Here is a 230,686-nt window from a genome sequence, read left to right as displayed (position 1 = left end):
TTTCTGAATTATCCATAATAAAGCTTGTAGGATATTCTTTTTTTTCTGGACAATCAAAACATCCAGTTTTCCATTTATTACAACCTATAAATTCAAAATGAGAACAATGCCCAGTAAAAGCCCAACAATCATGAAGTGTCCAAATAACTCGTTTGTTAATTTCTTTTAAAAATTTAAATAGTATTTCAACATTAAGGTAATATCCGTGAATATTATGGAGATGAATAATATCAGGATTTATTTCTTCTAGAGTTTTAATAAAGGCTTTTGTTGCCTTTACGGATCCAAATCCATGTTTGTCAAAAACCCTTGTTAAGCCTACATGTAAATAATTATCGTAATTACTCCCAATTCTTATTGTATTCTCACAATTTTTCGACAAACCCCTCCCGTATGCTATATAACTCTTATAACTATTCTCAGATAAAGCATGATGAATCTCAGTAGCAATCCTACCAGTACTTCCTATCCCACAAACTGAATTAATTTGCACTACAGTCAGCATTCATCCCACTCCCCACACAACCCGATTCACATAATCCGTATATGACAAAATAATCCTCACTACCTTATCCGATACATTCGACATTCGGTAATCTTCCACCAGCCTAAGCGTACTTACTTCCTGTGTTTCCAAGACCGCCAACCCCTGTAATATTCTCACCTTTTTTAGCCCGACCATCATAACCGCCGCTTCTTCCATTGCTTCTGGTCTTTCATGGGCTTGTCTAATATTGAGTGCTTTGAAACCAAGAATGGACGACTCTTCACTAATGGTTCCGCTATCACTGAGAACCGCTTTAGAATCCATCTGCAGCTTCACGTAATCATTAAATCCTAAAGGCTTCATTATTTTTATGAAAGAATTAAATTCAATCCCATTTGCCTCTATCATTTTCTGCGTTCTTGGATGAGTACTGACGATAACAGGTAGCTTGTACTTATCAGCAATTGCATTCAAGCTTTCTACCAAATCTAGAAAATTCCCCTTTGAATTTATATTTTCTTCACGATGTGCAGAAACAACAAAGTACTTCCCTTTCTCAAGCGCTAATCTCTCCACAACATTTGATTTCTCAATATCCGATTTTCTGGAATGCAACACTTCAAACATTGGACTTCCTGTTTTGATAATACGATCTGCGGGTATCCCCTCATTTAACAAATATTCCCTTGCGATATCACTATAGGTTAAATTAATATCAGCTATATGATCTACAATTTTACGATTAGTTTCTTCCGGCACACGCTGATCAAAACACCGGTTTCCAGCTTCCATATGGAAAATTGGGATATGTCTTTTTTTTGCAGCTAATGCACATAAGCAACTATTCGTGTCTCCCAATACTAAAAAAGCATCTGGTTGAACTTCTTCTAATACTGGATCGATTCGATTTAAAATATTTCCGATTGTTTCGATTGCCGTACCATTTGCTGCATCAAGAAAATAATCCGGTTTTCTTAAATTGAAATCTCTAAAGAACACTTCATTTAATTCGTAGTCATAATTTTGCCCTGTATGGACAAGCGTATGTTCTATCACTTGAGACTTTTCCAGTTTATTGATCACAGCAGATAATCTTATGATTTCTGGCCTTGTTCCAACTACTGTCATAACCTTTAATTTCTTCACAATTTATACCTCCAAATAGTACGTATCCGGCTTTACAGGATTAAAGCATTCATTTACCCACATGACTGTAATAAGATCACTCACTCCAATATTCACAATAGAGTGGGAGTATCCTGTTGGAATATCAACAACCTGCAACTTTTCTCCATTAACTTTGTATTCAATAATGGTATCGGAATCCGGTTTTCTAAATCTGATTAAGGCTTCACCGCTTACCACTAAAAATTTTTCATTTTTTGTACGATGCCAATGATTTCCCTTTGTAATACCAGGCTTTGAGATATTAATCGAAACTTGCCCTCTCTCAGGAGTACGAATAAATTCGGTAAACGAACCTCGATTATCTAGATTCATTTTTAAATCATATGAAAATTGATCAATAGGTAAAAAGCTTAAATATGTGCTGTAAAGCTTTTTCGTAAGTGGATCATCCATGTTCACAATTGCTAAATTACTTCGACTATTTTTGAAGCTTGATATTAACTCTGCTAATTCCCCTAGTAAAATAGTATGGGCAATAGGTACAACACAATAATTACGTAAAACAGTTGGGTTCCCTTTTGTTGCCCGTATAAACTCATCGATCACATCATCGATATAACAAAGCGTCAGCCTCACATTCGGGTCGTGTATTTGGATTTCCATATCCCTTGCAATGTTATAGCAATACGTAGCAACAACACTGTTGTAGTTTGGCCTACTCCATTTGCCGAATATATTTGACAAGCGATATATATAGACTTGTGCCCCTGTTTTCTTTTGGTAATCAAACATTAAATCTTCCATTGCCTTTTTGCTCTTCCCATAAGGATTAGCGAATTCCGCTTGAGTTGAGGAAATTGTTACAATTGGAGATTTATTTCCACTTTTCTTCAACAATTCTAGTAACCGCGATGTAAATTCATAGTTTCCTTCCATAAATTCATTTTCATTTTGTGGTCTGTTTACACCCGCTAAATGAAATACGAAGTTGCTTTCCTTTGCATATTTTTCTAACAGTGAGGGATCGCTATCTCTTGTATACTCAAAGATTTGATAAATACCTTGGCTGCTAAGCTCCGCAATTAAATTTTGTCCGATAAATCCCTTTGCACCTGTTACCAAAATGTTCATTTATCTACTCCACCTTTTAATAAATAATTTGGATATTCTTAGTCCATTCTTTCAATTCGGCTTTGATGTAATCTAACTGGAGTAGAGTTTCTTTAATTTCATCTATTGATAGTATTTTTGTATTGTCTGAATTGTATTCTTCCACAGCCGTGAGTTTTACGTCGCCATTTTCAAAATAGTTAGTATAATTGAGATCCCTTTGATCAGCAGGTACTTTAAAGAACCCTTCTAAGTCCTCTGCTACAGCAAACTCTTCTTTTGTCAGGAGTGTTTCATAGCGTTTTTCGCCATGTCTTGTCCCGATAACTTTTATTTCATTATCCGCATTAAATACTTCCTTTATCGCTTGTGCAAGATCCCCGATTCTACATGCCGGTGATTTTTGCACCATGATGTCTCCTGCTTCAGCATGTTTAAAAGCAAATAATACCAACTCCACAGCCTCGTCCAAACTCATTAAATATCTTGTCATATAGGGATCTGTAATTGTTAAAGGCTGACCGGTTTTAATTTGTTCGATAAATAAAGGAATCACAGAACCACGTGAAGCCATGACATTACCATATCTTGTTCCACAAATTAATGTTTTCTTAGAAGGAACTAATTTTGATTTTGCGACAAAAACTTTTTCCATCATTGCTTTTGAAATCCCCATGGCATTTATTGGGTAGGCAGCTTTATCCGTTGATAAGCAAATGACTTTTTTTACACCATATTCAATTGCAGCAGTTAAAACATTTTCAGTTCCTAAAATATTGGTTTTAACCGCTTCAAGCGGAAAAAATTCACATGATGGTACTTGTTTTAATGCTGCTGCATGGAATATATAATCAACTCCATACATCGCATTTCTTAAACTATCTATATTGCGCACATCTCCAATATAGAATTTCAGTTTATCGTTATTATATTTTTTCCTCATATCATCTTGCTTCTTCTCATCTCGAGAGAAAATACGTATTTCTTTAATATTTGTATTTAAAAATCTTTCCATTACAGCATGTCCAAAAGAACCCGTCCCACCTGTTATTAAAAGTACTTGATTATTAAACATTTTTAACCTCTTTTCAGTTATTTAAAATGACTAGTTATAATCTCATAAGAATGTTTAGCAGTATAGTAATTTTCCAAATATAATCTCGCATTTCCCCCCATTTTATCTCTGAGTTCTGGATTTTCTAATTGTTTTAGTTTTTCATTGAATTGCTCCACATTTTTACTTTCACACCATAAACCAAACTCCCCTTGTTCAATGACTCGCCCTATATCCGTATGAATATCTGTTGCAGCCAACACGGGCATAGATGCCTTCATATAAGAAAGTAATCTTGATGGAAAATTAGGTATTGTAAATCGATGATCGAGGAATATCAGACCTACATCACAACAATCTACTAATAGTTCATACTCTTCTCGAGGCAACTCTTCTATAAGTTTCGCATTAATTGGTTTCTCTCTTTCAAAGTAGTGGTGAAGTTTTTTAAATTCTGTACCAGAACCAGCTATAATAAAAAATACGCAATCATTATTCTTATTACTTTTCAAACATTGAATAAGAAAATCAATTCCTTGAGGTTTTCCAATATTACCACCATAAATAAATTTTGTTTTATCAGTGGGAATATTATGTTTTTTTATGATCTCTTTGAGTCGGCTCTTATCATTTTCTATAGACAAGATCTCAATACCATTAGGACATATTTCAACTTTTAGCGGGTCAATATTTGGATTGTGTTTAAGTATAAAATCAACATTTGCCTGGGACATACAGCCAATAAAGTCCGATATTTTATATAATCTTTCTTCTTTTCTTCTAAAATATTTATAAAATAGACCTTTATTATGAAACATATTTAAATCTACCGCATTCTGTGGAAAAATATCCTTCAATAACAAGTAAGACTTTGCATTATCTCTTTTTTTTATATACCGGATTACCTTTTCAAATGTAATAGGAGGGGTAGAATAAATGATAAAATCAAATTTTACATCCTTGAAGTACTTTTCGATTGCTTTTAAATACTGTCCTTCAATCATTAATGTTGAAATGCCTTTTTCAATAATATTATTTTGAGTTATATTTCCTATTCTTACTTTAAGAAAATGTACATCATTTTCAATTACGTATTGTGTTTGCTTCTTTAATTTCTTTTCAAATGGGGTGACAACATAAATTTGATGACCACCATTTACAAACTGTCTAATTAAATCTGTATAGATCCCCTTTTCTTCTATGCTTTTTATATTAATTAATGAGAGAAATAATATTTTCATCTATTTATTCCCCTCTCTCTTCGCATTTTTTTCTTTTTTATAGTTAAAAGGTAATTTCACAATTGAAATACAATTTTTATCAAAAGCTTCCTTTACATAGTGCCCTTCATATACTTCTTTATTTAAATGTGGTGATGAAAGAAAAATTTTATATTCCATAATGTGAGACTTCCTTCCTTTTAAAATTTAAACTATCGTCTTAGGTAAATTTGCTGAATTATCAAGCCACTTACCATTTGCGACATCAATAAGTTTTTGTTTTAATTCAACCAAATCGCATTCTTCCAGTTCAATTAATACAGCCATTAACAGTTGCTCTTCTATCCTAATGGCTTTACCTACATGGATTTTTGGATAAATATGTTCCTCCTGGATTTCTTCTGCATTCAGCAATTCCTCAAACATTTTTTCTCCTGGGCGAATACCCGTAAATTCAATATCAATTTCGTCTTCTTTAAATCCGGATAATCGAATCAGGTTTTTTGCGAGATCAACAATTTTCATTGGTTCGCCCATATCAAGTACGAATATTTCTCCACCATGTGCAAGTGCACCTGCCTGCAGTACGAGTCTGGATGCTTCAGGGATTGTCATAAAATACCGTGTCATTTCCGGGTGTGTCACAGTGACAGGTCCTCCAGCAGCAATTTGCTCTTTAAATCTTGGAATGACACTCCCCCTTGATCCAAGTACATTACCAAAGCGTACTGCAGCAAAGTTTGTGTCACTATATGTCGCTAAATTTTGAATAATAATCTCCGCAATTCTCTTAGTAGCTCCCATTACATTTGGAGGGTTGACAGCTTTATCTGTAGAAATCATCACAAAATTTGAAACACCGAAAGTATGGGCGGCCTCTGCTATATTTTTTGTACCAAATATGTTATTTTTAACTGCTTCACGTGGGTTGCTTTCCATCATTGGTACATGTTTATGGGCAGCTGCATGATAAATAACATCTGGTTGATATTGTTGGACCACCTCAAAAATCCGCTCCCTATCTTGCACATCTGCAATAATTGGAACAAAATCAATTGTTTTATATTTGTTTTTTTCCAAAAGCTCTAAATGAATTTTATAGATGGAGTTTTCTCCATGTCCGAGTAAGATGATTTTGTGTGGTTGGAATCGTGCTACTTGACGGCATATTTCTGAACCAATCGAACCGCCAGCACCTGTTACGAGGATTATTTTATTTGTTAGATTATCAGAGAGAGTCATCATGTCTAATCTCACTTCTTCACGGCCAAGAAGGTCTTCGATTTTGATTTCCTGCATATCACTAACCGAAACTTTACCTGTCATGACATCTTCTATTTTCGGCATAATTTTGACCGTTGCTTGTGTTTCTCCACAGCGCGAATAAATTTCTTGTATATCTTTTTTACTTAGGGATGGAATAGCCAAAATGATTTCTTCAATCCCTTTAGCCTGCACAATTTGTGGGATATTTTTTGTTGTACCACATACTTTTACACCCATCACCTTCAAGTGTTGTTTATTTCGATCATCATCTACAAACGCCACTACTTGGTAATCGGAGTGATTACGGTTAAGACTGCGTAGAAGAATTGTTCCAGCTGTACCAGCCCCAATTATCAGCACTCGTTTTTTTATTCTACTTGTTTTAAAAGACGACCAATCATGTACGACTCTTAGTAAAAACCGAGATCCACCAATTGATAGAATCAGTAATAACCAGGTAACAATCATTACACGAAAATAAATGTCGTTTTTTATTAACAACTGCACGATACATGCGGTAATAACAGATGTGGTAACAGCGTAACTGATGGTCAATAATTCTCTTATGGAAGCTAAACTCCAGAGGCGATTATAAAGCTGAAAGAGGTAGGCCATTATATGGTAACTAACTAATAAAATGATAGAACTTAAAACGATGACTGTATCCAATTTTATACTTAGTGTAGGATGTAATAAAAAGTAACTAAGAAAAATTGAAGATAATACTATTATTGAATCTAGAATAAAAAAAATGGTGTACCTAGCAGTGTAATTCACTACTTAACCTCCCTCTTGAACAATGAATAATAATTTAGTGATTTAAAATATACGATGTATTACAGCCGTATATATTCTGTATTAGAATTTATTAATACTCGAACTATCGAAAGTTTACTTCAATACTTGATCATAGTTCCGTTCGAACCGCCAGGCATCTCTACACATCGTTTTTAAATCTCTTTTAGCAACCCATCCTAATTCCCTTCTGGCTTTTTGGACATCTGCATAACATGCCGCAATATCCCCTGGTCTACAATCTACCATCTCGTAACTAATTTTAATCCCAGTGGATTCTTCAAATGCTCGAACTAATTGCAAAACACTTGTACCTTGTCCTGTACCTAAATTATAAATCTGTACGCCTTCCCTTTTGGAAGTTAATGCAGCAACATGCCCTTCCGCCAAATCCATCACATGAACATAATCACGGATGCCTGTGCCATCAATTGTCGGGTAATCATTGCCGAATATTTTTAATTTCCCCTGTTTCCCTATTGCTACTTGTGTTATATAAGGCATTAAATTATTTGGTGGTCCATTTGGTATCTCACCAATTAAGCCGCTTTCATGAGCACCGACTGGATTAAAATAACGAAGTAAAGAAACCGAAAATGATGGATTCGCCTGAGCGATATCCTTTAGAATTCTTTCACATATTGACTTCGTTTCACCGTATGGGTTCGTAGTGGGTAATAAATCCATAGTTTCAACAAAGGGTACTTCATTTTCTCCATACACAGTAGCCGAGGAACTAAATACAAACTGATTGATACCAAATTTTAAACAGGCCTTGGCTAATACAAGGGTACTGATTATATTATTTTCATAATAAGTTGAAGGTTTTTTAATAGATTCGCCGACCGCTTTCAGCCCTGCAAAGTGGATAACGCCATTGAGTTTATGTTTTCTGAAAATACATTCGACGGCCTGTTTATCAGTTACATCAATCTCGTAAAAAGGAATATCTTGACCTGTAATATATTTGATATTCTCAATTGTTTCTCTTTTACTATTGCTAAGATTATCCGCGACAACTACTGAATAACCTGCATCTATTAGTGCTATACATGTATGTGAACCAATGTATCCTGTACCGCCAGTCACTAAAATATTCATGACATTCCTCCCTGAAACTATTAAACCTATACATAGACTGGATAAATATAAATTTAAAACATATTCTCTCTAATAAATTATTTAGTCGTTTTAGCATATTCTCAAGAAATAGAAACTATTCATTTATCCTAAAAAAAGAGACTAGAACCTTGTTTTCGACAAGTTTCTAGTCCCTTCTTCATCATTAATTTTTTCCGCCCGTTATCCACTGTGTCTATATACCCATTAATTGAAATAGGCATTGGAAGTACTTATATCCTTTACCTGAAAAAATATTAGCATCTAAGTCCCAATCCTATTACTGTACCCTGTATAATGGATTACTTAGATCTCCAAATGCTCTCTAAGGTTCCCCTGAATTTCCTGTAGTTCCCATTCATCAGGTAAATAATAATATATATTATTTTTCATCATGGATGTACCATTATTCATATACAACTGTTCAATTTGTTTAAAGCTGTCTCCGTAATTTTTTCGTATTTTAAGGACATCTTCAAAAACAATATTTAGCTCAACATTTTTTTCTACTGCTTCAAAAATCGATTTGTAGTTCCACACCGTATTAAGCGACATGCTCTCTTGTAAAACACCCTGAATGACTTGCTTTTGGCGATTTTGTCTACCGAAATCCCCTGAAGGATCATCATAACGCATCCGCACATATTTTAAAGACTTCTCGCCGTCCATTTTCAACTGTCCAGCGGGAAAACTTTCTCCATCATAATTAAATGCAAGGGTATTTTCAACAGTAATTCCTCCCACGATGTCGATAATATCGACAAAGCTTTCCATATTCACTTTCACTACATAGTCAATCGGAATATTTAATAAGTTTTCTACTGATTTCATCGACATTTCCATCCCGCCAAACGAATAGGCATGATTGATCTTATCTTTAAACCCTTTTCCAATCATCTCTGTATACGTATCGCGTGGTATGCTAAGCATTTTGGTCGTTTCCAAAGTTGGATTGACCGTTAAAACAATCATTGTATCAGAGCGACCGCCATCACCATCTCGTTCATCTACCCCTAAAATTAGGGCTGAAATAGGTTCTTTTTTTGTTTTAATATCGACTGGCTGCGCACGAACCTCAGAAAGGCGTTCTCCAATTGGTGTATAAATTTCTTCTGCTGTGCTTTTGATGTCTCCATATACTTTCATAAACATAATGAGGCTTACACTACATAAAACTAATGCAATACTACCTAACCACTTCCAGACTTTTTTCATGTAAATTGCTCCCTTTAGCTAAAGTAAATTCCGACATTTAATTTAAATATTTTCCAGCAAATATATCAGTTGATAACACATTCAAATAATTCTTGCTCATCAACTTCCTTACGAGCAATATAACCTTGCCTTTTTAACTAAATTTCCAACCTTGTTATTAGTTATTCTTTAAACCAAAAAATAATTCATAGGAAGTTTTCTCTTTTTAAAATTTGCTAGATTCAGCTTCCTTCGACTCCAATAAAAAAACACCTATCATTGATACAAAAGGTAGGTGCCACTCTTGTTCAATGATAGGTGTTTAAAGTCTTCTTTCTATTTAGCTACGTTACTGATTATGTTCATTAATCAACACACTTTTCTTGATGAATCTCTTTCTTAATTTTACCAATAAAACTAATAATAGAGGCAATCATAATTCCACTAGCCGCCCCTGCACAGTCAATTAGGACATCCTTTAATTGCCCGCCTCTTCCATCAACGAATAACTGATGATATTCATCCGCAACTGCGTAAGCCATACATAAAAAGAAAGCAAGTAATATACTGAGAAATCCTTTCATCCCACTCATCTTAAGTGCTGTAAACACGAAGATTCCAAGGAAAAAAAAGATAATAAAATGCGCATTTTTCCTCACCACGTGATTAGCCTGTTTGGCATCTTCCCACGGGGTAACGACTTCAACGATTTTGTTAATTTGTTCTGTAACACCCTTACTCAAACCATTCGAAACATGTGCTGGCTGCTGAGACAAGTAAAAAATAAATAGCATCCAAAAAATAACGATTCCCCAGGAAAGTACTTTTACAATTTTAATATCTATCCACCCCAAATCATACTACCAATGTAATTATATCACCAAAATAATACATCAAAAGTAACTTACATTACAGCAGTTAACTTTAGCTTTACGACGTATATAGGTATTTAAACCTCCATATGTTCCTTCAAGTTTTCCTGAATAGCCTTCAATTCACTTTCATCAAGAATATAGTAATAAATACCGTCCAACTTCGTATTTGTGCCTTTGTTCATATAAAGCTGCTCTATCTTTTTTAAACTATCACCGTAATTTTTTTGAATACTTAGGAGATCTTCAAATGGGACATTCATTTCTACATTTTTCTCCAAAGTTTTGAAAATCGATTTATAATTCCACACCTTTTTTATTAATAAGCTTTCGTCTAAAACGCCTTGAATCACTTGTTTCTGCCGATTTTGTCTACCAAAATCTCCAGTAGGATCGTCATAGCGCATGCGTACGTATTTCAAAGACTGCTCACCATTGAGTACTAATTCCCCAATCGGAAAATGCTCTCCCTGAAAATTGAAATTCAAAGTGTTTTTAACCTTTACCCCACCTAGGATATCTATAATATCGACAAAACTTACCATATTCACTTTCACTACATAATCAATCGGAATGCCCAATAAATTTTCCACCGATTTCATCGACATTTCCATGCCGCCAAAGGAATAAGCATGATTGATCTTGTCTTTAAAGTCTTTCCCCACCATCTCGGTATAAGTGTCCCGTGGTATACTCAGCATTTTTGTCGTTTGAAGTGTCGGATTGACGGTCAAAACAATCATTGTATCCGAGCGCCCTACATCGCCTTCTCGTTCATCTACCCCTAAAACGAGCACTGAAAACGGCTCCAATTCTGTTGTAATATTGACTGGCTGCATCCTAATTTCAGATGATTTTTCCTCCATCGGTGTATAGATTTCATTTGCAGTACTTTTTATATCTCCATATACATTCATAATGACAATGAGACTCATACTGACCAAAACAACCGCGGTGCTAATTATCCATTTCCATGCTTTTTTCATCCTAATTCTCCTCAGACTCTTTTCAACTATAATAGAGAGCATATGAACTATAATTTCCACCGCAATTGTTAAATATTCACTGACTTTATGCCATTTAATATCCTATAAAAAAACACCTACACATTGAATAAAAATAGGCAATAGCCAAGTTTTTCAATGGTAGGTGTTATATGTTGATATTATTTACTTTTATCTATGCTCGAAAAGGATTGTCTTCATTAATCAAAACACGTTCCTGTCTAATTGCTTTCCCTGTTTTATCATCAATTTCAACAAAGAATGCACTCAATACAGCACGGCCTTTTTTCGGTACTTCATAACGTGCTGGCATATTTGTCAAAAATTTATAAATGACATTGTCTTTCCCCATACCGAGCACTTCGTCGTACGGTCCAGTCATGCCAACATCTGTAATATATGCTGTACCACCCGGATATATACGATTGTCAGCTGTTTGTACATGCGTATGCGTTCCAACAACAACAGACGCTTTGCCATCCAAATGCCAGCTTAACGCAATCTTTTCACTTGTCGCTTCTGCATGGAAATCGACAAATACGATTGGCGACGTTTTTTTCGCTTCTTCGACCATTTCTACTGCCATTGCAAATGGATCTTCATGCGGCGGTAAAAATACACGACCGTGTAAGTTAATAACTGAAATCGTCACACCATTCTTCGATACTTGCGTCATACCGCGACCTGGTGCATCTTTCGAAAAGTTTGCCGGACGGACTAAATAATCCGCATCATCGATAAAATCAAAAATGTCTTTGTTATCCCACGTATGGTTACCCATCGTAATGACATCGACACCCATTTGCAGCAAATCATTATAAATTGCACGTGTAATGCCGCGCCCTGCTGCAGCATTTTCTCCGTTCGCAATCACTACATCCAAATTATATTTTTTCTTTAATCGGGGTAAATACTGTTCAACAGCGTCTCGACCGATTGAACCTACGATATCTCCAATAAATAATACTTTCATTTTAAACAACCACACTTTCTCATCTTAAGCATTTATTTTACCATTGTTTTTGGAATGTACGCAAAAAAACTGCTACAATTTGAATTGTAACAGAATCAGAAGTTGAAATTTTTGTTTTGATGACCATTCCATGTGTCTGAAATGATACTCTGCAAGTTTTTCTCAGCATATAAGCCTAATTCTTGCTGTATTTTTTGCAAACTCGCAATGAATACGGGTGTATCTTCTATACGGCTACCTGAATTAGTAATCGTCTCTTTTTCTTTCGTTTCCTTTACCGAGTAATCTTGCCCATTCCCTAAATTATAAATTTTAAATGACTGCTCATTTTTTATAACCGTTTCTAATGCAAAAGAATAGGCATTTACTAAATCCTCTATTTGTGTATCCGAAACATTTAAATAGCGCAGTACAATACAGTTCATCTTATAGGCCATCGTATAATCCTGCAAAATTTGTTCGCTAAAATATTTAGACCTTGCATATGGATTCGTCGTCTCGATATAGCTTTTCTCATCCAAAGGCTCTGTTAAAGCTGTAGACGAGTAAACAATATTTTTAACATGATGTGCTCGCATTATTTTCAGCAACACTAACGTTGCCGTCACATTGTTTTCATAATAAAATTGCGGATTTTCACTGGATTCAACTTCCAGGCCTGTTGCTGCCAAATGCACAACAGTCTTAATTGGGAAAAGAGAAAAAACCTGTGTTAAGCGTTTTTCATCTGCTATGTCCCCTTCAATAAAGATCGCCTGTTCATTTACTGCTTCGCGGCTCCCTGTCGATAAATTATCATACACAACCACCCGTTCTGTCTCGACTAAGCGATTTACAACGTGACTCCCAATATAGCCTGCTCCCCCAACGACTAAAATCATCGTGCATTACCCCTTTCTATGTGTAAATAAATCTCTTTATATGGTAATGATGTCCTCATGATGCATCTAGTTATTTATATATATTAAATAGGTCCCCCTTATAGTGGGGTTATTTTCATTGCGGGTCGGACGCTTTCCAGGGGGCAAGAACTAGAGTCAAATGTGTTGTCTCTGATTCTTTGCGCCGAGGATTGAGGCCAGCACGATGCTGGTCATGAATGCGTTGTCACAGGACGTGACGCTTTTAGCATTCCTTCCTCTTTATGCGACCTACGCAGAAGCAACGCCTTAAACTGGAGCCGCCTACCCCTCCATTTTCTCTGATAATTACTTTTATCAACCCAATAGAATGCACATCAAGCCTTAACTTTCCGTACTAACCGGAAAAATGTCGGGTATACTCTCAATTTTACTAACGGCTTCATCATCCGGTGTTTCCATGGCAGCTGGGAGAAATTTTTGCTCTCTCTTATAATTTGCCGTTCAAGAGATTTTAATTGCCTAGTGTTCGAAGTGGTCAATAAAACATAATGATAGCGGTGAATATACAGCCGTAAATTTAACGCTTCTATTACATTCCGGTATTGCCTCTTATCAAAAAACTGCTTTAGTTGAGCGTATGTTTGCTCATGCGATTGGGCAATGGACGGGTTGTAGATTTTAGCAGGCCTACCTTCGCTTTGTACAAAGTTGTACTGCGGCTCATTGACAATCGCAATTTTTTTCGCAAACGATAAATAACGGGCAACAAACCCTACATCCTCAAAGAAGGTGCGATTTTCAAAATACAGTTTCTCATCGTGAATGATTTTTCGTAAAAACAGCTTATTCCACGCCACCGTATATGCTTCATTATGCTTTGCCAAAAAATAATCTACCGGATTTGTTTTAGACAATAACGCTTCATTGATTTTATAATGCTTTTTGCGGTTCGTTTCCGGCCAATATTTCGTATAGCCGCATAAAACGAAATCTGCATATTTTTGCTCTGCCCGCTCGACAAGCTTTTCATACATTTTATATTCAACGAAATCATTTCCGTCAACAAAGGCAATATATTTCCCCTTAGCCTCTTTTATGCCATCATTGCGTGCTTCACTTAAACCTGGCTGATCAGATGCAATGAGACGAAAACGGTCATCCTCTTTTACGAACTCTTCACAAAGACGGACTGTTTCATCGGTAAAAGCGTGGTTAACAATAAGCACTTCAATCGCTTGTAAAGATTGGTTTTGCAAGCTATGAAGACACTGTTTAATAGAGCCTTCCATACTATGGGCAGCGACAATTATTGATACAATTGGAATCATGTAAAATCCTCCTTGCAAATTAGGTGATAAATAACTTAGAACATCTTTTTAAGATTTTGATCGAGCGATTGAAATGGGTTGCTTTCGTTTCCCGATATTTAGTTCGAGCAATTGCCCAAGCTCTCGGTTCGCCTGCTCATGAATTTGAATATTCAAGCAGGCATCCGGTGTAAAGCTCAGTTTATTAAAATAAATTTTCTCATCCACAATATTCAAATCGACACGGACATACGTAAATGGCTTACTTAGCTTTTTAGCAATTGCCAATAGCTCTTCCAGCTGTTTCGGCTTCGTTTCCGAAATGTCATAAGGGAACTTCTTCTCAATATATCCTGTATCATTCCAATCAGGTGTCAGCATCACCGTTTGCTGCTTTGATGTGTTGCGCTCTAATGCAAGTTCAATAATTTTCGGCTCCCCATGGAAGCAATGAATTTTGTATGCAATGGAAATGTCGCTTCTTGAAGGCTCTATATATTGCTCAATAATAATTTTCGGTTTAATCTTTAAATAATGAGGTTCTGCATTGATAAGTCCGTAGTTCGTCGCCATCATTTCTGCTAATTGTAATCTCGTTTTTTCGTAATCCAATTCTCTTTTATTCTCGCAAACAATTGTAAACCCAGAGCCATGCGTGCATTTCATAACGAATTTCCTTGGTAACTGCTCAAAAATAATATCCTCTATTTCTTCAAAAATACCGATAATCGGTACTAATAAATGACTATATCCGAGCGCAATCATATATTCCCGCATCTTCACTTTATCCGTAAATCTCACTTTGAACTCTACATCCTCAAACAATTTAAGCCACATTAGCTTCTCGCTGAACGTTTGCGGATTGCTCAAATTCAAACTATGTTTAAACGTTTTCCAGAACAGCATTTTACTTGCAAAGACCGGGGATATTTTCACAATCTGCGCAAATGTAAAACGCTTCGCTTTTAAAGTTGTTTGCATTAACTAGCCTCCTCTTTCACATTACTAATAGTCTTCAAAGATTAGTGGAATGAAAGTGAGTGTGAATAATAATACAGATATAGTGGAGTTATGATCGCTTAAATTATTGCTGTTAATAGATTATAAAAATGAATTTTAATGATTACAGAAAATACCATAACTTTCTTTTTTAATATTATAGTCACGAGTGATTTAATATATACCTAATATTGTAAGATTTCTCTCTATTAATTATTGAAATGCCAAATAGCACCCCCTTGTTAGGAGACGGGGGTCACTCTATATTTTTTAGTTGTCGATTTCACTCGAAATATCATTTCTACTGAGAGTTTTGATAAAAATAGACAGCATTCGTCAGCACGTTATTTTAAATTGGGAATCCAAAAATAATGTAGAATGTTGTCATCAACATATTTTAAATAAGTCGTTTTTTGGTTAAAAAAATCACGGAAATAGAGCATACTACATATAAGTATTATGTAAACTAACCTTCTCTTTGGGCAAGAATTAATTATTTAAGAATAATTTTCTTTAATAAATTTCAGCCTCATTGCAACCTCATTTCTTCAGCGCAAAAAAACCTCTTCCATCGACCTGTTTTCATCCTCTCAACAACGAACCATTTGTGTCCCTTCTACATGTACCCAAAAAAGTCCGCTCAAAAAGATTTAATTATTTTTTTAATTATTTTTAAAAAGATATATTGTTGCGTTAAAACGCAACTGCGTGTTTTTTTCTTAGTGGCATTTCTTAATCGGATCTCCAAAAAAAATTATTTTCACTTTGTCTGTCCCTTTTTTTGATTTAGGGAGCCATATATATGGCAAGACAGAATTCAGAAGTTGGAGGTTAGAACATGAAATTATTAGTGAACGATAGACAGTTGTTTGTATCACAAAGTTTGGCAGCGCGAATCGGTGTGGAGGAGGCGTTATTCCTTCAGCAGCTGCATTATCAATTACAAACGCAAGGTATGGAGAAAGACGGACACATTTGGTACCGCCAAACTTATCAAGGGTGGGCAAATCAATGCTTCTATTGGAGCATTACGAAAGTTAAAAGGCTTATAACGAAATTGGAACACTACGAAATTATTATTTCATCAAACAAATTTAACCGGTTCAATACTGACCGTTCGAAATGGTACCGAATTGATTATGGAAAAATTGACGAGCTGCTTCAGAAAAAAAATTATGCCCAGGAGGAGTTGTTCTTTGAAGAGCCAAACCTAGAAGAAAAGGAAAAGAAAACGAATACTGACCAAAGTGACGAGATTACAAACAATATCCGCTACTTAAATGAAAAAGCCAAAAAGCAGTTTAATGAACATTCAAAAACAAATATCCGACTGATCAAAGCCATTTTAAAGGAAGGCTATATCGTAGAGGATTGCTACTTAGTCATTGATGAGCAAGTGAGGAACTGGAAGAACGATTTGCAAATGAATAAATATTTAAGACCAATTACGTTGTTCCAATCAGGCTATTTTGAAAGTTATTTAAACGATGCGCTTACAAGACAGCAGGAAAATGAGATTGATTTTGAGCCAGTCGTGCTCGATTTTGATGAATGAGAATATGTATGATTAAAAGGGGATTTTTTGGAGAAGAAGATAAAAATGCTCCCTATTTAATAAACAGATTTTATTTTTAATCTGTCTACCTAATGGGGAGCATATCACAAGTACCCGTTTTTCAACTTAAATGTCAATCCATCTGGTGCATCATTCTATACAAAGTGCAGCTTCAATCGTTCTAAACGTTCTGCTGACTCACTAGCACTTTCTCCTGTTACGCCAAAATAATACTTACATTTGGGTTCAGTTCCTGATGGACGGATGGCGATCCATGATTCGTCTTCCAGTATGAATTTCAGTACATTTTCATTCGGTAAATCAATTGGTAGCTGGTCACCTGTAATAGCAGTTGCTGTTGCTGTTAAATAATCTTCGTATAGAACAACTTTTTTACCCGCTATTTCAGCTGGGGGATTTTGGCGAACTGTATCTAACAATTCGGCCATTTCCTCTTGACCCGATTTACCTTCAAAAACTTTTGAAATGAGTGCTTCTTTGTAATAGCCAAACTGCTTATATACATCTTCTAAGGCATCGAGCAATGTCTTACCCTGTGTCTCATAGAAGCTTGCCATTTCCGCAACTTTTAGTGCCACTTGCACCGCGTCCTTATCGCGTACAAATGTTTCGATTAAATAGCCGTAGCTTTCCTCATAGCCGAACAAATACTTATAAGAACCAGACTGTTCATATTCAGCAATTTTTTCAGCAATGTATTTGAAACCTGTTAATGTATTAACTGCCTCCACACCATAATGGGCAGCAATCTTCGCACCTAATTCCGATGTGACAATTGTTTTAATCATGACACCATTTTCAGGGAGTGTACCGTTACTTTGCTTTGTTTGTAGAAGATAGTTTAACAGTAATGCCCCTAACTGATTACCCGTTAACAGGTCATAAGTTTCACCGTTTCTAACTGCAACGCCTAAACGGTCTGCATCCGGATCGGTCGCGAGCAGTAAGTCTGCCCCTACTTTATGACCAAGCTCCATCGCCATCTCAAAAGCTGCGGCTTCTTCTGGGTTAGGATATGGAACAGTTGGAAAAGCACCATCTTGAATGGCTTGCTCTTCAACGACATATACTTCCTCGAATCCAAATGCTTTTAACCCTTCACATACAGGCACTAACCCAGCACCGTGAAGTGGTGTGTAAACGAGCTTCATATTGCTTTTCAAAGGCTGTTCTTTTAACTGAAGCAGACTCGATTGATAAGCCTGATCAATCTTCTCTAAAATATATTGACTATATTGTTCAAATTCTGCTGTTTTAATTTCAAAAATATCGTCAATTTTATCCATATAAGAAACGATCGTATCTGCTCCTGCAGGTACAAGCTGTGCTCCATCTGCACCATATACTTTAAATCCGTTATACTGTTTCGGATTATGGCTCGCCGTAATAACTACACCCGCATAAGCGTATAAATAGCGTACGGCAAATGAAAGCTCAGGAGTAGGTCGCGATTCACTAAACACATAACTGTGGACACCGTAAGCCCCTAAAACTTTAGCAGTTTCAACAGCGAACTCTTTTGAAAAGTGACGTGTATCATACGCAATGACAACACCTCTTGTCTTTGCTTCCTCGCCACCTTCACATACATACTGCGCAAGACCTGCCGCTGCACGGCGTACTGTATAAATATTCATACGATTTGTACCAACACCTAATATGCCGCGCATGCCGCCTGTACCGAATTTTACATTCTGATAGAAATGATCTTCTACTAATCGTTCGTCTGTACGAATTTCATCTAATTCTTTTTTTAAGTATTCCGGCAATTTAGCTGATGCCCATTGTTCAAGCTGAGTTTTAACTGTAATCACTTCTTCACCTTCTCCTGCTTTAGCAATTCCATTATTTTTTTCTTATACGCTTCGACACCTGGCTGGTCAAATGGATTAACTTCCAGTAAGAGCGCACTCATCGCACATGCTTTCATAAAGAAATAAATTAAATAACCTAAATGGTATTCATCTAATTTATCCAGTTCCAACTGAATGACAGGCACGCCGCCTTCCGAATGAGCAAGTGCAGTACCTTGCTTGGAAACCGCGTTAATTTCATTAAATGTACGACCGGCTAAGTAATTTAAACCATCTTCATCACGTTCATCAAACGGTACTTTATAATCAACATTAATTTCCTTAAAGTGTAGCAATGTCTCAAATAATATTGGACTACCTTCCTGAATAAATTGACCGATTGAATGTAAATCAGTCGAAAAATTGGCCGATGTCGGGAAAAGACCTTTAGCCTGTTTTCCTTCACTTTCGCCAAATAGTTGCATCCACCATTCATGGAATCGTTTCAATGCAGGTTCAAATGAAGCGAGCAATTCTACTTTATAGCCTTGTGTATGTAATGCATGACGTAACACTGCATAACGATACGCTTCATTATCTTCTAAATGAGAGGCTGAAAATTCAGTTGCAGCTGATTTTGCGCCACTCATTAAGGCGTTAATATCAATGCCAGCAACAGCAAGCGGTAATAATCCTACAGGAGTTAATACCGAATATCGCCCACCGACATTTGAAGGGATTTCAAATTGACGGTATCCTGAGTTATTAGCAATTTCACGCAAGATCCCCGTCTCTGCATCAGTAGTTACGATAATACGGTTCTTTGCTTCTACACCATATTTATCCTCCATATATTGACGAAATACGCGGAAGGCTAATGCAGGCTCCATCGTGCCACCTGATTTCGAAATCACATTTACAAAGACACGCTTATCTTTTATATAATCGATTAAACCTTGGACATACGCACCACTTATATTTTGACCGACATATACCACTTCAATGCCGGATTTCCGTTCAATAAAATGGGGAGTTAATGCATTTTGTACTGCACGCGCACCTAAATAGGATCCACCTATCCCTACTACGATAAGAATGTCGGCTTTTAGTTTTATTTCTGTCGCAACCTCATGAATATGTTCATACAATGCCGATTGATTCTCAAGTGGCGAGTGCATCCAGCCGGTTGTATTATGATTCGTTCGATGTAAGTAATCGTGAAGAACTTCTACTTTTTTTGTATAGTGATGCCAATCAATGTTTGTTAAATCATAGTTTAAGATATGCTTTTTAAGTAATTGGAGCTGCAAAAAAATTCCTCCATCCTTAATTATTAGATTTAATTTTTTAAACTTATAGGTTTAATATATGTAGGCGAGTTCTCATTTATTAAGAAATAAGAGATAATCTAATATTAGGGAAATTAAAAGTGACTCACTTATATAATGAAATATTCTAAAATTAAAAAGTTAGGGAAAAATAGGAGTTATTGAATGAAATAGATTTGAATGATTATTGGGGTAAATGAGTATAATTGAGCGTTTGAGCTAGTATTGCGGAATATTATACCACTAAGTGCGGATGTATGAGTCTGTCTCCTGCTAGAACTGGTTGTTCGATGACTTAAGTCATTAAAAGAACGTACTAACAATTTTTGATATGCGCAGTATAACCATCATTCATAACGAGCAATTCATCCAAAAATCCATAGCCCGAGCTTAAGACTAGTATCATCTTGAAATTGGTCATTTAAACATGAATCCGGTGAAAAAGATAACCTTTAAATCAACACGGTTGTTCTTTTGTTGTAAAACGTTCAAAATTGGATCCAATAATTTTTGGTCCCCCATGGAAACAATGATTCTTATAATGGTTTGAATTATTCCCATTTGATGGTTCGATAAACACCGTTCGATTATAATTTTAGGATGAATCGATGCAAATTGAGGCTCCACATATTTCAGTATATAGTCCGTTACCATCATCTCCGCCAGTTGAAGCTTCGTTTCTCGATAATCATTTAGTGTTTATAAGAAGTTGCTTGTTCATTCATTCGAAAGTGCGAGAGAACTTGGACTTTTAATTCTTCAATTTGTTTGGAACGATTGCGTAAATGATTTCGATTTTGAAACAATTCCCCTTTTTCATTACTAATAGGGTGTTCTGCTATAGTTGTCCCATTAATAGTATGAGAGACAACCAAATTCTTGTCCTTAATTACTATTCTAACTTTGTTATTTGGCAATTGCATTATATGTACCGACAGCTACTGAGTAACGGTTTGATGCATAGCGAATCGTGTTGTCTTTCCCTACGTTCCTTGTTAAACTATGTATAGGTGTACTTTCTCCTGAAAATATAAACGAGACCGGTAGTAAGTATTGCTATAAATTATATAATATTCCCCTACAAATAGCCTGAAAAGTTATTTTTGACGCATAAATTATCAAAAACGAATGATAGGATTGCTTAAAATTTCTTTGTATAATTAAATATAATACAAATGAAGGAAGAAATTTACTTGATCGGGTTAGAAAAATCGATTATTTATGAATTAGGTACATTTGAAGCCGAAGTATATAGTGTTGAAGTTTTTAATTACGAAGATTTAATGATCTCCATTAATTTAAAGAAGTTTATGAATCAACAATATTCAGCAGATTATACTATTGAGATTAAAGATCGAATAATTAGTGGTGCAACCGGTATCTTCTCTTCTAAAGAACAAGCTTTATTTACTGCAGAGAAATTTATATTGAAGGCATTGCGTTAATAAAAATTATCTCCCGAAATGTATAACATGCAGCTGGGATTATCCCAACTGCACCCTCACTAGAAAGAGAAAAGTGAGGGTGTTTTTTGTGCACTTTTCGTCATTTTTACACCGTATTGACGCACTACCCACATACTATAATATAACTTGTACTCTTCCAGGAATCGTTTATAAAGATATTCCAGTAGGTAGTATTGAAATTCGTTACACAATTAATGATGAGATAATCAGTAGCAATTATCCCAATCAGTACGAGTTTGACCTTAATAAAGGTCAGCGAATTTTACATAATCAGAGAAAATTCAGAACGTATTATGATGAGTTTTTGAAATAAATGAAAATGGAGTAGCAGAAACCCCAATTATCCCCAACTAATATAATCGGGATAGCGCTTTAAGGTTTGTATGGGGTCAAAAATTATGCGGACTTATCTTGATTGAATTCAATGCGCATTTAAAGATAATTTAAGTATATCTTCAAAATTTTTACTCTCAACTCCAAAATCTGTATTTGTTAAGCTAAAACTGAGCCACAAACGCAATTGAAATTTGAGCCACTTTATATCAAAATAATCCTAACTGTTAAAAGTTAGGAGGATATAGAGGTGATCAGTTTGGAGAAAAAGCAATTGGTATTGATTGAGTACTATCAGCACAATACAAGTCAGCGTCAAATTGCAGAGAAGCTTAATATGTCACGAAATACTGTTAAGAAATATATCGAACAAGACTTAGTGGCAAGACAACAAGATACGAGAAATTTACCGATCACAGATAATTACGTTACGCCTCCGGCATATAAAAAGCGTAAGGGAAAAAAGAGAGCTTTAACAAATACGGTGATGAAGCGTATTCGCGAGATGATGAAACAGAATGAAAATAAGCGTGAAGTAAATATGCATAAGCAGCAATTAAAGATTATTGATATACATGACAAGCTTTTAGATGAAGGTTTTAAAATCGGCTATACAACAGTTCGCAATTTCGTGAATCGTGAAGAAAAGAAGCAAAAGGAAGTATTCATCCGCCAAGAGCCTAAAGTTGGTCGTGAAATTGAGTTTGATTGGGGAGAAGTAAAGTTATTTATCGCTGGAAAACTAAGAAGTTTTTCAATGGCAGTATTTACTCTAGCCTATAGTAACGATCGCTTTGCGCGACTCTACGAATCAGAAACAATGGTTTGTGTACAGGATGCACACGTAAAATGTATCGAAGCTTTAGGCTTTGTGCCACATGTTTTTACATACGACAATATGCTGTAACCGTCAAGTAGAATTAAACAGTTTTTCACAAATAAGTTTCAACAGTTTTCACCAATTAAGTTTCAACAGTTTGATGTTGGAATAAAGCCTTTCTATATTTCATTCGAATACTATCTGCCTCTTTGTCAAATGTGATAATCTCACTTCGATGAAGTAAGCGATCCAAAATAGCGGTTGTTAATGTTGGGTCTCCTAAAAACTTCCCCCATTCTCCTGGACCTTTGTTTGATGTCAAAATAAATGCAGCTTTATCATATAAATCATAGATAAATTGAAAGAATAAGTTAGCTTCCTGAGCTTCGTATGTCATGTACATCACGTCATCAATGATAATCAAATCAGATGTAATGATCCGCTTGTAACGAGTTTTCGACTTGTTGGTATATTCTTTTGTTTTTAAAACATACATGAGTTGGCTCATGGAGATAAAGGATACTTGGTATCCTCTCTCCACGGCGTGTATTCCTAAAGCGATAGACAAATGCGTTTTACCAGCTCCAGTTGGGCCCATCATAATTAATGTGAAATATTCTTCAATCCAATTCAATTCTTTTAGAACATTAAGTTGCTTTTCTCCAATTGCTGATTGTTCCTTCAAGTTATATTCTTCAAAAGTTAACTTCTCTGGAAACTCAGCCCACTTCATTAATCTCTCATTATTCTTTTTCTCTCTACAGTTTAATTCGTAACTCAAGATTTCGTGAATCAATTCATGATAAGTCCAATTCTTTGATTCCGCTGCTCGCATTAGATTCGGTAACTCTTTTGCTGTCTCAGCCAGACGTAGGGTGCGACATTTGTCTTGTAATAATTCGAAAGGATGGGTCATATTAATCTCTACCTCCAGCTAAGACTTTTAAATAAATATCTTCAGATCGTTCTGGCGCAATCAAATCCTTATATTTCTGATTCAGTTCAATAGCCGAAGGAGAGCCTTTTTGGCTCTGTATAGATAGAGAGTTGGCAATATCCCGAAAATCATTCGCACTTGTCATTTTGAGTTTTTTCATCTCTTCTAATGCCTGATCACAATGATTAGGGTAAACCTTTATTGCTTGTTCAAGTACTTTTAATTGATCAGTTAAATGTCGAGGGTATCGCTCTTTTAATTGATGTATTAACCACTGAATATTTTCTTTATCTAAAAATACATCTTCGATTTGTTTGATTAATAATTCTCGTTTAGATGTTCCGTATTCTCAATGGAAAGGGTCAGAAATAACACGACCTCGTTCACTAGAAATTTTATGTTTTGCTAATATTGAGCCAGTTGTTTATTGCAAAATAAAAGTGCAGACTAGTGCAAAGAATTTGTACAGAGTCCTGCACTATTTTTGTGCATAAAAAAAGACTTGCCAGCCACCCCAAGTCCCTCTACTCTTTTAGGTGTCGAATCCAAAAAGTGGAGGTAAGAAAGGATGCTAGCAATGTCTGAAGTTAATTGTATCAAAACATTACGAAATGAAAAAGGACTATCTATTACCGAAATTGCCAATACAATGCAAGTGAATTGGCGCACTGCCAAAAAATATGGCGATGGAGATCAATTGCCTCAAGAGAAAACTCATTTGAAAACGGGCATGATGTACGACGAAGAATGGGGAGAAATCGTAATTGATTGGTTAGAAGAGGATTTAAAACTTAAGAAAAAGTTACGCCGTACAAATAAGAAAATGTTTGAAGATTTAGTAAAGAAGGGCTTCAAAGGTTCCTATAGAACACTTTGTAATTTCATTCAAGAATGGAAAGCAGCACAAGAAGACGAAATAGACAAAGGTCATGAACGTTTAGAACATCCAGAAGGAGAAGCTCAAGTAGATTTCGGGATTATGGAAGCTGTTCAAGATGGCAAAATACTTGATGTTCACGCATTGGTCATGTCATTTCCAGCAAGTAATACAGCATTTGCGGTACCGATGCCCGGTGAAAATTTAGAGTGCTTTTTAGGCGGACTTCAAGTGTTATTTAAACAGGCTGGTGGTGTTCCATTGAGCATTCGAATTGATAACTTAACACCTGCGGTGAAAAAGGTAAGAAAAGGCGATTCAGAGGCACAACTAACAGAAGCCTTTCGACATTTCCAACAATATTACGGGTTTAAAGTGCAAGTATGTAACCCACGAAAAGGAAACGAAAAAGGTCATGTGGAAGGTAAAGTAGGTTATGTTCGTTATAACTTCTTTAGCCTATCTCCGGTAATAAAGGATCTTGAAGATTTAACGAATCAATTAGAACAACAATTATTCAAGGATCGTCAACGAGTTCATTATAAAAAAGAAGTAATGATTGATGAGCTGTGGCAGCGTGAGCAAAAGCAATTAATCAAATTACCTGAAAAACCGTATCCGGTATTTAAGCAGTTTTTAATCAAGTTTAATAAATATAATGAATTCAAACTTGATGGGCATTTGATTCATGTGCCAAGAGCAAGGAACTACGTCCAGCTTTCTTGTGTGACCTACTGGGATTCGTATAAAGTCATCACAAATGACGGAGAAATTTTATTATCTGATGCCCGACCTTATATGAGGAAACGTCGTTTTATTCCATGGAAGGAAATCTTAAAAGATTGGTTGAAAAAACCACGTGTTGTAGGGCATTCCCGTTACTCAATCTATCTGCCAACGCGCATTAAAGAGTATTTAACAGTTCCTTCACTTGCGTTAAGAAAACAACGGATTAATGAATTACTGACACTTTTACTTACACATGATATGAATGATATTGATCAAAATTTTTATAATTATATTGGCCGTGAGGCTGAAGAAACTGAACATCCTTACGGTGTTAATTGGACAGAATATGATGCCTTATCCCCAAAAGGGACGGAGGTGTTAAATCATGAATGAAGATATTTTAACACTCTGTAAGCAATTGAGATTAGCATATGTATCAGAAGCAATTAAAGAAGTGCCTTTTACTGAGCCGGAAGAATATCTGTATCAAGTTTTATTAAAAGAGCAGCTTGGCAGAGAACAAGCAAAAATAGCACGTAACTTGAAACAAGCTCGTTTCATTGATACAAAAACGCTAGAAAGCTACCAGTGGCATAAAGATATTTGTTTGCCTAGCCATTTAACGAAAGATGAGTTAGAACAGCTAGATTTTATTCGAAGAAAAGAGAATGTCATTTTAGTTGGCGCACCTGGAACAGGTAAAACACATTTAGCTTCTGCCCTTGGCCGAAAGGCTTGTGAGCATGGATTTGAAGTACGTTTTTATCGTGTATCGCATTTAGTTGAGGAGCTAGAGCAAGCCCTACATACGGGGAAATTGAAGCAGTTTAGAAGTAAATTAGAGAAAATTGATTTAATGATTTTAGATGAAATGGGTTATTTGCCCTTCGGCAAAGAAGGAGCAGAATTACTGTTTCAAATTATTTCAGAGTTCTATGAACAAAAGAGCTTAATTATCACTTCAAATTTAGAATTTAGTCAGTGGAACCGCATTTTCTCGGATTCACGTTTAACGGCAGCTCTGGTGGATCGTTTGATTCATCACGCCCACATTATTTCCTACACGGGCCAGAGCTTCCGTTTAACAAATGCATTGTCGAGAAAATAGGGGAATTATCGGGTGGCAACACTCTGTATTTTTCGTTGCAATTCTCTGCACTTTTCTCTTGCAAAATACACCAGTTTGCTTTAATCGAATAATTAACCAACCATCATCTTCTTGAACATATGCAATATTAGGCGCATCTGCTCTGAATGTACCTTTTGGTACACTATATCGATTTCCGCCAAAACGAATGACATTGTCCTTTTGTATACTTCTTGTTATACTAGAAGCGAGAATATTCTCGAAAATATAGGTACCAGAGACTTTCTTTAAGTGTTGCTTTTCGAGGGCGTGCACTTCAGAAGGTCTCTTTTTCGTATTATGATGTACCTTATAGTTTCCTGTTCGTTTGAGCCAGGCGTGACAAGATTGATTCCAATCTGTGATGTTATCAAATACACGATTTTTACTGAAGTTATTTTTGATAAACTTAACGACTTGTTCGATTTTTCCTTTCGACTCCGGGTCGCTTTTTCTACAAAGATATATATTAAATTGACGTGTTTGATGGTATTTGGTAAATTCCGCGGTCATAATCAAATCACCTGCATTTTCACTTACTGCTAATAACGCATCCTGATCATAAACAATTTCTTCAGAAATTCCCCCTAAATAATGGAAAGCACTCTCATGCATTCGAATGACATCAGCTGTACGAAACGGACGATCTAACCACTCCGCATATTTATACCTTGAATGAGAAAGTATAAAAGCAATGAAGTACAAACGCTTATTATGACCATCTTTATTCTTTACCACTGTTTGACCAAAGTCTACCTGTACTTGTTTTCCCATTGGTAGTTCTGGAACAGTGGCATATGTACGTTGAGTTAAAACTTTCGGGATATGATAACGATCTCTTAATTCATTTAAATAATTCCGAACGGTATTTTCAGCGACCTCTTTAAAGTTGAATTTCTCCTCCAACCAATCATAAACCTGTGCTCCTGATAAATCAGGATGTTCACGTAACCATTCAAGTATTTGATCATGAAACGGGTCCAATTTTTTCTCCCTAGTCCGTAAGGAACTTATGAACTCTTCAAATTCCTCAGTCGTCATATTCAAATAATCTATGACTGTATTTCTTGATATATTTAACTTTTTTGCAATTGCACTTTTTGAGAATCCCTCTTTATATAATCGGTGGATCTCTATATAATTCATAAACCTGTTCACTCCTAATTCCTCACCTTCAATAAACTTAATTTAAGTATATTGAAAGAATGATAGTTTTTGGGTAACTGTTTAATCTTATTTGGGGAATTCTGTTGATTTCTATTTGTGGAAAACTGTTAACTCTAGTTTAGCGTTTACATATGCGTACAGTTGTCAAAAACTTTATCGGTTATGACCGCTTTATTACCGACGGTATGAAAAGTTTATCCTTGCATTATCATTTTCAAATACGACCTTGTCAGCCTCGTAAAGGCAATGAAAAAGGCCATGTGGAGCGAAGTGTGGAATACATACGTCGTAAAGCATTTGCGCATCGAGATACGTTTGTTTCTTTAGAAGAGGCACAGGAGTATTTAGTTTCTATTATCGAAAAATTAAATAGTCGCGTTCATTATTTGAAAGAGAAAACACATCATGAATTGATGTTGGAAGAAAAAGCTGAACGAGCTGGCAGTTTAACAGCAGCACCGTTCGACCCTGCAGAATTAGTGGAACTACGTGTGGATAAATATAGTACTGTTACCTACCGTCACAATCGCTACTCTGTACCAGAGGGGCGTGTAGGAGAATACATTAAGTTAAAAGCTCGTGCAGAGGAAGTGCTTCTATTTTGCGAAGGTGAATGCATCGCGAAGCATAAACGAAGCTGGCAAGTTCATGCCTGGGTGATGAATATCTACCACTATTTAAACACCTTGGAAAAGAAAAAAGGTGCCTTAGCCCAAAGTGAATGTTTGAGCCAAGCACCAAAAGATATAAAAAATATCTACCACCGCTATTATATCGGAAATGAAAAAGATTTTCTAGAACTACTTGTTTATGTCAAAGAACGAGATTGCCTAACAAGAGTACTAGAAGTCATTACTGAACTAGAAAAGAACCCTTTGGTTCATCTAACAACGGAAAAAATCATTTTCTTAGCAGAACAGTCAGCTGAAGTACGTACTGTTCTAACTGGCCAAGATGATGTCACCAGTCAATCTTTAGATAATCTGTCTTCATTAGCAGCATTATTTCATTCTAAAGGAACAGGAGTGGTTCATTAATGGACAAGCAAAAAGAAATGATTGAAATGTGTAAAGAATTACGTTTACCAAGTATTCGTTCTTTACTTGAACAAGAAGCATTATTTGAACAACACACATCGCCGGCTGACTTTCTCTATTTCGCTTTAAAACAGGAAATGGAGGACCGTTACGTGCGAGCAAAAGCTAATCGAATTAGATTAGCCAACTTCCCGGAGAAAAAGCTATTAGAGGAATTAGATGTAGAGGCACTGCCGCAAAATGCGGCGGTTCGCCTTCCTCATTTGAAGGAACTAAAGTTTATTCAGGAGAAGCAAAATGTATTATTAATTGGCTCACCAGGTACCGGTAAAACCCATCTTGCGATTGGATTAGGCATAGAAGCCTGTTTAGCTGGATATAAAGTGTATTTCACGAGTGTAGCCTCACTTGTGAATCAATTAAAGGAAAGCCGTTCTGCGAGAACATTGCGTTCCTTTGAACTGAAATTTGAGAAGTATGATTTAGTAATTATCGATGAACTCGGTTACATTTCATTCGATAAAGAAGGAGCAGAACTTCTGTTCACGCACTTATCGTTACGTGCGGGTCGAGCAGCGACAATTATAACAAGTAATCTAACGTTTGAACGCTGGGAAGAAGTATTCCATGATCCAGTATTAACGTCAGCTTTAACCGATCGACTCACGCATCGAGCGCACATCATCAACATGATTGGTGGCTCCTATCGAATTTTAGAAACGAAAGAATGGATTGAACAGAGCAATTTTTAGTGGCTCAAATTTTAATTAACAATTGGCTCAAATTTAACTTGCGAAATACAAAAATCTTTATGCCAAACGAACTTCACCCCAATTGTTAGACATAAATAACAATTAAAGGTGCAGCGTTTATGTGGCGAAATATTCAGCAGAGGACAAACTGAAAGCCGTTTTGATACTTAGAGAGGAAGTAGAGTTCTATCGAAATCGCCCGATCGATAAAAAACAGACCATACGGTAATTTTAAAATGGACAAAACAATATAAAATATAACGGAGCAGAGGCCAACTTGAACAGCCTTCAGTACACCGAAGTCTAACCTTTTTCAAATGAGCTTTCTCCCGTGTCACTACTGTGTTAAAAATCCCCAAAACCAACTGCATAATATTCCTCACTACCCAGTTTCAACAGCTGGAGAAAATGAGAATATCCCAGCTTATTTCTTAGTCTCCATACGATAAGAATCGCCATTAATATTAAAACGTAAACGAGTGATATATATAACTCATTTATATTTCAAATTGGATTTTAATACACCAATATAAAATGATTATTTATCCCTATAATTAACTTTCCCATTATTATTACCAGAAATTACAAAAAGCTACTGCCTACTATGTAGACAGAAGCCTTAAAAGAAACTAAACCCATTCTAGAAATTTGCAACATTTTTTATATTAAGTATACGCAGAGCTAATTAACTAAAAGGCTTTCTAACTATTTTTCAATTGTCTGCTTACTTTTTTTGCACTGATTTGCTCAATTCTTTTGATGTTTTTAGATTTATTGCTCACAAATTTTTGAATTGGTTTTTCAATAAAGTAGGTAATTAAAGTAGCTAAAATAATAGACCCAGCTAGAGGGATTATTAGAAAAAATTCACTATTAAAACCATATTTCTCTAAATTGAATATAATAATATAACCAATATTTTGGTGAACTAGATAGAAGCTGTAAGAAATTGTTCCCAAAAAAATGAGCGGAGAAGTATTCAAGAAGCGTAATTTTTTATTAATCAATAAATAAAAAATCCCAAAAAACATCGTCACAAAAATATTAGATTGAATACTCATAAATAGATATTCATATAATAAACATAAGAGAATTATAAAAAAATGTATACTTTGTTTTTTTCTTTTATTAAATAAAACATAATGCCGGCTATAAATAAATGACTATATTTTGAAATTGATAAATTAATAATAATATTACCAAGAGAGTGGTTATTTAAATTACTGTAAATCATGACACAGGCAGAAAAAAATAACCAAATCAAAGAAATTGTTATGATTTTATCTTTAAAACCACAATATAGGATTAAACCCATTACTAAATAAAAAGTTAATTCAACTGTTAACGACCAATATGCCCCGTCTACATGCGGTATTCCGAAATGCCCCTGTAACATAGATAAATTAATAACAGCCTCTCCAAATGAAACTTCTCTTCCTTTTAAGCCAAAAGTATCAACTAAAAGGTAAGTAATTAAGCAGGATATAATCTAAATGCTCTTTTTATTGCAAACTCTTTCACATTATTAATTCTTCGCAACGTCATGAAAATTACAAAACCACTTATCATAAAAAATAAATTCACTCCCATATGCCCAAATGTAAAGTTGAGATAGGAAGATTTTTCATGACCAAATAATTCATTGTATCTAGTAGTATAATGAAATATTACTACCGCTAATGCTGCTAGACCACGGAGTGCATCAAGTTCCGTAAGCCTATCTTTTGATTCAGTACTACCCAAAGTATCATTTCCTCTCTTTTAACCGAATATATTGGTATTAGTTAGCTCCAACATGTTGCAAAGTTAATTGAAATTTATACTAGCCTACATAATAAGTTTGATAAAATAAAATCAACGAAAAACTTTTAACAACTTTTCTTTTACTTTTTCAGCACTAAAATTATTTTGAGCTATTTTAAGACCTTCTCTACCCAAATCTTCTCTTAAACTAGAGCTCAAAGTTAATTGTGTTAGCTTTTCAGCAAATTTATTATTATCGCCATGGTCTATCAAATAACCATTAATATTATTTTGTATTAGAGATTTCACCCCACCCACGTCAAATCCAACTACCGGTTTAGAGTGAGCCATAGCTTCAAGAATAACTCTTGGTAACCCTTCACTTTTAGATGTTAAAATAACTATATCGCTTTTTTTAAAATACGGAGAAGTATCTTCTTTCCAACCATTAAAAATAATCTTATCACTTAAATTATTTTTTTTAATCAATCCCCTTATTTTTTCTATATACCAATTAAAATCATCATTAGGTATGTCTCCATAGATATTAATTATAAAGTTCTCACTTTTAATTTTACTTGCAACTTCAACTAAATTTTCCAGGCCCTTAATTGGTATTATAGACCCGAAGAATGAAATATTTACCACATCAGAGTTAATACAATTACTAATATTCTTTTTTTCTATGTTGATATAATTTGGAATTACTTCAGATTTTTTTTTAAATATTGATGGTAAATTTTTCACTAATGTTTCCGAAAGTGATATTATCTTATTCGAAATTAAAAATCTAGGTAAATCGTAATTATTTGGTTCTCCTCTTACAAAGGATATAACCTGACAATTACATAACAGTGCAGGAATACCTATAAAAAATAGATCCCTTCCTTCATTTAATATTACATAATCAATTTTTTCTTTTTTTATGTAACGAAAATTAGTTATAACATTTTTTATACCAAATATAAAAATAATAAAAGTGCTTTTTAATTTTCTTAAGGAGTCACTTTTTACACTTTTATTTTTTTGTATTACTTTATTTTCTAAATTTAAGGTAAACTCAATTTCTTCTTTAGTTAATTGATCATAGAACCAACCTTTACTACCTAAAATAATGTGAAAAGAAACCTCACTTTTTAATAATTTTATTAAATTAAATAAACTTTTCTTTGATCCCCCACTAGTCGGTCGACCTTGATAAATCAGTACTTTTTTCATTCTTCTTTACCCTTTCCTCTTTAAAAATCAAATATAAATTCACACACAATGCTATCACAATCCATAACATAGTATTGTTAATAGAACTTAAGGAAACAGAATGAACTAACATTCCGCTTAATCCGCCTAATAAAGCCAAGGCAATCAGAAAATATTCATCATAATTTGACTTTTTACAAACAATTAATAAATATGTTATACAAGTTATAAATATTAATATTAATATTAATATTCCTACTAAGCCATTTTCACTTAATGTTTGAAAGTATAAATTATGTGGAATAACATCAATATTATTAATTATCCGAAAAGAATTCATCCCATACCCTAATAGTGGTTTTTCTTCAAACATTTTAAATGTGTAACTCCAAAGAAGAAATCTTTCATTTTCATTACCATCTTCTTTAAATATTAATGAGTACAATAAATCTATATTTATTAATACCCAAACTAACGGAATTGTAGATAGGATTAGAATTAGGGGTAATATTTTCTTTTTAATCAAAATTAATATAATAATAATACTTGAACTTATTATTAAAGAAAAAAATGCCCCCTTAGACCCTGAAGCTATAAGAGCAAATAAAATAATAAGATGACAAAATAAAATATTCCTGAACTTATAAGAAAGAACTCTTATCTTTCTATAGAGTAATAAACTTGTTAATGAAATAGAATAACCCAAATGTAAAAAAAATCCATACAAATTCGGATTATTGAAAGCACCTGTAGCTCTTAATGAAGTTGGTAAAATATAGGGATATCCTAACGCTCCCCCAATATATAATCCAAATATTTCGTAAAAAATAATTTGTAATATCCCTAGAAGACTAACCAAAACTGTGACTATATAAAGGATTTTAATAATAGTAAATAGCATCTTAGTTTTTTTAATAACTAAAAAGGTTATAAATACTAGAAAAAAAATATTTAGTATTGAAATACTTGTCCTAAAGCTTAGAGAAATGGAAGGGGCATTTAATAATGATAAAATACTTGATAAAAAAAAGAGTAATATAAACAATAAGATTAATATTTGATTTTTATTTAATGTGACATTATAATTTTTAACAAAAAGAAATAGGTAGAGTCCCAATATAGTAAATATAATTATTTCTTTTATAGAAAACCCCATAACTTCTATTGTATAGAATGGTAGCGTAAAAATAAGCAAGATATACAGCTTTTGTATATTATTATTTTTTTCATTTAGTAGCATGAATATCTCTTCTTTCTTTTATAACCTTTGCTGGAATACCAGCAACAACCTGGCAATCTGTAATATCTTTAATTACTAAACTATTTGCTCCAATTATTACATTATTACCGATTATTACAGGACCTAAAATTTTTGCTCCTGCTCCTACACTTACCTTTTCAGCAATCCAAGGTTGCGATATTAATTTATTTCCTTCATATCTATTTTTACCAAAGTTCCCACCTATTGTAACCCCTTGATTTATAGTAAAATTATCCCCTATATTTGCACCACCCCCAATTACAATACCTAAGGAATGATTTATTCTAAATCCATAACCAATTTTTGCAGTATAGCTGATTTCAGCAGAAAACATAATTTTGTTTATATTCATGATAACCTTAGGGAGTAATGGTATTCTCCAAAGATATATTTGATGAGATAATCTATAAAGCATCACCGAAATAAAATTAGTATCCAAAAGAGCCCTTTTAATAAATATAATTATATTTGGTTTTTCATACCTAGCTAAATCCGACTTAATGATTTTTATTAACTTAAACATTTTATCACCTCATTTTTAATAAATTTACCATTTCTTTCTTTAATTTAAAATAAAGGAATAATATTGTTAATATTCCACCTATTATTACCGATAGAATATTATAATTGAGATTTTGTAAAAATCTTTCATATAATAAAGTCATTAGCAATGCATAAAATGAGGAATATAAAATAACCGGTATGAACTCCTTTATTATTTTCGAAATATTTACATTTAAAATCTTATTTGTTAAAAATGTGATCAAAATGAAATTGGTGATTATTGAAAAATTTATTCCTATCACGACGCCTATAATACCATAATTAGCTCCTATTACAGAAAATAATATTACTGTCATGGCATAAACTAACTGTACCCATATCCTTTTATAAACAAATCCATTTGCAACGGAGATAGTTTCCCCTATTTTATATGCAGTTCTAAAAAAAATAGATATACTAAATAATTTCAAAGGGACAATCGCTATTTCCCATTGACTCCCCAATAATAAATAAATGATTTCTTTTGCAAAAATAAAAATATATATGCTTAAAGAAAATAAAATATAACCAGAGAGCCTTAAAAAAAGTAGATATACCTTTTTGGTTTGTTCTTTATTATTCTGAATCCTCGATAATGTAGAAAATAGTAGTTTATCAAAAAACATACCTGTAATTTTTGCAGGTAAAGAAATCAATTGGTATATTCTACTATAAACTCCGAGCAATTCTGTACCTAATAATTTTCCTACTATTATATTATCGGATTGGATAGAGAAATATGCAATTATTCTATTTATATAAAAACCGATACCTATTTTAATTATATCGCTTTTTAATTTAAAATTCAGACTTGGGATTAAGGACTTTGGTTTAATAAAGATAAAGCTAATAAATCTTGTAAAATGATACAAAAGATTAGCAATAATTAGAGCATAATAACTTTCTAAGATAAACGCTAATATTATTCCTACTAACCCATAGGAAATTAAATATGTAAATAATTCAACAATAGAAATTACTTTAAATTTTAATTCTCTTTGAATCAATGCTTCAGGAATTGATGCTAAGGTTTGAAAGAAAATAGTTAAAGTAATTAATGGAATTATTTTCTGTAAATTTTCTTCATTAAAAAAAACAGATAAAGGAACATTTATTAAATTTAACAGTAATGAAATTATTACGACAGTAATAAAAATATAAGTTACGCTAATTTTAATATCAAACTTACTCAATGTTTCTTTTTGAACAATTGCTTGAGGTATACCTAATTGTGCTAATATACTAAATAAACTGGTAAGAAGAACACTTATAGTAACTATTCCGAAATCTTGGGGTGATAACATTCTAGAAAGAATAACCAGTAATAACAATTGTAAGATATTTTGAATAATTGTGCTGGTTAACACCCAAAGGCCACCAGTCAAAAATTTCCTTTTTATACCATTTGTCATTATTCAACCTACCTTTATAAAATTAGACTAAAAGCGAAGTATTTTAAATACCTTTTATTCTATTGAATTTATCTCGAAAAAATGGGTTCCCCCTTTTTTCGAGATAAATATTTTATTATAAATTCTTTAAATACCATTCAATTGCCTGCTCTATACCTCTTTCAAAGTTCCATTCTGGATTATACCCAAGCATTTGCTTTGCCTTACTAATATCAGCATTGCTATGCTTAATATCACCTAAACGTTCAGGACCAAAATGAGGTTGAATCTCCTTCTCTAGGGCACTCGTTAGTTGAGTATAAATATCAATCAAAAATTCTCTGCCTCCATAAGCGATATTGTAGGCTTGTCCTGCTGCGTTAGTAGAAGCTAAACATGCTTTTAGGTTTGCTTCAATTACATTTTCTATATAAGTAAAGTCTCTACTTTGTTTTCCGTCTCCATTAATAGTAGGTTGCTCATCATTCAATAATTGTTTTATAAATTTTGGAATTACAGCAGCATATGCACCTTCTGGATTTTGTCTTCTTCCAAAAACATTAAAATATCTTAAACCATAAGTATCCAATCCATATAATTTAGAATATAGTTTTCCATATTCTTCATTCATTTTTTTTGTAAGCGCATAAGGTGATAATACATTCCCCTCTCTTCCTTCTCTTTTAGGAAGATTAGGTTCATCACCATATACCGAAGAACTTGAGGCATAAACAAATTTCTTTACCCCACTGTGTCTAGCCGCCTCCATCATATTTAAAGTACCTTTAATATTTACTTCTTCATAAAACAACGGCATTTCAATACTTCTTGGCACACTTCCCCAAGCTGCTTGATTTAGAACATAATCGATACCTTCACAAGCTTTCATACAAGTTTCCAAATCCCTAATGTCACCCTCTACGAACTCATAATTTGGATGATTTAAAAATTCTTCCACATTTTCTTTTTTTCCAGTTGAAAAGTTATCAAGCCCTCTAACCTTATAACCTAAATTTAAAATCGCTTCTACTAAATTGGAGCCAATAAATCCTGCTGAACCAGTTACCAAAAATTTACTTCCTTCAGGAAATTTAATGTCTTTATATCCCATTTTAAAACCTCCAGTATGAAAACCCATTATCTTCTGCTTCTTTTCTATCAAATATTCCTTTAAGGTCCATTAATACAAAACCATTTACATCTAACATTGATGTTGCAGCAACTTCCATTGTTTCATCTGTATCTAGTAACACTTTTTTACAAAACATATTTTTAATATCTTCTAATTGAATTAATTTAAATTCATCATGTGGAACAGCAAAAATTATTGCGTCCATTTCTATTATATCTTCTGTTTTGCATAGTTTAATTTTATATTCACGCCATAAATCTTCTTCATCTGCTTGTGGATCAACAACTTTAACCTCTATACCGTAATCTTCTAACTCTCTAATTACATCCACTACTTTAGTATTTCTAACATCTGGACAGTTTTCTTTGAAAGTTACACCAAATATCGCCACTTGAGCTCCATTAATTTGCTTGTTTGCTTTAATCATTTTCTTAACTGTACTTTCAGCAACATATTTACCCATATCATCATTAATTTTTCTTCCTGAAAGAATTATTTGAGAATGATAACCTATTTCTTCAGCTTTATATGTTAAATAATATGGATCTACACCTATACAATGCCCTCCTACTAAACCTGGAGAGAAATTAAGGAAATTCCATTTAGTACCCGCAGCTTCCAAAACAGATTTTGTATCAATATTCATTTTGTTGAAGATGATGGACAATTCATTCATGAATGCGATATTAATATCACGCTGTGAATTTTCTATAACTTTTGCAGCTTCCGCAACCTTAATATTTGCAGCTTTATATACACCTGCTTCAACAACTAGTTCGTATACTTTTGCTATAGTATTTAAGGAATCCTCATCTTGACCTGCCACAACTTTTATAATTGTTTCTAAACGATGTACTTTATCTCCTGGATTAATTCTTTCAGGTGAATATCCAACTTTAAAGTCTATACCACAAATTAATCCGGATTCTTTTTCCAGTATTGGAATACAAATATCTTCTGTTACTCCAGGATATACAGTAGATTCAAAAACAACGATTGAATTTTTAGTTAAATTTCTACCTAATGTACGGCTAGCCGACTCTATTGGAGACAAATCAGGTGTATGGTCTATTTTTACAGGTGTCGGGACAGCCACAATATGAAACTTCGCTTCTCTTAATTTTAATTCATCAGATGTAAATTCTACTGTTGTATTTTTAATTACATCATTCCCTACTTCTTTTGTAGGATCTATTCCTTTTTTGTAAAGCTCAACTTTGGGTTCACTGACATCAAAACCTATAACATCAACTTTTTTAGCAAAGGCAACAGCAATCGGCATACCTACATACCCTAGACCAATTAAAGATATTTTTTCTTCTTTATTCACTAATTTTTCATATAGACTCATTATGATTCTCCTCACTAATAGCCGTTCTAATTTCATTAATATATGCTTTTACTACAAAATTTCGGTCAAACTCTTTTTCCATTTTTTTACGTCCCGCAATACCCATTTCTATTTTTTTCTCATAAGGTAAATTAATGAATTTTAATATTGCTTTAACCAAGCTTTCAACATTCTTTACCTCAAAACCAAATCCACTTACTCCATCATCAAACGTTTCAATACAGCCTGGCACTTTTGAGGCTAATACTGGCCGGCCTGTAGCGGCTGATTCAAGAAGTACATTTGCCAAACCTTCATGATGAGAAGGAAGAATTATTGCATGGGATTCTTTTATAAATGTACTTACATTGCCTTGCTGCCCATGGTATTTAATAATGTCTTGTTTTTGCAATTCATTTAATTTTTCTTCGTAATTTTCTTCCATACCTCCAACTAAATGAAAATTAGCATTAGGGTATTGTGCTTTAATTATCTTTGCCGCTTCAAATAACTCGTCAATTCCCTTGGCTTTCATAATGCGCCCGATAAATAAGAATTGAATTTCCTTATTATCTACTGGATAACTTTTTAAACTATATTGTTCTATATTTACTCCTGAACCTGGTATTAACTTGGTCTTATTATTAGCAATTACCTTATTTTCAAAAAAAATTTGATTTGTTCTGTTTTGAAAGAAAACCGTTGAAGCCTTGTTTAATCCTAATTTGTAAAGTACCAATGTAATTCTTTGTATTAAACTTTCATTTTCCAGAGAAGTACCAAGGCCCGTAATATTTGTGATATAAGGAATTTTAGTAATTGCACATGCAATTCCTCCATAAACATTTGGTTTAATTGTATAAGTTAAAACAATACTTGGCCTAATTTCTCTTATAGTTTTTATATAATTTACAAATAGACTAAAATCTCTTAATGGATTGGTTCCTCTTCTATCTAATTGGGTATCTACAAACTTACATCCAATTTTCTCTAACTTGGGTACATATTCATCATTAGGTAATGATATATAAACTTCGTGTTGTTGCCTAATTAATTCCTCTAACAATTCTTTTCTAAAATTATATAAACCCATACCAAAATTTGCTAATACGAGTATTTTCATATTATATTCTCCTAACAGGAACACCTACATAAGTACCTAGTTCAATAATATCTCTAACTACGACTGCCCCAGCACCTACAATGCAACCCTTAGTAATACTTATATTATTATTAACTACACTACCGATGCCTAACCAAGAACCTTGACCAACTTTCACCGATCCAGCTAAATTAGCCCCAGGTGATATATGAACAAAGTCTTCAATTGTATTATCATGGTCTATAGTTGAACCAGTATTAATAATGCAGCCTTTTCCAATTGTAGTACAACAGTTAATTACGGCGCCGGCCATAATAGCAGTCCCAATTCCTATTTCTACTTCTGAGCCAATTACAGTATTTGGGTGTATTAATGTAGGGATATTCGCACCAATTAATTCAAGTTTTTCATGAAGTTTTTGTCTCGTTCTATTATTGCCAATACCCACAAATATTTCGTAATCACCTTTATATGTAAGAATATCATTTGTCATCCCAATGACATCTAAACCCATAGATGAAGTAAGATTTTTATCATCATCTAAAAATGAAATTTCCTGCCATTTCCCCATTTTTAGAGCAATATCAGCTACTACTTTACCATGACCACTCGCACCAATTATTAGAAGTTTATTTTTCATAAATCCATTCTTCTTTCATTATTAGTCCCTTTAAAGGGTTCCATAGTTGCAGATGTTTCTGAATTAATTCCTTCTCGTACAAAAACTTTTTTAATGGTCAATAAGATAATTTTCCAATCCTCTTTAAAACCGATATTATCTACATATTCAACATCAAGATTAAATTTCTCTTCCCAGCTAATCGCATTTCTACCACTTATCTGTGCTAGTCCAGATAGTCCTGGTCTTACTTCATGGCGTCTTTTTTGATGATTATTATATAATGGTAAATACTGGACTAATAACGGCCTCGGTCCGATTATCGACATATCTCCCTTAAGAATATTAAATAACTCAGGAAGTTCGTCTAAAGATGTCGACCTTAAAAACCTACCAAACTTTGTAAGTCGTATATGGTCTGGTAGCAATTCACCATTATTATCTCTTTCATCAGTCATCGTTCTAAATTTATACATCATGAAAATTTTTTCATTTAGACCCGGTCGCTGTTGCTTGAATAATATAGGACTTCCTAATTTTGTCCTTACAAGGATAGCCACTACTATTAATATAGGACTAAGTACAACTATCGCAATTAATGATAATAGGAAATCCATCGGCCTTTTTACAAATCTTCTATAAATACCACCTTTGGAATTCTTCATTATTGTATCCACAACCCTTTAATAATGTTTACTACTCTCTCTAAATCTTCATCTGTCATTTTCGAATCGGAAGGTAGGCATACTCCATTTTCAAATAACTCTTCAGATACATTTGTTCCAATAAAATCATATTGCTCAAATACCGGCTGCATATGCATAGGTTTCCATACAGGACGTGATTCAATATTTTCTGCTTCTAAAGCTAACATTATATCTAATGGCTTTACTTTACCTTTTACTGTCATAGCACTTAACCAATAATTTGGTGCATCCCATTCGTTATGGGGCATAAATTCTATACCTTCTAATTCGCCCAATTCACGCTTGTAATATTCATAAATATAGTTCTTCTTTGCTACACGGTCATCTAAAACTTTTAACTGTCCACGTCCAATACCTGCCACAACATTACTCATGCGGTAGTTATAGCCGACTTCACTATGTTGATAGTGTCTCGCTTTGTCACGCGATTGTGTTGCCCAAAAACGTGCTTTTGCAATTTTCTCTTCATTATTTGAAACGAGCATACCACCACCTGATGTTGTGATAATCTTGTTGCCGTTAAATGAATAAATGCCGTAATGTCCAAAAGTACCAGTTTGCTTACCTTTATAATAAGTCCCTAACGATTCTGCAGCATCTTCAATTACTACAACATTATGCTTGTTGCAAATTGCCATAATTCGATCCATATCTGCTGATAAACCATATAAATGTACAACAATCACCGCTTTTACTTCCGGATATTTTTCAAAGGCAGCTTCTAATGCTTTCGGACACATATTCCATGTTTGGTAGTCACTATCAATGAATACTGGTGTCGCTTTTTCATACATAATCGGGTTGGCTGTTGCCGAAAATGTTAATGATTGACAGAAAACGATATCTCCTTCACCAACTCCAGCAGCCTTCAACGCTAAGTGAATTGCTGCAGTGCCAGATGTAAGTGCAGCTGCTGCTTTAATACCGACTTTCAACGCAAGTTCTTTTTCAAATTCATTAACGTTTGTCCCTAATGGTGCAATCCAGTTTGTATCAAACGCTTCTTTGACATATTGTTGTTCATAACCTTCATCACTCATGTGTGGAGATGATAGGAATATTCTTTCAGCCATTGTCCAAAACTTCCTTCCAAAAATACTTACTTGATTTCTAACTTCATAACTCACTTCTCTACTATTAATAAATACTTCACAAAGAAAGAAACAACTTACTCAGTAGCCGCTACATCTGCATGTAAATCAATAACTTCCCAACGGCCATTCGCTACAGCAATCACTTTTTCTTTTAATTTTGGATTCTCCTGCTGTTCAAGCTCTGCTAAAAACATTTCCAATTGATTTGCTGACATGCAGTTTGCTTTCCCGACATGAATTTTCGGATAAACATGCTCTTCCTGAATTTCATTTGGGCTTAAAAGCTCTTCATACATTTTCTCACCAGGTCGAATCCCTGAATATTCAATACCGATTTCGTCTTCCTGATAGCCAGATAAACGAATCAGGTTTTTCGCCAAGTCTGTAATGTATACCGGTTCACCCATATCAAGAACGAAAACTTCTCCCCCGCGTGCCAGTGCCCCTGCCTGTAATACTAATCGGCTCGCCTCCGGAATAGTCATGAAATACCTTGTCATATTCGGATCGGTTACTGTGACAGGACCGCCTGCAGCAATCTGTGCTTTAAACCTTGGAACTACTGAGCCTCGTGAGCCTAATACATTCCCGAACCTTACGGCAGCAAATGTCGTCTTACTTTGTGGAGCCAAGTTTTGAACAATCATTTCCGCAATTCGTTTTGTTGAACCCATTACATTTGGCGGGTTGACTGCTTTGTCTGTTGAGACCAGTACAAAGCGGCCGACACCGGCTTTATGTGCAGCATCCGCAACATTTTTAGTACCGAAAACATTATTTTTCACCGCTTCTAATGGATTAGCTTCCATTAGTGGTACATGCTTATGTGCTGCCGCATGATAGATGGCATCCGGTTTATACGTCTGGATTACTTCAAAAATACGTTCACGGTCTTGTACATCTGCGATAACCGGAAGTATTTCAATATCTAAATCTTTATATTGTTCCGTCAGCTCCATGTGAATTAAATAAATTGAGTTTTCACCATGGCCGAGTAATAATAATTTTTTCGGCTGGAACTTCATCACCTGTCGACAAATTTCCGAGCCAATTGAACCACCGGCACCGGTTACTAAAATAACTTTATCGGTAATCCCCTCCGAAATAGCAAGCATATCGAGTTTGACTTCATCACGGCCGAGCAGGTCTCCGATATTCACTTCCTGCATATCGTTTACTGTTACTTTACCTGTAAGTACATCCTCAATTTTCGGCATAATTTTTACGTTTGCACTTGTAGTTGAACAGCGCTCGAATAATGCTTTCATTTCACTTTTAGGAAGAGATGGGACCGCTAGAATAATTTCTTGGACACCTTTGTTCTCCACAATTTTTTTTATTTCTTTTGTCGTACCAAGGACACGGTAATCCATGAGTGTTAAATGTTTTTTATTTGGGTCATCATCAACATAGCCTACAATTTTATATTCGGAATACTCATTTCGGCTAATATTACGTGCCAGAATCGTTCCCGCTTGTCCTGCGCCTACGATTAACACACGAATTGCTTCACCATCAAATTTTATTTTTCTTTTTTCATGTAAAAGTCTTAATAAAAAGCGGGAACCGCCGATCATAATAATATGGAGCAGCCACGTAATTGTCAGTACGCGGACATAAATATCTCCATTAATTAGCTGCTGCATAATCATCGCTATCACTACGGAAATTGTTACAGCAACTCCGATAATGATCAGCTCTTTAATCGATGCAACTGCCCAAATCCGGCTGTACAGCTTATAAACATTAGCGACAATATGATGGGCAATTAATAACGTAATAGCACTGATAAATAATGTTTTATTTGTATACACATTAACTGTCGGATGCAGCAGCCAGTAACTAATATAAATGGCAGTTAATACAATGATCGAATCGAGCATAAAAAATACTGCGTACCTTCTACGATAGTTCATGTTTCCCAGAACCTTTCTATATGCTATATTTTCAGAAAATAGACCACCATTTTTTAGAACTTATTTCCTGTGGTTCATATAATAGAAAATTCCTATTTTCTATTATCCTCGCATTATTTTCTAAAAGCAGATCCACTGCGTCTAATTGTTTCTTTTTTTCCAAATATGTAAGCCCAGCATCAAACAGAGATGGGCGGGTTGTTAAGTTATGAACATCTGAGCCATATGTATGTACTAAATTGGCTTTCACTAAATCGAGTGATAGTTTTTGAATGTTTTTCCCGAAGTGTCCCGCAAGACTTCCCGCGGTAATTTGCGCCATCGCCCCTTCCCTCACAAGCTCTTCCAGCTTACTCGGTCGTTCCGCGATTGCTTTATTGCGCTCTGGATGAGCAATAATTGGGATTATTCCATTTGCCTGAAGATTAATAACAATTTCTCTTGTATATTTCGGAACTGTACTGGATGGCAATTCCAGCAGCAAATAATTGGAGTTTGCGAGAGTCAAAGCTTCCTTTTCCTCTACGAGTGTGACTATGTTTTCTACCAAACGAATTTCTTGCCCTGCATGAATTTTCAATGGAATCTTGTTTATTTCCACCTGTTCTTGGAGGACTGTAATCTGTTCGATTACTTGTTTAGCTGAAACATTGTATTGTGGATGAAAACTATGTGAAGTTGCAATAATTTCTGTAATTCCTTCATTTGATGCTTGCTGCAGCATTTCGAGTGTTTCATATAAATCACTTGGCCCATCATCGACCCCAAATAAAATATGACTATGTATGTCTATCATTGTATTGCCCCTCTTCTTTTTTAAAATTCGAGGGGCTATGTCACTTACTCTACAGCCCCGTAGTATTGATAATAGTAATGATTTTTGTCAATTGCATAATTATTCAATACTGCTCCGATAATATTTGCCTTAGAAGCGATCAGCATATCTTTCGCTTTTATGACATTTTCCTTTTCTGCTTTCCCTGAATTAATAACAAGAATCGTACCTTCACATTTATTTGATAGAATTTGAGCATCCGTTACTGATAAGACAGGCGGTGCATCAAAAATGACCAAATCGTATTTGCCTTTAACTGTTTCAATAAATTGATCCATCGTTTTGGAGGCAATCAGTTCGGCAGGGTTTGGCGGAATCGGACCGCTCGTTATTATTGAAAGCCCTTCGATATGCGTTTCATGTACAACTTCTTCAACCGTATGCTGGCGTATTAAAACTGTTGATAATCCGTTGACATTTCTCATGCCAAATGTATGATGGGTTGTCGGTTTACGCATATCCCCATCAACGAGCAATACCTTTTTACTTGATTGTGCGTATACAACTGCTATATTGGAAGCATTTGTTGACTTCCCCTCTCCCGGTGTTGATGAAGTAACAACAAGCGTTTTTAAATCTTTGTCCGGCATTGAGAAGTTAATATTTGTACGTACCGTTTTAAATTGCTCTGATACGATTGATTTAGGATTTGATTCGGTAATGAGTTTTCTTGCTAATGTAGTTGGCTGTGATTTTTTGCGTTTAAATTTTTTGAACATAGTTTCACACCCTCACTTTTCTTTCATCCACGATTCTTTTCTGTCCACGGCTTCTTGAAGCTCTTCCCGCTTGCTCTTTACGCATTTCTTCTGGATTTATTATACTAATAATACCAATAACTGGCAAACCTATAATTTCTTCGATATCTTGCTCTGTTTTTACTGTCGTATCGAGATATTCAAGTAAAAAGGCTAAACCAATACCGATCATTAAACCGATAACAAGGGCAATTGCTATATTTAGCATTTTGTTCGGCTTAATCGGTGTTGGATTGTCCGAATATTGTGCAGCAGCCAATATGTTGACATTGTCGATATTCATTAGTTTTGGAACTTCTTCTTTAAAAACTTCCACAACTTGGTTTGCCATATCTGCCGCCACATTATAGTTTTCATCCTGTACACTTACATTTAATACCTGGGAGTTATTCGCATTAGATACGGTAATCTTCGAAGCAAGCTGTCCTGTAGTTAATGGCAAGTCCAAATTTTCAATTACAATTGATAAAATAGCAGGACTTTTAATAATTTCGTTATATGTATTAATTAATTGCAGATTGGACTGAATATCCGCTGATGTCATTTGTTGGGTAATATCTTCTTTTTTTTGATTGACCAAAACTTGATTGTTCGCCTGGTAAATCGGTGTCAGTACGAAAAAGCTAACAATTGCTGCAATAATTACTGCGATAACAGTAAGTGATAGAATGAGAGCAGCCCGCTTTTTTAATGTTTTAAAAATATCTTGTAAGCTAATTGTTTCTTCCAAAAGTGTACTCTCCTTTAAATAAACTACTCATATTATATATGAGTCGATACCATTATTACATAGTTTTACCATAAAACTAATAAAAATTTGATAAATTTAGTATTTTTTACACAATTGTAAAAAAAAACATCTACTGAAATAGAATTGTAATCTTTCAGACTTTCAGAATAAAAGGTTTGCATGACGTTATACGTACTGCAAACCTTTGTGCTACCGGAAACTAAGTGCTTTGTCCATCATTTCAGACCGCAAAGATTCTTTCATCGCATTGTACTCTTTCGCAAAGCTTTGAGCATAGGATTTATCAAAACCGTTTTTTTGCAAATCTTTTTCCACTAAACCAACGACCACATTCACCGTTGAATCAGTCGCGGATTCGATTCCTTTAGCAGCACCCATATATTTTTTATAGAAATATCCGTAACTAATCGATTCACCATTGCTCTTTTTTGTCGCATATTCATTTGCTGCCTTACTAATTAACGAATTCATACGAGCTCGTGATTGATTTTCAAGACTCTTAAATGTACCCTCATATTTCGCTTTAATCGTCGCAACTGTAACTTTTTCAGCTGGGGTATTCGAGCTTGGCTTAGTGTTTGCGTTTGAATTGGTATTTGTATTCAAGTTGTTGTTTTTTGTCGTACCCGTGTTCGAGTTAGTAGATTCTCCAGATTGGCTGGAATTCGAATTTGACGTGGAATTATTTCCACTATTCGTTGAGTCAGCTCCCGTTTCTTCTTCATTATTTTGTGTAGAATCGGAATCCGTTTCACCTGAACCTGAAGTTTGGGCTGAAGCAGTCGTCGCACCATTATTTGAATCAGTTGTTTTATTTTCGATAATATTTCCTTCTTTATCGACAACAATCACTGTTCCATCCGGCAGCTCGACATTATATGTTTCGTCTACTAAAGTATCTACTTCCGGATCTGCTGTATCATAGGACTTGAAATTCAATTCATATAAAATATATCCGCCAATACCTAATACAATCACTGCTAGAGCAATTAATATATACTTCAGCTTTTTCATCAATAATTGGCTCCTTTGCAGTTTTTTGATCTATTTAAAAAAGGTTACCGCTTCCTTAATACCCCTTTTTTTTGATTTATAAACCAAAAAGTTAGTTTCAATGAAATTCCCTAGAACAGTTTGCTCTAGGGAATTTATTGTTTATTTTATTGACCTTTTACTAATTCAACTTTTACTGTTTTCCATGTTCCATCTTTGTAGTTTAAAGTAATAGAACCTGAATATGATGATCCAGTTAATCCTCCTGCACTCCAAATTTTTGCGTCAGCGTCTAAGTCAGCAACTGCAGCTGCTGCTTCTAAAGGAATACCCATTGCAAGCGCTAGATTAAGAGCAACTCCACTTTTATTTTCCAATTCTTCTGCATTAATATATTCCTTATTAATAGTTACAGATTTTAATAATGCTGTTGTTCCTAGACCCTTGAAGTTTTCCATAATATCATCTGAAAGCCCAGCTAGCTCGGACTTTTTTAGGTTTGTCGATGTAGTTATTGCCACCCCTTCAGTAGTTGCTGCAATCTCAACATGAGGAATATCAATTTTCTCTAATTTTTGAATTAAATTAGCTTCAAACGCATCCTTCTCTACCTGTGGAATCGGTTGTACCGGAATTCCTGGTTCTGGTGTTGGCGTTGGCGTTGGCGTCGGTGTCGGCGTTGGTGTTGGTTCTGGTGTAGCTGATGCTTTTTCAGCACGTACAACAAATGACGATAACTGTCCACGTGTTACATTTGATCTTGCGTCGAATGTTGTAGCTGTTACACCAGTTGTTACGTTATTTGAAAATAACGCTGCAATATTTTCTTTATATTGTGAATTTTGAATATCGGTAAATGGAAGTGGTTCACCGTTCGAAGTTAATTTAAATGCATTTGCAATGATTTTAGCCATTTGTCCGCGTGTAAGATTATCATTGGCACGGTATGTACCATCTTCAAATCCATTAATGATGCCTGCATTAGCTAATGCTGCAATAGCACCGTAATTTGAGTTTTTCGTAGAAATGTCTTTGAAGTTAGGGTTTGTAACATTTGTAGTATCTAAACCGATGATTGATGCAATAATATGTGCTGCGTTACCGCGTTTGATAGAATCTCCCGGACGGAAAGTACCATCCTCGTAACCTTTAATAATTCCGCGTTCAGCTAAGTTCATAATATTAGCATAGTGAGTATTTGTTTCTTTTACATCTTTGAAACTTAATGCTGCATCTGCTTGTGGAGCTACCGCTACTACTGCACCGGCTGCTAACGTAGTAGTTAAAGCTACGTTGAACATTTTTTTGTATGTTTGTTTTTTCATTTCAAAACCTCCATTTTTTATCAAGATATGCCGATTATAGCATAGAGGCTTTAAAGGTGGAAATATTTCCACAATTTTCTTTAAAAAAATTTTTCTTTTCTTCATAATAATTAATATATTCATATAATATTATTTTTATAAAAATAGTAATTAAAATTGATGATTGGATAGTTTATAACAAAAAAATACTATTCTAAGATTAAAAAATAGTACGATAGAGGTGAAAGTTTGATTTCCTATAAATAAAAACCTATTTGTGACAAAGCAACAACTTTAATTAAAAGGAAATTTCCACTCGTTTAATAAATGATTAACAAATGGTAGTTATAGACGAAAAATTCAAATTTGGAATCTGGAATTAAATAAGGTGGATAGTACTTCCCACCAAAAATAAAAAGACATCAAATCCCCCCCTATTAGAGAAAAATTGATGTCTTTTATTCTATCCTTAGTTATCGGATTTGAATTTTTTTATAATTCGATTACTTCGCGTACTCTACGGAACGTGTTTCGCGGATAACCGTTACTTTAATATGCCCCGGATAATCGAGTTCTTCTTCAATACGTTTGCGAATATCACGCGCTAAACGATGTGATGCAAGATCATCAATCTTTTCAGGTTGGACGATAATACGCACTTCGCGGCCTGCTTGAATCGCAAATGATTTTTCAACGCCATCATAGCTTTCAGAAATTTCCTCCAGCTTTTCAAGGCGGCGAATATAGTTTTCAAGCGTTTCACTACGTGCACCCGGGCGAGCTGCTGATAATGCATCGGCTGCTGCTACAAGTACCGCAATGACTGAAGTAGCTTCTGTATCACCATGGTGAGAAGCAATTGAGTTAATAACAACTGGGTGCTCTTTATACTTCGTTGCCAGTTCCACACCAATTTCAACGTGGCTTCCTTCAACTTCGTGGTCAATTGCTTTCCCGATATCATGCAGTAAACCTGCACGACGCGCTAAAGTCACATCTTCGCCTAATTCAGCAGCAAGTAATCCTGCTAAGTGGGCTACTTCGATTGAGTGTTTCAATACATTTTGACCATAACTTGTACGGTATTTCATACGACCAAGGATTTTCATTAAATCCGGATGCAGGTTATGAATACCTACTTCAAATGTTGTTTGTTCCCCTGTTTCGCGGATTTGTTCATCCACTTCACGGCGAGATTTTTCAACCATTTCTTCAATACGTGCCGGGTGAATACGACCATCTTGAACTAGTTTTTCCAGTGCAAGACGTGCTGTTTCACGGCGGATCGGATCAAAGCCGGATAGAATAACTGCTTCAGGTGTATCATCAATAATTAAATCAATACCAGTTAGCGTTTCCAGTGTTCGAATGTTACGACCTTCACGACCAATGATGCGACCTTTCATCTCATCATTTGGTAAATTTACAACGGACACTGTTGTTTCTGCAACATGGTCAGCTGCAAAGCGTTGTAGTGCAAGTGATAATATTTCGCGAGCTTTTTTGTCTGAATCTTCTTTCGCACGTGTTTCCGCTTCTTTTGTCATGACTGCAATATCCGTTGAAAGTTCATTTTCAACTTCATTTAAAATGACCTCTTTTGCTTCTTCACGTGTCAGAGCCGCAATACGCTCAAGCTCTGTTTTTTGACTTGCAACAAGTTCTTCTACTTTGCTTTCCATCTGTTCAATATGCTGTTGTCTGCTTGCCAGAGCTTCTTCTTTACGCTCTAGGCTCGTCTCTCTTTTATTCAGAGCATCATCTTTGCGGTCAAGATTTTCTTCTCTTTGCAATAAACGGTTCTCTTGTTTCTGAAGCTCGCCACGACGGTCTCGAATGTCGTTTTCTGCTTCAGAACGAAATTTGTGAGTTTCATCCTTTGCTTCAAGTAGTGCTTCCTTTTTCAGAGCATCTGCTTCACGTTTCGCATCTTCTACGATTTGCTCAGCTACATGCTTTGCACCAGTCACTTTTGATTCATTCACGTTTTTCATGTAAAAATAGATAACAGCAACACCGACAGCGAATCCTAGCAAAGCAGGGAGAATCATTTCCATAATACTAATCCCTCCTAAGCTGATATGTCTGATGTTCTTCTAGTCGGCTATATATGTTTTCGAATTTTCAAACATATTGCCTATTTCATTTCAAAATTTAGAAATTATACATTTTAATTGTATAGTTCATAATTAGGTATGTCAAGAATAGCCATGGTTAAAGGGCTTTTTATATTCTTGGAATTGGTTGTTTCAGAGCATGCCGCGTCGAGGTGGAAAGTACTTGTTTATTGCGGTGGCACACGGCGACTGGCTGTTGGCAGGTTTTTCTAATAACTCTTTAAAAGTTCTAATATATTTTTATTTGTGCTAATAAACTTCCGATTTTCTAATATATCCCAAACCTTTGCTAATAAGTGTTCCCCATTTTCTAATATTCCCATCTGATTTTCTAATATCAGTTGGAGATTTTCGAATAAAGCGAACGACCGTTCTAATAAAAATTTCCAGCTACATTCCCCACCGGTTTCTCCTAACACTATTAATCAAAATGAGCGAAGTCAGGCCCGTTTTCAAATATCACGCAAAGCAAAGTTAATCTAAATAAATTCACAGGCACTTCTCACTTAACTAAACAAAGTCATAAAACCGCCCCTCCCATGCACACCCCCAACAAAAAACAAAAACCCAAGCGAAGGCACTCGCTTGGGTTCACAAATATTATTTTTCTTCTTCGAATAATTCCAGCTCATCGATTTCTTCTTCTGCTGTGTCATTGGCACCGATTGTATAGCCAAGCTCGCCGATTCCGAAATGTTGACGGATTTTTTCTGTTACATCCTCTTTAATTGCAGGGTTTTCTTTTAAGAATTGTTTTACGTTTTCACGGCCTTGGCCAATTCGTTCATTATTATATGAATACCATGAACCGCTCTTTTGGATAATATCCAGTTCTGCACCGATGTCGACGATTTCGCCTTCTTTTGAAATCCCTTCACCGTACATAATATCAACTTCCGCTGTACGGAATGGTGGTGCTACTTTATTTTTTACAACTTTGATTTTCGTTTTGTTACCGATAATTTCTGTACCTTGCTTAATCGCTTCACCGCGACGTACTTCTAAACGGATAGAAGAGTAGAATTTAAGGGCACGTCCACCTGTTGTTGTTTCCGGGTTACCGAACATAACTCCGATTTTTTCACGAACTTGGTTGATGAAAATCGCAAGCGTATTTGATTTGTTAATAACACCTGATAATTTACGTAATGCCTGAGACATTAAACGCGCTTGAAGACCCATATGCGAGTCACCCATTTCGCCTTCAATCTCTGCTTTTGGTACTAATGCTGCTACAGAGTCGATTACGATAATATCAATCGCACCAGAACGTACTAATGCTTCCGCGATTTCAAGTGCTTGTTCACCTGTATCCGGCTGTGATAATAGTAACTCATCTATATTAACACCTAATTTTTGTGCATATACCGGGTCAAGTGCGTGCTCAGCATCGATAAATGCTGCTGTACCGCCGTTAGCCTGTATTTCTGCGATGGCATGTAATGTAACTGTTGTTTTACCAGATGATTCTGGTCCGTATACTTCTACAATACGTCCACGTGGGTAGCCGCCTATACCTAATGCTGCATCAATTGCGATAGAGCCTGATGAAGTTGTCTCCATATGTCGGTTGGAATTTTCACCTAACTTCATAACAGAACCTTTACCGAATTGTTTTTCTATTTGTTTTAACGCCATGTCTAACGCTGCTTTACGATCGCTCAAACTATTTCCTCCTTAAGAAAAAAGCTTTATTTAACTTATGTCTCTATTATACTTGCTAATGAGATAACATTCAAGAAAAAAGCGAACATATTTTCGCTTTTTCTTAGAAACCTTCTGAATGCCTTATTTTCCGCTTCCAAATCTACATTTTTCCACTAAAACTTAAACTAGATTAGCTTTTTGTAACCCAGATTAGCCAGTTCCCTCATTAAATAGCTGAATGTAAATTTAACAGCTCGAATCCGGTTCGTGTTTCGGGACCCTGTTAGCTGCAAACGATATGTGAAAGGCTCATGATCGCCGATACTAATTCCTACCCAAATGGCTCCTGCAGGTAGACCGTCATGACTGCCTGGTCCTGCTGCGCCCGTTAACCCAATACCGATATCTGTATGAAATTTTTCTCGAACTTTCATAGCCATTGCAGCGGCACAGTCACTGCTCACAATGCCATATTCTTCGATAAGATCAGCGGAAATACCGAGCTGTTCTATTTTTGTTTCCTTTGTATACGTTACAACGCCGCCAATTAATGCAGAAGCGACACCAGGAACTTCCGCCAGCTCTGATTGGAACAGACCGGCAGTTAAACTTTCTGCGGCAGAAATCGTTAATTCATTTTCCAATAGCATTTGGACAAGATTAAAGCCTAGTGATTCATCATTAACCCCGTAAAAATACTCTCCGACGATATCCAAAATTTCACGTTTCTTTAATTCAATTAAGCGGAATGCCTGCTGTTCATTTTGCGCTTTCGCTGTAATTCGCAGTGTTACTTCCCCATCTGAAGCAAGCGGTGCAACAGTTGGATTTGTTTGTTCATCCAATATATTCTCGATACGATCTTCCAGTTCTGCTTCCCCAATGCCATAAAAACGCAGTACATGCGATAAAATAACGCCACCATCATGTAAAAGTGCCGCTAACTTCGGCTTCGTTTCGTATTGGAACATTGGCTCAAGCTCTTTAGGCGGTCCTGGTAGCAAAATATAAATGCGGTCACTTTCGGATAAAAACATACCCGGTGCCATGCCATGCTGATTTAGCAGCACATCACAACCTTCCAATACAAGCGCCTGTTTCCGGTTGTTTTCTGTCATAGGACGTTTTTGTTTCGAAAAGAACTCTTCAATCGCATAGAGTGCCGTCTCGTCAAATACTAAATTTCGATCTAAATGCTTTGCAATTGTTTCTTTCGTTAAATCATCCTTTGTCGGTCCTAACCCGCCGGAGAAAATAATTAGGTCTGCACGCTGTTCTGCAATACGGATCGCCTCGAGAAGCCGCGCCTCATTGTCCCCTACAACGGTATGATAATAAACATTAATCCCAAGTTCAGATAGCTGACTTGAAATAAACTTTGCATTCGTATTGGCAATTTGCCCCAATAACAATTCCGACCCTACCGCAATAATTTCTGCATTCATTCAAAGACCCCCTTATATAAAGAAAAACTAGATTAGAAAAACATCCTCTCGTACAAACGTACGGGAATTTGTTTTATCTTAATGGATTCATAATACTACTATTCCTATCCATAAAGAAAATCTAACCTAGTTTTTTGAAATTTATTTATTTTATTTCGAATCCAACAGTACACGACGGTTAATGTAGAAATAATCCCATCCGGACCATACTGTAAAGATAAGGGCAACATAGAGCATAATCATATCAAATGGTATGCCAACTAAAGTAAAAATTGTGTTGTGTAAAATCAATGCGGAGATTGCGACAATTTGGGCCCAAGTTTTAATTTTACCGAGCTGATTTGCGGCCACCACTTCACCTTGACCGGCCAAAATCAGTCGTAAGCCTGTTACTGCAAACTCACGCGAAATGATGATAATGACAATCCAGGCAGGCGCTAATTCGATTTCCACCAATAATATAAAAGCAGCTGAAACGAGCAGTTTATCTGCAAGCGGGTCCAAAAACTTCCCAAAATTCGTCACTAAATTATATTTACGGGCATAATAGCCATCTACCCAATCCGTTGCTGAAGCGAAAATAAAAATCAGTGCGCCTACAAAATAGTTCACTTGCATTTCCGCGCCAAACAGCGTCATATTCCCCCAACCGAAATCAAACATCATTACAATCACAAATACTGGGATTAATAAAATGCGGGAGACTGTTATCTTATTTGGAATGTTCATTTGTTAACACCTTTCATCGAAAGAAAAGAGCCATCTTAATAGATGACTACTCTCCTTGTTGTTCATTCACTAATTTTAATATGACATTTTGCGTCATACGATCTTGTGCATATGTTAATTCTACATCATTTACATATACTTTAGCCACTTTTGAATTTCCTAAACGAATTCTTGCATATCCATCTGCCGTCGAATCGTTTTCAGCAATTTCCCCTGCTTTGTATACACGTGCAGGAATCTGCTCTTGGCGTTGTTCGTTACGAATGCCAACCCAAGTTTCGCCTGACACTTCAACACGAACATTCAATGTATCTGTTCCAGACACTTCAAATGTTGTATCTTCTCCAGAAACAACACCTGAGCTAATTGTTTGGGCAGGTTCAGGTTCTTCTTCAACCGGTTCTTCTACTGGTTCTTCATCTTCTTCGTTGTTTTCCTCTGTATCTTCTACAGGTTTACTCGGTGTTGAGCTTGGATTTTGTTCATATTCAATCGGTTTATTCTCTTCTTCTACTATATCTGGCACACTACCTATTTTTTTCATATAAAGTGTTGTAATGACGATGATAATAACAATGGCAAATAACGCTACGATGATTTTAGGCATTGTTTCCATCATTTTATTACTCGATGTAGCCTTCATTGAACGGCGGCTTGGACTTTGTGTGAAAGATTGTGCTACCTCTTCTTTCTGCATCTCCGGAATATCCTTGCGATACTCGGTTAAAACTTCATCCGCATCCAATCCAACAGCTTCTGCATACTGCTTAATAAAAGCTCGTACATAAAATGAACCCGGCATAATCGCATAATTGCCTTCTTCTATTCCAATTAAATACCGCTTTTGAATCTTCGTGATATTTTGTAAATCTTCTAAACTATAGCCTCTAGCTAATCTCGCTTCTTTCAAGCGAGCTCCTAGTTCTGTCAAAAAAAACACCTACTTTTAATATATTGAACTAATTAATTCATCATAAAATGAATTCTATTTTTCTAAAATTCAAACCCTCCAAAATGATCCGTACTTGATAACATATTATTCTTTTCAATAATTTCATAAGTAATTTCTTCGTCCGGATCGTGACGTAATTCAATAATGTAATCGAAATCTTCTATTTTATATGATGAATGCTGTACGAAAAGATCTGGATGTTCAATTACTTTAATCGTCGGCATTCCCATGATTTCTCGAACTAATTGCTGGTGTCGTTCGTCAGTTGTACGACGCGTCACAGCACCATCTAAAATAAATATATTATTCCCATTAAACTCATCACCCATTAAAGCATTACGGACAGTTTGTTTAATCATTGTAGAAGAAATAAAAATCCATCTCTTATTGGCACAGACACTTGCAGCAACAATTGACTCTGTCTTTCCTACACGAGGCATTCCACGAATCCCAATTAATTTATGACCATCCTTCTTAAATAATTCCGCCATAAAATCAACTAAAATTCCTAATTCATCCCGGACAAATCGGAATGTATTCCTTTCATCGGCATCCCTTGGAATATAATACCCATGGCGAACTGCCAGCCGGTCCCGCAACTTTGGTTCACGAAATCTGGTCACATTAATATTTTCCATTGTGGAAACGATTGAAATAAACCGTTGAATTGAATCTTCGTTTTCTGTAGACAGCAACATACCGCGATGCCCTTCATCCACACCGTTAATCGAGACAATATTAACACGAAGCATCCCTAGTAGCGAAGCGATATCGCCTAATAAACCTGGTCGATTCACTTGAATTTCGTATTCAAAATACCATTCGCCCATTTTTTATCTGTCCCCTCGTAATAGAAACGTTTTTATTTCTTATAAGTTCCATCATAGCGGATTTTGTACCTATTGAAAAGTTAGAAACCCACGTTTTTCTTAGATTTCTTGAAATTATTTTAGAAAAACCTCTTGCAAAAATTTAAAGGCTGAAAAAAATGCCGCTCACAGATTTTGTGAGTGACATCTTTTTCAAAATTCAATTAATGTGTTGGTTTATTTTGAACAAGTTTCATGATACAGCTGGCAATTGCTTGCTTTTCATCTTTCTCAGCAACTGACCATAAATCTGATAATACACGCTCTTGCTCATTTTGTGGGTCAACGTTTTTCGCAAGATACTCACCAATCTGAACTGCTGCCTTCTCAATCATTTTCGTAGGCATGCCGCTATCTTTTGCGTCAGATACTTGTTTACCTAAAAAGCTTGTCCATTGCTCCCAGTTTTGTAAAATTCCCATATGTTTTTCCCCTCCTCTCGCACAAATAGTATGTGCAAGTATCGGGAAATTATATGTACCATCCGCCATTAATCCGAATTATTTGTCCGGTTACATAATCTGCCTGACCGCTTAAATAAAAGGCCGCCATATTTGCAATATCACGTACTTCTCCAAATGTTTGCAAAGGAATTTGACTTTCAATTTCAGCTCGCTCTTCGGTGCTGAACTTTGCATTCATATTCGTATCAATAATGCCTGGAGCAATCGCATTAACGCGAATGCCATTATACGCAACTTCCTGAGCATAGGCTTTAACGAAACTATGCTGGGCACCTTTCACAGCGGAATAGGCAACTTCCCCGGCAGCACCGACATCGCCCCATATAGAGCCGATGACAAGCACATAACTGACTTTATTGGCACGCAGTTTACTTGCCAGTAACGCTGTTGTACGCATTGGATTTTGAACGTGGACATGCCATAGCTTCGTCATTTCCTGTGCAGGTGTATTTTCCAATAAGTCATAAAACGCATGACCATTTGCAAATACTATTGCTTGCAATGAAAAAATTTGTGCCGCAATTTGTTCGGCCCCGGTGTCACTGCTGAAATCTGCTTTTACTGGCATAAACTCCTGATTCGGGTACTTTTCGTTAAAAGTACGGAGCATACCGTCAATGACAGTATGCCCAGTATGGTAATGCAGATAGAGTGACCAGCCATCCTGTGCCAATTGCCGACAAATTGCTTGCCCAATCGCACCGGATGCACCGCACACTAATGCAAATTTCTTCATTTTTTATCGCGCTCACTAATCGGTAAAATTGTAAACACTGTTTGTTGATTCTCACCTTGAATCGTTTCAAATGCTTTTGCAATATCTTCTACTGTAATCGTTTCAAGTACCGGCACAACATCAAATAAGTTCATATCATTAAATTTATAGCGTGTAAACTGGTTGGCAATAAACTCGATTGAATTTAGTGCGCGTAGGAAGAAACCAATTTTTTTGCGTTTAATTCGCTCTACATCTTCCGTCGTGAATAAGTTCTCACCTTCAGCCTGTGCCAGTTTCTCTTTAATCAAGTTAACAAGCTGCTCCGGCTGTTCTGTATCCGATCCAATTAACGCAAAGCCAAAGCCGCTTTCCAATGTAAAATCATATCCATACGACTCATCGATCAAGCCATCTTCATAGACATCAGTATAAAACGAAGAAGCGCGCCCGAATAAGCATTCTACGGCGATTTGTACAGCAAGTTCATGCTTGAGCATTTCTTCGCCGCTAAGATCGACTTGTTTAGCCTTTAATCCCACATAAACTTTTGGCTTTTGAACATCCATGTGAAGAACGCGTTCTGATGTTGCAACATCTGTAGGCTCTTCATCAAATAGTCGTTTAATATCAGTCGGTTCCGGGAATGTCTTTTTACTTTGATTGTCTTCAATAAATGCCATCATTTCAACAGGATCTACTGCCCCGATAACGAACAGCAGCATATTCGATGGATGATAAAATGTGTTGTAGCATGTATATAAATGCTCCGCCGTAATACCATCAATTGATTCAATCGTACCGGCGATATCAATTTTCACAGGATGATTATGATACATATTTTCAATTGCACCAAAATATAAACGCCAATCTGGCTGATCATCATACATCGTAATTTCCTGACCGATAATCCCTTTTTCCTTATTAACCGTATCCTCAGTGAAATAAGGTTCTTGAACGAAATTCAGTAATGTCTCAGTGCTTTTGTATATATGATCTGTTGCCGAGAATAAATAAGCCGTTCTTGTAAACGATGTAAAAGCATTTGCCTGTGCGCCTACTTCACTGAACTTTTGAAATACGTCTCCATCTTCCTTTTCGAACATTTTATGCTCCAAAAAGTGGGCGATCCCATCCGGAACGGTAATCGGCTCAGTCTCTCCAAGCGGAACAAAAGTACGGTCAACCGAACCATATTTAGTCGTAAACGTAACAAATGTTTTAGAAAAACCTTTTTTCGGCAAAATATATACGTCTAATCCATTATTTAGTTGCTTATAGTATAATGTTTCATCTAGTTGCTGGAATTCAATTGTCTCCATGGATTACTCCCCCTTACCGCATAAGAAATACGTTGCTTGCAATTCGATTTGCTGCGCCATTTTCTGCACATCTTCTTTTGTGACAGATTGCCAGCGCAATGTCCACGTATCTAATGTAAACGGCTCGTCTAAAGTTTTGTACTGGTCAAAAATTTCAATTTGCCCACGAGGTGAATCTAATGCTTCTTTTAACTGGTTAATAAGCATTGCCTTCGTTTGTGCCAATTCTAAATCAGAAATTTCACCGTTTTGCATCGCTTTTAACTGTTCTTCAATTAATTTGCGCGCCTTTTCTTCATTTGCCGGCTCAATACCTGAAACGACAAATAATAATCCGTAGTGTGAGGCATAAGAGCTTGAGGCATAATAAGCTAAACTTTCTTTTTCACGTACATTCATAAATAATTTCGAATGCGCATAGCCGCCGAAGATGCCGTTGAAAATTTGCATTTTCGGGAAATCTTCATCTCCGAATCGCACTGGTGTCGAGTAGCCGATATGCAATTTCCCTTGCTTCATTTCCTGTGTTTCTTTTGTATAAGGTTCAACTTTTGTTGAAGTCGTATCTTCTTTAGTCGGTTGTGGTACATTCCGGTCAGCAAATGGGAAAGCTGCTTTTAACTGCTCCGTCATTTCTTGAACATTAATATCACCGACAACATAAATATCGATCACATCATTTGCGATCATCTCTTCATATGTTTTTGTAAGTGATTGTGGTGTAATTGCTTTTACCGTTTCAATTGTTCCGTTCGCAGAAATAGACGCTGCGCTATTTGGACGCATAATTTCTGTTAATCGTTTTTGTGCATAGCGCGATTTGTCATCAAAAATCGATTGGATACGTTGGATGACCATTTCTTTTTCACGTTTTACAATCGACTCTTTAAATACACCGTTCTCAAAATTCGGCTTAAAGATGGCTTCCTGAATAAGGCTAATTACCTCATTTAATACATTGCCATGCGATAAGTACTGGTCATTAACCGTTTCGACATTTAATAGTACCGTATGCTCTTGACCGCGCTTTGTCGTATCAAAATACAATACCGTCCCAAAAAGGTCATCTAAATAGCTGCGGTAACTAGCCGCTGTTGGAAATTTCTCGTTACTGTGCTGTAGTACATTTGATAATACTGTACGCTCTGCCGCTGTTTCTTCATTTAATGGCGCTCTCCACTTGATTGAAAAGTTCACCGTCTTAAATTGAGCGGTTTGTCGTATATGAAGCGAAACACCTTTCGCAATTTCTGTCTTTAAAAACAAAAAAACTCCTCCTGACTACCTCTTGAATATGGATAAAATTGCTTCTTCTCTACTATACATGTGTTGCCTTCATTTATGCAAAGTTATTATACATACTAAGTGTTCCCTAAATCGTGACAAATATGAACAAAAAGTATTAGCTGTTTTAAATTTTTAAATTTGATTTCTATCCGTGCACTTAATCCACAAAAAAACCGCCTGCACAAATGTTACTTTGTACAGACAGTTATTAAAATTTATCGTTTTCCTTTAATATAAGGAACTCCTGATGCTTTTGGAGCGACTGCTTTACCGATGAATCCTGCCAACGCTAAAATTGTCAGTACATACGGTAAAACTTGCAGAATAACGGATGGAATATCCTGAATAATAGGAATGTTACCGCCACCGATACTTAACGTTTGTGCTAATCCGAAGAACAGCGCAGCGCCTAATGTACCTAGTGGATGCCATTTCCCGAATATCATCGCGGCAATCGCAATGAAACCTTGTCCTGCTACTGTCGAACCAGAGAAATCACCAGATGCTGTCATCGCTAATGATGCACCACCAACACCTGCTAATGCGCCGGAAATCATTACGCCGATATAACGCATTTTTGCTACGTTAATACCCATTGTATCCGCAGCCATTGGATGTTCTCCAACAGAACGAATACGTAAACCGAATGGCATTTTGTAAAGAACAAACCATGCGCCTACCGCAACAACCAATGCAATAATCGTTGTGGAGTATACATTTTGGAACAGTAACGGTCCCAAAAACGGTATATCTGATAAAAATGGTATTTCAAAACGTTGTAATGGTGCAGAAACCATATCTGTTTGACCTTTACCATAAATTAATTTTACTAAGAATACTGTTATCGCCGCAGCAAGCATATTCGCTGCTACACCTGTTACAGTTTGGTCTGCACGGAACGTTACTGCAGCAACCGCAATAATTAGCGAGAAAATTGCTCCTGCCAATAATGCAGCTAATAAAGAGAGCCAAATGACATTTTTCCCAAAGTCAGCATAGTATTCTAAGTTTACATAAATACCTGTAAATGCACCGACAATCATTAACCCTTCAACACCAAGACCAATTACCCCAGCACGCTCCGAGAATAGAGCCCCGATACCTGTTAAAATAAGCGGTGTTGCGTATAAAAGAGCGGAAGGGACGATAAAGTATAACACTTCTAAAAAGCTCATGTTACTTGCCCTCCTTTTTCTTTCCAAATTTCTCTAAACCAACACGCAGAATATAGCCTGATGCTACGAATAAAATAATAACCGCGATAATGATCGATACAATTTCTTCCGGAATTCCAGCTTCGTTTGGCATGTTTAAAGCGCCGTATTTTAGGGAACCGAATAGAGAGGCACCGAAGAATACCCCGATTGGATTGTTTGCACCAAGTAATGCAACGGCAATCCCGTCAAATCCAATTCCTGATGCGGCAGCTTTAATCGATGCGTTTTGATATGTACCTAACGCTTCCATTGCCCCACCTAAACCAGCAAATACACCTGAAATTGTCATAGCTAAAATGATATTGCGGTTTACATTCATACCTGCATATTCAGCAGCATTTTTATTGAAACCAACTGATTTCAACTCATAACCACGAGTTGTTTTTTCCAAGATGAACCACATTACTACGACCATTAAAATGGCAACGAAAATTCCTAAGTGCAAACTTGAGTTATCAGTAATTTCACGTAGCCACTGATTACGTAATGTTGCAGATTCTACAACTGTCGGTGTTTTAAAGCCACCGTCAGATAATGATTTAATGGCAGCATTTGTTAAATATAATGCTGTGTAGTTTAACATAATGGAAGCAATTACTTCGTGTACATGAAGTTTTGCTTTTAGGAAACCTACGATAAATGCCCAGAAAGCACCTGCTGCAGCTGCTGCAAGTAACGCCAATGGCAAGTGGATGATTCGTGGTAGTCCTTCAATTGCATAACCTACATAGGCAGCAGCAAGCCAACCCATTAGCAACTGGCCTTCAACCCCGATGTTAAATAAACCTGTACGGAATGCAAATGCTACTGCAAGACCTGATAAAATATATGGTGTGATTTGGCGAATTGTATTACCAATTGAATAGGCATCTCCAAAAATACCATTCCATAGAGCGATATACCCATCAATGGCGTTATATCCACTGACAACCATGATAATACCACCAACTAGTATACCTAAAACTACTGAGATTAATGGAACGAGTATATTCACAACGCGATTTGACATTATTCGTTCCCCTCCTTGATGGCTTTTGCTTTACGCTTTTCACCGGCCATTAATAAGCCAAGTTCCTGTTCAGAAGTTTCTTTCGGGTAAACAGTATCAACAATCGTTCCATCGTAAATTACCGCAATACGATCTGAAACGTTCATTACTTCGTCCAATTCAAAGGAAACTAATAATACGGCTTTCCCTTTATCACGCTGTTCAATTAAGCGCGAGTGAATAAATTCAATTGCCCCTACGTCCAGTCCACGTGTAGGAAGTGCCGCAATTAGCAGATCCGGATCACGGTCTACTTCGCGTCCAATAATTGCTTTTTGCTGGTTACCACCTGAAAGTGCTCGTGCAGGCGTCATTTCACCTTGACCTGTACGAACATCAAACTCTTCAATGACTTGACGAGCTTTTTCATTAATTTTACGGTAGTCCATAATGAAGCCTTTCGAAATTGGCGACTTATAGTAAGTTTGAAGCGCGATATTATGCCCAATTGGGAAATCCAATACTAGTCCGTGCTTATGACGGTCTTGCGGAATATGTCCAAGACCTGTTTCCGTAATATCACGAGGCTTTAGACCTGTAATATCTTTGCCGTTTAAAGTAACTTTACCGCTTTTAATTTTGCGCAATCCTGTAATTGCTTCGATTAGTTCAGATTGACCATTTCCGTCAATACCGGCAATCCCGACAATTTCACCGCGTCGTACTGATAAGTTCAACCCTTTTACCTTATCAATATTACGGTAATCGGCTACGACTAGATTTTCTATACTAAGAACCTCTTCTGTAGGATGAGCTTCCCCTTTTTCGGTTTTGAACTCGACTTGACGGCCAACCATTAATTCCGCAAGCTGATCCGGGTTTGTTTCAGCAGTAATAACTGTTCCAATCCCTTCACCTTTACGAATAATCGTTACACGGTCAGATACTTCCATAATTTCTTTTAATTTATGTGTAATAATAATAATCGATTTACCTTCTTTAATCAGAAGCTTTAAGATCGCAATCAATTCCGTTATTTCCTGTGGTGTTAACGAAGCTGTCGGTTCATCAAAAATCAGGATTTCTGCACCGCGGTATAAAGTTTTTAAAATTTCTACACGCTGCTGCATCCCTACAGAAATGTCCTCAATCTTTGCGTATGGATCCACATCCAAATTATATTTCTTTGATAAAGCTGCAATATCTTTTGCCGCATCTTTAATATTAATAGCGCCTAGTTTTGTAGGCTCACTACCTAGAATAATATTTTCGGTTACCGTAAAGTTCTCAACAAGCATAAAGTGTTGATGTACCATTCCGATTCCTAAATCGTTTGCTTTGTTTGGATCAGTAATTTTTACCGATTCCCCACGTACTTTTATTTCACCTGCTTCAGGTTGATAAAGACCGAAAAGCACATTCATTAAAGTCGACTTACCTGCACCATTTTCACCGAGTAGTGCATGAATTTCGCCTTTTTTTAATTGGAGGGTGATATTATTGTTCGCTACGAAACTCCCGAATTCTTTCCGGATTCCTAGCATTTCAATCACGTATTCCACAAGACTCACTCCCTTAGGCTTATTTATATTTAAAAAATTTTATTAAAATTAACACATGAAAGATTTTTTTACAAAATCTTTCATCTATTAACTTTTATTCCAATCTTTTGTTCCAATTATACCATTCGACGTGTTAACAATTATATCCTTTTCAATATTATATTGAAATAGAACGCTTACATTTTCACAATTTCTGCAATTATGAAATTTCTGGTAATAGAGATTACACTTTGCAGAATATTTAAAATTATTGTATACAGTAGAAAATCATCATGGGGGAATAAACCCCCATGATGATTACTCCGTAAAAGTTTATATTATTGTTTTGGTTTTTCTTCAGAAACTGTAATTTCACCTGAAGCAATTTTTTCTTTATATTCTTCTACTTTATCCATTACCTCTTGTGGAATTGCGCCACGAGAATCTGCTAAGCCAACCCCATCTTCAGCTAAACCGTAAACAGTTGTTGTACCACCTGGGAACTCACCATTTTTCGCTTTAGTTGCGATATCAATTACAGCAGAGTTAACACCTTTTAACATAGAAGTTAAAGTGATGTTTGTTGAATCATCTACTTGTCCTTCTGCGTATTGGTCAGCGTCAACACCGATTACCCATACGTTAGCATCTTTGTCTTTTGCTTTACGTTCTTTTGCTTCTGAGAATACACCGTTACCTGTACCACCAGCAGCGTGGAAAATAATATCTACACCTGAAGAGAACATAGAGTTTGCAGCGATTTTACCTTTAGAAGCATCATCAAATGCACCTGTGTAGTTCACTTGAATTTCGATATCCGGGTTAACTGCTTCTGCACCTTCTACGAAACCAGCGTGGAAGCGGTTAATTACTGGAATATCTACGCCACCAACGAAACCGATTTTACCAGACTCAGACATTGAAGCAGCAACAACACCCGCTAAGAATGCTCCTTCTTGCTCTTTGAAAAGGATATTTGCAATGTTTGATGCAGTAACATCAGCAGAGTCGATTAATGCTAACATTGCATCTGGGTTATCATTTGCGATTTCTCCAATTGCGTCAGCCATCATATAACCAACACCGAATACTAAATCGAAGTCACGGCGTAATAAGTTGTTTAAGTTTGTGTTGTAGTCAGCATCTGATTGTGATTGTAAGTAATCGAAACCACCGTCACCTTTAGTTAAGCCGTTGTCAGCACCGAACTGTTGAACACCTTCCCAAGCTGATTGGTTGAATGATTTATCATCAACGCCACCAACATCAGTTACCATTGCGATAGAAAAATCTTCGTCAGAACCTGTGTTTGTTTCAGAACCAGTGTTGTTGTTTGAAGTGTCTTTTGAATCCGTTTTTTCTTCGTCGGTACCACATGCAGCCAAGATTGCTCCAGTTGCTACTACAGATGAAATTAATAAACCAAATTTACGCTTTTTCATTAATGAGTCCCCCTCAAAGGTAATTGATATTAGCAGGAATTAAATAATAGAAATTATTGTTCTACACCCGTTTTCGTACTACATGGAAACTAAATTTGTCAGCTCTGAAATAATTTTTTGAATAAAGCACTACACGATCACTTTCGTCATAGTGTAGCTGTTTCAATACAAGTAAAGATGTTTCCGGTCCGCATTTTAATATGGGTGATACTTCATCATGGAAGCCTACAGGATCAATATAGGTCACCGCATATGCGACACGGATGGCACCAGTTTGCTCTAATGCCGAAAAAATTGAAACATTTTGATCACTTATAAATTCTTTTGGCAGTAAACTTGCCGGTACTTTGTCTACACAGTAGACAACTGGCTCATTGTCTGCCGTCCTTACACGTTCAATCGTGATAACATTGTCATCAATGTCCGTTTGGAAGCGTTCCACATCATCTTCCGTAGCCGTTTCTTCCTTTGCACTAATAAAAATTGTGCCAGGCTTCATCCCAGCGTTTTCTATCATAGATGATACACTCGATAATTGCTCAATGCCTGATGAAAATACCGGCTTTGGATTTACAAATGTTCCTACCCCATGACGACGGACTATGATATTTTCTTCTTCTAACAGTCGAAGTGCTTCACGAAGCGTTGCACGACTTACTCCGAGTGTTTTTGAAAGTTCAAATTCAGAAGGTAATTTTTCGTTTTCACAATAAATCCCTTTATCTATATCTGATTTTAAACGATCAATAACTTGTAAGTATAGATGACGATGATCCGCTTTAATAGTCATTTAGTATCACCACCATAACATAGAGATCAGACATCTGATGTACAACATTCCTACTAATTCGTGAATAATATAACACTTTCAACGTAAAAAGAAAACATATTTCTTTAAATGTGTTATGTTATTGTGAAAATTTAGCGAATTTATTTAAAAACTTATAGAAAATAATATATTCAGAAATATTAAAATAGTCCGTTATAATGGGCTTTCTAATACTTTAAAACTTGTCTTGGTTTGCTTCCTTCTGGTGGTCCTACGACGCCGCGCTGTTCCATTTGATCAACAATTCTTGCTGCCCGTGAGTACCCGATTCTAAATCGGCGCTGCAATAAAGAGACAGAAGCGGTTTGCATTTCCATTACAAGTTGAACTGCATCATCATACAATTCATCGGTTTCATCCATTGCATCGATTATCGGTTCATCCGTAGGAATCATCGCTTCCTCGTATTGTGCTTTTTGCTGCTGGATGACACTTCCTATTACTTTTTCCACTTCCTGATCACTTACAAAAGCTCCTTGAACACGTACTGGCTTGGATGCACCTGCTGGTAAATACAGCATATCCCCTCGTCCAAGTAAACGTTCAGCACCACCCATATCCAAAATTGTCCGTGAATCTACTGCGGAAGATACGGCAAATGCAATTCGTGATGGAATATTGGCTTTTATTATTCCGGTAATAACATCTACAGATGGTCTTTGTGTAGCAATAATCAGATGGATTCCTGCAGCACGGGCCATTTGTGCAAGCCTTGTAATTGCGTCCTCCACTTCACTAGAAGCGACCATCATTAAGTCTGCTAACTCATCTACAATAACAACAATATACGGAAGCTTAGGCTGTTTTTCAGACAACCCTTCATTGTTCATCTCAATGAAATCATTATAGCCTTCGATATTTCTTGTACCTGAATGCGAAAATAAATCATAACGGCGTTCCATTTCCGAAACTACTTTTTGCAATGCTTGGGCAGCTTTCCTTGCATCCGTTACAACAGGGGCCAATAAATGTGGAATCCCATTGTACACACTGAGCTCTACCATTTTCGGATCAATCATCATCATTTTCACTTCACTTGGCTTAGCCCGCATTAATACTGAAATAATAATTCCATTAATACATACACTTTTACCACTGCCCGTCGAACCGGCAACAAGTAAATGCGGCATTTTATTCAATTCAGCGGAAATGGATTGACCTGTAACATCTCGCCCTAAGCTCACAAACAACTTTGAGCCCACTTTTACTTGTTCGTTCGCTTCAATTACTTCACGTAACGTGACCATAGCGACTTCACTGTTTGGAACTTCTATCCCAATAGCAGACTTTCCGGGTATCGGTGCTTCAATTCGAATATCTTTTGCCGCAAGTGCGAGCGCTAAATCATCCTGAAGGCCAACAATTTTACTTACTTTTACACCTGTATCCGGCAATACCTCATATTTCGTGACAGCTGGTCCTAAATGTACTTGCGTCACTTTTGCCTTTACACCGAAACTTAAAAATGTTTGTTCCAGCTTTTTAGCGTTCATTTGAATGACCGAATATTCTCCACTTTGATCGTGTTCAGGCGGTGCATTTAATAATTGAAGGGATGGCAGCATATACGTTTGATCTGTATTGGGCGCCATACTCATAATCGGCTCACTCAATGGTACTTCTTCCACATCGATGTCTTTTTGTTTCTCTTGTTTTACTTGCTCAACAAAATTTGAAATAATTGGCTCCTGTCGGACTGGTGCGGCTGTAATAATTAGTTGTTCCAAATCCGCGGCATCTTCTTCTTCCATGGGTGGCTCTACATTAGAACGTCGAACTTTTTTTTTGCTTTCGGCATTTGCCTTACTTAATTTGCTTCGTTTCGTTCTTTTCAATGTGCTCTTAATATCTGGTGCTTTTTCCATTAGTAACGGAACGAGTGCTTTACCAGTAATTAAAATAATACCAATGGACATTAATACGAATGCAGCAATTTTTGTACCTGATGAATCAAACAGCACATGGAACATACTGAACAAAAGTCCGCCAATCATGCCACCGCCAAGTGAGTGACTGCGATTCGTAATGCCCTCCATGCTGATTAGTATTCTCCAAGTTTCTTTTAATACCGAATTTGACAGCAACGTATTTGTGGCAAGTAATTGTTCAAATAACAAGCCATGACTAAATATCGTTAAGCTTGCCCCGACAAAAAGCACTCCATAAACAACACGGGTATTAAAAGCGACACCACGTCGTTTTACCATTAACATTCCTGCGACTAAAAAGCATAGTAACGGAATAATGAAATGCAAATTCCCAAAGAAAAACATCGCCAATGAATGGAGCCATCTACCGACCAGACCAAATTCTAAAAACTCGATAATAGCTATGGCGATCAGCAGCACTCCGATAATTTCATAAGCAAGTGGATGCAGTTCCTCATTACTCTTTGCTTTTAAGGATGGCTTTGCTTTTGGTTTTGGTTTTGATTTAATATTTCTCTTTCTTTCCAATTGATGTTCACCTACTTCAAGTTGTTCCTAATTATAAACGCCGTACTTTTACATTTGGCTTCAATTTCCCCTATAGTAATTTCAACATTTCCTTCGTCTTTTGCAAGGATCGTACTGAAATTAAGTTAGAAAAAGGGCTTTCTCACGCAAATAGTAAGAAAACCCTTTTTTGTTTATTCCTATGGTTCATCCTTATCATATAGGGATGATTTCCATTACGGGTCGGACGCTTTCCGCGGGCACGGCCTGAGCCTGTAGTCTCAGGCATCGTGCTTTTCCCGCTGGAGTCGCCTCCCCTTCATTCCAATCATCTACTTTAATAATTGAAGTGGATTTATAATTATTTTAAAAATTAATATTCCATAATAATTGGAATGATCATCGGACGACGCTTTGTTTTTTGGAATAAGTATTGATTTAATGTATCTCGTATTTCCTGTTTAATATTCGTCCATTCAAACGTTTCTTTACCAACGTATTTTTCAATTACTTCACGTGCCATGTCAGCAGCTTCTTCCATTAACTGCTCTGACTCACGCACATAAACAAAACCACGTGATAAAATTTCCGGACCTGATGCAATCTTCTTCTGTGCACGATTCAGTGTCACAACGACGATAAAAATGCCATCTTGAGAAAGTAACTTACGATCACGTAATACGATATTACCTACATCGCCTACTCCAATTCCGTCGATTAGAACATTTCCGGCTTGTACACGGCCTGTCATGCGCATTTTACCGTTTTTGTATTCGATAATATCGCCTTTATCCGCGATGAAAATTTGTGACTTTTGTAAACCTACTTGTTGCGCCAGCTTAGAGTGCGCAATTAGCATACGGTACTCTCCTTGAATTGGCACAAAGTATTTAGGCTTCATAAAGTTAAGCATTAATTTTAAATCTTCTGCACTGCCGTGACCCGAAACATGTACTTTCTTATTCGATGTCATGACATTTGCCCCTGCTTTTGCAAGTTGATTCATCGTGTTGTACATTTGCACTTCCATGCTTGGTGACGGTGTAAATGTAATTAATACTGTATCTGTATTTTTGATTTTAATATCACGGTGATGTTTACGGACAATTTTATCTAGTGCATCAAGTGGCTCGCCTTTATTGCCTGTTGCCATCACAATGATTTCATCGTCCTGATATTTATGGATTTCATTTACTGGCACAATAATGTCTTCGTCCACTTCCAAATAGCCTAAGTTAACGCCGATATCGACAATTTTCTCTAAAGATTTTCCGACTACTGCAACTTTTCGGTATGATGAAGCAGCTTGTCTAAACACCTGCTGAATACGAATGAAGTTCGAAGCATAAAGTGCTACGATAATTCTGCCTGGTGCCGAGTGGAAAGTTTTTTGCAATTCTTCTGCAACAACCGCTTCACTTGTTGTATAGCCTGGACGTTCTGCTTCAATCGACTCCGATAAAAGCATAAAGACGCCTTCTTCTCCAAGCATCGCCATTTTTGCTAAATCCGGCTTAAACTTGCCTGTTGCCGATTGGTCAAATTTAAATTCACCCGTATGAACGATTGCCCCTTCAGAAGTATGGAACACAATACCTAAAGAATCCGGAATACTATGCGTTGTATGGAAGAATGTCACATACGTTGAATTAAAATTCATACGGCTATTGCTTGTTACTTCAAAGAATTTCACCTGATATGGTGCCGGCAATTCTTTTAAATGTTCTTTTGCCAGTGCAATCGTTAATTTAGACCCGTATACAGGAGCCTTTACTTTTTTTAGTACATACGCAATCGACCCAATTGCATCTTCATGTCCGTGCGTAAGGAAAATTCCTTTTACGCGATCTTTGTTTTCTTCTAAATAAGTAATATCTGGAATAACTATATCAATACCCAGCATTTCGTCCTCTGGGAACATGAGCCCGCTGTCTACTACGAATAGCTCTTCATCGATTTCTATTACATACATTGATTTTCCGATTTCGCCAACTCCACCTAATGGAATGACACGGATTAGTTCATTTTTTGTTTTTGTCACTTTATTTCCTCCTAAATTGTTCCGAACAGCAACCACTTAAACTTCATTATACGGTGAGAATGTCGTTAGTACAAATAAAAAAGTGATTTTATCTTTTTTATGAAAAATATGTAAAAGCTAAACCATTACAGCGCCTAAAGAGTTTGTTGTTTCCAATATAACATATCGCGCGTTCAAATCGATAGCATCGGTCCCGGAATGGATATCAACGGTTTTCATTAGTTAACTTTATTTTAATAAAAAAGACTGTAGGTAAACCCGAATTTCTTCGAGATTATCTACAGTCTGCAACCACTACCTCCATTTGAAAGTAGTGGTTGTTTACTTATTAGTTAGTTTGTAGAGCGCGGAACTGTTCTGCTTTTGCCTGATACGTATTCCAAATGTCATCAAATGCTGCTTTTTCTTCCGGCAGCATTTCCATCATTGGCATACGAACATCTAATGTATCAAAGCCTAATTTTGTCATAGCATATTTAATTGGTGATGGATTAGGCTGTGCAAATAATGCACGGACTAGTGGTAGTAAGGCACGATGAATTTGGGCAGCTTCCTGATGGCGTCCTTCTTCAAAAGCACGGACCATTTGCTGCATATCTTTTCCGACTACATGTGAAGCAACCGAAATGATGCCTCGACCGCCAATTGCAAGTAATGGTAACGTCAACCCGTCATCTCCTGAGTATACGAGGAAGTCTGAATTAACATTTTCAATAATATCACCCATTTGATCCAAATTGCCGCTTGCTTCTTTAATGCAAGTAATGTTTGATACATCCTTGCTTAAAGCGATCGTCGTTTCCGCTAATATATTTGCACCCGTTCGACCAGGTACATTATATAGCATTACCGGCAATGAAGTTTCTTTGGCAATCGTTTCAAAGTGGGCATACATACCGCGCTGGTTTGGCTTATTATAATATGGAGTTACGAGCATGATCCCGTCTGCACCATTTTTTTCAGCATTATGAGTCATCATAATCGAGTAGGCTGTTTCATTATCTCCTGTACCTGCGATCACAGGGATACGTCCTGCCACTTTTTCTACTGTAAAGCGCACGACCTCGATTTTTTCTTCTGTTGACATTGTCGGGTTCTCTGAAGTTGTACCACATGCCACGATGCAATCTGTCCCGTTGTCGATTAAATGGTCAATAATTCTTTCTAGTTCAGGATAATTAATCGTGCCGTCCTTTTTAAACGGCGTAATCATCGCTGTACCAATTCGTCCAAAATCCATTACTAAATCCTCCCCTTATAGTAAGTTATCCTCTAGCATAGCCTCTGCGATTTGAATAGAGTTGAGTGCAGCACCTTTTAGTAAATTATCTGATACAATCCATAAGTGGAATCCTTTTTTATTGTCCAAATCTTGGCGAATACGTCCAACGAATGTCGGCTCCTCGTTTTCTGCAAATATTGGCATCGGATAAACTTGCTGTGTTACATCATCCTGTAAAACGATTCCTGGTGCATCTTTTAATACGTCGAAAATTTGCTGTACTGTCGCTTCTTCGGCAAGCTCGATATATACCGATTCCGAGTGACCTGATACGACCGGTACACGGACACAAGTAGCAGCAACTTTTAATTCAGGTGCTTCCATAATCTTTTTCGTTTCGTTAATCATTTTCATTTCTTCATATGTAAAGCCATTGTCCGTAAACTTATCAATTTGCGGAATGACATTACGTGCGATTGGATAATGTTTTTTATCCGATTTCACAGGAAGAACTTTTGCTTCCACGTTTTTGCCTGCGTCCCATTGTGCGCTTTGATCACGCAATTCATCAATCGCTGCAATACCTGAACCTGATACAGCCTGATATGTCGATACAACAATTTTTGTTAAACCAAACTTTTCACGGATTGGCTGCAATGCTGCGACCATTTGAATTGTTGAACAGTTTGGGTTTGCTATAATCCCTTTAGGAATCGTTTTTAATGCATGACGGTTTACTTCTGGTACTACAAGCGGCACTTCCGGATCCATACGGAAGTGGCTCGTATTATCAATTACAATTGCGCCACGTTTTGCTGCTTCGGGTGCCAAAGCCTCCGAAACAGCGCCACCTGCTGAAAATAATGCAATATCAATACCTTCAAAGCTTTCAGGTTTTGCTTCTTCTATAGTATAAGTCTCACCGTTGAATTCTATTTGATTACCTGCAGAACGAGCAGAAGCTAAAAATTTAATAGATGCAATCGGAAATTTACGTTCTACTAATTTCTCCATCATTTTTGTACCAACTGCTCCAGTTGCTCCTACTACCGCAACATTTAACTTTTTCAACATGTCTCATCTCTCCTAAAAATATCGGTATGTATATAATGTTGGATATTGTAACATATATTATTTGAATTGTGTTAGGAATTTTGATTATTTAAAATATTGTATAAATATTGGTTGAATCTGTTTTTTATGAGCGAGCGTATATGCTACAGTATCGAGCATTTTTGTGAAATCTGCTATAAGCGACGTAGGTTTATTAATTGGATCATCTTGACCGAATGGAATGAAGAAGATGTTTTTTGCATTCATAAGTTTCATTAAATTCATACCATTTAAACCAAGTGCATCATTCGTTGAAATACCGAGAACAACAGGTGAGCCATTGCGCAATGTCGCCTTTGCAGCCATTAATACTGCACTGTCTGTAGCAGCATTGGCAAATTTACTAATTGAATTGCCTGTCATTGGTGCAATCACCATACAATCCAATGGGTTTTTAGGTCCAAACGGCTCTGCCTCTGCTATTGAACTGACAACCTTTTCTCCCGCCTGCTCTTCTATTTTTGCAATCCACTCTTCACCTGTTCCGAAACGTGTTGCAGCATGTAATACAGAAGGGGTAATAATCGGTACTACTGTTGCACCCGCTTCTCGAAACTGGGAAATCTTCGGTACAACATCTTCATAAGTACAATGTGATGCTGTTATCCCTAAACCAATGCGTTTTCCTTCAAGCACTTGTATCCTCCTTTCGCAATTCTAGTATTGTTTCTGTTAACAACCTTGCCGCAGCCTGCGGAAAATATTTGCCGGGTAATCCTGGTAATAATTCATATTGAGATAATTTCACATCATTTAGACACCCTGGACTTGAAGCAAGATCATAAATTGGACGTGTAGTCCATGATGCGTAGTTTTTTGTTAGCCAATCTGTTGGAATCGTATTAATAAGGAAATCAGCATCCACACTGTTTCCTTCCTTAAGTTCTATACCTTTGTAGCCATATGCAAGCGCCTCAGCTTTTTGATGGTCGGATCTTACTGCGATAATAACTTTCGCATTTAAACGAGTCAAAAACAATGCAAGCATTTTTGCTACGCGTCCAAATCCTGTGATAATGAATGTTTTATACTGCACATTCACTTTCCCCTGATATAAATGAGCTAAAAAGCTTTCTGCAGTAAGCGCTGCATTTTTCCAAATAAATGTTTCATCTGTTAAATAATAATGAATCCGCTTCTCCTGAAGAAGCTGCTTCCACTCGTCATTAAGTTTCCCTGCAAAGAACTGCGCTTGACGTATACCTAATAGTTCATCCACCTGAATTGTTAAAGGATGAATAGGCAGCACAACTTCTGTAGGGTGTAACTCTAACGCTACTTTGTTTAATGCTTCATCCCATACAGCCGTATTTTTGTAGTAAACGGTACGATCATTCGTAGATAATTGCTTTGCTAAAAAACGCATTCGTTCATCTGTTCCAATTATTAGCCAACGTTCATTCATCATTTGCATGCTTTAAAGATGATGTTGTTTTTTGAAATAATACTCGATCTTCGCCAATCAAAATAATTTCTTCCCAAGGAATATACTTCACCATACCTGGCTTTTTCTTTTGAAATGGCATTTTCACCATTTGTGGCGGCATTTCAAAGCCTGTAATTTTCCCTGTCTTTGCATCGAAAATACATTCGGTCTCTGCTAAAAAGCCGTATCGAACCCCGTTTTCCATTTCGATTAATTCTTTCTCAGCGAGCTCTGATAAAAGCATTGTATCCCTCCTCTTGTAAGAGCCTACCATTACTATATGCATCAAGTCAGTTAGAAGTGAAATGGTTCAACATATTAAGTTGAAATGCAGTAACTAAAGATTTTCTAGGTATTTGCTTAGTAAAAATAAAGGTAAGAATTTCCCTTATTCCATAAATCCCATTAAAAACAGCTGAAATAGCGGTAGAAATTTCCGTTATTGAGTGAATATCTTTGAAAAAATCTAATTTTTTGAAGGATAACGGAAATTTGTTCCCTTATTTCCCCTAAAACACCCGTCATTTTGAAAATAAGCGAAAAATCTTCCCTTATTTCATCACATCCAAAATTTTCAAAACTTTAAATGGACATTCACAGAACAACTGTATATACTGTACATATACAGTTTTACATTAGGGGGTGATCACAGTGATAATCAAATTAAGCAATAATAGCGAAAAGCCGATTTATGAGCAAATTACTGATCAATTAAAACAGGCTATTTTAACAGGCGCGCTTGTTACAGGAGATGCTCTTCCATCTATAAGAGCTCTGGCGAAGGAGCTAAAAATTAGTGTCATGACGACAAAGCGGGCGTATGCGGATTTGGAACGGGACGGCTTTATTGAAACAATTGCTGGCAAAGGAAGCTATGTATCCGAGCGCAATCAGGACTTTCTGCGTGAAGAGCTGATCCGTCAAATTGAAATTCATTTTACAAAAGCAGTATCCATTGCAAAAACGGCAAATGTGCAAAAACAGGAACTGCATGACTTACTCGATTTACTATTGGAGGAATGATGATGAATGCAATTGAAATAAAAAATGTATCAAAGCAATTCAAGAATTTCCGGTTAAATAATATTTCATTTACTGTTGAAAGCGGGACAATTGCAGGCTTTATTGGGCAAAATGGCGCGGGAAAATCAACAACAATAAAAATCATATTAAATTTACTGAAAAAAATCGAAGGCGATATTCTCTTGTTCGGAAAGGATCATGTTGCACATGAAGTGGAGTTGAAGTCTCAAATCGGTGTTGTGTTTGATGAACTGCATGTACCCGAAAACTTTACCACAAAAGAACTCGATGTGCTATACGGCCATGTATACCCTACTTGGGACCGTCCTTATTTTTATGATTTACTTGAGCAGCTTAATGTACCAAAGTACGACAAAACTAAAACGATGTCTAAAGGAACGAAAATGAAGCTCGCCCTTGCGTTGGCATTGGCACATCGCCCGAAACTTTTGCTGTTGGATGAACCTACGAGCGGACTTGATCCGATTGTACGTGATGAAGTGCTGGGTATGCTGCAAAGTTTTATGGAACAGGAAGATCATGCGATATTATTCTCTTCGCATATTACAACCGATTTAGAGAAAATTGCGGATACGATTACGTTTATACATGAAGGAGAAATTCTGTTTAGTGAAAACAAAGATGATTTGCTATACGGCTACGGGATTTGGAAAGGATCACTTGAAGAAGCGAAAGTAATACCGAATCATTCGATTGTTGGTAAACGGGATTATGTATTTGGAGTGGAGTATTTAGTCATGCGTGAATTTGTGAACCCTGTTATTGAACTGCAAAAACCGACGATTGATGATCTGATGCTGTTTTTCGTAAAGGGGCGAAAATAATGAAACAGATGCTTTTTCGTTATTATCAACAGGAACTGGCAACATGGATTTTGTTTACACCACTTGTGGCATCAGTTTTTGCTCTTCCATTATTATTTGAAGGTGCCGAATCGGCTGCGTACTTTATACTATCCATCAGTATAACAGCGCTTTGTGCCGTTTATTTGGATCAACGTGAGAGCCAGCTCGTCATGACAAGTTTGTTTCCGATTTCCAAAAAGACATTTTTCATTGTAGACCTCTCTTTTTTAGGACGTTACACACTGTACTATATCCTTTATACAATTGTAGCAACAAGCGCGATCCAAACATTACTCGAACAGCAACTTGTTTTGCCTTCCGTCAAACAGCTATTAGTAAGCTTGGGTATCAGCTTTTTTATTATTGCTTTGTTCCTGCTGTTTCGCCGTATTAAATTCGGATACTTTATAAACTTTTCCATCATCTTTCTTCCATTGGCGTTTACACAATTTTTGTCATTCTTTGAAAACCTGACAACTTTAAAGAGCACAGTATTATTCTTTGTTTTATTATTTGTTCTCATCATTGCTGCAAGCATCACTTACTTTCGTGAAAACAGGAGGGACGTCACATGATTACACTGCTTAAAATGCATTTTTATCTATCGCGAAAACTATTTATCACTGTTTTTTTATTTATTGTAGGGATGATTGGGCTTCAGTGGATCATTTTGAAAGAAATTAATTTTGGTTTTATGGTTTTCTATTTTCTATTGCTCTTGCCATCATTAGGTATGAGCTACTTGATCGAAAACCACTTTATGAAACAATTCCGGATAATGCCGATTGACCCAAGGGGCTTTGTTAAAAGTTTATTTGTTTTCAGTTTGCTGCTCTTGCTTATCATTACAGTTCCTATCGGGATTTATCAAACATATTTATATTTGGAAAATGAAATCGGGGGCATTGAATTGTCACTACTTTCAATCGCTTTTGCTGCAGGAATTGCTTCGGTCGGCTCGATGCTGAAAAACTATTTAAGTAATCCGACAAAAGGTACGAAAAGCATATCAATTGGAACAATGCTGGGCTACTTTTTTATGTTTACGTTTGTTCATTTCCTCATCATGCTTATATTTAGTATTATGGACATTGAACTAATGGGGGCACCGATTGTTTCGATTATTGGTTTTATAATCTATTATCAATATTATAAATCGGCTGCAATAAAGTTTCAGGCAGCAGAATTTTAAAAGGACAGCGTATGCTAACTACTAGCACACGCTGTCCTTTTGCGTTATTCGTTTTCCGGTCCGATAATGGCAATCGCGGGCTCGGTTAATAAAATTTGTGTAATGAGCTCATCAATTGTTTCCATTGAGATTGCATCAATTTTTGCTAGTACTTCATCAACAGTACGATGGTTTTGATGAATAAGCTCATTAACCCCATTACGGTTCATAAAGTCTTCAGTTCCTTCAAGACCTAATACGAAGCCGCCTTTTAGTTGTTCCTTTGCATTATCCAGTTCAACTTCCGTTATCCCGCCTGTTACGAGATCAAATAAAGTTTGATCGATTTGCTGCTTTAGCGCATCCAAGTTTTGTTTGGAAGCTGAAGCGTAAATTGTAAATGTTCCCACATCCTCATAACTCGACTGATAGCTGAATACGGAATATGCTAGCCCACGCTCTTCACGCACTTCCTGGAACAGGCGTGAACTCATATTGCCGCCGATAATATTGTTCAGTGCAATAAAGCTGTACATTTTCGGGTCTTTTACAGAAATAGCTGGAAATGAAATGGCGATATGTGCTTGTTCTGTATCTCTTAACTTTTCAATTTCACCTGGTATAAATGTTGGATAAGAAGGCTTAGAAACAATCGATTCCGCGCTAGCTTCATAGTTTCCAAACAATGCTTCCACCTTTTCCAATAAATCTTTTTCGATATTACCAGCTATTGAAATGACAACATTTTGAGGACCGTAATGTTTCGCCATATAGTCGCGAATCATCTTTTCATCAAATGTCGCCAATGTTTCAGGCGTCCCTAAAATTGGTCTCCCTAAAGCATCCTCTGGGAACATGACACCCCATAATTTCTCATGTACATCATCAGCCGGATCATCTTCGCTCATATATATTTCTTCAAGCACTACTTGTCGTTCCCGCTCGATATCTTCCTGCGTAAATAACGAATTAAAAAACATATCCGCTAAAATATCAACCGCCAGCTCACCATGATGGTCCAGCACTTTTGCATAATAGCACGTATGCTCCTTTGACGTGAAGGCATTAATCTCCCCGCCAATACGGTCAAATTCTTCGGCGATTTGACGAGCTGTTCGGTTTTTTGTTCCTTTAAATAGCATATGCTCGATGAAATGGGTAATCCCGTTTTCCTCTTTCGTTTCATAACGTGAGCCTGCATTGACCCATATTCCGACAGATAATGAACGAACATGCGGCATTTGCTCTGTCACAATGCGCACACCATTTTTTGCTTTAATTACTTGTACCATAAATTTCTCCTTTAATTCGGCTAATAAAATATAAGTTTAAAATAAATATCCATAATATTTCAATTTGGGGTTTTTTATAATAGTGCGGTATGCTCCATTCCGAGGCACGCTTTTCTGGGGGCGTGGCTCCAACTAACTCATGTTGTGCCTATACGGCGGCACAACATGAGTGGATTTTCCGCGCACGCTTAATCCCCTAGAAGTCGGCCTCTCCATTACGCATACTTCCCCTTACCATACTTCATCAAGTTATGGATATCGCAAATCATCAACTTAACATTATTTAAAAAAGAGGCTGTACATAGTGTACAACCTCCCTTTTTATATTGTTGAAAATTACGCTTTTTCTGCGCGCTCTTTTTCTTCTTTGATAACGACTTTGCGTGATAAGTTTACGCGACCTTGCTTGTCGATTTCGATACACTTCACAAGTAATTCATCGCCAAGTTTTAATACGTCTTCTACATCTTTCGTACGTTCTTCTTGAATTTCCGAAATGTGCAGTAAGCCGTCTTTACCTGGGAAGATTTCACAGAATGCACCGAATTTTTCAATACGTTTTACTGTTGATAAGTAGTACTCGCCTACTTTAGCTTCACGTACGATTGATTCGATCATTTCTTTTGCACGGTTAATCATTGCTTCATCTGCTGAAGCGATGTAAATTGTACCATCTTGTTCTGTATCAATTTTAACGCCTGTTTCATCAATAATTTTATTGATTACTTTACCACCCGGTCCGATTACATCGCGGATTTTGTCAGGGTTAATTTTGATTGAAACAATTTTTGGTGCGTATTGTGATAATGAAGTACGAGAATCAGAAATCGTTGACATCATATGATCTAAAATGTGTAAACGACCAATTTTCGCTTGAGTTAATGCTTCTTCTAAAATATCACGAGACAGACCATCAATTTTAATGTCCATTTGAAGTGCTGTTACACCTTTAGCTGTACCTGCCACTTTAAAGTCCATATCGCCAAGGTGGTCTTCCATACCTTGGATATCTGATAATACTGTATAGTGCTCGCCTTTTTTAACAAGACCCATTGCAATACCTGCAACTGGTGCTTTAATTGGAACACCTGCAGCCATAAGTGCCATTGTAGAAGCACAAATTGATGCTTGAGAAGTAGAACCATTTGATTCTAATACTTCCGATACACAACGGATTGCATATGGGAATTCCTCTTCTGATGGCATTACTGCTAAAATCGCACGCTCACCTAATGCACCGTGACCGATTTCACGACGACCTGGGCTACCGTAACGACCAGTTTCCCCAACTGAGAATTGTGGGAAGTTGTAATGGTGCATCCAGCGTTTTGACTCTTCAATACCTAAACCATCAATAATTTGCACATCGCCTAAAGCACCTAATGTACAAATTGATAATGCCTGAGTTTGTCCACGAGTGAATAATGCAGAACCGTGTGCACGTGGCAATAAATCTACTTCAGAAGATAGTGGACGGATCTCATCTTGTTTACGACCATCCGGACGAACTTTGTCTTCTGTAATTAAACGACGCACTTCATCTTTTACCATTTTATCTAAAATAGCTTTCACTTGCTTCATCGTCTCATCATCAGCTTCTTGAGCTTCATATGATTCAATAATACGTGTTTTTACAGCTGTAATATTTTCTTCACGTAATTGCTTGTCCACTGTTTGGATGGCTGTATTCATATCAGCTTCACATTCAGCTTTGATCGCTGCTGTTAAGTCTGCATCTAATTCATATAATGTAACTTCTAATTTTTCTTTACCAACTTCAGCAATAATTTGCTCTTGGAAAGCGATTAATTTTTTGATTTCATCGTGACCGAACATAATTGCTTCAAGCATGATGTCTTCAGATACTTCTAAAGCACCTGCTTCTACCATGTTAATCGCATCTTTGTTACCTGCTACTGTTAAGTGAACAGTCGATTTTGCTGCTTGTTCTACTGTTGGATTCACAACGAATTCACCGTCGATATAGCCTACATGAACACCAGCGATCGGTCCATCGAAAGGAATATCCGAAATAGCTAATGATAATGAAGAACCGAACATTGCCGCTACATCTGCCGGGCAATCTGAATCATTTGACATAACCATTAAAATTGATTGTACTTCATTACGGAAACCATCCGGGAACATTGGACGGATTGGACGGTCGATTAAGCGAGATGTTAATACTGCCGCTTCTGATGGACGTCCTTCACGTTTAATGAAACCACCTGGAATTTTTCCTGCTGCGTATAGACGTTCTTCAAAGTTAACTGTTAACGGGAAGAAATCTAATGGCTTTGGGTGTTTAGACATTGTTGCTGTAGCTAACACTGCTGTTTCGCCGTAGCGTACCATTGCCGCCCCATTTGCTTGTTTTGCTAACTGACCTACTTCTACTACGAGTGGACGACCTGCCCATTCATACGAAAAGACTTTTTTTTCGTTCATTAATTGAACCCCTTTCTTATTGAAACACTCTACGTATCATTTTATGTACCATAGTAAGTGTATCAAAAAAGCGTTTTCTATGCTAAATTTTTTGATTAAATTTATATAAATTTAATCATTATTTTAAACTTTCCAGCAATGGTTTAACTTCTTTCAACAGGCGTTTTTACACCTGCTCAAAGAAGTTAAACATCGCACCATTATTCTGGAAAGCTGACTGATTTCAAAACATAATAAAAAGCGGGAAAAATCCCGCTTTTTATATTGTCAGATTAGCGACGTAATCCAAGTTTAGTAATTAATTCACGGTAACGAGCTACATCGTTTTCACGTAAATATTTTAATAAATGACGACGTTTACCTACCATTTTAAGAAGACCACGTTGAGAGTGGAAATCTTTCTTGTGAGTAGCTAAGTGAGCGTTTAAAGCGTTGATTTCTGCAGTTAATACAGCTACTTGTACTTCTGGAGAACCAGTATCTGTTTCGTGCACGCGGTACTCAGCGATAATTTCGTTTTTACGTTGTTGTGTAATTGCCATTTTAAAATGACCTCCTAATAAATAAAATATCCCCAATAGCACAGCAATCGCTGGAGTTGCGTGAAAGCCGAGCTAAGGTTCATACGAGAGTTTCGTACTTATGAATAGTACCATAGTTCTTTATATGTGTGCAACTATTTAGCGCAGTTCTTCAAAATAGGCAATCGCTTGTTGTTTATCCATTTCGATTTGCTCAATTAAAGCTTCAATTCCGTTGAATTTACGCTCACTGCGAATTCGTTTATACCAGCCGACGATTACCTCTTCACCGTAAATATTTTTATCAAAATCTAAAATATGCACTTCGATGGATAGTCGCTTTTCGTCCGGATTGTGGAAAGTCGGTTTATAGCCAACATTGCAGACACCATTATACCACTCGTTTTGAACTAAAATTTTTACTGCGTAAACGCCTGTAGCTGGTATGTAACATCCTTCCATTGCCTGTACGTTTGCTGTAGGGAATCCCATCGTACGTCCTCGCTTGTCTCCATGAACAACAATACCCGGCACTTCAAATGCACGGCCTAATAGATTACGAACTTGCTCCATCTCACCATCCTGTAAAGCTTTTCGGATACGAGTAGAACTGATTTTTTCTTCAATATCTGAAAGCTTATCAATCACTGTTACACCGTAATGGCCGTTAGACAATTGTGCCATCAGCTCCATATTCCCTTTGCCAAACGCACCAAATGAAAAATCAAAGCCTGCTGTCACATGCTGGACGTTCAAATCAATAATAAAATACTCGATAAATTGTTCAGGAGTTAACTTCGCAAAGTCTGATGTGAAATTCACAACAAATACAGTATCGACATTCAGTTTTTCCAGCGTATCTAATTTTTGTGAAAGTGGTGTAATATAAAACACTTTTTCATTGCGTCCACCTAACACAATCGATGGATGCGGATCAAATGTCATAACAGCACTTTTAATATTTAGTTCTTCTGCTTTTTGTATTGCAGATTCAATCACCGCTTTATGACCTTTATGTACCCCGTCAAAAAAACCAATTGCCAATGAATATGGCTGATCTTTAACTTTTTGTGCTAATTGATGGGGGTATTTTAAATGAATAACGTTCATCATATGCCTCCTAATTAATTTCGGGGAACATTTTATCCGGTTTCATTTGCCCTTGTTTAGTCGGGTGGGCGATATAAACCGCAAATGCTCTTCCCTCTACACCATACACAATTTTATCATGTTCTTTTAATAATGCATGCATTGGAAGAACTTGTCCATTGAAAATTTGCTTCTCAATATCAGCCGTAACTTCAATATAAGGATAATCCGACAAGGCATATTCTACAGGCAGTAAAAATTTCTCCTGTTCCCCTGCTTCCATCATTTCTGCAATTTGTGCTAAAGTGAAGCAATTGTCTTTCGTAAATGTACCTGAAGCTGTTCGAACAAGCTCATGCATATGTGCAGGATAGCCTAGCGCTTCCCCAATTTGTACCGCTAATGTACGGATATACGTGCCTTTTGAACACTTAATACGGATTGAAAATGTTACTTCTTCGCCCTCGAACTTTTGTGCATCATCTAATAATTCCAACTCATAGATCGTAATTTTACGTGTTGGGCGCTCTACCGTTTGACCTGCCCGAGCATATTCATAAAGTTTTTTCCCATTTACTTTTACAGCTGAGAACATTGGAGGGGTTTGTTCGATTACGCCTGTTAAAGATGTGAGTGCCTGTAAAATATCAGCACGTGAGAAAGATTTAATACCGCTGTTTTGTTCGACAGTTTCCCCTTCTGCATCTTCTGTTGTAGTCGTACGTCCGATTGAAACGACCGCTTCATATGTTTTGCCTGCATCCGTTAAATATTCTGCAATTCTTGTTGCCTGGCCTATACAGATTGGTAAAACACCTTCAACACCTGGATCCAGTGTCCCGGTGTGACCTACTTTTTTTGTCTTCAATATTTTTCTTAGCTTGAACACGCAGTCATGACTTGTCATACCGCGCTCTTTCCATAATGGCAAAATACCGTTCATTGTTTTGCTCCTTTGTTGGCAATCCACCTTGTACGTGCTTCATGCGGGTAATATTAATTGGTTCATTATTATAAATAAGTTTTGACGTAGTTAATCAGTTTTAAAATAAGCGGAGAGTTTCCGTTTATTTTGACTACCCTTCATTTCAGGAAAAATAAAGGTATGTTTTCCGCTTATTCATTGAAAAATCATGTTTTTAGTTATTATTTTGATTAATAACCGGAATTTCTCCCGCTATTTTGACCTTTTTTCAATCGATTTTCCAAATAAGCGGAATTTCTCCTTCTATTTCATCCAATCTACATATCCTAAATTATGTAGTACTTTTCATATAGTCCGTTCTGCTCCGCTACGGGGGGACGCTTTCCGCGGGCACGGCTCGAGCCTGTAGTCTCTCCCGCGGGCACGGCTCGAGCCTGTAGTCTCTCCCTCGTGCTTTTCCCGCAGGAAGCCTGCTTGTAGCGAAAGGCGTTAGCCGTCAGCTACACTCGCCCCCTTCGCTTCGCGTCACTCTACCTTAGTATAAAATTTGTTCCCTAAACAAAACTTCTGTATACAAAAATTTAGTTAAAGACAGTATTCAAATGAAAAAAAGTCTGCCTGCATAGTTATGCAGTGCAGACTTCTTTGTTTTATTTATCTTCGTGTAAGCCACGTAGTAATGCATCAATTTTATTGCCGTATTCGATTGCTGTATCGAATTCGAATGCTAATTCAGGCGTACGGCGTAAGCGAATACGTGAACCAACTTCCGAACGGATAAAACCAGATGCTTTTTCTAAAGCTTGCAATGTTTCCGCACGTTCGCGGTCATTACCTAACGATGTAATATAAACAGTTGCTTGCTGTAAGTCACCTGTTACGGCTACATCTGTAACTGTAACGAAACCTACGCGTGGGTCTTTGATTTTGCGTGCAATGATTTCAGTAATTTCCTTTTTCATTTGCTCGCCAACTCGATTAGAACGTAGAGACATAAATGTCACCTCATTTAACTTGCGTAATTGATGTTTTAGTTTCCACTAGATGTGGATTTTATAAATATTCACGATAAAAATCCAGCTGTTCCCATTGTGGATTTGACTGTAAAAAGTGTACTGCACGCATTAGCTCGCGTTCAGCTGCTTCTTTTGAAGAAGCCACTGAAACAAGTGCTAACCTCGTACGCTGCCATACATCCTGATGGTCAATTTCAGCAACGGAAACATTAAATTTTTGTTTCGTGCGCATTACCATTCGTTGTAGAACAGCACGCTTTTCTTTTAATGAGTGGGCAGTCTGAATGATGAATTCAATCTCTGCATACACAATCATTATTTACGAACAATCTCTTCCATTACGAAGGCTTCAATAATGTCGCCTTCTTTAATGTCGTTGTAGTTTTTAATTGTGATACCACATTCATAGCCTTTTGCTACTTCTTTTGCATCATCTTTAAAGCGTTTTAGTGAATCTAATTCGCCTTCAAAAACAACAACGTTTTCACGGATTACACGTACACCCGCATCACGTACCATTTTACCTTCAATAACGTATGAACCGGCAATTGTACCGACTTTAGATACTTTGATAGTTTGACGAACTTCCGCTTGACCAACGATTTTTTCTTCGAATTCAGGATCAAGCATCCCTTTCATCGCTTGTTCGATTTCTTCGATCACTTTATAGATGATACGGTGTTGACGAATATCTACACCTTCTTCATCCGCAGCACGCTTAGCATTCGTATCTGGACGTACGTTGAATCCGATAACGATAGCGTTTGATGCAGCAGCAAGTGAAATATCTGATTCTGTAATAGCACCCGCACCTGTGTGGATGATTTTTACGTTAACACCTTCAACATCAATTTTCATTAATGAAGAAGCCATTGCTTCCACTGTACCTTGTACGTCTGCTTTTACGATTAAGTTTAACTCTTTCATTTCGCCTTGGCTCATTTGTTCAAATAAGTTATCAAGTGTTACACGTTGCTTTTCAGAACGTTGTGCTTGAATCGCTGTCATTGAACGTGATTCCCCAACTTGGCGAGCAGTTTTTTCGTCTTGGAATACTACGAAACGGTCACCGGCTTGTGGTACTTCATTTAGACCTGTAATTTCCACTGGTGTAGATGGACCAGCTGTTTTAATGCGACGGCCTAAATCGTTTACCATTGCACGTACACGACCATATGCATGACCAACTACGATTGGGTCACCAACACGTAATGTACCATCTTGAACTAATAAAGTTGCAACAGCACCGCGCCCTTTATCTAATTGTGCTTCGATTACTGAACCGATCGCAGCACGAGTTGGGTTTGCTTTTAATTCGCCAACCTCTGCAGTTAAAAGAATCATTTCTAATAATTCATCGATTCCTTCACCTTTAAGTGCTGAAAGTGGAACGAACACTGTGTCTCCACCCCATGCTTCAGGAACTAAACCGTGCTCAGTTAATTCTTGCTGAACGCGATCAGGATTTGCCGATGGTTTATCCATTTTGTTTACAGCTACGATAATTGGTACTTCAGCTGCTTTCGCATGGTTAATTGCTTCAACTGTTTGAGGCATTACACCGTCATCAGCTGCTACAACAATTATAGCGATATCAGTGATAGATGCTCCGCGCGCACGCATAGTTGTGAATGCTGCGTGTCCTGGTGTATCTAAAAACGTGATTTTTTTGCCATTTTCAGTAACTTGGTAAGCACCGATATGTTGTGTGATACCGCCTGCTTCGCCAGCAGTTACTTTTGTGTTACGAATTGAGTCAAGTAACGTTGTTTTACCGTGGTCAACGTGACCCATGATTGTTACAACTGGTGGACGCTCTTCTAGAGCATTTTCGTCCACTTCTACGATTGTATCATCGAAGTACGTATCTAAATCTGTTTTGTCGATACGGATTTCTTCTTCTACTTCTACACCGTAGTCAGTACAAATAAGCTCAATCGCATCTTTGTCTAACTCTTGGTTAATTGTCGCCATTACACCAAGCATGAATAATTTTTTGATAATTTCCGATGGCTCACGGTGTAATTTTTTTGCAAGTTCTGCAACTGACAAGCTTTCGTAGAACGTAATTTTTTCCGGTAATTCTTTTTGTACCATTGGCTGCGGTGCCGGGCGATGCGTACGACGTTTACCACCATTAATTCCTGGCTTTCTACGTTGTTGGTAGCCACCCTTATTCTGCGTGTTACCGCCTTTATTATTACTATTATTTTGGTTTGTGCCGCCTTTGCGGTTGTTATTAGTATTTTGAGTCATATTTCGATTTTGGTTACCTTTTTCATTTCTTTGTTTTTCGCCCTGTTGCGATGTTGTTTGCCCTTGAGCATTTGTAGGTCTGTTTGTTTGTTGCGGTCTTGATTGCCCTTGAGCATTTGTTGGTTTGTTCTGTTGTTGCGATCTAGATTGCCCTTGGGCATTTGTTGGTTTTTTCGGTTGTTGGTTAGTTGAAGCAGATTGTGGACGATCCTGCTTTAGATTCTGTTGTGCTTTTCTCTGTCCTTGCTCACCAGGTTTTGGCGATGCATTTACAGCTTTGACAGATGGTCTTGCAGGAGAATCTTTCGTTGGTTCTGCTGCTTGCTTAAAGACAGAATTTAGTTTTGATACCGCCTGGTCATCAATTACCGCCATGTGATTTTTCACTGGCAGATTAAAACTTGCAAGCTTCTCAATAACTTCCTTACTTGTTTTATTTACCTTTTTCGCATATTCATGAACTCTTACTTTGCTCATCTGCTCACCCCCGATTAATTTTCGTTGAGTAGACTAGACATTTTTTTAGCAAATCCGCTATCTGTAATAGCAATCGCTACACGGGCTTCCTTCCCGGTAGCATGTCCAAGATCATATCGATCTCCGAAAACATAATACTCAACGTTATAAAACGTACATTTATCTTGAATCTTTTTACTCGTATTTGCTGAAGCATCTGATGCTAAAAATACTAGTTTAGCTTTGCCATTACGAATTTCTCTTACGACAAGCTCTTCTCCAGAGATTGTTTTTCGAGCACGTGCCGCTAAGCCTAATAGCTGCAGCAATGCAGGGTTTGTCATAAAATCGACTCCCTGCGGATTAGTGTCAGCAATTCCTCATACACTTCATCCGGCACTTTTGCATCAAGCTGGCGATCTAAAATATTCTTTTTACGTGCGATTTCCACCGCTTGCTCCGTTTTAGAAACATATGCTCCACGACCGGATTTTTTTCCTGTAATGTCAACTGTTACTTCGCCTTCTTTAGAACGAACGACACGAATCATTGACTTTTTTGGAAGCATCTCACCTGTTGCGACACATTTACGTAAAGGAATTTTTTTATTAACGACCATTTTGCTCACCCTCCTTGCAAAATCATTCCAACAGATGGTTACTCTTCATCGTCACCATATAAATCAAATTGTACATCTTCTTTATCTTCATGTGGTATAAATGTGCTCGTTTCAGAAGGATAGATTCCTAATTCACGGGCATCAGTTTCACTCTTAATGTCGATTTTCCAACCAGTTAATTTTGCAGCTAAACGTGCATTTTGACCGCGTTTACCGATTGCTAAAGATAATTGATAGTCTGGTACAACAACTGTTGTTGACTTTTCTTCTTCATTTACTTGAACGTCTAAAACTTTTGAAGGACTTAATGCATTTGCAACGAATACGACTGGATCTTCAGACCATTCAACGATATCGATTTTCTCACCGTTTAGTTCGTTTACAATTGTTTGCACACGTGCACCTTTTGCTCCAACACATGAGCCTACAGGATCTACTTCTTCATTATGTGCATATACAGAGATTTTTGAACGGTCTCCCGCTTCACGTGCAATTGATTTAATTTCAACTGTGCCATCATAAATTTCAGGAACTTCCATTTCAAATAGACGACGCAGTAATCCAGGATGAGTACGAGATACAATTACTTGTGGACCACGTGTAGTGCGCTCAACTTTAGTAATGTAAACACGGATGCGCGAAGTTGGCTTATACACTTCACCTTGAATTTGTTCGTTTACTGGTAATGCCGCTTCTACTTTACCGATGGATACGTAAATATTACGTGCATCTTGACGCTCAATTACGCCAGTTACGATATCATCTTCACGGTCTACATACTCTTCATAAATTAAACCGCGTTCCGCTTCACGAACACGTTGTGTTACAACTTGTTTTGCAGTCTGTGCTGCGATGCGCCCGAAGTTACGTGGTGTTACTTCTTCTTCTACGATGTCACCAATTTCATAAGCTGCATTAATAAACTTCGCATCTTCTAATGCGATTTCTAAGCGATCGTCTTCTACTTCTTCCACTACGTCTTTACGCGAATAAACGACCATTGAACCTGTTGCAAGGTTAAGGTCGACACGTACGTTTTGTGCTTGGTTGAAATTACGTTTATACGCAGTTACTAAAGCTGCCTCAATCGCTTCAATCAATACATCTCTTGAAATACCTTTCTGCTCTTCAAGGGCAGTTAGGGCATCTAGTAATTCACTACTCATTTTGTTTTCACTCCTAAATTTGCTTATCTGAAAAATCGATGGCAAGACGTGCCTGTGCAATTTTTTCTTTTTCAATTTGTACTGTAACTTTACGTGTTTTAATACGGAATTCAAGTTCTAAATATTCATCTGTATATGCGCGTAAATAACCATAGAATTCTTTTAAATCCTTAACTGGCTCATAAGTTTTTACATAAATGTATTTGCCGATTGCTTTTTCAAAGTCCTGTTGTTTTTTTAATGGACGTTCGGCTCCTGGTGAAGAAACTTCTAAATAATAGTTTTGCTCGATTGGATCGTTTTCATCCAGTTTCTCGCTTAAACGTTCACTCACTTGTGCGCATTGTAAAATATCAATGCCGCCTTCAGGTGTATCAACGTAAATACGAAGGAACCAGTCGCGTCCTTCTTTTAGGAACTCGATATCAACTAATTCTAATTCAAGCTCTTCCACGATCGGTGTCACTAGCTCTTCAATGATCGACGTAACTTTGCTCATCGTATCCTCCCTAGCGTCTTTGTCTCTTAAAAATCATGATGTTATTTGTTAAACAAAAGACGAGTATTCATTGAATTTTATCAATTGAAACCTGTGATATTCGCCAGTGGTTTATCTTCATTCAGCAAGTGTTTAAAACACTTGCTGAATGAAGATAAAATAGTTGTGTAAACAACAGAAAAGAGCGGGAAAACCCACTCTTTTGCTGGCGAACTATCAACAAATTATTAATTTTAGCATAGCATAAAGGCTTATTGAATGCAAATATTGCCTATTGGTGTACGCTTCAATAAAATTTCGTCTTAAAATAGTGAAAGTTGATTGGCATCTGGCATACCTTCAAGGCAGCCTAATTCATCCATGTACTCAATTAAAGTTTTCGATACACGGCCACGTTGCTGTAAATCCTCTTTTGATAGGAATTCACCATTTTTACGTGCCTCTACGATTTGTTTTGCTACGTTTGTACCAAGTCCTGGTATAGCATCAAATGGTGGAATTAGTGAATTTCCTTCAATTATAAACTCACTTGCCTGCGAACGGTATAAATCTACTTTCTTGAAGCTCATCCCGCGTTCACACATTTCAAGCGCAATTTCCATAACCGTTAACAAACTTTTTTCTTTCGGAGCTGCATCGAGCCCCTTCATATTAATCTCATCAATTTTTTTGCGAATCATAACAGAACCTTGCGTCATCGCAATTAGATCGAAATCAGATGCACGCACTGTAAAGTAGGCTGCATAGTAAAGGATTGGATGGTGAACTTTAAACCATGCGATACGTACCGCCATTAAAACGTAGGCTGCGGCATGGGCTTTCGGGAACATGTATTTTATCTTTTTACATGAATCGATATACCATTCCGGTACTTTTTTCGCGCGCATTTCAGCTTCCATTTCTTCTGTTAAGCCTTTTCCTTTACGTACAGATTCCATTATTTTAAAGGCAAATGATGGCTCTAAATCCTGATAGATTAAATACACCATAATATCGTCACGACAGCCAATTACTTCTTTTAATACACAAGTACCGTCTTTTATAAGCTCGGCTGCATTTCCTAACCAAACGTCCGTACCATGAGAAAGTCCGGAAATTTGAACAAGTTCACTAAATGTCGTTGGTTTTGTTTCTTCGAGCATTTGACGAACAAATTTTGTACCAAACTCAGGAATGCCTAGTGTACCAGTTTTTGCACCTATTTGTTTATCTGTCACACCAAGCGTCTCTGTTGAACTGAAAATTTTCATAACAATTGGATCGTCGGTTGGAATTGTTTTTGGATCAATTCCTGATAAATCCTGCAGCATACGAATAACAGTCGGATCATCGTGACCGAGTATATCGAGTTTTAAAATATTATCATGAATCGAATGGAAGTCAAAGTGCGTCGTTTTCCATTCAGAATCCTGCGCATCCGCAGGGAACTGTACTGGAGAGAAATCATATATATCCATATAATCCGGTACTACGATGATTCCGCCTGGATGTTGTCCTGTTGTTCGTTTTACACCCGTACATCCTTGAACTAATCGGTCTACCTCGGCGTTGCGGTACGTGATACCATTATCGCTTCCATAGCCTTTTACATAGCCATAAGCTGTCTTTTCCGCAACTGTTCCTATTGTTCCAGCACGGAATACATAATCTTCACCGAAAAGCACTTTCGTGTAGTTATGGGCTTGCGGTTGATATTCTCCGGAGAAGTTCAAATCGATATCGGGTACTTTGTCTCCCTTAAATCCTAAGAACGTTTCGAACGGGATATCTTGACCGTCTTTTTTATACTGCGCTCCACATTCCGGACATTCTTTGTTCGGTAAGTCATAACCGGATGCAACTGAACCATCTGCGATAAACTCCGAATGTTTACAGTTAGGGCAAACATAATGCGGCGGCAATGGATTTACTTCGGTAATTTCCATAAATGTAGCGACGAGCGACGACCCGACCGAACCACGTGAACCTACTAAGTATCCATCTGCCAATGATTTTTTAACAAGCTTTGCCGATATTAAATAAATAACGCCGAATCCATGTCCTAAAATGGATTTTAACTCCTTATCAATTCGAGCTTGTACAATTTCCGGTAAATTTTCACCGTAAATTAAATGGGCCATTTCGTATGTCAAATTCGTTACTTCATCATCTGAGCCTTCAATTTTCGGTGTATACAAATCATCTTTAATCGGCTTTACATCACCAATCATATTGGCAACAAGCTGTGTATTCGTTACAACAACCTCTTTCGCTAAATCCGGTCCTAAAAAGTCGAATTCCTTCAACATTTCATCTGTCGTACGGAAGTGGACTTTTGGCAAAGGGTTACGATTTAGTGGATTTGCTCCTCCCATTGAACCGACTAGAATTTGGCGGAACTTTGCATCTGTTTCATGCAAGTAATGGACATTTCCTGTTGCAACAACAGGCAGGTTCAGCTTTTTGCCAAGTTTTACGAGACGGCGAATAATATCTTCTAGCGCCCATTCATCATGTACCGTTCCCCCATCAACCAATGGAGAGTATACAGGTTTAGGCATGACTTCCAAGTAATCATAAAATTTCGCAATGCGTTCGGCTTCTTCCTGTGTTTTATTCATCATTGTTTCAAACAGCTCACCATTCGAACAGCCCGAACCGACGATTAAACCTTGGCGTAACCGCTGCAAATCCGAACGGCGAATGCGTGGTACTCGGTAAAATGTTTGCGTGTGCGATATCGAAATTAATTTAAATAGATTTTTCAAGCCAGCATCATCTACTGCAAGTATAGTACAGTGACTTGGGCGAGCCTGCTTATATCCATCTTCTCCACCGACATGGTCATTCATTTCAATCAGGTTTTTAATACCTAAATCGGCTGACTGTTTAAGTAAATGAAGGAATAGTTCACCGGTTGCTTCAGTATCATAGATTGCCCGGTGATGCTGTGTTAATTCAATATTATATTTTTTCGTTAATGTTTTTAAGCTATGCGATTTTTGCCCCGGATTTACAAGTCGGGAAAGCTCCACCGTATCGATACCTGGGTGCCTTACTTCAATACCAGCATTTTTATAGGCAACATATAAGAAACCTAAGTCAAACGCTGCATTGTGGGCAACAACTACCCCGTCACCAATAAAGTCATGGAATTCGCGTATAACGTCATTGAGCTCTGGTGCATTCACGAGCATATCATCGGTAATATGGGTAAGTTCAATGATTTTTGCTGTCAATTTGCGGTGAGGATTTGAAAACCTTTCAAACGTATCTATCACTTGGCCATTTTTAATTTTTACAGCGGCCAGCTCGATAATCGTATCGTATACGTTTGAAAAACCAGTAGTCTCTACGTCAAATACGACGTATGTTGCTTCTTCCAAATCAATATCAATCGGATCATATACAATTGGTTTCCCGTCATCCACTAAGTTTGCTTCCACACCGTAAATCACTTTTATGCCATTTTTCTTGCCTGCAGCATATGCGTCCGGAAATGCCTGCACGACTGCATGGTCGGTTACCGCAACAGCGGGATGCCCCCATTTTGCTGCTTGGGCTACTAATTTATCAACGGATGTCATGGCATCCATTTGACTCATTGGTGTATGCAAATGAAGCTCTACTCGTTTTTCACCTTCTGGAGCATTATCTTTACGAGGTTCATGCTTGATTTCATTAATATCCTTCACCATCATTACTAAGTCACGGGCAAATGTATCAAGTTGAATAGAGCCGCGTACACGAACCCACATTCCTTTACTAATTTGCTTCATTTTCACTACATCTTCGTCCCCATTTGAGAACATTTTTACGAGTAGTGAATCAGTATAATCGGAAATCTTCAGTTCCAATAATGAACGGCCACTTCGCAGTTCCTTCACTTCACAGGCAAATATAAAGCCTTCCAATACAATGGAGCGTTCCTCTTCCAATACGGTACGGATTTCAACTGGATCTGGATTTTTTATAAGTGCACCAATTTGGAATGGCGTATCTCCTTGCATCGCAGCACCTGGATTATTTGCCTTCTCTTTTTCACGTGCCGCAAAATCAGCCATTGCCTGTTTGGACAGACGCTCTTCCTCTTCTTTACGCTGCTCGTAAAACGCTTCCTGCTGTGCAATGAACTCATCCGATTCCTCGATAAGTTGGAATTCTAACGGTATATGTGGAAAACCAAATGTTTTATAGGATTCTGCAATTTTATCCGTATACTTTGATTTTAATGATAAGTACTCCACTTCCAGCATCGACGTCACAACAAGCTTATGACCTGTCCATCGTGGTGTTTGTTTCATAAGGTTTTCGCGCAATAAAGGCGACATTTCACCCATTTGTTCAATCGCCACTTGCCAGTAATCGAGAATATGCTGTTCATTCACTACTGGGTTGTGAGATTCTACTGTTAACAGGACATTGGCTATATGTGAAAACTTCTCTGCTAAACGCATGCGAAGTAATTGATATACTTGGAACGGTAAAATATTTTCTATTTTAATTTTAAAATGCCAAATTCGTTTCTTTTTATGGACGGTTACTCGTTCGAGTGTGCCATTTTCAAAAAAGGACATATAGACATCATCAGTCAACTCAAGTTGTTGGATTAATAGTAGGAATTTTTGTCTTCCTTCCTGTTTTGACAATTGTTTCAACCCTTTCTTTTTAATGCTTTTTTAATATGAGGTGGAGGAATTCGGGGAGGGCACAAAAAGCAATCCCCTTCGTTTAAAATAAGCGGAGTTATTACCGTTATTTTTAAAATAAGCATCATTTAGAGGTAAATAAGGGTAGTTATTCCGGTTATCCATTGTAAAATCACTGTCTTTCAAGTTCTTCAGCATAAATAAGAGGAATTTTTACCTCTATTTTGGCTGAATTTCAATTAATTTATCAAATAAGCGGAAATTTCACCATTATTCAGTGATAACTTCATTCCCTCATCAACTACAGACCCTTCACATGAAAAAGAAAAGAAAGTACATGTAATTTGTACTTTCCCATTCTCTCTATCTTAACAAATTATTAGTTTTGACGGAAAAATTCGTTTAAACGGTCTACTACTTCTTCTTTAGCCCATTCTGCCGATTCACCAGTCGCACGGAACTTCACTTCTACTAAACCTTCAGAAGCTTTTTTACCTACTGTAATACGGACAGGCAAGCCAATTAAGTCTGCATCGGCAAATTTAACGCCTGCACGCTCTGCACGGTCATCATATAGCACGTCATAACGATACGATTTTAATACACCGTATAGTTCGTCTGCTAATTGTACTTGTGCTTCGTCTTTTGTATTAATCGGTACTAATTGTAAATCATATGGAGCTAATTGTGCCGGCCATACAAATCCATTTTCATCTTGGAAATGTTCTGCAACAGCAGCTAATAAACGTGAAACCCCAATACCGTAGCATCCCATAATGAACGGTTGTGCTTTCCCCTGCTCATCAAGGAACGTAGCATTTAATTTTGCTGAATAAGTTGTACCTAATTTAAAGATATGACCAACTTCAATTCCTTCAGCAAATTTAATAACTCCCTCACCATCTGGAGAAGGGTCTCCTACTTGGATAAAGCGAATATCTTCATAAGAACCGATCGCAAAGTCACGCTCAGGATTTACGTTTAATAAGTGGAAGCCATCTTCATTCGCCCCCGCTACACCGTTACGAATTGATTTAATTGCATTATCGGCAATAACTTTTACATTGACCGGTAATTTAACTGGACCAATTGAACCTGGTGCGCAGCCAAGCAATTCTTTTATAGAAGCATCATCGGCTAACTCTACAGACGTAGCTCCCAATGCATTTTTAAGTTTAATATCGTTAATTTCGTGATCACCACGCGCTAAAACAACAACCAATTCCCCATCAACATTAAATACTAATGATTTAATAACATTCGATGCTTCTACATTTAAGAATGCCGAAACTTCTTCGATTGTCTTTTGATCAGGTGTTGCGATCTTTTCAACTTCTTTCATTGGCGTTGTAGGTGCTGTATATTCTACAACAACTTCCGCCATTTCGATATTGGCAGCATAATCAGAAGAATCCGAGTAAGCAATTGTATCTTCACCAATTTCAGAAAGAACCATAAATTCATGAGTACCTTTACCGCCAATTGTTCCAGCGTCGGCAATTACCGCACGGAAGTTTAAGCCAAGGCGCGAGAAAATATTCGAATAGGCACGGTACATATCATCGTAAGTCGCATCTAAAGATTCACGTGAAGAATGGAAAGAATAAGCATCTTTCATAATAAATTCACGACCGCGTAAAAGACCAAAACGAGGACGTTTTTCATCACGGAATTTACTTTGAATTTGATAAAGTGTTAACGGTAACTTTTTATATGATTTTATTTCATCACGTACTAAAGTTGTAATGACTTCTTCATGTGTTGCACCTAATGCGAAATCACGGTCATGACGGTCTTTTAAGCGCATAAGTTCTGGACCATATGCCTCCCAACGACCTGATTCCTGCCATAATTCAGCTGGTTGAAGTGCTGGCATTAATAACTCAATGGAATTGACTGCTTCCATTTCTTCACGGATGATTTGCTCGATTTTCGCTAAAACTTTGCGAGCTAATGGTAAGTATGAGTATACTCCTGATGCGTTTTGGCGGATAAAGCCTGCACGCATTAGCATGCGGTGTGATTTCACATCGGCATCAGCTGGATTCTCCCTTAAAGTAGGGATAAACGTTTTTGTTTGTTTCATAAGTAGTGCCACCTTTTTTTAATTTAAGAATGATCTATATTTCATTATTATCTGCTTTAGCCAATGATTGCTATATATCCATTAACTAATATTAAATGCTACTTCTATAATACTAATCAAATTTAGCTTTGAACGCTAGTATTATTCATACAAACGCTCAAAGCCGTCATTTTTAAATCTATTTTGTTGAATTAAGATTACTCAACTGACATAGAGGAAATTTCCATTACGGAGGCCAACACGATGTTGGTCACAAAAGCGTTGCCACAGGACGTGGCCTTTTTAGCCTTTGTACCTTATTCCCGCTGGAGTCGCCTCCCCTTCATTCCAATCACCTTGCTTGCCACTAAGTTAAATCATCTCAAGTTAATTTTAGAAGAAGAATCGCTGGATATCGTTCCATGTTACGACGACCATCAAGATCATCAGGAGGAGGATACCGACGAAGTGAACCATACCTTCTTTTTGACGGTCGATCGGTTTACCTCTTACTGCTTCTACTGCGAAGAATAATAAACGGCCACCGTCAAGTGCTGGTAATGGAAGCAAGTTCATGATTCCTAAGTTTACGCTTAGCATTGCGGCGAAGTATAAAATATTATAGAAGCCGAATGTTACAACATCTTCCGTTGTTTTGTAAATCCCTACCGGACCTGATAACGCTTCAATCGAAAGCTGGCCGGTAACAAGCTGGCCGACAAGTTTCCCGATTGTAATAACCATGTTATAGGTTTCAGTTACACCATAAACAACGGCTTGAAGCGGATTTTTTTCGATGGAACGCATGACACCGATTTGTCCGTACGCTGGACCACCTTCTTGTTCCACAGCTTTTGGTGTAAGTTCAATTACTTCACTACCTGTTGCACGTTCCACTTCGAATGTTACGGCTTTGTTCGGGTTGTCGACAATCTGTTTCGATAATTCTCCCCAAGTTGAAATCGGTTGTCCATTCACCTTGACCACTTTATCGCCATCGACAAGTCCTGCATTACTTGCAACAGAATTTTCCATAACTTCGGCGATAACCGGATCATCGGATGGAATGCCTTGAATAAGCCCGATCACTAAGAAAATGAAAAATGCTAAAATAAAGTTAAATAATGGGCCAGCGAAAATTGCCATTGCACGTGCACCGACAGGTTTCGAATTAAATTGACGATCGAGCGGCGCAATCATCTGCTCCATTCCATTCTCAACAACCATTGCTGTACGCGATACATTGTAGCGAACGAATTGGTCATCCTCATCATAGCCTTCTATCCAAAGTTCACGTTCTAAATCTGCCCGTTCTACTTCCAAAAATATAACATTTTGATAATGTGTTTTTTGATTTAGAATAATTTTTTCTACAATATTATCTTCGTTGGTTATTAAAGCTACCCGATAACCCGGTTGTAATTCTACGGTATCAGTATCCTCACCAGCCATTCTCACGTAGCCGCCAATTGGCAAAAGACGCAGCGTATAAATGGTTTCACCTTTCGTCATACCGAAAATTTTCGGTCCCATACCTATCGCAAATTCACGTACCATAATGCCCGCGCGCTTTGCAAGTAAGAAGTGACCTAGCTCATGGAAAAAAACGAGTGAGCCGAAAATTAAAATAAAGGCTATAACTGTTTGCATAATCTCCCACCTTCATTGGAACTGAGTCATAAAGTTAGTTCTCTTTTTTTCTAGTGTTAACTAATAAAAAAATATGCTTTTACATGCATATGAATGTCCAACATATAGTTGACTGACACTCTTTTTTCTCGCACTACACTATTTTACCATGCTTGCTACTGTTTTTCTTGTTTCACTATCTACATGTAAAATTGTTTCTAAATCTGGTAATGCGATATTGTTATGACTATTCATAATACGCTCAATACATTCTTCAATTTCTAAAAAAGTTATTTTTTCTTGTAAAAATAATTCGACAGCCGCTTCATTTGCCGCATTCATTGCCGTTAAAATAGTACCGCCCATTCGACCGGCGTCATAGGCAAGTTTTAGGGCACGGAATCGATCAAAATCAACTTCCTTAAAGTGAAGTTGTCCAATTTGAGCTAAGTTTAAACGTTGACCATTTGAAAGGGGCAAGCGATCCGGATAGCTAAGCGCATACTGAATCGGCACACGCATGTCCGGTGTTCCAAGCTGCGCAATAACACTAGTATCTTCATACTCCACCATAGAGTGAATAATACTTTCACGGTGCAGTAATACATCGATATTGTCATACGGCATATTGAATAATACATGGGCCTCAATAACTTCAAGTCCTTTATTCATCATCGTTGCGGAGTCGATTGTAATTTTAGCCCCCATTGACCAGTTCGGATGATTCAAAGCGTCTTTTACCGTTACACCGACTAATTCATCACGTGTTTTATCGCGGAATGAACCACCTGAAGCTGTTAAAATGATTCGTTCAATACGTTTTTTATTTTCACCGTTCATCGATTGGAAAACAGCAGAATGCTCACTATCCACAGGCAATATTGGTGCATTGTACTTGTGCGCTTCTGACATCACAAGGTGGCCTGCTGTTACAAGTGTTTCTTTATTCGCAATGGCAATCGTTTTCCCCATACGTATTGCTGCAAGTGTCGATTCCAACCCAACACTGCCTAAAACTGCATTAACTAGAACCGTTGAATCAGGATGAGTTGCAACTTCCACTAACCCTTTTTCACCATATGTAAAGGAAACATGCGGAAATTCCTTCTGTAAAGTTTTAGCCGCTTCCTCTGTTTGCATTGAGACTAACTCTGGTTGTAACTTTTGGATGATTTCACGAGATTTTTCAATATTTTTTCCGGCAGAAAAAGCAACAAGCTGAAAAGCATTTGGATGTGCAAGTAAAACATCAAACGTCTGCCATCCAATGGAGCCCGTTGCACCTAATAAACTGATTTTTTTCACAATGATACTTCCTCCTAACAAATCAATTGCGTTACACCGCAATTATGTCTAATACAAACTATGTTTATCTATTCACTGAAAGAAATTAATTAAAAAAGTGCAAGAAATGAAGTAAAGGCACTACAAATAAGAGACTGTCAAAACGATCTAAAATGCCTCCATGCCCAGGTAAAATATTACCCGAATCCTTTACACCGTAATGGCGCTTAATTGCCGATTCGACAAGGTCACCCATTTGTCCGACAATCGATGCTACAATCGTTACAATAATTAATTGCATCCAACTTGAAGCGATCGGATAAATAAGTTGCATCGCGATCGCAAAACATACAGCAATGACAATGCCACCGACAAAACCTTCTACTGTCTTTTTCGGGGATATTTCCGGCCATAATTTATTTTTCCCTAGCTTCCGCCCAACAAAATATGCGCCAGAATCCGTTGTCCAAACAATTAACAATACAAATACGACATATTCTAATCCGATAAACCGGGTTTCGATAAAATAATGGAAACCAAGTCCGACATAAAATGCGCCAATTAATATAAAACCAATTTCATCAAATGTCATTTTATTTTTTACAAGCACTATATAAATTAACAATAATATAACTAAACCGTATACAATCATTAATGTTGATTCATATTGCAGAAATTCTACTACGTTTTTGGACCAGTCACTTGGTACCACTAATAGTAATAGTGCAAGAGTTCCTAATACTCCTGGAACGGATGCAATTGAAATTCCTTTCATTTTTAATAATTCATAAAAGCCGACGACTGCGATAATACTCATTAGCACCGCAAACGGTCCGCCTCCATAAATTACAAATGGGATAAATAGTGCTGCAGCAATTACTCCAGTAATGATGCGCTGTTTCAATTTGTTTCTTCTCCTTTCAGCCCTCCATAACGGCGGTTACGGTTTTGATATACAGAAATCGCCTCTTTTAAACATGCTTCGTCAAAATCAGGCCAATGCGTATCAGTAAACCAAAACTCCGTATAAGCAAGCTGCCATAGCATAAAGTTACTTATGCGTACTTCTCCACTTGTCCGTATAAGTAAATCCGGTTCAGGTAAATGAGCTGTCATTACATATTGTGAAATATGTTGTTCATTTAATTCGTCAATTGTCAGTCTTCCTGCTTCAACATCATTCATCAGTTGCTGCATCGCCATAACAATTTCCGCGCGTCCACCGTAATTCATCGCAAAGTTTAATACCAAACCGGTATTATCTTTCGTTTCATCCATCGCTTTTCTTAGAGCTGATTGAGTATATTCCGGCAAGGAATCCATCACACCAATCATTTCAACTTTAATGTTACGCTCCATAAGCTCCGGTAAAAAGGAAGTTAAAAATTGCTCTGGTAAACGCATTAAAAATTCAACTTCTGATTTAGGACGCTTCCAATTTTCTGTCGAAAATGCATACAGCGTTAAAACTTTTACTCCTAAATCACAAGCGCAACGTGTTATTTTCCGGACATTTTTCATTCCTTCATGATGTCCTGCAACTCTTGGCATTGAACGCTTTTTCGCCCAACGTCCATTTCCGTCCATAATAATTGCAATATGGGTAGGGATATCTTCTCCCTTAACTAAGTCCATACTTCCATCACTGAATGGTTGCTCTTTATTTGTATTTTTCCCAAAAAGTTTTTTAAACATAGTTAATTCCCCCAACTGCATAAATCGGACTACTTACTTCTCCATCATATCAAAAAAGGTATAGTCTGTCCTTCTTATATTCGCTAACTCTTTTTTAAAATACAGAAAAAATGTCCTTTATTTTCTATCCTATGTATCATTCTTTCAACTCATCCTTCAAATAACAGGAAAAAATGGGGGTTGATCCGGTATTTCTATACCGGCAGCAAAAATTCCCTCCAATGATAACTTTTCAAAATGAAATTTTATCTCCATTATTAAAAAAACGTCCTTACTAACAGGACGTCTTAATCCATTTAAAGTTCACAAAACTTCAGTAAGAGATTTCGCGCTAAAGTTGTCCAATAGCGCGAAATAAAGTAGTGTCTTCACCACGGAAAGTAAATTCCTTTTAGTGAAGGTTCAGAATTAAACTGTTAAAATTTCTTTTTCTTTTTCTTTCACTAATTCCTCAATTTTTACGATTGAGTTGTCAGTTAATTTTTGGATATCTTCACCGAAGCCGCGTAATTCGTCTTCTGTAATTTCTCCATTTTTCTCTAATTTTTTCAGGTCATCATTAGCATCACGACGTACGTTACGTACAGCAATTTTAGCTTCTTCAGCTTCTTTTTTGACTTGTTTAACTAGTTCTTTACGACGCTCTTCTGTTAAAGCAGGAACTGCCAAACGAATAACATTACCATCGTTTGTCGGTGTAATACCGATATCAGAACGCATAATTGCTTTTTCAATTTCACCTAAGATAGATTTATCATAAGGTTGGATCACTAAAAGGCGTGCTTCCGGTACTGCAATACCCGCCATTTGATTGATCGGTGTTGGGGAACCATAGTAGTCCACCATAATACGATCTAATAATGAAGCATTTGCTACACCTGCACGAATTGATGCCAATTCACGTGAGAAGGCACCGATTGATTTTGTCATTTTTTCCTGTGCTTGATCTAATACTTGTTTAGTCATTACGCATCTCTCCTAACAACTGTTCCAATTTTTTCGCCCATTGCGGCACGTTTAATATTACCACGTTCTGACAAGTTGAAAACGACAAGCTTAATATCATTATCCATACATAATGTTGAAGCTGTTGAATCCATTACTTGTAAACCTTGCTGAATAACGTCTAAATACGTAAGTGTGTCATACTTAACTGCTTCAGAATCTAATTTTGGATCTGCAGAATATACACCATCCACATTGTTTTTCGCCATTAAAATTGCATCTGCATTAATCTCTGCGGCACGCAAAGCTGCTGTCGTGTCTGTTGAGAAATAAGGGTTACCTGTTCCCGCAGCGAAAATTACGACACGTGACTTCTCCAAATGACGAACTGCTTTACGTCGAATATATGGCTCTGCCACTTGCGTCATAACGATTGATGATTGAACACGTGTTGGAACGCCTAGATTTTCTAATGAGTCTTGTAGAGCAAGTGCATTCATCACTGTTCCCAACATACCCATATAATCTGCATTGGCACGCTCCATACCCATTTCAGCGCCAATTTTCCCGCGCCAAATGTTTCCGCCACCGACAACTAATGCAACCTCTACACCCAAGTCGATAACATCTTTAATTTCTGCAGCGATTGATTTAATTACATCTGGTGAGAAACCGAAGCCCAATTCCCCAGCTAATGCTTCCCCGCTTAGTTTAATTACTACTCGTTTGTATTGTGACACACTCATAGTAGACCTCCGTTACTCATTTATTTTAAAGGAAATACGACCCGATTTGCTATGTATCGCACTTCACTAAAATCAAAAATAGATTTCTTTAAAAATAGGGAACACGCAAATGGTGCTCCCTACTGTTTGCTTAAATTAAGGTTAATTTAAGTTGTAATTTAATTAGTTACCTTTAACTTGGCTCATTACTTCTTCAGCAAAGTTATCTTCACGTTTCTCGATACCTTCACCAACAGCATAACGAGTGAAGCTTGTTACAGTAGCATCTAAAGATTTTACGAAGTCACGAACTTTTTGATCTGAGTTTTTAACGAAAGCTTGGTCTAATAAACATACGTCTTCGAAATATTTACCAAGACGACCTTCTACCATTTTCGCTACGATGTTTTCTGGTTTACCTTCGTTTAACGCTTGCTCAGTTAATACTTTGCGCTCACGTTCAACTTCGTCAGCAGAAACTTCGTCACGAGAAATGTAAGTTGGGTTGATAGCAGCGATATGCATTGCGATATCTTTTGCAGCAGCAGCATCAGTAGAACCTTCAAGAACTACTAATACACCAATACGGCCGCCCATGTGTAAGTATGCACCGAAAGCATCTGCATCAGTTTTTGTTTTGATTTCAAAACGACGTAATGAAATTTTCTCACCGATAGTAGCTGTAGCTGTAGAAATTTGATCAACGATTTTCACGCCGTCTTTTTCTAACTCCATAGCAGCTTCTACTGATTCTGGTTTAGCAGCTAATAATTGCTCTGCTAATGAAGAAACTAAGAATTGGAATTTATCGTTTTTCGCAACGAAATCTGTTTCAGCGTTTACTTCTAAAAGAATCGCTTCATTACCGTTTTCTAAAATATAAGTTGTACCTTCAGCAGCGATACGGTCAGCTTTCTTACCAGCAGCAGCTAAACCTTTTTCACGTAGGAAGTCGATTGCAGCATCGATGTCGCCTTCAGTTTGTACTAAAGCTTTTTTACAGTCCATCATACCTGCGCCTGTTTTTTCGCGTAATTCTTTTACTAATTGTGCAGTAACGTTTGCCATATTGAGTTTCCTCCTAAATATAATAAAAAATTTATTTACACTATTTCATACTTTAAGCGATAAATCGCGAAGTTTCAACGATTCACACATTTTTACATTCATTTCTCAAAAAAAGGTGATAAGGGGTTCATCCACTTATCACCTTTTCTAAAAGTGAATTACTCAGCTGTAGCTTCTTCTACTGCTGGAGCTTCTTCTTCACCTTGTTTAGCTTCTAATAAAGCGTCAGCCATTTTAGCCGTTAATAATTTAACCGCGCGGATAGCATCGTCGTTTGCAGGGATAACGTAATCAATTTCATCTGGATCACAGTTAGTGTCTACGATACCAACTAGAGGGATGTTTAATTTGATTGCTTCTGCAACTGCGATACGCTCTTTACGAGGGTCTACTACGAACATTACGTCTGGAATAGCTTTCATATCACGGATACCGCCTAAGAATTTAACTAAGCGTTCGTGCTCTTTTTTAAGTTGGATTACTTCTTTTTTAGGAAGTACAGCAAAAGTACCGTCTTCTTCCATTTTCTCGATATCTTTCATACGTTTAACACGTTTTTGAATAGTACCGAAGTTTGTTAAAGTACCACCTAACCAACGTTGGTTGATGTAGTAGTTACCTGAACGTTCAGCTTCTTCTTTGATCGCTTCTTGTGCTTGTTTTTTCGTACCTACGAATAAAACTTTACCACCGTCTTGACCAACTTGACGCATGAAATCGTATGCTTCTTCTAATTTTTTAACCGTTTTTTGTAAATCGATAATGTAAATACCGTTACGTTCTACGAAGATATATTTCTTCATTTTTGGGTTCCAACGGCGAGTTTGGTGACCGAAATGTACACCAGCTTCTAGTAATTGTTTCATTGAAATTACTGACATGAGTGTTTCCTCCTAATATGTTTGGTTTTTTTCCTCCGCATTTTTCATCTGCAACAAGCTACCCGTAGACTTACGAGCACCACTTACTACATCAAAATACGTGTGTATTGTTAACACCGCTTGTAACTATATCACACTCGCCTTTCAAGTGCAACTCCTTTACGCGTGAAACTTTACGAGAAGCTCGATTTCAGTTTTGCCTCGTTGCATGATTTTAGCGATTTCTTCTATTGTCTTTCCGTTTCGGTAAAGCTCGACTGCTTGCTGTTCAGTAGTTAACTGTTTTGGCGGTACATCTTCGGCTGCTATGAACAACTCGGATTCTACTGATTGTTCCACTGCATCGAATTGTTTGTTCTTTTGTTTCTTGTATGCATTTGCTGCTTGCTTGACGGGAATGAATTTTCGCGGTTCTTGTTCTGTAACTGGACTTTTTTTAGTTGTTACAGTGGCTGCTTGTTCTTCATTCATCTTTATGTTTTTATTTCCGGAATGCTGTGTAAGCTGCTTATCTGTGTTTTCATGCACTGCCTTTTGAGGAACAGGCTGCTTTTTCAATTCATTAATTAGTCGGTCATTTTCTTCTCTCATTTCCATTAAATACACACTGATGGCGTTGTCCATCTCATTTACCAGTTCATTTTGACGCTTTTCTAAATCATTGAATTTAGAAAGCTTACTGTTCAAAATGACAATGGCGAAAATCGTAACTAATTGGATGAGAAAGAGCGTAACTATTAGTGCTGTCGTCATAACTTCTCCTAACCACTAAAATCAAAAAGATTTCCTTTAAAAGGATGCTGTGCTTTTTGTTCCAATTGGTCTTTATTTTTCTTATCGTGTTGCATCTGTGACTGATTGTTTTCAGAGTGTTCATCATCATCTTTTAGGGCATCCATTTTATCCGATTCATTTACCGAAAGTTGCTTGCGTTCTATTTCCCTTTTAAGCGCTTCATTTGCATGCATTTGCTGGAGAATATTGTTTTGCTGATGCTGATCTGCCATTTTCCCTGCATCAAAGGTTTTCGGAATCGCAATTTGGAGCTCCAGCCCTTTTAAACTCATACAGACGCCTCCTTACGTATTAATCATTTCTGAAGACAATAATTTACGTAATTTAAACAATGCTTTAGAGTGGATTTGAGAAATGCGTGATGTAGATAACTCCAAGACTTCCCCAATTTCAGTCAATGTCATTTCTTCTGAGTAGAATAAGCTAATGACAAGCTGTTCTTTTTCATTCAGCTTTTTTATATTGGCTGCCAAATCACCTAAAAGCTCTAAATGTATTGTATGCTGTTCGGGTGTCTTTGTATGGTCATCACGAATAACAAAAGATTTGCCTTCACTATCTTCTTGATCAAGTTGCTCATTTATTGAAAGTACATTTGAAAAAAAATGTTCCTGATAGGTTTGATAAACTTCTTCAACAGGTAAATTCATTTGTGCAGCAACTTCCTCAGGGGTTGCATGGCGCATCAGCTTTTGCTCAAGTGACTCAATTTGGGCATCTAACTTTTTGGCCTTTTCACGTGCTGAACGCGGAAGCCAGTCTTCCTTCCGAAGTCCATCGATAATTGCACCTCGTACACGAAAGGATGCGTACGTATCAAACTTTAAATCTCGATTTATATCAAATTTATTTAAAGCATCAAAAAGTCCCATCATTCCAAGACTCATTAAATCGTTTCTCGAAACATTTTTAGGAAGTCCAACAGCTATGCGCTGCACATGATACGTTACAAGTGGCTTATATTTTTTGATTAACATGTCTCCTGCTTCAGGATCTCGGTTCTTTGTCCAACGAAGCCATAATGCTTGTTCGTCTCCATGTCCTTGTTCAGTCAAACGTACCTCCCCCTTTTGTAGTTAAAGTGAGTATAATTACTATTCATTATACCAAAAAGCCCAAGAATAAACATGTAAGGAACCGCGAGACACAACATCTACACATTTCCAAAAAACAAAAAAAGAGCCGAAAGTACGACTCTTTTATCGGGAAAGTGCCTCATCGCCATGCAACATCGTTCGAACGACTTGAGCAATATCCTCCGTATTTTCTTCATCAAATTCCATTGTGGACTGATTACTGCGAGATGAAAATTGCTGATCACTCTCGTCTATCATTGTTTGACCGATAATCTCATCTTCGGTTTCTGCAAAGACAGGCGTTTCCGGTGTATAGAAAACATAGCCTAGAAAATAACGCAGGAAATACATCCCAACGAATGCTATGAACGCGACTAAAAAAGATGTACTTATTATTTGGAGTGGCAAAGCATACGGATTTTGAATTGCCAAAATAAAATAACTAGCGAACGATAGTAATGCTGCCCAACAGTTATAAAATATTGAACCAAACATCAAATTTCACTCACTCCTTTATTTACTGTTCGGACATTGAGTATATTTGTTTCCGGACTAAACTCGATTGTGCGACCGCTATTCCCACCAGTATCCTCTGAAATAATCGGTATGTTCAGCTTTTTTAATTGCGCTTTTACCGCTTCAACATTTCTTGGACCGATACGCATCGAATCTTTATCTGATGTAAATTGGAACATTTGTGCACCACCGGCAATTTTAGCTTTCAACTTATAGCTTTGTGCCCCATCTCGCTTTAATCTGTCTACTAAAGCAAGAATACCTGTATCTGCGAATTTCGCTTCATTTAAAGTGTTAGTACGATTCAGGCTTGAATCAGGCAGCATTACATGAACCATGCCGCCTATTTTTTTTGATTCGTCATAAATAACAACGCCAACACATGAACCAAGACCTGAAGTACGGATTGTATGAGGGGCTTTAACAATATCCATTTGTGCAATCCCTACTTTAATCACTTCGTATAAATTGGTAACCATCATGTAGTAGGCACTCCTAATGCTTTAAAAATTGTTTCGAATGAATCTGGCTCCGGCATTAAAAGGAAATGCCCCTTCACTGCCTCATCATCGGAAATTGCTTCCTCAAAAATGGATGTATTTATAACAATAACAGTGTCGCTTATTTGCGATAGTTCAATAAGTCCGATACTAATAATGGCACCGAACATATCAATACTTAAACCTGGTACAGTCGGGTAAATTTTAAGTCCTGTAAAATCCGATAAAGCAGATAAATAAGAGCCCGATAAAATGTTACCCATCTCCTGCATAGCAGATAAACCTAATTCAGAATATGGAGGCGTATTGAAGTCAAACGAATCATCGCGTATTAAGCTACGAATAAATCGATTGGCCTGTTCAAGCGGCAGGATAAAAAACATACTCCCCTCGGCATCACCTTCAATACGGAGGTAAATACCTACAACAACATTTTCCGGTCCACCCGCCAGTTCCATCATTTCATTAAATGAAACCATTTTCACATCCGGTACACGCATATCGATTTTCTTTTGGAGTAAATTCGATAATGCCGTAGCAGCATGGGCAGCGCCGATATTTCCAATTTCCTTTAATACATCTAAATGGAGTGAAGTAATTTTTTCACTGAAGTTCATTTATAATCCCTACTTTAATAGATTCCAGGTAAGATGAACTTACCCGGAAAATTAATCATTTCTCATTTGGATTTAATACTTTATCCAAATGAAGTAAAATCAATAAGCGGTTTTCCAATTTAGCCACTCCTGCGATGAATTCTTCTTCCAGGGAGCCAACTACTTCCGGTTGCTGTTCAATAGAAGCTGCATCAATGTCCAATACGTCGTTTGCAGAATCCACTATAAAGCCAACTTCCATCGTCTCAAGTGTTATGATAATAATTCGTGTTGTTTCTTCGTTTCCCGATATAGGCAAATCAAAACGTTCTCGTAAATCGATAACTGGTGTTACGACGCCCCGAAGATTAATAACACCTTTAACGAACCGCTCTGTTTTCGGTACACGGGTGATGTGCATTAATTTTTCGATTCCCTTAACGTGAGAAACAGGAATTGCATATTCTTTATCAGCTAATTGAAATACAATTACTTTTAAGTTTTTTTGCTCTATTGCATTCGTCATCTTTCACACCTCTTATCCTTTTTACTTCATTAACGCATTACAATCCACAATTAATGCTACTTGACCATTTCCTAAAATCGTTGCACCAGATATCGCAAAAATATTAGTCAAATAATTCCCTAATGACTTCAAGACAATTTCCTGCTGTCCGATGAATGAATCCACAACTAATCCCGCTAACTTATCACCTTTACGGACAATGACCACAGAATGGAAACCATCATCATTTTTTTCGTCACGCGGCACACCGAAAATTTCTTCAAGGAAGACAAGTGGTACAACTTTTCCGCGGAAATCAATTACTTTTTGATTATGGGCATTTAAGATGTCTGAAGTACGGATAATGGATGTTTCAATAATTGAAGATAACGGAATTGCATAGATTTCCTTCTCAATTTCCACTAACATAACAGAAATAATCGATAGAGTTAACGGTAATTGAATAGAGAACACCGAACCTACATTCCGTGTTGATTCGATGGAAATATTCCCACCTAAAGATTCAATTGTCGTTTTAACAACATCCAGGCCTACACCTCTTCCGGAAACATCAGAAATGACATCGGCCGTAGAGAATCCTGACGCTAAAATCAGCTCATTAATTTGCTTGTCTGTCATCGTCAATGACTGTTCATGTGTTACGATTCCTTTGGAAAGCGCTTTTGCTAGCACTTTATCACGATTAATTCCAGCTCCATCATCTTCTATTTCAATAAAGACATAATTGCCGCTATGGTAGGCGCGCAGTTCAACTGTTCCTTCTTCCGGCTTACCTTTTGAACGTCGTACTTCCGGACTTTCAATGCCGTGGTCTACAGAGTTTCGTATTAAGTGTACAAGTGGATCTCCTATTTCATCGATTACTGTACGGTCAAGCTCTGTTTCGGCCCCAACTATATTAAGTTCGATTTTCTTATTTAAATCACGGGATAACTGACGCACCATTTTAGGGAAACGGTTAAATACTGTTTCCACCGGAACCATCCGCATAGTTAGGACGATATTCTGTAAATCCCCCATTGTACGGCTCATACGTTCTACCGTTTCATTTAATTCTCCATGATTGACTTCAGAAGCAATTGATAATAAACGACCACGATCAATTGCAAGTTCTTCAAATAAATTCATTAAAATATCTAAACGTTCAATATTTACACGAATTGTTTTGCTCGTTGCATGGGCAGAAGATTTACTGTTTGTATTTGATACCGTTTTTTGTTTTTCGGCAGGAACCGAAGCATCATTGGCTGACGGCGCAACTTCTTCCGAAACAGGCATTGGTATGTCGATTGCAGTTGTTTTTGTAACAAATACTTCCTGATGAATTTCATTGACAACAACACTTTCAACTTCGGAAACTTTCATCAACATTTTATGTAAATCTTCAGATGATTCCCTTGAAATAAACGCAACATGGAATTCACTATCGAACTGTTCTTCCTCGAGTTTATCTACTGTTGGCGATGATTTAATTACATCACCGTTCTTCTCCAAAATTTCAAACACCATAAAGACACGGGCTGCTTTTAATAAGCAATCTTCCCGTAAAGCTATCGTAATTTCGTATGCATTAAAATCTTGTTCAGACGATTGTAGAATAACGGTCTTTTCAAAATCATCGTAGGATAGTTTTAAATCCGCCGCTGTAATAGGAGCCTTCTCATTAAGGATGGCTGTGCTTGTTGCTACTGCCTCCTGTTGTGATATATTCTCTTCTGCTACAGCTACTGAAGATTCTCCGGCTTCAATACGCTTTAATTTTTCAACTGTTGCCTGGACGTTGCGTTTGCCGTCTCCACCATCAGCAATATGAAACACCATTTCTTCTAGATGATCAACAGATTCAAATACTACATCTAAAATTTCAGCAGTAACTTTAATTTTCCCGTTACGGATGGCATCTAGTATATTTTCCATTTTATGCGTTAAATCTGCTAAATCCTCATAACCCATTGTTGCTGCCATTCCTTTTAATGTATGGGCAGACCGGAAAATTTCTCCGACAATTGTTAAATCGTCCGGATTTTTTTCCAATTCCAATAAGTGTTCGCTGCATGCTTGCAAATGTTCTTTGCTTTCTTCAATAAACATTTCTAAATATTGATTTAATTCCATTTATAAGACACCCCTTTTTTAAGGCAAATATTTCATAATTGTCTGTGCAATATTATCAACATCCGCCACTTCATCTACAAGCTGCGTTTCCACGGCAGCTTTTGGCATTCCATAAACGATACACGTTTCGGCTGACTCTGCAATAGCAATTACATTTCCTGTATTTTTAAGTGAAACTAATCCTTTTGAACCGTCATAGCCCATTCCAGTCATGATAACAGCGATTTTATCAAAATCGGAATATTGACTTACATTTTCAAACATGACATCTACAGACGGACGATGGCCTGATCGAGGAGACTCATCTTGATCCAGTACGACTGCGAAACTTGATCCGACTTTTCTTAATTTAAGATGATATCCACCTGGTGCAAGATAAGCAGTTCCTTTTTTTAATATATCTCCATGCTCTGCTTCTTTCACATGAATTTCACTTAATTGATTAAGTCTTGTAGCCAATGATTTTGTAAATCCTGCAGGCATATGCTGCACAATCAAAATCGGAGCATCTACAGTTCCAGGGATTTTTGTAATCACTTCCTGTAAAGCTCTTGGACCTCCTGTAGAAGTACCTATTAAAATAATTTTTCTGGACGTCTTTCCCCATGCTCTTTTGGGAATTGCAGGTTTTAATGTTTCCAACGGTTTTGACTTTACGTTGTCAATAAATCCTTCATTTGCATATGTCACACGTATTGGTTGATTATTTGGTAAAGATGTACGTAACGGCTTTTTCAACTTCAAAATGGAAATTTTCGAAGCTTCTTCTACTTTCCGAACTAACTCATCTTGAATTTTATGTAAATCTAACGAAATTGTCCCACTAGGTTTCGCTACAAAGTCAACGGCACCATATTCCATTGCCATTAAGGTATTATCCGCGCCGCGTTGTGTTGTACTTGAGAGCATGATAACAGGCACTGGATAATTTTGCATAATTTCTCTTAAAGCATCCAATCCATTCATTTCCGGCATTTCCACATCCATCGTTACGACATCCGGCTTTAGCTGTTCAATTTTTTTAATTGCATCTTTGCCGTTGCGTGCAGCTCCTATTACTTCAATGTACGGATGGTCCAAAAAAAAATCACTTATTAACTTCCGCATAAAGGCGGAGTCGTCAACAACCAATAATTTACTTTTCTTTAAGATGCTCATTTAACCACGACCTCTCGAAAAGATGCTTTTTAATTTGGATAAAAACTTACTTGACTGACTTGAAGCGTGCACTTCTTTCATTTCGGTTTCTACTGTTAAAAATTGCTGAACGAGCTTGCCCATAGTTTGTGACACAGGAGCATCCGGATAGATCGTCGTGAACAAGGATTGTTGACGAACGGCTTGGCGGACAACTGGATCTTCCGGAAGCGAACCAAGAATATGAACATCCTTTTCCAAAAATTTCATCATGACCGTTTTTAAGCGCTGAGTCGTTTCTAAGCCTTCCTCTACTGTAAATGCACGATTACATAATAAATAAAATTTCTTCTGATGATCTTTCAGGTGAATAAACTTCATCATTGAATAGGCATCCATAATTGAAGTTGGTTCAGCTGTTGAAATGACGATGATTTCTTCAATTGATGTTAATAAATCGAGCGACCAATCAACGACACCTGCACCCATATCAAAGAATACAAAATCATATTCCTTCTGCAGTACTTCAAAGGCTGTTATTAGACGATCAAAAATAGCCGGCGACCAATCCATTAATGAGGACATGCCAGATCCTCCAGATATATAACTGACGCCTTCTTCTGTTTTAAACATGACATCTTCCAGTGCCATTTGGCCATCCAAGTAATCTTTTAAACTATATTTTACAGAGTTGCCCACGAGAATATGGACATTTCCCATCCCGATATCCATATCAAGGATGATTACCTTTTTCCCTGTTTTAGCCAACAGCGTTGCGAAGTTGGTTGTAAAATTACTCTTTCCTACTCCACCTTTACCGCTTACAACTGCAATTGATCTTCCTATCGTCTCTTCGCTTTCAAGCATTTTTTGACGTAGTTTATCAGCTTGATCCTTCATCTAAATTCTCCTTGAAAAAAAGCTCTAGTAGCTTATCACTACTTGGCTGTTCTATATCTTCTGGTACTTCTTGACCATTCGTATAGTAAGCGAGTCCTTTATTATATTTAATCATTAAATTAAACATAGTGCCAATAGAATTTGTTTCATCAAGCTTTGTAAAGATATATTTTTCTATATTTATGTCCTTAAATTGTTCAATAATTGATTCAAGGTCTTTTTGCTTTGCCGTTAAAGATAATACTAGGTAAGACTCCAGTTGATCATCAAATTGTATTAAAGATTTTAAATCATCTACGTATTTAGCCTCTTTATAGTTTCTTCCGGCAGTATCGATAAAGATCAAGTCTAAATGAGCTAATTTTTTTATCGCCTCTGCATAATCTGCAGCATTATAAACGACCTCTACAGGTGCCTGTAATAGTGCAGCATAGGTTTTCAATTGCTCTATCGCCGCAATTCGGTATGTATCGGTCGTAATAAATCCAATCTTCTTTTTCTTTTCCAAAACTGAGCGTGCTGCTATTTTAGCAATCGTTGTTGTTTTTCCGACACCAGTTGGACCTAAAACATTAATATATTTTTTATCATATGACATCCCACTAATGGGAAGGTCATATAATTCTTTTCTTAAATAGTCTTTCGCTATTTCCTGCATTTCGTTCCAGGTAAGTTGATTATTTTGACTGTAATGTTCAAAAAGCTCATCACTAATTGCTGTGATAAGCTCCTCTCCAAGTTCCTGCTGTTTTAAAAAATCGACAAAAGGTAAGAGCTCATTCGGATATTGAGATTGTGTCGACATACGTTGCATTGACTGCATCATAGACTTTAATTCCGCAATTTCCTTCACTAAATTTCCTGAAACTGCAGAACTATCCTCCTGTAATGCCTTTTTAGGTTTTTCCATAGGTGAAGATGACTGGTTCATAGGCATTGTTTTATCATCCCTGAAAGAAGGACCAGTTGGAATGTCTTGTGAAGAGAAGTAAGCTGGTATTTTCTCCACCTGGTCATAGCCAGCTACTACTTCATAGCTTTTATTTTTTACCAATCCAAAAAACTTTTTCGTTACGACTACTTTTGAATTTAAAATAACTGCATCCTCGCCTAAATCTGACCGGATTTGTTTCATCGCTTCGGCAATAGAAGGTGCATTATACTTTTTCATCTTCATTCAACATTCACCACCCCAACACTTTGAATTTCTACTGCTGCATCTAACTCATTATAGGATAGAATTGGAACTTGCGGGAAATACCGCTCTGTCAACTGTCTTAAATACATACGCACACCTGGTGAGCAAAGCATGATAGGTGATTGCTCCATATAAGATACACGCTCCACTTCCTTTGCGACTGCTTCCAGAACAAATTGTGATTCTTGTGGATCCATTGCCAAATAGTTTCCATGGTCTGTTTGCTGAATGCTATCTGCCAATAACTTTTCCACTTTTGCAGAAACAGTAATGACTTTCAAGGCTTGTTGACCACCAACAAACTGAGCCGTTATTTGTCTTGCCAATGCTTGTCTTACATACTCGGTTAATATATCCGTATCACTCGTAAGTTTTGCATAATCTGCAAGTGTTTCAAATATGATTGGTAAATTGCGAACGGAAACATTTTCACGTAGTAATTTCGCCAAAACTTTTTGCACTTCACCAATTGAAAGTGGCGCTGGGATTAACTCGTCTACTAATATCGCATGTGTTTCACGTAAGTGGTCTATTAATTGCTTCGCTTCCTGACGTCCCAGTAAATCATGGGCATTTGCACGAATAATTTCCGTTAAATGTGTTGATACAACACTCGGTGGATCAACTACTGTATACCCAAACATTTCTGCATCTTCTTTTACTGCTTCTGTAATCCATTTTGCAGGAAGGCCGAATGAAGGCTCGATTGTATCTATTCCATCAATTGAGTCGTCATCCCCGGGACTCATTGCTAAATAATGATCCAGCAATAGTTCACCTCTTGCCATTTCATTTCCCTTAATCTTAATTCTGTATTCATTCGGTTGTAGTTGTATATTATCACGGATACGAACAATTGGAATAACAATCCCAAGTTCTAATGCAAGCTGACGGCGAATCATGACAACTCTGTCCAGTAAATCTCCACCTTGCGCAGCATCCACCAATGGAATTAACCCATATCCAAATTCGAATTCGATTGGGTCTACATTTAATAAGTTAATAACATTTTCGGGACTTTTCATCGTATCTGAAGCTACTTCTTCTTCAATTTCCATCATTTCTTCTGGAGTTTCATCCTTTTTACGATCCATCAGAAACGCTCCAATTGCCAAAGCTGCAGCGATCGGCATTGTTATCCAATCAGGAATTGGCGTAAACAATCCGAGCAATAAAATCGTACCTGCAGCAACATAGAGCAGTTTCGATTGCGCAAATAATTGATCGGTAATATCTGCACCAAGATTTCCTTTAGAGGCAGCACGTGTTACTACAATCCCTGTAGCGGTCGAAATTAATAATGCAGGAATTTGTGATACAAGTCCGTCACCGACTGTCAGCAATGAATATTTTGCTGCAGCTTCGCCAAAGCTTAGCTCCATTTGCATCATACCAATAATCATACCAAACAGTAAGTTAATACCTACCATGATAATAGAAGCAATTGCGTCACCTTTTACGAATTTTGTAGCACCATCCATCGCACCATAAAAGTCCGCTTCTCCGGCTACCTTTTCGCGTCGTTCACGCGCTTCCTTTTCAGAAATCATCCCTGCATTTAAATCAGCATCAATACTCATTTGCTTACCCGGCATCGCATCTAACGTGAAACGCGCAGCTACTTCAGCAACACGCTCGGCACCTTTTGTAATAACGATGAATTGAATAATAACAAGTAATAGGAAAATTACTAAGCCGACTAAAATATTCCCGCCCGTAACGAAATTACCAAATGTCTCTACAACCTGTCCTGCATCACCTTCTGCTAAAATTGCACGTGTTGTAGAAACCGATAATGCTAGACGGAATAGGGTTAATAAAAGGATAACTGTCGGGAAAATCGAGAAATCAAGGGCTTCTTTCATATTCATGGCTGTTAATAATACAAGAATCGCCAATGTAATATTGACGATAATTAAAAAGCTTAATAACCAATGTGGAAGAGGGATAATGAGCATCGCTACAACCATAATGACTGCAGCTAAAACCCCTAAATCGCGTATTTGCATTGATGTCCCTCCTGAAATCTATGTTAAATTTTGCGTTTAATACGATATACATATGCAAGAACTTCAGCGACCGCTTTGAAAAATTCTTCAGGCACTGCTTGGCCGATCTCCACTTGATCATACATAGCACGGGCAAGTGGCCTGTTTTCGACCATGATAACATCATGTTCTTTTGCAATAAGCTTTATTTTTTGGGCAACAAAGTCAGTCCCTTTTGCTACCACTCTTGGAGCCTCCATTTCGTCCTCATTATATTTTAACGCAATGGCATAATGGGTCGGGTTTGTAATAACCACGTCTGCAGCAGGGATTTCCTGCATCATTCTTCGCATCGCCATTTCCCGTTGACGCTGTTTAATTTTGGACTTGATTAAAGGATCACCTTCTGCATTTTTATGTTCATCTTTAATATCCTGTTTTGACATTTTCAATTGTTTTTCATATTCAAATCGTTCATAAATATAATCAATCAATGCGATGAATATGAGCATTATGGAAGCCGCTATCCCCATAATGGCAGATAAATAGGCAACAGTCGCCAATATTTCTGCGGGACTATGTAAAGCAAGTGATAATACATCTTCCAAGTAAATGATGATTACCACTGATGTAACAGTTCCGATCAACGTCACTTTCAATAAAGATTTAATTAAATTGACGATTGCCCGGACAGATATAATTTTTTTTATCCCTTTAATAGGGTCCATTTTCTTTAAATCAATTTTTAATGTTTCTGTTGTAAATAATAAGCCAAATTGAAAAAAGTTAGCTCCAATACCTGCAATCATGGCGACAACCATAATAGGTAAAACTATAATCGCCATCTCTTTTATGGACTCGACATACATATACATAACTGTTTCAGCATTTAGCGTTTCGATTAACATATTGCGCTCAAGCCCTTGCAATAAAAATCCTTTTACCCCGTTATACATAAATGGTGCAAAAAAGAGTAAAAAGGAAAATGACAGTAATAATAAAAAAGCTGCAGTTACATCCTGACTTTTTAATACTTGTCCCTTTTTACGTGCATCCTGTCGCTTTTTGGGTGTTGCCTTTTCAGTTTTTTCTCCTGCAAAAAACTGTAGATCTACTTTTATTAAGAGTTTTAACTCCATCTTAGCCACCACCTAAAATAACCATTAAATCACGCAATGAAACAATCATAAATTCAATCAGTTCCTTCATAACTCCAACTAATACACCCATCGTCACCATCAATACAAGAAAGCCTACCGCTATTTTAATGGGGAAGCCGATGACAAAAATATTCATTTGTGGTACGGTTTTCCCTGTTATTCCCAACGCTAATGTTACTAAAAACAGTGTTGCAACTATTGGAGCTGACATTTGAAATGCAATGGCAAAAACAGAAACAAACATTTTCATAATAAACAATACGGTTCCTTCTTCTCCAAAGTTCGGGAAGAATTGGTCCATAGGCAAAAACTGATAACTATAAAATATACCATCCAAAATTAGATGGTGACCATTAATCGCCAACAATACCAACAACGTTAAAAAGTTTAAAAATTGCCCCATTAACGGAGATTGTGCGCCTGTTTGGGGGTCAATTATATTTGCCATCGCAAAGCCCATCTGGAAATCGATGAACCCCCCTGCTATCTGAACAGCAGATATAATAATCATCGCAGCTAAACCTAACATCAGCCCGATAATCGCCTCTTTTAAAACAAATAATAAATATACACCATTAATCTCAAATGGTTCCATATTAAATGTGTAATACATCATCCATGCTAAAACAACCGCCAATGTAATGCGCACTTGTGGGGGGATTGTACGATAAGAAAATAAAGGTACAGTGACAAAAAACGCAGAAACACGAACTAAAATTAATAATAATATTGATAGATTCGGTATTATTTCCGTCATTTCCTCACCCAATATACCGGACTAAATTATTTAAAATATCATGAAAATAATCTGTCATTCTCGAAATCATAAAAGGGCCAAAAAATATAATCGCAAGCAATACAGCTACGATTTTAGGTACGAATGCCAAAGTCTGCTCTTGAATAGAAGTTGTCGCCTGAAAAATACTCACGACTAGACCGCTGGCTAACGCGATTAAAAGCAATGGACCCGAAACTATCAATATTGTAAAAACTGCATTTTCTGCAATTGCAATGACCATTTCCTGTGTCACTATGTATCATCCCCTAAAAACTTTGAAGTAAAGATTTCATCACTAAATACCAACCATCGACGAGTACAAACAACAATATTTTAAATGGTAGTGAAATCATTACTGGAGGTAGCATCATCATCCCCATCGACATAAGTGTACTTGCGACAACCATATCAATAACTAAAAATGGAATGAAAATCATAAAACCCATTTGGAAAGCTGTTTTAATTTCACTTAAAGCAAATGCAGGTACTAACAGCGTCATCGGAATTTCTTCTATTGAATCCGGATACTCCGCTTGGTTATATTCTATAAATAACTCTAGATCTTTTTGCCTTGTATGCTGTGCCATAAATTGTTTAAATGGTATCGTTGCCCGGTCATACGCTTCTTCTAAATTGATTTCTTCATCAAAAAGTGGCTGCAATGCCTGCTCATTTACTTGCTGGAATGTCGGCGCCATGATAAAAAATGTTAAAAATAATGCCAAGCCGATAATGACTTGGTTCGGAGGCATTTGGTTTGTAGCAAGGGCCGTCCTTGTAAATGACAGTACGATGACAATACGAGCGAACGATGTCATCAAAATTAAAAGACTTGGTGCTAATGAGAGGACCGTCAACAGGAATAATAGCGTAACCGATGTGGATACATTTCCCGGATCGCTTTCAGAAAAGACGGAAAGAAGATCGTTCATCGTTCATCACGCTCCCGCTCTTTCCAACGCTCTAACTCATTACTACGCTGTTTCTTTATTTCCCCTATTTTTTCATTGAACATATCATTAAATTTAGGGCTATTCGATACATCTTCTGGTCGGTTCTTTTTGGTAAATTTCCTGAACAGCTCTGCAATATACGGTGAAGTATTCATCATAGTTTGGTTGCTTTCAGTTTGACTTAGCAATTGTTCAATTTCCTCTTCGGAATCGATTTCCTTGAGAAGCTGAATATTATCCCCTACACCAACTACATATACATTTTTACCGATTAACAGTAATTGTACGGACTTTTGCTGCCCTACAGACAAGCCGCCGATATTTTTAACTACGGCATTTTGTTGATAGTTTAAGTTACGTTTGTTTAAATATTTCAAAATAAACAATAATAGCCCTAGTACAAAAACAAGTGCTATTAAAACTTTTATGTAATCCAAGAAACCGATGCCAGATGCCGATTCAGTAGATTCTGCGTCGGCATCTGTAACATTATCTTCTGAAATATTTTCTTCCGAACATACTTCAGGATTTTCATTACAGTTCTCATATACGTTACTTACCATCGCAAAAGTTCCATTTGAGATTGGTGCAAACAATGCCGTCATCAATACTATTCCAACAGCAAGCCAAAATCGAAATGATTTATTTGCTTTCATATCATTAACCTAATGCTTTTTGAATGGCTTCGATTACACGGTCAGCTTGGAATGGCTTAACTATAAAATCTTTTGCACCGGCTTGAATTGCGTCAATTACCATAGCTTGTTGACCCATTGCTGAGCACATAATGACAACAGCATTTGGATCTGTACCTTTAATTGCTTTTAATGCCGCGATGCCATCCATTTCAGGCATTGTAATATCCATTGTTACTAAATCTGGACGTAGCTCATTGTACTTTTCAACTGCTTGTATACCATCAGCTGCTTCCCCAATTACTTCATAGCCATTTTTTGTTAAAATATCCTTAATCATCATGCGCATGAAAGCTGCATCGTCAACAATTAAAATTCTTTTAGACATACTCTGATTCCTCCAATTAGAAAACTATCTTAGATTGTTCAAGCGATCCGCTTGACTTAAAATATCTGTGATTCGAACACCGAAGTTCTCATCAATTACTACTACTTCACCTTTTGCGATTAACCGGCTGTTAACTAAAATATCAACAGGTTCACCTGCAAGCTTATCAAGTTCAATTACAGAACCACTGGAAAGCTCCAATATTTCTTTTACTGAACGCTTTGTACGTCCGAGCTCCACTGTTACTTGCAATGGAATGTCAAGTAGCATATTTAAATTGCGTGCTTCTGTCTGTGTTATATTTGCAGATTCGAAGCTGGCAAATTGAGCTTGCTGAACATTTGCAGGTGGTGCAGAATAAACTGGTTGTTGATACATTGGCTGTTGAACCGGTTGCTCGTACATTGGTTGCTGATTTGGCTGTTGTGCCGGTTGTTCATACATTGGTTGCTGATACATTGGCTGTTGGACCGGTTGCTCATGCATCGGCTGTTGAACTTGCTGTTGCTGTACATTTTGTTCCTGTTGCATCGTTTGTTGAGGTGCTGTTTGTGATACCGGCGCAGGCGGAACGGCTGTAGTTGCAACAATAGGCTCTTCAGTTTCTCCCAATAATGACTTTACTATTTTTTTACTAAACTTTAAAGGCAGTAATTGCATTAAATTTGAATCTATTAATTCCCCAATGCGCAATCTAAATGAAATTTTCACTAATAAATCGTCCGGCGGTATATTATCTGTACCTTCATTTTGGGAAAGATTCATTAAATCAATAGACGGTGGTGAGATATCCACCTTTTGATTAAATACAGTTGACATCGATGTAGCAGCAGAACCCATCATTTGATTCATCGCTTCCTGTACTGCACTTAATTGTATTTCATTTAACTGAGGTTTCGGGTTTAAACCATCCCCACCAAGCATTAAGTCCGCTATAATTGCAGCATCTGATTGTTTTATAACAAGTAAATTCATGCCTGATAGACCAACAGTATATTCTACCTGCACAGCAACATACGGATTTGGGAATTCTTCTTCTAAACGATTACGATTGATCATTGTGATACTTGGCGTTGTAATATCGACTTTTTGTCCTAATAATGCAGATAAAGCAGTAGCAGAACTTCCGAACGATATATTTCCTACTTCACCTAATGCATCAATTTCTATTGGAGTTAAGTAATCCTCAACTTTTACTTCTTCTTTTTGAGGTTCAAAATTGGCAGAGACATCATCCAGTGTCTCGCCTCTTAATAGGGCCTCAATTTCTTCTTGGGAGAGCATTTCATCACTCATCTTCGTCTCCTCCTTTCAAAGGTTCGATAATTTGAACAGCCATTTTTTTATTTAATTTTCCTGGCTGTACGGTGAATTTAGGTAAATCCCCTACTTTTAACGTCAACGGATGATCAATTTTTTGATTTAGCGGAATGACATCGCCTATCGTCATCCCCAAGAAATCTTCAATTGTAATATCTGTCGTACCTAATTCGGCAATAATAGGCAATTTTGCTTGTTTCACTCGTGTTTCAAGCATCTTTGTTTGTTCAGGAGAAATCTCCTTCGTATTAGTCTGCATCCAGTAACGTACAGATAAATTCGGTACAATTGGCTCCAATACGACATGTGGTATACAAATATTAATCATCCCTGTTGTTTCACCAATAATAGTATTCAATGAAATGACAACAACTGTTTCATTTGGTGAAATCATTTGTAAAAACTGTGGGTTAACTTCTAATTCTACAAGCATCGGGTCTATTTCAGCAATATTTTCCCATGCCTCCCGTAAATTATCAAATGAACGTTCGAATAGATTCGTCATAATTTTCGTTTCTATTTCGGTTAAATTGTCAACATTGCTATGACTTGCACCCGTTCCGCCCATTAATCGATCCAACATTGAATAGGCAATATTCGGGTTAATCTCCATTAGAATATTGCCATCCAATGGGGGAACCTCAAATACATTAATTAATGTCATATTCGGTATAGAACGAACAAATTCTTCAAATGGAATTTGGTCAACAGATGCAACTGTTATTTGTACATAGCTTCTTAACTGAGCGGAAAAGAAGGTTGTTAACAGTCGCGCAAAATTTTCATGTATACGGGTCAAACTTCGGATTTGGTCTTTAGAGAAGCGTAATGCACGTTTAAAGTCATACACTTTAACTTTCCGTGTTTCGTCTTCTTTTTTCATGTCCGCTGCCGACATTTCTCCTGTTGAAATCGCTGACAAAAGCGCATCAATTTCGGATTGGGACATTATATCTCCTGCCATTTGCCCACCTCCATTTCAAGATATAAAATTATAATATTCACTTATTGAAGAACATATGAAGTAATGTATACTTGTGTAATCTCCCCAACTTGCATTAACTCGTTTACTTGCGATTTTATCGCATTCTGGAAAGCTATTTTACCTTGTTTACCCTCCAAAGCCTCTTCTTCCATTTCTGAAAGTTCCTGAATAACGATGTTTTTAACTTGGAAATCACGTTTCAATAATTCTTCCCCGGCTTTTTTATCTGAAGCCTGAATTTTTAAAGTTATTCGAACAAAACTTCCATCAGCTAAATTTGTCGTAATTTCCGGTATATCGACTGACGACTCAACAATTTCATCGATTGACGGACCACTTGATTTTTCTTTATCAAGCTGAGTTATTAATACCACTACAATAATACCTAATAGTGTAATAGTCACTAAAATAATGAGCATTATCGTTATTAATTTATTGTTCTTCATCTTTTTCACCTCTTAGATGCGGGTTTGATAAAACTTGTATAGTTTGATAAAAAGCTTTTACCTTTTGTCGCACCTGTTCTTCAGTTTCTAAAACAATGAATCTACGCCCAGTCGTCAGCGTAATTTGCGTATCTGGGAAAGCTTCGACTGTTTCTATGTATAGAGCGTTTAAAGTAAATGCTTTACCGTTCAGACGAGTGACTTCGATCATTGAAATAGGGCCGGTCCTAGTGAAGAGCCGGCCCGACCCTCCTTTACAATGAATATATGATATATTTTTAGACTATCGTTTTAAGTTAACTAACTCTTGTAAAATCTCATCTGAAGTTGTAATAATACGAGAGTTCGCCTGGAAACCACGCTGCGCAACGATCATTTCAGTAAATTCTTCTGAAAGGTCAACGTTGGACATTTCCATGAAGCCAGAGTTCACTTTTCCTAAACCTTCTGCTGAAGGAATACTTACTAGGGGGTTCCCAGAGTTGGCTGTAACTTGGAAATAGTTAGATCCAGTCTTCTCTAACCCTGAAGCATTAGCGAACTTAGCTGTAACAATTTGACCTGCCCAACGTAAAACTCCCTCTGAATCCACAAATGATACTGTACCATCTTCAGAAATACTCATACTTTGTGCTGATGTAGGAATATGGATGGGAAGCGCCTCTCCTCCACTTGCACCTCCAACTGTAAGGTTAACAGTACCTGTAGTTTCATCAATTTCCATAATATCTCCCCCCTCACCGGTAGGGTCCACAATATTATACGAAGTTCCTGCTACTAAATCTTCGTATGATGGATAATCATCATTTGTTGCTTCTGCATTTCCATTAGCTGCTGAAGCACCTACTACATAGTAACCGTCTCCATTTACCAAATATCCATTTTTATCCATATAAAAATTCCCTGCTCGAGTATACTTTAAGTTACTAAATGCTTCTTTTCCGGTATCATTTGTCCCTACTGCTTCTGCTACCATAAAAAATCCATCTCCAGCAATACCCAAGTCTAAAATACGTCCCGTAGTTTGCATCGATCCTGGATTATGAATTGTATCAATCGCAGCCAATTGCGAACCTAAACCTACTTGCTTCGCATTCACACCACCAACTGATATAGAGGGTCCCGATGCTCCTGCTTGTGTTTGTGAAATTAAATCCTTAAATACCGTACGCTCTTTCTTAAACCCGTAAGTATTTACGTTCGCGATATTATTACCAATAACATCTAATTTCGTTTGAAAGTTTTTTAAGCCTGAAATTCCTGAATACATTGAACGTATCATAAGATGTCGTTCTCCCTTCAATTTTCACTTTTATATTTTTGTTCAGTTGTATCAATCAGTCAACAACTGTAGGCTTCCTTACTTCTGAAGGTCCAGCCTATAATAGAATTGTTCCATCAATATTTGTAAATATTTGTTGTTTAGCTTCTTTACGGTCCAATGCCGTAATGACTGTTGCATTTTTTGCACTTACTATTAAAGCCGCCTGTTCCAAAAGAACTAATGGCTGTTTCACACCTTTATCTTTCGCCTCAGAAACCTTTTCAGTAATTTGCTGCCATTCTTTCGCTGAAATTGAAATATTGCGTTCTTTCAGACGTTCCGATGCATGCTTACTCATTTTAAGTTCTTCTACCGTTACTTGTTTCAAGTGATCAATAAATGACTGTTTTGAAACTTGTTCAGCTTTTTGTTTCACAGCTGGCTGTATAGGTGGATGATAAGGTATATGTTGTATATTTACTCGATTCATCAAATCCCCCTCTTACTCTGCCGCTGATTCGGGATTTTGTTTACTGACAGTAAATTGTTCTTTTGTTAAACGAGTTCCATCATTTAAAATATACTCGATATTTACGTTATTCGTTTTAATTGCTTCAATAATGGCTTCAATTATTTGGTCCCCACTCGTATATTGAACTTTTTGTCCAATCAGCTGACTCGCTTCTGCTAATGGGTTTCCAGCTGGGATTGCCGGTTGTGTCGAGTTATCACTGCCTAAAATAGATGAAATATTACCTGGTTTTATTTCTTTCCCATCTGTGAGGACAAATACTGCTTCTCCCTTAACGAATTTCAATTCTTTAATACTTCCTGTACCTTCGTTATAAATTGGCTTATTATCTGCATCTACTTTATCTGTAAGCTCATGCCATTTTACATCTTTTCCGACGAAGGTTGAGTAATTCATCATCTGTGTTTGCTCTTGAGATGCGAGTAAATTCTCCATCGCTTTTGTCATATTTTGCATTTGTTCCAATGACGAGAATTGAGCCATTTGGGATATAAATTCTTTATCATCCATCGGGCTTGTTGGGTCCTGGTTTTGAAGCTGAGTAATTAATATTTTTAAAAATGCATCTTTTCCTAGAGCTCCGTTATCTTGCTTATCTGTTACTTTGAAATTAGGATTATTTGCAGGTAAATAATAGTCATTTGAAATTGAATTTGCCATTTACTATTCCTCCTCACTTAATAAATCTTTAAACGAAATAGTTTCTTCTTCAGAGTTATCTTCTTTTTCCTCTAATTCTTCCTCTTTTTGTTTTCCGAAGAAGTTATTGAAGAAACTTTGATCACGTGTATTACGATCCGCATCCTGTAATGATTGCGCAACATCTATTCTATCCATTTGGATGTTTTGTGCGACAAATCCGGCCTTTAATTGATTAATGTTATTCTCCAATAACTCTTTACCGATTGGTGTCGTTGCCAATAATCGTGCGGTTAGTACACCATCTTTCTGTACTATTTCAATACGTATCTGACCCAAGTTTTCTGGGAAAAGTTTTAAAAATAGCTTCATATTCCCTTGCTGACCAGAAAGTTGACTGCGATTGATTAAATTTTGGATCTCTTTAATTAATGCTTCTGACTGTGCCGGTTTTTCTGCAGGCAATGTAATCGTCACTGTTTTCGTTTGAATAGCCTGGTGCTGTAACGGGACAGCAGACTGATTTTCCGAGTCAACTTTTACTGTTGTTTGTTGACTTTGCTGATTTTGTTGGGATGCTTGCTGTGTTATTTGTTGAACAACTTGTACGAAAGGTGTCCTCGTTGTACTTACCTCTGAATTATTTAATGTTCTCGCTTCATTTGCCAAAGCTAGTAGTGCTTCTTTAAGCTTGGCTAATTGATCTTCTTGCCTATACACCGTATCTAATTTACTCCCTGCCAACTCTGTTAACTTTAATAACTGAATGACTTGTTGAAGCTCTTCCGATTGAACAGCACTCGGTTCACCTTGTTGAATACTTTGCAATGCTTTTAATACTTCATTTAGAATTTGCGGAGCCTGCTCAATTATCGACCAAATATCCGTTATCTCCTGTTGTGACTCACCCATTAACCGTTGAAGCGTTTGTAAAAGCTGCTCTTCGGTCATACCTAAAAGATCAGTTAAGTTGTCTATAGTCAACAATTCATTAACCGCAACCGGCATGCGTTCTTCACCAATGAAAGCAAAAAGCCCTGATTCATCCATCTCAACGCCCAAATCCAAAAGTAAATTTTCCAACGAATCTTTCTCTAAAGTTGTTGTTACATCTTCAGTTAATGATTGTTTTGGTGTAGCAGTTTGTTTGGCTGATTGTTCTGACGTTGTCACAATTGACTTAAACACACTTCCAAAAGCTTCACCTTTAGGTTTTGATGACTTCACATCAACAGAAGATTGGGAAAGTTCCTTAGGTGCTTTTGTTTTTATATTTTGCAACAATGAGATATTCATTTGTTCCACCTCCCTTCAAAGTAACTTATTGTTGAGATAATAACTCAGTATAACGAGCCGCATCTGCAGGAGACATTTTCGTAAAAATTGCAGATAATGTATCGGGTTTCATGCTCGACATTATACGTAAACTTTCTGTATCGCTCATTTGAACCAGTATCGGAGCTGCTGTTTTAGCCGACATTTTTTCAAAAGTTGATAGGATCTCTTTAAATTCCTTTTGCGTCTCTTCCTGATTGCGTTTTAGTTTTTCAATTTCAAACAGTAGACGTTCCTGCTCAACCAACAGCTCTTCCTTTTCTATTGCAGATGAATCGATTTGTGATTGCAGTTGCGAAATCTGAGCTTCTTTTTCCTGAATTTCCGCTTGCAGTTCTACCACTTTTTGTTCATTCAATAAACTGTTTTCTATTACGCCTTCACCTTCATCAGAGCTAATAAATGGAATTTTCTCAACGACACCATCCGCCATTTTAAAAACGTTATATTCCGTCACAGATGTAATAATTAATAAAATTGCAATAAGGAACATAAATGGAATTAAAAACAAATAAAAAAACTTTTTGAAAAAACCGGGTTGAGATTCTACTTCATTTTCTTCCACCTGTTGTTCCATTTTATTTTTATTTCTTTTTGCCACGGAATCACCTAATTTCTTTCTTGAAAAACGCAATCGTTGAAAGCTCATCTAGTTGCATTGCTTCAATGCGTAACTGATCCTCTTTAAATCTTTCAAAATCGTTTTCACGCATTTTTTCGTATTTACGTACTTCCAAGTTTTTTTCTAATAATTTTTCCTCATGCCAATTCATTTTGGCCCGCGCCTGTACTACTTTTTGCTGGGCATCTTCAATTGTTTTTTCCATACTATCGATGAATTTAGAATAATGGTTAATTTCATCTATGGAAGAGCCTTCTTTTAAGCGCTCCTGCTGATAGATAATTAAATCTTCCTTTTTCTTCAATAGTCCATATAGCTTTGTCGCAATTTCCTCAAATACATGAACTGATTCTTTAAAGGCAAGTTCAGATTCTGTTTTTTCCTGATCTTTTACAATAAGGATTTTTTCAAAACGATAATTGTAATTCATATTTAACGTGCACCACCATTCGATAACGCGATAATTTCATTTACAGTTTGATCGATTGAAACTTTATCTTTATACCCTTGCTTTAGAAACGCGGTAATAAGCGGTTCATATAAAATAGCTTCGTCAATTTCTTTTGATGTACCACGTTTATAAGCACCTATATTGATTAAGTCCTCCGATTTCGAATATGCGTAATACAATTCCCGCAATCGGCTTGCCGCACTTACATGTTCCGGATCAGCGATATGATTCATCAATCGGCTTACACTCTTTAACACATTAATCGCAGGATACTGTCCTTTATTTGCAAGATTCCTATCCAATACGATATGTCCATCCAATATTCCTCGTACTGCATCGGCAATCGGTTCATTCATATCATCACCGTCTACTAGCACCGTATAAAATGCGGTAATTGTCCCGTTCACATTCGTACCGGAACGCTCCAATAATGTCGGCAAAATTGCAAATACAGATGGAGTATATCCTCTAGTTGCAGGTGGTTCACCAATAGCCAGTCCAATTTCACGTTGGGCCATCGCTACACGGGTCACAGAATCCATCATCAACATAACGTTTTTTCCACGATCCCGGAAATATTCTGCAATAGCTGTTGCTGTAAATGCTGCTTTTATTCGCATAAGTGCCGGCTGATCACTTGTAGCTGCTACTACGACAGAACGCTTTAACCCCTCAGGACCTAAATCACGTTCAATAAATTCCCGAACCTCCCGTCCACGCTCACCAACAAGTGCAATTACATTAATATCTGCCTCTGTATTACGCGCAATCATACCGAGCAATGTACTTTTCCCGACCCCTGAGCCGGCAAATATACCGACACGTTGACCGCTTCCTACAGTAAGCATACCATCTATAGCCTTTACCCCAACTTCCAACTGTTCATTTATCGGAGGACGACTTAATGGATTTGGGGGATCCTGTTCGGTTTGTACAGTTGTTAAACCTCTTGGTAACGCTTGTCCATCAAACGGATTTCCCATCGCATCTAATACTTTTCCGATTAATTCCGGGCCTACCTTCACTTCTAACGGTGTTCCGGTTCCTTCTACGAGACAGCCAATTGATATTTCCTTTAAAGATGAATACGGCATTAAAATGACGATTTCATCTTTAAAGCCCACCACTTCAGCCAGCAAAACTTGATTACCGTTTTTTGATGTTTGAACATGGATTTTACATACGTCCCCGATCGAACTCTCCGGACCTTGCGACTCAATCATCAAGCCTACAACCCGTGTAACTCTTCCATATTTTTTAAATGTATTTAAATTAGGAATCTGTTCAACTAATTGAGCCGCTTTCATCCGTATCATTCCTTACTTTCGATTAGTTCATATAATTGTCGACGAAGCTCTTGCAATTGGTCATCTATCGATACGACAATCCGTCCATGATTCGTTTCTATATAACTTTCAGTAGACTCTAAATCTTCATTGACAAAAATCATAAAGGGTACATTTGCAGGAAACATTTCAGCCAATTCATTATGATGCTCTGTAATGAGCGCATGGTATTCAGGCGACACATATAATTTTATTTCTTTCATTTCACGCGCCTCTTTTAATCCACGTTCAATTATCGAAACAAAAAGTTGATCATCCCGGTCCAGCTGCGCATTAATAATACGCTCTGTAGCCGTTAAAGCTAGTTCCAGTAATACCGTTTCCTGTGATTCAAGATAGGCGGCAGCATTTTTTTGTGCATCATGCATTGTATTATTGGCTATTTGCAATTGCTGTTGCATATTGGCATTTGCCTTTTGAATACCATCTTCGTACCCTTGGGCAAATCCGGCATCATACGCTTCTAGTTGATGTAATGATTTTTCTTCTTCCCATGCTTGCTTTAGCGCATCAATTGTAGCGAGCTGTTCATTACGATATTGCTCGAATTGAAGTTTTTGCTGCTCTATTTCATTTGATGTCTCCTGTAACATTTGTTGACGTTCACGTTGAATGTCTTCAATCGTTAATTGAGGTGTATCGTCCATTTGTTCTTCTTCCGTTTTCGCATAATGAATAGGCTCGAAGAAGTTTTGAAGTTTAATCTCTACAGTAGACGCTTCTTCTGCTTTTTGTGCATTTGTTGAACGGATGATTCTAGACAATTACGTCATCTCCTCCACCACGTGCAATGATAATTTCCCCTGCATCTTCTAAGCGGCGTATTACTGCAACGATGCGGGATTGTGCTTCTTCTACATCACGCAGACGTACTGGCCCCATAATATCCATTTCTTCACGGAATGTCTCAGCCATACGTTGCGACATATTGCGGAAAAGAATTTCCTTTACTTCATCTGAAGAAACTTTCATCGATAATAGTAAATCTTCGTTTTCACAGTCTCGGATAACACGTTGAATTGAACGGTTGTCCAGTGTAACGATATCCTCGAACACAAACATGCGTTTCTTAATTTCTTCCGCAAGTTCTGGATCTTGAATTTCAAGCGCATCGAGAATTGTCTTTTCTGTTTGACGATCTACACCATTCAATACTTCTACCACTGCATCGACGCCACCTGTTTCTGTGTAATCCTGTGTAACTGTCGATGATAATTTACGTTCCAATACGGATTCAATTTCACTAATTACTTCTGGTGAAGTAGATTCCATAATGGCAATTCGCTTTGCAATATCTGCCTGTACTTCCTGTGGCAACGAAGAAAGAATAACTCCTGCTTGACCTGGTTCCAAGTAAGAAAGAATAAGCGCAATTGTTTGAGGGTGTTCATTTTGAATAAAATTAAAAATCTGTGATGGGTCTGCCTTTCTAGCAAAATCAAACGGTCTTACTTGTAACGAAGAAGTAAGTCGATTTAAAATAGCCTGCGCTTGTTCAGCACCCAATGCTTTTTCAAGAACGGTCTTTGCATACCCAATACCACCTTGCGTAATATAATCTTGCGCAAGTGCAATATGATGAAATTCTTCTATTATCTCTTCCTTAACATTCGATTCTACTTTTTTTACACTTGAAATTTCTAGTGTGAGGCGTTCAATTTCCTCTTCACTTAAATGCTTATATACAGAAGCCGAGACTTCCGGTCCTAGAGAAATTAGCAGTAAAGCAGCCTTTTGCTTTCCTGACAAGTCTTTATCTTTCTTGGACACAGCTGAACCTCCTATTAGTCTTCAGCAATCCAACTACGCAATAGCTTCGCAAAATCTTCTGGCTTTTCTTTCGCCATTTTTTCTAATTGCTTACGGCGTACAGTCGCTTCAGTTTCTTTTTCTTCAGAAATATCTTCTACTGCAATTAATTGTTGTTGCTGTTCTATTATTTCCAACTCTTCTTCTTCTTGTTTACGTCTACGTACACGAATGACATAAATTATGAGTAAGACTATTGCTACTAGTAAAATTCCGCCAATTACCCATACCCACCAAGGAATAACTGATTCCGGCTGTCCGTCGGATGAATTGTTACCTTGAAATTGCTGTACAGATACAACTATACGATTAGCAATCTCTTCATCTGTTAAATTACCAGCAGCTTCTTGATCAATTGAAGTACGTACAATTGTCGACAAAATCTGCTCGATATCTGTACGGACACCTTGATCAAATTCATCCACCGCGTTAGGTGGCTCTACCATTACTTGAATGCCTAGATTACGGATTTTATATGGGCTTTCCTGAATTTCGCGACGTATACGATTGACATCGTTATTAATCGTTTCCTCTACACGCTCATAATCACCATCACCTGTCGCACCTTCAGCATAATCAACAAAGTTATCCGTAACGCCTCCAGCTTCTGTGGAACCCTCTGCACCGGGTCCAGCCCCACCTGAATATGTTTCCGTAATACGCTGGGCACTTATTTCTATACCCGTCATATTTTCTTCATCAACAGGTTGTACTAAATTTTCTTCACGATTTTCTTTTTTAAAGTCAATATCTGCCGATACATTTACTACGACATTCTCCGGTCCGATTAACGTACCAAGCATTTGCTGAACTTGTCGCTGTAAATCGCGTTCAATCGTCTTCTTCACTTCCATCTGTCCAGTAACCGTACTGATCCCGTTACCGCCACTTTCTGCAGAAGCAAGATCATAGTACTCGGAATACTGATTCATTATCGTAATATTTTCTTTTGGTAAGTTCGGAATACTCATAGAAATCAAATTAAATAACCCTTTAATTTGATCATCCGAAAATTTATGTCCCGGAGCTGTATTTAATACAATCGCTGCTTGTGCCTCACCTTTTGCATCCTTAAGAAATACGCCTTCTTCCGGTAAACTAATCATGACACTCGCATCTTTAACACCTTCGAATTTACGGACTAAATTTGCTAAATCAGTTTCAATTGTAGCTTGTTTTATAACATTAAATTCGTTGTCCGTCATACCAAACCCGGCATTCGATGTAAAAAACGAAGTATCAATTTCACCAGAGTCAGGATATCCTTGCGCCGCTAACGATACTTGTAGGTCCTGCACTTTATTTTCCGGCACCATTATTGTAGTACCACCATTTGTTATTTCATATTTCACACCTTGTGAAGCAAGTACTTCCGTTATTCTCCCTACCTCAGCCTGAGACATTTCCGGAAATAACTGCGCCATTGTCGTACGTGTCGAAAAATATGTAATTGTAGCTGCAATTACAATAACGCCCACTAGAGCTCCAATTATCGCACCTTTTTGATTTTTCGTGCGACTTTGCCAGAAACCAGTGGAGTCGCTTTTAATTTTAGTAAGTCGTTCATTCATTATGAATCCTCCGCTAATAGTGAATGCCCAACAATTTATTATTCGTTATTCAAATCATTACACACTCATACGCATAATTTCTTGATAAGCTTCCACAGCTTTATTACGAACTTCAATTGTTGTGTTTAAAGTAACACTTGCTTTTTGCGCTGCAACCATCACTTCAAATAAATCAACATCTCCACCATTGATTAATTTTTGTGTCATTGTATCTGATGTTTTTTGATGTTCATTTACACTAGCAATCGCTTCTTTTAAAGTATTAGCAAATTGTTGCTGTGCATTTGCAGGTGTTATTTGATTCTGAACATTTAATTCATTCACAGATTGTGCGGGAGACATAAATGTTATTGGATTAATTGCCATTTAATAATCATCCTTTCCCAATTTCTAGAGCTTTTGTTAACATGTTTTTGTTTGCATTAAAAGCAGTAATATTCGCTTCATATGATCTGCTCGCCGAAATCAGATCAACCATCTCTTTTAATAAGTCAACATTCGACATTTGTACATAGCCGTCATCATTCGCATCAGGATGAGCAGGATCATAAACTAGCTTAAACGGAGTCTCTGTATCATCTTTAATAGAGGAAACTTTCACTCCATTACCTGCACCGCTTTTCACCGTTTTGCCCATCGCAGTATTAAGAAAACTAGAAAATTGACCTTCCTGTTCTTTTAAAGTAACTGATTTCTTACGGTATGGCTCCCATTCTCCGTTCACTTGTTTTGCCCTAGTTGTATCAACATTTGCAATATTTGAAGAAATAACATCCATGCGTAAACGTTGTGTCGTTAAGGCAGAGGCTGTCGAATTCATACTATGAAAAATCGACATGACTATCTCCCTCCTTTGACAACGTTGTTTAACGTTGAGAATTTACTGCCAATTCGGTCGACCAGCGCATTGTAGTAAATGGTATTTTCAGCCAATTTCGCTTGTTCGGCATCCATATTCACTGCATTACCATTTGGTCTACTACGAAAATTATTTGAGTATACGCCACTGCCGCCTACTTCAATTTTAAAATCGTAATGTCTAGCATCTGTACGATAGGCCGGAATTGAATCTTTTTTCACATCATTGAAAACATCTCTAAAGCTTACTTCTTTTGTTTTATAGTTCGGTGTATCAACATTCGCAATATTTTGGGAAATTGCTTTATTTTTTAACGTAGCATACGAAAGTCCGTTTTCAAGACTGCGTATAGTACCACCAAATAAATCCAAATTGCTCACCTCATTCATTGTTTGCTAAATATTGTTCCTGAAAACTTAATAATACAATTGTAATTATAATAATTCTTAGTGTCTATTGACTTTAGACCCTATTAGATAGGCTTATTTAACCATTTTTCGTATTTTTATTTTTACTAAATTAGTATTTAAATCAAGAATTTTGTAATATTACTTAGTAACTTAATCCTTTTGCACCTAACATTTTATTATTATAATATAAAGTTACTAATTTTTAGTATATAATGCACTTCAATAAAGATGAGTATTTAGTGCTTCATTTAAATTTAACCTAACATATCATACACTAAAACACTGTAAAAGTCGGGGTTTATTATAACAATTCATAATATTGTAACAAAGCATTTGTCACATTATTTTTAATCCATTCTAGGTATAAATAATATTTATTTGATTTTCAAAACCGTTTCATAACTATCATTAATTTTACATAATTAACCATTTAAATCCTTTAAAATTATTTCCTGAAAATAAAAAACAGACACAATAAGGAAAACCTCATTATGTCTGTAAATTTTTTATTTCATTTTGATTTCAGCTAAAGCTGTTAGGAATTTATCGTTTAAAACTTTAATATATGTTCCCTTCATCCCTAACGAGCGTGATTCAATAACACCCGCGGATTCAAGTTTACGTAACGCGTTAACGATAACCGAGCGAGTAATTCCTACACGGTCAGCAATTTTAGAAGCTACCAGCAAACCTTCATTGCCGTCTAGCTCTTCAAAAATATGCTCAATCGCTTCAAGTTCCGAATAAGATAACGAGTTTATCGCCATTTGAACAACAGCTTTCGAACGCGCTTCCTCTTCAATCTCTTCCGACTTTTCACGTAAGATTTCCATACCAACTACTGTCGCACCATATTCAGCAAGTATTAAATCATCATCTTCAAATTGATCACTTATGCGAGCTAAAATTAACGTTCCTAAACGATCACCGCCACCAATAATAGGAACGATAGTAGTTAAACCGTTTGAAAACAGATCTTTGTTTTCAATCGGGAATGCTGTATGTTCATTGTTAACATCCAAGTTAGGAGATGTTTCAGTAATATTGAATAGGTTCTGTGTATATGCTTCTGGGAATTGGCGTACTTCAAACATTTTTTTCATACGCTCATTCTCGATTTGCTGGTGAATTGAAATACCCAACAGTTTTCCTTTTCGGCTTACGATAAATACGTTACTTTCGATTATATCACCTAAAGTGTTGGCCATTTCTTTAAAGTTAACTGGTTTCCCAGCGGATGCTTGTAACATTGAGTTGATTTTTCGTGTTTTTGTTAATAAATTCATTTCTATTTCCTCCTACAGGACTTGTTTAATTCACTTAATATTCTAAAGGTTTTTACAATTTAAAGATACTAATTCAACTTATTATTACAGAATAAATTGCGATAAATCTTTATTTTTTACTATATTCGACAATTTTTGATCGACATAATTCGGGGTAATGTCGATATGTGCCGGTGCAATTTCAGAAGCCTCATAAGATAGCTCTTCAAGTAAACGTTCCAAAATTGTGTGAAGTCGGCGGGCACCAATATTATCAGTTTCCTGATTTACTTCTGTAGCAATTTCTGCAATACGTTCAATTGCTTCTTTTGTAAATTCAAGAGTAACGCCTTCTGTTTCAAGTAACGCTTTATATTGTAAAATTAACGATTGATCAGGCTCCTGTAAAATGCGTACAAAATCATCTTTCGTTAATTTTTCAAGTTCTACGCGAATCGGGAATCGCCCTTGCAGTTCCGGGATTAAATCACTCGGCTTAGATATATGGAAAGCACCTGCTGCGATAAAAAGCATATAATCGGTTCTAACAGTTCCATATTTCGTATTTACGGTTGAACCCTCTACAATCGGTAATATGTCTCGTTGCACCCCTTCACGGGATACTTCTGCAGATGAAGAACCTTTACTCGCAATTTTGTCAATTTCATCAATAAAAATAATACCTGACTGTTCCGCACGGTGAATTGCTTCACTGGATAAAGCATCTGTATCGATTAGTTTATTGGCTTCTTCCTGAACTAAAATGCGTCGCGCATCCTTTACTTGGACTTTGCGTTTTTTTGTTTTTTTCGGCATTAAATTAGACAGCATATCTTGCATACCATTCGCATTATCCATATTCATCCCGGGCATTGCATCAAAAAGTGATGGTGCACTTTCCGTTACTTCAATCGTAACCCACTGTTCTTCTAATTTTCCGTCTTTTAAATCCTGAGCAATTTGCGCACGTCGCGTACGAATTTCCGGCTCTTCCTGCTGAGCTGTATCTTCTTGGGCAGTATCTTTTTGACCAAACAGCATTTCAAATGGATTTTGCGTAAGCTTTTCTTTTACTTTTGAAGGGACTAATAGTTTTATTAATACGTCATTCGCATTACGCTCAGCTTGTTCCTTAACCGCTTCAACCATCTCGTCTTTCACGAGGCGGCGGGACGCTTCCACTAGGTCACGTACCATTGATTCGACATCGCGACCCACATATCCAACTTCCGTAAACTTCGTTGCCTCCACTTTAATAAAGGGAGCATTCGTTAGTTTAGCGATTCTACGTGCAATTTCTGTTTTCCCTACACCAGTAGGTCCAATCATTAATATATTTTTTGGAATTACTTCAGTTTTTAGCTCTTCACTTAGCAGTGAGCGGCGATAACGGTTGCGCAATGCAATCGCAACAGCACGCTTGGCAGTTTCCTGACCAACAATATGTCGGTTCAAATGTTCCGTAATCTGTCTTGGTGTTAAATTGATCGAAGTCATTATAATACCTCCACGATTATATTATGGTTTGTAAACACACAAATATCCGCAGCAGTCGTTAATGCAGCCTCTGCGATTTCCTTTGCCGTCAAATGATCTGCAGCATGTTTCTTTAATGCACGACCAGCGGATAATGCGTAATTCCCACCTGAACCGATTGCTAAAATACCATCATCCGGTTCAATTACTTCACCTGTGCCTGATACAAGCAGTAATGTTGATTTATCCATAACGAGTAGCATAGCCTCTAGCTGTCGCAGCATTTTATCTCCACGCCATTGTTTCGCTACTTCGACTGCAGCCCTTTGTAGATTGCCATTATATTCATTGAGCTTTGCCTCAAACATTTCAAATAATGTAAATGCATCTGCAACAGAACCTGCAAACCCCGCTAACACTTTCCCATTAAACAGACGTCTGACCTTTCGCGCCGTATGCTTCATTACAACAGCATTTCCTAGTGTTACTTGACCATCCCCGGCCATTGCACATTCACCTTTATGATGAACGGCGAATATCGTTGTCGCATGAATTTGACCCATATTTCATTTCCCCCTTAACTTATGCTCTCGGATGACTTTTCATATATGTCTTTCTTAAAGCTTCTTTCGTTACATGAGTATAAATCTGAGTTGAAGATAAATTCGCGTGCCCTAGTAATTCCTGAACTGTACGCATATCCGCTCCATTATTCAATAGATGCGTAGCAAAGGTGTGGCGCAGCATATGTGGATAAATTTTAGTGTGCATACTTGCATTATCGATCATCTCACTTAATATATAACGCACACCGCGGGTAGTAAGTTCGCCACCTCGCATATTGACAAAGACTTTTTGATGGTTTTCTTTTTTCATTAAAGATGGACGGACCTGCTCTATATAACGAGTAAGTGCCTCATGCGCATACTGTCCAAACGGGATAATTCGCTCTTTACGCCCTTTTCCCATGACACGGACAATACTGTAATGAAAATCGATGTCTGCAATTTCTAAACTTACACATTCACTTACACGCATGCCGGTAGCATATAGAATCTCCAACAATGCAATATTGCGAATTTGGATTGGCTCATTGCCTTCATTTTTTTCGAATAGTTGTTTCAATTCTTCCTCATAAAAAAAGCTCGGTAATCGCTCTTCCTTTTTCGGATGATAAAGTGAACGAAACGGAGCATCATCAATATTCAGTTCTCGATTTAAAAACCGAAAAAAAGAACGGATAGATGAGATTTTCCTTGAGATAGAAGTTCTTGCTTTTTGTTCATCATAAAGCTTTGTTACATACAAACGTGCATGGATATATTCAACTTCTGTAATTTTTTGTACACCTTCAGAATGTAAAAACGCAAAAAATTCATGTAAATCAGATTGATATTCTCGAACGGTATGTAGAGAAAAGTTCTTTTCCAACTGTACATATCGAATAAATTGTTCTAAATGATTTTGCAATGATACATCCATCCTGTATACCCCCATTTCATACAAAAGAAAAATGATGTGTATGGACACTTAATATTTCCTAAAAAAACATACATATTGACACTATACCTATCATGATAACTTTTCAAGTAAAATATGCTAGAATTATTCGTTTTTCTTGTATTTATTCAGCTAATCTAATAATTATCACGATATTTTTTCTATTTTATCCATTATTTCACGGAAATTATTGTATAAATGTAAAAGCCCTTAAAGTATATCAGTCTTTAAGGGCTTTTCGCAATTAAATTACTTGAGTATTAATAAAATTCTGAATTGATTCCAATGCGCGATTTGCATGTCGCTCTGCACGCTCCGGCTTTGATTTAATGCGTTCGCCAAGTTCTGGGAAAATCCCGAAGTTAACGTTCATCGGCTGGAAGTTTTTCGCGTCTGTATGTGTAATGTAACGAGCCATCGCACCTAACGCTGTTTCGTGCGGGAAGTACAGCAACTCTTGACCTAGCGCCATGCGAGCGGCGTTGATTCCCGCTATTAACCCACTGCCTGCAGATTCCACATAACCTTCTACTCCAGTCATTTGACCAGCAAAGAATAGATTTGGACGCGCTTTTAATTGATACGTCTGCGTTAACACTTTCGGTGAGTTAATAAATGTATTACGGTGCATAACCCCGTATCTTACAATTTCCAAATTCTCTAAACCTGGAATCATTGAGAAGACACGCTTTTGTTCAGGCCATTTTAAATGCGTTTGGAAACCTACCAGATTATAAAGTGTTCCTGCTGCATCATCTTGACGCAATTGAACAACCGCATATGGACGTTTATTTGTTTTAGGATCCTCTAAACCTACTGGCTTCATTGGACCGAATGTCATCGTTTTTTCACCACGGGCAGCCATTACTTCAATTGGCATGCAGCCTTCGAAATACTTTTCTTTTTCGAATTCCTTTAGTGGTGCACATTCTGCAGTAATTAATGCTTCACGGAATGCGTTGAACTCTTCTTTCGTCATTGGACAATTCAAATATGCCGCTTCACCTTTGTCGTAGCGTGATTTTAAGTATACTTTGTCCATGTCGATTGAATCTTTTTCAATAATAGGGGCAGCTGCATCATAAAAGTATAAATACTCTTCCCCAGTCAGCCCTTGAATTTGTTTCGCTAATGCTTCGGATGTTAATGGTCCTGTCGCAATAACAGTAATTCCTTCAGGGATTTCAGTTACTTCTTCATTAATAACCTCAATTAACGGATGGTTTTTCACTTTATCTGTTACATGCCCCGCAAACTCATGACGGTCTACAGCCAAGGCTCCACCGGCAGGTACTGAGCTATTGTCCGCTGCTGCAATAATAACAGAATCCAATTTGCGCATTTCTTCTTTGATTACACCAACAGCGTTTGTTAAGCCATTTGCACGTAAAGAGTTTGAACATACAAGTTCAGCGAATTTATCAGTGTGATGTGCAGGAGTTTGCTTTACAGGGCGCATTTCATATAAACGTACGTTCACGCCACGCTTTGCAATTTGCCAAGCTGCTTCAGAACCGGCTAAACCAGCACCAATTACATTTACTATTTGTTGTGTCATTTTTTGTTACCTCTTCATTTTATTGTGATGGTGTTTCTTCATAATCACATTCACTGTTTGTACATTGAATTTGAACACCTTTTTTCAATTTCTTCTCTACTAATAATGAACTACATTTCGGACAAGGTCTACTAATTGGCTTATCCCATGAAACAAAATCACAATCCGGATAGCGATTGCAACCGTAGAAAATCCGCTTCGTTTTGGATTTACGCTCAACAATTTCACCATCGTCACATGTTGGACATTTTACATCGATCGGTTTGACTATCGCTTTTGTGTTACGGCAATCAGGGAAGTTGGAACAAGCCATAAATTTCCCGTAACGTCCAAGTTTAAATACCATTGGATTACCGCATTTTTCACAGTCTTCCCCTGCAGGCTCATCTTTTATTTCGATTTTTTCCATCACTTCATCAGCATGTTTAACACGTGGTTCAAAATCTTTATAGAATTCATCGATTACATTTACCCATTTTGTAATGCCTTCTTCGATTTCATCCAGATTCTGTTCCATTTGTGCAGTAAATTCGATATTAATGATTTCCGGGAAAAACTCCAATGTTGCCTGGTGGACAATTTCGCCAAGCTCTGTAGGTACGAAACGCTTTGCATCCAGTTGAACATAACCTCGTTTTTGAATGGTATCCAATGTCGGTGCATATGTTGATGGTCGACCTATACCTAGCTCCTCTAACGATTTCACAAGACGCGCCTCCGAATAGCGTGGTGGTGGTTGTGTGAAATGTTGCTTTGGCTCGATTTCAAGTGACTTAACTTTATCGCCAACCTTCATTTCTGGCAGGAGTTTGTTCGTTTCTTCTGTTTGATCATCTGTACCTTCGATATAAAGTTTCATGAATCCCGCAAACTTTACTTGAGAACCATTTGCACGGAATAATACATCGTTATTCTGAAGGTCTACTGTTACCGTATCCAGGACAGCAGGCGCCATTTGACTAGCGATAAAGCGTTCCCAAATTAAACGGTACAGACGCAGCTGGTCACGGCTTAAAATCGTTTTCAACTCATCTGGCGTACGCATCGCACTCGTTGGTCGAATCGCTTCATGGGCATCTTGTGCATTCGCTTTTGATTTCGCTTGTTTTTGCTCTAACGCGATGAAGTCTTTGCCGTACTTTGTTTCGATATACGATATAGCTTCCGATTTTGCAGTTTCCGAAATTCGGGTTGAGTCTGTACGCATATACGTAATTAAGCCGACTGCGCCTTCTTTTTTGCTTAGCTCAATACCTTCATAAAGCTGTTGGGCAAGCATCATTGTTTTTTTCGCACGGAAGTTTAATTTACGCGCGGCTTCTTGTTGTAGTGAGGATGTAGTGAAAGCAGGTGATGCATTACGCTTACGCTCTTTCTTTACAACATTCATAACTTCGAAGTCAGAGCCTTTTACACGTTTTAAAACATCCTTAACCTGGGCTTCATTTGTTAGTTTAATTTTTTCTTTGCCGTCTCCGTAGTAGAAAGCATCAAATTGCTTTTTACTTTTCTCGAAGCTCGCATCAATAGACCAATATTCTTCTGGTATAAAGCTTTTAATTTCATTTTCCCGATCGATGATTAGACGCAATGAAACCGATTGCACACGACCTGCAGACAAGCCTTTTTTCACTTTTTTCCATAGAATCGGACTAATATTATAACCTACTAGACGGTCTAGAATACGACGTGCTTGTTGTGCATCCACTAGATCCATATTAATCGGACGTGGGTGTTTGAAGCTTTCTAATATGGCTTCTTTCGTGATTTCATTAAATACGACACGGCAATCTGATTGAATATCAACATTCAATGCTGTTGCTAAATGCCAGGCAATTGCTTCCCCTTCACGGTCTGGATCGGCTGCGAGATAAATCTTTTTCACTTTTTTTGCTGCCGATTTCAAATCCTGGAGTACCGGACCTTTTCCTCGAATCGTAATATATTTTGGTTCATAATTATTTTCGGTATCAATTCCCATTTGACTACGTGGTAAATCACGTACATGTCCAATTGAAGCTTTTACTTTATATTTTTTTCCTAAGTAGCGTTCAATTGTTTTTGCCTTTGCAGGTGATTCAACAATTACTAAATAATCTGCCATCTGTTTTCCTCCTTATAGAGGTATTGTTATTTTCTTAAATTCAATCATATGAATTTGTCAATGTTTTTCAAAGCTTTTCCTGTTGCAAAATGTATAACAGATTGGCTAATAATGCAACTTTTTTTCAACGATATTTTGAAAACATTTGTAATTCCTGAAGGATTTGAAAGCCATTCCATACCGGAATTGCCCCTTCTTTTATTAATTTATTTGTACCTCGCGACTGCTCACTGAATATATTTCCAGGCACCGCAAACACTTCTTTTCCTTGTTCAAGTGCAAGCTCTGTAGTAATTAAAGTACCGCTTTTAAGTGCAGCTTCTGTAACGATAAGCGCTTCACTTAGACCGCTAATAATTCGGTTGCGTGCGGGAAAATGCCATTTTTGCACGCCTACATAAGGAGGGTATTCTGTTACTAATAAATGTTCGCTTGCCATATGCTTGCTTAATTCTATATTTTCCTTCGGATAATTATGGAACAACCCATGTCCCAATACACCGATTGTCTTTCCACCATAACCAATTGTTGCCTCATGTGCAAGTCGGTCTGCTCCTTTAGCAAGACCGCTGACTATGGTAAATTGCTCATCGATTAGTGGAGGAATCAACATTTTCAATACTTCCTCACTATAGCTAGTTGCTCCTCTGGAACCAATGACCGCAATCATTTTTAATTTATTTAATAATTGTATATCCCCTTTTGCATAAAGCACTGCTGGCGCATCGTATAGTTGTTTCAATCGTTCCGGATAAAATTGACTTGTATAGGGGATGGCGTGAATATTTTCTTGCTCATAATAACTTGTCATTGATTTTGGCAATAGTTCTTTAAAATGACGTAGAAGCTGTATGGCTTTTTCTTCTTTAATTTTTAAATGCAACGCTAAATTTTTTGGTGAAACATGTAATAATTTGTCGAAATCATCTAAAATAGTCATCAAATTTTGGAATTTTTGCCATGATAGAGGGAGGATATAGTGTAGTTTCAATAATTGTTCATTTAAGTGATTCATCATTTCAACACTCCTTTTATAATAGAAGAAATTAAAATGACCGCTTTTATAAATAGTGAGGTAGACATACGAAAAAGATGTAGCGAGGCGACCGCTACATCTTTTATATTAATGTGTTTTACAAACTTCGTATAGACCTTTTTCTTTAATTACTTTAATTAGTGTTTCTCCAATAACAGAAGGTGTTGGGGCAACTTCAATACCCGCTGCGTTCATCGCTTTGATTTTCTCTGCAGCTGTTCCTTTACCTCCAGAAATGATAGCACCAGCGTGACCCATACGTTTACCTGGAGGAGCTGTTTGACCACCGATAAAGCCTACAACCGGTTTTGTCATGTTAGCCTGTATCCACTCTGCAGCTTCTTCCTCCGCTGTACCGCCGATTTCCCCTATCATTACTACTGCATATGTTTCAGGGTCTTCATTGAACGCTTTTAGGCAATCGATAAAGTTTGTACCATTTACTGGGTCTCCACCGATTCCTACTGCTGTTGTTTGACCAATACCCGCTTGAGATAATTGATGTACAGCTTCATATGTTAGTGTTCCAGATCTAGATACAACGCCAACATGTCCTTTTGTATGAATATAACCTGGCATAATACCAATCTTGCATTCATCTGCTGTAATAACACCAGGGCAGTTTGGACCTACTAAACGTGTTTTTCTGCCTTCCATATAGCGCTTTACTTTTACCATATCAAGGACAGGAATATGCTCTGTTATACAAATAGTCATATCTAAATCAGCGTCAACTGCTTCAATAATTGCATCTGCTGCAAACGGTGCCGGTACATAAATAACTGATACGTTAGCACCAGTAGCATCTACTGCCTCCTGTACAGTATTAAATACAGGAACACCTTCAATTTCTAGTCCGCCTTTACCAGGTGTTACCCCAGCAACGATTTTTGTTCCGTATTCCAACATTTGTTTCGTATGGAAAAGGGCTGTTTCCCCTGTAATTCCTTGTACGATTACTTTTGTGTCTTTATTAATGAATACGCTCATGCCTTAACCCCGCCTTCAGATTCAACTAATTTCACGATTTTTTGTGCGCCATCAGCCATAGAGTCAGCGGCTACAATATTTAAACCAGATTCATTTAATAATTTTTTACCAAGTTCTACGTTCGTTCCTTCCAAACGTACAACTAACGGAACTTTTAAGCCTACTTCTTTTGCAGCTGTAATAACACCTTCTGCAATGATATCGCACTTCATAATTCCACCGAAAATGTTTACAAAAATACCTTTTACATTTTTGTCTGATAAAATAATTTTAAATGCTTCTGTTACTTTTTCAGCTGTTGCACCGCCCCCAACATCAAGGAAGTTTGCGGGTGAACCGCCGTAATAGCTAATTGTATCCATCGTAGCCATAGCAAGACCTGCACCATTTACCATACAGCCAATGTTGCCATCTAAAGAAATATAGCTTAAGTCATATTTTGAGGCTTCAATTTCCTTTGCATCTTCCTCATCAAAGTCACGTAATTCTACGATATCTTTATGACGGTACAGTGCATTTGCATCAAAATTGAATTTTGCATCAAGCGCCACTACCTGGTCATCACCAGTTACAACTAGCGGGTTGATCTCTACTGTCGATGCATCTTTATCGATAAATGCTTTGTAAATACCAAGCATTAATCCTACTGCTTTATTTACTAACTTCGCCGGAATATTCATATTGAATGCCATACGGCGTGCTTGGAAGGCATTCAAGCCTGTTACTGGATCGATTATTTCTTTAAAGATTTTTTCTGGATTTGACTCTGCTACTTCCTCAATATCCATACCGCCCTCTTCAGAACCCATCATTACTACTCTAGAAGTTGCACGGTCTAATACTAAACTTAAATAGTACTCTTTTTTAATGTCCGAACCTTCCTCTATATAAAGACGTTTTACTTCTTTACCGTCTGGACCTGTTTGGTGCGTTACTAAAACTTTCCCTAGCAGTTCTTTTGCGTAAGAGCGAACTTCATCTAAATTTTTCGCAATTTTTACGCCCCCTGCTTTACCGCGGCCACCTGCATGGATTTGTGCTTTTACTACTGTTACATTTGAACCTAGTTCTTTTGCTGCCTTTACCGCTTCTTCTGGTGAAAACGCGACACTCCCTTTAGGAACCGCAACGCCGTACTGCCTTAATATTTCTTTCCCTTGATACTCATGGATATTCATGATACATCCTCCCATCGGACATTTGGAAATTATTCTACTAACATAATCTATTTTATACAATAATTCAGACAATGTCTATATTTGTCACACAAGCAATTTTTACTTTATTTTATGTCAAAAAATTCTCTTCAAATATATTTTTTAATTTTCTGAAAGATATATTCTACTAACAAGATAAATTTCACTTATTTAGCGTCAGCTTATGCTTCTCATCCAAGTGATAAATAAAGGCAAATACTTCGGCAACAGCCTGATACAGTTCCTCTGGTATGGACGTATTTAAATCCAGTTGGCCAAGCAGTTCCACTAAGTTTGGATCTTCATATATAGGCACATCATGCATTGAGGCTTTCTCTAGTATATTGTCGGCAATTTTACCTTTCCCTTTTGCGACAACAGTAGGTCCACTACTTTTCTGAGAATCATAAGATAGGGCAATTGCTTCTTTTCGCACATATTTTTTTTCGTTCATACCCGAATATCCACACCGCCTTGTTGTTCTTCCGATTGTTTTGAAATTTTTGTGTCAGTTTTTATTTCCTGATTTCCAAAAGGTTTGATGAATAAACCGGACAAGGTATATTCCTTGTCCAGTAAACCAGTTTTTAATGTAGCTTTTAATGATTCAGCTAATGAATCCAAATGTGGAATATCATTATATACATTAATTGTCACTACCCGATTTTGCACTTGCATGTCAATGACGGTTTGCTGCAGGGATTCCATATCTAAATAAAACATAATCCGCGCAAAATTAGCATCAATTTTACCATCTTCCTTCATGCGGCCATTCCATTGAAGTGTTGCATCCATTTTCTTACCAAAAAAGTCCAATGGCAGTTGCATTATAAGTTGATGTTGGTGCCCGTTTTCCCCGGAAGACAACTGCATGCCATTAAGCCTAGCCATTACCATTTCAGCCGTATCCTTTAAAACCGCGGGTGTCTGTACGTCTTGAAGAAGCGCTAATAGCTGCGGTTTAAGCTGCTGTGTAATCGCCTGAATATCTCCTGCCTTATTTGCAAGCGCCGCCTCATAGCTAACTCCTAGCCCTTTTAACACTGTTTTTATTGCTTGTTCCATTGCACGGCTGTCTACTGCTGCCTGTACTTGTGCTTCAGCTTGAGTAAGGGTACTTTGCATGACTGGCTGCGGACTATCAGCTGTAACTTTCACTAAATTTCGCAAGAGCTGATCAGCAAGTGGAAGATTAGAATCGGGCTTAATCAACGAAAGAAGTTGATCCTTTGCTGAAATCCCCTGGTCATTTTGCACAAATAACCTTGACGTCACACTTTCACTGTAACCACTTGTCAATTGTTGCTGTACTTGATTAGTCAGTACTTCTATTGCCTGCCTTGTTGCAGGTAACTGTTCAAAACGTCCCAATAATTGCTGTAATTGTTGTTTTTGTGTTTGGGATAACAGATTATCATTGTTAATCCAACCCTTTACCTGGTCCAGCATCGGCTTTATATGCTCAGGAGCAGTTTGGGCCAACTGCTGTAGCATTTGCCCTGCTTCCTTTAATAGCGGTGTTGCAGGAGACTGATTAATAGATTGCTGGTTTGCTTGCTGATTAACAGTTTGCCAATTTTGTAGATTCGCATTTTGCGGTAAAATACCGGCTTCTTTTAAGATGGTTAGCGCTTGAAGCTTGGAAGAAATCGGCGCACTATTATCTACTAATGTTTGTGTAGCTCGTGCAAGAAGGAGGCCCCCTGTTTCATTGTTCAATGGCTTTGCAAGGAGTTCAATTTGCTGACGTAAATTTGTTTTAATCGATTCATTCCCACCAGGTTGATTTGCCAACAACTGTGCTAAATTTTCCAAATTGGTAGATAATCCATCAGTTTTTATTCCTTGTGTTAACGCTTGAAATACTGTATTCGTAAATGGCATCTTTAACTCAACCATTCGTTGCAATGCTTGCAGAGCATTGTTTTTATCCACTCCAGCAGGCAAGGCTTTCATCCAGCCTTCTGCAGCTAGCAACTGTTCTTTTGCAAGGGGGAGCTGGTTCTTTATAAAATGCGAGAGTACTTGTTGCAATTCATTTGATTTTGGTAAATTCATCGTGTCCAATAGCTGGGATATTTGTTGTCCAGATGTCATTGATTGCGACATAGGTCCTGTTACAACTTTCAACTCTGTTTGTGGATTAGTTGCTGTTACTTGAAAGAAATGCGCGTCCCCTAACTTTAAAGGCACCTCAAGCTTGGCCATGAGCTTTTGATTACCGACTTGAACTTCCGCCATTTGATTTGGATACAGCTGCTTTATCGTCCCGTGAAATATTTGATCTTGTTTCAATGATAATGGCTGATTTGTTGTCATTTGTTGTGCCATATTCGTTTGAATGGAATTTGATGATGCAAAGTTCATGCCGTTACTCCCTTCTTTGAAGCATCGATTTAATCGGTTCAAATGTTTTTCGGTGATGAACTGTCGGTCCATGCTGCTGGAGTGCTTCTAAATGTTGCTTTGTACCATAGCCAGCATGTTGGGCAAATCCGTATTGAGGGTATTGTATATCCAAGTTTTCCATATACTCATCACGTGCTGTCTTTGCTAAAATGGACGCCGCTGCAATCGCTAAGCTGCGTGCATCACCTTTTATTATTGAAGCTTGGGGAATCGCTACTGGAAGCGACATTGCATCCGCTAAAATAAAATGTGGCGTTGCCTCAAGTGCTTCTATACTTTTTAACATCGATTGCCGTGTCGCCTCATATATATTAAGTCGATCAATTTCTTCAACACTTTGGAAATGAACGGCATAGTATAGTGCATGTTTTTTAATTCGCTCAGCATACTCTTTACGCTTTTCCTTTGACAATAGCTTCGAATCATTAACACCTAGCAACTCCTGACAGTAGTTTGGCAAAATAACTGCTGCTGTTACAACAGGTCCTGCTAATGGGCCTCGTCCTGCCTCATCAGTACCTGCTATATAAGCATCTTCATATGGTAGGTAGCCTGCATCAAATTGTAGTTTTTCATCATGTGCTTTTTGCAGTACCTCTATTTTTTCTAAACGTTTTTGAAACTGCGCCCATACTTTCACAACACCTGCACGGTCATCTTGTGCAATTTCATCCATCCACGGTTCAATTTGCGTAGATCCTTTTAATACTTCTGTAATCTCTTTGATTGTTTTCATTTATATTCCTCTAATCTAATAAGTTCACTGTAATTTTATAGAGTTGATTTTCATATGGGTATATTATTTGTTATTGCCCTTAACTCCAATCAACTTAACTATAGTTCTAACTGTTATATCGTCTATTCTTTTCATTATAAAAGAAAAAACCTTTTTCAAATAATGAAAAAGGCTTTGTTCCTAATTTTATTGCTCGGTTTCTTGTTTTTGTTGGCGTCGAAGTTCTGCTGTTTTTTTTCGACGTTCTTCGTTTTCTATCTCAATCGCTTCTGCTAATTGTTCTTTTTCAATTTGCTCAGATACAAAGTCGAATGTGAGCTTTCCTAGATGTTGATCACGAATATCACGTACAATCAACACTGCTACTTGATCGTAATCAATTTCTCCACCTTGTCCAAATACACGACGTAATTTTCCAATGGCATCAAACGTTTCAACTAACTCTTCAGACACAGAAGAAATTTTATACCGTTCTTCCATTCGGGCTGGGTAATGTAACGCTAAAAAGTTTAAGCCATATACAGCCAAGTCTTCCATATTAGTAATTGTATCTTTAATGGCACCAGTCAGAGCAAGCTTGTAGCCTACTTCCTGATCCTCAAACTTTGGCCATAATATACCTGGTGTATCAAGAAGTTCAATTTCCTTGCCGACTTTAATCCATTGCTGTGCCTTCGTGATCCCTGGTGTATTTCCCGTCTTCGCTAAGTTTTTCTTTGCCAAGCGGTTAATTAATGTTGATTTCCCTACATTCGGAATCCCCACAATCATTGCCCGAATTGCACGGGGCTTCATACCTTTTGATCGCATACGGTCCCATTTGTCAGCTAGGATCTCCTGTGCAGCTTTTGTCACTGCCTGTAAGCCTTTACCTTCCAATGAGTTGATCGCTACTGCCTTGAAACCTCTATCAGCGAAATATTGAATCCAGCGACGTGTTTCATGCTCATCGGCCATATCTTGTTTATTTAAAACGAGTAGACGTGGTTTTTGATGAATTACCTCATCAATCATCGGATTACGTGATGATAAAGGCAAACGTGCATCCACCAGTTCAAAAATGATATCTACAAGTTTTAAACTTTCCGATACTTGACGGCGCGCCTTTGCCATATGTCCCGGAAACCATTGAATTGTCATATTAGTACCCTCCTGAAAATAATTCATATCTTTATCTACAATTGTGTTACTTTTTTCAGCCTAGACATCTCGATTTTTTTAAAAGTAGAAACCCATTGCTTAGTTATTCCAATTGTCATGATGATAATTTCTTAAACAAAAAAATGAGGAGTTTAAACTATCCCCCTCATTTTAGACAATATTTATAATTTAGAACGATAAATATTATTTTACGATTTCAATCTCGCTTAATGGCCAGAAAATAATACTCGTATTACCGATAATTTCCTTTTGTTCGACAATACCGATATGACGACTATCTTTACTGAAGCGTCGGTTATCGCCCATTACGAATACATAACCTTCCGGAATTACATCTAATGATGGATCAATATCTTTTAGGGAGAAGTCACCTGTTAAGTTGCCTTCGCTAATTTGTGCTTTATATGCATCTAAATATGGCTCATCAATTGCTTCACCATTAATGTATAGTTGGTCATCTTTATATTCCACAAAGTCCCCTGGAACGCCAATGACGCGTTTTATATAATCTTTTTGTTCAGGTGCGTGGAATACGACGATGTCAAAGCGACTAGGCTCGCCGATTTTATAGCTAAATTTGTTAACAATCATCCGATCACCATTCTCAAGGGTTGGCATCATTGAATCCCCATCTACTACAATCGGTGTAAATAAAAAGTAGCGAATAAATGCGGCAATTGCAAACGCAATAAGTAGAGCTTTTGTCCATTCCCACAGCTCATTTTTTTCTTTTTCAGTTTTTTCCACGTAGCTATCCCCCTTGCTCATCACATTTATTGTATACGAAATATGTATTTCAAGCAAAAATCTAACCTGTATTTATTTATCCAACTAATAAGCTTTATGTATATAAACGTATATTTAATACAATTTATTTGAGAAAGAAAGAAAGGGACTTGTAGATACAAGCCCCTTCTAAATAGTTCTTATCGAATTTCTTTAATACGAGCAGCTTTACCACGTAGGTTACGTAGGTAGTAAAGTTTAGCACGACGTACTTTACCTTTACGAACTACTTCTAAATTAGCGATTTTTGGAGTGTGTACTGGGAAAGTACGCTCTACACCAACGCCGTAAGAAATTTTACGTACTGTGAAAGTTTCGCTAATTCCGCCACCACGACGTTTAATAACTACACCTTCGAATAATTGGATACGCTCACGAGTACCCTCAACGATTTTAACGTGTACCTTAACTGTGTCACCTGGTTTGAATGACGGTAAGTCTGAACGTAATTGATCTTTAGTAATCTCTGTAATAATGTTTGACATTGTTTTCTCTCCTTGGACAGATGCTCTTGCACGCTAATCTCAGCCACAGCGGAACACCGTAATTCAGTGCCTACATAGAAGCACAAAATGAATCTTATCATAAATTTTACAAGCTTGCAAGTAGTTTTGCTTTACATTTCACTCTTAATCTTTTCAAGCAATTTCAATTGTTTATCCGTCAATTCTAATGCATCGAACAAATCGGGTCTGCGTTCCAATGTACGGACAAATGATTGCTCCTCACGCCAGGCATCGATCTTCGCGTGATTACCTGACAACAGTATATCCGGTACTTTCATACCTCTAAAATCAGCTGGTCGTGTATAATGCGGATGCTCTAGTAGCCCTGTAGAAAATGAATCCTGGATATGCGAATCTTCTTGCCCAAGTACCCCCGGCAATAAGCGAACCACTGCATCGATCACCGTCATCGCTGGAAGCTCTCCACCTGTCAACACGAAGTCCCCAATGGAAATTTCATCTGTTACAAGGTATTGACGAATACGCTCATCATAGCCTTCATAATGACCACATAGGAATACTAAATCTTCTTCCTTCGCTAATTCTTCTGCCTTTTTCTGGGTGAAGCGCTCACCTTGCGGGCACATTAAAATAACGCGTGGTTTGCGACCTTCTGTAATAGCCTCAACAGCATTAAACATTGGCTCGGGCTTTAATACCATTCCGGCACCACCACCATACGGGTAGTCATCAACCTGCTTATGCTTATTTACACTATAGTCTCGAATATCTGTTACTGCTAACTCCACCGCACCTTTTTCCTGAGCCTTTTTTAATATCGATGCACCAAAGACACCGGAAAACATGTCGGGAAATAAACTCAATACATGAATCTTCATTCTAATAGACCTTCCATTACATGAATAATAATTTTCTTCTCTTCGACATCGATTTCTTTTACGATATCCTCAATATAAGGAATGTAATGCTTTTTACCGCTTGATGCTTTAACTTCCCAAACATCATTGGCGCCTGTTTCCAGAATGTCGGTTACAACTCCAATTAATTCGCCTTCTTCTGAAAACACTTCACAATCTTTAATTTCAAAGTGATAGTATTCGTTTTCATCCAGCTCGTCTTCTTCCAGCTGATCCATCGTTATTTTCAGTAGACCTTCCTTAAAAGGCTCCACTAGGTTAATGTTTTCCATTCCTTCAAATGTTACTAAAATAAAGTTTTTATGGCGACGTGATGAAGCGATTGTTACCCAAGTCGGCTTTTTATCATCCTTTTTAAATGCCGCTAATTTAGAACCTACAGCAAAACGCTCTTCTTCAAAATCTGTTGTCGATAAAATCCGAAGTTCTCCACGAACTCCATGTGTATTTACAATACGTCCTACATTAAACCATTCCATGTATATTCCACCTTTTTAGAGTCTGTTGATTTTAAATGATGGTGGATGCTTTCCGCGGGCACGGACTACACGAACGTCTCAGGCGATGGCTCCTAACACTACGCTTTCGTCGCAAAATAAATTTCGCTTTTCCCGCTGGAGTCGCCACCTCCATTTCAATCAACTAGTTGTAATTGTTCAATAAAATATTGCTGATTGAATTATCATAACAAAAAAAGAAGGGTTAGCAAAATGCCACCCTTCTTTTATTAATCCAATATATCGACATACGTCTTTTTCTTCTGGTGGCCGCCCGCTGCTGAGTACACAATCGTACGAATTGCCTTCGCAACACGTCCTTGCTTGCCTATCACTTTCCCTCGATCCTCTGGATGAACAAAAAGCTTATAAACAACTCGATTTGAAGTTTCGTCCGTCTCAATACGAACGTCTTCAGGATAATCGACCAATGGTTTAACAATTGCTTCAATCAGCTGCTGCATAATGCCACCTCCGAATTAATCATTGAATTATTTGCTGTATTTAGCGTTATGGAATTTCTCCATGATACCTTGTTCTGAGAACAGGTTACGTACAGTATCAGATGGTTTTGCACCATCAGCTAACCATTTAAGAGCTTTCTCTTCATCGATTTGTACTGTAGCTGGAACTGTAAGTGGGTTGTAAGTACCTACTGTTTCGATTTGACGGCCGTCACGTGGTGAACGAGCGTCTGCAACTACGATACGATAGAAAGGAGATTTTTTAGCTCCCATACGTTTTAAGCGAATTTTAACTGCCATTTTATATAGCACCTCCGAATAAGTTTCACACAAGATATTATATTATCAATGTCTTAGTGGTTTGTAAAGTGTTTTTTCTTAACACCCTATTTTTTTATTTAAATAACGAATCTAAACCAGGCATTTTCATCTTTTTCTTACCTTTACCCTGCGTCATACCTGTCATTTGTTTCATCATTTTTTTCATATCTTCAAACTGCTTCAATAAGCGGTTTACTTCTTGTATAGTCGTACCTGAACCAGTTGCAATACGTTTTTTGCGGCTCGCCGAAATAATTTCAGGGTTTGTCTTTTCTTTTGGTGTCATCGAATAAATAATCGCTTCAATGCGCCCCATTTGCTTTTCATCGACTTTGACATTATCTAAGCCCTTCATTTTGTTCGCACCTGGAATCATTTTCAGTAATTCATCCAGCGGTCCCATTTTTTTCACGGCTTGAAGTTGCTCAATAAAGTCGTCAAACGTGAATGATTGCGTCATAAACTTTTCTTCAAGTTCTTTCGCTTTTTCCATATCAACGTTCGCCTGTGCTTTTTCAATGAGTGATAATACGTCACCCATTCCTAAAATACGTGATGCCATACGTTCTGGATGGAATGGCTCCAATGCATCCATTTTTTCACCCATACCAACAAATTTGATCGGCTTTTCAGTTACGGCACGGATTGATAAAGCCGCACCACCACGTGTATCACCATCTAATTTCGTTAAAACAACGCCCGTAATGCCGACTGCTTCATTAAAGTTTTGCGCAACATTTACCGCATCTTGACCTGTCATCGCATCTACAACTAAAAATACTTCATCCGGCTCTTTTAATCCGCGAATGTCTTTCAGTTCCTGCATCAGCTCTTCATCAATATGGAGACGACCCGCAGTATCGATTAATACAACATCATGATGTTCTTCTTTTGCATGTTCAATTGCTTGACGTGCAATTTCGACTGGAGAGACATCTGTACCAAGTGAGAACACTGGTAAAGAAAGCTGTTTCCCTATAGTCTGTAATTGCTGAACAGCGGCTGGACGGTATATATCCGCTGCTACTAATAGTGGTTTTTTATTGTATTTTTTACGTAATACATTTGCCAATTTACCTGTAGTCGTCGTTTTACCGGCACCTTGTAACCCTACCATCATAATGACTGTTGGGGGACGGTTGTTAAATTTAATAGGGCTTTGTTCTCCACCCATTAAGTTCTTCAATTCATCCTGTACAATTTTAATGACTTGCTGACCAGGCGTTAATGACTTCATAACGTCGACGCCTACCGCACGCTCACTAACCTTTTTAACGAACTCTTTTACTACTTTTAAGTTTACGTCCGCTTCGATTAAGGCAAATCGGACTTCACGCATCATTTCTTTAACGTCTTGTTCCGTAACTTTCCCTTTACCTTTAATCTTTTGGATCGTACCTTGGAGTCGCTCTGCTAAACCTTCAAAAGCCAACTCGTTCGCCTCCTAATCCGATTCCTTTAATTGTTCAACCAATGCCAGTTTCGCTTCTATTGTAGAAGCCTCATCTTGTATCGCATCCGTCAATTGTTTTAGCACTTGTTGACGTTGTTGAAACTTTTCAAATAAATTTAATTTATCTTCATATTCTTCAAGCATCGCCTCAGTACGGCGAATATTATCGTAAACAGCCTGGCGTGAAATATTATAACTTTCGGCGATTTCTCCTAACGAGTGATCGTCTAAGTAATAAAGTTCCATATAGCTGCGCTGTTTGTCAGTTAATAATGCTTGATAAAAGTCGAAGAGAAAGTTCATGCGTGTTGTTTTTTCAAGTAGCATTTTTATCTCTCCAATCATAATTTGTCTATCTTATCATAATCTTGTGAGCACTTACTGTCAAGGTAATCTCCTTGTCCAAGAGATATGTTAACGGAAAAAACGAGCAACAAATTCCATCTGTTGCTCGCTTATATTTAATCTTCTATTTTCTCTAGTTCTTTTTCCAGACCTTCAGCAAATAATCCATATACATAACGTTCTGCATCAAATGGCTGCAAGTCATCCATTTTTTCACCTAGGCCAACGAATTTTACTGGAATGTGTAACTTATTGCGAATAGCCAATACAATACCACCTTTAGCAGTACCGTCCAATTTCGTTAACACAATGCCTGTAACATTCGTTACTTCTTTAAAAGTTTGTGCCTGTACAAGCGCGTTTTGACCTGTTGTTGCATCCAATGCCAATAGTACTTCATGAGGTGCATTTGGAATCTCGCGTGAAATGACACGGTGTACTTTTTGAAGTTCGTTCATCAAGTTCACTTTATTTTGCAAACGACCTGCTGTATCACAAATTAAAATATCAACACCGCGTTTTTTCGCTGCACGAATTGCATCATACATTACTGCTGCAGGATCAGAACCTTCTGATTGCGCAATTACTTCCACGCCAACACGTTCGCCCCACACTTGTAATTGATCGATTGCGCCCGCACGGAATGTATCTCCCGCAGCAAGCATAACCGATTTACCTTCAGATTTCAGACGATGCGCTAATTTACCAATTGTCGTTGTTTTACCAACTCCATTAACACCTACGAACAAAATAACCGTTAAATCGCCATCTTGCTGAATATTTAAGTCCGTTAAGTTTTCTTCGCCAGACTCATAGATTTCAACTAATTTCTCAGAAATAATAGATTGAATACCATTTGTATCTTTAATATTTTGACGCTGTACTTCGTAGCGCAACTTATCCATTAAATCCATAACCGTTTCAAATCCTACGTCTGCCTGTAGTAGTAATTCCTCAAGTTCTTCAAAGAAATCTTCGTCAACTTTACGGTAACGGGCTACTAAATCATTCACTTTTGAAGTAAATGAATTACGAGTCTTCTCCAAACCGGCTTTGAATTTTTGTGTAATGGACCATGCGGAAGGTTTCTTTTCTTCCACTTGCTCCTCAACAACTACTAACGCTGTATCATTATCGCTCAGTTCCGGTTCTTCCTGAGGAGTCGATTCTTCTTGATTTGAAGCTTCTACTTCAACCACTTCTTGTTCCACGGAGTTTTGAACTGCCGTTTCTTCAATTAATTCAGGTTCGGGCTTATCAGCCGGTTGCTGTTCATCAAGCTCTGGTTGGTCAACTTTTTGTTCCAGTTCCTCGTTGCCGCCAGTTAGCTTTTCTTTTAGTCGTTTAAAAAAGCTCATTTATGACACTCCCTTACATTACTAATTCCGTTTGTTCTTCCAGTTTTACCGAAACAAGCTTCGACACACCTGATTCCTGCATTGTAATACCATATAGAACATCCGCACCTTCCATCGTACCTTTACGGTGAGTAATGACGATAAATTGTGTATGCTCACTATATTTACGTAAATAATCGCTATATCGGGCTACATTCGATTCGTCCAATGCCGCCTCAACCTCATCCAAAATACAGAATGGAACAGGCCGCGTATTTAATATAGCAAATAATAAAGCAATGGCTGTCAATGCACGTTCACCACCAGAGAGCAAACTTAAGCTCTGCAGTTTTTTACCTGGTGGTTGAGCAATAATTTCAATGCCTGTCTCTAGCATGTTATTTGGATCCACCAACACTAAATCTGCTGTACCGCCTCCAAATAACTCCCTGAATGAAATAACGAATTGCTGACGAATTTGCCTAAATGTGTCGCTAAACCGTTCCGTCATTTCTTCATCCATCTCACCAATCGCTTTGTGGAGCGTATCTTTTGCAGAGACTAAATCTTCTCGCTGTTCACTTAAAAATGTATAACGTTCCTGCACACGATCAAACTCTTCGATTGCTGACAAGTTAACTGGACCGAGTTCCTCGATCGATTGTTTTAACAGTTTTACTTTACGGCGTACATCTTCTTCGTTCTCTATATCAATTACTTCGTCCTGAGCAGTCAAGAAGTCCAGCTCATACTGTTCAAGTAGCTGCTCTTGTAAATTATTCATTTCAAATTCAGTACGACTGCGCTTTAATTCTAACGAACGCAATGCATCCACATAACTTTTATGTACACGCTGAATTTCCTGTAAATGAATTTCATTTTCCGTAATCTGTTCGTGTAAAATGGAACGAGTTGTACGGTTTTTTTGAATAATATCTGTTAATGCTTCCTTTTTCGTCACCCATTGAATAATCGTTTGTGCCAACTCATCTGCAGAAGGACCGTTTAACCCATCTTCAGATTCGATCCACTCTATTTCCTGGGAAATTTTTTCGACCGTATTTTGTGCTTTCGCTAAGTTAAGCTCAATTCCTGCAATTGATGCCTGTACTTGTGTTAACTGTTCTTGTGCAACTGCAAGTTCTGATCGTTGGACCGCCAACTGTTCACGCAATACATCTTTTTGCGTTTCACTTTGAGTTTTAGCGAGTGTGAGTTCATCAACCGTTTGTTGTATTTCCTGCAATTCTTCGCTCAATTCTGCTAATCGTTTTTGTGCAATTTTTTGCTCAACACTTAACGATTGCTTCCTTGTAGAAACGGATGATTGCTCCGATTGTGTAATCGTAGCAGTCGTTTGCAAACTTTTTACAATCATATCCAACTCTAAAAGCTTTGCTCGATGAATCTGCTCTTGCTCCCGCATCGCCTCACCTTGCAGCTTCAACTCTTCCAATGCATGACGCATTTCGGCAATTTGTTCTTTTTTCTTTGCTACTGTCTGCTCGGCAGATTGGATTGTTGCTTCCATTCCCTCTAATGTAGCGACAAGTTTATCAAGCTCGGCTTTCCGTGAAAATAGTGAGCTTTGTTGCTTTAAAGCACCACCTGTCAACGAACCACCTGCATTGACGATATCCCCCTCAAGAGTTACAACACGATATTTAAACCCACATAAACGAGCTATTTGACTCGCGCCTTCTAATGAAGAGGCTACAAGTACATTACCCAAAAGGTTTTCAATTATTGTCGTATTTTCCTGCGCATAGCTAACAAGCTCATATCCTAAAGCAATATAAGCCGGATGTGATTGTATATCACTCAATTGCTGTGCATGGATTTTTCGGGAACGCATAACCGTTTTCGGAAGAAATGTTGCACGTCCTGCCCGCTTTTGCTTTAGCCAGCTTATTGCCTTTTGAGCATGTTGTTCGTTTACAGTAACAATATGCTGAGATGCTGCACCTAATGCAGTTTCAATCGCTTGAGAGTACTTTGCCTCAACTTGAATTAGTTCTGCTACAGCGCCTTCAATTCCATGCAGTTCCCCACGATCCCGTGCTAATAACACTTCCTTAACACCATGGAAAAAGCCAGAAAAATCAGCCTCTAATTCCGCCAATGTTTCTTTTCGGGCCTTTAATTGCTGATGATGTTGATACGCCTTATACAATAGCGCCTGCTTTTCATCTAAATCCGAAGAAGCAGTTTTTAATTGAACTTGCATTACATCAAATTGGCTATGTTGCTCTTTAACGGATTGCACTGCCTGCTCAAGTGCCTGCTCTGTCATTTGTTTTGCCAAAAGGGCTTCCGTCAGATCTTTTTGGACTTCAGTAGAACGACCTGTCATACGTTCTACAGAGGCTTGCTCTTGCGTTAATTGTTGATCAATATGCTTTAATTCATTTTTAACTGTTGCTTCTTCATTAAGCAAATTGATATACGTATTTTTTGCTTCTTCAATTTCCTGTTCAATTTCAGAAGCAGAACGCGTTAATGCCTGATCAACTTGTTTCAGGGTCGAACGGATTTGCGAAACTATTTTTTGTTTTTCAGTAAATTGCTGATGCTTTTCCAGCTTTGCCTGTTCCAACTCAATAACAGTGTTCGATGCTTCTGTTAAAGTGTCACGCAATTGTTGCGCTTGCTTTTCAGCATTTGAGCGCTTTTCATTAAATAGCGCTTTTCGTCCTTCCCAGCGCTCTACTTCCGCGCTGGCTTCAACAAGCTGCTCTTGGGAACTATCCAATACGTCATCAATTGCTTTTAACTCATTACGCATTTTACGTAACTGTTGCTCAACTTTTGATATTTCGATTGCATGTTCTTTCTCGGCTGCATTTAATTTTTGTTGTTCTTTATTGTAATTTTGCAATGTATTTTCAAATGTACTAATGTCGTGCACCATTAATGCAATATCAAAATCTTTTAATTCCTCTGTCATACGTACATAATCTTTTGCACTCGATGCCTGAATTTTTAACGGTTCAAGACGCTGATCAATTTCATGCAGAATATCCAGAACACGATTTAAATTCTCATCCGTTTCAACAAGCTTATGCTCCGCTTTTTTCTTGCGCTGCTTGTATTTTAGTACACCAGCTGCTTCTTCAAAAATACTGCGGCGATCATCGGGACGGCTGTTTAAAATTTCATCAACGCGTCCTTGCGAAATAATGGAAAAAGCTTCTTTTCCAAGCCCGGAATCCATAAACAAGTCTGTTATATCCTTTAGGCGGCATTGTTGATTGTTAAGCAGATATTCACTCTCACCTGAACGGTATACACGTCTTGTTACGCTAACTTCAGTGTATGGTATCGCTACTTGCTGATCCGTATTATCCAATACAAGTGTTACTTCCGCAAAATTCAATGCTTTACGTGATTCGCTTCCTGCAAAAATAACATCTTCCATTTTAGCACCACGTAAACTTTTAACAGACTGTTCACCCAAAACCCAGCGAACAGCATCTGTTACATTACTTTTCCCACTACCATTTGGTCCTACAACTGCTGTAACACCCGGAACAAAATCAATTCCGATTCGCTCGGCAAAAGATTTAAAACCTATTACTTCGAGTCTCTTAAGGAACATGTTATTCCCCCTCTTGCTTTGACTGCTTAAGCATCAGCATGGCACTCTGCGCCGCTTGCTGCTCAGCCTCTTTCTTTGATTTTCCACGGCCAATACCTAATTCGTCATCATTTAGCAGCACACGAGAAACAAACGTTCTATTGTGTGCCGGACCTTTTTCATCAACAATTTCGTAGTATAAAAGACCGTTATTTGTTTGCTGTATAATTTCTTGCAATTGACTTTTAAAATCCATCACATGCGAAAAAGCACCGACTTCAACTTTAGGGAATACGATACGCTCTAAAAAGGCGACAACTACATCTAAGCCTTGATCTAAATAAAGGGCACCAATAAATGATTCAAATACGTCAGCAAGTAGTGCTGGACGTTCACGACCACCAGTTAGCTCTTCCCCTTTACCTAATAAAACATATTGTCCAAAATCAAGTTCATTCGCAAATACAACGAGCGATGGCTCACATACAATTGATGCACGTAATTTAGTTAGCTCACCTTCACTCATATTTGGGAATTTTTCAAATAAATATTTGGATACAGATAATTCTAGTACAGCGTCCCCTAAAAATTCTAATCGTTCGTTGTCCGTAAATAGTTTGCGGCGATGCTCATTCACATAGGATGAATGCGTAAAAGCTTGATATAATAAAGCTTTATTTTGAAAATGAATATTCATTTCGTCTTGGAAAATTTGGAATTGTGATTTTACTTTATCAGGGAGTACACCAGGTTTGTGGTTGTTCCCTTTTCTTCTTTGGGTCATAGAGTTTCTGCCTTCCTATTAGTTTCTCACGTTTAGTTTACCTTGTTATATAGTATTGTGCAAAGGGTATCAGCCAAAATAGTTCCGAAATCCTTTTTATTTTGTTTATCCAATAAAATCGGGCAATTCCCCTGAAAAATCAGTTAATTACCCTCTTCTTGAATTTTGGTTGGAAGGGAAAGTAAAATAAGTGGTTTATCATCATAGGTTGGGGAGGGAGAATGAATTGCATAATGAGATAAATAACGGAAGGAATTTCCGTTATTGACCTAAAAGTCATGAAATTTCACGATTTTATTTGAAATAACGGTAAAACGTTCCTTTATTTATCCTAAAAATGAGCTACATCATTTAAATAACGGTAAAAGCTCCCCTTATTTTAGGAGGGTACTGAAAACTTATATTTTGCTGCGAGACTAATTTCAAATAAGCAAAATTCCTCCGTTATCTCCCCAATACGTAAAAGGGCTGTATTAAAGTCAAATCGACTTAATACAGCCCCAATAATTCTATGAATTAGCTAATTTTGCTTTCGATGTATGAAATTGCATTACCAACTGTAGCAATTTTTTCTGCATCTTCATCAGAAATTTCCATATCGAACTCATCTTCAAGTTCCATTACTAACTCAACAACGTCTAATGAATCTGCACCTAAATCCTCACGGAATGATGCTTCTAATTTCACTTCGCTTTCGTCAACGCCTAAACGGTCAACGATAACTTTTGAAACACGCTCAAATACTGTAGACAAATCAGTCACCTCCCCTCAATGAATGCTGCTTTAATAATATAAATAAATAATGGTTTCTACTACTAACAAGCGAAATTAGAGCTCGCTTTTCACGGGCGGTGCCAATCCTCCTCGTCGCTACGGTGCTCCTGTCGCTTTCGCTTTCGTCGCAAATAAATTTCCTGCGGTGTATCGGCAGTCCCGCTATTCCCGTAGGAAGCTTGCTTGTAGCGAAAGGCGACAGCCGACAGCTACACTCGAGCTCATTTCGCTAAGTCTTCCATAAATATTTACAATCTGCAACTTATAATATTTCAATAATACTAAGCCATCACCATGCCGCCGTCTATTTGCAGTGTTTGCCCTGTAATATAATTGGCACTGTCTGATGCAAAGAACACTACTGCTTTTGCGATATCTTCCGGTTGACCTAGTTTCGCTAATGGAATTTGCTTTAGCATCGTTTCTTTTATTTCTTCCGGCAATGCTTCTGTCATTTCAGTTGTGATGAAACCTGGAGCGATTGCATTTACTAAAATATTACGTGATGCAAGCTCTTGGGCAGTTGTTTTCGTCAATCCGATAACGCCGGCCTTTGCTGCAACGTAATTTGCCTGTCCTGCATTTCCTGCTACACCAACTATAGAGGAAATATTAATAATACGACCTGCACGCTGCTTCATCATTTGACGTGTTACCGCTTTTGTACATAAGAAAACGCCTTTTAAATTCGTATCAATGACGTCATCCCATTCATTTTCTTTCATACGCATTAATAAATTATCGCGAGTTATACCTGCATTATTTACTAGAATATCAATTGATCCATATGTATCAATTGCTGTTTTCATTAAGTGTTGAACGGAATCGGATTCTGCAACGTTTGCCTGTACCGCAATCGCTTCTCCGCCATTATTTTTAATCTCTTCTACAACTTCCAGTGCCTTTTGCTCACTGCCACTATAATTGACAACCACTTTAGCCCCTTCGCTTGCCAATTGCAACGCTATAGCGCGTCCAATACCGCGTGATGCCCCTGTTACGACTGCACATTTACCACCTAAACCCATTGTTTCCACTCCTTTGATGCTTCGACAACTTGCGTTAAACTCGCCTCATCATAAACACAATATGTTTGTACATTGCGGTCAATTTTTTTCACTAAACCTGATAATACTTTTCCAGGTCCACATTCAATAAAAATTGTTACACCTTCTGCAATCAGCTTTTCAATGTTTTGCTCCCATTTTACTGAACTTGTAACTTGTGCAACCATTTCTTCTTCAATTACTTCAACTGTTGTTAATAGCTCTGAAGTAACATTGCTTACAACCGGGATTTTCGGTAATTGCAATGTTAAATTAGCTACTGTATTTTTTAAGTTATGTGCAGCTTTCTGCATTAATGAACTATGGAATGGACCACTTACGACTAATGGCAATGCCCGTTTCGCTCCTGCTTCCTTTGCTCTTTTACACGCTTCGTCCACACCTTGTTTCGTCCCTGAAATCACAATTTGGCCCGGGCAATTGAAGTTTGCTACTTGCACAACTTCACCTTCAGCGGAAACTTGTTGGCATATAACGTCCAGTTTTTCTCCATCTAACGCTAAAATCGCTGCCATCGCTCCCTGACCAGCAGGTACTGCCTCGTCCATAAACACTCCACGCTCATGAACCGTTTTTACTGCATCCTCAAAACTAATTACTTCTGAAATAACAAATGCACTATACTCACCCAGTGAATGCCCCGCTGTATAATGCGGTGTAATGCCTGCATCCATCAGTTTGTTGGCAATCATTACCCCTGTTGTTAATAAAGCAGGCTGCGCATGGTAAGTGAGAGTTAATGTTTCTTGAGGACCGTTCAGCATATAGTCCGACAATGGAAGTTGCAGCACTTCATTTGCTCGCTCATAAAATTGTCTGCTCTTTTCATCATTTGCAACGAACTCCGCGCCCATTCCCACAGTTTGTGAACCTTGTCCCGGAAAAATAAAAGCAATTTTTGTCATTAAATAATCCCCTTTGTGAAGTTCTTATTCTGGCTTTGGCATTTGCTCGATTGTTTTGGCAATCGTTTCACATACTTCATGCTCTACCATAATCGTCGCCTGGCGAATGGCACTGTAAATCGCACGTGCATTCGATGAACCATGCGCCTTAATTACCGGTGCTTTCAACCCGAATAATGCTGCACCACCATATTCTGTGTAGTCCATTTTATCTTTAAGTTGTTTTAAATCATTTTTCACTAAAGCAGCTGCGATTTTCGTTTTTGTTGTAGAAAACAGTGTTTCTTTCAACATTTTGAATATTGTACCCGCAGTTCCTTCGATTGTTTTCAGGACCATATTACCTGTAAAACCATCTGTAACGACAACGTCTGCCACGCCATTTAATAATTCACGTGCTTCCACGTTACCCTTGAAATTAAAGTCTGTATCCTTCAACAATGTAAATGCAGATTTTGTCAGCTCATTGCCTTTTTTATCTTCTGTTCCGATATTCAGCAATCCAATACGCGGTGCCTTTTGAGCGCGCACTTGCTTTACATAAATATCGCCCATAATAGCAAACTGAAGTAAATTTTCGGCTTTTGCATCCGCATTGGCACCTAGATCCAGCATTAAAAAGCCGTCCCCATTCATCGTTGGCAATGTCGTTGCTAATGCAGGGCGTGATACTCCGTCAATACGACCTACTTTAAACAGACCACCCGCCATTAAAGCTCCTGTATTTCCTGCTGATAGACAGGCATCTGCCTTCCCTTCAGCAACAGCATCCAGCATACGTGCCATTGATGAATCCTTTTTACGACGTACAGCACGTGCCGGATCATCCTCGGCTTCCACTACCTCACCGCAATGCACGATTGTTAAACGATCATGTTTTTTTAAATATGGCGCCATCTTTTGTTCGTCACCATATAAATCGATTGTTATATTCTGAAAGTCTTCAAGTGCTAGTAACACACCTTCTACGATAGCTTGTGGGGCGTTGTCTCCACCCATGCCGTCTACTGCTATTTTCATATTGTTTATTCACCTTTCGTACGGTACATTTCAAATTCCCCTTTAAAAACCAATTCGTTATCAACAGAAGAAATCACTTCAACAAATGTACGATTTTTTTCAGAGTTTTTCCCTTTTACAATTGCTTTCGTTACGACACGGTCACCCGCACGAACTGGCTTTACGAAAGCAACATTTGATTTTACTGTAAGGGCAAGCTCGTCATCAATTACCGCCACCGCCAAAGAGTTGGCCTGTGCAAATAAATGATGCCCACGTGCTATGCCATTGCGTTGGAATACATGTTCATCTCCAACATCAAAAATGGAGATAGCCCGGTTATCCAATTCAATATCAATAATTTCACCGATGACTTCATCTAGTGGCAAAGATTTTACTTCGTCATATTTTTTAGCAGCAACATCTTTAATACGCTCCCGTAATTCCGGGATTGCAAGTTCCATCCGATCCAGTCGAATCGTTTGAACGCTCACATTAAATTCAGCTGCTAATTGTTCATCAGTAACGAAAGGATTGTCGGCGATTTTTTCAGTCAACAATGACTGTCGCTCTTTTTTGGAACGCTTCATACGTATTTGTTACCTACCTTTAATTTTATAAAAGATTAGTATTAGCACTTGGTACTAATATCAATATACAGGTATAAAAAAAGGAACGCAACATATTTTTGCTGCGTTCCTAAAAAACCTGTGTTTCTAGCTGTACCAATAACTAATCTATTCGTTCACCTTGCAGAACGCCGGAATCTTCTAACTCTTTACGGAGGTACTCATATTCAGCATCGTGCCAAAACGCTTCTTCATACAGCATTTTAGCAGCATCTTGTCTTGCAGTTTCCAATGCACGGTAATCATGAACGAGATCAGCCAATTTAAATTCAGGCAACCCACTTTGACGCTTCCCAAAAAAATCTCCGGAGCCTCGAAGTTCCAAATCTTTTTCAGCTAAACGGAATCCGTCATTCGTCTCTGTCATGCTCATCATGCGCTCTTTACCTTCATCTGTTTTTGGATCCGCTATGAGCACGCAATACGATTGATGCTCTCCCCGGCCAACACGTCCACGGAGCTGGTGAAGTTGGGCTAAACCAAATCGTTCCGCATCATAAATTGTCATAAATGTAGCATTGGGAACATTTACCCCTACTTCAACTACGGTCGTTGAAACAAGAACATGGATTTTCCCTTCACTAAATCCGCGCATCACCGCATCCTTTTCATCAGAATGTAAGCGCCCATGCATGAGCCCTATTTCAAACTGATTGCCGAAGTAAGCTTTTAACTGTTCATATGCTTCAACTGCATTTTGCACATCAAGCTTATCCGATTCTTCAATTAACGGCGTAATAACATACGCTTGGCGACCGGATACAAGCTCTTGTTTCATCCGCATTAATACACTATTTAACTGCTCTTTCTTTAGCCAGTGTGTTTCGATTTCCTTACGTCCTGCAGGCAGCTCATCGATAATGGAAACATCCATTTCACCAAAAGCTGTAATCGCCAATGTACGCGGAATGGGAGTAGCAGTCATAAACATAACATCCGGACTTTCTCCCTTTTCCCGTAATACTCGACGTTGTTCTACCCCAAAACGGTGCTGTTCATCTGTAATTACAAACCCTAAGTTATGAAATTCGACATCTGGCTGAATCAATGCATGTGTACCAATCAGTATATCGATTTCACCTGCTGCCAGCTGTGCCAATAATTCACGACGGGCCTTAACTTTTGTAGAGCCAGATAACAATGCGACCTTGACACCAATTGCATCAAACCACATATGTAAGTTTTCAGCATGTTGCTCTGCCAAAATCTCGGTTGGTGCCATTAAAGCCCCTTGATAGCCTGCTGTTACCGCAGCATAAAGACCGATTGCAGCCACAACAGTCTTACCGGAACCTACATCCCCTTGTAAGAGCCGGTTCATGCGCTGTGGAAGCAGTAAGTCTTTACATATTTCATTGACCACTCGCTTTTGGGCACCTGTCAACTCATATGGTAATGTAGCGATAAACTCCTTTAATTTTTCTAAATCAAAACGAATTGAAATTCCCTTTTCATTTTCCTTATTCGCTTTTCTTAAGGCTTGAATACGCAGTTGAAATTGTAATAGCTCCTCATAAACAAAACGACGGCGCGCCTGTTTTGCATGTTCAGCATTTAGTGGGAAATGCACACCTTCCAATGCATCATGAATATTAACTAATTGATAATTTTCACGCAGTACACTTGGCAATGTTTCAGGCAATTGATCCTTTACAGTATCTAATGCTTGTCGCATATATTTACGAAATCGCTTTTGCTGGATATTTCCCTTTAAACTATATACCGGCTCAAAATCTATCTGATCGGTTTTTGGACCAAATGTAACAGTGGATCCTACAATTACTTGACGTCCACGATCCCATTTCCCTGTCACCGTAATAATATTGCCCGTTAACAGCTTTTGCCGCAAATAGTTCTGATTGAAAAACACTACTTTTATTAAATGTCTTCCTGCGAGTGCCGTAAATTGAAGTCGGGATTTATTTTTCCCTAAAAATAATACTGTTGGCTCACTTTCAACACGCGCTTCAATAGTGACACGTTCGTTATGTGGGGTTTCTGTTAAATCCTTCAATCGAAAATCTTCATGGCGATACGGAAATGTCCAAATCAAATCATGAACGGTATGTATGCCAATTTTCATCAAATTTTCAGCTGTTTCTTTTCCGATACCCTTTAATTGTGAAACTGGCTCATGGATCATTTTCGACACTTCCTTTACGAAATATTTGTTCCTTAAGAATAGCATAAAATAGGTGCATACGTTCTCTTTCAAATGAAAAAAAGCTTGTGCTAAAAATCTGAAAGATCTTTAACACAAACAAATAAACCTCTATACATTCAAATACTAATTGCTGTTTACACGTGATTTTAACAGGCTCTTTAAATCTCCACCTTCAAAAATTGCATGTGTAATCGCTTTACCAGTCGGTGTTGCCGCTAAGCCGCCACGAGCCGTTTCTTTTAAGTTCGGGCTCATTGCCTGACCGATACGGTACATTGCACCAATAACTTCATCACACGGTATGCGGCTAGTCACACCTGCCAACGCCATATCCGCTGCAACAAGTGAATTCGATGCACCCATTGCATTTCTCTTTACACATGGTACTTCTACTAAGCCGGCAACCGGATCACACACTAAACCAAGCATATTTTTCAATGTAATTGCGAATGCTTCCGAACTTTGCTGAGCAGTTCCTCCAGCCATTTCGACAATCGCTGCAGCAGCCATTGCGGATGCACTTCCTACTTCCGCCTGACAGCCACCTTCTGCTCCTGAAATCGAGGCATTGTTTGCCACGATAAAACCAAATGCCCCTGAAGTGAATAAATAGCGGATCATTTGTTCACGCGTCGGATTTAATTTATTCTGAACTGCAAATAATGTCCCCGGAACTACTCCCGCAGAACCTGCAGTCGGAGTCGCACAAATTGTACCCATTGCCGCATTTACTTCATTTGTAGCAACCGCTTTGCTGACAGCATCAAGTAAAAGATCTCCGGCTAATGAATTGCCTTTTTTAATATAATTTTGAATGAGTACAGCATCTCCACCAGTTAAACCTGTTACGGACTGTACTCCTTTTAAGCCGCGCTCAACCGCTTCTTCCATGATTGTCAGGTTACGATCCATCTGCGCAAAAATTTCCTCACGAGTACGGCCTGTAATTAACATTTCCTGCTCTATCATTAATTCAGAAATTAGCTTTCCTTCTTTCTCTGCTAATTCCACCAATTCTCGAACACTACGAAATAATACATCCATTTTGTCACCCCTTAATTATTAATTTTTGAAACTTTTGTAATGTGCGGGATGTAAGAAATTTGCTCTAGTAGACGCTGATCTATATTCTGATCAACTTCAATAACCATTAAAGCAGTTAAGCCACGTTCTATACGTGATACTTCCATATGCCCAATATTTACGTCATGCATCGCTAAGCAATTAGCTACGTTTGCGATACATCCTGCACGGTCATCATGCACGACTAAAATAGCCGGCATTCCTCCTGTAAGTCGCAGTTTAAAGCCATTCACTTCGCTAATTTCAATTTTACCGCCGCCAATTGAAATACCTTCAACACTCATTTCCGACTCATCATCGCCCATTAAAAGACGTGCTGTATTTGGATGTTCTTTATTTGCTGTTTCTGGAATAAATTCAAATTGCAAACCGGCTTTTTCCGCTTCGGCAAAAGCTGTTTTAATACGTTCGTCATCTGTATCATAGTCGAGTAATCCTCCGACAATAGCGACATCAGTGCCATGCCCTCGATAAGTTTCAGCAAATGAACCATATAAATAAATTTTTACCCATTTAGGTTGACGTCCGAACAAATCACGCGCGACACGACCAATGCGTGCTGCACCAGCTGTATGTGAAGAGGATGGCCCAATCATAACTGGACCGATAATATCAAAAACTGATGTAAATTTCATAATGATAATCCCCCATTTTCTTTCATACTTTCATATACATCTAGTGTACTCATTTTCTCTGCAATTAACAAACTTCTTGTTGTTAAAACAGAATAATAACCATTATAAGGAGAAATACCCTTATCATTCCGGATTGAAAAATAAACGGAGAAAATTCACTTATTATAGGTTACTTCGTAAATTAAATCATGATTGCAAACAGAAAAACATCAATTTTTCTCACAAAGAGAAATAATTGATGTTTTTCGTATGATCCCAGTAGCTTTTTACTATTTATTCTACAGAAAGTATGAATGGGTAAAGGGATTGCTTACCTTCAACAATTTCCACTTCTGCATCCGGGTAATTTTCTTCGATAAAGTTTTGTAATTCATCTGCCTGCTCTGCTGTTGCATCTTCACCAAAAATGATTGTAACGATTTCCGAATCTTCATCCATTAATCCTTCAAGCACTTTTTTCGCTGCATCCATCATTTCAGGAGTCGATAAAATAATTTTACCTTCAGCTAATGCCATGTAATCATCTTTGCGGATTTCAACACCATCAATCGATGTATCGCGTACTGCAAATGTTACTTGACCTGTCTTCACATGAGCAAAACCTGATGTCATGTTATTTTTATTATCCTCAACCGACTCGGCAGGATTGAATGCTAAAATAGCTGCCATCCCTTGAGGAATTGTTTTTGTTGGCACAACAGCAGCTTCAATTTCCAGAAGCTCAACTGCTTGTTCTGCTGCCATAATAATATTTTTGTTATTCGGTAAAATTAATACACGTTCTGCACCAATTTCCTGAACAGCTTTTACGATATCCTCAGTAGAAGGATTCATTGTTTGTCCGCCTTCTATTACATAAGAAGCACCGATTGAACGTAATAAATTTGAAACACCTTCACCCATTGCAATCGTTACAATTGCATATGGAACTTTTGCTTTTTGCTGTTTAGCAGGTGCTTTTGGTGCATCATTTACGATAGCAGAATGCTGTTCACGCATATTATCTACCTTAATTTTAATAAGACTACCATATTTTTGACCAGCTGCAAGTACGGCTCCAGGAGTTTCCGAGTGAATATGTACTTTCGCAATTTCATCATCTGAAATGACTAATAATGAATCACCCATTGGATTTAACTCTTGGCGGAACTGCTCTTCGTCAAATGGCGTTTTATCTTCTTCAAAGCGCACCATGATTTCTGTACAGTATCCGAATTCAATATCAGATGTGTCCATGAAATCCTGTACACGATGGTGTTCAGCATTGATTAAATCATCTAATGAAGATTCATTTTTCGCTGGTAAAGGTTCACCTTTCATTGAAGCAAGGAATCCTTCGTAAACAAATAGTAAGCCTTGGCCACCACTATCCACAACACCAACCTCTTTTAGTACTGGTAAAAGATCCGGTGTGCGATTTAATGATTGCTTGGCTTCTTCGATAAATGCTTCCATTAGCGTAATCATATTATCTTCCGTTTCTGCTACTTCGACACCTTTTGCCGCAGCTTCACGTGCTACCGTTAAAATTGTACCTTCCACTGGTTTCATAACGGCTTTATAGGCAGTATCTACGCCTGCTTGGAAAGCATTCGCTAAGCCCTTTGCATCAATTTCAGCATCTTTTTCGATTGCTTTACCGAAACCACGGAATAATTGAGATAAAATTACACCTGAGTTACCCCGAGCTCCCATAAGTAAGCCCTTTGATAGCGCTTGCGCCGTTTTACCGATATGTGCATTTACATTTGCTTCTGTTTCATCTGCACCAGATGTCATTGATAAATTCATATTTGTCCCTGTATCACCATCCGGCACAGGGAATACATTTAGTGAATCAACATATGCTGCATTTTGGTATAGGTGATGTGCACCCATTTGGACCATTTCAGCAAATTTAATTCCGTCTAAAGACTTCATTCGATTCATTTCCTCCTCTTACACATTCGCAACACGAACGCCCTGTACAAAAATATTAACTGATTTAACGCTCATACCTAATGTTTTATTTACTGTATATTTTACTTTTGATTGTACTTGATAAGCGATCTCAGAAATTTTTGTACCGTAGCTTACAATAATGTACATATCAATATGTAAGTCATCACCTTCTTGGCGGATGAGCACACCTTTAGCAAAATTCTCTTTTCGTAAAATATCTGTTAATCCATCACGAATTTGATGTTTTGATGCCATGCCTACAATGCCATAACATTCAATCGCTGCTCCACCAGCAATTTGAGCAATAACATCATTGGAAATATCAATATGACCGAATTCGTTATTTAATTCTACTGACATAGTGAATGCCCCCTTGGCTCTATTTAACTAATTTATATTGTACTACACAAAAGTTGATTATAAAAGAAAACGTTCATCCCCGTCTAGCTTGAAGTCATCTTTTTAACAAACTTCAATTTTTTTATTTCAAAAATTTCCATTCTTATATAGAATTATTTAAACTTGTTAATTTGAGTATTCGACAAAATCCAATTGTTATACGGGAGCATTATTAATAATGTTAATTATTACAATAAAATTCGATATGATTATGCAAAACTGAGATTTTTGCAGGTAATTGACTGATTAAGTCACCATCGACATTTAAAGGAAGTGATTGATCCGCTTTAATTTGAATTTCCTGTGCATCAAATTTTGTTATATTATCGTCCTTCTCATGGTTGCCTGTTATAAGGTTTTTAGCTGTACCGACTACCTGTAATGTATTGGTGCTCTTCACGATAAAACCGTGCAGTAGACCATCTGACGTGTCAGCATCTTCATTGATTTGTCGGAAACTGCCGACAGAGTTGGTTAACACACATATAAAAATCATTATATCCTCTTTATAAGTTTGTCCGTTTGCTGTTATTTCTATATTACAAGAGTCATTTTCGATCGCTGCTTTTACGCCCTCAAATAAATAGGCAAGGGCACCAAGTGATGTTTTTTGCTCTACCGACACCTCTCCTACTGCTTCCGCTAATGAACCAATGGCAATAATGTTTGTAAAATATTTATCATTGACCTTACCGATATCCGCCTTTCTTGTACGCCCTCCAAGTAAAGCGATCGCTTCATCAGGATCGAGGGAAATATTTAACGCGCGTGCAAAGTCATTCACTGTTCCTAATGGGACAATCCCAACAACCGGTCTGTGCGGCTGTTCAGCAATACCATTGATCCCCTCATTTAATGTTCCATCTCCTCCTACTAAAATGATTGTGTCATAGTTCTCATCACATGCCTTTTTAGCAAATCGGGTCGCATCCCCTTCACCCATTGTTTCTTTCATCACCACTTCATAGTTATGTAATTGGGCAATAATTTTTTTTTCATATTCTAACGCTTTCTCTTTTCCTGAAGACGGATTTATAATGACCATACATTTTTTCATGTAAATTCCCCCAATAAAATATATTTTTCATATATTCTATTTACCTTTTATCCGGAATTTTTAATCTATAATTTCAAATAGGGTGTAAAGGTTTTTTTCTTGAAAGGTTATGTAAAATGTCTTGCACTCATTGCTTTGGTATGTTAAATTATTATGGTATGTGAAATAACGAACTGAAATAAAGATTTCAGATTCAGCTGTAAGGAGGAATTTTACAATGCCAAAACAATGCGTAATTACTGGCCGTAAAGCTCGTACAGGCAACAACCGTTCACACGCTATGAACGCTAACAAACGTACTTGGGGTGCTAACCTTCAAAAAGTTCGTATCTTAGTTGACGGTAAGCCAAAACGTGTATGGGTTTCTGCTCGTGCTTTAAAATCAGGTAAAATCGAACGCGTTTAATCGCGTATAGAGTATCGGCTCTCTTGCTGGTACTCTATTTTTATGCAAAAAACTACAGCCCCCATTCTTTATGAGCTGTAGTCAGGAACTTTATTTTTCTTTCTTTTCTTTACGAAACAACTTCACGCAGCCTCTCGCGACCCCACTTAACCATTTCGGCATTTGAAATGTATAGACTTTCAGTGTTGTTCCTCCTTAATCTTTACTCTTTATCATTAAACATATGCCACCCGTAAACGAAATAGACCCTTCGTCTATTATTTCATTGCTTGTAAAACGCGACGTTCCTTGCTCAATCACTTCATTAAGTGTTTCATATTTAACACCGCGCAATGTCACATTTTGAAGTGTCTTTCCATATGAAAAAAAGGAAACATATGAATAATTAGATTGTTCTAACAGATGTGTACCCGGGAGTAAAAATTGAATGCTATTTTGGGAATTAATAATCTTAAATACTATATGAGGATATTGTTGCTGCATGAAAGATACAGATCGTAATGTTGCTTCATAATGATCTAAGCGACCACCTGTAACACCAGTCAATAATACTTCCGTCGGCTCATAGGTTAGTGCTTTTTGCAATGCCAAATCTGTATCTGTTTCGTCCTTTTCTGCCTGAAATTGTTCAATATGATCAATAGCTTCGGATATTCGCGCAAACTCCTCCGCGGTAACTGAATCAAAATCTCCTACTATATGATTTGGGTAAATGCCTTCGTCGATTAAATATAAAGCCCCCCGGTCAACCCCAATCCATATGTCAGGCATTAAAGAAAAGGCGACCTCATGGATAGGGCCGCCTGAGCAGATTGCTACAATCACTGGATTGCCGCTAGTCCTGCTTGTTTAATTTCCTGTAAAGCCTGTGCGCGATCTTCTTTACTATAAATGGCAGAGCCCGCTACAAAAACCGTTGCTCCTGCTTTAGCACACGGGACAATTGTTTCTGCATTAATGCCACCGTCAATTTCGATTTCAATATTTAAACCGCGTTCTTTAATAATTTTTGATAACGCTTCTACTTTTGGTACTACTGATTCGATGAACTTCTGCCCACCAAATCCTGGGTTTACAGTCATAAATAATACCATATCTATATCTTCTAAAACGTGCTGAATCGCTTCAATCGGTGTATGTGGATTTAACACGACACCTGGCTTTACACCGTAAGAACGAATCAATTGGATTGTACGGTGCAGATGACGGCATGCTTCCACATGAACAGTAATATAATCTGCTCCTGCTTTAGCAAATTGCTCAATATATTGGTCTGGATTTTCAATCATTAAATGTACGTCCATCGGTAAAGTAGAGAGCGGGCGAATCGCTTCTAGTGCAATCGCACCGAATGAAATATTCGGTACAAAATGACCGTCCATTACATCGATATGAATCAATTCTGCTCCTGCTGCCTCTACTTCTTTCACTTCTTGTCCCAGCTTTGCGAAATCTGCTGCTAAAATCGATGGTGCAATTTTAATCATGTCTAATACCTCGGCTTTCGATCGATAATTTCTTGTAAAATTTGTTCGTAATGCTCATAACGGTAAGGTCGAATTTCACCAGCTTCTACCGCTTGTTTTACCGCACATTTCGGCTCCTTAATATGTAGGCAACCACGGAACTTACAATTCTCGCTGATTCGCTCGAACTCCGGTAAACAAGATGTCAGTTCTTCCTTTTCAATCATATCAAAATCAAATGAACTAAAGCCCGGTGTATCCGCCAACAATCCACCACAAACTTCAATAAGCTCAACATGGCGTGTTGTATGTTTCCCACGCCCTAAGCTTTTTGAAATAATGCCTGTCTTCAAATCCAATTCAGGAAGTAATGTATTTAATAAGGTTGACTTCCCAACACCTGACTGTCCGGCAAGCACTGATGTCTTATCTTGTAGAAACGGCTTGATTTTCTCCAGTAATGTAGGATCATCAATATAAGTTTCAATAATCTCATAGCCGATTTCTTTATAGTCATCGATATATGTTTGTAAACGCGAACGTTCCGCATCATTCAATAAATCCATCTTTGTTAAAATAATAATCGGTTGTACTTGGAACGATTCAAGCACGACTAAAAATCGATCAAGCAAAACCGTATTAAAGTCAGGTTCTTTTGCGGAAAATACAAGTAATGCCTGATCAACATTCGCAATCGGTGGCCGAACTAACTCATTTTGTCGTTCCAAAATTTTATCAATAGAACCATCCGATTCTCCATCATACGAATATTCTACAAAGTCACCGACAAGTGGAGATTCTCCGCGATTACGGAAAATCCCACGTCCACGGCATTGAATTAATTTGCCTTCTTTTTCAACATAATAATAGCCACTTAATGCTTTTCGAATTTGGGCTTTCGCCATCTAATTCCTCCTCTATTCCACTAATTCTTCATACGTAATTGTCTTATTTTCAATGACACTGTTATCACGATCAATTCGGTACGCCGCTTTATCACCTTCGACAATAAATAGCTCGATTTGATACATTGTGTTTTCGGTAATCGTAAACGTTTCTACAGGCTCTACCATCGAACGTGATTTATCCTGAATATAAATCGTTACCGTTTGTTCCATACCTTCTTCAGCTGGTTCGTACGGGATTTCAATTGTATCTTTATATGACTTTTCTTTTTTTGCCTGTGGTCCTTTAGAAACGACTACATTAATCGTTCCACCCTTTTCAAGCGTCGTGCCAGCCTTTGGTGTTTGCCTAATTACTTCTCCAACTGGTTTATCCGAATGCTCTTCACCTGTCACATTCACTTTAAAGCCTGAGCTAAGTTCGTATTCTTTGCGGTTGGCTTCGTTAAAAGTAAGTAAATTTCGAACCTCTACAACTTCTTTTCCTTTACTAACCGTCAATACAACGTCTGTTTCATTGATGAGCACTTCTTCTCCCGCTTCAGGTGATTGCTCAATAATTTCGCCTGCCACATGCTCGGCTGAATATTCTTCTTCAAATTTAACGCTTTTAAAGTCCTTTAAGAGAGCAGCAGCTTGATCGCGTTGGGTACCTACAAAATTCGTCATAGCTATAGGTGCTTTTCCAATGCTGACAATTAAATCTATTTCCGAACCTTTTTCTCTTTCGCGGCCGGCAATTGGATCTGTTTCAATAACTCTTCCCGCTTCAATCTCTTCAGAATTACGTTCCTCTTGTTCACCAATAACAAAGCCTTGTTCCTGTAAAATACGGATGGCATCCTCTAATGTTTCGTTTGTCACATCTTCTATTACGACTTTATTCGGTGTCATCATAAATGCTATGACAGTAAAAATTATCGCTAAAGCAGCCAGTATACCGACAATTAGCGGCCATTTTTTCTTTTTTTGTTTCTTCTGCTCCTGATGTTGCACTGTCGAGTCTGTTTCCATGCGTACTGTTTGTTCCGTCAAACCTGTGGATGGTTGCTGAACAGATGCTACTGCAGGTTTAGGGTCTTTAATAATTGGAATCAGCTTTGTTGCACCGTCATCTACAGGTGGTACAAATTTAGGCTCATTCACTCGTTGAATGGATAAACAAGTATCTAAATCTTCTTCCATTTCTTCTGCGCTCCTGTATCGGTGGTTCGCATCTTTTGAAGTTGCTTTTAATACGATATTCTCTACACTTTGCGGAATGCTCGCATCAAATTCCCGAACAGACGGTGTTTCTGTCTGTAAGTGCTTTAAAGCAATTGAAACAGCTGATTCACCCGAAAATGGCAATTCCCCTGTTAACAACTCATATAGCACGATACCGAGTGCATAAATATCGGATTTCATCGTTGCAATGCCGCCACGCGCCTGCTCTGGCGATAAGTAATGAACTGTTCCTATGACCGAATTTGTTTGAGTAAAGCTTGTAGCTCCAAGCGATGTCGCAATCCCAAAATCGGTAATTTTCACATTGCCTTCTTCATCCATTAATATATTTTGCGGCTTAATATCCCGGTGAATAATACCATTCTCATGAGCATGTGCAATCGCAGAAGTAAGCTGTTTCATAATATGAACACTCCGCGCTGCCGATAAAGGTGAAAACTCCTGTATGTATTGTTTCAATGTTTTCCCTTTAATATATTCCATAACAATATAGTGCATATCCCCATCTTCGCCAACATCATAAATGCTAACGATATTTGGATTTGTTAAACTTGTAGCGGACAATGCCTCACGCTGAAAACGACGGTGCAATTCTTCTTCATTTGCTAAATCATAGCGTAAAATTTTGATCGCGACATCTCGACCTAAAATAATGTCATGTGCTAAATACACATTTGACATACCGCCTCCGCCAATTAATTGTAATATCTTATAACGGCCACTTATATGTTTTCCTACAAGCATTGCTACACCTCCTGCACCGTTGTCATTAAAATAAGGGAAATATTATCTTCGCCACCACGGTCATTTGCTAGTTGCACTAATTTTTTCCCCTTTTCTTCTATGGAGATTTGGGGCGTAATAATTGTTGCCATTTCTGTTGTCGTCAGCTTATTGCTTAGACCATCTGAACAAATGAGTAAATAGGCTTCATTCGATAAAGTCAATTCATAAAAATCCGGTTCAATTGAAATTTCTGTACCTAATGCTTTTAAAATGAAATTTTTCTGAGGATGATTTAGTGCCTCTTCTTCACTAATTTCTCCATTTTCCAATAAAATATTTACGTAAGAATGATCTCTTGTTACTAACTTTACTTTTTCATCTGCAAAATGGTAAACACGACTATCGCCTACATGACTAATAAGGCATTCATTTTCATCAAGCAGCGCCGCAATCATCGTCGTTCCCATACCTTGACAATTTTCATGTGTTAAGGAATATTGATAAATTTTTTGATTAATATGTGAAACCGCATTGCGTAACCATTCCAACTTTAGTTGTTTCGATGCAAAATCTTGAGCATCCACCAGTTTAAAAAGCCTGTGCATTTCCGTGATGGCCATCTCACTTGCAACATCACCTGCATTATGTCCACCCATACCATCTGCTAAAATTGCAAGCTTAAAATGATCGGGACGCTCAAAAAACGCGGCCCGATCTTCATTTATTTTTCGCTTTAACCCAATATCACTTTCCACTGTAAAGTTCACTATAGTCCACCTACTTTGTTTCGTGTGATCGTTCCTGTGCACGTAACTGGCCACAAGCAGCTGCAATATCCGCACCTTGCTCACGACGGATCGTTACGTTAATACCTTGCTCTTTAAGCGTTTTTTCAAAGGCAAAAATCTTACTGCGTGACGTACGAATATAATCGCGCTCCGGTACGTAGTTAATAGGGATTAAGTTGACATGGCATTTAATATTTTTAATAAGCTTGGCAAGCTCTAACGCTACTTCTTCTGTGTCATTTTCTCCAGACATTAGACCATATTCAAATGTAACACGGCGTCCAGATTTCTTCGTATAGTATTTTACCGCTTCCATCAACTCTTCTAATTTATATGCTTTCGCAATTGGCATTAGTTTTTGGCGTGCTTCCTGATTTGGCGCGTGAAGTGATACAGCAAAGTTAATTTGCATGCCTTCATCAGCAAATTCATAAATTTTCGGTACGATACCAGATGTTGAAACGGTAATATGACGTGCACCGATATTTAGACCTTTGTCATCATTCATGATTTTCAGGAAGTTCATCATCGCGTCATAGTTATCGAATGGCTCACCAATTCCCATAATTACGATTGAGGATACACGTTCATCGGTTTCATCTAATTGTTGCTGCACTTTTACAACTTGCTCAACAATTTCACCAGCCATTAAGTGACGTTTTAAACCGCCTAAAGTTGAGGCACAGAATGTACAGCCAATCCGGCAGCCTACTTGAGTCGTAACACAGATTGAATTTCCGTAATCATGACGCATTAATACTGTTTCGATAGAATAACCATCTTGCAATTGGAATAAAAACTTAATTGTACCGTCTTTTGATTCCTGTTTAATAATTGTTGAAAGCGTCGTTAAAGCAAACTCCGCCTCTAGCTTTTCACGTAATGCTTTCGGTAAGTTTGACATATCCTCAAATGTTTGGACACGCTTTTCATATAGCCATTCATAAATTTGCCCTGCACGGAAAGCTTTTTCCCCGTTTGTTGTTAACCATTCTTTCATTTCATCTAGACGCAATGAGTAGATTGAAGGTTTTAACTGAGGCTTTTCTTTTTTCACACGGCGCACTGGCTTATCTGCTGTTTCTTCCACTAAATCCTGAATTCGTTCATCAAATTGTTTTAATTGTTCTTGCTCCATTAGTTAATTGGACGCTCCTTTTTTTACGAATGCAGCGACGAAAAATCCGTCACTACCAATATCTTGTGGGAATACTTGTAGCATCCCGTTTTGTTGTTTCGCTTTTAGTTGTTCTGGTAAGTTTTCTATTGGCTCCAAATTCATTTCAGGATGCTCATTTAGAAAGGCTTGTACCGTACCTTCATTTTCTCTGCGGTCAACTGTACACGTTGAGTACACTAATCGTCCGTTTTGCTTTAATAGCTGTACTGCATTATTTAAAATCGCAAGCTGGATTGTCTGCAGACTTTCCAAATCTTCTTCGCGCTTCGTATATTTAATATCTGGCTTACGTCGCATTACACCAAGTCCTGAGCAAGGGGCATCAACAAGAATTGCATCATAGCTTTCTTTTGTTAAAAAGCTGGCTGCCTTTCTTCCATCAAGCGGTGCCGTTTCAATAATATTTAATCCTAAACGTGCAACATTCTCATCGATTAAATCTAATTTCTTCACATGAAGATCAGTCGCTAAAATTGAACCTTCATTTTTCATAACTTCTGCTAAATGCGTCGTTTTCCCGCCAGGTGCTGCACACATATCCAACACTTTCATACCCGGCTGTGGATTCAGTACTTTTGCCGGAAGCATTGAGCTTTCATCCTGAATCGTAATGAGGCCATTTCGGAAAGCTCCTGTTCGTGCTGCCTGACCGCTTTCCAGATGAATACATTCAGGCATAAATTCACTGCGTCGCGCTTTTACACCTTCACGCTCAAGTGTTGTCAAAACTTGTTCAACAGTTGCTTTCGTCGTATTTACACGAACGGTTTGCAAAGGTGCAATATTGTTTTCAAGTAGCATTTCGCGTGTTTGTTCATAGCCATAGCTTTCAACCCAACGATTAACTAACCACTGCGGATGGCTCGTTTCCACGGCTAAACGTTCATTTGCATCTTCTATTAAATCAGTCGAACGAACACCTTCACGTAAAATGGAACGTAAAATTCCATTTACCATTGAGGCAATTCCTTTATGGCCACGACGTTTTGCAATTTCCACAGCTTCATTCACTGCAGCATGTGCCGGAATACGTGTTAGATAATGCATTTGGTACAGCGACATGCGGAGCAGCCAGCGAACCCAAATATCAACCTTGCCATGAATAAAAGGTTCTAAATAATAATCGAGTGTCAGCTTATACTGCAAAGTTCCATATGTCAGCTCTGTCAACAGGCCACGATCTTTTGCTTCTATTTTATATTTTTCAATCGTTTGGTGTAATAATAAATTACTGTAGGCCTGACTTTTATCGACCGTTAATAAAATCGTTAACGCTGCATCCCGCACATTGCCATCCCAAATTACTTGCTTTTTATTATTTTTACTCATTCAAAACGGTCCCCAATCTGTAATTTCGAGCCCGTTCCACGTAGAAATTCTTCTGCGGTCATACGTTTTTTCCCGGCTGGCTGGACATCATAAAGCGCCAATGTATTTCCATCACCTGTCGCAACTTCAAAGTGATCTTTTGCTATTTTCACTACTTCTCCCGGTGTCGCATTCGTTGTAGTATCCCCAACTTTTGCCCACCAAACTTTAAAATTAGCACCTTCAAAAGTTGTATATGCTACTGGCCATGGATGTAGTCCGCGCACTTGATTATACAATGCACGTGCATCATTATTCCAATCAATCAACTCCTGCTCACGGCTAATATTGCGTGCATATGTCACAAGCGTTTCATCCTGTACGATGCGTTCATTCGTACCATTTATAATCGAAGGCATTGTTTCTTTTAATAATTCACGACCGACCCTACTTAGCTTTTCAAACATGCTACCAGTATGGTCCGTATCTTCAATGGCAATCTCACTTTGTGAAATGATATCTCCTGCATCAAGCTTTTCCGCCATATACATAATCGTTACGCCTGTTTTTGACTGACCATCAATAATCGATTGGTGAATTGGTGCCCCACCTCGATATAAAGGTAAAAGAGAGGCATGTACATTAATGCAGCCTAGTCGTGGAGCTTCAAGAAGTTCTTTCGGTAAAATTTGACCGAATGCAGCTGTTACGACTAAATCCGGGTTTAATGCTAAAATTTCTTCAAGCTCCTTCGAACCACGCAACTTTTCAGGTTGAATTATTGGTAAGCCTAATGCAAGTGCTTCTTCTTTTACAGGTGGTGGCGTCAATACTTTTTTACGCCCTACAGGTCTGTCCGGTTGAGTAACAACAGCTAGAACCTCATAGCCTTCTTCATGAAGCATACGCAAAATTGGTGCTGAAAAGGCAGGCGTTCCCATAAATACGATTTTTGTCATCGATTATTCCTCCTCAACATCCGCGTACAGCTCTTCTATTTCTTCCTCTGTCAATACCCGCGTCATTTTGGAATCAAATAATACACCATCTAAATGATCAATTTCATGCAATATACAGCGTGCTTCAAAATCTTCCGCTTCAAGCTCATATACACGGCCTTCACGATCAGATGCTTCAATTTTTACGTAAGTAGGTCGCTTTACCATACCAAAAAGGTCAGGGAAGCTTAAGCAGCCTTCCACATCTTCCGCTTGGCCGCGCGTTTCAAGTACAATCGGATTAATCATTTCAAGAATATCTTCACCTAATTCTACAATCGCTACACGCAGGCTAACGTTAATTTGAGGTGCCGCAATACCTACACCATCATTTTCGACCATTGTGTCATATAAATCATCCAGAAGCTGAATCGTACTTTCATCAATCACTTCTACTTCTTTTGTTACTTGCGATAATACATTTGCCGGGTTTTTTACTACTTCTTTAATAGCCATTTCTACTACCTCTTTCTATATGCATTAGATCATTGTTGGATCTAAATCAACTGTCAACACAATGCCTTTTTTTATCCATTCCGAGCGATACATCTTAATAAGCTGTAAAAGGACTGGTATTAATTGAGGCTCTACTTTATATTTTATCAAACATTGATAGCGATATCTATTTTGGAGCCGGGCAATACTAGCAGTCGTTGGCCCAATCACCGAAACATTAAATGATAAATTCTCTCGCAAATATTCCGCTACACGTCCTGCATATTCTGCCGCAAGCATCACATCTTCGTGAGTAACTTGAACAAGCGCAATATAATAATACGGTGGATATCCCGCTATATGTCTAGCATGCATTTCCCGTTCGTAAAACGGTGGATAATCCTGATCTTTCGATAACTGGATCGCATAATGATCGGGCGTATACGTCTGTACAAATACTTCACCTAATTTTTCATGGCGCCCTGCTCGTCCACTTACTTGCGTCATCAGCTGGAACGTCTTTTCTGCCGCCCGGTAATCCGGTAAATGGAGCGAAGTATCGGCACTTAAAACCCCGACTAACGTAATATTCGGGAAATCAAGACCTTTCGCAATCATTTGTGTACCGAGCAGAATGTCTGCTTCACCACGCCCAAAAGCATCGAGCATTTTTTCATGTGCTCCTTTTTGCTTTGTCGTGTCTACGTCCATTCGAAGTACACGTGCTTCTGGAAATAATTTATAAATTTCCTCTTCTACCTTCTGTGTACCTGTTCCAAAATAACGAATGTTTTCACTTTGGCATTCAGGACAAGTTTCCGGAATGTATTCATCATGACCACAATAATGGCATTTCAGCTTTTCCTGATAACGATGATACGTTAAGGAAATATCACAGTTTGGGCATTGTACCGTCGTTCCGCAATCACGACATAAAACAAAGGAAGAGTATCCTCTGCGGTTTAAAAAGAGCACTGTTTGCTCTTTTTTATTCAGTCGATCCTGCAATGCCTCCATTAATGGCTCGGAGAACATTGAACGATTTCCCGCCTGGAGTTGTTCACGCATATCTACAATATGAACTGTAGGCAATGCTTGGTTTTTCGCACGATGAGCCAATGTAAGCAATGTATATACACCTTTTTTCGCCCGAGCAAAAGATTCCAAAGCAGGCGTCGCACTACCTAAAATCACCGGGCAGTTATAATATTTTCCGCGCCAGATCGCTACATCTCTGGCATGATAACGTGGTGAATCTTCCTGCTTATATGTGGACTCATGCTCTTCATCCAAAATAATTAACCCTAAATTTTTAAAAGGGGCGAAAATAGCTGAACGAGCTCCAACGACAACTTTCACTTTCCCTTGTTGTACTTTTCGCCATTCATCATATTTTTCACCAACAGATAACCCACTATGCATTACAGCAACTTCATCACCGAAACGTGACTTGAAACGCTCTGTCATTTGAGGTGTCAATGAAATCTCAGGTACTAATACGATTGATTCTTTTCCATCAGCGATAGTACGTTGAATCGCCTGCAAGTATACTTCTGTTTTACCGCTCCCTGTAATACCGTGTAGGAGAAACGTTTCCTGGCGCTGGTCATCTATTGCAGCAATAACTTTTCTCAGTGCATGATCCTGTTCATCTGTTAGCTGTAGAAATTCTGTTTTCTCAACATTTTTCGTGAACGGATCACGGTATACTTCCTCTTGAATATACGCTGCAGCACCTTTATCAATGACACTATTCAGTACACTATTTGTAATATGCACTGCTTCACAAATATCATCAGGCAATAAGATTTCTCCTGCATGCTGCATCATCCATTCGACTAACGCTACTTGCTTCGGTGCACGTTTACCCATTTGCTGCAATACATTTTCCAATTGCTCCTGGGAATGTATTTGGACTTTCCGTATTTGCTTAACTTGCCCTTTTTGTTTCACTTCATTGTCGATAATTATAAGACCATCTTTAACTGCACGCTTTATCGGTTTTAATAAATTTGCTTTTTCAAACTGAGACAAATTCACTTTCGCTGTTTTCTCATAGTATGGCTGAAGTGTTGTAGGTAAATGTGAAACTTCCCCATTTAAAACCGCATACTTTTCATACTTTGCCCGCAAAGCACCTGGCAGCATTACTTGCAATGCATCAATTTCATAGCAGATTGTTTGGTGCTTTAGCCATTTTGCCAAACTAAGCATTTCTTCTGTTAAAATCGACTCGATATCAAGTATTTCGGTAATCGGCTTCACTTTTTCTACTGGTACTTCAGACTCGGACGTAATACCTACGACAAAACCAAGTACATTACGTGGCCCAAATGGTACTTTTACTCGACAACCTAAATCGATTAATTCTTCCCAATCTTCCGGTATTAAATAATCAAACGGACGGTCCACCGGATAAGCTGAAACATCTACGATTACTTGTGCAAATTTCATTGTCCATCGCTTCCTAATTGATGATGGAAATGTTTCACTGCAAGTTCAGTAATTTTCTCCGGCTCTTCTAATCGGCCTTTTCCAACATACCCACATGCTAAAAACCCTTCAGACGGTTCGATAAAACGAATGCCATCTTCATGTAGCTGGTTGATATTGCGTAGAACTGCCGGATGCTCGTACATATGCACATTCATCGCCGGTGCTACCCAAACCGGAGCAGTAGCCGCCAAAAGTGTTGTCGTCAGCATATCATCAGCCATTCCGTGCGCCATTTTCGCAATAACATTTGCAGTTGCTGGTGCCACGATGATTAAATCTGCCCAATCAGCTAAATCGATATGAGCAATGACATTTGAATCTTTTTCATCAAAAGTATCGTAAAACACATCATTTTTTGACATCACTTGAAAACTTAAAGGTGTCACAAACTTTTGTGCTGATGCTGTCATCAATACTTTTACATTAAACCCTGCCTGTGACAGCTTACTTACTAACGCCACAGCTTTATAAACGGCTATTCCACCGGAAACACACAATAACACATTGTTTTTCTTCATCACTTTAACCGTCCTTTCAAAGGATAAGCTCCCAAAGAAAGATTCTTAGGGAGCTTCTACTCAAAAATTATTCGATTATGCGCAAAAACTAAATTTCGTCTTCATAAACAGTAGAAGCATCTTGCTGAACTTTACGCAGCTTACCAGCAGCTACCTCTTCCAATGCTTTTCCGACTGGTTTATAAGAAACGTATGAGCTTAAATGCTCGCCGCCCTCTTCTTGCATTTGGCGTGCACGTTTTGATGCTAAGCTCACTAAAGAATACTTAGAATCGATTTGCTTTTTTAACTTATCCACTGATGGGTATAACATGGTTTCATTCTCCTCTCAACATTGACAAATAGCGTTTTTCCACACGTTCACGACGGCAGTGTTCTGCTACAATGATTGCATTAATTTTATCACATGCATTATGAACTTGGTCGTTTTCTACAACATAATCGTATAAACTCATCATTTCGACTTCTTCACGAGCGGTTGCGATACGACGGGCGATGACATCTTCTGTTTCCGTACCACGTCCAACTAAACGTTGCTCAAGTTCTGTTATGCTTGGTGGTGCTAAAAAGATAAACAACGCATCTGGTGCTTTTTCACGAATTTGGGCTGCTCCCTGAACTTCAATTTCCAAAAAGACATCACGCCCGGCTTCAAGTGTTTCTTGTACGTATGCAAGCGGTGTACCGTAATAATTACCAACAAACTCTGCATGTTCAAGTAACCCGCCTTGTTCGATTAATACTTCAAATTCCTCACGTGTTCTAAAGAAATAGTCTACACCATCTACTTCGCCTTCGCGAGGATTACGTGTTGTCATCGAAATCGAATATTCGTAATTTGTATCAGGCTGCGAAAAAAGCTCTTTACGAACCGTACCTTTTCCAACACCTGATGGACCAGATAAAACAATTAATAATCCACGTTGTTTCTTCATAAATAACTCCTTTATTTCATTCAATATTTTGAACTTGTTCCCGCATTTTTTCTAGAATTGTTTTTGCTTGCACGACTGCCGCTGAACAGTCAGTTGATTGATTTTTTGAACCAATAGTATTAATTTCACGGTTCATTTCCTGCATGATGAAGTCAAGCTTTCGACCAATTGCTACTCGTTCGTTTAGCGTTTCTGTTAACTGATTAAAATGACTATCCAGACGATCCAGCTCTTCTGAAATATCAATTCTCTCAGCAAAAATCGCAACTTCTGTAAGCAGGCGATCATCTAATGTTTGCCCATTCGCCACTTCTTCCAATCGTGTCATTAAACGATTACGATACTTTTCAACAGCACTTGGCGCAGTTTGTCTTATATGAGCAATTTGCGCTTCAAGGTCTGCCTTATACTGTAACATTACGCCCTCTAAACCTTGTCCTTCGCGTTCTCGCATGGCAATCAAGTTTGTAATAGCTTCTGACAAAGCACTTTTTACAGCTTCAACGATTTCCTCCTGTTGGAGCTCTACCTTTTCCACTTGAAGCACTTGTTCAAGACTTACAATTTCCTGCATTGTCCATTTCTCCTGCATCGGAACCGTATGGGACAATTCTTCTTTTGCTTGAAGAAAAGAATTAAGCAGCGACCAATTAATCTGGATTGTTTGTTGTGTATCATGAAGCTCTTTCAAAAAAATGATAACATCTATTTTCCCACGGGAAATAGAATCCGACAACATTTTTTTTGCTATAACTTCAGATTCCATCCATTCTTTTGGAAACTTCGTATTAATCTCTAAAAAACGATGATTCACAGCACGAATCTCAACAGTTAGTTGAAAGTTTTTCGTTGTTGTGACCCCCCTGCCGAATCCGGTCATACTGCGTACCAAGGTTCGTCACATCCTTCTTTACATATTGTTTCAATTATAGCATATGTTCTACATATATTGCTTTAACGTTTATTGTATAAAAACATATTTTATCATAGTTAAGTTGTAATAAAATAGTTTTTATCTTTTTAATAAATGTTTAATTTTCATTATAGTAGATGTGATCAACTACAGAATTGAGCTAAATAATGGTATGATAAAACAATCAAGTAGACTTATTTAATGAAAGAGGCATAAAGATGGCATTTGACGGACTATTTACTCGTTCGATGAGTAAGGAATTACAAACCTTAGCATCTGGACGAATTACAAAAATTTATCAGCCGAATGCACTTGAAGTCGTATTACAAATCCGTGCAGCCGGTCAAAACGTGAAGTTATTATTTTCTATTCATCCATCATACTCACGTATTCACTTAACAAATCAATCTATCGAAAATCCAGCAGACCCTCCTATGTTTTGCATGCTTTTAAGAAAACATCTTGAAGGAGGATTTATTCAGTCTGTTGTTCAAGATGGTTTTGAACGAGTAATTACATTGGAAATTGATAGCAAAAATGAAATAGGCGATGCTGTAAAGCGAAAACTCATTATCGAAATTATGGGACGCCACAGTAATTTATTATTAATCGATGCAAAAAACAATACAATTATAGATAGTTTAAAGCATTTACCTCCATCGATGAACAGTTACCGAACTGTGTTGCCTGGTCAGCAGTATATCGCACCACCAAAACAGCAAAAGATTGCGCTTACTAGTTTATCAGATGAGGAAATTAAGCAATTCTTTTCTAAAGAAGTAACGGTGAAAGAAATTATTGAGCATTTTGCAGGCTTTTCTCCTCTCCATGCTACAGAATTATTACATCGTTTATCCACAACGGATGCTGTTACGGCATGCAGACAGCTAATGAATGAAATCGCAACGAGCGCTCAGCCAACTTATGTAGAGCAAGAAGGTAAAATTTACTTTTCTCCTACTAGCTTGACGCATTTATCAGGCGTTTCAACAACTTATGAAACGCTTGGTGAATTATTGGACCGAGTTTTCTTTGCCCGTGCCAAACGTGACCGCGTGAAGCAGCAAGCCGGTGATTTGGAACGCTGGTTGCAAAATGAATTAAACAAATTAAAGCTCAAACAAAAAAAACTTCAAAAAGATTACGAACGCGCACAAAACTTGGAGCAGTTCCAACTATACGGAGAATTATTAATGGCAAACCTTTATAATTTTTCAAAAGGTGCCGAGTTTGTAGATGTAGAGAACTACTATAGTGAACAGGCTGAAAAGGTAAGAATTCCAGTCAGCCCGAGGAAAACACCGATTGAAAATGCCCAAAGTTACTATACGAAATACAACAAGGCAAAAACAGCTTTAATTATGATTGAGGAACAGAAGAAAAAAGCTACAGAAGATATCGATTATTTAGAAATGCTTACTCAACAAGTACAACAGGCGTCACCTGCTGATATAGAGGAAATTCGCGAAGAACTTGCTGAACAGGGATTGCTTCGTATTCGACAAGCGAAACGCAAAAAGAAACCGACGAAACCCGATCCGGAAAAGTTCACTTCTTCAACTGGGGTTTCGATTTCTGTCGGTAAAAATAATAAGCAAAACGATTACTTAACATTCAAAATTGGAAAGCGCAATGAAATTTGGTTGCATACGAAAGATATTCCTGGCTCACACGTTGTCATTCATTCTGAAGATCCGGATGAAACGACACTGAAGGAAGCCGCAATGTTATGTGCATATTTTTCTAAAGCACGTGATTCTTCTTCGGTTCCTGTCGATTATACGGAAATCCGCCATGTAAAAAAACCGAATGGGGCAAAACCAGGATTTGTAATTTATTTTGAACAAAAAACGATTTATGTAACACCTGATGAAGCAATCGTTATGCAGTTGAAAAAATAGCTATAACTCGTGAAACTCTGGCTCGATTTGAAAAAATAAGCGGACGTTTTACCGTTATTTACGAAATAATCTAGTATTAGGGATAAATAAAGGGAATTTTTCCGTTTATTCATTGAAAATTGATCTATTTTCATATTATTTAAATAGATAAGCGGAAATTCTCCGTTTATATTGGCTTATTTTTGAGTTTCTTTTAAAATAGACGGAATTTCTCCGTCTATTTTTTGCTTTCTAATAACGCCTTCATTAAAAATACTAAGAACCACTTAGAAAAATTCTCTAAGCGGTTCTTTTATGTTAAAGCTTATTTAATTGGATCTTCAGCTGTTAACTCAATTTCGTGTAATTCTGTACCATTTGAATAACTAACATTGTAGTTTTTCACACGCTTGTTAACCGGAAGGATTTCTGTACGGAAGTACATTGGAACTGTTGATGCTTGCTCGAACATGTACTCTTCCCATTTACGGAATGCATCAGCACGGTAACCTGCATCAATCGCCTCTTTAGAGTCGATATCAGCTAATAATGTTTGTAATTCAGGAGTTACGAAACGGCTGTAGTTGAATGCTGAAGCCTCACCGTATAAACCAAGTGGTGATGGGTTTGTACCTGTACCCCAAGCTGCCATGAACATATCAATTTCCGGATCATCCGCTTTTACTTTATCATAGAAGCTGTTGAACTCGATTAGGCGGCCAGTAGTTAACTGTACATCTAAACCTACTTCTTTCCAGTTTTGACGGTAGTACTCTACGATTGCTTCGTCAGTATCTGAACCTGACATACCCGCTAAACGGATTGCAAATTTCTCACCGTTTTTATCTTCACGAATACCATCGCCATCTACATCTTTATATCCTGCTTCATCCAATAATGCCTTCGCTTTTTCAGGATCATAATTGTATCCTTCTAAAGTATTGTCATGGAATGAAGAGAATGCTGGTGGAATTAATGATGTTGCACGAGAACGTAATCCTTGGTAGAAGCGCTCTCCTACTTGCTCAATGTCCATTGCATAAGCAACTGCTTGACGTAACTTAGCATCGTTCATTTTCGCATTTTCATCCATAATGTTTAAGCCTGCATCACCTGCAGCTGCATCCCATTTACCAAGTTTGAAACCAATATAAGAGTATGCTAACTCTGGACGAGCTAATACTGTTAAGTTTTCTAAATCTTTTACGCCGTCATACTGATTAGTCGGGTAAGAAGATGCCATATCATATTGACCAGTACGTAATGCTTCACCGATAGAAGCTGAAGGTACTACTTGTAATACAACTTTATCTAATTTCGGTTTACCTTTCCAGTAGTGCTCGTTAGCTACGAACTGAACAGATTCACCGTCGACTAATTTATCTAATTTGAAAGCACCTAAAGTTACAGGAGCTTTACGAACTTGTGGTGAAGAAATTAAATCTTTGATTGGTGTTGTTTCTAAGTAATGCTTAGGCGCTGCAGTACTCCATAAACCGTCACCACCAGAGTAAATTGCTGGCGAAACTTTAGTCATTGAAATTTCTACAGTTTTGTCATCAATCTTTTTAATTCCTGAGATTGTATCAGCTTTACCGGATTTATATTCAGAAGCACCGATAATATTTTGGAAGTCAGCATCATAACGGATACCCGTATAATCTGGGTGACCAATAATTTCATATGAATAAATTATATCATCGGCAGTTAATGGCTCACCATCAGACCACTTAACATCATGTTGAATTGTAATTGTAACTTTATTGTTATCCGCATCAACGTCTAATTTTGCGATACCTTCGTCAGTAATTAAGAAGTCGCCGTCTGTATCAAAAATATTGTTAGTCATGAAGTCCATGATGTCAGCGTCATAACCATTTTCATATAATTCAGCTAATAAAACCCCTGAGAATGGAGAGTCTGTTACTAAAGCGAATTTTAAAGTACCGCCTTGAATAACTTCACCATCGTTAGTTACTTCTTCTGGTAATGTAGGTGATTCAGCAGTAGTAGCACCTTCATTTGTTTTTTCCTCTGTTGTTGTATCTTCTTTCTTGTCAACTGGTTTTTCAGTTGCTGTTTCTGTATCGTCTCCTCCACAAGCAGCTAATACTAAAGCAGTAGCAAATACAGAAGAAAGCATAAGACCTTTCTTTTTCATCATTTGTTTTTCCTCCCTTTTTTTATCCTAAACGTTGTTTTGCGTCAGCTGCACGACGTAGCGCTTGGCCAACGTAATTTATACCAAGCATCAAAATTAAAATTAATATTGACGCGGGTAACCATATCCACCATTTACTCGATAAGATTATCGGGTTCATAGCATAACTTACTAAAGTACCTAGACTTGGTGTTGACGGTGGTAAACCGAAACCTAAGAACGAAAGACCTGTTTCGATCCCTACGTTGCCTGCAAAGCTTAATGTCACTTCGACAATTAACAGCGAACTTAAGTTTGGTAGTAAACCTTTAAACATAATCGCGAAATCGCTAGTACCCATAGTTTTAGAGGCACTAATGTAATCGCGACGTGCTTCAGATAGTGCTTTTGAACGCACAAGTCTGGCCGTCGACATCCATTGAAATGCTGCAAGAATTAAAATTAAATCCATTATTCCGTATGATGGAATGATTGTTATAACTACGATGACAATCATAAGAGTTGGTAGAGTGATGAAAAAGTCGATAATACGCATGAAGAAGTTATCGATAAATCCACCGTAGTACCCCATGATAATCCCTAAAGCAATACCAACAAAATTGGCTAGTACCGTAATAGCGATTGCAATTAAAATTGAGTTTTTTGCACCTATGATCAGCTGACCGAACATATCTCGACCAGCTTCATCGGCACCAAGGATATAACCTCTTACCCCCGGTTCAGTAAAACGCTCCAATAATTGAATATTCATAATTTTGGCTTGATCGATTACAATTGCTAATACCAAAACTGTAACCATTAATAAAATAACCCCTATTAAAGAGAACATTGCTAATTTATCTTTTTTAAACTCCCGCAAAATAACTTGAATACCAGTTGGCGGAGAGCTTTGAGATTCTAACTTATCTACAGTTTGTGCATTATTATTTTCCATGATTAAAATCACCTCTCCTTAGTCATTATTAATTTGATTAGTCTATGCGAATACGCGGGTCAACAATACTTAAAATAATGTCGGACAATAGACTACCTAATAATGCTAAGAAGCCAAATAACATAACTAGTGCTGTAATGACACTGTAGTCACGACTTAAAATTGAATCGATAAATAATTTACCCATACCCTGATATCCGAATACAGTTTCAATAAAAATTGATCCGCTAAGTAATCCGGTAATTGTGAATCCTAAAAATGCTGCGATTGGTAATAGTGAGTTCCGGAAGATATGTCGAGAATATACTTTCTTCATCGGAATTCCTTTACTGCGCGCTGTTTTCACATAATCCATCGTCTTTGCATCAATAATCTCTGTACGTAAATATTGAATTATCCCTGTTGTCCCTAACAGCGCATATGTTATAGCTGGTAACAGCAGGTGGTAGAAACGGCTCCAATAATACTCCCATGTCCCTGCATCGATAGATATATCTACCGTACCACTTGTTGGAAACCACATGAGCCTGTATCCAAATACGTACACGAAAATCAGCGATAATACAAACGTCGGGATAGCATAAGAGATAAAGCTATATAGGACGATTGATTTATCCAAAAATGACTCTTGATAACGACCTGCAAGCACCCCTAGTGGAATAGCAATTAAATATACTAAAATTACACTTAATAATGAAAGTAATAAAGTATTCATTCCACGAGCTCCGATAATATCGGCAACCGGTTTTTTATACGTATAACTTTGTCCAAAGTCACCTTGTGCGGCATTGGCAATCCAGTTATAGTACTGAACATACCACGGGTCATAGAATCCGGCTTTAATTCGTAATTCCTCAATTACGTTTGGATCAGTTTCCGGTGTAATTAAACCTGTAAAAGGATCTCCAGGCATTTGTTTCGCTAATATAAAAATTAGGAGACTTAAAACAAATAGCTGCGGAATCATTATTAATACACGGCGAACTATCGTTTTCCACATACTATACACGCTCCTTTTCATCTTCAGACATGGCCACTTTATGTGTGTCTGAAATCGATTTTAAAGGATATACTTTTCCATCCTTATCATAATATTTATGCTGTTCTTCATGATACGCTGCTTCAACTTTTTGACGTTCAAGCTTTCGCTCAATTCTCGTTTCCGGCTCTATATCAGGAATAGCAGATAGAAGTCGGTTCGTATAGATATGCTTAGGATTTGTGTATATATCTTCACGCTTTCCTGTCTCTACAAATCTACCTTTATACATAATTGAGATGTTATCACACATATGACGAACTACCCCTAAATCATGCGAGATGAATAAATAACTTATTCCATATTGCTCCTGAATGTCCTTCATAAAGTTTAAAACTTGTGCCTGAACAGATAAATCAAGTGCTGATACTGGCTCATCCGCAATAATCATTTTAGGGTTACATGCTACTGCTCGGGCAATCCCTAATCGTTGCTTTTGACCGCCTGAGAATTCATGCGGATATTTCAGTAAAACATCTTCTGACATCCCAACGATTGCAAGAAGCTCATTAATGCGTTTACGTTCTTCTTGCGGTGACAATTTCAAGAAGTTGCGAATTGGCTCTGCTAAAATATCCAAAACACGCTTTCTTGGATTCATACTGGAGTGTGAATCTTGGAAAATCATTTGAATATCCCGGTTATATGCTGAATCACGTTTACGGCGTGTATTTGTTACATCTTCACCTTCATAAACAATGCGTCCTGATGTAATTTTTTCCAACCCTATTATCGCTTTACCAGTCGTTGACTTCCCTGAACCGGATTCTCCTACAAGACCGTAAGTTTTTCCGCGTTCAAATTCCATTGTTACACCATCTACTGCATAAACATGGTCAACTACTGTGTTAAAAAATCCACCTCGGATAGGATAGTGAACTTTTAAATCTTCTACTTGCATAAAACTCATTGATTTACGCTCCCTTCCTCATCCTCAAAATGGAATTCCTTCCAGCAAGTACAGCGTACAAGATGACCTGGAGCAACTTCGTGAAGCTCTGGGTTTTCTTCGTGTGCTGACTGTGGAATCCACGGGATACGTGATGAGAAACGACAGCCTTGACGCGGCAGCTTCATAAGAGAAGGTACCATCCCTTGAATTACTTCCAATTGTTCACTCTCACTGTTTGTTTGAGGAATTGATTTCAGTAATGATCTTGTATAAGGGTGCTTTGGATTTCTAAATAACTCTACAACCGGTGCTTCTTCAATAACTTCACCTGCATACATTACAGCTACACGATCCGCTACTTCAGCAACAACACCTAAGTCATGTGTAATTAGAATAATGCCTGACTGAATTTCATCCTGAAGCGATTTTAACAAGTCTAAAATCTGAGCTTGAATTGTTACATCCAGTGCTGTTGTCGGTTCGTCAGCAATTATAATTGCCGGCTTACCTGATAATGCGATCGCGATCATTACACGTTGACGCATACCACCTGATAATTGGTGAGGAAATTGTTTAGCAACACGTTGAAAGTTTGGAATTCCCACTTGGTCCAATAGTTCCAATACACGATTTTCTCGCTGTTGCGGGTTTAATTTAGTGTGATAAATTAAACCTTCCTCAATTTGATCTCCAATACGCATTAACGGATTCAATGCCGATAGTGGATCTTGGAATATGAATCCAATATCATTACCTCGCAGCTTGTTAAATTGGTTATCCGTTAAATTTACTAGATTTTGATTGTTATAAAGAATTTCACCTTCAACTTTTGTATTATTTGAATTATGTAATCCAACGATTGAAGTTGCTAATGTACTCTTCCCACAACCTGATTCTCCTACAATTGCTAAAATCTCATTTTTACGAAGCGTTAATGAAACATTGTCTACAGCTGGGTAGTATGTATCTTTAATACGGAAACTCGTACGTAAATTTCGGATTTCTAATAATTCGTTCGTATTCGTAGACATAAAATAATCGCTCCTTTCTACATAAACATTCTTTCAACTCAGCTAAGCTCATCCTATAATCAAGTACGCTCTAGCGTAATTGCATCTTTACTTGAGAACTGCAGTACATATTTCCTGGATGTCAATTATCCGTACAATACTTTTGAACAATCTTTCATCGGTGCACTTAGTTCAATTTCCTGATTGTAGCTTCAGTTTTAAATTTTCCCAAACGTGTTATATACCCTTATTGAAAGAATTAAAACTTTTAAAATAATCAGATTTCTTTAAGTGTTAATAATTTGTTGGTTTTTTGTCAAATTTGTTAAGACATAAAGTTTTATGTTAATTATTAAACTTTCTAACTATTCTAATTTAACATTTAAAATTTATCAATAGCAAACTATTCTTTAAAATTAAAATTTTCCATTAATTTTTTATAAATAAATTGCGTTTATGACTATATTTATATCTTTTTTACATAAAACAAACAGAACAAATCAACCAAAAAAGTTTAATATGACAACTATCTATTAAACTTCACTTTTAAAAAAACTGAAAATTTTCATAACTGGATTATATAACTATAATAAAAACGTGTAAAGTAATTTTTTTTTACTTTCACACGTTTTTGAAATTTTATAATATTTTTTTATTTTAATTTTCCGTCTTTTAAGTCTTTATGCCAATTTTTCAAGAATGGAATCTCTGTTTCTTGAATATTTCCTGATTCTTTAGCCGCATCCACTAAAAAGTCAAAATTAGTTAAAGAAGTATATTTTACATTTGCCGCTTCAAATGCCTGCTCAGCTTTCGGTAAATTATATGTATATACACAAACAACACCTAAAACTTCACAGCCTGCCGCTCTTAACGCCTCTACCGCGGTAATTGATGAGCCACCCGTCGAAACGATATCCTCTACTACAACAACCTTTTGACCTTTAGCATATTTCCCTTCAATTTGTTTTCCACGGCCATGTTCCTTTGCCTTTGAACGTACGTAAACCATCGGCAATTCCAAGATATCTGAAACCCATGCAGCATGTGGAATACCTGCTGTTGCTGTACCTGCTACAACATCACAGTCTGCAAAATTTTCTTTAATTAGCGTTGCTAGGCCATTTGCAATTTGTTTACGAATAGTTGGATCGGAAATTGTTAAACGTGTATCACAATATATGGGTGATTTAATACCGGAAGCCCATGTAAATAAATCTGTCGGATTCAGTTCAACTGCTCCTACCTTTAACATTGCGTGAGCGATTTCGTTTTGTAATGACATATTATTTTTCCTCCCATAGTTCACAAACTTTTTTATAGGCAATAACAGGTTTGTCTGCACCTGTTATTGCACGGCCAACTACGATAAGCGATGAGCCGTCTTTTTTTGCTCCATCTGGTGTAGCAATTCGTTTTTGATCATGCGCTTCGCCGCCAAGCATACGAATACCTGGGGTCACCCGTAAAAAGTCTTCGCCGCAAGCTTCACGGATTGCGTGTGCTTCATGAACTGAGCATACTACTCCGTTAAGGCCAGCTTGTTTCGATAACTGAGCATAGTGTAAAACCGACTCTTCAAGCGATAAACCGATTTTTTGTTCTTTTTGCATTTGTAGTTCTGTCGTTGATGTTAGTTGGGTCACTGCAATGAGTGCAGCGCGTTTTCCTCCTGCTGCTGTTCCCGCTTCTAAACCTTCCAAAGCACCTTCCATCATGGCACACCCGCCTGCAGCATGAACATTCACCAAGTCCACACCAAGACGTGCTAAGCCCTTCATAGCCGATTTGACAGTATTAGGTATGTCGTGAAGCTTTAAATCCAAAAAGATATCATGCCCTTCACTTTTCACTTGATGAACGATACGGGGACCTTCCTGCATATAAAGCTCCATTCCAATCTTAACGAAAAGCTTTTCTTCAAACTGCGCTAAAAAGCCCATTACATCCTTTTCACTCGGAAAATCCAATGCAATAATAGGTTTTGTGTTCATATTAACGGTGGCTCCTTCCGATAATTTCTGATATATGTTCAACTTGCAATACATCCAGCAAGCCTGGTAATTCTTCAATAATCGTAGGACATACGAAATGATCGACAAAGTTTGCAGTACCAACTGCAACGGCTGATGCACCTGCCGACATAAAATCAATGACATCTTGCGCACATGTTATGCCACCCATACCGATAATCGGAATATTTACCGCTTTATAAACGTCATATACCATACGAATAGCAACTGGTTTAATTGCCGGACCGGATAATCCACCTGTTCCATTTGCAATAACTGGTTTACCTGTTCGCTCATCTAAACGCATACCAACTAGTGTATTAATCATTGTAATGCCATCCGCCCCACCTGCCTCAACAGCTTTTGCGATTTCGACAATATTCGTTACATTTGGCGATAATTTTACATAAACCGGCACACTCGAAACCGCCTTAACAGCAGCAGTTAATTGTTGCGCAGTACTAGGATCTGTTCCGAACTGAATACCCCCACATTTAACATTCGGACATGATATGTTTAATTCCAACGCTTTTACATTGGATGCTTTCGAAATACGTTCTGCGACTTCTACATAGTCTGCAACTTCAGTACCTGCTACATTTGCAATGATTGGAACATCATAGTCTTCTAAAAACATAAGTTCTTCTCCCATTACCTTGTCGATACCAGGGTTTTGCAGTCCAATCGCATTTAACATCCCGGCAGATGTTTCTGCTACACGTGGCGTTGGATTTCCTTTACGTGTTTCTACAGTTGTTGCTTTAATCATAATTGCACCAAGAAGTGAAAGATCATAAAGTTTTGCATATTCGCGACCAAAGCCGAAGCAACCTGAAGCAGGCATAATTGGATTTTTTAGTTCTAATCCTGGAAGTTGTAAATTCAGTCGATTCATAATGCCACAACTCCTTTCGGGAATACTGGTCCGTCTGAGCACACTTTAACATAATCTTTTACATAGTTTTCCGTTGTATCACATACACAGGCAAAGCACGCCCCGATACCGCAACCCATACGTTCTTCAAATGATAAATAGCCCTCTTTGTCCGGGTAATAACCTTCTAATGCACGTAGCATCGGTAATGGACCACACGAATAAAATACATCAAACTCAGGTTTCACCTCATCAAATACAGTTGTGACAAAGCCCTTCGTTCCTTTCGTGCCATCAACAGTTGCATAATAAGTGTCGCCAAGAGCTTTAAATTGCTCCTCATAGAAGCACACATCCTCGGATTGGAACCCTAAAACGTGAATTGTTTTCACTCCGCGAGCATTTAGTTGCTTAGATAATTCGTGAAGTGGCGGGACACCAATTCCTCCACCGACTAAAAGCGCAGTTTGACCAGGTTCGGCGGCTTCAACGGGGAAGCCATTTCCAAGAGGACCTAACACATCCACGATTTGACCTTCACGGTTTGTTGCAAGGAATTTTGTTCCGCGGCCTTCTGCACGGTAAATCATCGTAAACTCATTTTTTTCTTTATCTACATTTGCGATACTAATAGGTCTACGCAGCAACGGTTCGAATGTATCTGACACTTTTACATGAACAAACTGGCCAGGAGTCATGTCCTGAACCAGTTGTCCTTGTAGTGTCAATTCGAAAATATTCGTGGCAATTTGCTTTTGCAAAATAACAGTCATTTTCTCTTGACGAATCATTTTAATGTACTACCTCCGCTTTCGGCATTTCTTCTGCAGTAAATGTCATCGATTCAATAACACGTAGCATTGCTTCTGCTGTATCAAGTGAAGTTAAACATGGTACACCATTTTCCACTGACTCACGGCGAATTCGGAAGCCATCACGTGCCGGCTGTTTTCCTTTAGTTAATGTGTTAACAACTAATTGTGCTTCGCCATTTTGAATTATATCGATTAACGTTTTCCCTTTACCGCCAATTTTTTCAACGACATCGGTTTTCACACCATTGTCTTCAAATAGTTTTGCTGTACCTTCTGTCGCTACAATGCGGTAGCCAACTGTTGAAAAGCGTTTAGCTAAAGTAACCGCCTCTTCTTTATCTTTATCCGAAACTGTGAATAGGATTGTACCGTGTGTCTTAATTTCCATACCAGCCGCTACAAAGCCTTTGTATAATGCCTTTTCGAAAGTTGCATCTTTCCCCATTACTTCACCTGTCGATTTCATTTCAGGTCCTAAAGTGATATCAACCCGACGTAATTTTGCAAACGAGAATACCGGTACTTTCACGAATACGCCTCGTTTTTCAGAAGCTAATCCTGTAGGGTAGCCTTGCTCGATAATTGTTTGACCTAGAATTGCTTTCGTAGCAATGTTTGCCATTGGGATATTTGTGATTTTACTTAAGAATGGTACTGTACGAGAAGAACGCGGATTTACTTCGATTACGTAAATCTCCCCTTCACTCATGACATACTGGATATTCATTAACCCAACAATTCCCAAACCTTTTGCAAGACGTGTTGTATAGTCTACTAATGTTTCTTTCTGTGCATCTGTTAATTTTTGCGGTGGATATACTGAAATGGAATCACCAGAGTGTACCCCTGCACGCTCAATGTGTTCCATAATGCCTGGGATCAATACATTTTCTCCATCACAGATTGCATCAACTTCAATTTCTTGACCTGTTAAGTAACGGTCAACTAACACCGGGTGATCTGGAGATGCCTCTACCGCATGCTCCATATAGTGCGCCAATTCTTCCAAATTGTAGACAATTTCCATTGCACGTCCACCAAGGACATATGAAGGGCGGACTAACACTGGGAAGCCTAATTTCTCACCGATTATTAACGCTTCTTCCTTCGATACCGCTGTCTCCCCCGCAGGTTGTGGAATACCAAGTTCCTGTAAGGCTGCTTCAAATTTATTACGGTTTTCGGCACGGTCAATATCTTCCAATGTCGTACCTAAAATTTTCACACCATTCGCTTCTAGCTTGTCTGCCAAATTGATTGCTGTTTGACCACCAAACTGTACAACAACGCCAATTGGTTGCTCTAAATCGATAATATGCATAACGTCTTCGATTGTCAGTGGCTCAAAGTACAATTTATCTGAAATCGAGAAGTCTGTTGATACTGTTTCAGGGTTTGAGTTGATAATAATCGCTTCGTAGCCTGCTTCTTGAATTGCCCATACCGAGTGAACTGTTGCATAGTCAAACTCTACTCCTTGACCGATACGAATTGGACCTGAACCAAGTACAACAACAGATGGTTTGTCTGTACGGATTGATTCATTTTCTTCTTCGTATGTACCATAGAAGTACGGTGTGTTCGACTCGAATTCGGCAGCACAAGTATCTACCATTTTATATACAGGGATGATGCCTTGTTCTTTTCTAAACGCATATACCTCTGACTCTTTCATCTCCCAAAGCTGGGCAACTTTCTTGTCTGCAAATCCTAAACGTTTCGCCGTTCTTAATACATCTTTATCCATTTTATTTTCGACAAGAGTCGTTTCCATATCGACAATTTTCTTCAATTTTGTTAAGAAGAATAAGTCAATGGCAGACCATTCATGGATTTTTTCCACAGAAACACCGCGGCGGATCGCTTCTCCAATGAAGAATAAGCGCTCGTCTCCTGCTTTTTTAATACGCTTTTCAATCCATGTATCCGATAAATCTTCAGCGTGTTTCATCTCAAGATGTACATGACCTGTTTCTAATGAACGGACTGCTTTTAATAATGCTTCTTCAAATGTACGACCAAGGGCCATAACCTCACCAGTTGCCTTCATTTGTGTACCTAAGTTACGTTTTGCAGACTCGAACTTATCAAATGGCCAACGTGGAATCTTAGCTACAATATAGTCAAGTGCCGGCTCGAAACAAGCGAATGTTGAACCAGTTACAGGGTTTTTGATTTCATCCAAAGTAAGACCTACTGCAATTTTAGCTGCAAGTTTCGCAATTGGATAACCTGTTGCTTTAGAAGCTAGTGCAGATGAACGGGATACACGTGGATTTACTTCGATAACATAGTATTGGAATGAATATGGGTCTAACGCTAATTGCACGTTACAGCCACCTTCAATTTTTAGTGCACGAATAATTTTCAGTGAAATATTACGCAACATTTGATTTTCGCGGTCCGATAATGTTTGTGTCGGTGCTACTACGATTGAATCTCCCGTATGAATACCTACTGGGTCGAAGTTTTCCATGTTACAAACAACGATTGCATTATCTGCAGCATCACGCATTACTTCATACTCAATTTCTTTAAATCCGGCAATCGATTTTTCAAGTAAACATTGCGTTACTGGAGAATATTTCAAACCTGACGTTACAATCTCCTGTAAATCCTGGTCATTGTAACAAATACCCCCACCTGTACCACCTAACGTGAATGCCGGGCGAACAATTACTGGGTAACCAATTTTTGCAACGAAAGCTTTTGCTTCTTCCATGTTGTGGATGATGTCTGATTCTGGAACAGGTGCTCCTAACTCATACATTAAATTACGGAACAAATCACGGTCTTCTGCTTTATGGATGGCATCCAGTTTTGTTCCTAAAATTTCGATTCCCAACTCATCTAAAATACCTGACTCATCAAGCTCAATCGCCATGTTTAACCCTGTTTGTCCACCTAAAGTCGAAAGGATCGCATCAGGACGCTCTTTACGTAAAATACGAGATACGAATTCTAAAGAAATTGGCTCGATATATACTTTATCTGCAATTTCTGTATCCGTCATAATTGTCGCCGGGTTTGAGTTAATTAAAATTACTTTATATCCCTCTTCTTTTAATGAAAGACAAGCTTGTGTTCCTGCATAGTCAAATTCTGCTGCTTGTCCAATAACAATTGGACCTGATCCGATTACTAAAATTGTATTTATGTCTGTACGTTTAGGCATATTGATTCTCCTTCGTTGCTTCTTTTTCCATCATTTCAATAAATTCATCAAATAAGTGATTCGAGTCTTCCGGTCCTGGTGAAGCTTCCGGATGGTATTGTACAGTGAAGATTGGATATTTCTTATGACGTACTCCTTCACAAGTACCATCATTTAATGCGATATGTGTTAATTCTAAATCTGTATCTTTTAATGAATCGATATCAATGGCATAGCCGTGGTTTTGGCTCGTTAAATCAGTGCGACCTGTTCGTAAATCTTTTACTGGATGGTTGCCCCCACGGTGTCCAAATGGCAATTTAAAGCTTCGCGCACCACATGCTAATGAGAATAATTGGTGGCCTAAGCAAATGCCGAAGATTGGCACTTTTCCGATTAAATCTTTAATTGTTTCAATACCTTCTGATACGTCTTCCGGGTTACCTGGTCCGTTTGATAGCATAATCCCGTCTGGATGCAATGCTAAAATTTGTTCAGCTGTTGTGTTATAAGGAACAACGAGTACATCACAATCACGTTTGTTTAATTCGCGTAATATTCCATGTTTCATACCGAAATCCAGTAAAACCACTCGTTTACCACGACCTGGTGATGGATATGCTGCTTTAGGCGAAACTTCACGGACATGGTGCGTAATAAATGGTGTTTTCTCAAGTTGTGCAACTACTTGTTCTACATCTACTTCAGCATCTGCTTCTGTTAAAATGGCACGCACCGCACCTTTTTCACGAATAATTCGTGTTAATTTACGAGTATCGATTCCTTCAATACCAGGAATATTCTGTGCTGTTAAATATGCATCCAACGACATATCAGATCGCCAATTCGATGGGTAATCAGCTAATTCACGTACTACAAATCCTCTAATAGCAGGTGTAATGGACTCAAAGTCATCACGGTTAATGCCGTAGTTTCCGATTAATGGATATGTTAAAGTTACGATTTGACCATAAAATGATGGATCAGATAATGTTTCTTGGTAACCTGTCATCCCTGTTGTAAATACAACTTCTCCCTGACTTGCTTTATCACTACCGAATGCCGTACCTGTAAATACAGTGCCGTCTTCTAAAATTAATAATCGTTTTTTCATTATTCTGCCTCCTGGTATACAATTTTGCCTTCGAAAATCGTTGCTACTGGCCAGCCTTTTGCTGCCCATCCGTTAAACGGTGTATTGCGACCTTTTGATACAAAACCTTCCGCATCAATCGTCTGCTCTTTTTCTAAATCGATTAGTACGATATCCGCTGAAGCTCCTACCTCCAATGTTCCGTATGGTAGATCAAAAATTTGAGCCGCCTTCACACTCATCCAATCTACTAATTGTTTTAATGTCCATTTTCCTGTTGCTACAAAGTTTGTATATAGTAATGGGAATGCTGTTTCAAAACCGACAATTCCGAATGGCGCACCTACCATGCCACAGCATTTTTCTTCTACTGTATGTGGGGCATGGTCTGTTGCGATACAATCAATCGTTCCATCAAGTAATGCTGCATGCAGTGAATCTTTATCGTCTGCAGCACGTAATGGCGGGTTCATCTTCCAGTTGGCATCATCTGAAGGGATGTCCATTTCTTCTAATAATAAATGATGCGGACAAACTTCTGCCGTCACTTTAATACCTGCTGCTTTAGCATCTCTTACTGCCCGTACAGATTCTTTCGTCGATACGTGGCAAACATGGTAGCGTGCACCTGCTGCTTCAGCTAACAGCACATCACGTGCAATTTGAACAGATTCACAAATTGATGGGATGCCAGGTAAGCCCAGTTCTTTATTTCGTTTTCCTTCGTGCATAACACCATCATAAATGAGTGAGTTATCTTCACAGTGTGCTACAACTACCGCATCCAGTTTTGCTGCTTGTTGCATTTGCTCATACATTGTAGAAGCGAGCTGAATACCAACACCATCGTCAGAGAATGCAACTGCGCCATGTGCTTTTAACTCTTCCATGTCAGTTCGAACTTCTCCTGAAATGTCCTTTGTTAGTGATCCATATGGCAATACGCGAATGAGTGCACTATCTTGAATTAAATTATTAATCAGTTGCATATTTTCAACAGAATCTGGTACAGGCTTTGTATTTGGCATGGCACAAATTGTTGTAAAGCCTCCCTTTGCTGCTGAAGCTGTACCTGTTGCTATCGTTTCTTTATGTTCAAATCCCGGTTCACGTAAATGTGTATGTACGTCTACAAAACCTGGTGATGCAAAAAGACCTTTTCCGTCTATAACTGTTGCATTAGATGGTATGTTTCCATTAATTGAAGCGATTTTGCCATTCTCTATTACAATAGTAGAAATTACTAATTCTCCTTTTTCATTTAGTAACTTCACGTCCTGAATAACCGTTGTCATTTTAATCTCTCCCTTTCAAAATCGTCTCTAATATTGCCATTCTTGTGTAAACACCGTTTCGTACTTGTTGAAAAATTCGGGAACGTTCACATTCTACAAGGGCATCAGCAATTTCTACATCACGGTTGACCGGGGCTGGATGCATAATAATCGCACTTTTTTTCATGAGCTTTTCTCTTTCAACCGTTAAACCGTACTCTTCATGATAGCTCTCTTTTGAAAAATTTTTACTTACAGAATGCCGTTCATGTTGAATCCGTAAGAGCATAATGACATCACTATCTTCGAGCACTTCATCCCAACTATGTGCAGCTTCAAAGTCACCTGCCCAGGCAGGCGGACATAAAAATCGAATATTTGCCCCTAAACGCTGCAGCGCTGTTGCATTTGATTTTGCGACACGGCTATGTGATATATCTCCGACAATAGTTATATTCAAGCCTTCAAATTCACCGAACTCTTTCCGAATGGTATAAAGATCGAGTAAACATTGAGAAGGATGTTGACCAGCACCATCTCCTGCATTAATAACCGCACACCCGATTCCTTCTAAAAGCTCATTGTAATATTCATCTTCTTTATCCCGGATTACGACTGCGTCTATTCCGATCATTTCTAATGTTCTGACAGTATCGTACAGCGTTTCTCCTTTTGTAGTGCTCGAAAATTCTGCATCAAAGGGGATTACCGTACATCCTAGACGGCGCTCCGCCATTTCAAAGCTTGTTTTTGTACGGGTGCTAGGTTCAAAAAATATATTTGCTACATTGTAAGCGCGCTTTAGAATCGGTTCTTTTCCATTTTCGAAATGTTGTGCTCGATCTAAAATAGACATTATTTCTTCATTCGATAAATGTTCCATTGATAATAAATTTTTCATGCCCGCGCCCTCCGCTACTATCAATTACATGTCAAAGTAACCGATAGCTTAATTTTATTTTATTACATTCTGTATATTTAATCTACTTTTTGTTTAAATATGCATACGTTGTTTACAAATAAGCCCCGCTATAACTTTAGCGAGGCTTAAAGGGTGTAACAAACTAAGGTATCATCTTGATAATGAACCTTGTATGTCATACCCTTCGTAGCCTCTCTGGACAAATCTTTAAAAGGTATTGCTTATTCTTCTATTTCATAAATATCTTTTTCAACTATTTCACGACCTGGTAATACTAGATTTAAAACAACACCGATAATCGACGCTAACGCCATACCTTCAATAGCAAAGCTTTCCGTGAATCGCATTGCGGCTCCGCCGATTCCTACTACTAAAATGACAGAGGCAATTACCATATTTCGGTTGTTCCCAAAGTCTATGTTGTTCTCCACAAACATACGCAAACCGCTTGCTGCGATGATACCGAACAGTAAAATTGAAATCCCCCCAAGCACTGCTGTTGGAATCGTTTCAATTAATGCCATTAGCTGTCCTGAGAAGGACACAATAATTGCGACTATCGCTGCACCTAAAATAACGTAAACCGAGTAAACACGTGTGATTGCAAGTACACCAATATTTTCGCCGTACGTTGTTTTTGGAGGTCCTCCAATTAAGGCCGATGCAAATGTTCCTAGCCCATCCCCTAAAAGTGATCGATGTAAGCCTGGATCCTTAACATAGTTACGATTTACAACTTTCCCCAACACCAGCTGGTGACCGATATGCTCTGAAATCGTTACAATAACCACTGGTACCATACCGATTAAAATTGCACTTGTAACTTTAAATTCATAATCAACGCCTGGAATCAGGAATTCCGGCATTGCCAGGAATTTCGCATTTTGCACTGCTGTAAAGTCAACGATACCGACAATTACTGAGTAAATATAGCCAACTACGATTCCAAGTAAAATTGGCATTGCACTTAATATATTTTTAAAGAATACGTTGAAAATAATAGCTGCTGCCAATGTTACCAATGCTGCCGAGAAGTGAAGTCCGTTGTATTTCCCATCCACGTTCATCGCCATATCGACCGCTACACCTGATAGTCCTAATCCAATAACGATAATAACCGGTGCTACAACAATTGGTGGTAAAATATTCATTAGCCACTTATAACCTGTTTTCCAAATTAATAAAGAAACAATTCCGTATACTACCCCGACTGCCATCGCTCCGATCATGGCATTTCCTGGATTTACTTCTACACCTGCTTGTCCAAATCCTGTTACTAAAATAATTGGTGAAATAAAAGCAAAGGAAGAGCCTAAGTAAGCTGGCACTTTAAATTGTGTTACGAGCAGGAAAATAATTGTGGCGATTCCGCTTGTTAATAGTGCAATTGCAGGGCTTAACCCGACTAATTTCGGTACTAAAATTGTTGATCCGAACATGGCAAACATGTGCTGGAAACTAAATGTGATCAGCTGACCGGCACTTGGCTTCTCTTGAATATCTAATACTGCTTTTGACATTATTTTCTCTCCCTGTACGCTCTAATTAATCTACTTTATGAATCGTGATAATATCTTGCCCATCTGTTTCTTCTAAATTCACTAGAATACGCTCTGTACTCGATGTCGGAATATTTTTCCCTACATAATCTGCTCTAATTGGAAGCTCTCTATGACCACGGTCCACTAAAACTGCCAACTGAATTTGTGCAGGTCTTCCTAAATCCATGACAGCATCCAAAGCCGCGCGTACTGTTCTTCCTGTATAAAGGACATCATCAATAAGAACAATTTTTTGGTCGCTAACTTGATATTCAATATCTACTTGCTGTACTTGAGCTTGATCATCCACTTGCTTTGTTGATAAATCATCACGGTACAATGTAATATCCAGCTCTCCTGTACGGATTGCTTTTCCTTCAATTGTTTCTATTCTTTCTGCAAGACGTTTAGCTAAATAGGCACCGCGTGTTTTAATTCCTACTAGAATTACTTCATCAATACCTTTATTCCGTTCAATAATTTCGTGTGCAATCCTTGTAATTGCACGGTTCATCGATGGACCATCAAGTAATACCGAAATATGTTCCATGTTCTTTCTCCTTTCATTTTTTAGTAATGTTCACGGGGATGTTAAATGTCTTCATTTCAAACAAAAAACCCTCTAGAAGTTCTAGAGGGTTTGAAAAGGTCATGTTGAAAAAACTGCATACGGATATTTTTGCGCACAAAAATGCCGTAAATGCTTACATTATCCCTTCTCAGCCTCTCTGGACTGCCATTAAAGGTGAACAATATTCTGAATAGTAGCGTCTACCTGCTTGCTCTCGTCAAGGTCTGTAGCTCACTGTAGTCAGTATATGCCTCATCAATTTAGAAGTCAATAAGCATTTTGAAGGTCAGACAACTGAAAATAAATATTTAAATAATCTTAATTATCCGTCAATAATTTTCATTCAAAACTAAATTATCTAATATATAGCTAATCTGTACCTTCTATCAATTTTATATACCCTTCATTCTCCATTAGTTGTTCAGGCTCGGCAATTGATAAATATAAATACAAATTCCCCATAGGAGTTGTCTCAGCTTTTACTATATGAGAAGTTTCACTTGAATAAAGGTAATGGTCTCCATAAGCCGTAAATTTCATTCCATTGTATGCCTTATATATTTTTTCAAACTGTTCTTCATTTGTATTCAGAAGTAACATTGAAAATAACTTCTCATCATAAAAGTAAAATCTGGCCTCTCCCTTATAATCTAATATAAAGTCAGCACCATTGCCGTCCTCCTGAATCTCTGTTAACTCACTGTTGGCTATTAGTTCTGCTACTCGAATTTCTGTTAAATTCTTTTCTCCTAAGCGTTCTACTATATCTGATTTTGAATCGCCTAAAGTAAATCCATTCAAATAAAATAAACCATGTTCTTCATAAAATTGCGGTTGAGTAAAATCAAGTTGCGGGGTATTAGCTGAATGCTGATTATCGCTCATTATTTGGTTTAACATAAAGAAGAACATACTTAATGTGAAAATTGCGCTGATTATTATAAAACGCCATCTATATTTTGGTTTTGGTTGTTTATTCTCGATCTCTTGCACTACATTTTGCATAACGCGTTGTTTCATTATTTTTAAATCTTTTATCTCATTAGGTGTATAGTTATCCATTTAGCAGCACCTCCCATTCAATATCTTTCAATTCATCCTTTAATAATTCTTTTCCTCTTCTTAGTCGTGTTTTGATCGTACTTTCTGAAGTAGCTAGTAAAAGAGCGATCTCACTAATTTTCATATCATTAAAATAATAATAGATAAGTACTTCTCTATGTTTTAATGGCAATTCTAGGATTGCATCACCAACGATTGTTTGCTCATCTTTCCTAACCAAACCATCTGAATCTATTTTACTCGTTGAAGGAAAAATTTTTTGCAGTTGTACTTTTTTATATGTCCAGCTTTTTAAGTAATCTTTACTTTTATTAGCGGTCATTTTGTATAAAAAAGCTTTTAGTTCTCCACGTTCTTCATATTTATATTGAGCATGATAGATCTTTATAAATACTTCCTGTACAATATCCTCTGCTGCCTGGCGATCCTTTACGTAGTAATAAGCTAAACGAATTAACGGCTCTGTATAGAGATTCATTATTTCTTTTAAATCATGAATAGTTAACAAGAATACAACTCCTTTCTCTAATTATTAACGATTTCCAATATGCGAGAGTTTGGATTTATAAAAATATTTTTATGAATGTTTGGATTTCTCAGCAAGACCAATTAATAATGTGGTATATATTGTATTATTTTACATTATTTAAACGATAAAAAATAACTTTTTCCTTGTCCTCCTAAAATAAGATTAGAGTTTACCGTTATTTGAATGATGTAGCTCATTTTTAGGTTAATTTTAAAATAACGGAAATTCGTTCCTCTATTTATCTCGTTACGCAATTCAATCTGGGAGGCAAGCCGCCCGGAATCCCTGTCCCGGAACGGCAAAAAACCGAACCCTCTAAAGGATTCGGTTGCTCTTTTAAGAAATGTATTACCCGCGTAACTCTTCTATTAATTGTTTGAAGTCTTCCGGTAGTGGTGATTCAAACTCTAAATATTCTTTCGTTACTGGATGGATAAATCCTAATACACCTGCATGTAATACTTGTCCGCCGAAATCAATTGTTTTCTTTGGACCGTATTTTGGATCCCCTGCCAATGGGAAACCGATATAATTCATGTGCACACGGATTTGGTGTGTTCTTCCTGTCTCTAAGCGACATTCAACTAAAGTAAACTCACCGAAACGCTCTATCACTTGGAAGTGTGTCACAGCATGTTTGCCTTTATCTACAACCGCTTGCTTTTGGCGATCTTTTTGATCACGCCCGATTGGAGCATCAATTGTTCCTTTTTCGTGGGCAATATGACCATGTACGAGCGCTGTATATTTTCGTGTTACCGATTTATCGACTAATTGATTCACTAATCCTTCATGGGCAACATCATTTTTGGCAACCATTAATAAGCCCGAAGTATCTTTATCAATACGGTGCACAATTCCTGGACGTGCTACACCGTTAATGCCTGATAAATCTTTACAATGATGCATTAAGCCGTTTACTAAAGTACCTGAAGTATGCCCAGGTGCTGGGTGTACCACCATACCACGTGGTTTGTTTACAACTAATACGTCTGCATCTTCATAAACAATTTCTAAATCTAAATCTTCAGGAACGATTTCTAAATCTTCTACTTCAGGAACGTCTACTTCAATGACATCCCCTTGTTTTACTTTGTATTTTGCTTTTACTTTTACGCCATTTACTAAAATGCGCTCTTCCTCAAGCCAATTGCCAATTTGTGAACGTGACCATGATTCTTCCATTTGTGAAAGTGCCTTATCAATACGTTCTCCAGTAAGTTCCTCTATCGTTAATGTGACTACTGCCATTATTTCACCTTTTTCTTATCCTTTTTTTCTTCTAGAATGATCGTAATAAAGAGCATGACTACAGCAATTGTCAATGCTGCATCAGCTATATTGAAGATTGGGAAGTGATAATTGACTACCGGTATATAAACATCGACAAAATCAACAACTTCTCCACGGAATAAACGGTCAATAAAGTTTCCAACCGCACCACCTAAAAGTAGCATTAAACTAATATGATAAAGTGGCTTACCCTTTGCTTCTGTATGATTAAAATAAATAATGGCGATAATGACAGCAACTGTTACGATTGTGAACAACCACATTTGTCCTTCCAACATGCCCCATGCTGCACCACGGTTACGATGCGATAGGATGCCAAACCAAGGATCCCAAACACTGATGCGTTCACTTAATTCCATATTTTTAACGACTAGCCATTTTGTCCATTGATCTAAAATGACTGCAACTATAGCTATTCCGTAATATTTATACACAGCAAATCCTCCGTTTACGATATATCTTTCCTATCTTAACATAATTGTAGGGTTGAACGATAATTTAAACATGATAAAAGTGTCTAAAGAAGGAAAATAAAGTTCGTCTTTTAGTGAAAAGGAATCTACTTTTAAAACTTTATTAGCTAATAAATGTAGTGGCTTCTACTTATGATACGCGCTGTTCCATTTTCTGAGTGAAAAGGTTCTACTTTTCATAATAAACGTTCTACTTTCAAAACCACATTTGCTAATAAAAGCAGTGGCTTAATATAAAAAAGCTTATTTAGCCACGATAACTAAATAAGCTGCTACTTAGCTTATGCCAAAGAACAATCGAAATCCTGCCATTGTCACGACTCCGGCAATCACTGTTTTCGATAAACTTTTTGTAAGTAAAGCAATGAATAATGTCGGAATAAATACTAGCACATTCATCCATTGAACCGTAACGATTGCGTCTTCTTTCTCAAAGAATCCCTCAATTACGAGTGCCGATAATATACATACCGGTATGTAGGCAAGCCAGCGCAGGACAATTTTTGGCAATTTCATATTTTTCACTAATATAAACGGCAATACCCTAGGAATCCATGTTACTACAGCACAGCCTAAAATTAATAATACCATTGCTATAGAAGTTGTCATTTTTCCAATGCCACCCCAATCGATGCTACTACAACAGTTGATAATAGGACGGCTAAATGTCCGGGCATAAAGTAGAGCATTCCGTACATGCTGATGACCATAATGAAAATCAGCTTTATGTAATGCATTAATTTTTCTTTTGGAATACTTGCGAGTGTTAGAACAAGCAATGCCACAAACATTGCCACTAACGCATAGTCCAGCCCCCATTTTTCTGGATTCGGCAGCCATTGACCAATGACTCCACCTATAGTACACGCCGCAATCCAAGTCGTATACGCTGTAATATTTAATCCATTCATCCATTTCCCGCCAAGGCGCCCTTCTTTTCCTGCTGTAACGACAGATACACCGAACGTTTCATCGGTCAGTAATGTGCCAAAGCCTATGTTGCGCAATGTTGAATACTTAGTGAAATACGGTGCAATCGTTAAGGACATTAATAAATGGCGCAAATTTACGATGAAAATAGTGATGATAACCGCAGTAACTGGTGCACCCGCTAAATACAGTCCACAAAAGATAAACTGTGCTGATCCTGCGTATACAAGCACCGACAGTAAAAATATCTCAAGTAAAGAAATTCCAGATGCAATTCCAACGACACCAAATGCAAGACCGATACTTATATAGCCGAGTAAAGTCGGAATACAATCTTTTACCCCCTGGATGAATGTATCAGGTGTAAATAGCCTTTGTTCTACTTGTGCCAAAGCTATATCACTCCTAAATTTTTTATTTTTCAGAAAACTAAAAATGCTATAAAGAACGCCATTACCTTATCGGCAACAGCGTTCTAATTTTTTTATACGTAATAGTCTTCTACAACATCCGCACAGCGTTTACATAAAGTTGCATGTGATTCGCTCGTACCTACTGTTTCTGAAATTGTCCAGCAACGCTCACATTTTTCACCGTCTGCTTTTTCTACTACTAAAGCTGTTTTCTCTAGTACTAAAGCTTCTTCCGGTGCATTTTCTTTACTGCCGGCGATAAAGAATTGAGAAACGATAGAAAGCTGTGCAAAGTCGATATTTGCATCATTTAACAGTTCGATTGTTTCACTATCTGCATAAACTGAAATTTTTGCTTCTAATGATTTACCGATTGTTTTAGCATTACGCGCCTCTTCTAACGCTTTTAATACTTCATTTCTTACTACAATTACTTTCGCCCACTTTGTACGTAATTCGGCAAAATTTTCTTGCTCCACAGCTTCAGGGAAGTCTGTTAATTGGACAGATTGTGGTTTGCCTTCGAATTCAATGTAGCTCCATAATTCTTCTGTAGTATGTGGAATAATTGGAGTTAATAATTTTACTAACGCCATTAATGTGTCATACATTACTGTTTGCATCGCACGACGGTATTTATTATCTTTTCCTTCGATATATACAACGTCTTTTGCAATATCTAAATAGAAAGAAGATAATTCGATCGCTACGAAGTTATTCACTGTTGTATAAACTGTCGAGAAATCATAACGGTCATATGCAGCACGAACTGTTTTAATAACATCTTGTAAGCGCATATACATATATTGATCCATTTCACGTAAATCTTCATATGCCACACGGTCAGTCAGTTCGTTGAAGTCTGTAACGTTACCGTGCAGGAAGCGTAGTGTATTACGAACTTTACGGTATGTTTCAGAAACTTGCTTCAGCATATCCATTGAAATACGAACATCACCTGTATAATCAACAGATGCTACCCACATCCGAATAATATCGGCACCATATTGACCCATAACTTTGATTGGATCAATCGTGTTTCCTAGTGATTTTGACATTTTGCGTCCTTCACCGTCTAATACGAAGCCATGTGTTAATAGGCCTTTATATGGTGCATGACCATTAATGGCAACAGATGTGATTAGTGACGAGTTGAACCAGCCACGGTGTTGGTCGGAACCTTCCAAATAAAGGTCTGCCGGATATTTCATACCGCGTTCTGCAAGTACACCTTGGTGCGATGAACCTGAGTCGAACCAAACATCCATAATGTCATTTTCTTTTGTAAATTTACCGTTCGGGCTACCTTCATGCGTAAAGCCTTCCGGTAATAATTCTTTCGCTTCGCGCTGGAACCAAATATTTGAACCGTGCTCACGGAATAATTTTGAAACATGTGCAATTGTTTCAGGTGTGATAATTGGTTCGCCATTTTCTGCGTAGAAAATTGGAATTGGTACACCCCATGCACGTTGACGGGAAATTACCCAGTCACCACGGTCACGAATCATATTGTAAAGACGTGTCTCACCCCATGCAGGTGTAAACTCAGTTGCAGAAACCGCATCTAATAACTCATTACGGAACATTTCTACAGATGCGAACCATTGTGGTGTTGCACGGTAAATTACTGGTTTTTTTGTACGCCAGTCATGTGGGTATGAGTGTTGGAATTTAGAAACGCTCAATAACGCGCCTTCTTCTTTTAATTTTTCAATTACAATTGGATTAGCTTTTTCATAGAATAATCCTTCAAAGCCTGGCGCTTCATCCGTGTAGCAACCACCGTTATCGACTGGTGATAAAATATCCAAGCCGTATTGTTTACCTACTTGATAGTCATCTTCACCATGACCTGGTGCTGTGTGTACACATCCTGTACCAGCTTCAGCCGTTACGTGCTCACCAACCATTACTAATGAATCGCGTTTGTAAATTGGATGCTCCGCTACGATCATATCAAGGTCTGCGCCTTTTACTTCCTGAACGATTTGCACATCTTCCCAACCGAATGTAGAAGCTAATTTATCTAATAAATCTTTCGCTACGATATATTTGCCGCCGTTTGCTTCAACTACAGCATATGTGAATTCAGGATTTACTGAAATCCCTAAGTTTGCTGGAATTGTCCATGGTGTCGTTGTCCAAATAACAAATTTTGCATCTGCAGGAACTACACCTTTTGCATCTTTAATTCCAAATGCTACGTAGATTGAATAAGATTCAACGTCTTTATATTCAATTTCTGCTTCTGCTAATGCAGATTCAGAAGATGGTGACCAGTAAACAGGTTTTAACCCTTTGTAAATATAGCCTTTTTCCGCCATTTTACCGAAAACTTCAATTTGGCGTGCTTCAAACTCCGGTTTTAATGTGATATAAGGATTTTCCCAATCACCACGTACACCTAGACGTCGGAATTGACCTTTTTGGTTTTCAACTTGTTCATAAGCATATTTTTCACAAAGCTGACGGAATTCTGCTACCGACATCTCTTTACGCTTAACACCTTTATTCGTTAACGCCTGCTCGATTGGTAAACCGTGTGTATCCCACCCTGGAATATAAGGTACATGGAAACCTGTCATCGATTTTTGACGATTGATCATGTCTTTTAATACTTTGTTTAATGCATGCCCGATATGGATATCACCGTTAGCATATGGAGGACCATCATGTAATACATAGTGTGGACGGTCTTTTGTGCGCTCTAACACCAATTTATTGATGTCCATTTCATCCCATTGTGCCTGAACTTGCGGCTCCTTCGTTGGTAATCCTCCGCGCATCGGGAAGTCGGTTTTCGGCATTAATAACGTATCTTTATACTCTACCATTTAAAATTCCTCCTAATTATCTTATTGCTTGCTGATTACTGATTGTTGATTTCCATTCCGGGTCGGGGGCCAACACTATGTTGGTCACGAATGCGTTGTCACAGGACGTGACGATTTTAGCATTCGTTCCATCTCCCCTCCATTCCAATCAACGTTTAAGCAAATGATTTAGCGTTCTATACTAATCATAATTTTATTAACGCTCTAAAGGATTTGGATACTTTTCAAACAACAAAAAAGCCCCTCCATCCCTTATAGAAAAGGGACGAGGAGCATTAGTCTCGTGGTACCACCCTAAATTCGCTAAAAATATAGCCTCATTAGACACTGTAACGTCGTGTTCTACGAAATAGCTTACTTAACAATTACACTTTAGCTTTTGCCAGAGGAATTTCTTTATTTCGGAGGTGTCTTGGACGCCTGCTTCATAAAGTTGTAATTTCAGCTATTTAGCTCAGGAGTGATTTTCATTTTAACCTGCTTCGTTCGAGCTCTCACCGTCCTCGAATCGCTAAACCACAATGTTAAATTTACTGTCTCCGTCAACGCATGATGCATTATGCATCCTATTCATTATTTTTCAGTATATGAAAAGGCTAGATGAAATGTCAAGCCCCCACTATTAATAGACCGCATTTTCATCATTTTGACTATCTTCATTAGTCTCATGACGATTATTATCCTGTATTTCCGTTAAATCGACATCATATTCTAACAAACGATCCCAATCATCCGTATTTAACAAATCTAGTTGAGCTTCTACCAGCATTTTAAAACGATTACGGAAAACTTTAGATTGCTTTTTTAATTCGTCAATTTCAATTGCAATTTTTCGTGCTTTTGTTAAGGCATCATTTACAATACGATCTGCATTTTTCTCGGCTTCTTTGACGATTAATTTTGCCTCTTTTTCTGAGTTGCGACGTACTTCACCCGCAGCTTCCTGTGCAACGATAATCGACTTTTGTAATGTGTCTTCCAAAGAATTATAATGATTCATTTGAGTAGACATCATTTTCACTTTCTCTTCCAGATCCTTTTTCTCACGCAAAATAATTTCATAGTCTTTAATAATCTGATCTAAAAACTCATTTACTTCGTCTTCAGCGTATCCACGGAATCCACGCGTAAATTCTTTATTATGTATATCAAGAGGGGATAATGGCATATCGTTCTACTCTCCTTTTTTACGTATGTTCTTAAGAGTATTATAATCGTTTCTCTAATGAATAACATCATATTTCCCCAAAAACAGATGAAAATTTATACTTTTTGCTCTAAACGTCCTACTTGCAAACGTATTTTATCTTTTTTCGTTCGCCCTTCTGTCATGATGACTTTCATGCGTCCATAGCCGCGCGCAGAAATAATATCCCCTTCCTGTAATTCGAAGGCGACCGCTTCACGCACTGTCCAATTTACTTTTACTTTGCCTGCCTGAATTAAACTTTGCGACTTTTGCCGTGAAATATTGGTAATTGTTGCAAGTACAACATCTAAACGCATCGATGACACAGTATGTGAACTTTCACTCCATTGCTCCTCATTTAAAATATATGGTGTATCAGGGTTTACTACTTCAGCATGCACCTTTACTTTGCCAATTCCCGATAAGTTTGCTCTTACATAATCAGCTATTTCTGTTGCCAATGCAAATTGCACTGTATTTTCACTAAGTCGTATATCCCCAAACTTTCCACGATCCAAGCCAATGGACAAAAGTGCACCTAATACATCAGGATGGCGGAGCTGCACAAATTTTGATGGATAGTTTAACGAATAAACTTCTATTTGAAAATCTGATTCTTCCGGCTGTAAATAGGAAGGGGCAATCAACATGCGCTTGCGCTCTGCCTCTTCAAAAACTCCTTCTGTAAACACTTGAAGATCTTCCGATTGCTGAATGATGGATTGCACGATAAAACGTTGTCGCGGATCTAAAAAATCAGTCAGCTTTGGGGCGTAACGATCCTCTACTTCACGTTGCCAACCGATTACCTGCTCAATAAATGGTTGCTCATCTTTGCGGAAATGTTGTATTAAATGCTCCATCATTATGCCTACTTTCTTATAGAATGTCTTTCTATTTTTTCCACTTTTCTTTTAAAATAAACTTCTCGTAAAACATTAATTTATATTTCTTTATTAAAATAAAGAAAACTCCTACATTGGCAGGAGTTCTTGCAATTATATTATAAGAAAAATGCTAGTACGCTATAAACGCCACGCTCAATGAATACTAATGCAAATAAACCTACAATTGGTGAAATATCAATCATACCAATCGGCGGAATAAATTTACGGAAAAAACCTAGATAAGGTTCACATACTGTTTCAAGGAAACGACCAACTGCTGAATCTTGTAGTGCTGGAATCCAAGACATTAATATGTAACCAATCAGCATAAAGCGATACACAATAAATGCTGTATTTACAATTGAAAATATAATCATTTTTTTACCTCACAAAATTTAATTACTCAAACGTTAAATTAGAAATTTCTCCTGATACTTCTACGTTTTCTGGTGTACATAAGAAAATATCATTTCCAATACGTTGAATATCTCCACCTAAAGCATACACTGTTCCGCTTAAAAAATCGATAATTCGTTTCCCTTGGTCACGATCGATTCGCTGTAAATTAACTACGGTAGCGCGCTTGTTCTTTAAATGTTCTGCGATATCCTGTGCTTCAGCATATACTCTAGGCTCTATTAGAACAAGTTTTGAATTTTTTGATGACGATGCAGCCTGTAAACTCACAACATTGTTATGATTTTGCGTAACAACTTCATTGCGTGGTGGTTGCTGTTGCATTTTACGCTCCTTTTTCATTCGATTTTGAATGAGTTGTGGTTGTTGCTTGTGCCCTGAATCCTGGTAATACTGCTGTGAATCACTGTGTACAGCTTTTGGTGTTTGTTTTTGCGATGTTTGCGTTTGAGCTTGATCATATTCTTCTTCCAATTCCTCTAAATAGAAGAATTTATCAAAAATGTTTTTAATGCTCACATTAAACCCTCCTTAACCAACAAGAGCTGTTCCAATCCTAACAAATGTCGCCCCTTCTTCAACTGCAATTTCGTAGTCATTTGACATGCCCATCGATAATTCAGTACAAGGTACATTTGGTATGTTCAATTGTGACATTTCCTGTTGCAATTGTTTTAACTGTTTAAACACTTGTCTTATAACGGTTTCGTCTTCTGTAAAAGGAGCCATTGTCATTAAACCCACTACTATAATCTTTGAAAATTGCTCAAGTTGCTTCACAAAATCCAGCGCTTGCTGCTTCGTTAAGCCATGTTTCGATTCCTCTCCCGAAACATTCACCTGTATAAAACATTTCACAGCTTTTGTAGCTCTTTTCTCAATTTCCTCAGCTAAGCTTAAACGATCAAGCGAATGTAAATAGTCGATATCATTAATGACTTGTTTTACTTTTCTCGTCTGCAGGGAGCCAATATAATGCCAGGAAACATTTGAATTTATAGATTGTAATTTATTCATTAAGCCTTCAGGGCGATTTTCTCCCAAGTTTGTTAGCCCAGCTTCTATAGCCTCTTTAGTACGAGCGATATCTACTTCTTTTGTCACTGCGATAATGTTTACTGTTTGATCTGTATTTGCTCGTTGTTTAGCGTTTACTATTTGTTTTTGAATATTTAATAGATTTTCTTCGATTTTCGCCACTTTTTTCCCAACTTTACAACAATAGTTTCTTACATTGTATCAAGGCACACTGGAATTTTCAATGAATAGGGTGAACTAATCATCGTATGATTTCACTAATATAACATCTTTTCCAACTGTGAGTATATGACTAAAAGCAATCTTCTTCACTAACTCTTCCCCTTGAAATAAATGGTAAAACTTTTTTGGTGGAGATATTATAAAAGCCGTGATGACCCCTTCCTTTTCATCTACTTCTGCGTCCACAATATAACCTATAAATTTTCCGCTTGTCGCTTCAATAATTTCCTTCTCCTGAACGGTTGAAAAACGCATTCCTCCATCCTCTCTTTGAAATTTAAATTACATTTCGAATAAGTATGTGAATATAGAATAAAAGGACAGCCCTACAAGTTGGACAGTCCTTCATCATTTCTATCTATTTAACGAAAATCACGTTTCATCATTTCTACTGCACTTTTTTCCAATCTTGAAATCTGTGCCTGTGAAATACCTAGAGATTGAGCAATTTCAGTTTGTGTTTCGCCTAAGAAAAAGCGTTTTTCTATAATCATTTTTTGTCTACTATTTAATTTTTTCATGCTTTCTTGCAGTGAGATTGAACCGACCCAATGTTCCTCTGTTACTTTATCTTTGATCTGATCAATCATAAATATAGCATCACCGCCATCAGAATAAATAGGCTCCTGCAATGACATGGGGTCCTGAATTGCATCCAGTGCAAATAGAACATCTTCTTTTTTCATCTCAATAGCCTGAGCTAATTGCTCGATAGTAGGCTCTGTTAAATTTTCTGCAATAAATTGTTCCTTCGCTTTCATCGCTTTGTATGCAATATCGCGCAGTGATCTGGAAACACGCAATGCATGGTGATCCCTTAAATGGCGGCGAATTTCTCCCATAATCATCGGTACAGCATATGTCGAAAATCGGACATTATGCTTTAAATCAAAATTATCAATTGCTTTCATTAAGCCAATGCAACCTACCTGAAATAAATCATCCGCCTGTTCACCACGATATGCATAGCGACCGACAATGCTGAGCACTAACCGTAGATTGCAAAATACCAATTGCTCACGAACAACCAATTCCCCTTGCTGTAATCGGATAAATAAATCCTTCATTTCATCTGGCTTTAGTACTGGTAATGTTGATGTATCTACACCACATAATTCCACTTTTGTACGCATACAACTTCACCTTCCGAACTTGATTGTCTTTTGTCTTTTCAATCATTTTGTCCGAATTGTCCATTGCTATGCGCGCCAAAATTAACCATCTTATGCAATTGGTTCGTTTAAATATTCCCGTAAATCTAAAATGATTTTTTTCTCTAATCTAGAGATATATGATTGCGATATGCCTAAATGATCTGCTACTTCCTTTTGCGTCATTTCGTCCTTCCCGTTTAATCCAAAACGGCATTCCATAATGTATTTTTCTCTTGGAGTTAGTTGATTAATGGCATTGAACATGTGCTGACGTTCAATTTTACGTTCTACGTCTAATGTAATAATATGTTCCTCAGTACCTAGTATGTCTGATAGTAATAATTCATTGCCATCTGCATCAGCATTTAACGGCTCATCAAAGGAAACTTCGCCTTTCATACGGCTCGTCTTACGTAGATGCATTAAAATTTCATTTTCAATACAGCGTGATGCGTATGTGGCTAATTTTATATTTTTATCTAAATTAAATGTTTCAATTGCCTTAATAAGCCCAATTGAACCTATGCTAATTAAATCCTCTATCGGTGTGCTAGTATTATCAAAACGTCTTGCAATATAAACGACTAAACGTAAATTTCTTTCAATTAACATATCTCTGGCATGCAAGTCACCATTCATAAAGGCTTCGACTACGACAACTTCTTCTTCTCTAGTTAATGGAATAGGCAATGAATCATGTCCCCCTATATAGTATGTCCCTTTTTTTCTTCTAAAGTAGCTCAGTATGTTTAAAATTATCGATTGAATTTTTTTAAGCAATATCGATCCTCCCTTATTAATTCGTTAGGACAAACACATGTGCAATCATTTGGGCATTTTGCGGAAAGCGCGCATCATTTTTCGTAAAAACAACATAGTGGTTTGAATACGCTTTATCGCCAACACTAATCGAGGCACGGAAAGCTGGTACAAGTACTGTGCCTTTTTGTACCGTGGTAATCGGAACTATACGTATTCGTTTTTGTACCTCTTTTGAAAACATTGTCAATGAGTAAGGCTCCTGTTCGTTCCATGCAAGCAAACATTTGTTAAATTCCTCGGATAACATAGATTGAACGGTTTTAAATGAAATAAAATGTACGGGTGCTTGGCTAAAAGGTTCCGTGCATTCATTCCCTGTATCGATATACGTTAATAGCTCTAATTGCATATCCAGTAATTCAACTTTACTAGTTGTCACATAACGACTTTGTGCAACTTGCTGCAATTTTTGAAACCAGCCTTTTCTCATTACTGTCAAACTAATACATACTATGCCGAAACATATAAAAATATATGCGAAAAATGGAGATGCAAGCAAAAATGGCTGTAATGCTGTTAATAATCCACCAGCGAGCAAAGTAGCAATCAATATCCACTTGCCTTGCTCATAAAATATTTTCCATTTAAATGAAAAAGCAATACCTAATAGTAAGATGAAACTTACAAGTAACATAAAGATGTTTCCCATAAATAACACAGCAATCATCGCACTACAAAAGGCTGCTAAAATTAATCTCCAAATTGGAATGATGGCGTTAGTCATAGTTGCTGTAAATTTTAGTAATACGAGATTCATTAAAAAGTTCATTAAAAGAATCCATTCTGCATACATGTATTGTCCTCCTAAAACAAGATTATCAAAGCAAATGCGAGATTTTTGTCTAACCGTTGCAGTAAAACCCAATAATCGTATGACATAGTATTACTTCATTCAAAAGCATTCGACAAAAAAAGCCAGCTTAACGTTTCCATTTCGAAACGTTAAACTAGCTTTTATATTGTATATTGGATTGATAATTAGCGATTGCGACGATTACGTAAAAACGTCGGAATATCCAGCGCATCATCCTGTTGATAGTTTGATTGCTGTTGTTGTTGCTGCTGTTGACGCGGCGCTTCCTGTTGTACCGGTTCTTGCATACGTGAAGGTTGCTGTTGTGTCGCAGCTTGTTGGCGCGCTCCAATTGACGGACGCACAGGCTGTGGTTTTTGGACAATAAAGTCGTCAGAGAACCCTGTTGCGATTACAGTAACAATTATTTCATCATTTAAGTTGTCATTAATAACAGAACCGAAAATCATATTAACCTCTTCATCTGAAGCTAATTGTACGATATCTGCTGCTTCCTGAACTTCAAATAAACTTAAGTTCGTTCCACCTGTGATGTTCATAATAACACCTTTTGCCCCATCGATCGATGTTTCAAGCAATGGAGAAGAAATAGCCTTTTTCGCTGCTTCTACTGCACGGTTTTCACCTGCAGCAATACCAATACCCATCAATGCTGAACCTTTATCAGACATGATTGTTTTTACGTCAGCAAAGTCCAGGTTGATTAAACCAGGTGTAGCGATTAAATCCGAAATACCTTGTACACCTTGACGCAATACATTATCTGCCTCACGGAAGGCTTCCAGCATCGGTGTTGATTTATCAACAATTTGTAATAATTTATCATTTGGTATAACGATTAATGTATCAACGGCTTCCTTCATCGAAGTAATCCCGCCAATTGCCTGAGTTTGACGTTTACGGCCTTCAAATGTGAATGGACGTGTTACAACACCTACTGTTAATGCACCTAAATCACGTGCAATAGAAGCGATTACCGGCGCTGCACCTGTACCTGTACCTCCACCCATTCCAGCAGTTACGAATACCATATCTGCTCCGCGTAATACTTCTTCCAGCTGCTCACGGCTTTCTTCAGCGGCTTTTTTCCCTACTTCAGGATTGGCACCTGCGCCAAGTCCTCGCGTTAACTTTCCGCCAATCTGTAATTTATATTCAGCTTTTGATAGATTTAAAGCTTGTGCATCTGTATTAACAGCAATAAAATCTACACCTTGTACACCATGTTCTATCATGCGGTTGACAGCATTGTTACCGCCCCCACCAACGCCGATTACTTTAATAACGGCTAATTGGTCCATATCCGTTTCGAATTCTAACATACACTTCTCCTCCTAATTGTTCACGTCATTCATTTTCGTATTAATCGAAAAATTTGTTTAATAGGTTTTTTGCGCGATCAATCACACTTACTTTATTTGCGCTTTCTACTCTCTCCGGCCCATTTGCTTGTTTTTTAGAAGGAGTTGATTGAGTAGGATAAGGTGCTACATATGAAGAAGGGTCTACCGGCTCACTTCTTCCGTAAAAATCGTCTTCTGCATTTGCGTATCGTATTAAACCAACCGAAGTTGTAAAGGCTGGTTCACGAACACCGATATAATCAGGCGTATAAATACGAACTCGCGTCAGCATAATTTGACGTGCCAGTTGGGCAATGCCCTCCAGCTGTGCTACTCCACCAGAAATTACTATACCACCAGGTAAATCCTGTACACCCATTCGAGCTAATTCATCTAAAACTAATTCAAATAACTCTTCTAAACGTACACCGATAATTTCCGAGATATAGCGTTGGCTATATTGATCTGTTGTATCTGTTCCAACAACAGGTACATCAAATAGTTGCTCATCGGAAGCATCATCATAAAAAGCATGTCCATACTGCTTTTTAATTTTTTCAGCTTGTTCAGTAGGTGTTTTTAGTACAATCGATAAATCTTTTGTAATATGATCTCCACCGACCGGTATAACTGCCGTATTCTTCAGTAAACCATCCTGGAATACAGCAACCGTTGTGGAGCCACCACCTAAATCTATATAAGCCGTCCCTTGGTTTTTTTCGTCTTCCGTCAGCGCAAAGTTACCTGCTGCCAATGGTTGTAAATAAATTTCACGAATTTGCAAACCTGCACGTTCTACACATCTTAATACATTATGTACAAGCGTCTTTGAGGTTGTAATCATCGTTGCATCCATCTCTAAGCGAATACCAATCATTCCGCGTGGATCCTTAATTTCATCCAAGTTATCTACTATAAATTGTTTAGGAATTAAGTTTACTAGCTCTCGCTCTGGTGGAATCGACATAACTTGTGCAGAGTCAATTACCCGTGCCAAATCATCATCCGTAATTTCACGGTCTTCACCATTTACCGCCACTACTCCCTTTACAGGCTGTAAGATAGTTTGATTTGCTGGTACACCGAGCACTACTTCCTCTATTTTTATACCAGTCATTCGTTCTGCTTGGTCCACAGCTTTTTTTATCGATTGTACAGTTGCATCTATATCAACAATTGCACCTTTTCTTATACCAGTTGATTTCACATGACCTACACCAATTACGTGCAATTGATCATCGTTCATTTCTCCGATTAGGACCTTTATAGAAGAGGATCCAATATCGAGCGAGACATATATTTCTTGATGATTCAACTTCTGCACCTCCTTCGATTACTCCTATAGTTTATTCTATTGTAAATTTACATGATTGTCTAAGTAAAACGATAAATTGTAATGATATTTTAACGTGATTGTTATGAGTTTTCCTACTTATTATGTTTTCTATTTTCAAATTTTGTCAAAATCAGCCTACGAATTACTGCAATATTCTGAAATAGTCGTACTCCAAAGGCAAAAATTGCAGCTAAATACAAATCTACACCTATATGAACTCCTAAAAAAGCCAATCCTGCTGCTAAAATTATATTAAAGAAAAACCCTGAAATAAATACTTTATCGTCATATACTTGTTGTAGTTGTGCGCGAATTCCGCCGACCATTGTATCGAGAGCAGCTAGTACAGCAATTGATAAATAGTTTTCATAGACAGATGGAATTTGAATATCTGTTAAAATACCCAATACCACACCAAATATAAGTCCTAAAAGTGGTAACCACATATTCGCATCCCCTTCTATTTCTCAGTTAAATAATTACTTTTTTGCACGGTTACGACTGAGTTTATTCGTACATTTTTTTCTGCTTCATGAATTGTCAATACAAGATTGTCGATATAGAATTCATCCTGAAATGAAGAAGCCAATAAATGATTTTTTAACTTTTCAGCTTGCTCATAAGTAGGTGTTATCACATTTATTTCTATATTAGTTTCCCCTATTGGCTCACTATTTATAGTTGTTTGTCCGTTAATATCACGAATGGCGGTATTATAGGTCAACCTTTTGTCATCAATTTCAATTGCATGTGCATTACTGCGGTATAAATCGTTAACAAGGCGAATTAATAATTCAGGGGATACAGGCTTGATTTCATAACCAAAGTCCATTAGCTCCTGTGAAGGTTCGATGCTCAATGTCAAACCTGGTCCGCTTATTGGTAAAATACCTGCACGCTCTTTTAAATTATTTACTGTTTGTTCTAATAGAATTTCAGGATTATTAAATTCCGCATCTTCATATTTACTTACTGTTTCAGACAGGTCGCTAATTGCTGTTAGAAGCTCTGAATGCCGCTCCTGTTCCACTGAAAGTTGTTGACGTATTTCCCATATATCTACTGTGTTACGTTCAGCCGGGCTTTGAACAGTGTTGTATTGCACCGCCAGCATAAAGCCAATGATGAACGAGATCATCGTAATATTACGGTACATTTTTTTCGTCATCATCTTCCCTCCGATATTATGCCTTACTCATCGCTGATAGTTTTCATTTCTATTAAGTCGCTTTTTTCTACAGTCACGACAATTTGTTCATTGATCAACTGGTCAAATACCCCACCTGACAATTCCAATGAGGAGACTAACACCTCTTGGTTACCTACTGCTTCTACTACAAATGGTGCTGGATACTGTTGCCCATCAACCGTAATAACTGGTCCGTTACAAATAATATACGAATTCGGTTTTAACCGCTGTCCGTTTATTGAAATGGCCTCAGCCCCAGCAATTTTTAGTTCATTTAATAATTTAAATATGTGACTTTCGTGAACAATATACTCATTTGGATTCGTTGTATTGGAATTATAATCACCATCTCGAAGCGTAACTTTAATGCCTTGTCCTACTCCAGCCGATAATCCTAATAATAATCGTAATTGTTCTGCATCCTGTCGATTTTGTTCATATTGAGCCTCATTAGAGGAAAATTGCTTTTCATATGCACGAATTTTATCTTCCAATTGCGCGAGTTCCTCTGCCAACTCTTTGTTGCGTTCCTTTTTTGCAATTAAATCTTCCCTATATTGATTTTCTTGCTCAAATTGTGGAGAGGCAGAACTTAACGTACGCTTGTCCTTTGATAAATTATAAGAAAAACCGATTATAAAACCGGTTATTATACATACTATTAATAAAGCAATATATTTACGAGACAACAATAATGACTTTTTCTTAGGTTGTTTTCTGTTGTTGTTTTCGCTATTCATCATTTTCTACTTCCAGTTGCCCCCCTTCTTCGGTCTCAGCACTGCCTTCATCATTTAGATCCAGGTTTTCTGAATCTTTGTCAACTAAAGAATATTCATCTGAAAAAGGTCTGTAGTAAGAACCAACTTCAATATCTACAACCCCTTTTTCAAATGCTTCCTCATTTTCGATTTGGGCAACGATTGACGGATAGTAATTGAGCTTTTCGGCTAGAGTATTCGCATCTGCCCGAACTTCATAACCATCATTCATATAAAGCGTTATCGAATAGGGATCGGCTTCGGAAGGGTTTGCATTGATTTGAGATATAAGTGACAATACCTCAGGCTTCAATTTTGCAAGCTCCTTCAATAGCTTTTTTCGTAAAGACTCATCTTCAAATTTCAAAAAAATTGGCGCATCGATTGGAACAATTGCATTGGGTTCATTAAAAACAACCCCATTATCAAGCATGGGGTAAAATTCCCCATCCTTTGATATATAGGCTACTTTTTGCCATTCCTCGACAGTGATTTCAACTTCATTTAAAAACTTCCGTCGTACCTCTACAGATTTCACCCATTCATGCTGAGCAATCTTTTGCTGCACATCCGGAATTTTAAATCCCCATAAGGAATCATCAACATTTAGATTCGTCTGTTCAATATAAAATGTGTCTTCTTTAAGCTGTGCACCCTTTATATTGATCTTTTTAATATCACTATAAGGTAATTGAAAATAAAGAAGTATCATGATGACGAAAAGAAATACTGTAACTAATGCAAGAAATTTTAAATTTGTACGGCGTCTTCTACGTTTTTTCATAGTAGGTACGCGCTCTGTAATATCGATTATCTTTTCCATCATCTGTCTACTCCTTTCTTTTATCATTTGAAAGATTCAAAATGAGCGCTACGGTAACCCATATTACGACTAACGAAGTCCCTCCATAGCTTATAAATGGCAATGTTACACCCGTTACGGGTAACAAATTTATGACAACCCCGATATTAAGACCTGCCTGAACAGCAATCATCGTTGTTAATCCGCATATTGCATAAAAGTGAAAAACATGATCACACTGTAAAGCCAATCGATAGCCAAATACTAAAAAGCACGCAAAAATAAGCAGTAGTCCCATCCCACCAACAAGTCCGATTTCCTCTAAAATAATTGCGAAAATAAAATCATTCTGCGGTTCTGGTAAATATAAATACTTTTGTCTGCTTTTTAATAAGCCATGTCCAAATAATCCTGCAGGTCCTATTGCAAATAAGGATTGTACTGCCTGGAATCCACTGCCCAAAGGATCGGCCCATGGATTGATAAATGCCTCAATACGTTTTAGCCGGTACGGAGCGGCAATGATTAACCCGACCAATCCAGCCATTCCTAGACTGATTAGAATGACATATAGGCGTAACGGATATTGAGCAATAAAAAACACAATTAAAACGACGACGACTAAAATGAATACAGCACCAAAATCTGGTTGTAACATAATAAGTGCGGATGGAATCATTAAAATCATAAAATGTTTCCATTGAACAATTCGTTCATATGATTTCCGCTGCGATAATAATGCGCTAATATAAATAATTGTTGTTACTTTGGCAATCTCAGCAGGTTGAACAGTTAATGGACCTATGCCGATCCAGCTTTGTGAGCCATTTCTAACAATTCCGATACCAGGAATCATTACTGCAACAAGTAACACTAACGAGACAATATAGAGCATACCCCATATTCTTTGACTTCTTAATAATTCCCATTTCATCATTGCTATACAAATAAATAGCGCAATAATAAAATAAATGGCCTGCTTTTGGTAAAATGGGGTTTGTCCAGTATAATGAACATTACCCCAATATGTACCAGCAGAAAAAATAAAGACTATACCTATAATCGACAAAACGATTGCACTTATAAAAAAATATTGTTGTAACTTTTGCGACAGTGTAACTATCCTTTCTTATGAAAGTTTCATAACACGATCAATAAATAAGTCGCCACGAATTTCAAAGCTCGCATGTTGATCCCAACTTGCACATGCAGGTGACAATAAAATGATGTCACCTTCCTCAGATATTTTTGCCCCGTAACCGACTGCATCCTCTACATCAATTGCACGTACGATATTTGTAATGCCACATGACTTTGCAAATTCAATTAAGCGAAGTGCAGTTTCCCCAAATGCGACAACTGCTTTTACGCGTGTCATTTCCTTACGAAGCTCTTCAAATGAATGCCCACGATCCAATCCGCCGGCTAACAAAACAATTGGACTGTTAAAGGCAGCTAAAGCGCTTTTTGTTGCGAGTACATTCGTTGCCTTTGAATCATTATAAATTTTTCGTCCTTGCCATTCTCGTACAAATTGTGTACGGTGGCGAACACCTGCAAAGGTTGCAAGCACTTCCTGAATCGCTTCAATCGGACAGTTTTGCAACTTAGCGGCCGCAACGGCACATAATATATTTTCAAGATTATGATCACCGGGTAAAACGATTTGTTCACGACTTAATATCGCTTCTCCATACCAGTAAATATTTTTTTCATCTGCACTAATGCCATGATCTGACCGGCCTTTTGTAGTGAAAGGTATTAGTTGAGCTTTTGACTTACTTGCGTATTCAGCAACAATTTGCTGATCCGCATTATAAATAAAATAGTCGTCGCTCGTTTGATTGCGTGTTACACCAAATTTAGCTTCTGCATATTCCTCAAATGTCCCATGATAATCTAAATGGGCTTCATAAAGATTTGTTAAAATGGCAATGCGTGGTCGGAAAGTACGTGTACCCATTAATTGGAATGAGGATAATTCAGTTACAATAACTTCATCCTCACTTGCTTCTGCTGCAACGCCACAAGCCACAGTTCCGATATTCCCGGCAATTAACGGCTTTAACTGACCAGCTTTTAACATTTCATAAAGTAAAGTCGTTGTCGTCGTTTTACCATTCGAACCCGTAATACCGATGAAAGGTGCTTCACTTACTAAATAAGCAAGTTCCATTTCTGTAATGACTGGCAAACCCTTTTCAATAGCATCTGCAATAATCGGATTTGTATATGGAATACCTGGATTTTTAACGACAAGTTCAAACCCTTCATCCAACAAATCCTCTGGATGCCGTCCGCAAATCACCGTAATTCCTTTTGATAATAGCTCTTGCGCCTCGGGATTTGCATCAAATGGTTTTGCATCATTTACTGTTACAAATGCTCCTAATTGATGAAGTAGCTCAGCTGCCGCAACTCCACTTTTTGCTAAACCTAACACTAGTACTTTTTTTGATTGCAATCCTTCATACTCCATCATAATAACGCCTCCGCTAAAACTGCTATAAGTGCTACGACACAACCAGTCGACCAAAATACAATAACTACTTTCCATTCAGACCATCCTGATAATTCAAAGTGATGATGAATAGGACTCATTTTAAAAATACGTTTTTTACGAAGTTTATAACTTCCTACTTGCAAAATAACCGACAATGTTTCGATGACGAAAACAAGACCGATTAATAACAACAACAGCTCTTGCTTTACTAATACCGAAATCATTGCCAATGCACCACCAAGCGCCAGAGATCCTGTATCTCCCATAAATACTTTTGCCGGGTTTGCATTGAAAATTAAAAATCCTAGCAGAGCACCTGTTACAGCAAATGCAAATAGCGCAATATCGGCTTGCTCATTAAACAGTGCAATAACACCGAATGCTGCAAACGCGATTGAAGCCGTACCTGATACAAGTCCGTCTAAGCCATCTGTTAGATTGACTGCATTGGAAAACCCTACTAACCAAAAAATTAAGAAACCTACATACAAGATTCCTAGGTCTATGGATATATCTGTATATGGAATACCTACAGATGTGTCAAAAGAACCTAAACGTAATAGTAAAAATGCTGCGATCGCAATTGCGATTTGGCCAATTAACTTTTGTAGTGAAGTTAAGCCTAAATTACGTTTAAAAATAACTTTTAATCCATCATCCAAAAAGCCAATTACCCCAAATCCAACTAAAACAAGTAATAGTACAACCGTTTGTGTTGTAAATAAGTCAAAAATTATTGCGACAACAATTGTCGAAATTATAATAGCTAATAAGAAAATTAATCCACCCATTGTAGGTGTCCCAGCTTTTTTCATATGGGATTGAGGTCCTTCTTCTCGTATGCTTTGCCCGAACTTCAATCTTCGTAAAAGCGGTATACCCATTGGTGCTAAAATGACCGTCAATAAAAATGATGAAAAAAGTATGGTCAATGTTGTTGATAATGTCATAATATATCTCCTTTAAAACTTCTGTCTGGATATGATGGATCGTTTGATTTTTCAACGGTTTGTATCTGATATGTTATTGTGAAAAAACAACCCTCACTATAATAGTTGTTTTAGCTGAATTTTAAAAGGCTGAAATCCAATTTAATTTCCTAAATATAAATGAACAATGTCGGTTTGAAGAATTTGGCTATCAGGCGGTGGAACTTGCTCGATTATCTCATTTCCTTCTCCATGCCATTGAATTCTATAAGGATACAAATTCGGTATAACCTTTTCCTTTGTCAACCCAACAAAATTTGGTATGCGCTCTGTCAATTCATCGCCCCAAACGTAGTTTCTTTCTATTTGATTCTCTTGCTTTTCTATATTGTACAGCGGTGCCGCGTCTTCGATAATACGCCCGACAATCGGTGCAGCAATTACACTACCAAACTGCAATGAACTTTTAGGGTTATCTACCGCTACATAAACAATAATTTCTGGATCATTCGCAGGTGCAAAACCGATGAAAGAAACGATATAATCTCCATCCTTATAACGTCCATTCTCAACCTTTTGGGCAGTCCCAGTTTTTCCTGCAATACGTAATCCATCCCGGAAAGCTTGACGACCGGAACCTTTCGCTACAACTAGCTCTAAAGCATGACGAACTTTCTCCGATGTTTCCTCACTAACTACTTGTGCTTTCACTTCAGGTTTCTGTTCCATAATCACTTCATTGGTATTTCCATCTAAAATTTTCGCTACAGTATATGGTTTATATAGTGTGCCGCCATTAACAGCTGCTGCAACAGCCTGCATTTGTTGGATTGGCGTTACGGAAACACCTTGACCAAAGGACGTAGTAGCGTGCTCTACCGGACCAAATGCCTCTTTTGAAAACAGTATTCCTGAAGATTCTCCTGCTATATTAGAACCTGTTTTTTTACCAAATCCAAATCGATGGATATAATCGAGTAATTTATCCGAGCCGATTCGTTGACCAAGCTCGACAAATCCAGGGTTACAGGAGTTTTGGACAACTTCGTAAAACGTTTGGTCTTTATGTCCCTCACGTTTCCAGCAGCGTAAACGTGCTCCTTCAACCATCGTATAGCCTGCGTCATGAAAATGGTCATGTTCCATGTCTACAACGCCTTCTTCAATAGCCGCACTTAGAGTAATGATTTTAAACGTTGAACCTGGCTCATACGACATAAATACTGGAAGATTACGATTATATATACTTGGGTCCACTTCTGAAAACTTGGTTGGATCATACGTCGGGAAAGAAGCAAGTGCCAGTATTTCCCCACTGTTCGGATTCATGGCAATAGCCAACGCCTGATCAGCATCGTATTCTACCATTGCCTGCGACAATTCCCGTTCGACAATTTTTTGGAGTTTTAAATCAATTGTCAGCTGGATTGTTGCTCCATCCTTACCGTTTTTCCATTCGTCATCTACATGTTCTAACGTATTTCCTTTTGCATCAGTGAATAATCGAATTGCTGCATTCGAGCTTTTTAATAATTCATTATATTCGTATTCAATTCCTGCTAGCCCTTGATTATCAACACCTGTAAAACCTAAAAAACGCGCCAATAAGTTCCCATGCGGATAGGACCTCACATAATCAACTCCACTGTACAAGCCTGGAATTTGCATTTGTTGGATTGCCACTGCTTGATCATATGAAATATTTTTTGCTTCCGGTGCTATTTTCACTAAAGAAATACGTTGCTCTAATCTTTTTAAAATTTTGGCACGATCTTTGTTCAGCACTTTGGAAATGGCATCTGCTACATATTCTTTATCTTCGTTTTGCGATGGCATGAAGTACAACGTTGGCGCTAATTCATTCGAAACGATGACTTCTTCGTTTCGATCGGTAATTTTCCCTCGCTCCGCATGGAATGGAATTTCCCGGTCCCAATTCTCTTTCGCCATTGTCGAAAGCTTATCGTACTGAATCACTTGAACGGACACTAACTTAACAAAAATCGCCACGCCGTATACTACTAGTGCGATGGCGATCCATGTTAAGCGTTTTTTTGATTTCGTTGTTACCCACTTCATATTATGACACCTCACCTAAAATAGCGTATGTTATAAATGAAGTTTGTATTCAACTCTCTCTAATCTTGTGGAAGTTCTTCTTCAATTTCTTCGTCTACCATTTCCATATCTTCTGCTGGTGGTGTCGAATGTTTCTCTTCAGGTGTTTTAAGCTTTACTACGATTGGTGCATCGTCAACAACTACCGTCCCTTGGGATATACTCTGACTTTCTACATACCCTTCACCAACAAT

General features: G+C 37.7%; 219 protein-coding genes, 3 pseudogenes and 1 other annotated feature (2 of these 223 cut by a window edge). Of the genes and pseudogenes, 13 read left to right on the top strand and 209 right to left on the bottom strand.

What is annotated here, in order from left to right:
- The 15 genes from NYE67_RS05595 to NYE67_RS05525 all read right to left on the bottom strand — a co-directional run.
- Positions 1–505: the 5' end (the start) of a glycosyltransferase gene (locus NYE67_RS05595; protein WP_340729430.1), read on the bottom strand. 737 nt of this gene lie to the left of the window's left edge; only the first 505 of its 1,242 coding nucleotides appear in the window; its start codon is at positions 503–505; its stop codon lies off the left edge, out of view.
- The gene (wecB, locus tag NYE67_RS05590; protein ID WP_340729429.1) at positions 506–1,633 is read right to left on the bottom strand and encodes a non-hydrolyzing UDP-N-acetylglucosamine 2-epimerase; all 1,128 of its coding nucleotides are present in this window, start codon (positions 1,631–1,633) and stop codon (positions 506–508) included. It abuts the gene before it with no gap.
- A gap of 3 nt (positions 1,634–1,636) precedes the next feature.
- Positions 1,637–2,746 carry a capsular polysaccharide biosynthesis protein CapF gene (locus tag NYE67_RS05585; protein WP_340729428.1) on the bottom strand — a complete coding sequence of 370 codons (1,110 nt, stop codon included), beginning with the start codon at positions 2,744–2,746 and terminating at the stop codon, positions 1,637–1,639.
- A gap of 16 nt (positions 2,747–2,762) precedes the next feature.
- A complete protein-coding gene (locus tag NYE67_RS05580; protein ID WP_340729427.1) occupies positions 2,763–3,800 on the bottom strand; it encodes a polysaccharide biosynthesis protein in 1,038 nt (345 codons plus the stop codon).
- A gap of 17 nt (positions 3,801–3,817) precedes the next feature.
- Positions 3,818–5,020, bottom strand: a complete 1,203-nt coding sequence (locus NYE67_RS05575) for a glycosyltransferase family 4 protein (RefSeq protein ID WP_340729426.1) — start codon at positions 5,018–5,020, stop codon at positions 3,818–3,820.
- Positions 5,021–5,179, bottom strand: a complete 159-nt coding sequence (locus NYE67_RS05570; RefSeq protein ID WP_340729425.1) for a hypothetical protein — start codon at positions 5,177–5,179, stop codon at positions 5,021–5,023.
- Positions 5,180–5,206: 27 nt separating this feature from the next.
- Positions 5,207–7,042: a polysaccharide biosynthesis protein gene (locus NYE67_RS05565; protein ID WP_340729424.1), complete on the bottom strand. Its 1,836-nt coding sequence runs from the start codon at positions 7,040–7,042 to the stop codon at positions 5,207–5,209.
- Positions 7,043–7,156: 114 nt separating this feature from the next.
- Positions 7,157–8,161 (bottom strand): UDP-glucose 4-epimerase GalE, encoded by a 1,005-nt coding sequence (galE, locus tag NYE67_RS05560; RefSeq protein ID WP_340729423.1) that lies wholly within the window; start codon positions 8,159–8,161, stop codon positions 7,157–7,159.
- Between the two features lie 324 nt (positions 8,162–8,485).
- Complete coding sequence (locus tag NYE67_RS05555) at positions 8,486–9,394, bottom strand: LCP family glycopolymer transferase (RefSeq protein WP_340729422.1); 909 nt, start codon at positions 9,392–9,394, stop codon at positions 8,486–8,488.
- Between the two features lie 344 nt (positions 9,395–9,738).
- A complete protein-coding gene (locus NYE67_RS05550; RefSeq protein ID WP_340729421.1) occupies positions 9,739–10,227 on the bottom strand; it encodes a VanZ family protein in 489 nt (162 codons plus the stop codon).
- 95 nt (positions 10,228–10,322) lie between these two features.
- A complete protein-coding gene (locus tag NYE67_RS05545; protein WP_340729420.1) occupies positions 10,323–11,231 on the bottom strand; it encodes an LCP family glycopolymer transferase in 909 nt (302 codons plus the stop codon).
- Between the two features lie 193 nt (positions 11,232–11,424).
- Complete coding sequence (locus tag NYE67_RS05540) at positions 11,425–12,222, bottom strand: TIGR00282 family metallophosphoesterase (protein ID WP_339215582.1); 798 nt, start codon at positions 12,220–12,222, stop codon at positions 11,425–11,427.
- A 95-nt stretch (positions 12,223–12,317) separates the two neighbouring features.
- Positions 12,318–13,103, bottom strand: coding sequence for an NAD-dependent epimerase/dehydratase family protein (locus NYE67_RS05535; RefSeq protein WP_340729419.1), 786 nt, complete (start codon positions 13,101–13,103; stop codon positions 12,318–12,320).
- 356 nt (positions 13,104–13,459) lie between these two features.
- Positions 13,460–14,413 carry a glycosyltransferase family 2 protein gene (locus tag NYE67_RS05530; protein WP_340729418.1) on the bottom strand — a complete coding sequence of 318 codons (954 nt, stop codon included), beginning with the start codon at positions 14,411–14,413 and terminating at the stop codon, positions 13,460–13,462.
- A 48-nt stretch (positions 14,414–14,461) separates the two neighbouring features.
- Positions 14,462–15,373, bottom strand: coding sequence for an ATP-grasp fold amidoligase family protein (locus tag NYE67_RS05525; RefSeq protein WP_340729417.1), 912 nt, complete (start codon positions 15,371–15,373; stop codon positions 14,462–14,464).
- An 856-nt stretch (positions 15,374–16,229) separates the two neighbouring features.
- Between NYE67_RS05525 and NYE67_RS05520 the strand changes: the two genes are divergently transcribed.
- On the top strand, positions 16,230–16,946 hold the full coding sequence (locus NYE67_RS05520) for a conserved phage C-terminal domain-containing protein (protein WP_340729416.1): 717 nt from the start codon (positions 16,230–16,232) through the stop codon (positions 16,944–16,946).
- A 155-nt stretch (positions 16,947–17,101) separates the two neighbouring features.
- Here the strand turns inward: NYE67_RS05520 and NYE67_RS05515 are convergent, their stop codons facing one another.
- Together NYE67_RS05515 and NYE67_RS05510 are read right to left on the bottom strand one after the other, a co-directional pair.
- Positions 17,102–18,778 carry a phospho-sugar mutase gene (locus tag NYE67_RS05515; protein WP_340730884.1) on the bottom strand — a complete coding sequence of 559 codons (1,677 nt, stop codon included), beginning with the start codon at positions 18,776–18,778 and terminating at the stop codon, positions 17,102–17,104.
- Positions 18,778–20,070 carry a glucose-6-phosphate isomerase gene (locus tag NYE67_RS05510; RefSeq protein ID WP_340729415.1) on the bottom strand — a complete coding sequence of 431 codons (1,293 nt, stop codon included), beginning with the start codon at positions 20,068–20,070 and terminating at the stop codon, positions 18,778–18,780. The genes NYE67_RS05515 and NYE67_RS05510 overlap by 1 nt, the downstream gene beginning before the upstream one ends.
- Before the next feature lie 1,193 nt (positions 20,071–21,263).
- Here NYE67_RS05510 and NYE67_RS05505 point away from each other — a divergent pair.
- Together NYE67_RS05505 and NYE67_RS20775 are read left to right on the top strand one after the other, a co-directional pair.
- Entirely contained in the window at positions 21,264–21,533 is a 270-nt protein-coding gene (locus tag NYE67_RS05505) for a hypothetical protein (RefSeq protein ID WP_340729414.1), read from the top strand.
- Positions 21,534–22,137: 604 nt separating this feature from the next.
- A pseudogene (locus NYE67_RS20775) lies at positions 22,138–22,788 on the top strand (IS21 family transposase); the annotation flags it as partial.
- A 61-nt stretch (positions 22,789–22,849) separates the two neighbouring features.
- On the opposite strand, the gene istB (NYE67_RS05495) reads toward NYE67_RS20775, so the two are convergent.
- Positions 22,850–23,623: an IS21-like element helper ATPase IstB gene (gene istB, locus NYE67_RS05495; RefSeq protein ID WP_340729413.1), complete on the bottom strand. Its 774-nt coding sequence runs from the start codon at positions 23,621–23,623 to the stop codon at positions 22,850–22,852.
- Between the two features lies 1 nt (position 23,624).
- Positions 23,625–23,804, bottom strand: coding sequence for a hypothetical protein (locus tag NYE67_RS05490; protein WP_340729412.1), 180 nt, complete (start codon positions 23,802–23,804; stop codon positions 23,625–23,627).
- Positions 23,805–24,212: 408 nt separating this feature from the next.
- Here NYE67_RS05490 and istA (NYE67_RS05485) point away from each other — a divergent pair, with 408 nt between their 5' ends.
- Positions 24,213–25,643: an IS21 family transposase gene (gene istA / locus NYE67_RS05485; protein ID WP_340729162.1), complete on the top strand. Its 1,431-nt coding sequence runs from the start codon at positions 24,213–24,215 to the stop codon at positions 25,641–25,643.
- Complete coding sequence (istB, locus tag NYE67_RS05480) at positions 25,636–26,358, top strand: IS21-like element helper ATPase IstB (RefSeq protein ID WP_340729163.1); 723 nt, start codon at positions 25,636–25,638, stop codon at positions 26,356–26,358. Before istA (NYE67_RS05485) ends, istB (NYE67_RS05480) begins: the two co-directional genes overlap by 8 nt.
- On the opposite strand, the gene istA (NYE67_RS05475) is transcribed toward istB (NYE67_RS05480), so the two are convergent.
- Positions 26,332–27,522 carry an IS21 family transposase gene (istA, locus tag NYE67_RS05475; protein ID WP_340729411.1) on the bottom strand — a complete coding sequence of 397 codons (1,191 nt, stop codon included), beginning with the start codon at positions 27,520–27,522 and terminating at the stop codon, positions 26,332–26,334. The genes istB (NYE67_RS05480) and istA (NYE67_RS05475) overlap by 27 nt on opposite strands.
- A gap of 149 nt (positions 27,523–27,671) precedes the next feature.
- On the opposite strand from istA (NYE67_RS05475), the pseudogene NYE67_RS05470 reads away from it, so the two are divergent.
- Both NYE67_RS05470 and istB (NYE67_RS05465) read left to right on the top strand, forming a co-directional pair.
- A pseudogene (locus NYE67_RS05470) lies at positions 27,672–28,580 on the top strand (Mu transposase domain-containing protein); the annotation flags it as partial.
- Positions 28,580–29,332, top strand: a complete 753-nt coding sequence (gene istB / locus NYE67_RS05465; RefSeq protein WP_340729409.1) for an IS21-like element helper ATPase IstB — start codon at positions 28,580–28,582, stop codon at positions 29,330–29,332. The pseudogene NYE67_RS05470 and the gene istB (NYE67_RS05465), both read left to right, overlap by 1 nt.
- A gap of 701 nt (positions 29,333–30,033) precedes the next feature.
- On the opposite strand, the gene NYE67_RS05460 is transcribed toward istB (NYE67_RS05465), so the two are convergent.
- The 41 genes from NYE67_RS05460 to NYE67_RS05260 form a co-directional block, all read right to left on the bottom strand.
- On the bottom strand, positions 30,034–30,393 hold the full coding sequence (locus tag NYE67_RS05460) for an acyltransferase family protein (protein WP_340729408.1): 360 nt from the start codon (positions 30,391–30,393) through the stop codon (positions 30,034–30,036).
- A gap of 32 nt (positions 30,394–30,425) precedes the next feature.
- The gene (locus tag NYE67_RS05455; RefSeq protein WP_340729407.1) at positions 30,426–30,728 is read right to left on the bottom strand and encodes a hypothetical protein; all 303 of its coding nucleotides are present in this window, start codon (positions 30,726–30,728) and stop codon (positions 30,426–30,428) included.
- A 77-nt stretch (positions 30,729–30,805) separates the two neighbouring features.
- Complete coding sequence (locus NYE67_RS05450; RefSeq protein ID WP_340729406.1) at positions 30,806–31,075, bottom strand: acyltransferase family protein; 270 nt, start codon at positions 31,073–31,075, stop codon at positions 30,806–30,808.
- A gap of 111 nt (positions 31,076–31,186) precedes the next feature.
- Positions 31,187–32,293, bottom strand: coding sequence for a glycosyltransferase family 4 protein (locus tag NYE67_RS05445; protein WP_340729405.1), 1,107 nt, complete (start codon positions 32,291–32,293; stop codon positions 31,187–31,189).
- Complete coding sequence (locus tag NYE67_RS05440; protein WP_340729404.1) at positions 32,256–33,512, bottom strand: O-antigen ligase family protein; 1,257 nt, start codon at positions 33,510–33,512, stop codon at positions 32,256–32,258. Before NYE67_RS05440 ends, NYE67_RS05445 begins: the two co-directional genes overlap by 38 nt.
- Positions 33,499–34,056 (bottom strand): serine O-acetyltransferase, encoded by a 558-nt coding sequence (locus NYE67_RS05435; protein WP_340729403.1) that lies wholly within the window; start codon positions 34,054–34,056, stop codon positions 33,499–33,501. The genes NYE67_RS05440 and NYE67_RS05435 overlap by 14 nt, the downstream gene beginning before the upstream one ends.
- 4 nt (positions 34,057–34,060) lie before the next feature.
- Positions 34,061–35,488: an oligosaccharide flippase family protein gene (locus NYE67_RS05430; RefSeq protein ID WP_340729402.1), complete on the bottom strand. Its 1,428-nt coding sequence runs from the start codon at positions 35,486–35,488 to the stop codon at positions 34,061–34,063.
- A 115-nt stretch (positions 35,489–35,603) separates the two neighbouring features.
- A complete protein-coding gene (locus NYE67_RS05425; protein WP_340729401.1) occupies positions 35,604–36,578 on the bottom strand; it encodes an SDR family oxidoreductase in 975 nt (324 codons plus the stop codon).
- A gap of 1 nt (position 36,579) precedes the next feature.
- Positions 36,580–37,950, bottom strand: a complete 1,371-nt coding sequence (locus tag NYE67_RS05420; RefSeq protein ID WP_340729400.1) for a nucleotide sugar dehydrogenase — start codon at positions 37,948–37,950, stop codon at positions 36,580–36,582.
- On the bottom strand, positions 37,937–39,052 hold the full coding sequence (locus tag NYE67_RS05415; RefSeq protein ID WP_340729399.1) for a glycosyltransferase family 4 protein: 1,116 nt from the start codon (positions 39,050–39,052) through the stop codon (positions 37,937–37,939). The genes NYE67_RS05420 and NYE67_RS05415 overlap by 14 nt, the downstream gene beginning before the upstream one ends.
- Before the next feature lies 1 nt (position 39,053).
- Complete coding sequence (locus tag NYE67_RS05410) at positions 39,054–39,671, bottom strand: acetyltransferase (protein WP_340729398.1); 618 nt, start codon at positions 39,669–39,671, stop codon at positions 39,054–39,056.
- Positions 39,668–40,315: a sugar transferase gene (locus NYE67_RS05405; protein ID WP_340729397.1), complete on the bottom strand. Its 648-nt coding sequence runs from the start codon at positions 40,313–40,315 to the stop codon at positions 39,668–39,670. Before NYE67_RS05405 ends, NYE67_RS05410 begins: the two co-directional genes overlap by 4 nt.
- Positions 40,315–41,430 carry a DegT/DnrJ/EryC1/StrS family aminotransferase gene (locus NYE67_RS05400; RefSeq protein ID WP_340729396.1) on the bottom strand — a complete coding sequence of 372 codons (1,116 nt, stop codon included), beginning with the start codon at positions 41,428–41,430 and terminating at the stop codon, positions 40,315–40,317. The genes NYE67_RS05405 and NYE67_RS05400 overlap by 1 nt, the downstream gene beginning before the upstream one ends.
- 95 nt (positions 41,431–41,525) lie before the next feature.
- Complete coding sequence (locus tag NYE67_RS05395) at positions 41,526–43,367, bottom strand: polysaccharide biosynthesis protein (RefSeq protein ID WP_340729395.1); 1,842 nt, start codon at positions 43,365–43,367, stop codon at positions 41,526–41,528.
- A 31-nt stretch (positions 43,368–43,398) separates the two neighbouring features.
- Positions 43,399–44,163, bottom strand: a complete 765-nt coding sequence (locus tag NYE67_RS05390; RefSeq protein WP_340729394.1) for a tyrosine-protein phosphatase — start codon at positions 44,161–44,163, stop codon at positions 43,399–43,401.
- A gap of 44 nt (positions 44,164–44,207) precedes the next feature.
- Positions 44,208–44,921, bottom strand: coding sequence for a CpsD/CapB family tyrosine-protein kinase (locus NYE67_RS05385; protein ID WP_340729393.1), 714 nt, complete (start codon positions 44,919–44,921; stop codon positions 44,208–44,210).
- Between the two features lie 4 nt (positions 44,922–44,925).
- A complete protein-coding gene (locus NYE67_RS05380; RefSeq protein WP_340729392.1) occupies positions 44,926–45,690 on the bottom strand; it encodes a YveK family protein in 765 nt (254 codons plus the stop codon).
- 210 nt (positions 45,691–45,900) lie between these two features.
- Positions 45,901–46,725, bottom strand: coding sequence for a hypothetical protein (locus NYE67_RS05375; RefSeq protein WP_340729391.1), 825 nt, complete (start codon positions 46,723–46,725; stop codon positions 45,901–45,903).
- A 146-nt stretch (positions 46,726–46,871) separates the two neighbouring features.
- A complete protein-coding gene (locus NYE67_RS05370) occupies positions 46,872–48,029 on the bottom strand; it encodes an S-layer homology domain-containing protein (RefSeq protein WP_340729390.1) in 1,158 nt (385 codons plus the stop codon).
- A 482-nt stretch (positions 48,030–48,511) separates the two neighbouring features.
- Positions 48,512–50,065 (bottom strand): ribonuclease Y, encoded by a 1,554-nt coding sequence (gene rny / locus NYE67_RS05365; protein ID WP_340729389.1) that lies wholly within the window; start codon positions 50,063–50,065, stop codon positions 48,512–48,514.
- A gap of 660 nt (positions 50,066–50,725) precedes the next feature.
- Positions 50,726–51,790 carry a recombinase RecA gene (recA, locus tag NYE67_RS05360; protein ID WP_191698338.1) on the bottom strand — a complete coding sequence of 355 codons (1,065 nt, stop codon included), beginning with the start codon at positions 51,788–51,790 and terminating at the stop codon, positions 50,726–50,728.
- A 167-nt stretch (positions 51,791–51,957) separates the two neighbouring features.
- Entirely contained in the window at positions 51,958–53,217 is a 1,260-nt protein-coding gene (locus tag NYE67_RS05355; protein ID WP_340729388.1) for a competence/damage-inducible protein A, read from the bottom strand.
- Positions 53,218–53,367: 150 nt separating this feature from the next.
- A complete protein-coding gene (gene pgsA / locus NYE67_RS05350) occupies positions 53,368–53,946 on the bottom strand; it encodes a CDP-diacylglycerol--glycerol-3-phosphate 3-phosphatidyltransferase (protein ID WP_339215569.1) in 579 nt (192 codons plus the stop codon).
- Between the two features lie 46 nt (positions 53,947–53,992).
- Complete coding sequence (locus tag NYE67_RS05345; RefSeq protein ID WP_340729387.1) at positions 53,993–54,886, bottom strand: helix-turn-helix domain-containing protein; 894 nt, start codon at positions 54,884–54,886, stop codon at positions 53,993–53,995.
- 53 nt (positions 54,887–54,939) lie between these two features.
- Entirely contained in the window at positions 54,940–55,728 is a 789-nt protein-coding gene (locus NYE67_RS05340; RefSeq protein WP_340727269.1) for a DUF3388 domain-containing protein, read from the bottom strand.
- Between the two features lie 203 nt (positions 55,729–55,931).
- On the bottom strand, positions 55,932–56,189 hold the full coding sequence (locus NYE67_RS05335; RefSeq protein ID WP_340729386.1) for a DUF3243 domain-containing protein: 258 nt from the start codon (positions 56,187–56,189) through the stop codon (positions 55,932–55,934).
- A gap of 49 nt (positions 56,190–56,238) precedes the next feature.
- Positions 56,239–56,967: an elongation factor P 5-aminopentanone reductase gene (gene ymfI / locus NYE67_RS05330; RefSeq protein ID WP_340727268.1), complete on the bottom strand. Its 729-nt coding sequence runs from the start codon at positions 56,965–56,967 to the stop codon at positions 56,239–56,241.
- Positions 56,964–58,268 (bottom strand): EF-P 5-aminopentanol modification-associated protein YfmH, encoded by a 1,305-nt coding sequence (gene yfmH, locus NYE67_RS05325; RefSeq protein WP_340729385.1) that lies wholly within the window; start codon positions 58,266–58,268, stop codon positions 56,964–56,966. The genes ymfI and yfmH overlap by 4 nt, the downstream gene beginning before the upstream one ends.
- Positions 58,269–58,271: 3 nt before the next feature.
- Positions 58,272–59,534, bottom strand: coding sequence for an EF-P 5-aminopentanol modification-associated protein YfmF (gene yfmF, locus NYE67_RS05320; protein WP_340729384.1), 1,263 nt, complete (start codon positions 59,532–59,534; stop codon positions 58,272–58,274).
- 236 nt (positions 59,535–59,770) lie between these two features.
- The gene (locus NYE67_RS05315) at positions 59,771–60,730 is read right to left on the bottom strand and encodes an ABC transporter permease (protein WP_340727265.1); all 960 of its coding nucleotides are present in this window, start codon (positions 60,728–60,730) and stop codon (positions 59,771–59,773) included.
- A gap of 1 nt (position 60,731) precedes the next feature.
- On the bottom strand, positions 60,732–61,781 hold the full coding sequence (locus NYE67_RS05310) for an ABC transporter permease (protein ID WP_340727264.1): 1,050 nt from the start codon (positions 61,779–61,781) through the stop codon (positions 60,732–60,734).
- Entirely contained in the window at positions 61,781–63,322 is a 1,542-nt protein-coding gene (locus tag NYE67_RS05305; protein ID WP_340729383.1) for an ABC transporter ATP-binding protein, read from the bottom strand. Before NYE67_RS05305 ends, NYE67_RS05310 begins: the two co-directional genes overlap by 1 nt.
- Positions 63,323–63,639: 317 nt before the next feature.
- A complete protein-coding gene (locus NYE67_RS05300; protein WP_340727262.1) occupies positions 63,640–64,743 on the bottom strand; it encodes a BMP family lipoprotein in 1,104 nt (367 codons plus the stop codon).
- A 61-nt stretch (positions 64,744–64,804) separates the two neighbouring features.
- Complete coding sequence (locus NYE67_RS05295) at positions 64,805–65,533, bottom strand: GntR family transcriptional regulator (RefSeq protein WP_336045873.1); 729 nt, start codon at positions 65,531–65,533, stop codon at positions 64,805–64,807.
- A 206-nt stretch (positions 65,534–65,739) separates the two neighbouring features.
- Positions 65,740–68,028 (bottom strand): FtsK/SpoIIIE family DNA translocase, encoded by a 2,289-nt coding sequence (locus NYE67_RS05290; protein ID WP_340729382.1) that lies wholly within the window; start codon positions 68,026–68,028, stop codon positions 65,740–65,742.
- 352 nt (positions 68,029–68,380) lie between these two features.
- Positions 68,381–70,048 carry a ribonuclease J gene (locus NYE67_RS05285; RefSeq protein WP_191698352.1) on the bottom strand — a complete coding sequence of 556 codons (1,668 nt, stop codon included), beginning with the start codon at positions 70,046–70,048 and terminating at the stop codon, positions 68,381–68,383.
- Between the two features lie 328 nt (positions 70,049–70,376).
- A complete protein-coding gene (gene dapA, locus NYE67_RS05280; protein WP_340729381.1) occupies positions 70,377–71,288 on the bottom strand; it encodes a 4-hydroxy-tetrahydrodipicolinate synthase in 912 nt (303 codons plus the stop codon).
- Between the two features lie 15 nt (positions 71,289–71,303).
- On the bottom strand, positions 71,304–72,344 hold the full coding sequence (locus NYE67_RS05275; RefSeq protein WP_340727260.1) for an aspartate-semialdehyde dehydrogenase: 1,041 nt from the start codon (positions 72,342–72,344) through the stop codon (positions 71,304–71,306).
- Positions 72,345–72,428: 84 nt separating this feature from the next.
- The gene (locus tag NYE67_RS05270; RefSeq protein ID WP_191698355.1) at positions 72,429–73,019 is read right to left on the bottom strand and encodes a dipicolinate synthase subunit B; all 591 of its coding nucleotides are present in this window, start codon (positions 73,017–73,019) and stop codon (positions 72,429–72,431) included.
- Entirely contained in the window at positions 73,012–73,791 is a 780-nt protein-coding gene (locus NYE67_RS05265; protein ID WP_340729380.1) for a dipicolinate synthase subunit A, read from the bottom strand. The genes NYE67_RS05270 and NYE67_RS05265 overlap by 8 nt, the downstream gene beginning before the upstream one ends.
- A complete protein-coding gene (locus tag NYE67_RS05260; protein WP_191698357.1) occupies positions 73,781–74,053 on the bottom strand; it encodes a YlmC/YmxH family sporulation protein in 273 nt (90 codons plus the stop codon). Before NYE67_RS05260 ends, NYE67_RS05265 begins: the two co-directional genes overlap by 11 nt.
- A 407-nt stretch (positions 74,054–74,460) precedes the next feature.
- Between NYE67_RS05260 and NYE67_RS05255 the strand changes: the two genes are divergently transcribed.
- The 4 genes from NYE67_RS05255 to NYE67_RS05240 are packed head-to-tail and all read left to right on the top strand — an operon-like array spanning position 74,461 to position 76,890.
- The gene (locus NYE67_RS05255; RefSeq protein WP_340729379.1) at positions 74,461–74,832 is read left to right on the top strand and encodes a GntR family transcriptional regulator; all 372 of its coding nucleotides are present in this window, start codon (positions 74,461–74,463) and stop codon (positions 74,830–74,832) included.
- Between the two features lie 2 nt (positions 74,833–74,834).
- Positions 74,835–75,677, top strand: a complete 843-nt coding sequence (locus tag NYE67_RS05250) for an ABC transporter ATP-binding protein (protein ID WP_340729378.1) — start codon at positions 74,835–74,837, stop codon at positions 75,675–75,677.
- Positions 75,677–76,273: an ATPase gene (locus NYE67_RS05245; protein WP_340729377.1), complete on the top strand. Its 597-nt coding sequence runs from the start codon at positions 75,677–75,679 to the stop codon at positions 76,271–76,273. The genes NYE67_RS05250 and NYE67_RS05245 overlap by 1 nt, the downstream gene beginning before the upstream one ends.
- A complete protein-coding gene (locus NYE67_RS05240) occupies positions 76,270–76,890 on the top strand; it encodes a hypothetical protein (protein WP_340729376.1) in 621 nt (206 codons plus the stop codon). The genes NYE67_RS05245 and NYE67_RS05240 overlap by 4 nt, the downstream gene beginning before the upstream one ends.
- A 44-nt stretch (positions 76,891–76,934) precedes the next feature.
- Here NYE67_RS05240 and NYE67_RS05235 read toward each other — a convergent pair whose 3' ends face one another.
- The 92 genes from NYE67_RS05235 to NYE67_RS04780 all read right to left on the bottom strand — a co-directional run bounded on the left by NYE67_RS05235 (position 76,935) and on the right by NYE67_RS04780 (position 170,958).
- On the bottom strand, positions 76,935–78,161 hold the full coding sequence (locus tag NYE67_RS05235; protein WP_340729375.1) for a M16 family metallopeptidase: 1,227 nt from the start codon (positions 78,159–78,161) through the stop codon (positions 76,935–76,937).
- A 336-nt stretch (positions 78,162–78,497) separates the two neighbouring features.
- Positions 78,498–80,609, bottom strand: a complete 2,112-nt coding sequence (pnp, locus tag NYE67_RS05230) for a polyribonucleotide nucleotidyltransferase (RefSeq protein WP_191698363.1) — start codon at positions 80,607–80,609, stop codon at positions 78,498–78,500.
- A 272-nt stretch (positions 80,610–80,881) separates the two neighbouring features.
- Positions 80,882–81,151 carry a 30S ribosomal protein S15 gene (rpsO, locus tag NYE67_RS05225; RefSeq protein ID WP_191698364.1) on the bottom strand — a complete coding sequence of 90 codons (270 nt, stop codon included), beginning with the start codon at positions 81,149–81,151 and terminating at the stop codon, positions 80,882–80,884.
- 138 nt (positions 81,152–81,289) lie between these two features.
- A complete protein-coding gene (ribF, locus tag NYE67_RS05220; protein ID WP_191698365.1) occupies positions 81,290–82,240 on the bottom strand; it encodes a riboflavin biosynthesis protein RibF in 951 nt (316 codons plus the stop codon).
- 10 nt (positions 82,241–82,250) lie between these two features.
- Positions 82,251–83,162 (bottom strand): tRNA pseudouridine(55) synthase TruB, encoded by a 912-nt coding sequence (gene truB / locus NYE67_RS05215; protein ID WP_340729374.1) that lies wholly within the window; start codon positions 83,160–83,162, stop codon positions 82,251–82,253.
- Positions 83,163–83,794: 632 nt separating this feature from the next.
- Positions 83,795–84,139: a 30S ribosome-binding factor RbfA gene (rbfA, locus tag NYE67_RS05210; protein ID WP_191698367.1), complete on the bottom strand. Its 345-nt coding sequence runs from the start codon at positions 84,137–84,139 to the stop codon at positions 83,795–83,797.
- Between the two features lie 58 nt (positions 84,140–84,197).
- Positions 84,198–84,476, bottom strand: coding sequence for a DUF503 domain-containing protein (locus NYE67_RS05205; RefSeq protein ID WP_191698368.1), 279 nt, complete (start codon positions 84,474–84,476; stop codon positions 84,198–84,200).
- Entirely contained in the window at positions 84,476–86,893 is a 2,418-nt protein-coding gene (infB, locus tag NYE67_RS05200) for a translation initiation factor IF-2 (RefSeq protein WP_340729373.1), read from the bottom strand. Before infB ends, NYE67_RS05205 begins: the two co-directional genes overlap by 1 nt.
- Before the next feature lie 14 nt (positions 86,894–86,907).
- Positions 86,908–87,216 carry a YlxQ family RNA-binding protein gene (locus tag NYE67_RS05195; protein WP_340729372.1) on the bottom strand — a complete coding sequence of 103 codons (309 nt, stop codon included), beginning with the start codon at positions 87,214–87,216 and terminating at the stop codon, positions 86,908–86,910.
- A complete protein-coding gene (gene rnpM, locus NYE67_RS05190) occupies positions 87,213–87,491 on the bottom strand; it encodes an RNase P modulator RnpM (protein WP_191698371.1) in 279 nt (92 codons plus the stop codon). Before rnpM ends, NYE67_RS05195 begins: the two co-directional genes overlap by 4 nt.
- 38 nt (positions 87,492–87,529) lie before the next feature.
- Positions 87,530–88,657, bottom strand: a complete 1,128-nt coding sequence (gene nusA, locus NYE67_RS05185) for a transcription termination factor NusA (RefSeq protein ID WP_191698372.1) — start codon at positions 88,655–88,657, stop codon at positions 87,530–87,532.
- A 13-nt stretch (positions 88,658–88,670) separates the two neighbouring features.
- Entirely contained in the window at positions 88,671–89,156 is a 486-nt protein-coding gene (gene rimP, locus NYE67_RS05180; protein ID WP_191698373.1) for a ribosome maturation factor RimP, read from the bottom strand.
- Positions 89,157–89,458: 302 nt separating this feature from the next.
- Positions 89,459–93,784, bottom strand: a complete 4,326-nt coding sequence (locus NYE67_RS05175; RefSeq protein WP_340729371.1) for a PolC-type DNA polymerase III — start codon at positions 93,782–93,784, stop codon at positions 89,459–89,461.
- A 379-nt stretch (positions 93,785–94,163) separates the two neighbouring features.
- Positions 94,164–95,870 (bottom strand): proline--tRNA ligase, encoded by a 1,707-nt coding sequence (locus NYE67_RS05170; protein ID WP_191698375.1) that lies wholly within the window; start codon positions 95,868–95,870, stop codon positions 94,164–94,166.
- Between the two features lie 372 nt (positions 95,871–96,242).
- Positions 96,243–97,499, bottom strand: a complete 1,257-nt coding sequence (rseP, locus tag NYE67_RS05165; RefSeq protein ID WP_340729370.1) for an RIP metalloprotease RseP — start codon at positions 97,497–97,499, stop codon at positions 96,243–96,245.
- A 138-nt stretch (positions 97,500–97,637) separates the two neighbouring features.
- The gene (gene dxr / locus NYE67_RS05160; protein WP_340727247.1) at positions 97,638–98,783 is read right to left on the bottom strand and encodes a 1-deoxy-D-xylulose-5-phosphate reductoisomerase; all 1,146 of its coding nucleotides are present in this window, start codon (positions 98,781–98,783) and stop codon (positions 97,638–97,640) included.
- A gap of 85 nt (positions 98,784–98,868) precedes the next feature.
- Positions 98,869–99,666 carry a phosphatidate cytidylyltransferase gene (locus NYE67_RS05155; RefSeq protein ID WP_340727246.1) on the bottom strand — a complete coding sequence of 266 codons (798 nt, stop codon included), beginning with the start codon at positions 99,664–99,666 and terminating at the stop codon, positions 98,869–98,871.
- A complete protein-coding gene (locus NYE67_RS05150) occupies positions 99,663–100,457 on the bottom strand; it encodes an isoprenyl transferase (protein ID WP_340727245.1) in 795 nt (264 codons plus the stop codon). Before NYE67_RS05150 ends, NYE67_RS05155 begins: the two co-directional genes overlap by 4 nt.
- Positions 100,458–100,865: 408 nt before the next feature.
- Complete coding sequence (frr, locus tag NYE67_RS05145) at positions 100,866–101,423, bottom strand: ribosome recycling factor (RefSeq protein ID WP_191698380.1); 558 nt, start codon at positions 101,421–101,423, stop codon at positions 100,866–100,868.
- Entirely contained in the window at positions 101,423–102,148 is a 726-nt protein-coding gene (pyrH, locus tag NYE67_RS05140; RefSeq protein WP_191698381.1) for a UMP kinase, read from the bottom strand. Before pyrH ends, frr begins: the two co-directional genes overlap by 1 nt.
- A gap of 162 nt (positions 102,149–102,310) precedes the next feature.
- Entirely contained in the window at positions 102,311–103,195 is an 885-nt protein-coding gene (gene tsf / locus NYE67_RS05135; protein ID WP_191698382.1) for a translation elongation factor Ts, read from the bottom strand.
- Between the two features lie 158 nt (positions 103,196–103,353).
- Positions 103,354–104,076 carry a 30S ribosomal protein S2 gene (gene rpsB / locus NYE67_RS05130; protein WP_008403254.1) on the bottom strand — a complete coding sequence of 241 codons (723 nt, stop codon included), beginning with the start codon at positions 104,074–104,076 and terminating at the stop codon, positions 103,354–103,356.
- Positions 104,077–104,235: 159 nt separating this feature from the next.
- On the bottom strand, positions 104,236–104,829 hold the full coding sequence (locus tag NYE67_RS05125) for a hypothetical protein (protein ID WP_340729369.1): 594 nt from the start codon (positions 104,827–104,829) through the stop codon (positions 104,236–104,238).
- Positions 104,830–104,837: 8 nt separating this feature from the next.
- Positions 104,838–105,143 carry an RNA polymerase subunit sigma gene (locus NYE67_RS05120; protein ID WP_340729368.1) on the bottom strand — a complete coding sequence of 102 codons (306 nt, stop codon included), beginning with the start codon at positions 105,141–105,143 and terminating at the stop codon, positions 104,838–104,840.
- Positions 105,144–105,155: 12 nt separating this feature from the next.
- Positions 105,156–105,926 carry a FliA/WhiG family RNA polymerase sigma factor gene (locus tag NYE67_RS05115; RefSeq protein ID WP_340729367.1) on the bottom strand — a complete coding sequence of 257 codons (771 nt, stop codon included), beginning with the start codon at positions 105,924–105,926 and terminating at the stop codon, positions 105,156–105,158.
- A 144-nt stretch (positions 105,927–106,070) separates the two neighbouring features.
- Positions 106,071–106,442: a multidrug transporter gene (locus NYE67_RS05110; protein ID WP_340727241.1), complete on the bottom strand. Its 372-nt coding sequence runs from the start codon at positions 106,440–106,442 to the stop codon at positions 106,071–106,073.
- A complete protein-coding gene (locus NYE67_RS05105) occupies positions 106,442–106,945 on the bottom strand; it encodes a chemotaxis protein CheD (protein WP_191698387.1) in 504 nt (167 codons plus the stop codon). The genes NYE67_RS05110 and NYE67_RS05105 overlap by 1 nt, the downstream gene beginning before the upstream one ends.
- Entirely contained in the window at positions 106,942–107,580 is a 639-nt protein-coding gene (locus NYE67_RS05100; protein WP_340729366.1) for a chemotaxis protein CheC, read from the bottom strand. Before NYE67_RS05100 ends, NYE67_RS05105 begins: the two co-directional genes overlap by 4 nt.
- A 55-nt stretch (positions 107,581–107,635) precedes the next feature.
- Positions 107,636–108,085: a chemotaxis protein CheW gene (locus NYE67_RS05095; RefSeq protein ID WP_340727239.1), complete on the bottom strand. Its 450-nt coding sequence runs from the start codon at positions 108,083–108,085 to the stop codon at positions 107,636–107,638.
- A 21-nt stretch (positions 108,086–108,106) separates the two neighbouring features.
- Positions 108,107–110,200 (bottom strand): chemotaxis protein CheA, encoded by a 2,094-nt coding sequence (locus NYE67_RS05090; RefSeq protein WP_340729365.1) that lies wholly within the window; start codon positions 110,198–110,200, stop codon positions 108,107–108,109.
- A gap of 18 nt (positions 110,201–110,218) precedes the next feature.
- On the bottom strand, positions 110,219–111,358 hold the full coding sequence (locus NYE67_RS05085; protein ID WP_340729364.1) for a protein-glutamate methylesterase/protein-glutamine glutaminase: 1,140 nt from the start codon (positions 111,356–111,358) through the stop codon (positions 110,219–110,221).
- Positions 111,359–112,237, bottom strand: a complete 879-nt coding sequence (locus tag NYE67_RS05080) for a MinD/ParA family protein (protein ID WP_340729363.1) — start codon at positions 112,235–112,237, stop codon at positions 111,359–111,361.
- Positions 112,221–113,414: a flagellar biosynthesis protein FlhF gene (gene flhF / locus NYE67_RS05075; protein WP_340729362.1), complete on the bottom strand. Its 1,194-nt coding sequence runs from the start codon at positions 113,412–113,414 to the stop codon at positions 112,221–112,223. The genes NYE67_RS05080 and flhF overlap by 17 nt, the downstream gene beginning before the upstream one ends.
- Complete coding sequence (flhA, locus tag NYE67_RS05070) at positions 113,411–115,444, bottom strand: flagellar biosynthesis protein FlhA (RefSeq protein WP_340727234.1); 2,034 nt, start codon at positions 115,442–115,444, stop codon at positions 113,411–113,413. Before flhA ends, flhF begins: the two co-directional genes overlap by 4 nt.
- A gap of 23 nt (positions 115,445–115,467) precedes the next feature.
- Positions 115,468–116,562: a flagellar biosynthesis protein FlhB gene (flhB, locus tag NYE67_RS05065; protein ID WP_340727233.1), complete on the bottom strand. Its 1,095-nt coding sequence runs from the start codon at positions 116,560–116,562 to the stop codon at positions 115,468–115,470.
- A 1-nt stretch (position 116,563) separates the two neighbouring features.
- Positions 116,564–117,340, bottom strand: coding sequence for a flagellar biosynthetic protein FliR (gene fliR, locus NYE67_RS05060; protein ID WP_340727232.1), 777 nt, complete (start codon positions 117,338–117,340; stop codon positions 116,564–116,566).
- A 4-nt stretch (positions 117,341–117,344) separates the two neighbouring features.
- Entirely contained in the window at positions 117,345–117,614 is a 270-nt protein-coding gene (gene fliQ / locus NYE67_RS05055; RefSeq protein ID WP_340727231.1) for a flagellar biosynthesis protein FliQ, read from the bottom strand.
- A gap of 13 nt (positions 117,615–117,627) precedes the next feature.
- Positions 117,628–118,293, bottom strand: coding sequence for a flagellar type III secretion system pore protein FliP (gene fliP, locus NYE67_RS05050; RefSeq protein ID WP_008403271.1), 666 nt, complete (start codon positions 118,291–118,293; stop codon positions 117,628–117,630).
- A complete protein-coding gene (locus tag NYE67_RS05045) occupies positions 118,290–118,970 on the bottom strand; it encodes a flagellar biosynthetic protein FliO (protein WP_340727230.1) in 681 nt (226 codons plus the stop codon). The genes fliP and NYE67_RS05045 overlap by 4 nt, the downstream gene beginning before the upstream one ends.
- A 4-nt stretch (positions 118,971–118,974) precedes the next feature.
- On the bottom strand, positions 118,975–119,337 hold the full coding sequence (locus NYE67_RS05040; protein ID WP_191698399.1) for a response regulator: 363 nt from the start codon (positions 119,335–119,337) through the stop codon (positions 118,975–118,977).
- A gap of 24 nt (positions 119,338–119,361) precedes the next feature.
- Entirely contained in the window at positions 119,362–120,633 is a 1,272-nt protein-coding gene (fliY, locus tag NYE67_RS05035; RefSeq protein ID WP_340729361.1) for a flagellar motor switch phosphatase FliY, read from the bottom strand.
- Complete coding sequence (gene fliM, locus NYE67_RS05030) at positions 120,626–121,621, bottom strand: flagellar motor switch protein FliM (RefSeq protein ID WP_340727228.1); 996 nt, start codon at positions 121,619–121,621, stop codon at positions 120,626–120,628. The genes fliY and fliM overlap by 8 nt, the downstream gene beginning before the upstream one ends.
- Positions 121,622–121,662: 41 nt before the next feature.
- The gene (gene fliL / locus NYE67_RS05025; protein ID WP_340727227.1) at positions 121,663–122,088 is read right to left on the bottom strand and encodes a flagellar basal body-associated protein FliL; all 426 of its coding nucleotides are present in this window, start codon (positions 122,086–122,088) and stop codon (positions 121,663–121,665) included.
- Entirely contained in the window at positions 122,075–122,299 is a 225-nt protein-coding gene (locus NYE67_RS05020) for a flagellar FlbD family protein (protein ID WP_340727226.1), read from the bottom strand. Before NYE67_RS05020 ends, fliL begins: the two co-directional genes overlap by 14 nt.
- A gap of 72 nt (positions 122,300–122,371) precedes the next feature.
- Positions 122,372–123,370, bottom strand: a complete 999-nt coding sequence (locus NYE67_RS05015; protein ID WP_340729360.1) for a flagellar hook-basal body complex protein — start codon at positions 123,368–123,370, stop codon at positions 122,372–122,374.
- A gap of 97 nt (positions 123,371–123,467) precedes the next feature.
- A complete protein-coding gene (locus tag NYE67_RS05010; protein WP_340729359.1) occupies positions 123,468–123,842 on the bottom strand; it encodes a TIGR02530 family flagellar biosynthesis protein in 375 nt (124 codons plus the stop codon).
- 12 nt (positions 123,843–123,854) lie between these two features.
- The gene (gene flgD, locus NYE67_RS05005) at positions 123,855–124,544 is read right to left on the bottom strand and encodes a flagellar hook assembly protein FlgD (RefSeq protein WP_340729358.1); all 690 of its coding nucleotides are present in this window, start codon (positions 124,542–124,544) and stop codon (positions 123,855–123,857) included.
- Between the two features lie 3 nt (positions 124,545–124,547).
- Complete coding sequence (locus tag NYE67_RS05000) at positions 124,548–125,819, bottom strand: flagellar hook-length control protein FliK (protein WP_340729357.1); 1,272 nt, start codon at positions 125,817–125,819, stop codon at positions 124,548–124,550.
- 25 nt (positions 125,820–125,844) lie between these two features.
- A complete protein-coding gene (locus NYE67_RS04995; RefSeq protein ID WP_340729356.1) occupies positions 125,845–126,507 on the bottom strand; it encodes a MotE family protein in 663 nt (220 codons plus the stop codon).
- Complete coding sequence (fliJ, locus tag NYE67_RS04990; protein WP_340727220.1) at positions 126,464–126,910, bottom strand: flagellar export protein FliJ; 447 nt, start codon at positions 126,908–126,910, stop codon at positions 126,464–126,466. Before fliJ ends, NYE67_RS04995 begins: the two co-directional genes overlap by 44 nt.
- A 2-nt stretch (positions 126,911–126,912) precedes the next feature.
- Positions 126,913–128,238: a flagellar protein export ATPase FliI gene (fliI, locus tag NYE67_RS04985; RefSeq protein WP_340727219.1), complete on the bottom strand. Its 1,326-nt coding sequence runs from the start codon at positions 128,236–128,238 to the stop codon at positions 126,913–126,915.
- A gap of 5 nt (positions 128,239–128,243) precedes the next feature.
- On the bottom strand, positions 128,244–129,041 hold the full coding sequence (locus NYE67_RS04980) for a FliH/SctL family protein (protein ID WP_340727218.1): 798 nt from the start codon (positions 129,039–129,041) through the stop codon (positions 128,244–128,246).
- Positions 129,034–130,047 carry a flagellar motor switch protein FliG gene (fliG, locus tag NYE67_RS04975; RefSeq protein ID WP_340727217.1) on the bottom strand — a complete coding sequence of 338 codons (1,014 nt, stop codon included), beginning with the start codon at positions 130,045–130,047 and terminating at the stop codon, positions 129,034–129,036. Before fliG ends, NYE67_RS04980 begins: the two co-directional genes overlap by 8 nt.
- Positions 130,048–130,061: 14 nt before the next feature.
- Positions 130,062–131,657, bottom strand: a complete 1,596-nt coding sequence (gene fliF, locus NYE67_RS04970; protein WP_340729355.1) for a flagellar basal-body MS-ring/collar protein FliF — start codon at positions 131,655–131,657, stop codon at positions 130,062–130,064.
- Positions 131,658–131,714: 57 nt separating this feature from the next.
- Positions 131,715–132,023: a flagellar hook-basal body complex protein FliE gene (gene fliE / locus NYE67_RS04965; RefSeq protein ID WP_191698413.1), complete on the bottom strand. Its 309-nt coding sequence runs from the start codon at positions 132,021–132,023 to the stop codon at positions 131,715–131,717.
- A 7-nt stretch (positions 132,024–132,030) separates the two neighbouring features.
- The gene (gene flgC, locus NYE67_RS04960; protein WP_340729354.1) at positions 132,031–132,495 is read right to left on the bottom strand and encodes a flagellar basal body rod protein FlgC; all 465 of its coding nucleotides are present in this window, start codon (positions 132,493–132,495) and stop codon (positions 132,031–132,033) included.
- A 2-nt stretch (positions 132,496–132,497) separates the two neighbouring features.
- Positions 132,498–132,887, bottom strand: coding sequence for a flagellar basal body rod protein FlgB (gene flgB / locus NYE67_RS04955; RefSeq protein WP_340729353.1), 390 nt, complete (start codon positions 132,885–132,887; stop codon positions 132,498–132,500).
- A 545-nt stretch (positions 132,888–133,432) separates the two neighbouring features.
- Positions 133,433–134,212, bottom strand: coding sequence for a GTP-sensing pleiotropic transcriptional regulator CodY (codY, locus tag NYE67_RS04950; RefSeq protein ID WP_340727214.1), 780 nt, complete (start codon positions 134,210–134,212; stop codon positions 133,433–133,435).
- Between the two features lie 84 nt (positions 134,213–134,296).
- A complete protein-coding gene (gene hslU, locus NYE67_RS04945) occupies positions 134,297–135,688 on the bottom strand; it encodes an ATP-dependent protease ATPase subunit HslU (RefSeq protein WP_339215489.1) in 1,392 nt (463 codons plus the stop codon).
- Positions 135,688–136,230 carry an ATP-dependent protease subunit HslV gene (gene hslV / locus NYE67_RS04940; RefSeq protein ID WP_191698418.1) on the bottom strand — a complete coding sequence of 181 codons (543 nt, stop codon included), beginning with the start codon at positions 136,228–136,230 and terminating at the stop codon, positions 135,688–135,690. The genes hslU and hslV overlap by 1 nt, the downstream gene beginning before the upstream one ends.
- Positions 136,231–136,249: 19 nt before the next feature.
- The gene (xerC, locus tag NYE67_RS04935; protein WP_191698419.1) at positions 136,250–137,149 is read right to left on the bottom strand and encodes a tyrosine recombinase XerC; all 900 of its coding nucleotides are present in this window, start codon (positions 137,147–137,149) and stop codon (positions 136,250–136,252) included.
- Between the two features lie 262 nt (positions 137,150–137,411).
- Positions 137,412–138,725 carry an FADH(2)-oxidizing methylenetetrahydrofolate--tRNA-(uracil(54)-C(5))-methyltransferase TrmFO gene (trmFO, locus tag NYE67_RS04930; protein WP_191698420.1) on the bottom strand — a complete coding sequence of 438 codons (1,314 nt, stop codon included), beginning with the start codon at positions 138,723–138,725 and terminating at the stop codon, positions 137,412–137,414.
- 19 nt (positions 138,726–138,744) lie between these two features.
- Positions 138,745–140,829 carry a type I DNA topoisomerase gene (topA, locus tag NYE67_RS04925; protein ID WP_340727212.1) on the bottom strand — a complete coding sequence of 695 codons (2,085 nt, stop codon included), beginning with the start codon at positions 140,827–140,829 and terminating at the stop codon, positions 138,745–138,747.
- Between the two features lie 124 nt (positions 140,830–140,953).
- On the bottom strand, positions 140,954–141,847 hold the full coding sequence (gene dprA, locus NYE67_RS04920) for a DNA-processing protein DprA (RefSeq protein ID WP_340727211.1): 894 nt from the start codon (positions 141,845–141,847) through the stop codon (positions 140,954–140,956).
- Between the two features lie 105 nt (positions 141,848–141,952).
- On the bottom strand, positions 141,953–142,855 hold the full coding sequence (gene sucD / locus NYE67_RS04915) for a succinate--CoA ligase subunit alpha (protein ID WP_340727210.1): 903 nt from the start codon (positions 142,853–142,855) through the stop codon (positions 141,953–141,955).
- On the bottom strand, positions 142,852–144,033 hold the full coding sequence (gene sucC / locus NYE67_RS04910) for an ADP-forming succinate--CoA ligase subunit beta (RefSeq protein ID WP_191698424.1): 1,182 nt from the start codon (positions 144,031–144,033) through the stop codon (positions 142,852–142,854). The genes sucD and sucC overlap by 4 nt, the downstream gene beginning before the upstream one ends.
- Before the next feature lie 181 nt (positions 144,034–144,214).
- The gene (locus tag NYE67_RS04905; protein ID WP_191698425.1) at positions 144,215–144,505 is read right to left on the bottom strand and encodes an EscU/YscU/HrcU family type III secretion system export apparatus switch protein; all 291 of its coding nucleotides are present in this window, start codon (positions 144,503–144,505) and stop codon (positions 144,215–144,217) included.
- On the bottom strand, positions 144,502–146,418 hold the full coding sequence (locus NYE67_RS04900; RefSeq protein ID WP_340727209.1) for a hypothetical protein: 1,917 nt from the start codon (positions 146,416–146,418) through the stop codon (positions 144,502–144,504). The genes NYE67_RS04905 and NYE67_RS04900 overlap by 4 nt, the downstream gene beginning before the upstream one ends.
- A 4-nt stretch (positions 146,419–146,422) precedes the next feature.
- The gene (locus NYE67_RS04895; protein WP_191698427.1) at positions 146,423–147,196 is read right to left on the bottom strand and encodes a ribonuclease HII; all 774 of its coding nucleotides are present in this window, start codon (positions 147,194–147,196) and stop codon (positions 146,423–146,425) included.
- A gap of 186 nt (positions 147,197–147,382) precedes the next feature.
- On the bottom strand, positions 147,383–148,336 hold the full coding sequence (ylqF, locus tag NYE67_RS04890) for a ribosome biogenesis GTPase YlqF (protein WP_340729352.1): 954 nt from the start codon (positions 148,334–148,336) through the stop codon (positions 147,383–147,385).
- Positions 148,337–148,540: 204 nt separating this feature from the next.
- The gene (gene lepB, locus NYE67_RS04885; protein WP_318245167.1) at positions 148,541–149,104 is read right to left on the bottom strand and encodes a signal peptidase I; all 564 of its coding nucleotides are present in this window, start codon (positions 149,102–149,104) and stop codon (positions 148,541–148,543) included.
- 179 nt (positions 149,105–149,283) lie between these two features.
- Entirely contained in the window at positions 149,284–149,628 is a 345-nt protein-coding gene (rplS, locus tag NYE67_RS04880) for a 50S ribosomal protein L19 (protein WP_191698429.1), read from the bottom strand.
- A 131-nt stretch (positions 149,629–149,759) separates the two neighbouring features.
- Positions 149,760–150,488, bottom strand: a complete 729-nt coding sequence (trmD, locus tag NYE67_RS04875; RefSeq protein ID WP_340727207.1) for a tRNA (guanosine(37)-N1)-methyltransferase TrmD — start codon at positions 150,486–150,488, stop codon at positions 149,760–149,762.
- Positions 150,485–151,006 carry a ribosome maturation factor RimM gene (rimM, locus tag NYE67_RS04870; RefSeq protein ID WP_340727206.1) on the bottom strand — a complete coding sequence of 174 codons (522 nt, stop codon included), beginning with the start codon at positions 151,004–151,006 and terminating at the stop codon, positions 150,485–150,487. Before rimM ends, trmD begins: the two co-directional genes overlap by 4 nt.
- A gap of 248 nt (positions 151,007–151,254) precedes the next feature.
- Positions 151,255–151,488: a KH domain-containing protein gene (locus NYE67_RS04865; protein WP_008403311.1), complete on the bottom strand. Its 234-nt coding sequence runs from the start codon at positions 151,486–151,488 to the stop codon at positions 151,255–151,257.
- A 27-nt stretch (positions 151,489–151,515) separates the two neighbouring features.
- Entirely contained in the window at positions 151,516–151,788 is a 273-nt protein-coding gene (rpsP, locus tag NYE67_RS04860; RefSeq protein ID WP_191698432.1) for a 30S ribosomal protein S16, read from the bottom strand.
- Positions 151,789–151,882: 94 nt separating this feature from the next.
- A complete protein-coding gene (gene ffh / locus NYE67_RS04855; protein ID WP_340729351.1) occupies positions 151,883–153,241 on the bottom strand; it encodes a signal recognition particle protein in 1,359 nt (452 codons plus the stop codon).
- Between the two features lie 12 nt (positions 153,242–153,253).
- Complete coding sequence (locus tag NYE67_RS04850) at positions 153,254–153,589, bottom strand: putative DNA-binding protein (protein ID WP_191698434.1); 336 nt, start codon at positions 153,587–153,589, stop codon at positions 153,254–153,256.
- Between the two features lie 134 nt (positions 153,590–153,723).
- On the bottom strand, positions 153,724–154,965 hold the full coding sequence (ftsY, locus tag NYE67_RS04845; RefSeq protein ID WP_340729350.1) for a signal recognition particle-docking protein FtsY: 1,242 nt from the start codon (positions 154,963–154,965) through the stop codon (positions 153,724–153,726).
- A gap of 13 nt (positions 154,966–154,978) precedes the next feature.
- On the bottom strand, positions 154,979–158,542 hold the full coding sequence (smc, locus tag NYE67_RS04840) for a chromosome segregation protein SMC (RefSeq protein ID WP_340729349.1): 3,564 nt from the start codon (positions 158,540–158,542) through the stop codon (positions 154,979–154,981).
- A gap of 1 nt (position 158,543) precedes the next feature.
- Positions 158,544–159,305: a ribonuclease III gene (rnc, locus tag NYE67_RS04835; protein WP_191698437.1), complete on the bottom strand. Its 762-nt coding sequence runs from the start codon at positions 159,303–159,305 to the stop codon at positions 158,544–158,546.
- 516 nt (positions 159,306–159,821) lie between these two features.
- The gene (gene acpP / locus NYE67_RS04830; protein ID WP_191698438.1) at positions 159,822–160,058 is read right to left on the bottom strand and encodes an acyl carrier protein; all 237 of its coding nucleotides are present in this window, start codon (positions 160,056–160,058) and stop codon (positions 159,822–159,824) included.
- 302 nt (positions 160,059–160,360) lie between these two features.
- Positions 160,361–161,107 (bottom strand): 3-oxoacyl-[acyl-carrier-protein] reductase, encoded by a 747-nt coding sequence (gene fabG, locus NYE67_RS04825; RefSeq protein WP_340727202.1) that lies wholly within the window; start codon positions 161,105–161,107, stop codon positions 160,361–160,363.
- The gene (gene fabD / locus NYE67_RS04820; RefSeq protein ID WP_340729348.1) at positions 161,098–162,051 is read right to left on the bottom strand and encodes an ACP S-malonyltransferase; all 954 of its coding nucleotides are present in this window, start codon (positions 162,049–162,051) and stop codon (positions 161,098–161,100) included. Before fabD ends, fabG begins: the two co-directional genes overlap by 10 nt.
- A 24-nt stretch (positions 162,052–162,075) precedes the next feature.
- Positions 162,076–163,071 (bottom strand): phosphate acyltransferase PlsX, encoded by a 996-nt coding sequence (gene plsX / locus NYE67_RS04815; protein ID WP_340729347.1) that lies wholly within the window; start codon positions 163,069–163,071, stop codon positions 162,076–162,078.
- 5 nt (positions 163,072–163,076) lie between these two features.
- Positions 163,077–163,640 (bottom strand): transcription factor FapR, encoded by a 564-nt coding sequence (gene fapR, locus NYE67_RS04810; RefSeq protein ID WP_340727199.1) that lies wholly within the window; start codon positions 163,638–163,640, stop codon positions 163,077–163,079.
- Between the two features lie 142 nt (positions 163,641–163,782).
- Positions 163,783–165,822: an ATP-dependent DNA helicase RecG gene (gene recG, locus NYE67_RS04805; protein WP_340729346.1), complete on the bottom strand. Its 2,040-nt coding sequence runs from the start codon at positions 165,820–165,822 to the stop codon at positions 163,783–163,785.
- Positions 165,823–165,966: 144 nt separating this feature from the next.
- Complete coding sequence (gene sdaAA, locus NYE67_RS04800) at positions 165,967–166,887, bottom strand: L-serine ammonia-lyase, iron-sulfur-dependent, subunit alpha (protein WP_191698444.1); 921 nt, start codon at positions 166,885–166,887, stop codon at positions 165,967–165,969.
- Positions 166,888–166,898: 11 nt separating this feature from the next.
- Positions 166,899–167,561: an L-serine ammonia-lyase, iron-sulfur-dependent subunit beta gene (gene sdaAB, locus NYE67_RS04795; protein WP_191698445.1), complete on the bottom strand. Its 663-nt coding sequence runs from the start codon at positions 167,559–167,561 to the stop codon at positions 166,899–166,901.
- A 273-nt stretch (positions 167,562–167,834) separates the two neighbouring features.
- Positions 167,835–169,481, bottom strand: coding sequence for a DAK2 domain-containing protein (locus NYE67_RS04790; RefSeq protein WP_340729345.1), 1,647 nt, complete (start codon positions 169,479–169,481; stop codon positions 167,835–167,837).
- An 18-nt stretch (positions 169,482–169,499) separates the two neighbouring features.
- The gene (locus NYE67_RS04785) at positions 169,500–169,862 is read right to left on the bottom strand and encodes an Asp23/Gls24 family envelope stress response protein (RefSeq protein ID WP_008403339.1); all 363 of its coding nucleotides are present in this window, start codon (positions 169,860–169,862) and stop codon (positions 169,500–169,502) included.
- 220 nt (positions 169,863–170,082) lie between these two features.
- Positions 170,083–170,958 (bottom strand): diacylglycerol/lipid kinase family protein, encoded by an 876-nt coding sequence (locus NYE67_RS04780; RefSeq protein WP_340729344.1) that lies wholly within the window; start codon positions 170,956–170,958, stop codon positions 170,083–170,085.
- Between the two features lie 217 nt (positions 170,959–171,175).
- On the opposite strand from NYE67_RS04780, the gene rpmB reads away from it, so the two are divergent.
- On the top strand, positions 171,176–171,364 hold the full coding sequence (gene rpmB, locus NYE67_RS04775) for a 50S ribosomal protein L28 (RefSeq protein WP_004227417.1): 189 nt from the start codon (positions 171,176–171,178) through the stop codon (positions 171,362–171,364).
- A gap of 195 nt (positions 171,365–171,559) precedes the next feature.
- On the opposite strand, the gene NYE67_RS04770 is transcribed toward rpmB, so the two are convergent.
- From NYE67_RS04770 to NYE67_RS04705, 14 genes and pseudogenes are all read right to left on the bottom strand, one after another.
- Positions 171,560–172,189 (bottom strand): thiamine diphosphokinase, encoded by a 630-nt coding sequence (locus NYE67_RS04770; protein ID WP_340729343.1) that lies wholly within the window; start codon positions 172,187–172,189, stop codon positions 171,560–171,562.
- Positions 172,186–172,851, bottom strand: a complete 666-nt coding sequence (gene rpe, locus NYE67_RS04765; protein ID WP_340729342.1) for a ribulose-phosphate 3-epimerase — start codon at positions 172,849–172,851, stop codon at positions 172,186–172,188. Before rpe ends, NYE67_RS04770 begins: the two co-directional genes overlap by 4 nt.
- 2 nt (positions 172,852–172,853) lie before the next feature.
- Positions 172,854–173,735, bottom strand: coding sequence for a ribosome small subunit-dependent GTPase A (gene rsgA, locus NYE67_RS04760; RefSeq protein WP_340729341.1), 882 nt, complete (start codon positions 173,733–173,735; stop codon positions 172,854–172,856).
- Between the two features lie 12 nt (positions 173,736–173,747).
- On the bottom strand, positions 173,748–175,706 hold the full coding sequence (gene pknB / locus NYE67_RS04755; RefSeq protein WP_340729340.1) for a Stk1 family PASTA domain-containing Ser/Thr kinase: 1,959 nt from the start codon (positions 175,704–175,706) through the stop codon (positions 173,748–173,750).
- A gap of 2 nt (positions 175,707–175,708) precedes the next feature.
- Entirely contained in the window at positions 175,709–176,455 is a 747-nt protein-coding gene (locus NYE67_RS04750; RefSeq protein WP_340727189.1) for a Stp1/IreP family PP2C-type Ser/Thr phosphatase, read from the bottom strand.
- Between the two features lie 10 nt (positions 176,456–176,465).
- Positions 176,466–177,614 carry a 23S rRNA (adenine(2503)-C(2))-methyltransferase RlmN gene (gene rlmN / locus NYE67_RS04745; protein ID WP_340727188.1) on the bottom strand — a complete coding sequence of 383 codons (1,149 nt, stop codon included), beginning with the start codon at positions 177,612–177,614 and terminating at the stop codon, positions 176,466–176,468.
- A 3-nt stretch (positions 177,615–177,617) separates the two neighbouring features.
- Positions 177,618–178,985, bottom strand: a complete 1,368-nt coding sequence (gene rsmB / locus NYE67_RS04740) for a 16S rRNA (cytosine(967)-C(5))-methyltransferase RsmB (protein WP_340727187.1) — start codon at positions 178,983–178,985, stop codon at positions 177,618–177,620.
- Entirely contained in the window at positions 178,982–179,923 is a 942-nt protein-coding gene (gene fmt / locus NYE67_RS04735) for a methionyl-tRNA formyltransferase (RefSeq protein WP_340727186.1), read from the bottom strand. The genes rsmB and fmt overlap by 4 nt, the downstream gene beginning before the upstream one ends.
- 3 nt (positions 179,924–179,926) lie before the next feature.
- On the bottom strand, positions 179,927–180,418 hold the full coding sequence (gene def, locus NYE67_RS04730) for a peptide deformylase (protein WP_340729339.1): 492 nt from the start codon (positions 180,416–180,418) through the stop codon (positions 179,927–179,929).
- Positions 180,419–180,442: 24 nt separating this feature from the next.
- A complete protein-coding gene (priA, locus tag NYE67_RS04725) occupies positions 180,443–182,851 on the bottom strand; it encodes a primosomal protein N' (RefSeq protein WP_340729338.1) in 2,409 nt (802 codons plus the stop codon).
- 26 nt (positions 182,852–182,877) lie between these two features.
- Positions 182,878–183,411, bottom strand: a pseudogene (gene coaBC, locus NYE67_RS04720) (bifunctional phosphopantothenoylcysteine decarboxylase/phosphopantothenate--cysteine ligase CoaBC); the annotation flags it as partial.
- Between the two features lie 88 nt (positions 183,412–183,499).
- Positions 183,500–183,724 (bottom strand): DNA-directed RNA polymerase subunit omega, encoded by a 225-nt coding sequence (rpoZ, locus tag NYE67_RS04715; protein ID WP_008403352.1) that lies wholly within the window; start codon positions 183,722–183,724, stop codon positions 183,500–183,502.
- 4 nt (positions 183,725–183,728) lie between these two features.
- Positions 183,729–184,346 (bottom strand): guanylate kinase, encoded by a 618-nt coding sequence (gene gmk, locus NYE67_RS04710; RefSeq protein ID WP_191702335.1) that lies wholly within the window; start codon positions 184,344–184,346, stop codon positions 183,729–183,731.
- Positions 184,347–184,362: 16 nt separating this feature from the next.
- Entirely contained in the window at positions 184,363–185,238 is an 876-nt protein-coding gene (locus NYE67_RS04705) for a YicC/YloC family endoribonuclease (RefSeq protein WP_340729337.1), read from the bottom strand.
- 239 nt (positions 185,239–185,477) lie between these two features.
- On the opposite strand from NYE67_RS04705, the gene NYE67_RS04700 reads away from it, so the two are divergent.
- Entirely contained in the window at positions 185,478–187,160 is a 1,683-nt protein-coding gene (locus NYE67_RS04700; protein WP_340729336.1) for an Rqc2 family fibronectin-binding protein, read from the top strand.
- A gap of 304 nt (positions 187,161–187,464) precedes the next feature.
- On the opposite strand, the gene NYE67_RS04695 is transcribed toward NYE67_RS04700, so the two are convergent.
- The 42 genes from NYE67_RS04695 to NYE67_RS04490 all read right to left on the bottom strand — a co-directional run.
- The gene (locus NYE67_RS04695) at positions 187,465–189,303 is read right to left on the bottom strand and encodes an oligopeptide ABC transporter substrate-binding protein (RefSeq protein WP_340729335.1); all 1,839 of its coding nucleotides are present in this window, start codon (positions 189,301–189,303) and stop codon (positions 187,465–187,467) included.
- 19 nt (positions 189,304–189,322) lie between these two features.
- Positions 189,323–190,234 carry an ABC transporter permease gene (locus tag NYE67_RS04690; protein ID WP_340729334.1) on the bottom strand — a complete coding sequence of 304 codons (912 nt, stop codon included), beginning with the start codon at positions 190,232–190,234 and terminating at the stop codon, positions 189,323–189,325.
- 37 nt (positions 190,235–190,271) lie between these two features.
- Complete coding sequence (gene opp4B / locus NYE67_RS04685) at positions 190,272–191,234, bottom strand: oligopeptide ABC transporter permease (protein ID WP_340729333.1); 963 nt, start codon at positions 191,232–191,234, stop codon at positions 190,272–190,274.
- Between the two features lies 1 nt (position 191,235).
- Positions 191,236–192,183 carry an ATP-binding cassette domain-containing protein gene (locus NYE67_RS04680; RefSeq protein ID WP_340729332.1) on the bottom strand — a complete coding sequence of 316 codons (948 nt, stop codon included), beginning with the start codon at positions 192,181–192,183 and terminating at the stop codon, positions 191,236–191,238.
- The gene (locus NYE67_RS04675) at positions 192,180–193,196 is read right to left on the bottom strand and encodes an ABC transporter ATP-binding protein (protein WP_340729331.1); all 1,017 of its coding nucleotides are present in this window, start codon (positions 193,194–193,196) and stop codon (positions 192,180–192,182) included. Before NYE67_RS04675 ends, NYE67_RS04680 begins: the two co-directional genes overlap by 4 nt.
- A 631-nt stretch (positions 193,197–193,827) precedes the next feature.
- Positions 193,828–194,460 carry an orotate phosphoribosyltransferase gene (gene pyrE / locus NYE67_RS04670; protein ID WP_191698466.1) on the bottom strand — a complete coding sequence of 211 codons (633 nt, stop codon included), beginning with the start codon at positions 194,458–194,460 and terminating at the stop codon, positions 193,828–193,830.
- Between the two features lies 1 nt (position 194,461).
- Positions 194,462–195,169: an orotidine-5'-phosphate decarboxylase gene (gene pyrF / locus NYE67_RS04665; protein WP_340729330.1), complete on the bottom strand. Its 708-nt coding sequence runs from the start codon at positions 195,167–195,169 to the stop codon at positions 194,462–194,464.
- Position 195,170: 1 nt separating this feature from the next.
- Positions 195,171–196,082 (bottom strand): dihydroorotate dehydrogenase, encoded by a 912-nt coding sequence (locus NYE67_RS04660; protein WP_340729329.1) that lies wholly within the window; start codon positions 196,080–196,082, stop codon positions 195,171–195,173.
- Positions 196,079–196,852 (bottom strand): dihydroorotate dehydrogenase electron transfer subunit, encoded by a 774-nt coding sequence (locus NYE67_RS04655; protein WP_191698469.1) that lies wholly within the window; start codon positions 196,850–196,852, stop codon positions 196,079–196,081. Before NYE67_RS04655 ends, NYE67_RS04660 begins: the two co-directional genes overlap by 4 nt.
- A 1-nt stretch (position 196,853) precedes the next feature.
- Positions 196,854–200,051: a carbamoyl-phosphate synthase large subunit gene (gene carB / locus NYE67_RS04650; protein ID WP_340729328.1), complete on the bottom strand. Its 3,198-nt coding sequence runs from the start codon at positions 200,049–200,051 to the stop codon at positions 196,854–196,856.
- On the bottom strand, positions 200,044–201,144 hold the full coding sequence (locus NYE67_RS04645; RefSeq protein ID WP_340729327.1) for a carbamoyl phosphate synthase small subunit: 1,101 nt from the start codon (positions 201,142–201,144) through the stop codon (positions 200,044–200,046). Before NYE67_RS04645 ends, carB begins: the two co-directional genes overlap by 8 nt.
- Positions 201,144–202,418 (bottom strand): dihydroorotase, encoded by a 1,275-nt coding sequence (locus tag NYE67_RS04640; RefSeq protein WP_340729326.1) that lies wholly within the window; start codon positions 202,416–202,418, stop codon positions 201,144–201,146. Before NYE67_RS04640 ends, NYE67_RS04645 begins: the two co-directional genes overlap by 1 nt.
- A 1-nt stretch (position 202,419) precedes the next feature.
- Complete coding sequence (locus NYE67_RS04635) at positions 202,420–203,298, bottom strand: aspartate carbamoyltransferase catalytic subunit (protein WP_340729325.1); 879 nt, start codon at positions 203,296–203,298, stop codon at positions 202,420–202,422.
- A gap of 242 nt (positions 203,299–203,540) precedes the next feature.
- Positions 203,541–204,839 (bottom strand): solute carrier family 23 protein, encoded by a 1,299-nt coding sequence (locus NYE67_RS04630; RefSeq protein ID WP_225231065.1) that lies wholly within the window; start codon positions 204,837–204,839, stop codon positions 203,541–203,543.
- A gap of 25 nt (positions 204,840–204,864) precedes the next feature.
- Positions 204,865–205,410: a bifunctional pyr operon transcriptional regulator/uracil phosphoribosyltransferase PyrR gene (pyrR, locus tag NYE67_RS04625; protein WP_191698474.1), complete on the bottom strand. Its 546-nt coding sequence runs from the start codon at positions 205,408–205,410 to the stop codon at positions 204,865–204,867.
- A gap of 390 nt (positions 205,411–205,800) precedes the next feature.
- The gene (locus NYE67_RS04620) at positions 205,801–206,493 is read right to left on the bottom strand and encodes a hypothetical protein (protein WP_340729324.1); all 693 of its coding nucleotides are present in this window, start codon (positions 206,491–206,493) and stop codon (positions 205,801–205,803) included.
- On the bottom strand, positions 206,486–207,001 hold the full coding sequence (locus tag NYE67_RS04615) for a sigma-70 family RNA polymerase sigma factor (protein WP_340727170.1): 516 nt from the start codon (positions 206,999–207,001) through the stop codon (positions 206,486–206,488). Before NYE67_RS04615 ends, NYE67_RS04620 begins: the two co-directional genes overlap by 8 nt.
- A 369-nt stretch (positions 207,002–207,370) precedes the next feature.
- Positions 207,371–208,273, bottom strand: coding sequence for an RluA family pseudouridine synthase (locus tag NYE67_RS04610; protein ID WP_340729323.1), 903 nt, complete (start codon positions 208,271–208,273; stop codon positions 207,371–207,373).
- Positions 208,273–208,749 (bottom strand): signal peptidase II, encoded by a 477-nt coding sequence (lspA, locus tag NYE67_RS04605; RefSeq protein WP_191702315.1) that lies wholly within the window; start codon positions 208,747–208,749, stop codon positions 208,273–208,275. Before lspA ends, NYE67_RS04610 begins: the two co-directional genes overlap by 1 nt.
- Before the next feature lie 315 nt (positions 208,750–209,064).
- Positions 209,065–209,397 carry an AzlD domain-containing protein gene (locus tag NYE67_RS04600; RefSeq protein ID WP_340729322.1) on the bottom strand — a complete coding sequence of 111 codons (333 nt, stop codon included), beginning with the start codon at positions 209,395–209,397 and terminating at the stop codon, positions 209,065–209,067.
- The gene (locus tag NYE67_RS04595; protein WP_340729321.1) at positions 209,394–210,110 is read right to left on the bottom strand and encodes an AzlC family ABC transporter permease; all 717 of its coding nucleotides are present in this window, start codon (positions 210,108–210,110) and stop codon (positions 209,394–209,396) included. The genes NYE67_RS04600 and NYE67_RS04595 overlap by 4 nt, the downstream gene beginning before the upstream one ends.
- 92 nt (positions 210,111–210,202) lie before the next feature.
- Positions 210,203–212,968, bottom strand: coding sequence for an isoleucine--tRNA ligase (gene ileS, locus NYE67_RS04590; protein WP_340727166.1), 2,766 nt, complete (start codon positions 212,966–212,968; stop codon positions 210,203–210,205).
- A 258-nt stretch (positions 212,969–213,226) separates the two neighbouring features.
- Positions 213,227–213,523, bottom strand: a binding site (T-box leader).
- A gap of 67 nt (positions 213,524–213,590) precedes the next feature.
- Positions 213,591–214,136: a DivIVA domain-containing protein gene (locus NYE67_RS04585; RefSeq protein ID WP_191702308.1), complete on the bottom strand. Its 546-nt coding sequence runs from the start codon at positions 214,134–214,136 to the stop codon at positions 213,591–213,593.
- 95 nt (positions 214,137–214,231) lie between these two features.
- Positions 214,232–215,020 carry a YlmH family RNA-binding protein gene (locus tag NYE67_RS04580; RefSeq protein ID WP_340729320.1) on the bottom strand — a complete coding sequence of 263 codons (789 nt, stop codon included), beginning with the start codon at positions 215,018–215,020 and terminating at the stop codon, positions 214,232–214,234.
- Between the two features lie 140 nt (positions 215,021–215,160).
- Positions 215,161–215,421 (bottom strand): YggT family protein, encoded by a 261-nt coding sequence (locus tag NYE67_RS04575; protein ID WP_340729319.1) that lies wholly within the window; start codon positions 215,419–215,421, stop codon positions 215,161–215,163.
- A 22-nt stretch (positions 215,422–215,443) separates the two neighbouring features.
- Complete coding sequence (locus NYE67_RS04570; RefSeq protein ID WP_340729318.1) at positions 215,444–215,980, bottom strand: cell division protein SepF; 537 nt, start codon at positions 215,978–215,980, stop codon at positions 215,444–215,446.
- A gap of 12 nt (positions 215,981–215,992) precedes the next feature.
- Positions 215,993–216,661 carry a YggS family pyridoxal phosphate-dependent enzyme gene (locus tag NYE67_RS04565; RefSeq protein ID WP_340729317.1) on the bottom strand — a complete coding sequence of 223 codons (669 nt, stop codon included), beginning with the start codon at positions 216,659–216,661 and terminating at the stop codon, positions 215,993–215,995.
- Positions 216,662–216,736: 75 nt separating this feature from the next.
- Entirely contained in the window at positions 216,737–216,976 is a 240-nt protein-coding gene (locus NYE67_RS04560) for a PRC-barrel domain-containing protein (protein WP_191698489.1), read from the bottom strand.
- Positions 216,977–217,083: 107 nt separating this feature from the next.
- On the bottom strand, positions 217,084–217,854 hold the full coding sequence (gene sigG, locus NYE67_RS04555; RefSeq protein WP_340727160.1) for an RNA polymerase sporulation sigma factor SigG: 771 nt from the start codon (positions 217,852–217,854) through the stop codon (positions 217,084–217,086).
- Positions 217,855–217,944: 90 nt separating this feature from the next.
- Entirely contained in the window at positions 217,945–218,655 is a 711-nt protein-coding gene (sigE, locus tag NYE67_RS04550) for an RNA polymerase sporulation sigma factor SigE (protein ID WP_191698491.1), read from the bottom strand.
- A 16-nt stretch (positions 218,656–218,671) separates the two neighbouring features.
- Positions 218,672–219,490 carry a sigma-E processing peptidase SpoIIGA gene (locus tag NYE67_RS04545; protein ID WP_191698492.1) on the bottom strand — a complete coding sequence of 273 codons (819 nt, stop codon included), beginning with the start codon at positions 219,488–219,490 and terminating at the stop codon, positions 218,672–218,674.
- Positions 219,491–219,675: 185 nt separating this feature from the next.
- The gene (gene ftsZ, locus NYE67_RS04540) at positions 219,676–220,833 is read right to left on the bottom strand and encodes a cell division protein FtsZ (protein ID WP_340727159.1); all 1,158 of its coding nucleotides are present in this window, start codon (positions 220,831–220,833) and stop codon (positions 219,676–219,678) included.
- Positions 220,834–220,873: 40 nt separating this feature from the next.
- Positions 220,874–222,169, bottom strand: coding sequence for a cell division protein FtsA (gene ftsA / locus NYE67_RS04535; RefSeq protein WP_191698494.1), 1,296 nt, complete (start codon positions 222,167–222,169; stop codon positions 220,874–220,876).
- 113 nt (positions 222,170–222,282) lie between these two features.
- Positions 222,283–222,636 (bottom strand): small basic family protein, encoded by a 354-nt coding sequence (locus tag NYE67_RS04530; RefSeq protein ID WP_191698495.1) that lies wholly within the window; start codon positions 222,634–222,636, stop codon positions 222,283–222,285.
- Positions 222,637–222,650: 14 nt separating this feature from the next.
- Entirely contained in the window at positions 222,651–223,358 is a 708-nt protein-coding gene (locus tag NYE67_RS04525) for a DUF881 domain-containing protein (protein WP_340729316.1), read from the bottom strand.
- Between the two features lie 23 nt (positions 223,359–223,381).
- The gene (locus NYE67_RS04520) at positions 223,382–224,122 is read right to left on the bottom strand and encodes a DUF881 domain-containing protein (protein ID WP_340729315.1); all 741 of its coding nucleotides are present in this window, start codon (positions 224,120–224,122) and stop codon (positions 223,382–223,384) included.
- The gene (locus NYE67_RS04515; protein ID WP_340730883.1) at positions 224,112–224,963 is read right to left on the bottom strand and encodes a cell division protein FtsQ/DivIB; all 852 of its coding nucleotides are present in this window, start codon (positions 224,961–224,963) and stop codon (positions 224,112–224,114) included. Before NYE67_RS04515 ends, NYE67_RS04520 begins: the two co-directional genes overlap by 11 nt.
- Before the next feature lie 7 nt (positions 224,964–224,970).
- Positions 224,971–226,026, bottom strand: a complete 1,056-nt coding sequence (ftsW, locus tag NYE67_RS04510; protein ID WP_445683381.1) for a putative lipid II flippase FtsW — start codon at positions 226,024–226,026, stop codon at positions 224,971–224,973.
- Positions 226,027–226,071: 45 nt separating this feature from the next.
- A complete protein-coding gene (gene murD / locus NYE67_RS04505; protein ID WP_340729314.1) occupies positions 226,072–227,424 on the bottom strand; it encodes a UDP-N-acetylmuramoyl-L-alanine--D-glutamate ligase in 1,353 nt (450 codons plus the stop codon).
- Positions 227,421–228,395, bottom strand: coding sequence for a phospho-N-acetylmuramoyl-pentapeptide-transferase (mraY, locus tag NYE67_RS04500; RefSeq protein WP_191698499.1), 975 nt, complete (start codon positions 228,393–228,395; stop codon positions 227,421–227,423). Before mraY ends, murD begins: the two co-directional genes overlap by 4 nt.
- A gap of 141 nt (positions 228,396–228,536) precedes the next feature.
- Positions 228,537–230,453 (bottom strand): penicillin-binding transpeptidase domain-containing protein, encoded by a 1,917-nt coding sequence (locus tag NYE67_RS04495; protein WP_191698500.1) that lies wholly within the window; start codon positions 230,451–230,453, stop codon positions 228,537–228,539.
- 59 nt (positions 230,454–230,512) lie between these two features.
- Positions 230,513–230,686: the 3' end of a penicillin-binding protein gene (locus tag NYE67_RS04490; protein WP_340727153.1), read on the bottom strand. The gene runs 2,013 nt beyond the window's last position; the window shows 174 of its 2,187 coding nt (coding positions 2,014–2,187); its start codon lies beyond the right edge, outside the window; its stop codon occupies positions 230,513–230,515.

Origin of the sequence: Solibacillus sp. FSL W8-0474 (genome assembly GCF_038004065.1) — a bacterium.
GTDB classification, from domain to species: domain Bacteria; phylum Bacillota; class Bacilli; order Bacillales_A; family Planococcaceae; genus Solibacillus; species Solibacillus faecavium.
The sequence above is the reverse complement of the archived record's forward strand: the minus strand, read 5'-3'. Positions and strand labels throughout refer to the sequence as shown.

What these genes read in the sequence shown, in the direction of transcription:
- NYE67_RS05585 (WP_340729428.1), bottom strand. Translation starts at nt 2,746, where the DNA reads ATGAACATTTTGGTAACAGGTGCAAAGGGATTTATCGGACAAAATTTA.
- NYE67_RS05580 (WP_340729427.1), bottom strand. Translation starts at nt 3,800, where the DNA reads ATGTTTAATAATCAAGTACTTTTAATAACAGGTGGGACGGGTTCTTTT.
- NYE67_RS05575 (WP_340729426.1), bottom strand. Translation starts at nt 5,020, where the DNA reads ATGAAAATATTATTTCTCTCATTAATTAATATAAAAAGCATAGAAGAA.
- NYE67_RS05570 (WP_340729425.1), bottom strand. Translation starts at nt 5,179, where the DNA reads ATGGAATATAAAATTTTTCTTTCATCACCACATTTAAATAAAGAAGTA.
- galE (WP_340729423.1), bottom strand. Translation starts at nt 8,161, where the DNA reads ATGAATATTTTAGTGACTGGCGGTACAGGATACATTGGTTCACATACA.
- NYE67_RS05555 (WP_340729422.1), bottom strand. Translation starts at nt 9,394, where the DNA reads ATGAAAAAAGTCTGGAAGTGGTTAGGTAGTATTGCATTAGTTTTATGT.
- NYE67_RS05545 (WP_340729420.1), bottom strand. Translation starts at nt 11,231, where the DNA reads ATGAAAAAAGCATGGAAATGGATAATTAGCACCGCGGTTGTTTTGGTC.
- NYE67_RS05540 (WP_339215582.1), bottom strand. Translation starts at nt 12,222, where the DNA reads ATGAAAGTATTATTTATTGGAGATATCGTAGGTTCAATCGGTCGAGAC.
- NYE67_RS05535 (WP_340729419.1), bottom strand. Translation starts at nt 13,103, where the DNA reads ATGATTTTAGTCGTTGGGGGAGCAGGCTATATTGGGAGTCACGTTGTA.
- NYE67_RS05530 (WP_340729418.1), bottom strand. Translation starts at nt 14,413, where the DNA reads ATGATTCCAATTGTATCAATAATTGTCGCTGCCCATAGTATGGAAGGC.
- NYE67_RS05525 (WP_340729417.1), bottom strand. Translation starts at nt 15,373, where the DNA reads ATGCAAACAACTTTAAAAGCGAAGCGTTTTACATTTGCGCAGATTGTG.
- NYE67_RS05520 (WP_340729416.1), top strand. Translation starts at nt 16,230, where the DNA reads ATGAAATTATTAGTGAACGATAGACAGTTGTTTGTATCACAAAGTTTG.
- NYE67_RS05505 (WP_340729414.1), top strand. Translation starts at nt 21,264, where the DNA reads ATGAAGGAAGAAATTTACTTGATCGGGTTAGAAAAATCGATTATTTAT.
- istB (WP_340729413.1), bottom strand. Translation starts at nt 23,623, where the DNA reads ATGACCCATCCTTTCGAATTATTACAAGACAAATGTCGCACCCTACGT.
- NYE67_RS05490 (WP_340729412.1), bottom strand. Translation starts at nt 23,804, where the DNA reads ATGAAAAAACTCAAAATGACAAGTGCGAATGATTTTCGGGATATTGCC.
- istA (WP_340729162.1), top strand. Translation starts at nt 24,213, where the DNA reads ATGCTAGCAATGTCTGAAGTTAATTGTATCAAAACATTACGAAATGAA.
- istB (WP_340729163.1), top strand. Translation starts at nt 25,636, where the DNA reads ATGAATGAAGATATTTTAACACTCTGTAAGCAATTGAGATTAGCATAT.
- istA (WP_340729411.1), bottom strand. Translation starts at nt 27,522, where the DNA reads ATGAATTATATAGAGATCCACCGATTATATAAAGAGGGATTCTCAAAA.
- istB (WP_340729409.1), top strand. Translation starts at nt 28,580, where the DNA reads ATGGACAAGCAAAAAGAAATGATTGAAATGTGTAAAGAATTACGTTTA.
- NYE67_RS05460 (WP_340729408.1), bottom strand. Translation starts at nt 30,393, where the DNA reads ATGAGTATTCAATCTAATATTTTTGTGACGATGTTTTTTGGGATTTTT.
- NYE67_RS05455 (WP_340729407.1), bottom strand. Translation starts at nt 30,728, where the DNA reads ATGTTACAGGGGCATTTCGGAATACCGCATGTAGACGGGGCATATTGG.
- NYE67_RS05445 (WP_340729405.1), bottom strand. Translation starts at nt 32,293, where the DNA reads ATGAAAAAAGTACTGATTTATCAAGGTCGACCGACTAGTGGGGGATCA.
- NYE67_RS05440 (WP_340729404.1), bottom strand. Translation starts at nt 33,512, where the DNA reads ATGCTACTAAATGAAAAAAATAATAATATACAAAAGCTGTATATCTTG.
- NYE67_RS05435 (WP_340729403.1), bottom strand. Translation starts at nt 34,056, where the DNA reads ATGTTTAAGTTAATAAAAATCATTAAGTCGGATTTAGCTAGGTATGAA.
- NYE67_RS05430 (WP_340729402.1), bottom strand. Translation starts at nt 35,488, where the DNA reads ATGACAAATGGTATAAAAAGGAAATTTTTGACTGGTGGCCTTTGGGTG.
- NYE67_RS05425 (WP_340729401.1), bottom strand. Translation starts at nt 36,578, where the DNA reads ATGGGATATAAAGACATTAAATTTCCTGAAGGAAGTAAATTTTTGGTA.
- NYE67_RS05420 (WP_340729400.1), bottom strand. Translation starts at nt 37,950, where the DNA reads ATGAGTCTATATGAAAAATTAGTGAATAAAGAAGAAAAAATATCTTTA.
- NYE67_RS05415 (WP_340729399.1), bottom strand. Translation starts at nt 39,052, where the DNA reads ATGAAAATACTCGTATTAGCAAATTTTGGTATGGGTTTATATAATTTT.
- NYE67_RS05410 (WP_340729398.1), bottom strand. Translation starts at nt 39,671, where the DNA reads ATGAAAAATAAACTTCTAATAATTGGTGCGAGTGGTCATGGTAAAGTA.
- NYE67_RS05405 (WP_340729397.1), bottom strand. Translation starts at nt 40,315, where the DNA reads ATGAAGAATTCCAAAGGTGGTATTTATAGAAGATTTGTAAAAAGGCCG.
- NYE67_RS05400 (WP_340729396.1), bottom strand. Translation starts at nt 41,430, where the DNA reads ATGGCTGAAAGAATATTCCTATCATCTCCACACATGAGTGATGAAGGT.
- NYE67_RS05395 (WP_340729395.1), bottom strand. Translation starts at nt 43,367, where the DNA reads ATGAACTATCGTAGAAGGTACGCAGTATTTTTTATGCTCGATTCGATC.
- NYE67_RS05390 (WP_340729394.1), bottom strand. Translation starts at nt 44,163, where the DNA reads ATGATAGACATACATAGTCATATTTTATTTGGGGTCGATGATGGGCCA.
- NYE67_RS05385 (WP_340729393.1), bottom strand. Translation starts at nt 44,921, where the DNA reads ATGTTCAAAAAATTTAAACGCAAAAAATCACAGCCAACTACATTAGCA.
- NYE67_RS05375 (WP_340729391.1), bottom strand. Translation starts at nt 46,725, where the DNA reads ATGAAAAAGCTGAAGTATATATTAATTGCTCTAGCAGTGATTGTATTA.
- NYE67_RS05370 (WP_340729390.1), bottom strand. Translation starts at nt 48,029, where the DNA reads ATGAAAAAACAAACATACAAAAAAATGTTCAACGTAGCTTTAACTACT.
- rny (WP_340729389.1), bottom strand. Translation starts at nt 50,065, where the DNA reads ATGGAAATGATTCTCCCTGCTTTGCTAGGATTCGCTGTCGGTGTTGCT.
- NYE67_RS05355 (WP_340729388.1), bottom strand. Translation starts at nt 53,217, where the DNA reads ATGAATGCAGAAATTATTGCGGTAGGGTCGGAATTGTTATTGGGGCAA.
- pgsA (WP_339215569.1), bottom strand. Translation starts at nt 53,946, where the DNA reads ATGAACATTCCAAATAAGATAACAGTCTCCCGCATTTTATTAATCCCA.
- NYE67_RS05340 (WP_340727269.1), bottom strand. Translation starts at nt 55,728, where the DNA reads ATGGGCGAATGGTATTTTGAATACGAAATTCAAGTGAATCGACCAGGT.
- NYE67_RS05335 (WP_340729386.1), bottom strand. Translation starts at nt 56,189, where the DNA reads ATGGGAATTTTACAAAACTGGGAGCAATGGACAAGCTTTTTAGGTAAA.
- ymfI (WP_340727268.1), bottom strand. Translation starts at nt 56,967, where the DNA reads ATGAAGAAATTTGCATTAGTGTGCGGTGCATCCGGTGCGATTGGGCAA.
- yfmH (WP_340729385.1), bottom strand. Translation starts at nt 58,268, where the DNA reads ATGGAGACAATTGAATTCCAGCAACTAGATGAAACATTATACTATAAG.
- NYE67_RS05315 (WP_340727265.1), bottom strand. Translation starts at nt 60,730, where the DNA reads ATGAGCTTTTTAGAAGTGTTATACTTTATCGTCCCTTCCGCTCTTTTA.
- NYE67_RS05310 (WP_340727264.1), bottom strand. Translation starts at nt 61,781, where the DNA reads ATGTCAAATCGCGTTGTGAATATACTCGTTCCATTAATCTCAGTAGTT.
- NYE67_RS05300 (WP_340727262.1), bottom strand. Translation starts at nt 64,743, where the DNA reads ATGAAAAAGCGTAAATTTGGTTTATTAATTTCATCTGTAGTAGCAACT.
- NYE67_RS05295 (WP_336045873.1), bottom strand. Translation starts at nt 65,533, where the DNA reads ATGACTATTAAAGCGGATCATCGTCATCTATACTTACAAGTTATTGAT.
- dapA (WP_340729381.1), bottom strand. Translation starts at nt 71,288, where the DNA reads ATGGATTTTGGACGAATTGGTACAGCGATGATTACGCCGTTTAAAAAG.
- NYE67_RS05275 (WP_340727260.1), bottom strand. Translation starts at nt 72,344, where the DNA reads ATGTTGAAAAAGTTAAATGTTGCGGTAGTAGGAGCAACTGGAGCAGTT.
- NYE67_RS05265 (WP_340729380.1), bottom strand. Translation starts at nt 73,791, where the DNA reads ATGATGAATGAACGTTGGCTAATAATTGGAACAGATGAACGAATGCGT.
- NYE67_RS05260 (WP_191698357.1), bottom strand. Translation starts at nt 74,053, where the DNA reads ATGCTTTTATCAGAGCTCGCTGAGAAAGAATTAATCGAAATGGAAAAC.
- NYE67_RS05250 (WP_340729378.1), top strand. Translation starts at nt 74,835, where the DNA reads ATGAATGCAATTGAAATAAAAAATGTATCAAAGCAATTCAAGAATTTC.
- NYE67_RS05245 (WP_340729377.1), top strand. Translation starts at nt 75,677, where the DNA reads ATGAAACAGATGCTTTTTCGTTATTATCAACAGGAACTGGCAACATGG.
- NYE67_RS05240 (WP_340729376.1), top strand. Translation starts at nt 76,270, where the DNA reads ATGATTACACTGCTTAAAATGCATTTTTATCTATCGCGAAAACTATTT.
- NYE67_RS05235 (WP_340729375.1), bottom strand. Translation starts at nt 78,161, where the DNA reads ATGGTACAAGTAATTAAAGCAAAAAATGGTGTGCGCATTGTGACAGAG.
- pnp (WP_191698363.1), bottom strand. Translation starts at nt 80,609, where the DNA reads ATGAACGAAAAAAAAGTCTTTTCGTATGAATGGGCAGGTCGTCCACTC.
- rpsO (WP_191698364.1), bottom strand. Translation starts at nt 81,151, where the DNA reads ATGGCAATTACACAACAACGTAAAAACGAAATTATCGCTGAGTACCGC.
- ribF (WP_191698365.1), bottom strand. Translation starts at nt 82,240, where the DNA reads ATGAACGTTATTCATTTAAAATACCCCCATCAATTAGCACAAAAAGTT.
- truB (WP_340729374.1), bottom strand. Translation starts at nt 83,162, where the DNA reads ATGAACGGTATTTTGCCATTATGGAAAGAGCGCGGTATGACAAGTCAT.
- rbfA (WP_191698367.1), bottom strand. Translation starts at nt 84,139, where the DNA reads ATGTCTCTACGTTCTAATCGAGTTGGCGAGCAAATGAAAAAGGAAATT.
- NYE67_RS05205 (WP_191698368.1), bottom strand. Translation starts at nt 84,476, where the DNA reads ATGATTGTGTATGCAGAGATTGAATTCATCATTCAGACTGCCCACTCA.
- infB (WP_340729373.1), bottom strand. Translation starts at nt 86,893, where the DNA reads ATGAGCAAAGTAAGAGTTCATGAATATGCGAAAAAGGTAAATAAAACA.
- NYE67_RS05195 (WP_340729372.1), bottom strand. Translation starts at nt 87,216, where the DNA reads ATGACAAACCCTGCATTGCTGCAGCTATTAGGCTTAGCGGCACGTGCT.
- rnpM (WP_191698371.1), bottom strand. Translation starts at nt 87,491, where the DNA reads ATGGTCGTTAATAAAAAAATTCCTTTACGTAAATGTGTCGCAACAGGT.
- nusA (WP_191698372.1), bottom strand. Translation starts at nt 88,657, where the DNA reads ATGAGTAGTGAATTACTAGATGCCCTAACTGCCCTTGAAGAGCAGAAA.
- rimP (WP_191698373.1), bottom strand. Translation starts at nt 89,156, where the DNA reads ATGAGCAAAGTTACGTCGATCATTGAAGAGCTAGTGACACCGATCGTG.
- NYE67_RS05170 (WP_191698375.1), bottom strand. Translation starts at nt 95,870, where the DNA reads ATGAAACAAACAAAAACGTTTATCCCTACTTTAAGGGAGAATCCAGCT.
- rseP (WP_340729370.1), bottom strand. Translation starts at nt 97,499, where the DNA reads ATGCAAACAGTTATAGCCTTTATTTTAATTTTCGGCTCACTCGTTTTT.
- NYE67_RS05150 (WP_340727245.1), bottom strand. Translation starts at nt 100,457, where the DNA reads ATGTTTAAAAAACTTTTTGGGAAAAATACAAATAAAGAGCAACCATTC.
- frr (WP_191698380.1), bottom strand. Translation starts at nt 101,423, where the DNA reads ATGACTAAACAAGTATTAGATCAAGCACAGGAAAAAATGACAAAATCA.
- pyrH (WP_191698381.1), bottom strand. Translation starts at nt 102,148, where the DNA reads ATGAGTGTGTCACAATACAAACGAGTAGTAATTAAACTAAGCGGGGAA.
- tsf (WP_191698382.1), bottom strand. Translation starts at nt 103,195, where the DNA reads ATGGCAAACGTTACTGCACAATTAGTAAAAGAATTACGCGAAAAAACA.
- rpsB (WP_008403254.1), bottom strand. Translation starts at nt 104,076, where the DNA reads ATGTCAGTAATTTCAATGAAACAATTACTAGAAGCTGGTGTACATTTC.
- NYE67_RS05125 (WP_340729369.1), bottom strand. Translation starts at nt 104,829, where the DNA reads ATGACGACAGCACTAATAGTTACGCTCTTTCTCATCCAATTAGTTACG.
- NYE67_RS05120 (WP_340729368.1), bottom strand. Translation starts at nt 105,143, where the DNA reads ATGAGTTTAAAAGGGCTGGAGCTCCAAATTGCGATTCCGAAAACCTTT.
- NYE67_RS05110 (WP_340727241.1), bottom strand. Translation starts at nt 106,442, where the DNA reads ATGTTTGGTTCAATATTTTATAACTGTTGGGCAGCATTACTATCGTTC.
- NYE67_RS05105 (WP_191698387.1), bottom strand. Translation starts at nt 106,945, where the DNA reads ATGATGGTTACCAATTTATACGAAGTGATTAAAGTAGGGATTGCACAA.
- NYE67_RS05100 (WP_340729366.1), bottom strand. Translation starts at nt 107,580, where the DNA reads ATGAACTTCAGTGAAAAAATTACTTCACTCCATTTAGATGTATTAAAG.
- NYE67_RS05095 (WP_340727239.1), bottom strand. Translation starts at nt 108,085, where the DNA reads ATGACGAATGCAATAGAGCAAAAAAACTTAAAAGTAATTGTATTTCAA.
- NYE67_RS05090 (WP_340729365.1), bottom strand. Translation starts at nt 110,200, where the DNA reads ATGGAATTAAATCAATATTTAGAAATGTTTATTGAAGAAAGCAAAGAA.
- NYE67_RS05085 (WP_340729364.1), bottom strand. Translation starts at nt 111,358, where the DNA reads ATGAGCATCTTAAAGAAAAGTAAATTATTGGTTGTTGACGACTCCGCC.
- NYE67_RS05080 (WP_340729363.1), bottom strand. Translation starts at nt 112,237, where the DNA reads ATGAAGGATCAAGCTGATAAACTACGTCAAAAAATGCTTGAAAGCGAA.
- flhF (WP_340729362.1), bottom strand. Translation starts at nt 113,414, where the DNA reads ATGAAGATGAAAAAGTATAATGCACCTTCTATTGCCGAAGCGATGAAA.
- flhA (WP_340727234.1), bottom strand. Translation starts at nt 115,444, where the DNA reads ATGCAAATACGCGATTTAGGGGTTTTAGCTGCAGTCATTATGGTTGTA.
- flhB (WP_340727233.1), bottom strand. Translation starts at nt 116,562, where the DNA reads ATGGAGTTAAAACTCTTAATAAAAGTAGATCTACAGTTTTTTGCAGGA.
- fliR (WP_340727232.1), bottom strand. Translation starts at nt 117,340, where the DNA reads ATGACGGAAATAATACCGAATCTATCAATATTATTATTAATTTTAGTT.
- fliP (WP_008403271.1), bottom strand. Translation starts at nt 118,293, where the DNA reads ATGAACGATCTTCTTTCCGTCTTTTCTGAAAGCGATCCGGGAAATGTA.
- NYE67_RS05045 (WP_340727230.1), bottom strand. Translation starts at nt 118,970, where the DNA reads ATGAAAGCAAATAAATCATTTCGATTTTGGCTTGCTGTTGGAATAGTA.
- NYE67_RS05040 (WP_191698399.1), bottom strand. Translation starts at nt 119,337, where the DNA reads ATGTCTAAAAGAATTTTAATTGTTGACGATGCAGCTTTCATGCGCATG.
- fliY (WP_340729361.1), bottom strand. Translation starts at nt 120,633, where the DNA reads ATGAGTGATGAAATGCTCTCCCAAGAAGAAATTGAGGCCCTATTAAGA.
- fliM (WP_340727228.1), bottom strand. Translation starts at nt 121,621, where the DNA reads ATGGCAGGAGATATAATGTCCCAATCCGAAATTGATGCGCTTTTGTCA.
- fliL (WP_340727227.1), bottom strand. Translation starts at nt 122,088, where the DNA reads ATGAAGAACAATAAATTAATAACGATAATGCTCATTATTTTAGTGACT.
- NYE67_RS05020 (WP_340727226.1), bottom strand. Translation starts at nt 122,299, where the DNA reads ATGATCGAAGTCACTCGTCTGAACGGTAAAGCATTTACTTTAAACGCT.
- NYE67_RS05015 (WP_340729360.1), bottom strand. Translation starts at nt 123,370, where the DNA reads ATGATACGTTCAATGTATTCAGGAATTTCAGGCTTAAAAAACTTTCAA.
- NYE67_RS05010 (WP_340729359.1), bottom strand. Translation starts at nt 123,842, where the DNA reads ATGAATCGAGTAAATATACAACATATACCTTATCATCCACCTATACAG.
- flgD (WP_340729358.1), bottom strand. Translation starts at nt 124,544, where the DNA reads ATGGCAAATTCAATTTCAAATGACTATTATTTACCTGCAAATAATCCT.
- NYE67_RS05000 (WP_340729357.1), bottom strand. Translation starts at nt 125,819, where the DNA reads ATGAATATCTCATTGTTGCAAAATATAAAAACAAAAGCACCTAAGGAA.
- NYE67_RS04995 (WP_340729356.1), bottom strand. Translation starts at nt 126,507, where the DNA reads ATGAGCTTTCAACGATTGCGTTTTTCAAGAAAGAAATTAGGTGATTCC.
- fliJ (WP_340727220.1), bottom strand. Translation starts at nt 126,910, where the DNA reads ATGAATTACAATTATCGTTTTGAAAAAATCCTTATTGTAAAAGATCAG.
- fliI (WP_340727219.1), bottom strand. Translation starts at nt 128,238, where the DNA reads ATGAAAGCGGCTCAATTAGTTGAACAGATTCCTAATTTAAATACATTT.
- fliF (WP_340729355.1), bottom strand. Translation starts at nt 131,657, where the DNA reads ATGAATGAACGACTTACTAAAATTAAAAGCGACTCCACTGGTTTCTGG.
- fliE (WP_191698413.1), bottom strand. Translation starts at nt 132,023, where the DNA reads ATGGCAATTAATCCAATAACATTTATGTCTCCCGCACAATCTGTGAAT.
- flgC (WP_340729354.1), bottom strand. Translation starts at nt 132,495, where the DNA reads ATGTCGATTTTTCATAGTATGAATTCGACAGCCTCTGCCTTAACGACA.
- codY (WP_340727214.1), bottom strand. Translation starts at nt 134,212, where the DNA reads ATGAATTTATTAACAAAAACACGAAAAATCAACTCAATGTTACAAGCA.
- hslU (WP_339215489.1), bottom strand. Translation starts at nt 135,688, where the DNA reads ATGACTTCGATCAATTTAACACCAAGACAGATTACGGAACATTTGAAC.
- hslV (WP_191698418.1), bottom strand. Translation starts at nt 136,230, where the DNA reads ATGGGTCAAATTCATGCGACAACGATATTCGCCGTTCATCATAAAGGT.
- xerC (WP_191698419.1), bottom strand. Translation starts at nt 137,149, where the DNA reads ATGGATGTATCATTGCAAAATCATTTAGAACAATTTATTCGATATGTA.
- trmFO (WP_191698420.1), bottom strand. Translation starts at nt 138,725, where the DNA reads ATGACACAACAAATAGTAAATGTAATTGGTGCTGGTTTAGCCGGTTCT.
- topA (WP_340727212.1), bottom strand. Translation starts at nt 140,829, where the DNA reads ATGGCAGATTATTTAGTAATTGTTGAATCACCTGCAAAGGCAAAAACA.
- dprA (WP_340727211.1), bottom strand. Translation starts at nt 141,847, where the DNA reads ATGATGAATCACTTAAATGAACAATTATTGAAACTACACTATATCCTC.
- sucD (WP_340727210.1), bottom strand. Translation starts at nt 142,855, where the DNA reads ATGAGCGTATTCATTAATAAAGACACAAAAGTAATCGTACAAGGAATT.
- sucC (WP_191698424.1), bottom strand. Translation starts at nt 144,033, where the DNA reads ATGAATATCCATGAGTATCAAGGGAAAGAAATATTAAGGCAGTACGGC.
- NYE67_RS04905 (WP_191698425.1), bottom strand. Translation starts at nt 144,505, where the DNA reads ATGAACGAAAAAAAATATGTGCGAAAAGAAGCAATTGCCCTATCTTAT.
- NYE67_RS04900 (WP_340727209.1), bottom strand. Translation starts at nt 146,418, where the DNA reads ATGAACTTTGCATCATCAAATTCCATTCAAACGAATATGGCACAACAA.
- NYE67_RS04895 (WP_191698427.1), bottom strand. Translation starts at nt 147,196, where the DNA reads ATGAAAACAATCAAAGAGATTACAGAAGTATTAAAAGGATCTACGCAA.
- ylqF (WP_340729352.1), bottom strand. Translation starts at nt 148,336, where the DNA reads ATGACAATTCAATGGTTTCCGGGACATATGGCAAAGGCGCGCCGTCAA.
- rplS (WP_191698429.1), bottom strand. Translation starts at nt 149,628, where the DNA reads ATGTCAAACATTATTACAGAGATTACTAAAGATCAATTACGTTCAGAC.
- trmD (WP_340727207.1), bottom strand. Translation starts at nt 150,488, where the DNA reads ATGAAGATTCATGTATTGAGTTTATTTCCCGACATGTTTTCCGGTGTC.
- rimM (WP_340727206.1), bottom strand. Translation starts at nt 151,006, where the DNA reads ATGGAATGGTTTAATGTAGGACGTATTGTAAATACACATGGAGTTCGT.
- NYE67_RS04865 (WP_008403311.1), bottom strand. Translation starts at nt 151,488, where the DNA reads ATGCAGCAGCTGATTGAAGCAATTGTTAAACCATTGGTCGATTATCCT.
- rpsP (WP_191698432.1), bottom strand. Translation starts at nt 151,788, where the DNA reads ATGGCAGTTAAAATTCGCTTAAAACGTATGGGAGCTAAAAAATCTCCT.
- NYE67_RS04850 (WP_191698434.1), bottom strand. Translation starts at nt 153,589, where the DNA reads ATGCTACTTGAAAAAACAACACGCATGAACTTTCTCTTCGACTTTTAT.
- ftsY (WP_340729350.1), bottom strand. Translation starts at nt 154,965, where the DNA reads ATGAGCTTTTTTAAACGACTAAAAGAAAAGCTAACTGGCGGCAACGAG.
- smc (WP_340729349.1), bottom strand. Translation starts at nt 158,542, where the DNA reads ATGTTCCTTAAGAGACTCGAAGTAATAGGTTTTAAATCTTTTGCCGAG.
- rnc (WP_191698437.1), bottom strand. Translation starts at nt 159,305, where the DNA reads ATGACCCAAAGAAGAAAAGGGAACAACCACAAACCTGGTGTACTCCCT.
- fabG (WP_340727202.1), bottom strand. Translation starts at nt 161,107, where the DNA reads ATGGGTTTAGGTGGTAAATGTGCAGTCGTAACAGGGGCATCACGCGGT.
- fabD (WP_340729348.1), bottom strand. Translation starts at nt 162,051, where the DNA reads ATGACAAAAATTGCTTTTATTTTTCCGGGACAAGGTTCACAAACTGTG.
- plsX (WP_340729347.1), bottom strand. Translation starts at nt 163,071, where the DNA reads ATGAAAATAGCAGTAGACGGCATGGGTGGAGACAACGCCCCACAAGCT.
- fapR (WP_340727199.1), bottom strand. Translation starts at nt 163,640, where the DNA reads ATGAAGCGTTCCAAAAAAGAGCGACAGTCATTGTTGACTGAAAAAATC.
- recG (WP_340729346.1), bottom strand. Translation starts at nt 165,822, where the DNA reads ATGATCCATGAGCCAGTTTCACAATTAAAGGGTATCGGAAAAGAAACA.
- sdaAA (WP_191698444.1), bottom strand. Translation starts at nt 166,887, where the DNA reads ATGGATGTATTATTTCGTAGTGTTCGAGAATTGGTGGAATTAGCAGAG.
- sdaAB (WP_191698445.1), bottom strand. Translation starts at nt 167,561, where the DNA reads ATGAAATTTACATCAGTTTTTGATATTATCGGTCCAGTTATGATTGGG.
- NYE67_RS04790 (WP_340729345.1), bottom strand. Translation starts at nt 169,481, where the DNA reads ATGAAGTCTTTAGACGGAATTAAATTTGCTGAAATGGTCCAAATGGGT.
- NYE67_RS04785 (WP_008403339.1), bottom strand. Translation starts at nt 169,862, where the DNA reads ATGTCAGTAGAATTAAATAACGAATTCGGTCATATTGATATTTCCAAT.
- NYE67_RS04780 (WP_340729344.1), bottom strand. Translation starts at nt 170,958, where the DNA reads ATGAAAAAATGTATGGTCATTATAAATCCGTCTTCAGGAAAAGAGAAA.
- rpmB (WP_004227417.1), top strand. Translation starts at nt 171,176, where the DNA reads ATGCCAAAACAATGCGTAATTACTGGCCGTAAAGCTCGTACAGGCAAC.
- rpe (WP_340729342.1), bottom strand. Translation starts at nt 172,851, where the DNA reads ATGATTAAAATTGCACCATCGATTTTAGCAGCAGATTTCGCAAAGCTG.
- rsgA (WP_340729341.1), bottom strand. Translation starts at nt 173,735, where the DNA reads ATGGCGAAAGCCCAAATTCGAAAAGCATTAAGTGGCTATTATTATGTT.
- pknB (WP_340729340.1), bottom strand. Translation starts at nt 175,706, where the DNA reads ATGCTTGTAGGAAAACATATAAGTGGCCGTTATAAGATATTACAATTA.
- rlmN (WP_340727188.1), bottom strand. Translation starts at nt 177,614, where the DNA reads ATGGAGCAAGAACAATTAAAACAATTTGATGAACGAATTCAGGATTTA.
- rsmB (WP_340727187.1), bottom strand. Translation starts at nt 178,985, where the DNA reads ATGAGTAAAAATAATAAAAAGCAAGTAATTTGGGATGGCAATGTGCGG.
- fmt (WP_340727186.1), bottom strand. Translation starts at nt 179,923, where the DNA reads ATGACAAAAATCGTATTTATGGGAACGCCTGCCTTTTCAGCACCAATT.
- def (WP_340729339.1), bottom strand. Translation starts at nt 180,418, where the DNA reads ATGGCTATTAAAGAAGTAGTAAAAAACCCGGCAAATGTATTATCGCAA.
- priA (WP_340729338.1), bottom strand. Translation starts at nt 182,851, where the DNA reads ATGAAATTTGCACAAGTAATCGTAGATGTTTCAGCTTATCCGGTGGAC.
- rpoZ (WP_008403352.1), bottom strand. Translation starts at nt 183,724, where the DNA reads ATGTTATACCCATCAGTGGATAAGTTAAAAAAGCAAATCGATTCTAAG.
- gmk (WP_191702335.1), bottom strand. Translation starts at nt 184,346, where the DNA reads ATGAAGAAACAACGTGGATTATTAATTGTTTTATCTGGTCCATCAGGT.
- NYE67_RS04700 (WP_340729336.1), top strand. Translation starts at nt 185,478, where the DNA reads ATGGCATTTGACGGACTATTTACTCGTTCGATGAGTAAGGAATTACAA.
- NYE67_RS04695 (WP_340729335.1), bottom strand. Translation starts at nt 189,303, where the DNA reads ATGATGAAAAAGAAAGGTCTTATGCTTTCTTCTGTATTTGCTACTGCT.
- NYE67_RS04690 (WP_340729334.1), bottom strand. Translation starts at nt 190,234, where the DNA reads ATGGAAAATAATAATGCACAAACTGTAGATAAGTTAGAATCTCAAAGC.
- opp4B (WP_340729333.1), bottom strand. Translation starts at nt 191,234, where the DNA reads ATGTGGAAAACGATAGTTCGCCGTGTATTAATAATGATTCCGCAGCTA.
- NYE67_RS04680 (WP_340729332.1), bottom strand. Translation starts at nt 192,183, where the DNA reads ATGAGTTTTATGCAAGTAGAAGATTTAAAAGTTCACTATCCTATCCGA.
- NYE67_RS04675 (WP_340729331.1), bottom strand. Translation starts at nt 193,196, where the DNA reads ATGTCTACGAATACGAACGAATTATTAGAAATCCGAAATTTACGTACG.
- pyrE (WP_191698466.1), bottom strand. Translation starts at nt 194,460, where the DNA reads ATGTCATTACAAAACGAAATCGCTCACGCAATGTTAAAGGTAGGAGCA.
- pyrF (WP_340729330.1), bottom strand. Translation starts at nt 195,169, where the DNA reads ATGAACACAAAACCTATTATTGCATTGGATTTTCCGAGTGAAAAGGAT.
- NYE67_RS04660 (WP_340729329.1), bottom strand. Translation starts at nt 196,082, where the DNA reads ATGAATCGACTGAATTTACAACTTCCAGGATTAGAACTAAAAAATCCA.
- NYE67_RS04655 (WP_191698469.1), bottom strand. Translation starts at nt 196,852, where the DNA reads ATGATTCGTCAAGAGAAAATGACTGTTATTTTGCAAAAGCAAATTGCC.
- carB (WP_340729328.1), bottom strand. Translation starts at nt 200,051, where the DNA reads ATGCCTAAACGTACAGACATAAATACAATTTTAGTAATCGGATCAGGT.
- NYE67_RS04645 (WP_340729327.1), bottom strand. Translation starts at nt 201,144, where the DNA reads ATGAAAAAACGATTATTAATTTTAGAAGACGGCACTGTATTTACAGGT.
- NYE67_RS04640 (WP_340729326.1), bottom strand. Translation starts at nt 202,418, where the DNA reads ATGACAACGGTTATTCAGGACGTGAAGTTACTAAATGAAAAAGGAGAA.
- NYE67_RS04635 (WP_340729325.1), bottom strand. Translation starts at nt 203,298, where the DNA reads ATGAAAAATTTATTATCAATGGAACATTTATCGAATGAAGAAATAATG.
- NYE67_RS04630 (WP_225231065.1), bottom strand. Translation starts at nt 204,839, where the DNA reads ATGTCAAAAGCAGTATTAGATATTCAAGAGAAGCCAAGTGCCGGTCAG.
- pyrR (WP_191698474.1), bottom strand. Translation starts at nt 205,410, where the DNA reads ATGGAACATATTTCGGTATTACTTGATGGTCCATCGATGAACCGTGCA.
- NYE67_RS04620 (WP_340729324.1), bottom strand. Translation starts at nt 206,493, where the DNA reads ATGGATAACTATACACCTAATGAGATAAAAGATTTAAAAATAATGAAA.
- NYE67_RS04610 (WP_340729323.1), bottom strand. Translation starts at nt 208,273, where the DNA reads ATGGCAGTAGTCACATTAACGATAGAGGAACTTACTGGAGAACGTATT.
- NYE67_RS04600 (WP_340729322.1), bottom strand. Translation starts at nt 209,397, where the DNA reads ATGACAACTTCTATAGCAATGGTATTATTAATTTTAGGCTGTGCTGTA.
- ileS (WP_340727166.1), bottom strand. Translation starts at nt 212,968, where the DNA reads ATGGTAGAGTATAAAGATACGTTATTAATGCCGAAAACCGACTTCCCG.
- NYE67_RS04585 (WP_191702308.1), bottom strand. Translation starts at nt 214,136, where the DNA reads ATGCCATTATCCCCTCTTGATATACATAATAAAGAATTTACGCGTGGA.
- NYE67_RS04580 (WP_340729320.1), bottom strand. Translation starts at nt 215,020, where the DNA reads ATGGAGCATTTAATACAACATTTCCGCAAAGATGAGCAACCATTTATT.
- NYE67_RS04575 (WP_340729319.1), bottom strand. Translation starts at nt 215,421, where the DNA reads ATGATTATATTTTCAATTGTAAATACAGCATTTATTGTGTATCGCTTT.
- NYE67_RS04560 (WP_191698489.1), bottom strand. Translation starts at nt 216,976, where the DNA reads ATGCGTTTTTCAACCGTTCAGGAGAAGGAAATTATTGAAGCGACAAGC.
- sigG (WP_340727160.1), bottom strand. Translation starts at nt 217,854, where the DNA reads ATGCGTACAAAAGTGGAATTATGTGGTGTAGATACATCAACATTACCA.
- NYE67_RS04545 (WP_191698492.1), bottom strand. Translation starts at nt 219,490, where the DNA reads ATGTATGCAGAATGGATTCTTTTAATGAACTTTTTAATGAATCTCGTA.
- ftsZ (WP_340727159.1), bottom strand. Translation starts at nt 220,833, where the DNA reads ATGTTAGAATTCGAAACGGATATGGACCAATTAGCCGTTATTAAAGTA.
- NYE67_RS04530 (WP_191698495.1), bottom strand. Translation starts at nt 222,636, where the DNA reads ATGTGGTTACCACTTTTAGGACTTATATTTGGTGTGGTATTGGGTATT.
- NYE67_RS04525 (WP_340729316.1), bottom strand. Translation starts at nt 223,358, where the DNA reads ATGACGAAAAAAATGTACCGTAATATTACGATGATCTCGTTCATCATT.
- NYE67_RS04520 (WP_340729315.1), bottom strand. Translation starts at nt 224,122, where the DNA reads ATGATGAATAGCGAAAACAACAACAGAAAACAACCTAAGAAAAAGTCA.
- NYE67_RS04515 (WP_340730883.1), bottom strand. Translation starts at nt 224,963, where the DNA reads ATGGAAAAGATAATCGATATTACAGAGCGCGTACCTACTATGAAAAAA.
- murD (WP_340729314.1), bottom strand. Translation starts at nt 227,424, where the DNA reads ATGATGGAGTATGAAGGATTGCAATCAAAAAAAGTACTAGTGTTAGGT.
- mraY (WP_191698499.1), bottom strand. Translation starts at nt 228,395, where the DNA reads ATGACATTATCAACAACATTGACCATACTTTTTTCATCATTTTTATTG.
- NYE67_RS04495 (WP_191698500.1), bottom strand. Translation starts at nt 230,453, where the DNA reads ATGAAGTGGGTAACAACGAAATCAAAAAAACGCTTAACATGGATCGCC.